Annotated in this window: 190 protein-coding genes, 4 tRNA genes, 3 rRNA genes, 3 pseudogenes and 1 riboswitch (1 of these 201 cut by a window edge); of the genes and pseudogenes, 85 read left to right on the forward strand and 115 right to left on the reverse strand. The window is 53.4% G+C overall.

Annotated elements, in window-relative coordinates:
• Positions 1 to 1,134, reverse strand: the 5' portion of a protein-coding gene (gene fabF, locus EBAPG3_RS04115) for a beta-ketoacyl-ACP synthase II (protein WP_040852445.1). Its footprint begins 87 nt before the window's first position; only the first 1,134 of its 1,221 coding nucleotides appear in the window; the start codon lies at positions 1,132 to 1,134; the stop codon falls past the left edge of the window.
• A 1,077-nt stretch (positions 1,135 to 2,211) separates the two neighbouring features.
• Here fabF and EBAPG3_RS04125 point away from each other — a divergent pair.
• From EBAPG3_RS04125 to EBAPG3_RS04150, 6 genes are all read left to right on the forward strand, one after another.
• Positions 2,212 to 3,291, forward strand: coding sequence for a hypothetical protein (locus EBAPG3_RS04125; RefSeq protein ID WP_004178245.1), 1,080 nt, complete (start codon positions 2,212 to 2,214; stop codon positions 3,289 to 3,291).
• Between the two features lie 220 nt (positions 3,292 to 3,511).
• The gene (locus EBAPG3_RS04130) at positions 3,512 to 4,354 is read left to right on the forward strand and encodes a nucleotidyltransferase family protein (RefSeq protein ID WP_004178247.1); all 843 of its coding nucleotides are present in this window, start codon (positions 3,512 to 3,514) and stop codon (positions 4,352 to 4,354) included.
• 38 nt (positions 4,355 to 4,392) lie between these two features.
• Positions 4,393 to 5,469: an LPS export ABC transporter permease LptF gene (gene lptF, locus EBAPG3_RS04135; RefSeq protein ID WP_004178248.1), complete on the forward strand. Its 1,077-nt coding sequence runs from the start codon at positions 4,393 to 4,395 to the stop codon at positions 5,467 to 5,469.
• Positions 5,466 to 6,530, forward strand: coding sequence for an LPS export ABC transporter permease LptG (lptG, locus tag EBAPG3_RS04140; protein WP_004178249.1), 1,065 nt, complete (start codon positions 5,466 to 5,468; stop codon positions 6,528 to 6,530). Before lptF ends, lptG begins: the two co-directional genes overlap by 4 nt.
• A gap of 262 nt (positions 6,531 to 6,792) precedes the next feature.
• Entirely contained in the window at positions 6,793 to 7,800 is a 1,008-nt protein-coding gene (locus EBAPG3_RS04145; RefSeq protein WP_004178250.1) for a diacylglycerol/lipid kinase family protein, read from the forward strand.
• A gap of 245 nt (positions 7,801 to 8,045) precedes the next feature.
• Positions 8,046 to 9,017, forward strand: coding sequence for a hypothetical protein (locus EBAPG3_RS04150; protein ID WP_004178251.1), 972 nt, complete (start codon positions 8,046 to 8,048; stop codon positions 9,015 to 9,017).
• A gap of 68 nt (positions 9,018 to 9,085) precedes the next feature.
• Here EBAPG3_RS04150 and EBAPG3_RS04155 read toward each other — a convergent pair whose 3' ends face one another.
• The 5 genes from EBAPG3_RS04155 to EBAPG3_RS04175 are packed head-to-tail and all read right to left on the reverse strand — an operon-like array spanning position 9,086 to position 13,168.
• A complete protein-coding gene (locus EBAPG3_RS04155) occupies positions 9,086 to 9,721 on the reverse strand; it encodes an HAD family hydrolase (protein WP_004178252.1) in 636 nt (211 codons plus the stop codon).
• Entirely contained in the window at positions 9,718 to 10,647 is a 930-nt protein-coding gene (locus tag EBAPG3_RS04160; RefSeq protein ID WP_004178253.1) for an NAD-dependent epimerase/dehydratase family protein, read from the reverse strand. Before EBAPG3_RS04160 ends, EBAPG3_RS04155 begins: the two co-directional genes overlap by 4 nt.
• A gap of 7 nt (positions 10,648 to 10,654) precedes the next feature.
• Entirely contained in the window at positions 10,655 to 11,593 is a 939-nt protein-coding gene (locus EBAPG3_RS04165; protein WP_004178255.1) for a phosphoglycerate dehydrogenase, read from the reverse strand.
• On the reverse strand, positions 11,590 to 12,351 hold the full coding sequence (locus EBAPG3_RS04170) for an HpcH/HpaI aldolase family protein (protein WP_004178257.1): 762 nt from the start codon (positions 12,349 to 12,351) through the stop codon (positions 11,590 to 11,592). The genes EBAPG3_RS04165 and EBAPG3_RS04170 overlap by 4 nt, the downstream gene beginning before the upstream one ends.
• A gap of 49 nt (positions 12,352 to 12,400) precedes the next feature.
• Positions 12,401 to 13,168: a 3-deoxy-manno-octulosonate cytidylyltransferase gene (locus EBAPG3_RS04175; RefSeq protein ID WP_004178261.1), complete on the reverse strand. Its 768-nt coding sequence runs from the start codon at positions 13,166 to 13,168 to the stop codon at positions 12,401 to 12,403.
• A 514-nt stretch (positions 13,169 to 13,682) separates the two neighbouring features.
• Between EBAPG3_RS04175 and EBAPG3_RS04180 the strand changes: the two genes are divergently transcribed.
• Together EBAPG3_RS04180 and EBAPG3_RS04185 are read left to right on the forward strand one after the other, a co-directional pair.
• Positions 13,683 to 15,014 (forward strand): hypothetical protein, encoded by a 1,332-nt coding sequence (locus tag EBAPG3_RS04180; protein ID WP_085921909.1) that lies wholly within the window; start codon positions 13,683 to 13,685, stop codon positions 15,012 to 15,014.
• Between the two features lie 242 nt (positions 15,015 to 15,256).
• Complete coding sequence (locus EBAPG3_RS04185) at positions 15,257 to 16,021, forward strand: 3',5'-cyclic-nucleotide phosphodiesterase (protein WP_004174832.1); 765 nt, start codon at positions 15,257 to 15,259, stop codon at positions 16,019 to 16,021.
• A gap of 76 nt (positions 16,022 to 16,097) precedes the next feature.
• On the opposite strand, the gene corA is transcribed toward EBAPG3_RS04185, so the two are convergent.
• The 4 genes from corA to rpiA form a co-directional block, all read right to left on the reverse strand.
• Positions 16,098 to 17,168, reverse strand: a complete 1,071-nt coding sequence (gene corA, locus EBAPG3_RS04190; RefSeq protein ID WP_004174833.1) for a magnesium/cobalt transporter CorA — start codon at positions 17,166 to 17,168, stop codon at positions 16,098 to 16,100.
• A 14-nt stretch (positions 17,169 to 17,182) separates the two neighbouring features.
• Positions 17,183 to 18,727 (reverse strand): exopolyphosphatase, encoded by a 1,545-nt coding sequence (ppx, locus tag EBAPG3_RS04195; RefSeq protein ID WP_051048901.1) that lies wholly within the window; start codon positions 18,725 to 18,727, stop codon positions 17,183 to 17,185.
• A 31-nt stretch (positions 18,728 to 18,758) separates the two neighbouring features.
• Positions 18,759 to 19,466, reverse strand: coding sequence for a phosphate signaling complex protein PhoU (gene phoU, locus EBAPG3_RS04200; RefSeq protein ID WP_004174839.1), 708 nt, complete (start codon positions 19,464 to 19,466; stop codon positions 18,759 to 18,761).
• A gap of 81 nt (positions 19,467 to 19,547) precedes the next feature.
• The gene (rpiA, locus tag EBAPG3_RS04205; protein WP_004174840.1) at positions 19,548 to 20,207 is read right to left on the reverse strand and encodes a ribose-5-phosphate isomerase RpiA; all 660 of its coding nucleotides are present in this window, start codon (positions 20,205 to 20,207) and stop codon (positions 19,548 to 19,550) included.
• Positions 20,208 to 20,486: 279 nt separating this feature from the next.
• On the opposite strand from rpiA, the gene ilvA reads away from it, so the two are divergent.
• The 3 genes from ilvA (at position 20,487) to EBAPG3_RS04220 (ending at position 24,897) form a co-directional block, all read left to right on the forward strand.
• Positions 20,487 to 21,998: a threonine ammonia-lyase, biosynthetic gene (gene ilvA / locus EBAPG3_RS04210; protein ID WP_004174842.1), complete on the forward strand. Its 1,512-nt coding sequence runs from the start codon at positions 20,487 to 20,489 to the stop codon at positions 21,996 to 21,998.
• A gap of 64 nt (positions 21,999 to 22,062) precedes the next feature.
• Positions 22,063 to 23,385: a porin gene (locus EBAPG3_RS04215; protein ID WP_004174843.1), complete on the forward strand. Its 1,323-nt coding sequence runs from the start codon at positions 22,063 to 22,065 to the stop codon at positions 23,383 to 23,385.
• A gap of 183 nt (positions 23,386 to 23,568) precedes the next feature.
• Positions 23,569 to 24,897, forward strand: coding sequence for a porin (locus tag EBAPG3_RS04220; protein ID WP_004174844.1), 1,329 nt, complete (start codon positions 23,569 to 23,571; stop codon positions 24,895 to 24,897).
• Positions 24,898 to 24,970: 73 nt separating this feature from the next.
• Here EBAPG3_RS04220 and EBAPG3_RS04225 read toward each other — a convergent pair whose 3' ends face one another.
• On the reverse strand, positions 24,971 to 25,360 hold the full coding sequence (locus EBAPG3_RS04225) for a hypothetical protein (RefSeq protein WP_040851209.1): 390 nt from the start codon (positions 25,358 to 25,360) through the stop codon (positions 24,971 to 24,973).
• Positions 25,361 to 25,546: 186 nt separating this feature from the next.
• On the opposite strand from EBAPG3_RS04225, the gene EBAPG3_RS04230 reads away from it, so the two are divergent.
• A complete protein-coding gene (locus EBAPG3_RS04230) occupies positions 25,547 to 26,176 on the forward strand; it encodes a helix-turn-helix transcriptional regulator (RefSeq protein WP_004174846.1) in 630 nt (209 codons plus the stop codon).
• 574 nt (positions 26,177 to 26,750) lie between these two features.
• A complete protein-coding gene (locus EBAPG3_RS04235; RefSeq protein WP_004174850.1) occupies positions 26,751 to 28,178 on the forward strand; it encodes a porin in 1,428 nt (475 codons plus the stop codon).
• Between the two features lie 99 nt (positions 28,179 to 28,277).
• Here EBAPG3_RS04235 and EBAPG3_RS04240 read toward each other — a convergent pair whose 3' ends face one another.
• From EBAPG3_RS04240 to EBAPG3_RS04290, 10 genes are all read right to left on the reverse strand, one after another.
• Positions 28,278 to 28,706 (reverse strand): GNAT family N-acetyltransferase, encoded by a 429-nt coding sequence (locus EBAPG3_RS04240; protein ID WP_040851211.1) that lies wholly within the window; start codon positions 28,704 to 28,706, stop codon positions 28,278 to 28,280.
• A 232-nt stretch (positions 28,707 to 28,938) separates the two neighbouring features.
• Positions 28,939 to 30,246, reverse strand: coding sequence for an adenylosuccinate synthase (locus tag EBAPG3_RS04250; RefSeq protein ID WP_004174855.1), 1,308 nt, complete (start codon positions 30,244 to 30,246; stop codon positions 28,939 to 28,941).
• A 100-nt stretch (positions 30,247 to 30,346) separates the two neighbouring features.
• Positions 30,347 to 31,516, reverse strand: coding sequence for an ATP phosphoribosyltransferase regulatory subunit (locus EBAPG3_RS04255; RefSeq protein WP_004174857.1), 1,170 nt, complete (start codon positions 31,514 to 31,516; stop codon positions 30,347 to 30,349).
• A gap of 144 nt (positions 31,517 to 31,660) precedes the next feature.
• Positions 31,661 to 31,846 (reverse strand): DUF2065 domain-containing protein, encoded by a 186-nt coding sequence (locus EBAPG3_RS04260; protein WP_004174859.1) that lies wholly within the window; start codon positions 31,844 to 31,846, stop codon positions 31,661 to 31,663.
• 192 nt (positions 31,847 to 32,038) lie between these two features.
• Positions 32,039 to 32,899, reverse strand: coding sequence for a protease modulator HflC (gene hflC, locus EBAPG3_RS04265; protein WP_040851273.1), 861 nt, complete (start codon positions 32,897 to 32,899; stop codon positions 32,039 to 32,041).
• A gap of 18 nt (positions 32,900 to 32,917) precedes the next feature.
• Positions 32,918 to 34,111, reverse strand: a complete 1,194-nt coding sequence (gene hflK / locus EBAPG3_RS04270; RefSeq protein ID WP_004174862.1) for an FtsH protease activity modulator HflK — start codon at positions 34,109 to 34,111, stop codon at positions 32,918 to 32,920.
• A 104-nt stretch (positions 34,112 to 34,215) separates the two neighbouring features.
• The gene (hflX, locus tag EBAPG3_RS04275) at positions 34,216 to 35,406 is read right to left on the reverse strand and encodes a GTPase HflX (RefSeq protein ID WP_004174864.1); all 1,191 of its coding nucleotides are present in this window, start codon (positions 35,404 to 35,406) and stop codon (positions 34,216 to 34,218) included.
• Positions 35,399 to 35,644 carry an RNA chaperone Hfq gene (gene hfq / locus EBAPG3_RS04280; protein WP_004174866.1) on the reverse strand — a complete coding sequence of 82 codons (246 nt, stop codon included), beginning with the start codon at positions 35,642 to 35,644 and terminating at the stop codon, positions 35,399 to 35,401. The genes hflX and hfq overlap by 8 nt, the downstream gene beginning before the upstream one ends.
• 352 nt (positions 35,645 to 35,996) lie before the next feature.
• The gene (locus tag EBAPG3_RS04285) at positions 35,997 to 36,995 is read right to left on the reverse strand and encodes a cytochrome-c peroxidase (protein ID WP_004174869.1); all 999 of its coding nucleotides are present in this window, start codon (positions 36,993 to 36,995) and stop codon (positions 35,997 to 35,999) included.
• Positions 36,996 to 37,347: 352 nt separating this feature from the next.
• Positions 37,348 to 37,908: an RNA pyrophosphohydrolase gene (locus EBAPG3_RS04290; RefSeq protein ID WP_040851217.1), complete on the reverse strand. Its 561-nt coding sequence runs from the start codon at positions 37,906 to 37,908 to the stop codon at positions 37,348 to 37,350.
• A gap of 291 nt (positions 37,909 to 38,199) precedes the next feature.
• Here EBAPG3_RS04290 and EBAPG3_RS04295 point away from each other — a divergent pair, with 291 nt between their 5' ends.
• Positions 38,200 to 39,909 carry a proline--tRNA ligase gene (locus EBAPG3_RS04295; protein ID WP_004174873.1) on the forward strand — a complete coding sequence of 570 codons (1,710 nt, stop codon included), beginning with the start codon at positions 38,200 to 38,202 and terminating at the stop codon, positions 39,907 to 39,909.
• A 70-nt stretch (positions 39,910 to 39,979) separates the two neighbouring features.
• Here EBAPG3_RS04295 and EBAPG3_RS04300 read toward each other — a convergent pair whose 3' ends face one another.
• The 3 genes from EBAPG3_RS04300 to EBAPG3_RS04310 form a co-directional block, all read right to left on the reverse strand.
• Positions 39,980 to 40,486 (reverse strand): TlpA family protein disulfide reductase, encoded by a 507-nt coding sequence (locus tag EBAPG3_RS04300; RefSeq protein ID WP_040851276.1) that lies wholly within the window; start codon positions 40,484 to 40,486, stop codon positions 39,980 to 39,982.
• A gap of 7 nt (positions 40,487 to 40,493) precedes the next feature.
• Entirely contained in the window at positions 40,494 to 41,774 is a 1,281-nt protein-coding gene (locus EBAPG3_RS04305; RefSeq protein WP_004174875.1) for a YihY family inner membrane protein, read from the reverse strand.
• Between the two features lie 122 nt (positions 41,775 to 41,896).
• Complete coding sequence (locus EBAPG3_RS04310; RefSeq protein WP_004174877.1) at positions 41,897 to 43,429, reverse strand: 2-isopropylmalate synthase; 1,533 nt, start codon at positions 43,427 to 43,429, stop codon at positions 41,897 to 41,899.
• 461 nt (positions 43,430 to 43,890) lie between these two features.
• Between EBAPG3_RS04310 and EBAPG3_RS04315 the strand changes: the two genes are divergently transcribed.
• Positions 43,891 to 44,529 (forward strand): transposase, encoded by a 639-nt coding sequence (locus EBAPG3_RS04315; RefSeq protein ID WP_151898860.1) that lies wholly within the window; start codon positions 43,891 to 43,893, stop codon positions 44,527 to 44,529.
• A 392-nt stretch (positions 44,530 to 44,921) separates the two neighbouring features.
• Here the strand turns inward: EBAPG3_RS04315 and EBAPG3_RS04320 are convergent, their stop codons facing one another.
• The 13 genes from EBAPG3_RS04320 to ilvN all read right to left on the reverse strand — a co-directional run bounded on the left by EBAPG3_RS04320 (position 44,922) and on the right by ilvN (position 62,683).
• Complete coding sequence (locus EBAPG3_RS04320; protein WP_227869267.1) at positions 44,922 to 46,385, reverse strand: hypothetical protein; 1,464 nt, start codon at positions 46,383 to 46,385, stop codon at positions 44,922 to 44,924.
• A gap of 814 nt (positions 46,386 to 47,199) precedes the next feature.
• The gene (locus EBAPG3_RS04325; protein ID WP_040851218.1) at positions 47,200 to 47,622 is read right to left on the reverse strand and encodes a hypothetical protein; all 423 of its coding nucleotides are present in this window, start codon (positions 47,620 to 47,622) and stop codon (positions 47,200 to 47,202) included.
• Between the two features lie 204 nt (positions 47,623 to 47,826).
• The gene (locus tag EBAPG3_RS04330) at positions 47,827 to 48,186 is read right to left on the reverse strand and encodes a hypothetical protein (RefSeq protein ID WP_151898861.1); all 360 of its coding nucleotides are present in this window, start codon (positions 48,184 to 48,186) and stop codon (positions 47,827 to 47,829) included.
• A 424-nt stretch (positions 48,187 to 48,610) separates the two neighbouring features.
• A complete protein-coding gene (locus tag EBAPG3_RS04340) occupies positions 48,611 to 49,789 on the reverse strand; it encodes a tetratricopeptide repeat protein (protein ID WP_227869268.1) in 1,179 nt (392 codons plus the stop codon).
• A gap of 222 nt (positions 49,790 to 50,011) precedes the next feature.
• Entirely contained in the window at positions 50,012 to 50,884 is an 873-nt protein-coding gene (locus tag EBAPG3_RS04345) for a carbonic anhydrase family protein (RefSeq protein ID WP_004174889.1), read from the reverse strand.
• A 342-nt stretch (positions 50,885 to 51,226) separates the two neighbouring features.
• Positions 51,227 to 52,657: a glucose-6-phosphate dehydrogenase gene (zwf, locus tag EBAPG3_RS04350; RefSeq protein ID WP_227869269.1), complete on the reverse strand. Its 1,431-nt coding sequence runs from the start codon at positions 52,655 to 52,657 to the stop codon at positions 51,227 to 51,229.
• The gene (gnd, locus tag EBAPG3_RS04355; protein ID WP_004174892.1) at positions 52,632 to 53,651 is read right to left on the reverse strand and encodes a phosphogluconate dehydrogenase (NAD(+)-dependent, decarboxylating); all 1,020 of its coding nucleotides are present in this window, start codon (positions 53,649 to 53,651) and stop codon (positions 52,632 to 52,634) included. The genes zwf and gnd overlap by 26 nt, the downstream gene beginning before the upstream one ends.
• Before the next feature lie 214 nt (positions 53,652 to 53,865).
• The gene (gene pgm, locus EBAPG3_RS04360) at positions 53,866 to 55,542 is read right to left on the reverse strand and encodes a phosphoglucomutase (alpha-D-glucose-1,6-bisphosphate-dependent) (RefSeq protein ID WP_004174894.1); all 1,677 of its coding nucleotides are present in this window, start codon (positions 55,540 to 55,542) and stop codon (positions 53,866 to 53,868) included.
• A 49-nt stretch (positions 55,543 to 55,591) separates the two neighbouring features.
• Positions 55,592 to 57,703, reverse strand: coding sequence for a transketolase (tkt, locus tag EBAPG3_RS04365; RefSeq protein WP_004174896.1), 2,112 nt, complete (start codon positions 57,701 to 57,703; stop codon positions 55,592 to 55,594).
• A 223-nt stretch (positions 57,704 to 57,926) separates the two neighbouring features.
• The gene (pgi, locus tag EBAPG3_RS04370) at positions 57,927 to 59,594 is read right to left on the reverse strand and encodes a glucose-6-phosphate isomerase (protein WP_051048915.1); all 1,668 of its coding nucleotides are present in this window, start codon (positions 59,592 to 59,594) and stop codon (positions 57,927 to 57,929) included.
• Between the two features lie 350 nt (positions 59,595 to 59,944).
• On the reverse strand, positions 59,945 to 60,715 hold the full coding sequence (gene pssA / locus EBAPG3_RS04375) for a CDP-diacylglycerol--serine O-phosphatidyltransferase (protein ID WP_040851283.1): 771 nt from the start codon (positions 60,713 to 60,715) through the stop codon (positions 59,945 to 59,947).
• Positions 60,716 to 61,090: 375 nt separating this feature from the next.
• Positions 61,091 to 62,107 (reverse strand): ketol-acid reductoisomerase, encoded by a 1,017-nt coding sequence (gene ilvC, locus EBAPG3_RS04380; protein ID WP_004174904.1) that lies wholly within the window; start codon positions 62,105 to 62,107, stop codon positions 61,091 to 61,093.
• Positions 62,108 to 62,191: 84 nt separating this feature from the next.
• Positions 62,192 to 62,683, reverse strand: coding sequence for an acetolactate synthase small subunit (ilvN, locus tag EBAPG3_RS04385; protein WP_004174906.1), 492 nt, complete (start codon positions 62,681 to 62,683; stop codon positions 62,192 to 62,194).
• A 35-nt stretch (positions 62,684 to 62,718) separates the two neighbouring features.
• Between ilvN and EBAPG3_RS15135 the strand changes: the two genes are divergently transcribed.
• Positions 62,719 to 62,871 carry a hypothetical protein gene (locus EBAPG3_RS15135; RefSeq protein WP_004174908.1) on the forward strand — a complete coding sequence of 51 codons (153 nt, stop codon included), beginning with the start codon at positions 62,719 to 62,721 and terminating at the stop codon, positions 62,869 to 62,871.
• A 28-nt stretch (positions 62,872 to 62,899) separates the two neighbouring features.
• On the opposite strand, the gene EBAPG3_RS04390 is transcribed toward EBAPG3_RS15135, so the two are convergent.
• Together EBAPG3_RS04390 and fur are read right to left on the reverse strand one after the other, a co-directional pair.
• On the reverse strand, positions 62,900 to 64,603 hold the full coding sequence (locus tag EBAPG3_RS04390; protein WP_004174909.1) for an acetolactate synthase 3 catalytic subunit: 1,704 nt from the start codon (positions 64,601 to 64,603) through the stop codon (positions 62,900 to 62,902).
• A gap of 222 nt (positions 64,604 to 64,825) precedes the next feature.
• Entirely contained in the window at positions 64,826 to 65,254 is a 429-nt protein-coding gene (gene fur / locus EBAPG3_RS04395; protein WP_040851226.1) for a ferric iron uptake transcriptional regulator, read from the reverse strand.
• Positions 65,255 to 65,328: 74 nt separating this feature from the next.
• On the opposite strand from fur, the gene EBAPG3_RS04400 reads away from it, so the two are divergent.
• From EBAPG3_RS04400 to greA, 5 genes are all read left to right on the forward strand, one after another.
• Complete coding sequence (locus EBAPG3_RS04400) at positions 65,329 to 66,036, forward strand: outer membrane protein assembly factor BamE (protein WP_004174912.1); 708 nt, start codon at positions 65,329 to 65,331, stop codon at positions 66,034 to 66,036.
• A 94-nt stretch (positions 66,037 to 66,130) separates the two neighbouring features.
• On the forward strand, positions 66,131 to 66,940 hold the full coding sequence (gene dapB / locus EBAPG3_RS04405) for a 4-hydroxy-tetrahydrodipicolinate reductase (protein ID WP_040851287.1): 810 nt from the start codon (positions 66,131 to 66,133) through the stop codon (positions 66,938 to 66,940).
• Between the two features lie 164 nt (positions 66,941 to 67,104).
• Positions 67,105 to 68,244 (forward strand): glutamine-hydrolyzing carbamoyl-phosphate synthase small subunit, encoded by a 1,140-nt coding sequence (carA, locus tag EBAPG3_RS04410; RefSeq protein WP_004174916.1) that lies wholly within the window; start codon positions 67,105 to 67,107, stop codon positions 68,242 to 68,244.
• Between the two features lie 60 nt (positions 68,245 to 68,304).
• Positions 68,305 to 71,529, forward strand: coding sequence for a carbamoyl-phosphate synthase large subunit (gene carB / locus EBAPG3_RS04415; protein WP_040851289.1), 3,225 nt, complete (start codon positions 68,305 to 68,307; stop codon positions 71,527 to 71,529).
• Positions 71,530 to 71,634: 105 nt separating this feature from the next.
• Positions 71,635 to 72,111 (forward strand): transcription elongation factor GreA, encoded by a 477-nt coding sequence (greA, locus tag EBAPG3_RS04420; protein ID WP_004174920.1) that lies wholly within the window; start codon positions 71,635 to 71,637, stop codon positions 72,109 to 72,111.
• A 201-nt stretch (positions 72,112 to 72,312) separates the two neighbouring features.
• Here the strand turns inward: greA and yhbY are convergent, their stop codons facing one another.
• Positions 72,313 to 72,663 carry a ribosome assembly RNA-binding protein YhbY gene (gene yhbY / locus EBAPG3_RS04425; RefSeq protein ID WP_081607224.1) on the reverse strand — a complete coding sequence of 117 codons (351 nt, stop codon included), beginning with the start codon at positions 72,661 to 72,663 and terminating at the stop codon, positions 72,313 to 72,315.
• Positions 72,664 to 72,693: 30 nt separating this feature from the next.
• On the opposite strand from yhbY, the gene EBAPG3_RS04430 reads away from it, so the two are divergent.
• The 13 genes from EBAPG3_RS04430 (at position 72,694) to EBAPG3_RS04490 (ending at position 87,340) form a co-directional block, all read left to right on the forward strand.
• Complete coding sequence (locus tag EBAPG3_RS04430) at positions 72,694 to 73,314, forward strand: RlmE family RNA methyltransferase (protein ID WP_004174923.1); 621 nt, start codon at positions 72,694 to 72,696, stop codon at positions 73,312 to 73,314.
• A 160-nt stretch (positions 73,315 to 73,474) separates the two neighbouring features.
• A complete protein-coding gene (gene ftsH, locus EBAPG3_RS04435; protein ID WP_004174924.1) occupies positions 73,475 to 75,370 on the forward strand; it encodes an ATP-dependent zinc metalloprotease FtsH in 1,896 nt (631 codons plus the stop codon).
• 152 nt (positions 75,371 to 75,522) lie between these two features.
• Positions 75,523 to 76,296 carry a dihydropteroate synthase gene (gene folP, locus EBAPG3_RS04440; RefSeq protein ID WP_051048903.1) on the forward strand — a complete coding sequence of 258 codons (774 nt, stop codon included), beginning with the start codon at positions 75,523 to 75,525 and terminating at the stop codon, positions 76,294 to 76,296.
• A 150-nt stretch (positions 76,297 to 76,446) separates the two neighbouring features.
• Complete coding sequence (gene glmM / locus EBAPG3_RS04445) at positions 76,447 to 77,808, forward strand: phosphoglucosamine mutase (RefSeq protein WP_040851230.1); 1,362 nt, start codon at positions 76,447 to 76,449, stop codon at positions 77,806 to 77,808.
• A gap of 218 nt (positions 77,809 to 78,026) precedes the next feature.
• Entirely contained in the window at positions 78,027 to 79,031 is a 1,005-nt protein-coding gene (locus EBAPG3_RS04450) for a PstS family phosphate ABC transporter substrate-binding protein (RefSeq protein ID WP_004174931.1), read from the forward strand.
• A gap of 560 nt (positions 79,032 to 79,591) precedes the next feature.
• Entirely contained in the window at positions 79,592 to 81,508 is a 1,917-nt protein-coding gene (gene thrS, locus EBAPG3_RS04455; protein ID WP_004174933.1) for a threonine--tRNA ligase, read from the forward strand.
• A 26-nt stretch (positions 81,509 to 81,534) separates the two neighbouring features.
• Positions 81,535 to 82,146 carry a translation initiation factor IF-3 gene (gene infC / locus EBAPG3_RS04460; protein ID WP_081607225.1) on the forward strand — a complete coding sequence of 204 codons (612 nt, stop codon included), beginning with the start codon at positions 81,535 to 81,537 and terminating at the stop codon, positions 82,144 to 82,146.
• A gap of 151 nt (positions 82,147 to 82,297) precedes the next feature.
• Positions 82,298 to 82,495 carry a 50S ribosomal protein L35 gene (rpmI, locus tag EBAPG3_RS04465; protein WP_004174940.1) on the forward strand — a complete coding sequence of 66 codons (198 nt, stop codon included), beginning with the start codon at positions 82,298 to 82,300 and terminating at the stop codon, positions 82,493 to 82,495.
• Positions 82,496 to 82,507: 12 nt separating this feature from the next.
• Positions 82,508 to 82,867 carry a 50S ribosomal protein L20 gene (gene rplT, locus EBAPG3_RS04470; protein WP_004174941.1) on the forward strand — a complete coding sequence of 120 codons (360 nt, stop codon included), beginning with the start codon at positions 82,508 to 82,510 and terminating at the stop codon, positions 82,865 to 82,867.
• 91 nt (positions 82,868 to 82,958) lie between these two features.
• Positions 82,959 to 83,999, forward strand: a complete 1,041-nt coding sequence (gene pheS / locus EBAPG3_RS04475; protein ID WP_004174943.1) for a phenylalanine--tRNA ligase subunit alpha — start codon at positions 82,959 to 82,961, stop codon at positions 83,997 to 83,999.
• A gap of 232 nt (positions 84,000 to 84,231) precedes the next feature.
• A complete protein-coding gene (gene pheT / locus EBAPG3_RS04480) occupies positions 84,232 to 86,616 on the forward strand; it encodes a phenylalanine--tRNA ligase subunit beta (RefSeq protein WP_040851239.1) in 2,385 nt (794 codons plus the stop codon).
• A 6-nt stretch (positions 86,617 to 86,622) separates the two neighbouring features.
• The gene (locus EBAPG3_RS04485) at positions 86,623 to 86,982 is read left to right on the forward strand and encodes an integration host factor subunit alpha (protein WP_004174947.1); all 360 of its coding nucleotides are present in this window, start codon (positions 86,623 to 86,625) and stop codon (positions 86,980 to 86,982) included.
• Positions 86,960 to 87,340 carry a MerR family transcriptional regulator gene (locus EBAPG3_RS04490; protein ID WP_040851241.1) on the forward strand — a complete coding sequence of 127 codons (381 nt, stop codon included), beginning with the start codon at positions 86,960 to 86,962 and terminating at the stop codon, positions 87,338 to 87,340. Before EBAPG3_RS04485 ends, EBAPG3_RS04490 begins: the two co-directional genes overlap by 23 nt.
• Before the next feature lie 111 nt (positions 87,341 to 87,451).
• Here EBAPG3_RS04490 and EBAPG3_RS15615 read toward each other — a convergent pair.
• A pseudogene (locus EBAPG3_RS15615) lies at positions 87,452 to 87,594 on the reverse strand (IS5/IS1182 family transposase); the annotation flags it as partial.
• Positions 87,595 to 87,689: 95 nt separating this feature from the next.
• On the opposite strand from EBAPG3_RS15615, the gene EBAPG3_RS04495 reads away from it, so the two are divergent.
• Positions 87,690 to 90,392 (forward strand): cation-translocating P-type ATPase, encoded by a 2,703-nt coding sequence (locus EBAPG3_RS04495; protein ID WP_004174955.1) that lies wholly within the window; start codon positions 87,690 to 87,692, stop codon positions 90,390 to 90,392.
• 93 nt (positions 90,393 to 90,485) lie between these two features.
• On the opposite strand, the gene EBAPG3_RS04500 is transcribed toward EBAPG3_RS04495, so the two are convergent.
• Positions 90,486 to 91,061 (reverse strand): CNP1-like family protein, encoded by a 576-nt coding sequence (locus EBAPG3_RS04500; protein WP_004174956.1) that lies wholly within the window; start codon positions 91,059 to 91,061, stop codon positions 90,486 to 90,488.
• Between the two features lie 276 nt (positions 91,062 to 91,337).
• Here EBAPG3_RS04500 and EBAPG3_RS04505 point away from each other — a divergent pair.
• The 6 genes from EBAPG3_RS04505 (at position 91,338) to EBAPG3_RS04530 (ending at position 95,642) form a co-directional block, all read left to right on the forward strand.
• Positions 91,338 to 91,414, forward strand: a tRNA-Pro gene (locus tag EBAPG3_RS04505).
• An 84-nt stretch (positions 91,415 to 91,498) separates the two neighbouring features.
• A complete protein-coding gene (surE, locus tag EBAPG3_RS04510) occupies positions 91,499 to 92,242 on the forward strand; it encodes a 5'/3'-nucleotidase SurE (protein ID WP_004174957.1) in 744 nt (247 codons plus the stop codon).
• 65 nt (positions 92,243 to 92,307) lie between these two features.
• Positions 92,308 to 92,970: a protein-L-isoaspartate(D-aspartate) O-methyltransferase gene (locus EBAPG3_RS04515; RefSeq protein ID WP_040851244.1), complete on the forward strand. Its 663-nt coding sequence runs from the start codon at positions 92,308 to 92,310 to the stop codon at positions 92,968 to 92,970.
• Between the two features lie 95 nt (positions 92,971 to 93,065).
• Positions 93,066 to 94,079, forward strand: a complete 1,014-nt coding sequence (locus EBAPG3_RS04520; RefSeq protein WP_081607229.1) for a peptidoglycan DD-metalloendopeptidase family protein — start codon at positions 93,066 to 93,068, stop codon at positions 94,077 to 94,079.
• Positions 94,076 to 95,032, forward strand: a complete 957-nt coding sequence (gene rpoS, locus EBAPG3_RS04525) for an RNA polymerase sigma factor RpoS (RefSeq protein WP_004174963.1) — start codon at positions 94,076 to 94,078, stop codon at positions 95,030 to 95,032. The genes EBAPG3_RS04520 and rpoS overlap by 4 nt, the downstream gene beginning before the upstream one ends.
• 184 nt (positions 95,033 to 95,216) lie before the next feature.
• Complete coding sequence (locus EBAPG3_RS04530) at positions 95,217 to 95,642, forward strand: group III truncated hemoglobin (RefSeq protein WP_040851298.1); 426 nt, start codon at positions 95,217 to 95,219, stop codon at positions 95,640 to 95,642.
• Positions 95,643 to 95,745: 103 nt separating this feature from the next.
• Here EBAPG3_RS04530 and EBAPG3_RS04535 read toward each other — a convergent pair whose 3' ends face one another.
• From EBAPG3_RS04535 to EBAPG3_RS04550, 4 genes are all read right to left on the reverse strand, one after another.
• Complete coding sequence (locus EBAPG3_RS04535; RefSeq protein WP_004174969.1) at positions 95,746 to 96,141, reverse strand: VOC family protein; 396 nt, start codon at positions 96,139 to 96,141, stop codon at positions 95,746 to 95,748.
• A gap of 335 nt (positions 96,142 to 96,476) precedes the next feature.
• Entirely contained in the window at positions 96,477 to 96,890 is a 414-nt protein-coding gene (locus tag EBAPG3_RS04540; RefSeq protein ID WP_004174970.1) for a YciI family protein, read from the reverse strand.
• A 163-nt stretch (positions 96,891 to 97,053) separates the two neighbouring features.
• On the reverse strand, positions 97,054 to 98,310 hold the full coding sequence (locus tag EBAPG3_RS04545; RefSeq protein ID WP_004174971.1) for an RNA polymerase sigma factor: 1,257 nt from the start codon (positions 98,308 to 98,310) through the stop codon (positions 97,054 to 97,056).
• A 288-nt stretch (positions 98,311 to 98,598) separates the two neighbouring features.
• Positions 98,599 to 99,879 (reverse strand): DUF2130 domain-containing protein, encoded by a 1,281-nt coding sequence (locus EBAPG3_RS04550; protein WP_004174972.1) that lies wholly within the window; start codon positions 99,877 to 99,879, stop codon positions 98,599 to 98,601.
• A 310-nt stretch (positions 99,880 to 100,189) separates the two neighbouring features.
• On the opposite strand from EBAPG3_RS04550, the gene EBAPG3_RS04555 reads away from it, so the two are divergent.
• From EBAPG3_RS04555 to rrf, 7 genes are all read left to right on the forward strand, one after another.
• Positions 100,190 to 100,807 (forward strand): superoxide dismutase, encoded by a 618-nt coding sequence (locus EBAPG3_RS04555; RefSeq protein ID WP_004174973.1) that lies wholly within the window; start codon positions 100,190 to 100,192, stop codon positions 100,805 to 100,807.
• Positions 100,808 to 100,825: 18 nt separating this feature from the next.
• Complete coding sequence (gene tyrS / locus EBAPG3_RS04560) at positions 100,826 to 102,028, forward strand: tyrosine--tRNA ligase (RefSeq protein ID WP_004174975.1); 1,203 nt, start codon at positions 100,826 to 100,828, stop codon at positions 102,026 to 102,028.
• Between the two features lie 289 nt (positions 102,029 to 102,317).
• A 16S ribosomal RNA gene (locus EBAPG3_RS04565) occupies positions 102,318 to 103,853 on the forward strand.
• Positions 103,854 to 103,976: 123 nt separating this feature from the next.
• Positions 103,977 to 104,053 (forward strand) — tRNA-Ile (locus EBAPG3_RS04570).
• Positions 104,054 to 104,059: 6 nt separating this feature from the next.
• Positions 104,060 to 104,135, forward strand: a tRNA-Ala gene (locus EBAPG3_RS04575).
• Between the two features lie 397 nt (positions 104,136 to 104,532).
• Positions 104,533 to 107,422 (forward strand): 23S ribosomal RNA (locus EBAPG3_RS04580).
• A gap of 186 nt (positions 107,423 to 107,608) precedes the next feature.
• Positions 107,609 to 107,721 (forward strand): 5S ribosomal RNA (rrf, locus tag EBAPG3_RS04585).
• Together the 16S, 23S and 5S rRNA genes with 2 tRNA genes alongside form the textbook arrangement of a ribosomal RNA operon.
• 228 nt (positions 107,722 to 107,949) lie before the next feature.
• Here the strand turns inward: rrf and EBAPG3_RS04590 are convergent.
• The 8 genes from EBAPG3_RS04590 to EBAPG3_RS04625 all read right to left on the reverse strand — a co-directional run bounded on the left by EBAPG3_RS04590 (position 107,950) and on the right by EBAPG3_RS04625 (position 116,439).
• A complete protein-coding gene (locus tag EBAPG3_RS04590) occupies positions 107,950 to 109,023 on the reverse strand; it encodes a sulfate/molybdate ABC transporter ATP-binding protein (RefSeq protein ID WP_004174979.1) in 1,074 nt (357 codons plus the stop codon).
• Positions 109,013 to 109,891, reverse strand: a complete 879-nt coding sequence (gene cysW, locus EBAPG3_RS04595; protein WP_004174981.1) for a sulfate ABC transporter permease subunit CysW — start codon at positions 109,889 to 109,891, stop codon at positions 109,013 to 109,015. Before cysW ends, EBAPG3_RS04590 begins: the two co-directional genes overlap by 11 nt.
• 10 nt (positions 109,892 to 109,901) lie before the next feature.
• Positions 109,902 to 110,732 (reverse strand): sulfate ABC transporter permease subunit CysT, encoded by an 831-nt coding sequence (gene cysT / locus EBAPG3_RS04600; protein ID WP_004174982.1) that lies wholly within the window; start codon positions 110,730 to 110,732, stop codon positions 109,902 to 109,904.
• A gap of 42 nt (positions 110,733 to 110,774) precedes the next feature.
• The gene (locus tag EBAPG3_RS04605) at positions 110,775 to 111,602 is read right to left on the reverse strand and encodes an EAL domain-containing protein (RefSeq protein ID WP_004174984.1); all 828 of its coding nucleotides are present in this window, start codon (positions 111,600 to 111,602) and stop codon (positions 110,775 to 110,777) included.
• Positions 111,580 to 111,999 carry a DUF2325 domain-containing protein gene (locus tag EBAPG3_RS04610; protein ID WP_004174986.1) on the reverse strand — a complete coding sequence of 140 codons (420 nt, stop codon included), beginning with the start codon at positions 111,997 to 111,999 and terminating at the stop codon, positions 111,580 to 111,582. Before EBAPG3_RS04610 ends, EBAPG3_RS04605 begins: the two co-directional genes overlap by 23 nt.
• 44 nt (positions 112,000 to 112,043) lie before the next feature.
• Positions 112,044 to 113,039: a sulfate ABC transporter substrate-binding protein gene (locus EBAPG3_RS04615; RefSeq protein WP_004174987.1), complete on the reverse strand. Its 996-nt coding sequence runs from the start codon at positions 113,037 to 113,039 to the stop codon at positions 112,044 to 112,046.
• A gap of 42 nt (positions 113,040 to 113,081) precedes the next feature.
• Positions 113,082 to 114,743: an alginate export family protein gene (locus EBAPG3_RS04620; protein WP_004174990.1), complete on the reverse strand. Its 1,662-nt coding sequence runs from the start codon at positions 114,741 to 114,743 to the stop codon at positions 113,082 to 113,084.
• 229 nt (positions 114,744 to 114,972) lie between these two features.
• On the reverse strand, positions 114,973 to 116,439 hold the full coding sequence (locus tag EBAPG3_RS04625) for an alginate export family protein (protein ID WP_227869270.1): 1,467 nt from the start codon (positions 116,437 to 116,439) through the stop codon (positions 114,973 to 114,975).
• A gap of 594 nt (positions 116,440 to 117,033) precedes the next feature.
• On the opposite strand from EBAPG3_RS04625, the pseudogene EBAPG3_RS04630 reads away from it, so the two are divergent.
• A pseudogene (locus tag EBAPG3_RS04630) lies at positions 117,034 to 117,266 on the forward strand (integrase core domain-containing protein); the annotation flags it as partial.
• Positions 117,267 to 117,393: 127 nt separating this feature from the next.
• A pseudogene (locus EBAPG3_RS04635) lies at positions 117,394 to 117,668 on the forward strand (integrase core domain-containing protein); the annotation flags it as partial.
• 1,064 nt (positions 117,669 to 118,732) lie between these two features.
• On the opposite strand, the gene EBAPG3_RS14920 reads toward EBAPG3_RS04635, so the two are convergent.
• The 23 genes from EBAPG3_RS14920 to EBAPG3_RS04745 all read right to left on the reverse strand — a co-directional run bounded on the left by EBAPG3_RS14920 (position 118,733) and on the right by EBAPG3_RS04745 (position 151,142).
• Entirely contained in the window at positions 118,733 to 119,335 is a 603-nt protein-coding gene (locus tag EBAPG3_RS14920; protein ID WP_151898863.1) for a hypothetical protein, read from the reverse strand.
• Between the two features lie 406 nt (positions 119,336 to 119,741).
• A complete protein-coding gene (locus EBAPG3_RS15300; RefSeq protein ID WP_004175001.1) occupies positions 119,742 to 120,476 on the reverse strand; it encodes a type II secretion system protein in 735 nt (244 codons plus the stop codon).
• Complete coding sequence (locus tag EBAPG3_RS04645; RefSeq protein ID WP_004175002.1) at positions 120,463 to 120,849, reverse strand: type II secretion system protein; 387 nt, start codon at positions 120,847 to 120,849, stop codon at positions 120,463 to 120,465. Before EBAPG3_RS04645 ends, EBAPG3_RS15300 begins: the two co-directional genes overlap by 14 nt.
• Positions 120,843 to 121,307, reverse strand: a complete 465-nt coding sequence (locus EBAPG3_RS04650; RefSeq protein ID WP_004175003.1) for a type II secretion system protein — start codon at positions 121,305 to 121,307, stop codon at positions 120,843 to 120,845. Before EBAPG3_RS04650 ends, EBAPG3_RS04645 begins: the two co-directional genes overlap by 7 nt.
• Complete coding sequence (locus EBAPG3_RS04655; protein ID WP_004175004.1) at positions 121,304 to 123,268, reverse strand: secretin N-terminal domain-containing protein; 1,965 nt, start codon at positions 123,266 to 123,268, stop codon at positions 121,304 to 121,306. The genes EBAPG3_RS04650 and EBAPG3_RS04655 overlap by 4 nt, the downstream gene beginning before the upstream one ends.
• Positions 123,268 to 123,861 (reverse strand): hypothetical protein, encoded by a 594-nt coding sequence (locus tag EBAPG3_RS04660; RefSeq protein ID WP_051048907.1) that lies wholly within the window; start codon positions 123,859 to 123,861, stop codon positions 123,268 to 123,270. The genes EBAPG3_RS04655 and EBAPG3_RS04660 overlap by 1 nt, the downstream gene beginning before the upstream one ends.
• Positions 123,858 to 124,406 carry a hypothetical protein gene (locus EBAPG3_RS04665; protein ID WP_040851253.1) on the reverse strand — a complete coding sequence of 183 codons (549 nt, stop codon included), beginning with the start codon at positions 124,404 to 124,406 and terminating at the stop codon, positions 123,858 to 123,860. Before EBAPG3_RS04665 ends, EBAPG3_RS04660 begins: the two co-directional genes overlap by 4 nt.
• A gap of 1 nt (position 124,407) precedes the next feature.
• Positions 124,408 to 124,929: a PilN domain-containing protein gene (locus EBAPG3_RS04670; protein ID WP_004175007.1), complete on the reverse strand. Its 522-nt coding sequence runs from the start codon at positions 124,927 to 124,929 to the stop codon at positions 124,408 to 124,410.
• Positions 124,930 to 124,942: 13 nt separating this feature from the next.
• Complete coding sequence (locus EBAPG3_RS04675; RefSeq protein WP_004175009.1) at positions 124,943 to 125,782, reverse strand: hypothetical protein; 840 nt, start codon at positions 125,780 to 125,782, stop codon at positions 124,943 to 124,945.
• Positions 125,763 to 127,454: a GspE/PulE family protein gene (locus EBAPG3_RS04680; RefSeq protein WP_081607227.1), complete on the reverse strand. Its 1,692-nt coding sequence runs from the start codon at positions 127,452 to 127,454 to the stop codon at positions 125,763 to 125,765. The genes EBAPG3_RS04675 and EBAPG3_RS04680 overlap by 20 nt, the downstream gene beginning before the upstream one ends.
• On the reverse strand, positions 127,451 to 128,632 hold the full coding sequence (locus EBAPG3_RS04685; protein ID WP_004175012.1) for a type II secretion system F family protein: 1,182 nt from the start codon (positions 128,630 to 128,632) through the stop codon (positions 127,451 to 127,453). The genes EBAPG3_RS04680 and EBAPG3_RS04685 overlap by 4 nt, the downstream gene beginning before the upstream one ends.
• Position 128,633: 1 nt before the next feature.
• Positions 128,634 to 129,068, reverse strand: a complete 435-nt coding sequence (gspG, locus tag EBAPG3_RS04690) for a type II secretion system major pseudopilin GspG (RefSeq protein WP_004175014.1) — start codon at positions 129,066 to 129,068, stop codon at positions 128,634 to 128,636.
• Positions 129,061 to 129,981, reverse strand: a complete 921-nt coding sequence (locus EBAPG3_RS04695; RefSeq protein ID WP_004175017.1) for a CysB family HTH-type transcriptional regulator — start codon at positions 129,979 to 129,981, stop codon at positions 129,061 to 129,063. The genes gspG and EBAPG3_RS04695 overlap by 8 nt, the downstream gene beginning before the upstream one ends.
• A 164-nt stretch (positions 129,982 to 130,145) precedes the next feature.
• Positions 130,146 to 130,781, reverse strand: coding sequence for a hypothetical protein (locus EBAPG3_RS04700; protein ID WP_004175020.1), 636 nt, complete (start codon positions 130,779 to 130,781; stop codon positions 130,146 to 130,148).
• Between the two features lie 52 nt (positions 130,782 to 130,833).
• Positions 130,834 to 132,408 (reverse strand): putative porin, encoded by a 1,575-nt coding sequence (locus tag EBAPG3_RS04705; RefSeq protein WP_161493773.1) that lies wholly within the window; start codon positions 132,406 to 132,408, stop codon positions 130,834 to 130,836.
• A gap of 23 nt (positions 132,409 to 132,431) precedes the next feature.
• Complete coding sequence (locus EBAPG3_RS04710; RefSeq protein ID WP_004175024.1) at positions 132,432 to 133,121, reverse strand: TonB C-terminal domain-containing protein; 690 nt, start codon at positions 133,119 to 133,121, stop codon at positions 132,432 to 132,434.
• A complete protein-coding gene (locus EBAPG3_RS04715) occupies positions 133,121 to 133,525 on the reverse strand; it encodes an ExbD/TolR family protein (protein WP_040851261.1) in 405 nt (134 codons plus the stop codon). The genes EBAPG3_RS04710 and EBAPG3_RS04715 overlap by 1 nt, the downstream gene beginning before the upstream one ends.
• Before the next feature lie 135 nt (positions 133,526 to 133,660).
• The gene (locus tag EBAPG3_RS04720; RefSeq protein WP_004175028.1) at positions 133,661 to 134,071 is read right to left on the reverse strand and encodes an ExbD/TolR family protein; all 411 of its coding nucleotides are present in this window, start codon (positions 134,069 to 134,071) and stop codon (positions 133,661 to 133,663) included.
• Between the two features lie 3 nt (positions 134,072 to 134,074).
• Entirely contained in the window at positions 134,075 to 135,763 is a 1,689-nt protein-coding gene (locus EBAPG3_RS04725; protein ID WP_004175030.1) for a DUF2341 domain-containing protein, read from the reverse strand.
• A 43-nt stretch (positions 135,764 to 135,806) separates the two neighbouring features.
• The gene (locus EBAPG3_RS04730) at positions 135,807 to 137,444 is read right to left on the reverse strand and encodes a ShlB/FhaC/HecB family hemolysin secretion/activation protein (RefSeq protein WP_004175032.1); all 1,638 of its coding nucleotides are present in this window, start codon (positions 137,442 to 137,444) and stop codon (positions 135,807 to 135,809) included.
• Positions 137,445 to 138,246: 802 nt separating this feature from the next.
• Entirely contained in the window at positions 138,247 to 148,617 is a 10,371-nt protein-coding gene (locus EBAPG3_RS04735; protein ID WP_004175034.1) for a filamentous haemagglutinin family protein, read from the reverse strand.
• Between the two features lie 302 nt (positions 148,618 to 148,919).
• Positions 148,920 to 150,227, reverse strand: coding sequence for a substrate-binding domain-containing protein (locus EBAPG3_RS04740; protein ID WP_004175038.1), 1,308 nt, complete (start codon positions 150,225 to 150,227; stop codon positions 148,920 to 148,922).
• A 126-nt stretch (positions 150,228 to 150,353) separates the two neighbouring features.
• Positions 150,354 to 151,142: an FxDxF family PEP-CTERM protein gene (locus EBAPG3_RS04745; RefSeq protein WP_004175040.1), complete on the reverse strand. Its 789-nt coding sequence runs from the start codon at positions 151,140 to 151,142 to the stop codon at positions 150,354 to 150,356.
• Positions 151,143 to 151,600: 458 nt separating this feature from the next.
• Here EBAPG3_RS04745 and ttcA point away from each other — a divergent pair, with 458 nt between their 5' ends.
• From ttcA to lpdA, 7 genes are all read left to right on the forward strand, one after another.
• Positions 151,601 to 152,485, forward strand: a complete 885-nt coding sequence (ttcA, locus tag EBAPG3_RS04750; RefSeq protein ID WP_004175043.1) for a tRNA 2-thiocytidine(32) synthetase TtcA — start codon at positions 151,601 to 151,603, stop codon at positions 152,483 to 152,485.
• Between the two features lie 45 nt (positions 152,486 to 152,530).
• The gene (locus tag EBAPG3_RS04755) at positions 152,531 to 153,892 is read left to right on the forward strand and encodes a DegQ family serine endoprotease (protein WP_040851264.1); all 1,362 of its coding nucleotides are present in this window, start codon (positions 152,531 to 152,533) and stop codon (positions 153,890 to 153,892) included.
• Between the two features lie 299 nt (positions 153,893 to 154,191).
• The gene (gene leuS / locus EBAPG3_RS04760) at positions 154,192 to 156,804 is read left to right on the forward strand and encodes a leucine--tRNA ligase (protein ID WP_004175047.1); all 2,613 of its coding nucleotides are present in this window, start codon (positions 154,192 to 154,194) and stop codon (positions 156,802 to 156,804) included.
• Between the two features lie 30 nt (positions 156,805 to 156,834).
• On the forward strand, positions 156,835 to 157,326 hold the full coding sequence (locus EBAPG3_RS04765; protein ID WP_004175049.1) for an LPS-assembly lipoprotein LptE: 492 nt from the start codon (positions 156,835 to 156,837) through the stop codon (positions 157,324 to 157,326).
• Positions 157,327 to 157,380: 54 nt separating this feature from the next.
• Positions 157,381 to 158,391, forward strand: coding sequence for a DNA polymerase III subunit delta (holA, locus tag EBAPG3_RS04770; protein ID WP_004175050.1), 1,011 nt, complete (start codon positions 157,381 to 157,383; stop codon positions 158,389 to 158,391).
• Positions 158,392 to 158,444: 53 nt separating this feature from the next.
• Complete coding sequence (locus tag EBAPG3_RS04775; protein ID WP_004175051.1) at positions 158,445 to 159,710, forward strand: glutamate-5-semialdehyde dehydrogenase; 1,266 nt, start codon at positions 158,445 to 158,447, stop codon at positions 159,708 to 159,710.
• A gap of 82 nt (positions 159,711 to 159,792) precedes the next feature.
• A complete protein-coding gene (lpdA, locus tag EBAPG3_RS04780) occupies positions 159,793 to 161,583 on the forward strand; it encodes a dihydrolipoyl dehydrogenase (protein ID WP_004175052.1) in 1,791 nt (596 codons plus the stop codon).
• Positions 161,584 to 161,710: 127 nt separating this feature from the next.
• Here lpdA and EBAPG3_RS04785 read toward each other — a convergent pair whose 3' ends face one another.
• Complete coding sequence (locus EBAPG3_RS04785) at positions 161,711 to 162,409, reverse strand: lytic transglycosylase domain-containing protein (RefSeq protein ID WP_004175053.1); 699 nt, start codon at positions 162,407 to 162,409, stop codon at positions 161,711 to 161,713.
• Between the two features lie 355 nt (positions 162,410 to 162,764).
• On the opposite strand from EBAPG3_RS04785, the gene EBAPG3_RS04790 reads away from it, so the two are divergent.
• Positions 162,765 to 163,913, forward strand: coding sequence for an IS4 family transposase (locus tag EBAPG3_RS04790; RefSeq protein WP_004177414.1), 1,149 nt, complete (start codon positions 162,765 to 162,767; stop codon positions 163,911 to 163,913).
• Between the two features lie 123 nt (positions 163,914 to 164,036).
• Positions 164,037 to 164,441: a hypothetical protein gene (locus EBAPG3_RS04795; protein WP_227869272.1), complete on the forward strand. Its 405-nt coding sequence runs from the start codon at positions 164,037 to 164,039 to the stop codon at positions 164,439 to 164,441.
• Between the two features lie 44 nt (positions 164,442 to 164,485).
• On the opposite strand, the gene rsmA is transcribed toward EBAPG3_RS04795, so the two are convergent.
• The 4 genes from rsmA to EBAPG3_RS04815 form a co-directional block, all read right to left on the reverse strand.
• On the reverse strand, positions 164,486 to 165,268 hold the full coding sequence (rsmA, locus tag EBAPG3_RS04800) for a 16S rRNA (adenine(1518)-N(6)/adenine(1519)-N(6))-dimethyltransferase RsmA (RefSeq protein ID WP_004174634.1): 783 nt from the start codon (positions 165,266 to 165,268) through the stop codon (positions 164,486 to 164,488).
• Positions 165,269 to 165,345: 77 nt separating this feature from the next.
• Positions 165,346 to 166,332 (reverse strand): 4-hydroxythreonine-4-phosphate dehydrogenase PdxA, encoded by a 987-nt coding sequence (gene pdxA / locus EBAPG3_RS04805; RefSeq protein ID WP_004174632.1) that lies wholly within the window; start codon positions 166,330 to 166,332, stop codon positions 165,346 to 165,348.
• A 69-nt stretch (positions 166,333 to 166,401) separates the two neighbouring features.
• Positions 166,402 to 167,721 (reverse strand): peptidylprolyl isomerase, encoded by a 1,320-nt coding sequence (locus EBAPG3_RS04810; RefSeq protein ID WP_004174631.1) that lies wholly within the window; start codon positions 167,719 to 167,721, stop codon positions 166,402 to 166,404.
• Positions 167,722 to 167,913: 192 nt separating this feature from the next.
• Positions 167,914 to 170,772: an LPS-assembly protein LptD gene (locus EBAPG3_RS04815; RefSeq protein ID WP_004174630.1), complete on the reverse strand. Its 2,859-nt coding sequence runs from the start codon at positions 170,770 to 170,772 to the stop codon at positions 167,914 to 167,916.
• A gap of 480 nt (positions 170,773 to 171,252) precedes the next feature.
• Here EBAPG3_RS04815 and mpl point away from each other — a divergent pair, with 480 nt between their 5' ends.
• Positions 171,253 to 172,608, forward strand: coding sequence for a UDP-N-acetylmuramate:L-alanyl-gamma-D-glutamyl-meso-diaminopimelate ligase (gene mpl / locus EBAPG3_RS04820; RefSeq protein WP_004174627.1), 1,356 nt, complete (start codon positions 171,253 to 171,255; stop codon positions 172,606 to 172,608).
• A gap of 42 nt (positions 172,609 to 172,650) precedes the next feature.
• Here the strand turns inward: mpl and EBAPG3_RS04825 are convergent, their stop codons facing one another.
• The gene (locus EBAPG3_RS04825) at positions 172,651 to 173,172 is read right to left on the reverse strand and encodes a DUF3617 domain-containing protein (protein WP_051048889.1); all 522 of its coding nucleotides are present in this window, start codon (positions 173,170 to 173,172) and stop codon (positions 172,651 to 172,653) included.
• Positions 173,173 to 173,508: 336 nt separating this feature from the next.
• Between EBAPG3_RS04825 and EBAPG3_RS04835 the strand changes: the two genes are divergently transcribed.
• Positions 173,509 to 174,162, forward strand: coding sequence for an ankyrin repeat domain-containing protein (locus tag EBAPG3_RS04835; protein ID WP_004174623.1), 654 nt, complete (start codon positions 173,509 to 173,511; stop codon positions 174,160 to 174,162).
• Between the two features lie 331 nt (positions 174,163 to 174,493).
• On the opposite strand, the gene EBAPG3_RS04840 is transcribed toward EBAPG3_RS04835, so the two are convergent.
• Together EBAPG3_RS04840 and EBAPG3_RS04845 are read right to left on the reverse strand one after the other, a co-directional pair.
• Positions 174,494 to 175,765: a cytochrome P450 gene (locus EBAPG3_RS04840; RefSeq protein ID WP_004174619.1), complete on the reverse strand. Its 1,272-nt coding sequence runs from the start codon at positions 175,763 to 175,765 to the stop codon at positions 174,494 to 174,496.
• 66 nt (positions 175,766 to 175,831) lie between these two features.
• Positions 175,832 to 177,976 carry a di-heme-cytochrome C peroxidase gene (locus tag EBAPG3_RS04845; RefSeq protein WP_040851147.1) on the reverse strand — a complete coding sequence of 715 codons (2,145 nt, stop codon included), beginning with the start codon at positions 177,974 to 177,976 and terminating at the stop codon, positions 175,832 to 175,834.
• A gap of 324 nt (positions 177,977 to 178,300) precedes the next feature.
• On the opposite strand from EBAPG3_RS04845, the gene EBAPG3_RS04850 reads away from it, so the two are divergent.
• The 5 genes from EBAPG3_RS04850 to mgtE all read left to right on the forward strand — a co-directional run bounded on the left by EBAPG3_RS04850 (position 178,301) and on the right by mgtE (position 184,789).
• Positions 178,301 to 180,157 (forward strand): ribonuclease catalytic domain-containing protein, encoded by a 1,857-nt coding sequence (locus tag EBAPG3_RS04850; RefSeq protein WP_004174613.1) that lies wholly within the window; start codon positions 178,301 to 178,303, stop codon positions 180,155 to 180,157.
• Positions 180,158 to 180,373: 216 nt separating this feature from the next.
• The gene (locus EBAPG3_RS04855; protein ID WP_004174611.1) at positions 180,374 to 181,249 is read left to right on the forward strand and encodes an energy transducer TonB; all 876 of its coding nucleotides are present in this window, start codon (positions 180,374 to 180,376) and stop codon (positions 181,247 to 181,249) included.
• Positions 181,250 to 181,338: 89 nt separating this feature from the next.
• Positions 181,339 to 182,154 (forward strand): shikimate dehydrogenase, encoded by an 816-nt coding sequence (gene aroE, locus EBAPG3_RS04860; protein ID WP_004174609.1) that lies wholly within the window; start codon positions 181,339 to 181,341, stop codon positions 182,152 to 182,154.
• Positions 182,155 to 182,225: 71 nt separating this feature from the next.
• Positions 182,226 to 182,924: a monofunctional biosynthetic peptidoglycan transglycosylase gene (mtgA, locus tag EBAPG3_RS04865; RefSeq protein ID WP_004174608.1), complete on the forward strand. Its 699-nt coding sequence runs from the start codon at positions 182,226 to 182,228 to the stop codon at positions 182,922 to 182,924.
• Positions 182,925 to 183,346: 422 nt separating this feature from the next.
• Positions 183,347 to 184,789, forward strand: a complete 1,443-nt coding sequence (mgtE, locus tag EBAPG3_RS04870; protein ID WP_004174606.1) for a magnesium transporter — start codon at positions 183,347 to 183,349, stop codon at positions 184,787 to 184,789.
• A gap of 24 nt (positions 184,790 to 184,813) precedes the next feature.
• Here the strand turns inward: mgtE and lysA are convergent, their stop codons facing one another.
• Positions 184,814 to 186,067: a diaminopimelate decarboxylase gene (gene lysA / locus EBAPG3_RS04875; protein WP_004174605.1), complete on the reverse strand. Its 1,254-nt coding sequence runs from the start codon at positions 186,065 to 186,067 to the stop codon at positions 184,814 to 184,816.
• Complete coding sequence (lptM, locus tag EBAPG3_RS15380) at positions 186,064 to 186,198, reverse strand: LPS translocon maturation chaperone LptM (protein WP_004174603.1); 135 nt, start codon at positions 186,196 to 186,198, stop codon at positions 186,064 to 186,066. Before lptM ends, lysA begins: the two co-directional genes overlap by 4 nt.
• A gap of 254 nt (positions 186,199 to 186,452) precedes the next feature.
• Positions 186,453 to 186,561, forward strand: a riboswitch (cyclic di-GMP riboswitch).
• Positions 186,562 to 186,616: 55 nt separating this feature from the next.
• On the opposite strand from lptM, the gene EBAPG3_RS15385 reads away from it, so the two are divergent.
• Positions 186,617 to 187,294, forward strand: a complete 678-nt coding sequence (locus tag EBAPG3_RS15385; RefSeq protein WP_004174600.1) for a PEP-CTERM sorting domain-containing protein — start codon at positions 186,617 to 186,619, stop codon at positions 187,292 to 187,294.
• Positions 187,295 to 187,486: 192 nt separating this feature from the next.
• Here EBAPG3_RS15385 and EBAPG3_RS04885 read toward each other — a convergent pair whose 3' ends face one another.
• The 7 genes from EBAPG3_RS04885 to EBAPG3_RS04915 all read right to left on the reverse strand — a co-directional run bounded on the left by EBAPG3_RS04885 (position 187,487) and on the right by EBAPG3_RS04915 (position 195,420).
• Positions 187,487 to 188,248, reverse strand: a complete 762-nt coding sequence (locus tag EBAPG3_RS04885; protein ID WP_004174598.1) for a M48 family metallopeptidase — start codon at positions 188,246 to 188,248, stop codon at positions 187,487 to 187,489.
• A complete protein-coding gene (locus tag EBAPG3_RS04890; protein WP_004174596.1) occupies positions 188,211 to 188,981 on the reverse strand; it encodes a lysophospholipid acyltransferase family protein in 771 nt (256 codons plus the stop codon). Before EBAPG3_RS04890 ends, EBAPG3_RS04885 begins: the two co-directional genes overlap by 38 nt.
• A complete protein-coding gene (gmhB, locus tag EBAPG3_RS04895) occupies positions 188,978 to 189,511 on the reverse strand; it encodes a D-glycero-beta-D-manno-heptose 1,7-bisphosphate 7-phosphatase (protein ID WP_004174594.1) in 534 nt (177 codons plus the stop codon). The genes EBAPG3_RS04890 and gmhB overlap by 4 nt, the downstream gene beginning before the upstream one ends.
• Positions 189,512 to 189,525: 14 nt before the next feature.
• Entirely contained in the window at positions 189,526 to 191,649 is a 2,124-nt protein-coding gene (gene glyS / locus EBAPG3_RS04900; protein ID WP_004174592.1) for a glycine--tRNA ligase subunit beta, read from the reverse strand.
• Positions 191,646 to 192,548 carry a glycine--tRNA ligase subunit alpha gene (gene glyQ, locus EBAPG3_RS04905; protein ID WP_004174591.1) on the reverse strand — a complete coding sequence of 301 codons (903 nt, stop codon included), beginning with the start codon at positions 192,546 to 192,548 and terminating at the stop codon, positions 191,646 to 191,648. The genes glyS and glyQ overlap by 4 nt, the downstream gene beginning before the upstream one ends.
• A 53-nt stretch (positions 192,549 to 192,601) precedes the next feature.
• Positions 192,602 to 194,107 carry an apolipoprotein N-acyltransferase gene (gene lnt / locus EBAPG3_RS04910; RefSeq protein WP_004174589.1) on the reverse strand — a complete coding sequence of 502 codons (1,506 nt, stop codon included), beginning with the start codon at positions 194,105 to 194,107 and terminating at the stop codon, positions 192,602 to 192,604.
• A 116-nt stretch (positions 194,108 to 194,223) separates the two neighbouring features.
• Positions 194,224 to 195,420, reverse strand: coding sequence for a sensor histidine kinase (locus EBAPG3_RS04915; protein ID WP_081607219.1), 1,197 nt, complete (start codon positions 195,418 to 195,420; stop codon positions 194,224 to 194,226).
• A gap of 254 nt (positions 195,421 to 195,674) precedes the next feature.
• On the opposite strand from EBAPG3_RS04915, the gene EBAPG3_RS04920 reads away from it, so the two are divergent.
• Positions 195,675 to 196,991: a M23 family metallopeptidase gene (locus EBAPG3_RS04920; protein WP_004174584.1), complete on the forward strand. Its 1,317-nt coding sequence runs from the start codon at positions 195,675 to 195,677 to the stop codon at positions 196,989 to 196,991.
• A 79-nt stretch (positions 196,992 to 197,070) separates the two neighbouring features.
• A complete protein-coding gene (locus EBAPG3_RS04925; protein WP_004174582.1) occupies positions 197,071 to 198,177 on the forward strand; it encodes an anhydro-N-acetylmuramic acid kinase in 1,107 nt (368 codons plus the stop codon).
• A 214-nt stretch (positions 198,178 to 198,391) separates the two neighbouring features.
• On the opposite strand, the gene erpA is transcribed toward EBAPG3_RS04925, so the two are convergent.
• The 4 genes from erpA to argC all read right to left on the reverse strand — a co-directional run bounded on the left by erpA (position 198,392) and on the right by argC (position 201,227).
• Positions 198,392 to 198,760 (reverse strand): iron-sulfur cluster insertion protein ErpA, encoded by a 369-nt coding sequence (gene erpA / locus EBAPG3_RS04930; RefSeq protein ID WP_004174581.1) that lies wholly within the window; start codon positions 198,758 to 198,760, stop codon positions 198,392 to 198,394.
• 60 nt (positions 198,761 to 198,820) lie between these two features.
• Positions 198,821 to 199,237, reverse strand: coding sequence for a bactofilin family protein (locus EBAPG3_RS04935; protein ID WP_004174580.1), 417 nt, complete (start codon positions 199,235 to 199,237; stop codon positions 198,821 to 198,823).
• Positions 199,238 to 199,247: 10 nt separating this feature from the next.
• On the reverse strand, positions 199,248 to 199,988 hold the full coding sequence (locus tag EBAPG3_RS04940) for a DUF6776 family protein (RefSeq protein ID WP_040851144.1): 741 nt from the start codon (positions 199,986 to 199,988) through the stop codon (positions 199,248 to 199,250).
• Positions 199,989 to 200,198: 210 nt separating this feature from the next.
• Positions 200,199 to 201,227, reverse strand: coding sequence for an N-acetyl-gamma-glutamyl-phosphate reductase (gene argC, locus EBAPG3_RS04950; RefSeq protein ID WP_004174573.1), 1,029 nt, complete (start codon positions 201,225 to 201,227; stop codon positions 200,199 to 200,201).
• A 126-nt stretch (positions 201,228 to 201,353) separates the two neighbouring features.
• On the opposite strand from argC, the gene EBAPG3_RS04955 reads away from it, so the two are divergent.
• Positions 201,354 to 201,629 (forward strand): hypothetical protein, encoded by a 276-nt coding sequence (locus EBAPG3_RS04955; RefSeq protein WP_040851143.1) that lies wholly within the window; start codon positions 201,354 to 201,356, stop codon positions 201,627 to 201,629.
• 5 nt (positions 201,630 to 201,634) lie between these two features.
• On the opposite strand, the gene rpsI is transcribed toward EBAPG3_RS04955, so the two are convergent.
• Positions 201,635 to 202,027, reverse strand: coding sequence for a 30S ribosomal protein S9 (gene rpsI, locus EBAPG3_RS04960; protein WP_004174569.1), 393 nt, complete (start codon positions 202,025 to 202,027; stop codon positions 201,635 to 201,637).
• Positions 202,028 to 202,030: 3 nt separating this feature from the next.
• A complete protein-coding gene (rplM, locus tag EBAPG3_RS04965) occupies positions 202,031 to 202,465 on the reverse strand; it encodes a 50S ribosomal protein L13 (RefSeq protein ID WP_004174567.1) in 435 nt (144 codons plus the stop codon).
• Positions 202,466 to 202,841: 376 nt separating this feature from the next.
• Between rplM and EBAPG3_RS04970 the strand changes: the two genes are divergently transcribed.
• Positions 202,842 to 203,714: a phosphoribulokinase gene (locus EBAPG3_RS04970; RefSeq protein ID WP_004174563.1), complete on the forward strand. Its 873-nt coding sequence runs from the start codon at positions 202,842 to 202,844 to the stop codon at positions 203,712 to 203,714.
• A 213-nt stretch (positions 203,715 to 203,927) separates the two neighbouring features.
• Positions 203,928 to 206,180, forward strand: a complete 2,253-nt coding sequence (locus EBAPG3_RS04975) for a UvrD-helicase domain-containing protein (protein ID WP_004174561.1) — start codon at positions 203,928 to 203,930, stop codon at positions 206,178 to 206,180.
• Positions 206,181 to 206,188: 8 nt separating this feature from the next.
• Here EBAPG3_RS04975 and EBAPG3_RS04980 read toward each other — a convergent pair whose 3' ends face one another.
• The 4 genes from EBAPG3_RS04980 to EBAPG3_RS04995 form a co-directional block, all read right to left on the reverse strand.
• Entirely contained in the window at positions 206,189 to 206,911 is a 723-nt protein-coding gene (locus tag EBAPG3_RS04980) for a BPSS1780 family membrane protein (RefSeq protein ID WP_004174560.1), read from the reverse strand.
• Positions 206,912 to 206,969: 58 nt separating this feature from the next.
• Positions 206,970 to 207,920, reverse strand: a complete 951-nt coding sequence (locus EBAPG3_RS04985; RefSeq protein WP_004174558.1) for a homoserine kinase — start codon at positions 207,918 to 207,920, stop codon at positions 206,970 to 206,972.
• 183 nt (positions 207,921 to 208,103) lie between these two features.
• On the reverse strand, positions 208,104 to 208,466 hold the full coding sequence (locus tag EBAPG3_RS04990) for a DUF2782 domain-containing protein (RefSeq protein ID WP_004174557.1): 363 nt from the start codon (positions 208,464 to 208,466) through the stop codon (positions 208,104 to 208,106).
• Between the two features lie 53 nt (positions 208,467 to 208,519).
• Positions 208,520 to 209,248: an LOG family protein gene (locus EBAPG3_RS04995; protein WP_004174555.1), complete on the reverse strand. Its 729-nt coding sequence runs from the start codon at positions 209,246 to 209,248 to the stop codon at positions 208,520 to 208,522.
• Between the two features lie 19 nt (positions 209,249 to 209,267).
• Between EBAPG3_RS04995 and polA the strand changes: the two genes are divergently transcribed.
• The 5 genes from polA (at position 209,268) to rplS (ending at position 214,268) form a co-directional block, all read left to right on the forward strand.
• Entirely contained in the window at positions 209,268 to 212,009 is a 2,742-nt protein-coding gene (gene polA / locus EBAPG3_RS05000) for a DNA polymerase I (protein ID WP_004174553.1), read from the forward strand.
• A 238-nt stretch (positions 212,010 to 212,247) separates the two neighbouring features.
• Positions 212,248 to 212,514, forward strand: coding sequence for a 30S ribosomal protein S16 (rpsP, locus tag EBAPG3_RS05005; RefSeq protein WP_004174552.1), 267 nt, complete (start codon positions 212,248 to 212,250; stop codon positions 212,512 to 212,514).
• Between the two features lie 22 nt (positions 212,515 to 212,536).
• On the forward strand, positions 212,537 to 213,049 hold the full coding sequence (gene rimM, locus EBAPG3_RS05010; RefSeq protein WP_004174551.1) for a ribosome maturation factor RimM: 513 nt from the start codon (positions 212,537 to 212,539) through the stop codon (positions 213,047 to 213,049).
• Between the two features lie 2 nt (positions 213,050 to 213,051).
• A complete protein-coding gene (gene trmD, locus EBAPG3_RS05015; protein WP_004174550.1) occupies positions 213,052 to 213,822 on the forward strand; it encodes a tRNA (guanosine(37)-N1)-methyltransferase TrmD in 771 nt (256 codons plus the stop codon).
• A 41-nt stretch (positions 213,823 to 213,863) separates the two neighbouring features.
• Positions 213,864 to 214,268 (forward strand): 50S ribosomal protein L19, encoded by a 405-nt coding sequence (rplS, locus tag EBAPG3_RS05020; RefSeq protein WP_004174549.1) that lies wholly within the window; start codon positions 213,864 to 213,866, stop codon positions 214,266 to 214,268.
• Between the two features lie 177 nt (positions 214,269 to 214,445).
• Here the strand turns inward: rplS and EBAPG3_RS05025 are convergent, their stop codons facing one another.
• The 3 genes from EBAPG3_RS05025 to EBAPG3_RS05035 are packed head-to-tail and all read right to left on the reverse strand — an operon-like array spanning position 214,446 to position 216,027.
• Entirely contained in the window at positions 214,446 to 215,063 is a 618-nt protein-coding gene (locus EBAPG3_RS05025; protein ID WP_227869273.1) for a c-type cytochrome, read from the reverse strand.
• 5 nt (positions 215,064 to 215,068) lie between these two features.
• Complete coding sequence (locus EBAPG3_RS05030) at positions 215,069 to 215,554, reverse strand: DUF411 domain-containing protein (RefSeq protein WP_004174547.1); 486 nt, start codon at positions 215,552 to 215,554, stop codon at positions 215,069 to 215,071.
• A complete protein-coding gene (locus EBAPG3_RS05035) occupies positions 215,551 to 216,027 on the reverse strand; it encodes a cupredoxin domain-containing protein (protein WP_040851150.1) in 477 nt (158 codons plus the stop codon). The genes EBAPG3_RS05030 and EBAPG3_RS05035 overlap by 4 nt, the downstream gene beginning before the upstream one ends.
• 560 nt (positions 216,028 to 216,587) lie before the next feature.
• On the opposite strand from EBAPG3_RS05035, the gene EBAPG3_RS05040 reads away from it, so the two are divergent.
• On the forward strand, positions 216,588 to 217,808 hold the full coding sequence (locus EBAPG3_RS05040; protein WP_004174542.1) for a hypothetical protein: 1,221 nt from the start codon (positions 216,588 to 216,590) through the stop codon (positions 217,806 to 217,808).
• Positions 217,809 to 217,931: 123 nt separating this feature from the next.
• On the opposite strand, the gene EBAPG3_RS05045 is transcribed toward EBAPG3_RS05040, so the two are convergent.
• From EBAPG3_RS05045 to EBAPG3_RS05080, 8 genes are all read right to left on the reverse strand, one after another.
• Positions 217,932 to 218,486: a pseudouridine synthase gene (locus EBAPG3_RS05045; RefSeq protein WP_004174540.1), complete on the reverse strand. Its 555-nt coding sequence runs from the start codon at positions 218,484 to 218,486 to the stop codon at positions 217,932 to 217,934.
• A 51-nt stretch (positions 218,487 to 218,537) separates the two neighbouring features.
• Positions 218,538 to 218,867, reverse strand: coding sequence for a DUF167 domain-containing protein (locus tag EBAPG3_RS05050; protein ID WP_040851149.1), 330 nt, complete (start codon positions 218,865 to 218,867; stop codon positions 218,538 to 218,540).
• Between the two features lie 44 nt (positions 218,868 to 218,911).
• Positions 218,912 to 219,484, reverse strand: a complete 573-nt coding sequence (locus EBAPG3_RS05055) for a YggT family protein (protein ID WP_004174537.1) — start codon at positions 219,482 to 219,484, stop codon at positions 218,912 to 218,914.
• Between the two features lie 37 nt (positions 219,485 to 219,521).
• Positions 219,522 to 220,334 (reverse strand): pyrroline-5-carboxylate reductase, encoded by an 813-nt coding sequence (gene proC, locus EBAPG3_RS05060; protein ID WP_004174536.1) that lies wholly within the window; start codon positions 220,332 to 220,334, stop codon positions 219,522 to 219,524.
• Between the two features lie 260 nt (positions 220,335 to 220,594).
• A complete protein-coding gene (gene mutM, locus EBAPG3_RS05065) occupies positions 220,595 to 221,410 on the reverse strand; it encodes a bifunctional DNA-formamidopyrimidine glycosylase/DNA-(apurinic or apyrimidinic site) lyase (RefSeq protein WP_085921910.1) in 816 nt (271 codons plus the stop codon).
• Positions 221,411 to 221,437: 27 nt separating this feature from the next.
• Positions 221,438 to 222,787 (reverse strand): GldG family protein, encoded by a 1,350-nt coding sequence (locus EBAPG3_RS05070; protein ID WP_335582685.1) that lies wholly within the window; start codon positions 222,785 to 222,787, stop codon positions 221,438 to 221,440.
• Between the two features lie 13 nt (positions 222,788 to 222,800).
• On the reverse strand, positions 222,801 to 223,547 hold the full coding sequence (locus EBAPG3_RS05075; RefSeq protein WP_085921912.1) for an ABC transporter permease: 747 nt from the start codon (positions 223,545 to 223,547) through the stop codon (positions 222,801 to 222,803).
• Positions 223,544 to 224,305: an ABC transporter ATP-binding protein gene (locus EBAPG3_RS05080; protein WP_085921913.1), complete on the reverse strand. Its 762-nt coding sequence runs from the start codon at positions 224,303 to 224,305 to the stop codon at positions 223,544 to 223,546. Before EBAPG3_RS05080 ends, EBAPG3_RS05075 begins: the two co-directional genes overlap by 4 nt.
• A 397-nt stretch (positions 224,306 to 224,702) precedes the next feature.
• Here EBAPG3_RS05080 and EBAPG3_RS05090 point away from each other — a divergent pair, with 397 nt between their 5' ends.
• The 7 genes from EBAPG3_RS05090 (at position 224,703) to pth (ending at position 230,552) form a co-directional block, all read left to right on the forward strand.
• Positions 224,703 to 226,424: a tetratricopeptide repeat protein gene (locus EBAPG3_RS05090; RefSeq protein WP_085921915.1), complete on the forward strand. Its 1,722-nt coding sequence runs from the start codon at positions 224,703 to 224,705 to the stop codon at positions 226,422 to 226,424.
• 181 nt (positions 226,425 to 226,605) lie between these two features.
• Complete coding sequence (gene lolB, locus EBAPG3_RS05095) at positions 226,606 to 227,127, forward strand: lipoprotein insertase outer membrane protein LolB (protein ID WP_161493774.1); 522 nt, start codon at positions 226,606 to 226,608, stop codon at positions 227,125 to 227,127.
• 16 nt (positions 227,128 to 227,143) lie between these two features.
• The gene (ispE, locus tag EBAPG3_RS05100; protein WP_085921917.1) at positions 227,144 to 227,992 is read left to right on the forward strand and encodes a 4-(cytidine 5'-diphospho)-2-C-methyl-D-erythritol kinase; all 849 of its coding nucleotides are present in this window, start codon (positions 227,144 to 227,146) and stop codon (positions 227,990 to 227,992) included.
• A gap of 3 nt (positions 227,993 to 227,995) precedes the next feature.
• Positions 227,996 to 228,070, forward strand: a tRNA-Gln gene (locus EBAPG3_RS05105).
• A 102-nt stretch (positions 228,071 to 228,172) separates the two neighbouring features.
• The gene (locus EBAPG3_RS05110; RefSeq protein WP_085921918.1) at positions 228,173 to 229,123 is read left to right on the forward strand and encodes a ribose-phosphate pyrophosphokinase; all 951 of its coding nucleotides are present in this window, start codon (positions 228,173 to 228,175) and stop codon (positions 229,121 to 229,123) included.
• A 57-nt stretch (positions 229,124 to 229,180) separates the two neighbouring features.
• Entirely contained in the window at positions 229,181 to 229,867 is a 687-nt protein-coding gene (locus tag EBAPG3_RS05115; RefSeq protein WP_085921919.1) for a 50S ribosomal protein L25/general stress protein Ctc, read from the forward strand.
• A gap of 88 nt (positions 229,868 to 229,955) precedes the next feature.
• The gene (gene pth / locus EBAPG3_RS05120) at positions 229,956 to 230,552 is read left to right on the forward strand and encodes an aminoacyl-tRNA hydrolase (RefSeq protein ID WP_085921920.1); all 597 of its coding nucleotides are present in this window, start codon (positions 229,956 to 229,958) and stop codon (positions 230,550 to 230,552) included.
• Positions 230,553 to 230,686 lie beyond the last annotated feature (134 nt).

The raw sequence follows: 230,686 nt of genomic DNA on the forward strand, positions 1-230,686 counted from the left end.
TGCGTGGTTGGGTATGTAATCAAGATCGCATTCCGGATCAGCCTCATCAAGATTGATGGTCGGATGTACCGTACCTGTATGAAGGGCCATGATAGTGGCGATGCTGCCGATAGCGGCCGATGCACCGATGGAATGTCCGACCATGGATTTGGTGGCGCTGATGGCAATATCTCCGGCCCGATCGCCAAAGAGACTCTTAATGGCACGGGTTTCTACGATATCTCCAAGGGGTGTGGATGTCGCGTGCGCATTGATATGGTCAATGGAATCAGTATTCATGCCGGCATCCATGACCGCCGCCCGCATTGCCGTTATCTGGCCTTCCATATCGGGCATCACAATATGTGTTGCATCGCAGGCCTGCCCATAGCCAGCAAGGCAGGCATATATTTTTGCCCCTCGAAGCCGGGCCTGTTCTTCCCTTTCCAGGATGAGTATGCCAGCGCCTTCCGCCATAACGAACCCATCCCTGCCCTTGGCGAAAGGCCGGGATGCTCGGGCTGGATCAGTGTTGGACCCGGTGCTCAGCGCGTGCAGGATTTCGAATCCCTTCATGGTTAGAGGCAGTACGCAACCTTCCGCACCCCCGGCAATCACGGCATCGGCTCTTCCCGCCCGCAAAAGGTCAAGAGCCATGCCAATCGCATTGGCTCCGGAAGAGCACGCCGTGCTGCAGGTCAGATTTACCCCTTTCAATCGATGTTTGATTGCGATCCAGGCAGCTGCGGCGTTTGCCATGGTTCGAGGTACCGTGAACGGAGGGATAGGCTGGCCTCGGAACTTGCGCATGGCGGATGATTCAAAGGTGGAGAAACCGCCCATCCCCGAACCTATGCTTACGGCCAAACGCTGCGGTGCGTATGTATCAAGCCCACCCGCATCTTCCAGTGCAAGTCTGGTGGCCAGCAGCGCCAGTTGGGTGAATCTGTCGGTTTGCTCGATATACTTAGCCGTCAGAAAGCTGGCGGGATCGAACCCCGGGATCTCTCCGGCTACTTGAGAGCGCTGGTCAGATGCATCGAAGCCCGTAATTTTCCGGATACCACTGACACCATTGACAGCCGCTGTCCAGAATTGGTCAACGCCTATGCCAATTGGCGAAACAATCCCCATTCCTGTAACGACTATGCGCATACACAATCAGGTGTGTTCATCGGATTCCGGTCTATCGGCACTGCCGCCGTGTCGTGAAGACCCAGGCGGATCGCTTCCTGGATGGAACGCCGGCCACGTTTTTCGGAACCGGAGAAAGCTGATTGATTGCAGTACATAAGAATATTTGGTTGGCTGCGAATCCTGAAATCAAAGGGAATACCGGACTTTCCGGGCCGGTTTCCTGGTTTCTTGAAATCGCGATTTATTGCGCATTAAATATGACGGGGAACAGGTACCTCAATATAGCCCCCATGATCCAGATAATTAGTATTAGACTACCGATAACGGCTAATCCCTCGGAAATTGCCGATATGAGCGTTGCGCCAAGACTATCGAATTCCTGTTGCCCGGCTTCGTTACGCCGGCGGACTCGACGTTGTCTCACCCACATCTGCAGCATAAAGACGAGAGGGATGAGAGCCAGAGAAATTAACAGGTTATATTCAGGACTATCCATTAATCATTAACCTCTTTGTAAAGTATTGCCAGGAAATTTTAACTATTTTCTTGTAGCCTGGAAGGCTGTGAATAATCAATTTTCCTCCCTATTTTTTCGCTTGCGCGCGACCATTTCTTAAATAGAAGGAAACAACGCCTCTCTTTTGAAGATTCAGAGGAGCGTTATCGCCTCCGACCTGCTTGCTCGCAAATCAAGCGCCTTAGTCGCAAGTAAATGATATCGCAAATGCCCCAATGGTAAAATTAACAAATATATGAGTTCAATCTCCAATTGCGGCCCGGTGTGCAACAGGAAGCTTGTTGAAGCGCCGTTTGCCGTTAATCAGCAATTATAATAGCACACGTCGTCAATGCGCCATCGAGTTAACGCGCTGAGCGTTGAACGGACGTTGATGACGGGATAAGTCCGAATGGACGTAACTCGATAACTGATCAAAATTTGATGAATTTCCAACTGGATACTCTTGTCTTCCGACATACAACATTTGGGGTAGTGGCTTCTTTGATTATTCCTATTTCGTCATGAATGAAAAGCCCGGTCTATCGATATGGGGCACTGTAGTTGTGCGTCCGGTCACAAATTATCGTGAGATGGGAATGTTTATCGATATCCCATGGCGCATTTATGCAGATGACCCGATGTGGGTACCTCCCCTGCGTCTGGAGCGGCGCCTGCATTTCTCCAGATTTAATCCGTTTTTCAAGCATGGGGAATGGCAAGCATGGATTGCATATCGAAATAATCAGCCCGTGGGAAGGATCAGTGCTCAAATTGATCAGCTGCACCGGGAGCGCTATGGTGCGGATACCGGTCATTTTGGCTTGCTGGAAGGCATAGATGACACGGAGGTTTTCGCGGCGCTTGTGCGCACCGCCGAGGAGTGGCTGGCTGCCCGGCATACCAGGCATATCAGCGGACCGTTCAATTTATCCATCAATCAGGAGTGTGGTGTTTTGGTAGAGGGTTTTGATACGCCACCGATGGTGATGATGCCGCATTCACGCGCATGGTACGGTAAATTACTTGAAGAGCAAGGCTACCAACCGCTGAAGGATCTGCTTGCCTATTGGGCGGAGATTGACCATAAGATGCCCCGATTGATGAGCAATGTGATTGAAAGATTTTCCAAACAGGTACGGTTACGGAAACTACGCCGTGACAAATTTGACGAAGAGATGGAAATATTGCGTGATATATTCAATGATGCTTGGTCGGAGAATTGGGGCTTCGTTCCTTTTACCGAGGCCGAGTTTGCCGAGCTTGGCAGCAGTCTTCGCTTACTCGTACCCGACGAGTTTATTCAGATTGCCGAGGTTGACGGTCGCCCGGCGGCATTCATGGCGGGATTGCCCAATCTTAACGAGATATTCGCGGAGCTTAATGGCAGTTTGTTTCCGTTCGGGTGGATTCGAATGATCAAATACCTTAAATCCAGAGGAGTTCGTACCGGCCGGATACCGTTGATGGGGGTACGCAAGCAATTTCAGAGTTCGCCGATCGGCATGGCGCTGGCGATTATGGTAATCGATGCGCCGCGGCAGGCAGGGCTTTCCAGGGGAATCCAGGCGGTTGAACTGTCATGGATACTTGAGGATAACAAGGCAATGCGGGGAATTCTGGATTACCTGGGCTGCCGGCAGTACAAACGTTACCGGATTTTTGGCAAGACCTTGTAATCGATATATGACAGACACCATAGTATGAGAGTTAAATCCAGATAATCAATAGGACGCGAGATGATGGTGAGGCAGGTTGCGAGATGGTTTTGTCGGCTGGAAGAAGTCCATGGCTTGGACTATGGGAACCGGGCAAGCGGCGGAAATGGCCGCAAACTGACTGCCAGCATTTGGGCAGGCTCGGAGAGCTGTCTAATGGATTATCTGGTTAAAGCCCGCGATGAATAAAGTTGATCAATTTACCGCTATCGTGCTGGCCGCAGATCGGACAGCAGGTGACCCGGTCGCGGCTGAAACAGGCGTGGCCTGCAAGGCGTTTGCACCCATCCACGGAACGCCGATGATCATTCGCGTGCTGGATGCGCTGGAAGCCAGTGATAGGGTGAAGACGATTATTGTATGCGGTCCACCCAAGTCCGCGCTCCCGGGCTGCCCCGAGCTTGAAAGGCGAATCGCAAGCCGGCGTGTCATCTGGCTGCCGAATCTGGATTCTCCCAGCCGCAGCGCCGATAGCGGACTCACGCATATCGATCAGAACTCTCCGGTGTTACTGACGACAGCCGATCATGCTTTATTGACGTCTTCAATTGTGCGCTATTTTTTGGATGAATCGCAAAAGTCGGGTAGCGACGCCACGGTGGGAGTGGTCAAATATGAAGATGTCGCAGCTGCATTTCCCGGGGTGAAACGAACCGTCATACGTTTGCAGGATGGTGGCGTCTGCGGCTGTAATCTCTATGCATTTCTTAACCCTCGTGGCCGGGGCCTGGTGTCGTTCTGGCAGCGAGCGGAAGATCTGCGCAAACATCCGGGACAATTGATCGCACAGACTTTTGGTCTCATGGCTGTACTCTTGTACCTATTTGGGTTATTGACGCTCGCCCGCGGACTAAAGGCCGTTTCGGCCAAGACCGGGATCAAGGTGCAGCCGGTATTTTTGCCTTTTCCCCAAGCTGGTGTCGATGTTGACAAGGTTGAGGACATGCTGCTCGTGGAATCTGTCCTGGCGGGAGCGGTGCCGCTTGCTCAAGAGAAAACAGACTCGCCTGGCCGGCTTTCATAGCGTGTGGCCGTTCCAGCACGAAGTGGCGGGAAGAATCCGTGAAAATAATAGAACGATATATTACGCGTGAATTGTTAACACCGTTTACGGTGGTGATTGTCATTTTGGCGGCATTATTCTCGAGTTTCAGCAGCGCCCGCTTCCTGGCCGGGGCGGTTACAGAATCGCTTGGTGTTACCGCCATGCTGAAGCTGGTATTGCTAAGGACGCTGATTGCCTTGGAAGTGCTGATGCCAATCGCTCTTTATGTTGTTATCGTCATGGGTCTTGGACGGCTGAACAGGGATCAGGAAATTAATGTATTGCGATCCGCCGGTATCAGCGATGACCGCATAATTTATGCCATACTCATCGTTGCCATCCCCGTGGGAATTATTAGCGGTGTACTCTCTATTTTCGTGCGCCCATGGGCCTATGAAGAAAGCTATATTCTGAATGCGCAGGCGGAAGCTGAATTAAACATGGATCGATTCCAAGCCGGGCGTTTCTATGGAAGCGAAAACAGCGGCAGGGTGATTTATCTTCAGACCAAGGATAGCGCCGGCAAGGAGATGAAGGATGTGTTTCATTACATCAGAAAAAAAGACAGCAGCGAGATTATTATAGCCAGGGAAATCCATCCGCAGGAGCCGGCAGCTCGCCAACGTCCCCAGATACACCTGCTTGATGGCGCCGCATACCAGCTGATGCATTCTGAAATGAGAGACACGGTAGTCCATTTAGAGAAGCTGGTATATTTTACCGATAGCGGCAACGTACTGGATTACAAACGCAAGGCTGCCTCCACCAAGGCGTTGCAGGAATCTGATCAGCCACGCGATATTGCGGAATTCCAGTGGCGGCTTTCACGCCCCATTGCCACCATTCTGCTGGCACTGATTGCCGTGCCGTTCAGCCGTGCCTCACCCCGTCAGGATAAGGGTGAAAAAACTTATTATGCCGCGGCATTGGTTTTCGCGATCTACTACATCCTGAGTGGCTTGGCCCAAACATGGGTGGAGCAGGGAACCATTGGTAGAGTACCTGGTGTCTGGTGGCTTTATGCCTTGATGTCCATGGTTGCGCTCGGCTTGCTGTCACCTGGTTACTGGCGGAAGTTGTTCCCCCGCCGATGACGATAGTCAACCGCTACTTGGCTTTCCAGGTATTGATGGGCCTGGGCATCGCTACCGCGGTGCTTTTGCCATTATTCAGTTTTCTCGACTTGCTGGATCAGCTTGACGACGTGGGGAAGGGGACCTATCGCGTCGAGGATGCATTTCTGCACACTGCATTATTGTTGCCGCGCAGATTTGTTCAACTTGCGCCTTTTATTACGCTGCTGGGGAACGTCATCGCGCTAGGACGATTGGCTGTTAACTCGGAACTGACGGCATTAAGGGTGGCAGGTATTTCTCCCATTCGTATCAGTCTTGCGCCACTGGGAGTCGGACTGATTCTCCTGTTATTCATTGCTGTACTGGAACAATTTGTTGCGCCGCAACTTCAGCAGCGGGCTATCTCGTCCCGCGCGGTCGCGCTTGACAAGAGTGCGGCGCTTGGCAAGCATCTGGGTATCTGGACCCGGGATGAGCGGAATATAGTTCGTATCGGTGAGATGCTGCATGCGAAAAAGGCCGTGGATATAGAAGTCATGCATTTTGATGATAATGGGTTCCTGCTAACCTATACTTATGCCAAATATGCGGATCTCGTTGCTGATGGTCTGTGGGAATTAGGCGATGTCACTATCAAGACATTTGCGGGACAACGTATTGAATCCATGAGCAAAGCATCGATGAGCTGGAGATCATTTCTGAATCCGGATGATATATCGACGCTGACAAAGTCACCGGAGAGTCTTTCTCCCATCGAGTTATTTCTGCATGTTCGTTTCCTGCGTGCGACTGGTCAGGAGGCAGACGCTTATGCATTGGCTCTATGGCGAAAGGCAGGTGGAGCGCTGACAACAATCGCGATGTTGCTGCTTTCCATCCCCTTTGTATTCGGCTCGGTACGGGCGGGCCTTGGCAATAAGTTGGTACTCGCATCCATGCTTGGCATCAGCGTTTATCTTCTTGATCAGATTATCGCGAATGCCGGATTGTTACTGCATTTGAATCCAGCATTCACCGCGCTCTCACCGGGGTTATTGTTGATCATTCTGGCTAATTTCTGGCTGCGGCGGATTTTTTAGGCCTCCGTAGTTTCGATGAGCAAGCGCGAGTATTCGTTTCCGCACGAGTTGTTGCTATGGCAGTTAACCCGCAAATACTGTAATCTGCGCGGCTTGGCTCGCACCAGGGATATATTCCAGTGATTCCGGATTCAGCGATCAATCGGATGGCGATCTGTCCAGCTGCCGTATCCAGGAGAGTCTATACCGGTGCGATAGTGAGCCGATAACACGGGAGAGGATAGCGGGCTGTCTGGAATTTCAGCCGGTACCATCAAGTTGAATGATAGAACAGTCACGAATTGACAGCTTAAGAGAAGGAACGGCAACCGTTGGGTTTCTTTTCAATCCTCTCAGCGGGCGCATTCGCAAGCGTAAAGATGCGATAAAAGGTGAGCTGATCAAAATTCCCGGTGCAATCTGCCAGGAAGTGACGAATGGGCCGCAGATTTGCGCATCGGTTGACGCGTTCTTGCTCGCAGGAATCGATTTGCTGGCAGTCGTTGGCGGGGACGGGACCGTGCAGGCGGTATTGAACCATCTATTTACAACCCGGCCAATGGGCAAATGGCCTGTTCTAACAATCATCCCTGGCGGCACAACCAATATGACTGCATTGGATCTGGGCATTCACGGCAGGCCGGAGCATATTCTGCGAGAGTTAAGCAAATGCCTGCTAAAACAAACTTCACCCATATTGTTGAGGCGTCATGTCTTGTGTATTGAACAAGCGGGCACAGCCAAGGTTTATGGAATGTTTTTCGGTCTCGGCCTAATTGCCCGCGCAGTAATATTCTCTCAGGGTAGAATCAAGCAGTTGGGTATTACGGGGGAAATCTATTCAGCCATCATTACGCTCGGCTATTTCGCCGGAGTCCTGCTCGGGCGCCGGGAAGGTGCCTGGGCGCCAGTTCAGATGTCGATTATCCAGAAAAATGGCGAAACCCTCCGCGGAACGTATTCGTTTCTGTTTGCCAGCACGCTCGATCGCCTTTTGTTCGGCATGCGTCCGTACTGGGGACGGGGGGGAGAACCGCTTCATGTCACTTGTGTCCGGCAAAAGCGGAAGCGTCCGCTACGCTCGTTATTGACGCTACTTTCAGGTCGCGGGGAGGTCCTTAAGGAACAAGATGGCTATCATAGTTTCAATACCGAAGTGCTGGAACTGCTTATAGATGACGATTACATCGTCGACGGTGAATCCTACCGGGCATCAAGCGAGGATGGGCCATTGCGCATCACAGGGGCCGGTCCGATTATCTTCCTGGGAGCCGGCAGCGTGAACTCATAATCATGATTCTGAAAGCGGCAGGCAATCACTCATTTTTTTGTTTAGCACGATGATGCACAAAGATGTTTTGAACCCTGAGATTTCCACCTTTTTGGTGAGTGTTTGCTACGAAGCGAATTGCATAATATTTGCGGCCCATGGCTGCGTTGCAGCTACCTGGAACGGAATGACCATTCCGCGTCATTGCGCCTTGTTCCGTACCCCAAAAACCACACACTTCGCTCCATCCAACTACCGGATTCAGGATGTCAGACTACGCTCCACTATCTGATCAACAGCTCCCAAGCGACCTGGTCGCCGAGATGGCTTCGCTAAGCTCAAAAGCGGTCCCGGCGGATTTTTTTATTCTGGTTGAAGAATTAAAATCACGCTTTGGCCAGTCGCTGGACGCGGTTCTTCTTTATGGATCCTGTCTGCGTTCTCATGAGGTTGGTGAAGGGGTTGTGGATTTCTACGTCGTGGTGGATAGCTACAGCAACGCTTATCCAGAGCGTTATCTGGCTTATCTCAATGCATGGCTGCCGCCTAATGTATTTTATCTGGAGGTATCCAGTCAGGAAAACAGCCTTCGCGCCAAATATGCGGTGGTTTCAATAGCAGACTTTGAGCGGGGAACCCGGCAATGGTTTCACCCCTATCTGTGGGCGCGCTTTGCTCAACCCACGCGGTTGCTGTATGTGCGCGATGAAATCATCCGCAAGCGTATTCACCACGCGCTGGCCAGTGCGGTAGTAACATTTCTCAAGTCCAGTCTTCCCGTACTGGATTCATCCGTGGTGGATGCCGAAGCAATCTGGATTAACGGTCTGACCCAGACTTACGCCGCTGAATTGCGGCCTGAACGGGCAACGCGTGCGCAACAGCTTGCGCGGATCAATCTGGATGACTATGCGCGATTGACTGCGCATGCCGTACCGGCCTTGGTGGGAAAGCTGAAGAGCTTGCCGAACGGGCATTATCAGTGGCTGGTTGATGAAACGAGCCATCGGCGTTCACTATGGCACTGGCGATTACGCCGTTGGCAGGGGAAGGTCTTGTCCGTGCTAAGGTTGACCAAGGCTGCATTTACCTTTCGCGACAGCATTAGTTATGCGGCATGGAAGATCGAACGCCATACCGGCGTACGCGTTGAGGTGACACCCATGTTGCGGCGGCATCCTGTGCTGTGGGGTTTCAAGGTTTCCTGGCGATTATTGCGGCGTGGTGTGATGCGTTGATATCGGGGAACCCTGAAGTCCTCCAGCGGCACATCTGCTGGTAAGATCGAAGACTCGTCGAAGATTGTTCAGAGATCTCTTAGATCGGGCACGATATCCACATCAGCGGGGAAGGGATTTTTGTCTCCCGGCCGTACGCGTCCCAAAAATGCGATGTTATTAAGCCTGGCACTCTGATAATCAATCAGTGCATCACCTATCATCAGCACACGTTCTGGCGGAAGATTATGGCCGGACAATATATTCCCGATCAGCGTTTGTTTTGGCGTGGGAGAGCCGCATACCCCGGTGAAATAGGATGCAAGGCCCCGGCGTGCAACAATTGTATTAAGTTCTGCTTCCGGCGTACCGGATGCAATGAACAAGGGTATTCTCGCGGCCTCTTTACGAATCAGCTCGGCTGCACCAGGCACGGTCTCGCTTGCAATCACGGCCTCAACCACCAGTTCAGAGAAACGTCGATCCAGTTGTTGCTCTTCATCCGGTGTCAGCGGAGGTCTGTCCAATAAATATTCCTGAAAATAATGGAATTTCTGGTAGCGCGACATGCCGCCGTTTGCGCGGTGATATTGCATCACCGCAGTCATCACTGTTTCCCCATGGGTTCGATAGAGATTACCGAAGGCTTCTGTTTTGATGTCCCCGGACTCCACTACTACACCATCGAAATCGAAAATGATGGCTTGCCAGTGCCCGGTCTTCATGCTTTGTTGGCAGATGCCGAAGGTGTGGCATCGTCATCGTCGCTGGAGTGATGCATGGTTTTGTGAATATCCCTGAGGCAATCAAGCAGGCCCTGGCCGAGATCGACATGCTCGTTAAGCACCAGCTTGCGGCCGATGCGGGGTTGAAATGCGTAGGGAGTTACCTCATAGTGATGCACCGCATTGCCTTCGTCGAAATTCAATGCTATTTCCCAAGGCATGATTTCCGAGATCATCGTCATGACATCCTTGATCCGCAACCGCTCCTGTCCGGTCAGGATCAAATGGCGGTTGGCGAACTCCGGCGACAGCACCTGTACGCTCATGCGCGCCGCATCCTCCACATGGATGTACTCGCGGAGCGCTTCACCGGTACCATGATAGGTTATCGAATGCCGTTCAACGGCTTCGTGCAGCATCCGGTAGATCCCGTTGCGGGCATCGGCACGCCTGCCGTACAAAGATCCATAGCGCAAAATACTATAATCCAGTCCGTAGCGCTCATGATAGGTTTCTATAAAGCGCTCTGCCGCCTGCTTGCTGGCACGGTAAAACGAACCGGACTCGGAATAAACATAAATCGTGCTGGCGAAGACGAAGCGGCGAGCCCCGGCGAGACGGGCGGCTTCCAGCGCGTGCATATTACCCAGTACATTGATCGTGGCGGTAGCCAGCGGCTTGTCATGAGCTTCATCGATATCCGCGATCGCGGCAAAATTATAGACCACGTCTACACCCCTGGCTGCTTCCGTCACCTGATCGAGATCCATGATGTCGCCAATGATCATTTCCTGATCCTGACCCTGATAACGTGAGGGACACCGGTCAAACAGGCGCACCCGGTACCCGGCAGCGGATAATGCGTCAGCAACATGACTGCCAAGAAAACCACTGGCGCCATACACGATAGCGATTTCGTTAGCCATTCCTGTTTTACCTGTCTTTCATTAAGCCAGCTTTAATCAGACCTTGCCACAGATTTTCCGCAGCTTCCACTTCCATGCGATGGCGCGATTCCCTGGCAAGAGAACCAATGTGTGAGGTGAGAATAGCATTGTCGCATTTGATCAATAGACCATGATAAGGTTCTTGCTCGAAAACATCGAGTGCGGCTGCACCTAGCTGCCCGGAAGTGAGGGCCTCAGCGAGGGCGGTTTCGTCTATAAGGCCGCCGCGAGCCGTATTGATCACCACGGCACCGCGCTTCATGCGCGCGATGGTCTTCCCATCCAGTAAATGGTGAGTGTCAGCGTCATAAGTCAGGTGCAGGCTGATGATATCCGCCTCTGCCAGAAGCTTTTCTAGTGATACTAGTTCTATTCCTTGCGGTGACTGGTTTACATAGGAATCATGTGCTACAACCCTGGCATCAAAAGCCTGGCACAAACGGGCAACCCGTCGCCCGACGCGCCCCAAGCCAACGATGCCTACCGACTGGGCGGCGAGCAGCTGGCCCTGAGTTCTTGGCCACTCTCCCGCACGCAGCTGCCGATCGATCTGGCATATCCGCCGCAACGCAGCCAATATCAGACCCATGGTAAGCTCAGCCACTGCTTGGGCTGGCGCCTCCGGGGTATTCAGCACAGCGATTCCGTGGCGCTTTGCTGCCGCAAGATCGACACTGTCCAGACCGCTCCCGCAGCGGGAGACCACTTTCAGTTTTTTTGCGGATGCGAAAACACGTTCTGTCAGGGGCTCTATACCCGCTATCATCCCTACGGCATCTGCACCCAGCAATTCGATAGTTTCATCTTCGGTTAGTTTGCGTTTATAGGGATTGCCGACAATATGCATGCCCTCACTTTGCAAATGCTGAATATGGAGATTGTTGTCCACATCAAACGACGAAGTGGAAATAACAAGCTTGCTCATAGTGTCGCCCTTATATTCCGCATATGACCCCGGCAAAGTGTGTCTAGGATGCGAATATCCAAACCATAGCCAAGAAAGTTGAAGCCAGCGTCAATATTGCGCCGCAATGCCTCCGGATCCGGCTCAACTACGTGAATGCCTCCAGGCTTGCCTAACCGGTGTCCGGCCTCCCGCACTTGTTCTATCGCGGATTCGACGTCCGGATAATCGAGTTCGCCGGGCCGCCCCATGGAACCGGATAAATCGTAAGGACCGATGATATAGGCGTCAATGCCGGGAACGGAAAGAATGGAGTCAATGGCGTTGACTGCGTCTATATGTTCGATCATGACCACGATGACGGCGTTATCTTCCAGCCACTGCCGGTATTGTTGAAATCGTGCGCCATAACCTTGAGCGCGCGCCAGGCCGACTCCGCGCCGGCCACGCGGCGGATAATAAACAGCCTGCACCGCGGCTTCGGCGTCAGCGGCGGTTTTGACCATGGGGACCATTACACCTGCCGCACCGGCGTCCATAACCCGCTTGATCTGGTCAGGGTGATTCGATGTCAGTCGTACGATTGCCGGACACTGTTGACCATCGAGGACTTGAATCATCATTTGCACTTCGCTGAGTTCCAGAACGCTGTGCTCCGTATCCAGTACCAGCCAGTCAAACCCGGCGGCAGCCATGATTTCGGCAATTGCCGGATGTCCTAACGTGACCCATGAGCCGATGGTTAGGGCATTCCGGGCCAGTTTTGATTTTAATTGCATAGTGCTCCTTAAGGAAAACGACTTGAATATATTGCGGAGAGTACCTGATTCAATACGAGCCCAGCAGGGGGTCCGCTTCCATCAATCCGGCCACACGCTCCAGATCAGCCTGCGTGTCCACCGCTTGAGTATTGAAGCTCGTTCTCACCATCTTCACGCGATAACCATGCTCCAGCAGACGTAGCATGTCCACGGACTCCAATTGCTCCAATGGAGTGGACGGCAACCGGGCGAACTCGATCAATGTCTTACGCCGGAATGGGATAATGCATACCTGTTTGTAGGCGCACGGATGCACAAAATCCGATTGAGAGGACTGAGTGGAAGCCGGAGCGGTCGGTATCGGTTGCCGCGACATATATAAGGCATCACCCTGTTGATTCATCACCACTTTAATAGTGTTGACGTCATAGAAGTCCGCTTTGTTATCGATACTGCGCACCAGGTTGACACAGCCCAGTTGCGGATCATGGCGGAATGGCTCGACCGCGGCGTCAATCATCTCCGGATGGGTCATCGGTTCGTCGCCCTGTACCATAACAATAAGTTCCGCATCAATCCCGGCGGCAGCTTCCGCAACCCGGTCACTGGCGCGCTCATGAGTGTCAGCAGTCATTATTACGGGAGCGCCAAATCCCTGCGCCGCCCGCCGGATTTCTTCGTCGCAGGTGGCTATGTAAGTAGCATCGAGGGCTTTACTCAGGGCAACGCGTTTGTAAACATGTTCCAGCATGGTTCGGCCCAACAGTCTTGAAAGCGGTTTGCCGGGAAAACGCGACGAACCCATCCGTGCTGGTATTACAGCAATTGTTTTCATTGGTTATTCACATTCATTGGAGTTTTAGATTTGCAGAGATGCTCTTCTCCATTTGATCGCCCCTGGTTCAGTCCCATGAGTCAGTGGTAATGGAGTTTGTTCACTCTGGTCGCTATCGTACCATCAGAGGAGAGTCTCTGCGATAATTTGAAGTAGTGTCCACCTTGCGAAATCGCTGAATATGCTCTCCGGTGGAGTGGATATCCGGAGATTTTTTGCCCGTTGGACACAGTTGTAAAGCAATGGTCAAGTGTCGCCATGCCCATTGCGTGTTATTGCATATGACTAGAATATGCATATCCACGCATCTTCGATCGACGCCCAGTCAATCATTATCGAGTTCGCTGGCCTGGCTTAGGTGGCCATACTTCTGGCAACTCAAACGCACCACACTGGTAAACGTATATCTGCGAGTGTACAATTACGCCCTTTTTCGTCACTCAAGATTCTGATTATTCGATTAAATGATGAATATACTGCCTGTTGCTGACATGTCGGAGCTAAACGCCTGGGTATGAAAGCCCTATTTTTTCTTCGTCATTATAACGACATTGATCATATAACCCCGGTGATCCACAAGTGGATGGGTTCGGGGCACACGTGCGATATTGTCCTGATAGGCAACTCGCGCTTTCGCAACGACTACCGCATTGAATTTCTGCGCAAGCTTGCTGGAGTGCGCATGGCCTATATTGGCGACCTGTTGCCGCCGGTCGAATTTGCCCGCTGGTTTGTGCAAACGCTGATACTGATCCGCAGCTTGCGGCGCCCCTTCATCGGCCCGGTCATGGCGGCCCTGGCCAAGACCTATGATGCCCGACGGCGGGCACCGGTGTGGCACAGCACCGCGCAGCGGCTGCTCGAGCGCAGCTTCGGCAGTCCCCATGAAGGGACCGGTGAAGGCGTGGTGGTATTTGACTGGATAGAAAGGAACTCCTCCATATGCGTGGAATGGGTCGAGATAGTCCTCTCGACGGCGCGCGCCATGGGACTTGGCACCGTATCGCTGCCGCATGGAGACAGCCCGCACGCGAGCCAGCTGATCCGGCGGCGGGAACTGCGCCTGGAGCCCGACACCACATTTGCCAATGCGGGCATATTCGACAAAGTAGTAGTGCCCAACGAACTGTGCTCGGTGCGATTTCGGCCCTTCATGGACAACCGGAAGCTGGCCGTCCTGGGCTCGCCGCGCTACTGCGACGAATGGCTGGCCAAACTGGCCACCCTGATGCCGCCCTCGCCGCTGACGCGTTCGGCGAGCCGGCTCAAAGTCGTCATTTTTCTGAGGAAGAGCAACTTCTCCACCTTCTGGGAAGAAGTGGGCGAAGTAGTGCGCATCGTTGCCGGCTTTCCCGGAGTGGAACTGATCATCAAGCCGCACACGCGCGGGGGCTGGCAGCAATCCCTGACCCGGGACCCCTCTGTGCGGCGCCTGGCGAACGTGAGCGTGGCGGGCAACATCCACTCCATCCACCTCATGAACTGGGCGGACGTCATCATTGACCTGGCCACCTCGGTGGTATTTGAAGCGGTCAAGGCAAAGAAGCCGGTCCTGGCAGGGGACTACCTGCATGCGGGCCGCTCCGCCCTGGCGGAATACCTGCCGGAGACGGAACTGCGCTGCCGGGATGACGTATATCGGCAGATCGAAGGATTTCTTAGCCACGGCTGCGACAATTTTTACATTGAAGCGCATCATCAGCGCTTTGTGAAGGAAATGATCGAGGTGGGGGACCCGGATGTACTATCCCGCTACGTGGCGCTACTGGAAGGGCAAGTGCGGCCACGGGCCAGCCGGGATCAGCCTTGTCCGGAGGAACGCGCCGTGAACTTCGCCTGTGGATGACGCCCATATGGATGGGAGCTCAGGGCCTCGCAGGCAAGGTCTTTCGAAAGGCTGTTAAAGTTTGCCAATGAGATGAATCCCCGGTTATCGCTGTCTATTGCTTTAGCTACCTACAACGGTGAGCGCTACATCCGGAGCCGCTCGGCAGTATCGCCGGACAGACCCATATACCTGACGGTTCAGGTTAATTTTTTCAACCCAAGGCGTTAATCTAAGAGGGTATTATCAATTGGAGGGGTAAGATGCGAGTAACCATACTTGGATGCACCGGCGGTGTGGCGGCGGATTTAAGAAGCACTTGCCTGATGCTGGACGATGATATTCTGGTTGATGCGGGTACCGGCGCAGGTGATTTAACAGTGTGCCAGATGCTGCGGGTGGACACGGTGTTTCTTACCCATTCCCATCTTGACCATGTTGCACTGCTGCCGATGCTGGCTGACGTTGCGGGACCACGCCGGGATACGCCGCTCACGGTTTATGCCTTGCCTGAAACAATTGCCATCCTCAAACAGGATATGTTCAATTTCCGCCTCTGGCCGGATTACACCGTCCTGCCTTCGCCGGAAAAACCCTACGTCGTATTCCGGTCCATCACTGTGGGGCAGACGGTGGAATTATCGGGAAGAAAAATCACTCCGTTACCGGTGCGCCATGCTGTACCCGGAGTTGCCTATCAGCTTGACAGCGGCAATGCAAGTTTTGTCTTCAGCGGTGATACGACCTACCATGAGCCATTCTGGAATGCGCTGAACGCAATCAGCAATCTGCGCTACCTGATGATTGAGGCAACGTTTCTCAACTGCAATACGGCAGGCGCAGAGGCCTCCGGCCATATGCGTCCGGAGTTGCTGGCAAAAGGTTTAAATCAACTTAACAAGGCAGTACGTCTTTTGATCACTCATATGGAACCCGGCAATGAGGATGCCACGATGGCGGAAATTCAGACAGCAGCAGGAGAATTCAAACCGGAAAAATTGAAGCGCGGGCAGGTATTCGAGTTTTAAGGAGTTCTAATAGGCTTCCGATCCGGTCCCGGCTGCATGTTCCACGGAGGCCCAAATTTTACGCCTTCCGGTTTTCCTATAACCATTTCTTCCAACGAAACAGAGCCAGCATTCCCACGCTGATTGTGGCCATGATTCCCAGCACCACGAAAAATCCCAACTCCGAGTCCAGTCCCGGCAAGTGTTTAAAGTTCATGCCGTAGATTCCCGCAATCAATGTCAGCGGCATGAATATGGTTGTGATAACAGTAAGGACTTTCATCACTATGCTGATGCGGTAGCTTACGCTGGACACGTAGATGTCGAGCATGCCGGCTGTCAGGTCGCGCAGGGACTCGACCGATTCGATAATGTGAATGATGTGATCGTATACATCCCGCAGATAAAGTAATGTATTGCGGGTGAACAAAGGCGAATCCCCGCGTTGCAATGAGCTGATCACTTCACGTAGCGGCCACAGCGATTTGCGTAGAAAAACCCCTTCACGCTTCAGGCGGTAAATTGAATGCAGGGTACTGGGTTGAGGGCGGGCTACCAGCTCTGTCTCCAGCGCTTCAGTTTTCTCATCGAGCTGCTCAAGGATGACGAAGTAGCTGTCAACAATGGAATCAATCAAGCTGTACATCAGGAAATCTGCACCCAACTTCCTGATCTGGCCTTTACCGGCATGTAATCGCTCGCGCACTGATCCGAATTGAGTGCTGTCCGCTTCAAGAAACGAGAGTACAAAATTTTTTCCCAGCACCAGGCTGATCTGATCCGAATCTATCCTTTCTCCCGTTTCGTTGTATTCATAACTAAAGGTTTTCAGTACCACGTAGAGGTAATTGCCGTAATCTTCCAGCTTGGAGCGTTGTTCAGTATTGAATATGTCTTCCAGTACCAATGGATGGAGGTCAAAGCAGGCACCGATTTGCTCCATCATGTGGGTATCACCCAATCCATGAACGCTGATCCATTTGATGCCATGCGCAAACCTCGTTCCGTCAGCCAGATCCGCGACGGTTATTTCTGATTCGCGCACACCATTATCGTCATAGTCCAGCAAAATGATGCGGGGAGTGACATTTTTCTTTTTACCAATATGCACCAGTGTGCCTGGCGGCAATCCTGCCTTAGTGGATCTTTTTTTTGAATGGGACGCCATCGGCCTTATCCGGACTATACACTGATCGTACTTCTGATTGTTTTACAACCCATGTTTCCGTCCAGCCGCTCCTTGATACGGAAATCGAAACCAAGAGTCGCCCACTCTTCGACTTCGGCGGATAGCGCGGTATCGGTCAAGGGGTTGCGTTGCAGCCAATCCTGTTCGATAATCAGTTCGAATTCCGTATTGTCCATACGCACTTCGAGTTGGGGCAGCTCGATATCACAGCGGCTGCGGTGAAACAATGTTGCCAGGCGCAGCGCGAACAGCAGGGCAAAATCCAGCGGTTCGGTAACGGCTCCTCGTGCTTTACCGATAATGCCCCGATGAGCAAGCGCAAGCACACTCAGGCGCCCTTGCTCCATCCTTGAGAAGCCGGGCATATCCGCGTTACCGAGAATGTATGCAGAGTGTTTGTGATAGCCGGAATGGGCCACTGAAATGCCGACTTCATGCAGCCTTGCCGCCCATGACAGGCTTTGCAGCATTTCTTCCATTTCATCAGGGAAATCCGACAGTAATTGTTTTCCCAGCAGTAGCGCCGACGATTCCACTCGCCCCGCCTGAGCGGAATCCACCCGGTAGCGTTGCATGAATTGCCTCACCGTCATTTCGCGCATGTCCTGATTATGGAAGCGTCCCAGCAAATCGTAGAGTACGCCCTGGCGCAATGCTCCCATAGCCTGTGACATGCGGTGGATGCCTAACTCGGCGAATGCGGCGGACATGATCGCGAATCCGCCAGGAATGACAGGCGCCCGGTCAGTGCGCAATCCAGAAATTTCCAGCTTTTTAATATCGCCAGCCCTGAGCAGATAGTCGCGAAAATTGTCTAGTCCTTCCGGGGTGATATCGCCATCACTACCGCCCTCATCGAGATTGTTCAGTTCTATTATTTCACCCAGTGCGCGCGCGGTACCGGACGAGCCGAATGCATCCTGCCAATGGGCACTGGAGAATTCGGCGGCGATAGCCTGTACTTCGCTTCGCGCGGCGAGTTCAGCTCGCTTCATCGCGCCTTTGGTGATCTTGCCATCCGGGAAAAAAAGCAGGCTGTAACTGACACAGCCCATATAGAGGCTTTCCAGTTTAACGGGTTTCAGCCGTCTGCCGATGATAAATTCGGTGGAGCCACCGCCGATATCCATGACCAGACGATTGCTGGTGGAGGCGGGCAGACTGTGCGCCACGCCCAGGTAAATGAGCCGTGCTTCCTCGCGCCCCGCGATAACTTCGATGGGGAAGCCAATGGCGGCCTCTGCCTTTTTTAGAAAGGCCGGTGCATTCTTCGCGACTCTTAGCGTATTTGTTCCGACTGCTCGAACGGAGTGTGGCGGAAAACCACGCAGACGTTCACCAAAGCGTTTCAAGCAATCCAATGCGCGCGCTTGCGAATCCTCGTCGAGCCGCTTGTCGGCAGTCAGGCCGGCGGCAAGCCGCACCATTTCACGTAAGCTGTCCAGCGGATAAATCTGTTTGCCTACCACCCGTGCTACCTGCAAACGAAAGCTGTTTGAGCCAAGGTCTACTGCCGCGAGGGTGGAATATTCGAGCATGACTTTCCGATTCCGTCGTTACCAGCCAGATTTACTCTCTGACTTCACGCTCGATCTCTTCAACCGACACATGCCGCACATCCTTGCCCTTGACCATGTAGATAACATATTCCGCCATATTCTTGGCGTGATCGCCAATACGTTCAATTGCTTTCGCTACAAACAGGATTTCCAGCGCGGTGGAAATTTTGCGCGGATCTTCCATCATGAAGGTGATAAGTTGACGCATAATGGAGCGGAATTCTTCATCGACCTTTTCATCCTGGCGCACGACGCGAGCGGCCGCTGCCAGATCCAGGCGGGCGAATGCATCCAGGGACTTATGCAGCATTTCCATTGCGATATTGGCGACATGCCTGATCTCGACGAACCGGGGCATATGCATGCGATCAGCTTCGTAAATCAGTTTGGCCATGCGCGCAATCTTTTCCGCTTCGTCGCCGATGCGTTCCAGATCGGTAATGGTTTTGATGACCGTCATAATCATGCGTAAATCGCCGGCGGCAGGTTGGCGGCGCGCGATGATCTGGCTGCAAATTTCGTCTATTGACACTTCCATCGCGTTCACCCGATGGTCATCGGCAATAATATTTTCGATCAGGTTTTCATTACCGCTGGTAAGCGCCTCAATGGCTTTTTCAATCTGTTCTTCCACAAATCCACCCATATGCAGCACACGTGTGCGCACCGCTTCAAGATCGGTGTCAAACTGCTTGGATGTGTGTTCGCTGCTTGCCATTGCGTATCCCGCTGGTTAGAAGAGACAAAAGATGATACTCGCAAGTTATGACAATTTTGTTGCTTTCCGTATTACATCCGGTCAGACAGCAATCGTCCGGATGCCGGTGTCGGTGCCCAGTAGCAGCACATCGGCGCCGCGCTTCGCGAAAAGACCGTTGGTCACTATCCCCGTTATCTGATTAAGCGCTGTCTCCAGTTCAACCGGGTTCAGAATTCGTAAACCATGCACATCAAGGATTATATTGCCGTTGTCCGTGATAAATCCCTGACGCAGTGATGGTTCCCCTCCCAGCCGCGTGATCTCGCGTGCCACATAGCTACGGGCCATGGGAATCACTTCCACCGGGAGCGGAAATTTGCCGAGCACTTGCACGAGTTTGCTCTGATCCGCGATACAGATAAATTTTTTCGCCACAGCGGCGACGATTTTCTCGCGTGTCAACGCGCCGCCCCCCCCCTTTATCATGGCCAGATGCTCGGTAATTTCGTCTGTGCCGTCTACGTATACCGTGAGTGCATCAATACTATTCAAATCGATAACCTCAATACCGTGTCCCCTGAGGCGCTGGGCCGTTGCTTCGGAGCTTGCCACCGCGCCCTCGATCTTGTGCTTGATATTAGACAGCTCATCTATGAAATAATTTGCGGTGGAGCCGGTACCTACTCCAACCACACAACCAGCGGGAATGTGCTGAATAGCGGCTTGCGCCGCGGCGCGTTTCTGTTCATCTTGCGTCATGATGTATTTTGTTAATGGAAATAAGTTTTATCAGGATAATCCTATCCAGCCATTATAACAATGTGGCGGGATGGCAATCCGCCGGACTTAAGAAAAATCGCCTGCAAGGCGCCTGTCTGGTTTGTGGCTTGCTGCTTTCCCGGCTGGCAAGAATAAAGCCCTCAGAATCCGTTCTCACCCAATTACCTTTTTGCCTCGATTCTTCAAGTTGGACAGGCTGCTAGGCCGGCCCCCGGCGTGCTAAAATTCGTCATTTCCGACTCGCGGACATACGCAGCGATGAAAAACGATTATCTCGAAAGAATTCTCACGGCCCAGGTTTATGATGTGGCGGCGGAAACTCCATTGGAGCTGGCGTCCAATTTATCTGCACGCATTCACAACCAGTTATTCCTGAAGCGCGAGGATATGCAACAGGTATTTTCATTCAAGTTGCGCGGAGCTTACAATAAAATGGTCAAGCTTTCACCCACGATGCTCAAGCGGGGCGTGGTGACAGCTTCTGCCGGCAATCATGCGCAGGGGGTGGCGCTCGCGGCGCAACGGCTTCATTGCCGTGCAACCATTGTGATGCCTGTTACCACGCCACAAATCAAAATGCAGGCGGTAGAGGCGCGTGGCGCGATCGTGATAACCCATGGCGATTCCTATGATGAGGCCTATGCTCACGCATTGAAGTTTGCGGCGGAGAAACATGCGACTTTTGTGCACCCCTACGACGATCCTGATGTGATCGCGGGGCAAGGTACCGTTGGAATGGAGATCCTGCGTCAGCGCACCGGCCCTATCCACTCGATATTTGTACCGATAGGCGGCGGCGGTCTTATTTCCGGGATTGCAGCCTACGTGAAAAGACTGCATCCGGAAATCAAAATTATCGGCGTCGAGCCTGTCGATGCGGATTCCATGTACAGGTCGCTGCGCGCGGGGCGTCGAATCAAACTTGCCCAGGTGGGGCTATTCGCGGATGGTGTGGCTGTGAAGCAAGTGGGAGTGGAAACCTTCCGCTTGTGTCGTGAACTGGTGGATGAAATCATCCTGGTGGATACCGATGCCATTTGTGCTGCGATCAAGGACGTATTCGAGGACACTCGCACTGTTCTGGAGCCATCGGGGGCGCTTTCGATCGCCGGTGCCAAGCTTTATGCCAAGCGAGAGAATATTCGCGATAAAAATCTGATTGCGATTGCCTCTGGTGCGAATATGAATTTCGATCGGTTGCGTCATATTTCCGAGCGGGCGGAGTTGGGCGAACAGCGGGAAGCAGTGATGGCGGTTACCATTCCCGAGCAGCCTGGCAGTTTCAGGAAATTTTGCGCCATGCTGGGGACAAAAAGCATTACCGAATTTAACTACCGTTATGCTGACCCAAAAGAAGCGCACGTATTTGTTGCAGTGTCGGTACGCAACCGCGATGAAGCAGCAAAGCTGATCAGGAGCTTGGAGAGAAGCGGCCTGCGCACCGAGGATTTAACCGATAATGAAATGGCAAAGCTTCATATACGCCACCTCGTGGGAGGGCGTGCCCGTGATGTAAAGAATGAACGTCTCTATCGTTTTGAATTTCCCGATCGACCCGGAGCGCTGATGAAATTTCTGAACAGCATGGGTCACCGCTGGAATATCAGTCTGTTCCACTATCGCAACCATGGCGCCGACTACGGCCGGGTACTGGTGGGTATGGAAGTGCCCCCCGAAGAGAAAGCCGAGTTCAAGGAATTTCTCAAGCGGATGGAAAATCACTACTGGGATGAAAGCAGTAATCCGGCGTATAAATTGTTTCTGGCATAGGGGCAAACTCGAATCATATGTAAGGTTTCTATAGATTTTCATTTGAAGAGAAAAAATCATACAAATGGATCACACATCAGAACACGGAAACAAGGCGATATCTGCTATTGCCGGCATCCTGCTGCTGACTATCCTGACATTGAATAATGTGCATGCGAACAATTTAAAGAGCACCTTGAAGGATAGCGGCATGGAATTCGGCGGCTGGATCAACGGTGGCGGGACTTACAATGCGAATAATCCATCCGATGGTTTCAATGGCGCCGTTACTTTCGCTGACCGGGCCAACCGGTTCCAGTTGAACCAGTTAAATTTGTTTATACAGCGCGCCGTCCCGTCGGAAGGCACCACTTGGGATATTGGGGGCCGTTTTGATTTCCTGTTTGGCACAGACGCCATTTATGCCCAGGCTTTCGGCATTTCGGCATTCGATGAGAATACCGGGGAACCTTCAAATAGGGGCAACTGGGATCTCAATTTGTGCTGTAAGTCGACCCGCACTTATGGCATTGCACTTCCGCAGGCCTATTTAGAGGCTTACGTGCCGATTGGTAACGGTCTTAATGTCAAGGCCGGGCATTTTTACACGCCACTCGGTTATGAGACGGTTCCCGCTCCCGACAACTTTTTCTATACGCGTGCCTACATTTTGAACAGCGGAGAGCCATTTACCCATACCGGTTTGATGGGTAACTATACAGTCAATGCAAATTTATCCGTTCTGGCTGCCGCGACCACCGGCAGCGCTACGGGTGGATGGGATGGCGGTTTCGATAAGCAGCTGGACAACTGGGGCGGTTTGGCTGGCATCATCTGGACCAGCGACGATAAAAGAACCTCGGTCACGGTGGGCGGCACTTACGGAGAAACAGCCACGAGGGAACCCTGGATTATGTATAGCACCGTGCTGCAGCATCGGATCACGCCTAAAACTCACTTCGTTCTGCATCATACTCATGGCTGGGCAGGCAAGATTTTTTTGGGTGACAGAATCAAGAATACCGAGTGGTATAGCATCAACACGCACCTGACCTATGACCTCCTCAAGGATCTGTCCATTGGTATTCGTGCTGAGCGATTCAATGATAGGGATGGCTGGCGTGTTTTTTCGCCCTACCGGATACTTTCCGCTACGAATAACAAGGGCGTCAGTTATGCGGGCAACATTCCATTTATCAGCGCGCCGGCCGACTATTACGCGGTCACCCTGGGTATGAACTGGAAGCCCGCAAAGAGACTGAAAGTGGACTGGAAATCGATGCAGAAATTAAATATTCGTCCGAACATCCGTTATGACAGAGCGGATGGTATTGATGTAGCATTCCGTCCTTTTGATGGCAGGAAGGATCAGTTCCTGTTCTCACTGGATGCTACGATTCCTTTTTAGTTTTGGCAGGTCATGATCAGGGCGAGCGTTGCCGGTGGAGGGGTGGTTTATGCAACAGATGTGTTTTTTTATGTTTGAGAAAAGTGGTGGTGGATAGGTGCTGTGTAATATCGCACCTGAAAATAATAATGATTGCTATTTTTTATCAGGTCCTTATGTCTAGGGAACTAAGGAAATTCACAAATGAAATGTCGGCCCAAATGCAGAAGCCGGATAATATTTGCCATTGCAGGGAGCCTGTTACCCATCGTTATGGGCTCCAGCAGCGCTTATGCCAATAATGTAGTAAACTTCTTTAAAGACAGCGGTATAAAGGTGGGCGGCTGGATCAACGCCGGAGCGACCTTCAATCCAAATTTTCCAGGCAATGGCTACAATGGCCCCGTCACTTTCGCTGACCGGGCGAATCGTTTTCAACTGAATCAGTTTAATATATTCATACAGCGTACCGTGTTGACCGAGGGTAAATCGTTCGATATCGGCGGCCGCTTTGATTTCATGTTTGGTACCGATGCCATTTATACCCAGGCTTTCGGCATCCCTACTTTTGATGTAAATTCCGGGCAGCCATTAAACCGGGGAAATTGGGATCTGGATCTGTGCTGTTCTTCGACTCGCACCTACGGCATCGCGCTGCCGCAGGCTTATATGGAAGCCTACATTCCGGTGGGTAACGGCCTGAACGTAAAGGTAGGTCATTTTTACTCGCCAACGGGGTATGAAACCGTCCCGGCGCCCGACAATTTCTTTTATACCCACGCCTATACTTTTAATAATGGAGAACCTTTTACCCATACCGGTTTCATGGGCAACTACCCGATCAATAAGAATTGGTCGCTGATGGGTGGCGCCACCACCGGCAGCGCGACCGGTGGATGGGATGGGAGTTTTAACAGACAATTGGGCAACTGGGGGGGGCTAGGCGGTATTACCTGGACCAGCGATGATATGAGAAGCTCGGTTAATGTCACGGGCACCTACAGCGAGACTTCCACACGAAGCAACCAGCCCTGGGGCATCTACAGCGTCGTGCTGCAGCACAGGATCACCACCAGAACGCACTTTGTTCTGCATCATACGCACGGTTATGCCGGGGGCGTTTTATTGAATGGATCACCCAAGAATGCCGAATGGTATGGCATCAACACGCATTTGTATTATGATCTTCTGGAGGATCTGTCCATAGGGGTGCGTGGAGAATGGTTCCACGACAGAGATGGTTTTCGTGTCCCCTCGCCATTCAGGGTGGTTGCCGCCACCAATCACACCGGCTCCAGTTTTGCGGGCGCTTTTGCTCCCACCGCGGCCCCCGCCAATTATTACGCAGTCACCCTGGGCATGAATTGGAAGCCGGCAAAAAGACTTAAAGTTGACTGGAGGCCGATGCAAAAATTGAATATTCGTCCCAATATTCGTTATGACAGGGCAGATGGTATTGCTCAATCCTATCGCCCTTTTGATGGCAGAAGGGATCAATTCCTGTTCTCTCTGGACGCGACCATTCCTTTCTGATTCAACCTGAATCCGGCGTCTGGATGGGATGGGGCTACGGTTTCTCATTATTTGAGAGCGCGCTTCCAGTTGATTATTCATTACGCGCGGCGTAGTTATGTTGTACCGCTTCCGCTGCCATTTGGCGGTGAGCAGCCGCTTCCTTGATGTAAGCTTCCGCGGTTTCCTCGTATTTGCGTGCGAGCGCCCAAGTATGCGATTTTAAGTCCTGGGCCTGCCGGCCATAGAGATAACTTTTTTCCTCGTAATGATCCAGTAATTTCTTTTGTTCCTCAGCCTTTGTCCGCATTTGCTTCGCGGCACCTTCAAAATACCTCGTCAGCTCGTCATGATCGCTACGCGTTCTGGCATTCTGCACAGCCTTACGGATATTTGCATTCTGAACTGCCTCATGAGGGATCATCTGAGCGCAGGCGGCTAATACCGCGAGAGGCAAGACTGCGAAAAATGTCGCTGGTTTCATAACGGCTTTCCTTTAAACCTGAACCATCTACCCATGATGGATTGTTATTAGAGCGCACTATAGTGTGCAAATGGCACTTTTGCAAGTTTTTCATGTTATAAGTTCTCTAAGATTGTATTATGTTGATGTTTATGTTGTATTGTGTTATCAATCAACATTAATTATTAAAAATTCAAGACATCGAATATGGGTGAACGGCAGAAACAATTGCTTAAGTTGCTGCGAAGCAACAAACCAGGTCTGAGTGTGCATGAGCTTTCAAAAGGACTTGAGATTACGCGAAATGCCGTGCGGCAGCATATTGCTTCACTGGAAGCGGCGGGATTGGTGGCGCTCGGAGCGACGCGTCCTTCCGGGGGAGGGCGGCCTCAGAAGCTTTATGTTTTGACCGAGCTTGCCAATGAGATGTCTCCGCGTCAATATTCCTGGCTTGCGCAATTAGTGGTGGCATCGGTTCGGCGCGAAGAAGGCGTGGAAAACATGGGCAAGCGCATGAATGAGATTGGTGCGAACGTCGCGCAGCAGATACGCAGCCAGTATCCCCATTTGACTACGCACAGGGAGAAGGTGGAGAAGCTCACCGAGGTAATGGATCAGCTGGGATATAACGCGAGGAATGCGACGGTATCCGGGGATGAGGCGATAATCGAGGCCGATAACTGCGTATTTCACACCATGGCTAAAAAGGATCTCGAGATTTGCCATCTGGATAGGGGTTTGATGGAAACCTTTACCGACAGCAAGGTTGAGCAGCATGAATGCATGGCGCGTGGCGGAAGCGTGTGCAGGTTCAAGCTTACATCCAACGTGGAGTAATCTGTTCGAATAAGTTTTCTTCCCAAAGGGGCGATTCCTATCATGTGGAATTTCGTGCAACTGCACCGGCCCAGGCAGAGGCGTGTATCCTCGCAGCTTTTAGGAGATCGGTAAAAGCATCCCCAAAATCCGTTCTCGCCCAGTCACTTCTTCACTTCAATTCTTCAGATACACCCGGCTATTGGAATTGAATCTTCGCTCCCTTTTTCTCGCGATATTTTATACTGCGACTGAAGAATAATTTCCCCACACAATATAAAAAAAGAAAAAAGGTGATCGAATGAGAGTCGATCACCTTTCATGAAAGGGTGTTTCATCGTCTCACTACCGGGATAATAAATTTTGAAAAATAGCTATTAACGCTATATGTACAAACTAATCCAGATAAACACGACGATAGTCATGAATTGGTGAGTAATTTCTCCATGCATATGTCCATTTTTATTTTCGTCATAGCAGATCCCTGAACTTAACAAATTATTCACATAATTATCACAATAACTTAACATATCTCGTGTTACGTTTCGGGAACAATACCAATTCTAACTGTAGTGTTTCTACCGGGAGATCCAACATGACATGCCTGCCAGAACGCAAAGTCCAGATGCGGGTTGCCTTTATAGGCAGCTTGTTAGCAATGGCCATGCATTTTCCCGTAGCTCATGCTGATCCCACCACCGCTTACACCGCTGCCAATAATGCGGCTGCAGCCAATATTGCGGCTGGTACTGCAACGGATACCGCATCCGTATCCAATTCCGTAGTGGAGTTCTTTAAAAAAAGCGGCATAAGGGTGGGCGGATGGATCAATGGCGGAGCAACCTTCAATCCGAGCCATATTGACGGATTCAATGGCACGGTCACTTTCGGTGATCAGGCCAATCGATTTCAGTTGAATCAGTTCAATATATTTTTAGAACGGGCCGTTGTGGCGCAAGGTAGTTCCTGGGATTTTGGAGGACGCTTCGATATCATGTTTGGCACGGACGCCATTTTTACCCAGGCCTATGGTGTTCCCGCATTTGATGTGAATTCCGGCCAACCCCTGGCCAGAAGTAACTGGGATCTTGATTTGTGCTGTGCTTCGACCCGCTACTACGGAATCGCGGTCCCGCAGGCTTATGCAGAAGTCTATGTGCCGGTCGGTAACGGCCTGAACGTCAAGGTCGGCCATTTTTACACACCAATCGGTTATGAGTCGGTTCCCGCTCCCAATAATTTCTTCTACTCCCATGCCTATACCATGCAGTATGGCGAGCCCTTTACGCATACCGGTGCGTTGGGTAACTACTACATCAACAAGAACTGGATGTTTATGGGAGGCACGACTACCGGCAGCGCCACCGGCGGGTGGGATGGCGGTTTTGATAAGCAGTTGGGTAACTGGGGCGGTCTGGCCGGCATCACCTGGACCAGTGATGATATGGGGAGTTCAGCCAATATCAGCGGGACTTACGCGGAGACATCCACACGAAGCAACGAGCCATGGGGGATGTACAGCATTGTGCTGAAACACCGAATTACCCCCAACATGAATTTCGTATTGCAACACGACCATGGTTATGCGGGGGGGGTATTGTTGAATGGCGTCATCCAGAATGCCGAGTGGTATGGTATCAATACGCATACGTATTACGATATCACGCCTGATCTATCGATCGGTGTCCGTGCCGAGTGGTTTCGCGACAGGGACGGTTTCCGTGTCTTTTCCCCTGGCCGCGTCAGTGCCGCCACCAACAACCAAGGACTTAGTTATGCGCTGGGATCGGGCCGGTTCGGCAATTCCACCAGTGCTCCCGCCGATTATTATGCGGTTACCGTGGGTATGAACTGGAAGGCGGCAAAAACGCTGAAGATGGACTGGAAGGCGATGAAGCAATTCAACGTTCGTCCCAACGTCCGGTATGATGCGGCCGATGGCTTGCATAACGTAGACTACCGGCCCTTCGGCGGGCATAAGGACCAGGTCGTGTTATCACTGGATTTCATGGTGCCGTTCTAATACCGATCGGGTTGTGTATCGGTTCGGGCAGCAGCCTTCGGCAAAAAGCAGTCAGCGGTATCTCCGGGAGAAATGTAGCAACGCTATCCAGTTGTCAAACTACGATAACCAAAAATTCATTTTTATGTGGGGGATTCCCGCATCCATGAATTCTTTCTCCGCCACTCGGAAGCCGAATTTGACATAAAATCCGACGGCACGTAGCTGTGCATTCAAAGTTACCTGTTGGATTTGTCTTTTCCCCGCCTCTTCCAGCACTCGCAGCAACAGTGCACTGCCCACGCCTCTACCTCGCCACTCCTTAAGCACGGCCATGCGTCCAATAACGCCATTTGGCAACAGGCGGGCCGTCGCAATAGCATTCCCGGCTGGATCCATGGCGAGTAAATGCAGGCTCATCATGTCGAATTCATCCCATTCCAATTCCACAGGGACCTGCTGTTCAAGAATAAATACCGTTTCGCGCACCCTGCGCAGGGCCACGCCATCATCTTGCCAACTTGCTATGCGTATTGTGTAGACATTCATCCAAATCGCTTTGTAAGATCATTCAATACCGTTCCGCCATGAAACGGAGCTAAAGGCGATGGGAGCCATGACAGCACAACGCATGCCGGCGCGGCATGCAGGCGACTGTTATAGAAGGTGTCTATCGTGGTATAAGGACTGGATGCGATATGAGCCATGATAACCTTGAATCGGCGTGCCATCGCCAAACCCGCAAACGAGCGGCCAACCGCCCAACCAAAAATCACACCCATTATTCAAATGGGTGCCGAAGCACAATCGTTTCCTCCCTATCCGGGCCGGTGGATATCATGTCTATTGGAACGGCGCATACCTCTTCCATGCGTTTCAGGTAGTTTCGCGCCGCCTTGGGCAGCCGTTCAGAATTTTTTATTCCCACGGTACTCTCTTTCCATCCCGGCATCTCCTCATAGACCGGTTCGCAGTAGGCGAGGTCGTCCGCACCCACTGGCAGGATACTGCTGAACTTTTCGCCCTCGCCATTGCCAATCACCTTGTAACCCACCCCGAGGCGTAGTGTCTCCACGCCATCCAGTACGTCCAGTTTGGTAACACATAGCCCGGATACGCCATTGATCTGGATGGAGCGCTTTAACGCGGCAGCATCGAACCAGCCGCAACGGCGCGGGCGCCCGGTGGTCGCACCAAACTCCTTGCCACGTTTAGCCAGATACTTCCCCACATCGTCGTCCAATTCCGTAGGAAAGGGTCCGGCACCAACCCGCGTGGTGTACGCCTTGGTGATACCCAGTACGTAATGCAGCATCTGCGGGCCAATGCCGCTCCCGGTCGTTGCCGCGCCAGCGATACAATTACTCGACGTCACAAAAGGGTAAGTACCGTGATCCACATCAAGCAATGTTCCCTGCGCTCCCTCGAACAGCAGGCTCTCGCCGGCCTTGTTGGCTTCGAACAAAAGTCGCGGCACATCCGCCATCATCGGTTTGATGCGCTCGGCCAAGACCAGCGTGTCATCCACGGTTTGCTGAAAATCCACTATCGGCGCATGAAAGTAATTCTTCAGCACGAAGTTATGATAATCCAGCATCTCCCCCAGCTTGGCGGCGAAGCGGTCTCGGTGAAACAAGTCCTGCAGGCGCACTGCGCGCCGTGCCACCTTATCCTCGTAGGCCGGCCCGATACCGCGGCCGGTGGTGCCGATTTTACCCGTCCCCCTGGCCGCCTCGCGGGCGCTATCAAGCGCCACGTGACACGGCAGAATAAGCGGACACGCTTCACTTATGCGGAGTCTTCCCTGCACGTCGATTCCCGCCTGCTCAAGCATATTGACTTCATTCAGCAATGCCTGCGGAGACACAACTACCCCGTTACCTATATAGCAGGCAACATTGTCACGCAATATTCCGGAAGGGATTAAATGCAGGACCGTTTGCTTACCCGCAATAACCAGCGTGTGCCCGGCATTATGCCCCCCCTGGAAACGAACCACACCCTGGGCGTGATCGGTAAGCCAGTCTACTACCTTGCCTTTGCCCTCATCACCCCATTGGGTTCCAATGACGACCACATTTTTTGTCATGTTGTAAATTTCTAAATTAGCTTACTGTTGAGTCCAGATGGCCCGATAATCAGGGTTCTCCGAACAGGTATTTCTCAAATCAACATGCTTCGAGTTATAGTCAGATGCCGGTTACGATCCAGTTCTGATCCTGCAACACCAGTTTCCTGTCACAGTTAAATGCACCCTGGCCATTCTCATGTCCGGGTAATTCGACCACGACTATCTGTCCTTCACCGCGAAGCTGCCCGATTTTCTCTTCCAGCGCCTTGTTATCCTGGGTATAGGGTGCCAGGACTCCCTTGGGATAGAGATCCGGCTGCACCAAGCCAGCCAATTCCCGCAAGTCCATACTAAAGCCCGTGGCTGGCCGCGCTCTTCCAAATGCCTTGCCGATCTCATCATAACGTCCGCCCAGCGCGATTGCATTGGGGCAATTACCGGTATAAGCGGCGAATACCATCCCGCTATGATAGTAATAGCCACGCAAATCCGCCAGATCAAATGCCAGCGTATTCACCACGGGCTTGAGTTGGGACGCCACTGCTTCCAGCCCGTCAAGCGCGCATCGGATGTCGGGGTAATCCGGCAGGGATTTACGCGCGAGTGCCAGTATCTTGTCGCCACCATATAGTTCCGGCAACAGCAACAACGCCCGCCGCACTTGCGCATCCACATGCTTACCCAACCCGGTGCAGAGTTCCTTCAATCCACAAATATCCTTGGCCTGCAGCACACCAAACAACTCCGTCTCCAGTTCGACAGGAATTCCCGCACCCTTGATCAGGCCACGAAACACGGCAACATGCCCGAGATCAAGATGAATATCCCCCACACCTGCAATCGCCAGCGTTTGCAACATGAGTCGCTGTACTTCAAGATCGCTTTCCAGCCCCTTATGGCCATAAAGTTCCGCACCGATTTGGAGTGGCTCACGGGTCCGGGTCAATCCTGACGGCAGGGCATGCAGCACACTTCCCGCGTAACACAAGCGGGTAATTCCCTTGCGGTTCAGCAGATGGGCGTCGATACGCGCAGTTTGGGGCGTCATGTCAGCGCGCAGCCCCATCATGCGGCCACTTAATTGATCCACGACCTTGAACATGCGTAGATCCATGTCGCCACCGCTGCCCGAGAGCAAGGATTCCACGTATTCCAACATAGGCGGACCTACCAGTTCATAGCCATGCACCAGGAGCCAGTCGATAATGCGCCGGCGCATCATCTCGATGCGCAGCGCTTCGGCTGGCAGGATATCCTCGACGTATTCGGGAAGAATCCACTTATGCATGTTAATGATTCAGCTACGTCTGAATAGAAGTAAGTGTGATAGCGCAGGAGATTTGACTGTCTATCTGATTTAACGCAAGCATGCAGGACGAATCGCCAGAATCCATTTTTGTCCAGTCATTCCTTCGTTTTCGAGGCAGGTCTTCTAGTTTACGAAATAAAGCAGTAGCAGCCCTGCCAGCATGGAGGTGAGACCGATGAAGCGTATCTGGCCGTCGCCAGCTTCGATCAGTTTCCTGAATGTCTCGCGCCAGACACTTGGTATCAGGAAAGGGAGAATCCCTTCTATCACCAGCATCAGTGCGAATGCGAGCAACAAAGTGTCCCACATGTCGCCACAATCCCAGTAGGCACTTCGATAAATTCACAACACTATCGGAGCTCTTTCGCCGCCTGCAAACAGGAAAGCGGCAATAGCGCAATAGCATGTGGTAGTTTACTGTCCAACAAATCTGTCATGAACATCGGAAGACAGCGGCAGGCTGCCCAAAAACCGGAATTGTGGAATGATTACCCCCGTACGCTATCTGGGGCTGCGGCCCGAATTTTTCAAATACTTGAAAAATTCCGAATTGGGCTCCAGAACCATCATATCCCCCTTGTTCTTGAAACTCTGTTTGTACGCTTCCAGGCTACGGTAAAAAGCATAGAATTCCGGATTCGGCTGGAAAGCCTCGGCGTAAATTGCAGAAGCCTTGGCATCACCCGCACCCTTTACATCCTGGGCTTGTCGATAAGCTTCCGCAAGAATAACTTCGCGTTGACGGTCGGCGTCGGCGCGAATCTTCTCCGACTCGGCTGCGCCGGTCGAGCGCAACTCATTCGCCACACGTTTCCGTTCCGCTTCCATACGGCGATAGACCGACTCGCTTACTTCCTGCGGTAAGTCTACCCGCTTCAGGCGCACATCCACGACTTCCACCCCGATCTTACGGGCATCGGCATCCGCTTTCTGACGCATGATTTCCATAATCTTGTCGCGTTCTCCGGAAACGACATCGTGCACCGTGCGATTACCGAATTCGTCGCGCAAGCTGGAATTTACCGTTTGTGACAGGCGGGTTTGCGCCAGCATTTCGTCCCCGCGAACGCTCACATAGTACTGCTTGACATCGACGATACGCCACTTCACGAATAAATCCACCAGCACATTCTTTTTCTCCGACGTTATGAAACGTTCCGGTTCGGCCGTATCCATGGTCAGGATACGAGAATCAAAATAACGTACGTTCTGCGCCAGAGGGATTTTGAAATAAAGACCCGGGGAAGTTTTAACGTCAACTACCTCGCCCAGTTGAAACAGGATCGCCTGCTGGCGCTGATCGACGATATACAGTGATGAACTGGCAAGAAGAAACAGCGCGACAACGGCGCCTAATATCATTGAGGTATAGTTTTTCACTTATCTTGTCTCCCGTTCACGACCGCGAAATGCCTCACGCGTACGAGCAGCGTCGGGGAGGGCCTCCGGCGGCGCCGCAGGCATCACATCGGGTGCTAAAGTAGTGGGTGATGAAGGTCCACTCATTTGGATCAGTTTATCCAGCGGCAGATAAAGTAAATTATTGCCATTTTTCTGATCTACAAGAATTTTGCTCGTACTGGAAAGTACTTGCTGCATCATGTCCAGGTAGAGACGATCCCGGGTTACACCGGGCGCCTTGTTGTATTCGACAAGAACTTGTTTAAAGCGGCTGGCATCACCCTCGGAACTGGCAATTACCCGTTGCTTATATCCTTCAGCCTCTTCCAGCAGACGGGCGGCGTTACCCTTGGCTTTCGGAATAACGTCGTTAGCATAGGCCTGGCCTTCATTTTTCTGCCGCTCTCTATCCTGGCCTGCCTTAACGGCATCGTCGAATGCGGCCTGGACCTGTTCCGGCGGCTGCGCGTTCTGCATGGTGACCTTGCTGATGGCAATCCCTATTTTGTAGCGGTCGAGAATTCCTTGCATCAACTGGGTCGCCTTCGCAGCTACCTGCTCGCGACCTTCGTATAACACGAAATCCATCTTGCTCTTGCCGATAATTTCACGAATGGCGGTTTCAGCGGCCTGCAGCACCGCATTTTCCGGTTCGCGATTGTTGAACAGAAATTCCTCGGGGTTTTTAAGGATGTATTGCACGGCAAACTGAATATCAATGATATTTTCATCGTCAGTCAGCATCAGTGATTCCTTCAACACTTTGCTTCTTACATTATTGCGATAGCCGATTTCCACCGTACGAACCTGGCTGACGTTGACTGTCTCCACAATTTCAACCGGATATGGCAAATGCCAGCGCAAGCCCGCCTGGGTGGTTTCCACATACTTTCCGAAGCGAAGAACAAGACCGCGCTGGCCTTCATTGATAATATAGAATCCGCTGGCTATCCACAGCAGTAAAAGTAGTCCGATCAGCAACCCAATGCTTCCGCCATACCGTCTCGGCGTGCCGCTCCCAGGTCCCTCGCCACCCCCCTGCCCGCTACCGGCGCCACCTTTGCGTTTAAAAAGATTATTGAGCTTTTTATTAAAATTGCGCCACAATTGATCCAGATCAGGCGGACCGGAATTACCTTTTTTTCTTCCCCACTGAGGATCATTTAATCCCATGATGATTCCTATGTTCTGTTTAATATAGATACAACCATCAAAGCCGCATTGGTAAAAAAGACCTGAATTCCGTCTTCGCGGAGGTACAGATCGGTTGCCCGCGTCTACTCGGTAGAGTAGTTAAGCGCGGCATATCCGCTAATTAAGTTTCCGATTTCTGATGAGTCTTCACGCTGCTGTAAAATGCGCCGTTGTATTGCTTCCGACAGTGCCAGTTTAATAAATTCCAGCCCCTCGCCGGTTTTTGCGCTCAATCGAATTTGTACGATTCTACCACACTCATCGCGCCCGTACCCCGCCGTGCCAGCCGATAAACTCATCAGATCTATCTTGTTTAGCACCAGTATCTGCGGAATCGAATCTGCACCGATTTCCTTTAGCACTTTGTTCACCTCGGCAATCTGCGCATCCCGATTGGGGCTACCCGCATCCACTACATGAAGCAATATATCGGCCTGCGCCGTTTCCTCCAGCGTGGCGCGGAATGCGGCAACGAGCGTATGTGGCAAGTCGCGAATGAAGCCTACCGTGTCCGAAATCACAAGCGAGCCATGATCCGGGATAAACAACTTGCGAGTGGTAGCATCCAGGGTAGCGAATAATTGATCGGCGACATAGGAATGCGCACGGGTGAGCCGATTGAACAAAGTGGATTTGCCAGCGTTGGTATAGCCGACAATGGAAACCGACAGCATCCGAGTGCGCTGCCTTGAACGGCGCTGTAGCTTCCGCTGGTGCTGGAATCTGGCGAGTTTTTCCTTCAGCAGTTTAACCCGCTTGCCGAGCAGGCGCCGGTCCGTTTCCAGTTGGGTTTCGCCGGGGCCGCGTAAGCCGATGCCACCCTTTTGCCGTTCAAGGTGCGTCCACCCGCGTACGAGGCGAGTGGCAAGATGCTCAAGTTGTGCCAGTTCCACTTGCAATTTGCCCTCATGGCTTTTGGCGCGCTGGGCAAATATGTCTAAAATCAGGCTGGTGCGATCGATCACACGACATCCAAGGTGCCGCTCCAGATTGCGTTGCTGGGCCGGAGATAGATCGTGATTGAAAATTACCAGTGATGCCCCGGTTTGCTCCAATGCCGCCTTAATCTCGTCAACCTTGCCGCTGCCCGCAAATGTGGCGGAATCAGGCCGGGAGCGCCCTCCCTTGATCACTGCGCAAATTGCAAGCGCATCACTCGTGGCCAATTGCCGCAGTTCCTCGAGATTCTCGGCGTAATCGCAATCGTTAAAATCAAGGCTAACCAGCACGGCGGCGTTAGCCCCGGATGTATTACCCGCAGGACGATCAAGCATCAGGTATAGCGGGTGCCTCAAATGGAATGGAAACTGCCCTGGCGGGGACAACGGTGGAGATTGCGTGCTTGTATACCATCTGCGTGACGGTATTTTTCAGCAACACGACATACTGGTCAAACGAATCAATATGACCTTGTAGCTTGATACCGTTTACCAGATAAATCGACACTGGAATATGTTCCTTCCGCAATGTATTCAGAAATGGGTCTTGTAACAATTGCCCTTTTGCGCTCATGGGGGACTCCATATTTTAATTATTCAAAAAGTAACTCTACTTGATTTTCAGGAGTAAATCCATATTCCTGGTCGAAAGGTAAAGCAACGGGCATTCAATAAATCGAACCAGCCCGGCGGTCAAAAATTCGCTTAGCGTCAATTCGTAAAAATTAATCAAAGCTAAAAATAATACAGGAAAAATGACTGTCACTTTTGTGAACAGCCACGGCAATCATTGCCTGTTTGCAGCTTGAATCGAAAGTATTGAATTGTCTGGTGTTTGAATGCCAAGCCGAATTTTTTCGGCTTGGCAGATTTCAGAAATTATACCCGTAAAGCCGCGGACGCCATGACGAGTATCACCCTGTTAATTACCCAAAAGGCTTGGGCCTTGGTGTTTCATTGGTAGAAGGCGGAAGGATAGGTAGCTTGAACTCAGGCTGTTTGCCGGTCAACGTTTTTAAGAATGCCACGATTTTGGCATTTTCTTCCTTATTGAACGTGCGGCCCAGCTGTAGCCGGCCCATGGTGTCCACTGCTTCTTCCAGTGTCGCGGCGGCACCATCATGAAAATAGGGGTAAGTTAATTCCACGTTTCGCAGGGTCGGGACTTTGAACATGAAGCGGTCGGCGTCCTTGCCAGTCACTGCAAACCGCCCTTCGGCCTTACTGGTCGTCTTGTAGGGTTCATGAATACCAAATTTCTGGAATGAGCCGCCACCTACGGCAGCACCATTATGGCAACTCGTGCATCCACTCTCCTTGAATAGCTTGTAACCCTCCAACTCTGTTTGATTCAGGGCTTTTTTGTCACCTTTGAGCCATTTGTCGAAACGAGAGTCGGGTGTCACCAGAGTCTCTTCGAATGCGGCAATCGCATCGGTGACCATACCTATATCGATTTTATCTGAGCGAAACAGTTGCTTGAAGCGGGTCCGGTATTCCGGAATGGAACGTAGTACATCGACCGCCAATTCATGGGTGAATCCCATCTCGCCCGGGTTTGCGATGGGTCCGCCCGCCTGTTCTTTCAAGTCCTTGGCGCGGCCATCCCAGAACTGTGCCAGATTCATGCTGGAGTTCAATACCGTGGGCGCGCTGATCGGTCCCTCGTGCCACTTGTGGCCAATGGAGGTTGGCAGATTGTCTGTGCCACCCATGCTCAGGTTGTGACAGGAATTACAGGAAATGAATCCAGACTTCGATAGACGTGGATCGAAAAAGAGCATCTTGCCCAGTTCCACCATGTCTGCATTCTTGGGTTTCGCGGCTTCGATTGGCTGGATGGGTTCATTGGCAGCAAGCGCGGCGCTTGGGGCAGCAATGACTCCAATAGACAGCAGCGATATGATTAATGTCCGCATTATCATTGGTAATCTCCTAAAAACGCGGCTGTAGTGGCGCAGCCGATTACGCCTACAAATTATCCGTCAGGGCACCTCTTGGTGGCGATAATGGGCACCTCTAAAAATTCAACGCTACAGGCAGACTCATTTTTATCATAGTGGAGCAAAGAAGGTTAATCCAGCTTCCGTTCCGAGATATGCGAAAAATGTTTCTCATTCGGCAATTGGGGGGGCTGAGATAGGGTGGCAAAAGGGATAAGCAGGCAATCCATGAATGGATGCTCGAAAATTCAGAATTTTGACGAAACCCATACGTGCCTTAACGGGCCGGAGATAATGTTGTACGGTGTGCTTATACTAAATCTGCCCATTTTTTCTATTCGCCCTGTTTAGGAGGTGCGATCGCAGCCTGTTCCCTGCCGCCAGGATGACCGGATCCACCGTAGCCATTGCCATCAAAGGGAGCGCGATTGAGCAGGCGGGCAAGCTCGGTCAGTGCCTGTCGATAGACCTGGCGTTTGAACTCGACCACGGATTCCAATTCCACCCAGTATTGATTCCAGCGCCAGGCGTCGAATTCCGGACGAACACTTGTACGCAGCGACACATCACAATCACGGCCGAGCAGGCGCAAAAGATACCAGATTTGCTTCTGTCCTTTGTAATTTCCCCGCCAGTCGCGCCTTATCCATTGATCCGGGACTTCGTAGCGCAGCCAGTCGCGCGTGCGGCCAATGATCTCGACATGCCGGGGGTGCAAGCCTACTTCTTCCGTCAATTCCCGATACATCGCCTGTTCCGGACTTTCGCCCGGCTTGATACCTCCCTGGGGAAATTGCCAAGAGTCCTGCTTGATGCGCTTGCCCCAAAAAACCTCATTCTTCGAGTTCAGTAGAATAATACCGACATTGGAGCGATATCCGTTGCGGTCGATCATGCGATTCACCCGTTTGATCCGTCACAAGAGGACAAATTTTTTCATATTTTATCCTAGATTGAAAGCTGTCACGAGATTAATAGCCCCCATATTTGGTTAACACCTGCTTTTTGAGTTCATCGTGCGTTCTTACTCGTTCCATTCCTTTTCACCACCGGATTTGACCCAGTTTGGGTTGCGCATGTAGCCATCCATCTTCGCATGGCTCATGCTGTCAAAATTCAACGATACGATTGGCATTACGATTTTTCAGAGTAGAATTATTCCAATTCAATGATTATAGGAACACACATGCGGGTATCGGATTTCTTTATTTCAACCCTTAAGGAGGCGCCTGCCGAAGCGGAATTGGTGAGCCATAAGCTGATGTTGCGTGCAGGGCTCATCAGGCGTTTAGGGAGCGGCCTTTATACATGGATGCCGCTGGGATTGAGAGTTTTGCGCAAGGTTGAAAATATCGTGCGGGAGGAAATGGACAAGAGCGGCGCGGTGGAACTTTTGATGCCTGCGGTGCAACCTGCCGAACTCTGGCAGGAGACCGGACGCTGGGACGTATTCGGCCCGCAGATGCTGAAAATCAAGGACAGGCATCAGCGCGATTTCTGTTTTGGCCCTACGCATGAGGAAGTCATTACCGATATTGCGAGGCGAGAGATAAAAAGTTATCGCCAATTGCCGTTTACTTTTTATCAGATTCAAACCAAGTTCCGCGATGAAATCCGGCCTCGATTCGGTGTGATGAGGGCACGGGAATTTATCATGAAAGATGCTTATTCATTCCATACCGGGGTTGCCAGCCTGGAAAGGACCTACGGAATAATGCACGACGCCTACCAGCGGATATTCACCCGCATGGGGTTGATGTTTCGCGCAGTCACCGCGGATACCGGAGCGATAGGCGGAAGCGGCTCGCACGAGTTTCATGTTCTGGCGGATTCGGGCGAGGACGCCATCGTTTTCTGTCCGGGTTCGGATTACGCCGCCAATATCGAAATGGCCGAGGCGTTGCGTCCGGCACAATTACGCGAAGCGGCCGGGGGCATCATGCGGAAAGTCGAAACGGCTGGCATAAAAACCTGTGAGGAGGTTGCGGCGTTTCTCAACCTTCCTGTCACAGACACTGTAAAAACCCTGGCGGTTATCGCGAGTGGCAGGATGCATTTATTGCTGCTGCGCGGCGATCATCATCTTAACGAGACGAAGATCCGCAAAATCCCTTTCCTTACCGATTTCCGACTGGCGACCGAGGCGGAGATTCTTGCGGAGACCGGTTCTCTTCCCGGATACATAGGACCTGTCGGCTTAACGCTTCCGGTTATCGCAGATCACTCTGTGATGGTAATGAGCAATTTCATTTGCGGTGCAAATGAAGAGAACTATCATCTTACAAACGTTAATTTTGAGCGTGATACGAAAGAGCCTGACTATACGCTGGATATCCGCAATGCGGTTTCCGGAGACCTGTCTCCGGATGGCGGGGGGCGGCTGGAGATCTGCCGTGGCATCGAGGTGGGACATATTTTCCAGTTACGCACCAAATACTCGGAAGCGATGAAAGCCGCCTATCTCGATGAATCCGGTCAATCACGTCCGATGGAAATGGGATGCTATGGTATCGGGATATCGCGTATCGTGGCCGCGGCCATCGAGCAGAGCCATGACCAGCGCGGCATTATTTTTCCGGATGCGATAGCGCCATTTCAGGTCGCTATCGTTCCTATCGGACTGAAGAAGAATGCGCAGGTGAGGATTGAGACAGAGAAGTTGTACACGGAAATCGTCAATGCCGGCATCGATGTTCTGCTTGATGATCGTGACGAACGCCTTGGTGTGATGTTTGCCGACATGGAGTTGATTGGCATCCCTCACCGCATTGTTGTCGGAGAACGGGGTTTGAAAGAGGGAAATGTAGAGTATCAAGGACGGCGGGATGAAAAGTCTCAGGTCGTCCCTTTGCGGGATATCATTGATTTTATGAAAAAGGGGATAGGTGAAGCCTGACCCGCTTTCTTTCACTCGCTGACCTTTTCAAGCTGGCACCTGAACCGAAGCCATCCCCATTTCCCTGAATTTATTTGCGCTTTCGCTGACTTGTTTCGCCGGGAGGATGGCTTTGAGGGCTTGGGGGGTTTTCTCGCATGAATTCCTCCAGACTTTCCCGCGAAATTAGCCCCACCTTATAGGCTGCCGGCTGACCGGCGGGATCGAATAAATAGGTAGTAGGCAGCATCGACACGGGGCCGATTTGAGCAGCAATTTTTCTGTCACCCAGCACGATGGGATAGGAAATCGATAGTGAGTCAGCGAATTTCATCACCGTCTTCGGATTCTGGTAGTCCATCGCTATGCCGATTACCACTACATCCTTGCGGCTCTCATAAAGCGACACGAGATCAGGAATTTCCTTCAGGCAAGGCGGGCACCAAGTGGCCCAGAAATTTATCAAGACCCACTTGCCCTTATAGTCGGAAAGAGTGAGCTTCTTGCCGGTGGAATCCGTGAACACGAAGCCCCTTGCATAGGAGAGGGGCGGCAGTGACAGTAGCACACAGAGCAAGATGGCGAGCGCGCGTTGCATCATTTTTTTACTGAGTGACTCCAGGTGAGGTTACTTTTTGCGCCAGAGCGTCATCTTGCTGCGGTGTTGAATTCCCGGCCGCCGTTTCCGCCAAGAGTAGCGACAGCGGCACATTCATTTTCTCGTCTATGCCGGTTGAGATGCTATCGAGCAGTGGTTCCAGCGTTGCTTCACCCGCCACCGCGGCGCGCATTGCTTCGGGACGAAATACAAACAACCGGTAAATATCCGCAACCATGATTTTACTGGGATCAATTATTTGAACCCATCCACCCGTTTTTACCTGCCGAACCAGATTGGCACGGGTCATCAGTTCGAATATCTGTTCCATTTCTTCAAAACTTAACATGAGTTGCTTGTGAAGGCTAGCATAGGTTTCGACCCTTCCGTTCCTGAGGGCCTCTCCCAGTGCTTGCAGTAAACGCAGTGCGTCGAGGAATTGCCTACCCTGCGCTGCCGGATCTCCCCGCCATTCAGCAAAATGCCAACTTGAGAGAGAAGCGGCAATCACCGCACCCAGTAATACCATCAGCCAGGAAAGGTAAACCCACAACAAAAAAATCGGGACAGTGGCGAACGCGCCATAGACGGCCTGATACGTGGGAAAGTGAGTAATGTAAAATGCGAACCCTTGTTTCATTACCTCGAATCCCACTGCCGCGGCTACGCCTCCTGCGATCGCATGACGCCATGCGACTTGGCGATTAGGCACGATAAGATAGGGGATCGAAAAGGCGATGCTCGTCAAGAACAGTGGTGCCAGTTGCAAAAGAGCAACTTTGATGCCGGGAATATCCTCGGTTAGACCCATGGATATTCTTATTAGCCAGGAAGTCAGCGACAGGCTCGCGCCAATCAATAGCGGTCCGATGGTCAGCGTGGCCCAGTAAATCAGCAGGCGATGGAGGAATGGACGCAATCGGGTTACTCGCCAAATAGCATTCAGTGCTTTATCGATAGTCAGCATGAGAGCAAGCGCTGTCACACCCAAAAAAGCCGTGCCGATGGCGGTAAGTTGTACCGCATTATCGGCGAACTGCTGCATGTATACCGCGATGACCCTGTTCGCCGCTTCGGGTACCATGGTGGTGAGAATGAATATTTTTATTTGGGTGGAGTATTCGGCAAACGCTGGAAACGCGGCCACCACGGATAATCCGATGGCGATCAGTGGCACCAGGGAAAGCAGCGTCGTGAAGGTGAGACTGGCCGCGACTTGGGTACAGTTATGCTGAACAAAGCGGACTAGGACATAATGTGCGAAATCCGGAAACTGGGAGGATTTCATGAGCCGCAGTGCCGCCTGGCAGAATTGAGGGAAGAGTCCAATGCGTATCCCATGGATCGAAGCAAACCAGCCGACCTTTCTATTTGTTCCACTATGGGTATGTTCCGCCCCGCTTCCCTTGGTCACACCTGCGGGTGAGCCCGTTCCAGCTTACTATGCAGCTTGTTGAGCGCACTGAGGTAAGCTTTGGCAGAAGCCACTACGATGTCGGTATCCGCGCCGTTGCCGTTGACGATGCGCCCCGATTTTTGCAATCGTACCGTCACTTCACCTTGGGAATCGGTACCGCTGGTGATGGCGTTAACCGAGAACAGTTGCAAGTCGGCGCCACTGGCCAGGATTTTCTCGATTGCGCGAAAAGTAGCGTCTACCGGCCCGCTGCCATCCGACTGCGCGCGCGATTCCTTGCCATCTTCGGCAATCACTATACTGGCATACGGTGTTTCGCCCGTTTCGCTATGCGCAATCAGCGATAAAAGCTTGTAGTGTTCATGTAAGGTGACGGCATCTTCCGAAACCAGGGCGTGCAGGTCTTCATCAAAGATATCATGCTTCTTGTCGGCCAATTCCTTGAAACGCATGAATGTGGCATTAAGCACTTCTTCCGATTCCAGTTCGATACCGAGTTCCGCTAAACGGCTGCGAAAGGCATTTCGCCCCGAATGTTTGCCCAGCAGTAATTTATTTGCACCCCAGCCGACATCCTCGGCGCGCATGATTTCGTATGTTTCACGATGCTTTAGCACGCCATCCTGATGTATGCCGGATTCATGGGCGAACGCATTTGCACCGACTATAGCCTTGTTCGGCTGTACCGGAAAGCCGGTAATGCCTGATACCAGCTTGCTTGCCGGTACGATATGAGTGGCGTCTATGCGTGTCTCGCATGGAAAGAAATCCTGACGCGTACGTACCGCCATCACGATTTCCTCCAATGAGGCGTTGCCTGCGCGCTCGCCCAGCCCGTTTACGGTGCACTCCACTTGCCGGGCGCCATGCATTACCGCTGACAATGAGTTAGCCACTGCCAGTCCAAGATCATTGTGGCAATGCACAGAGAACACCACCTTATCGGAATTGGGGATACGCTCGCGCAGTGTATGGATGAGCCCGCCAAATTGTTCCGGCATGGTATAGCCAACGGTATCGGGAATATTCAGGGTCTTTGCACCCGCATTGATGACGGCTTCCAGAATACGACAGAGGAATGTAATGTCCGAGCGGCCCGCATCCTCAGGGGAGAATTCCACATCGTCCGTGTATTGACGAGCCCATTTCACGGCTTTCACCGCTTGTTCTATCACCTGGTCTGGAGACATGCGCAGTTTCTTTTCCATGTGAATCGGCGAGGTCGCAATAAAGGTATGGATACGTGCTGAACCGGCTCCCCGCAAGGCCTCGCCAGCACGTTTGATATCGGCCTCTGTGGCCCGCGCCAGCCCACACACGGTGCTGTCCTTAATCGTGTCAGCTACCGCCTTCACCGCGTCAAAATCGCCGTTGGACGCGGCAGGAAAACCGGCTTCGATTATGTCCACCCGCATGCGCTCCAATTGCCGCGCGATACGTACCTTTTCCTCCCTGGTCATGGATGCACCCGGACTCTGTTCACCATCGCGCAGCGTGGTGTCAAAAATAATCAAATGATCTTTCACTGGTTTCTCCGGTTTCAGAAAGAATAATTACGTTGTGACACAGAATCCGGAAAAGGATTCCGCAGGGTAAAACTTGGAGGAGGGAGTGTAGTAGTTAGCGCGCGAAGCGCAGCAGCGGTCTTGCCAGAAGCGGCGGATGGCATAAAAAAAGAAGCGGGAGAGTGTGATGAATCTGCTGCATGGGGGAAATATAAAGGGTTTCCCGAATTCGTGCAATAGTTTCCAGGAGTGATGTGGCTGCGAGTCCCCATATTGGGAACTGTTACCGTCAAGCCGTTGCATCTCGACGAATTTCACAAATTCTTAAAATCATCGCGACGTTTTTTTCACATGATTTGTGCTAGCTTGCCGTGTATGCCTTGTCTCCATCGGGTTCGTTTTAAGGCTTTGCACCATTGAATTGACTACGTTCGAATGAATGTCGAGGTGAAGGATAAGAAAGGGTGCGCAAGCCGGTGCAAATGAATGGACCAATAAAGATGGAAGCACGCGTGAAGCGCGATAGCGCGTTGATGAAAGTGCATGAGCTGATTGACTGGAAGACGCTTCGTGCCCAAGTTGCCGGACTCTACAAATACGAAGCCGGCCGCGCGGGAAGGCAAGAACTCATGGATCCATTAGTTGCGTTCAAAGCAGTATTGCTGGGCCACTGGCACAACTTATCGGATCCGGAACTGGAAGAAGCACTGCGTCTGCGTATTGACTTTATGCATTTCTGCGGGCTGGGTCTTTCTGACGAGGTGCCGGATGAAACCGTGTTGGGCCGCTTTCGCAATCGCTTGATCGCATCGGGCAGGCTGGCTGGATTGCTAGCGGGAGTGAATTCAGAATTGCAGGCCCATGACCTCTCAGTCAAGTGTGTCCAAGGTGCAATCATTGATGTCCTGCTGGTGCGGACGGCCGCTCGTCCCGAGCGTGACAGGGTCATTGAGCTGGATACGGCAGCTGCGCCAAAAGTCAACGAAGACGGCAGCATTCCGTGCATCACGGTAACCAAATCACCCAAACGGATTAATTGTACCGGAACCCGGAATGCAGACCCGGACGCGACCTGGGTGAGGAAGGGCAAGAAAATCACTTCGGCTATAACTGCTACCTAAACTTGACGGTTGGACAGCATCGCTTGTCACCACTTATTTTCCAGTCGGATACCTTGATTCGTAAAGAGTTCTTGTGCCCTTGATTCCCACTTGTCGAGAGGGCCGCCCAACAACCGGACTTGGTCTGGCATGGCCGCTTACTTTCATTTGAGCGATTGCCGCTATTCAACCCAGATAATCCGTTAGGACTCGAGATGATGGCGCCAGCACTCGGGTAGGCTCGCAGAACCGCCTAATGGATTATCTGGGGTCAATAAGCAAATGACATTATGCGGGCGAGGGCGCCGCATCCCGCCTGGGGGGTGGCCGGGATGCGTGTAAAAAATGTGGAGAGGGTTGCGGCTGGGGCAGGCCTCAGTTCTGGATCAGATAGAAAGGATCGTATCAGTCTGTTAGAAAGCAACCTGATATTGCAAGACGAATTGATTTCTATTGGCAATCGTATTTCCGGCGGTATTGAATATCGGCCTATTTTGCCAATCGAAAGTAACCTTGCTGTTGTGGCCTTTTATCAGCCAGTTAAGTCCTACGTTAAATACATTCATTTGATCACGTAAAGCCTCCCAGTTCGCACTCGTTATAGAGGCGTAGGGTTGAAGTTGGCCATTATTTCCTCCCAGCCAATCTATGGGCAGCAGATACCCTAACTGTGCATACCAAAGATTACCTGTACCAAACATCGGAAAGGTGTTGCCTGCTCCATTTAAGCTGCCGCCCGGACCGACCCCGTTAGCCGAATTCTGGCCATTTCCGTTCATGCGAAGATAATTCGGTCCATAATTCAGACTGGTGTATCCAATATAAGCGGAGATGGCTGTTTCCCTCACCTTATCCACCGGTGCATCCAGATAGCCCGCCACTGACCAGTGTGTCATATCATGAAACCGAGCGTCTGCGGCCGAGGTGCCCGTCCACATGGCGTCTTTTTGTGTGGCAAAGCCGGCTTCAAGATTCAGTATGCTTTTCTTGCCCAGATAGGTTCCCTGCATATAAGGGTTGGTATTCGGTTCCGTATCCCAGAAGTTCCAGTAGAACATCCCCGTAAAATTCTTTTTATGTCCAACTTGCGCAAAATTGGAAACTGTTGGCGAAATGGCGCCGTCATTCGTTATTCCATCGGTTGTTATCGGAAACGAATCATTTGCCGCTACGATATAGCGAAACTTGCTGATCTGACCGCGAAGATAGACGCCTAGCTGCCTATTAAACAAGGACGTCCGTTCCGCAGTGTACTGAAGGCCAACCGGCACATCCATTGTCATAATGGTGCTGACGCTGGGGGCGCTGAAGCGGGACAGGCCGTTAAACATACCGAGACCTCCCCCAAGAACCATTTGATGTCCTTCGGTCAGCCGCAATTCACCGAAGGCGTCATGAAAATAGGCGGCAATATGTCGATTCCCATTCATTTGAGACAGGAAGTTGAAATTATTCATCCCGTATTGGGTGTAAAAGTATACCCGATCAGTGATTTGTCCTTGCAGGACGAGACGAGTCCGGCGAAGACCGATGTCGGTCGAATCATCCACGGGCTGGCTTTGTATGAGTGATCCCGGATTATTTTGTTCATACCGTAACTGGACTTGGTTAAGGAAGCCGAATTTAAGATACTGGCTACCGTCTCCATTCAAATTCCACTTGAATGGATCCTTTTCTTTCCAATCTGCGTAACCAAATCCCCCTTTCGACGGCCCTGGCCCCGTTCCTTTTGATTTGTCCACGGGGCTCGTGGTTACCGTCGTGCCTTGAGGAGATTGAGCTACGCCGGTATCTTTGCCAGCGGCCGGTGCTTGACCCGTATCCACGGTAGTGGATGGTTTCGGAGGTGTGTCAGGCACTCTTTCGAAAGAACCCATGCGCACACGCCCGGCCCCGGGCTCTGAATAGATTTGCTTGGTTTTAGTGTCCACATACAAATCGATTGCTTGGGCATAGAGGGAAGTCGAAAATACACAGCAAGACAAAAATATTAATGGAAGGCTAGGTTTCATCAGATGCTCCGGATTTCAGAATTGAATATGTCAGGCCTAAGGCTTTTAAAAATATCAAGATTACAAGCGCTGGGGACTATGTCGATGCAATAATTTATTGACGAGCTTCAATATTTGGAAAAACTCAAGCCGGTAGGAAAAAATAGCATGGCGTGTGTCAAATAGATGTCATGTAAAAGTGAAAAAAAGAAAAACATTAGTCAATAAAATGTCAAATGAGCGTCAATAATTTGCTGGAGAATTATTATGGAAAACCGAGCCATCGGGCATCTGCAAGGATTCAGCAGAGAATGGGCGTGATATATGACCACTATGACAACAGGGGTTATGGTTTCTGAATATGGCGTTAATGTGAGAGATAAAGCTGGCAAGATGCGGCGGTTGCCGGGAATGCTGAAAGCACGCGATCAGATAGATATTCTTGTCTTGGATGATGGTGCTTTCCAACCGCGGCCAGTGAGAATCTTCATGGAAACCTCTTTATGCAGAACACATTCTGTGGCGGCTGGTTTGAATGAGTTTTCAGGCGAGATCAGTCGCGCCGATGCCGGATCGATTCAATCGATATATATGATGTTAGCGTGCAGGGAAAGAACTACGCTGTCTGTAGATGTATGGAAGCAGGAATGTCAATCTTGTTCTTCTGGTGCGAATTTCGTTCTAGCCCAGGTGCCAAGTGTCATCCTCCCGCTGCGCCGCCTGCGGAAATATTGGTGTCTACATCCCGGTTCGGCCCAGGGGGAGAGTCAGGCCCAAAGAAGATCCTGATAATCTTATGGAGAAAACTCTCCTGTTCGGGTGTAGGGGACTCGCTCAAGCCAGGTTCCTGATTTGCGGGTAATGAGACTGATGAAGAGCCGGTTTGAGCCGGCGTGCCTTGCCTGGGTGCAGCGTTGCCATTTTTTTGCTGTGAGCTTCCCTGACCTGATGCAGTGCCTTTCTGTTCGGGCAAGGACCGTTTCGTTGCTGGAACGCCCTGTTCAGGAATCGAAGCGCCATTGTGTCCCGCTGTGCCGTTCTGGGCATGGAGCGTGCCGGCCATGGTAAAAATCATGCCAGCAAGTACCGCGGACTGGATTTTCAGAACGGAATTTTGTTTCATGAATATTCCTCTTTCTATTTTTAATCAGCGCGGCGAAATAGTGGAATGAATGCTACGAGGCCAATGAGTTTTTCCTGGGATGTTTTCAATTTGATTCAACGTCGAAATCATTGGCCTGCTTGATCAAGGGATGCCATCCGCATGTTGTGAGTTATGCATATCGGACATAATTCAAGAATCCGGCAGCTACGACAAGCATGAATCTTAACCTCCCGCACCACCTGCTGAAATATTACTATCCATATCCCGGTTGGGTCCCGAGGAGTCGCGTTCGTAGAAGATTCTTTTGATTTTGCAGAAAAAACTTTCCTGTTCCGGGGTGGCGTACCTGCACGAGCCAGACCCGGCCGCCTGGTCTGCGGACAGCCAGTTTGACGAAGAGCGGGCCTGATCAGATGTACGGAGTGCGGAGATAGCGCCAGCACCATCTCTCGGCACATCGCTTTGACCTGTAGCGGCGTCCCCCCAATTCTGGGAGAGCTGCGCTACAATTGCACCGCCCTGTGGGGATAGAGGTGCGCCCAGCTCCTTCCCTCCATCAATTTGTGCATGGGATGCGCTCACGCCAAAAATCATGATGCCCGCAAGCACCAAGAATCGGACGGGCGTATTATTCAGTAACTTGGACGTATGGTTTATGGTATTCCTCCTTTATCCGGTTCGGCAAAATAACTCAACGAAACACTTGCCGATCGAACCTCAGCCCTGCCACCATCGCGTTGCGTTTTATGATCATGCCAATCTTGCCAGACATCCTGCTTCACTGCGGACTGATGCTGAGATCCCAGAGAAAAAATGCGTGTAATCTGAGCATGGAACTACTGAATTATTCCGACAACAGATAATATATCCATGAACCAGCTAGTTAATTTATCATGAAAATCCAGTTGCAATAATGCCTGCTATGATCACAGAAATGCAAAAAGGCCGGCGGCCAGCGGGAGGAAGGCCTTAATGACGAACGGGCGGGAGACGATACCCGCTTTTCTCATTCCGCGGCCGATACACGCCTTTCCATCGCCGCCGCTTCTATTTCCCTGCCAGATTTTCTGTAGAACTCCGCGACATTATTTAGGCTGATAATCACCTTTGGATGCTCGCGACCGAGAGCTTTCTCCAGGATCGACAGCGAGCGGATGAAGAGCGGCTCAGCCTCCGCGTATCGCCCTTGGGCTTCATGGAGTTTAGCGAGATTATTGAGGCTCAAGGCCACATGAGGATGATCGGGCCCAAGGGCTTTCTCCCAGGTTGCCAGCGAGCGTTCAAAGAGGGGTTCAGCCACCGCGTATTTGCCTTCCGCATAATAAAGCTCCCCCAGGTTATTCAGGGCCGTTGCCACATTTGGGTGATCGGATCCGAGAGTTTCCTCGCTGACCGCCAGCGAACGCTTTAGAAGTGGCTTGGCCAAGGTAAAATTGCCTTCGGCAATATATAGCTCCGCAAGATTATTAAGGCCCTGGGCGACACTCGGATGACCGGATCCGAGCGCTTGCTCCCAGATCGCCAGCGAACGTTTGTAAAGCGGTTCGGCCTTTGCGTAATCACCCTGTGCGCGATAGAGTCCCGCAAGGTTATTCAGACTAATGGCCACGTCAGGATGATGGGGTCCGACGGATCGTTCCCAGATCGCGAGAGATCGCTGATATAACGGCTCGGCTTGTGCGTAACGGCCTTGGATCTTGTAGAGCAGTGCAAGATTGTTGAGACTCGCGGCCACATCCACATGGTCCACTCCAAGCGCCTTTTCCCAGATTGCAAGCGAACGTTTGTAGAGTGACTCGGCCTGCGCATATCGCCCTTCGGCACGGTGGAGTTCCGCCAGGTTATTCATCCCCTTGGCCACCTCCATACTGTTGGGTCCCAGCGTTTTTTCCCAGATGGCCAGCGAGCGCTCATAAAGCGGACGCGCCTGAGCGTATTCTCCGTGGCCATGCAGGATTAAACCGAGATTGTTCAATGTCTGGGCCACATTGGGATGATCGGTGCCCCATTCCTTTTGGACACTATCAAGCGCTTTTCTTACCAGCACCGCCGCCTGATCGTACTGGCCACTCCGATAGAGCGATCTTGCCTGGGCGTTGAGGCTTGCCCATTCTTCACTCTGGGCATGGATAAAAGATGAGAAAGCTAACAGAAAAGAAATAATGACAAATGGAACGAAAGGCATTTTCATTTTTACCGGGCTGCGAAGCTGTGACGAAGACAAGCGACATGTTTAGCCCCGGCAGGGATCCCTGGCAAGGAATCTCTGATTCCCGACAAGCAGGAGGGAACCATTAATCCAACCGGTTTCGAAGTGATTGATCGGCTCCCGTCTCGATCTTCCACCATCTTTTGAGATGGTGGAAGTTAAAAAGAGGGTACTGCCGCGTTTCTTGTTTACGGAAATCTACGCGATAGAACCCATAAAGCCGCGGTTGGCAAGACGCCGCTTTGCAACAAAACCTATCAGGACCAGTCCTGCCAGCAGCATGCTGTAGGTCTCCGGTTCCGGAACTACAGCGACAGTGGCAAATCCGGGCACATCAGTGAATATTGTCCGCCCGTTGAGCGGCTGAATCTCACGCGCATCCCCGTTAGGAAAAAGTGAACTGAAAGCGTTGATTTGCTCGGCGGACATGTCGAGTGGTTGCGCCAGATCGATCCATTTCACGCCTTCCGAGAATGGGGGTGTGGTGAGTGATCCATCGTAGCGAAAGGAGTTGAGGTTGTCCGGAATCAGCGCATTTAAATTGAAGTGATTGACAGTAAGCGTATCTGTTACGGAATGTGGCAAGTGGGAGAAAATCGGGTCGAGTGCTGCATTGAAAGCTCCCTCCTCGACCCATCGGCCCACTACAAGCAGATTGGCCTTGGCGTCGGCAAATACCATGTGCATTTCCATGGGGAATTTATAGCCATTCTCCAAATGCTCCGCGGGTGTATGAAAGTGGAACTGAGACAATCTATACGTATCCCCGCCTACCGTCACCGATCCGGCGCCGGGATCGACGACATTGGCTCTGGCAGCGGTTTTGTCCACAAGAGGTGACCCATTATTGATTACCTTCAGCTGAGTATCAGAATTCAACGTAAATAAAAGCGGAGACAAGTTCTTCTCAAAAGTCGTGTTATTCGTAGTGATATTAATCGGGCTTTGTGCCTCCATCGCCGCCAGATTATCCGCCAGCGTATCTGCCTGCGCGGCAGAAAACGTGTGGAAAAGAATGACGGAAGCCAGTATGGCCGATTGCGACAGTTTGAAATAGAATGATGTTTTCATAAATGGAGTCCTCATAAGGTATGACCGATATGGAAGGAAGGAAATGACATTTTGCAACTCCAAAGTAACATGCGACCTGTGAAAAAAGCGTCGCCTTGGCGTAAAAAATTCGTTAACCCTACTAAGTGTACGGAAATATGATTATTTTATATATATCAATAGTATGCTATATAGGCCTATAGTCCCGGCTTGTTTTACTCCGGATTCCAATTATTAAAACTTACATTGGAACCGAGTTTCAGCGGTTACGCTATTGAAAGGACGATTGCGTGGAAGATAATCCGTACAAGGACTGGACGCCAAGCTCTTATGCCTTTGATATACAGCGAACACCACGGCACATCAGATTTTTGATTCCGGATTGTGCCAGCATCCGTGGGGTGCGATGAGCGTGCCGGCTGCCTTGGGTCCCCAGCTTCCGCGTTTATAGGGCAACACCCGATGATGCGTTCGAAGAACGGGATCGAGTGTTGCCCAGGCCGCTTCTACGGCTTCCTGACGCGTAAATAGCGCGCCATCGCCGATCATTGCGTCATGTAAAAGGCGCTCGTAAGGCGACTCGCGCCCAAAGTGTTCCTCGACCATGCAGAGCTCCCGTTGATTACCAATAAATTCCTTGCCAGCGCGCTTGACTCGGGCGGCAATGGCAATAGCGGAGATAGGAGAAAGTCGGAAACGCAAGTAGTTGGCGTTGCAATTCTCGGGTCCCGAGTCGGCGAAAAGCCGCTGCGGAGGTGGCTTCAGTTGGACAATAATTTCCGTCGCCGTCTCCGCCAGAAATTTTCCCGATCGCAAGTACCACGGTACGCCTTCCCAGCGCCAGGAATCAATGAAAAGGCGTAAGGCGCAGAACGTTTCGACGTCTGAATCCTTCGCAACGCTGGCCTCTCTGCGGTAACCGGTATACTGGCCACGCACCAGATCGTCTGAAATTACCGGGCGCATGGCCTGAAAGACATCGGCCTTCTCCCCCTGCACCGATCCAAAACCCCTGTAGGAAGGGGGCTCCATGGCAAGCAGCGCGACGATCTGGAAAAGATGATTCTGGATTACGTCGCGAAGACACCCTGCCGATTCGTAAAATCCGCCGCGGCCCTCCACGCCAAAGTCCTCGGCCAGCGTTATCTGCACGCTGGCGACGTAGTTCCGGTTCCAGATCGGTTCAAGGAACGAATTGGCGAATCGGAAATAGAGAATATTCATGATCGCTTCCTTTCCCAGGAAGTGATCGATGCGAAAGATCGAGTCCTCCGGGAATATGGAACGTGCGACATGGTTGAGTTCGCGTGCCGAGGCCAGGTCGCGTCCGAACGGCTTTTCAACGATCACTCGCGCATGAGCGGCTAAATTTGCGGCACCAAGCCCATTTATGACGGTCGCGAAAAGCGAGGGAGGAATGGCGAGATAATGCGCCGGGCGCCGGGCATCTCCCAATGCCGTCCTGATCGCCTTGAATGTATCCGGGTTATTATAGTCTCCACTTACGTACCGAAGCAGGGAAAGAAGGTGATTCAATGCATTCCGGTCATCAATCTTTCCGGACTCCCTGATGGCTGCGGCCGCCCTGTCGCGGAGTTGCGCGAGGCCATAACTCGAGGATGCGACGCCAACGACGGGCACGTTGAGAGAACCCTGCTTCGTCATCGCATAAAGCGCCGGAAAGATTTTTTTCCGGGCGAGGTCACCCGTTATTCCAAACAGTACCAATGCGTCGGATGGCGTCGCGTCGCCGCCCATCTCATCCATCTCAGGTCCCTGCCTTTTTCTCGCCATGGCCGCCAAATTGCTTCCTCATGGCGGAGAGCAACCGGTCAGCATAGTCGGCGTTACCACGAGACTCGAAACGGCTGAAGAGCGCGGCGCTAATCACGGGCACTGGCACACCTTCGTCGACTGCAGCCAGTGTTGTCCAGCGTCCCTCGCCGGAATCCGAAACGCGTCCCGAAAAGTGGGTGAGTTCCGCATCCTCGATCAAAGCCTCCGCCGTCAGATCGAGTAGCCAGGACGCCACAACGCTGCCTCGCCGCCAGACTTCGGCAATTTCCGGCAAATCCAGTTCATACTGGTAAAATTCAGGGTTGCGCATCGGTGTTGTCTCAGCATCCATGTCTTGCACGCGCTTGCCGGCATTGGCGCTGTGCAGGATATTCAAGCCCTCGGCATAGGCCGCCATGAGTCCATATTCGATCCCGTTATGGACCATCTTGACAAAATGCCCCGCGCCATGCGGCCCGCAGTGCAAGTAGCCCTGCTCCGCAGTACCATCACGGTGGTGACGGCCAGGTGTGCGTGGCGCTGCCCCAATGCCCGGTGCAAGGGCTGCAAAGATTGGGTCGAGGTAATGAATGATTTCCTTTTCACCACCGATCATCAAGCAATATCCACGCTCAAAGCCAGCGATACCACCGCTTGTCCCGACATCGACGTAATGGATTCCGCGCGCGCCCAACTCGGCACCACGCCTGATATCATCATGGTAATAGGAATTACCCCCGTCGATTATGATGTCACCTGCGTCAATCAGCGACGCGACTTTCAAGAGAATTTCATCCACCACTGCTGCGGGAACCATCAACCATATTACGCGCGGCGTAGCAAGGCGCGCGACAAGCTCCTCAAGCGAGGACGTTCCGACGGCACCTTGCAACCGTAATGTCTGGACGGCATCAGCACGAGAATCGTAAACCACACATTCGTTTCCCGCCTTCATCAGGCGTCCCGCCATGTTAATACCCATGCGTCCCAAGCCGATCATTCCCAGTTGCATCTTTACCTCCTGTTTAAGAATCGAATTCAAGGGGCGCTAGCGCGGGAGTAAGGGCTGGAAGGATCCTCCGGATGCCCACCCCAAGGATTGCCGGCAACGTACTCCACGAAGGACTCATTGTGATATTTGCAATGCGGGTAGCGTCCAAGTTGTAATGAGATTGCTGGTGTATGGGATTTGCCACCGATTGGTTATATTGGCTATTTGAGGCGCGTTAACCATTCGTCGCTGCGGCAAGTGCTTCAGCGACTATCGTCTGCGCTTCCTCAAGGATGTGGCGCAGATGATCGATATCCCTGAAGCTCTCGGCATAAACCTTGTAAATGTCTTCGGTACCCGATGGACGTGCTGCAAACCACCCATTCCTGGCGATCACCTTGATACCGCCAATAGGTGCATCATTGCCTGGCGCGCGGGTGAGAACGTTCTCAATTTTTTCGCCCGCCAAGTCCGTCGAACGTATTTGTTGTGGCGAAAGTTTAGCCAGAATTTTTTTTTGCTCCGGGGTGGCGGGGGCGTCAACGCGCTCGGAAACGGATCTGCCAAACTCGCTCTCCAGCTCCTGGTACAGCTCACCGGGATCGCGGCCCATGCGTGCGGTAATTTCCGCCGATAGCAGTGCCGGCGTGATTCCATCCTTATCCGTCGTCCAAACCTTACCGTCGAGGCGAAGGAAAGATGCGCCCGCGCTTTCTTCGCCGCTAAAACCGAGGAAACCATCGTGCAGGCCATCCACAAACCATTTGAAACCTACCGGTACCTCATAAAGCCGACGACCAAGTTTTGCGGTGATACGATCAATCATCTGGCTGCTTACTACCGTTTTGCCTATCGCCACCTTATCGTTCCACGCCGGGCGATGCTGAAAAAGATAGTGAATGCTGACGGAAAGATAATGATCCGCCGGCAGCAGACCCATACTCCGGGTAACGATCCCGTGGCGGTCATGATCAGTGTCGCAGGCGAAGGCGATGTCGAACTGGTCTTTCAGATCAATCAGCCCATGCATGGCGTAAGGGGAGGAGGGGTCCATGCGAATCCGGCCGTCCCAATCCAGCGTCATGAAACGGAAGGCCGGATCGACGGTTTCGTTTACAACGGTCAGGTTCAGCCCATAGCGTTCCGCGATCGCACCCCAGTAGTGTACGCCGGCACCGCCGAGCGGATCCACTCCCATGCGGATATTCGCGCCACGTATGGTATTCATATCAATGACATGGTCGAGGTCATTTATGTAGGTATTGAGAAAGTCATACCGATGCGTTGTAGGGGCATGCAACGCCTCCTCGAAACGCTGCCTTTTCACCCCGTCGAGTCCGTTCTTCAAAAACTCATTGGACATGGACTCGATCAAGGCAGTGATCTCGACACCTGCCGGGCCGCCGTGGGGCGGATTGTATTTAAAACCACCGCTTTCGGGCGGATTGTGGGAAGGCGTAATGACTATTCCGTCGGAGAGTCCTTTCGTCCGTCCGCGGTTATAAGTCAATATCGCGTGAGAGACTGCGGGAGTGGGCGTATATTCATCATTTGCGGACAGCATGACCTCGACCCCATTCGCGGCCAGTACCTCAAGTGCGCTGGCATACGCCGGTTCCGAAAGGGCGTGCGTGTCGATACCCAGGAATAAAGGACCATCAACGCCCTGTTGCTTACGGTACTGACAAATAGACTGCGTGGCGGCAAGCACATGCCATTCGTTAAAGCTTGTTTCAAAGGACGAGCCGCGATGCCCCGAAGTGCCGAATGCAACTCTTTGCGCCGGTACCGACCAATCGGGGATTTGCGTGTAGTATGCGGTAACAAGTCTGGGTGCGTTCAGCAGCATCGATGACTGGGCAGGTTTTCCCGCAAGGGGGCTGACTTTCCTGGTTGTTTCTTGATTCAGCATTATGCTATCTCACTGTGACGTACCGGAAGCAAGGCTGCAGGGGTGAAATTTACCCGCTCAGGCCTTGGTTGCTTAATGCGTGACGCGCAATCTGTTCTCTGGCAGCGGCGACCACGTGGGCGGGCTCGAACCCAAAATGCCGTGCAACCACCTTTCCCACGGCGGATACACCGAAGCTATGCATGCCGATAATGCATCCACCGCTGCCGGTATAGCGTTCCCACCCGAAGGTGGATGCTTCTTCAATCGCGACACGCGCCAGAATCCAGGGGGGCATTACGCTGTCGCGATATGCCTGATTCTCGTTCTCAAACAGCTCCCATGAGGGCATGCTGATCACCCGGGCCTTGATCCCTTCCGATTTCAGTTGCTCGTAGGCGGCGACACAAAGCGAGACCTCGCTTCCGGTGGACAATAGCAGGACATCGGGTATTCCGTCCGGGGGATCAGCGAGCACATATGCGCCACGAGATACGCCTATGGCAGGCGCGTAGGTGGTGCGATCCAAGGTGGCTACCGCTTGCCGTGTCAGTATCAGGCAAACCGGACGGTCTGTAAATTGCATGATGATCCGCCAAGCTTCAACAACTTCATTCGCATCCGCAGGCCGCAATACGATCAGGCCGGGCATCGCACGCAAAGAAGCCAGGTGCTCGATAGGCTGGTGTGTAGGACCGTCCTCGCCCAGGCTGATCGAATCATGTGTCCAGATATAAATGACGGGAATTTCCATCATGGCACTCAGCCGGATCGCCGCGCGACAGTAGTCGGTAAAAATGAGAAAACTCGCGGCGTAGGAGCGTAATCCGGATAAGTTCATTCCGCTGATGATGGCGCACATCGCATGCTCGCGCAGACCGAAATGGAAATTGCGCCCGCCATAATGACTGCGCGGCTTTCCATTCGGTTTGGGCGCTTGAAAATCACCGAAGAATTCACCCTTCAATTCGGTTTTTGTCGACGGCGCCAGATCCGCGGCACCGCCCAGCAGCCACGGCATTTTTTCGGCGATCGCGTTCAATACCCTACCGGACGATTCGCGGGTCGCGATACCCGTTGCATCCGCCGGAAACACAGGCAGTACGCTGTCCCAACCCGCTGGCGGTTTGCGCTGCCGCACGCAGTCGATTTGATCGGCCAGATCGGGATACTGGCCGCTATAGTTTGTAAACAACGTTTCCCAGGCAGCGTGCGCCGCTGTTCCGCGTGCGCCGGACTCGGCTTGAAAGTGTTCCCGGACGCCGTCCGGCACATGAAATTGCTTATCGGGGTCGCAGCCGTAAAATTCCTTCGCCAGCCTTGCTTCTTCGGTGCCCAGCGGCTCGCCGTGCGCTTCCCGCGTGTCCTGTTTGTGCGGTGCCCCATAACCGATATGGCTCCGCACGATGATGAGTGTGGGGCGATCATGCGTATCGAGAAAGGTCTCATAAGCATGAGTCAGCAGCGCCAGATCATTCGCATCGCTGACCCGCACCACATTCCATCCGTAGCTGGCAAATCGGGCGGCCACGTCTTCTGTAAAAGTAAGATCGGTCGAACCTTCGATGGTGATGTGGTTGTCATCATAAATCCAGCACAGGTTGGCCAATTTGAGATGCCCCGCCAGCGATGCCGCTTCGTTACTGATTCCCTCCATAATGTCACCGTCACTGCATAAAGCGTAAACGTTATGGTCAAACAACTGAAAACCAGGCCGGTTATAGGTGGCCGCCAGCCATTGACTGGCGATTGCCATGCCGGTACTAACCGCTACTCCCTGTCCGAGTGGTCCAGTGGTGGTTTCCACGCCCGAGGTCCAGCCATATTCGGGATGGCCGGTACAACGGCTGCCAGCCTGCCGGAAACGCTTGAGATCATCGAGGGTTACCGCCAACCGATTCGTTTCTTCATAGTGCGGACTTGCTGCTTTGACGCCAGTCAGGTAAAGGAGGCTATAGAGCAATGCCGATGCGTGGCCAGCCGAGAGAACAAAGCGGTCGCGGTTCAACCATTCCGGTTCTTCCGGATCGTAGCGCAGAAAGCGCTGCCACAGGCTATATATGGTCGGGGCCGCGCCCATAGGTGTGCCCGGATGACCGGAATTCGCTTTCTCCACGGCATCAATGGACAGGCTCCGAAGCGTATTGATACAAAGCTGATCAGATCGTATTTGTTCGCTCATTGAACTGCTCCGGTGGAAGCCGCGATGCTTGCGGATATGTACAGAAGATAGCTATCTTTGCTTAAGGGCGCTGATCCTTCGCATTGGCACACGTGTTGCATGAGAGCGGCTTTTATCCCGCGGTTTTTGTGAGCGTATCATCGATATCGCAGAGTTTTTCCCGAACATGTCAATGGAAACCGGAAGTCGAGTTATGGGCGCGGCGATTATATGCGGCCGACTTTCATGACGGTACTCCCTTGAGTCTACCGTAGTGCCGCATCAGCGCGTTTGTCGAACTATCATGCGTCAATCGCGGCTCGCCTGGACTTTCCAGTTCCTGCATAATGCGTTGAGCGAGTGCTTTGCCAAGTTCAACGCCCCATTGATCAAATGAATCTATATTCCAGATTACCCCTTGCGTAAAGACACTATGCTCATAGAGCGCGACCAATGCTCCAAATGTGTGGGGTGTCAGCCGCTCGGCCAGGAGCGTGTTGGTCGGACGATTGCCTTCAAAACTTCGATGAAGGCATAGCCAGTCCGGCGTCCCTTCGGCTTTTACTTCAGCCATGGTTTTGCCGAACGCCAATGCCTCGGTCTGGGCGAACAGATTCGCCATCAGCAGGTCATGATGCTTATCCAGGGGATTCAGCGTCTGGCAGAAGCCAATGAAATCACAAGGGATCAGGCGCGTACCCTGATGGATGAGTTGATAGAAGGAGTGCTGGCCGTTGGTGCCGGGTTCTCCCCAGATGACGGGCGATGTTTGATAGTTGACACGTGCGCCATCAAGTGTAACGTGCTTGCCATTGCTTTCCATCGTCAATTGCTGCAGATATGCCGGGAAGCGCTTGAGATACTGATCATAAGGCAGCACAGCGGTCGTCTGGCTACCGAAGAAGTTGTTGTACCAGATTGCGAGCAGCCCCATGAGGACAGGCAAATTTTTGTCGAATGGCGCGGTGCGGAAGTGCTGGTCCATTGCGTGAAAGCCTGCCAGCATGGCGCGAAAATTTTCGGGCCCGATGGCGATCATGGTTGAAAGGCCAATTGCCGAGTCCATTGAATAACGTCCCCCCACCCAATCCCAGAAACCAAACATATTGGCTGGATCAATGCCAAAATTCGATACTTCCTCCGCGTTGGTCGAAACAGCGACGAAGTGCTTGCGCACGGCCCGGACATCATCGAGTTTGTCCAGCATCCATTTGCGGGCTGTGTGCGCGTTGGCAAGTGTTTCGGTCGTGGTGAACGTCTTCGAACAGATAATGAACAATGTTTCTTCAGGGTCGATGTCGCTTGTGGCTTCCTTGAAATCCGTACCATCCACATTCGATACAAAGCGGAAGACCATGTCACGCAAGCTGTAATGGCGCAATGCTTCGTAGGCCATTACCGGGCCCAGATCGGAGCCGCCAATCCCGATATTGATGATATTGCGAATACGCTTGCCCGTGTATCCTTGCCATTGGCCACTGCGCAATTGGTCAGAGAAAGCGGCCATCTGATTCAGCACTGCGTGCACCGCAGGTACGATATCGAGCCCATCAACAACAATCAGCTCATTTTCGGGCGCACGCAAGGCGGTGTGAAGCGCCGCACGCTGTTCCGTCGAATTGATTTGCCCGCCGCTGAACATGGCATCAATATGGGCATGCAAATCGCATTCCCCTGCCAGTTGCAAGAGCAGGCGTAACGTTTCGCCGGTGATTCGATTTTTCGAATAATCAAGGTAGATGCCTGCAGCTTCAGCTGTGAGGTACTCGCCTCGCCTAGGGTCGTCAGCAAAAAGCTGGCGCAAATGCAAGTCCTTGATTGCGTGGTAATGTGTTTCGAGTGCCTTCCAGGCTGGGCGCTCTGTCAGGGATTGCGCTGTATTGGACACAGCCACTATCGACTCGGTGCACATACCGGGTCCATCAATCGTGCTTTCATTGTTCGCGCTCCTGTCGCCATCGCTGGCCAGATCGAGGCCGGTAAAATTGCGATTCAAACGTACTTGAAAAGTTGCATGCGCCCCATATTACTTTTGTCGGAGTCTCGACGGTATAAAACCGCGCCCCTTAAATCATAATTCACCCGGAACGGTTTCAGAAGAATGTCTGATTGCACTCTCCCACCGGCAGTACAGGATGGCAAAAAAATTTAGCATAGCCTGCATCAGGGAAATGTTAAGTAGCCGTGAGTAATTCGTAAAAGGCATGCGATAGCCATCCTTTGACATAATGGTTCGCCTATGCATGCAACAACGGGATGCTGCTAGGTAGCAGCTTCCGTCATTCTTTTTCTTTTGATCAACCGCCACAGCCACATAACATAACCGGAAAGCGCATAAAGAAAGAAAAGGCAAAACAGCACAACGGGGGGATGGCTGGGAATCAGCACAAAAAAGAACAATGCCAGAAACAGAACGGTAATGAATGGCACACTCTTGCGCAGATTGAATTCTTTGCCACTGTAATAAGGGAGGTTACTGACCATTGTCAGCCCGGCAAACAGTGTGATGCACCACGCGAGCCATCTGATATCCGGCCCCGCTATTTCAAAGTCCAGCATTACCCAAACCAGTCCCGCAATCAGAGCGGCCGCGGCTGGACTGGGCAGGCCCTGAAAGAATCGCTTGTCTACTATTTCTATGTTGGTATTGAAGCGCGCAAGACGCAGCGCGGCGCAGACACAGTAGATAAAGGCCGCAATCCAGCCCCACTTGCCCATGCCCTTCAAGGCCCATTCGTATATCACCAGTGCGGGGGCGGCGCCGAACGAAACCATGTCGGACAGGCTATCGTATTCGGCGCCAAACTCGCTCTGGGTGTGTGTCAGCCGCGCCACCCGGCCATCCAGCCCATCCAATACCATCGCAATGAAAATCGATACCGCGGAGTGTTCGAAACGACCATTCATTGCCTGTACGATGGCGTAAAATCCGGCAAATAACGCGGCGGTGGTGAACAGGTTGGGCAGTAAATAAATGCCCCGCCGGCGCAATTTGGATTTGAGCATGAGGCGTGGCAAATGAGGATCATGCATTATATGTGCAATACCGAAGAAGACCGATGCATGGTAAACGGTTATCGGTCGCTGGTAAACAGCAGTGAAAAGAATAAACTCATACACCGGTCCGGCCAGGTAAGATGAGCGGCTCCGTATCCGCACGGAATATGCGTGCTGTTGCGCAGATATTTCCGGAAGTCTTAACGGCGGCGTGGAGCGCATGTATTTCAGCGAAGCGCTTATAGTCCCGTCCAGCGGTTCCGCCGGGAAAATTACCTTAGCCCGGCATGTTGCCATCTGCCGGGCTTCGGTTTGAAGGGTTGCTGAGCGCGGGCGTAACTTATAAAATAAATGGTGGGGACGGTTAAATACCCACATCGTCCTGCGTCATTTTCCGCGCTCCACCAATCTTTAATTTTTTGCCTGATCAACCAGCTTATTTTTCTTGATCCACGGCATCATGTCACGCAGTTTCGCGCCAACCACTTCTATCTGATGAGCGGATGCGAGGCGGCGGCTGGCTTTAAGCATGGGCGCGCCAGCACGATTTTCCAGAATGAACTCGCGAGCGTATTGACCTATCTGGATTTCATGAAGAATCTTGCGCATTTCAGCGCGGGTGGCATCGGTAACAATACGCGGGCCGCGCGAAATATCTCCATACTCGGCATTGTTGGAAATGGAGTAACGCATGTTGGCGATGCCGCCTTCGTAGATTAGATCCACTATCAGCTTGACTTCATGCAAGCACTCAAAATAGGCCATTTCCGGCGCGTACCCTGCTTCAACCAGGGTTTCAAAACCAGCCTGAATCAAGGCGGTTAGACCTCCACAGAGTACTACCTGCTCGCCGAACAAGTCGGTTTCGGTTTCTTCGCGGAAGTTGGTTTCAATCACACCTCCCCGGGTTCCCCCGTTTGCCGCGGCATAGGAAAGCGCCAACTCCCGTGCTCTGCCAGACGTATTCTGGTGTACCGCAATGAGTGAGGGCACACCACCACCCTGTAAATAGGTTGAGCGCACCAAATGGCCGGGTCCCTTGGGTGCAATCATGATGACATCAAGATCCTCACGGGGCGACACCTGGCCGTAATGAATATTGAAGCCATGCGCAAACGCAAGCGTGGCACCCTTCTTGAGGCTGGGCTCAATCTCCGAGTCGTAAACGGCGGCGATCTGCTCATCCGGCAACAGTACCATCACGACATCCGCTTCCTTCACGGCTTCCGCCACTTCTTTGACGGTCAGACCGGCCTTCTCCGCCTTGCTCCAGGATGCTCCGTCCCTGCGCAGGCCGACGGTGACTGTTACGCCGGAGTCGTTCAAATTATTGGCATGAGCGTGGCCCTGCGAGCCATAACCCACAATGGTTACCTTCTTGTCCTTGATGAGCGACAAATCGGCATCTTTATCATAATAAACGTTCATAATTTCCTTTCCGCTCAAATTAGAAGAATGCCAAGGCTGAGGGTGAGCACCCCCGCAGCCTCATGGATCGAAATCAGGTTCTGTCTATATTTTTAGTATTCGGTCACCACGACCGATGCCGGAGGCCCCGGTACGTACCGTCTCCAGAATTGTGCTGCGTTCCAGGGCTTCAAGAAATGCGTCAAGCTTGGTGCCTGTACCGGTCAGTTCGATGGTGTACGATTTTTCGGTGACGTCGATAATCCGGCCGCGAAAAATATCGGCCATGCGCTTGATCTCCTCGCGATCGTTGTCGACGGCGCGCACTTTTATCAGCATCAGTTCGCGCTCAATATGAACGCCGTCACTTAAATCCACCACTTTGACCACTTCGATAAGCTTGTTCAATTGCTTGGTAATTTGCTCGATCACATCATCCGATCCAGCGGTAACCAGCGTCATGCGAGATAAGGTTGGATCTTCCGTGGCCGCCACGTTAAGTGATTCAATATTGTATCCGCGCGAAGAGAACAAGCCGGCTACACGAGACAAGGCACCCGCCTCGTTTTCCATCAGCAAAGAAATAATATGGCGCATTTTCTAACTTAAGTCCGGTAATGGGGCAGCGTGGTATGTGGTTTCTGGAGCGCGGGGCAAAGCGTGGCGAACAACGCGCGATGTGCTGCAAAACCGTGCAATCCGCGATGTGGCGAACTCACCAAAAAGGCGAAGATAAGGTGATGCAAAAAGTTATTGTGGATCATTTGCCAAAAATTAAAAAATGAACGGGCAGCTCAGCTGCCGCAGCCGGATTTATACCAGAATCATCTCAGAGAGGCCCTTGCCGCCCGGCACCATTGGAAATACGTTCTCAGTCTGGTCGGTAATGAAATCCATGAATACCAATCGGTCCTTGAGCTTGAATGCTTCCTTTAACGCATCTTCGACATCGCCAGGTTGTTCGATTTTCATGCCGACATGACCATAACTCTCGGCCAGTTTGACGAAATTCGGCAACGCATCCATGTAGGATTCCGCATAACGATTGCCATGAAAGAACTCCTGCCACTGCCGCACCATTCCCATGTAGCGGTTATTCAAATTAACGATCTTGAGTGGAAGGTTATATTGCTTGCAGGTGGACAACTCCTGAATACACATCTGGATACTGGCTTCGCCAGTCACGCAGGCCACCGCACCCTTGGGGTTGGCGAACTGTACCCCCATCGCCGCGGGAAGACCAAAACCCATGGTTCCCAGGCCGCCTGAATTGATCCATCGGCGCGGCAAATCAAATTTGTAAAATTGCGCCGTCCACATCTGGTGCTGACCGACATCCGAGGTAATGAACGCGTTTCCCTTAGTCACTTTATAAAGCTTTTCAATCACCATTTGCGGCTTGATGATCGTGCTTGCACGATCATACTTGAGACAATCGCGTGCACGCCACAAATCGATCTGTGTCCACCATGCATCCAGAGCAGTCTGATCGGGCTTGTCTTTACCGGTCTTAAGTAATTTTATGAGTTCATCCAATACGTCGGAAATACTGCCAACGATGGGGACATCCACCTTGACGCGCTTGGAAATGGAAGAGGGGTCAATATCGATATGTATGATCTTACGGTCTTCATTGTAAAAATGCTTCGGGTTGCCGATCACGCGATCGTCGAAACGGGCGCCAATGGCCACCAGCACGTCGCAATGCTGCATTGCCATATTGGCTTCGTAGGTACCATGCATTCCCAGCATGCCGACAAACTGTTTGTCGGTGGCGGGATAGCCACCGAGCCCCATCAACGTATTGGTGCAGGGAAAGCCCAGCATTCGTACCAGATCTGTCAAGCGTGTGGCGGAATCACTCAAAATTACACCGCCGCCCGTATAAATCATCGGGCGCTTGGCACCCAATAGGAGTTGTACCGCTTTTTTTATCTGCCCGGAATGTCCCTTGGTGACAGGATTGTAAGAGCGCATGCTGACCTTTTCCGGGTAAGTAAACGCTGCTTTCTGCTGGCTCACGTCTTTCGGAATGTCCACCAGCACCGGACCCGGGCGGCCGGTTGAGGCGATGTAGAACGCCTTCTTGATCGTAGTGGCAAGTTCGTTGATGTCTTTCACGAGAAAGTTATGTTTGACGCAGGGGCGGGTGATGCCGACGGTATCGACCTCCTGGAATGCATCAAGCCCAATGGCATGAGTGGGAACCTGTCCACTGATGATGACCAGGGGGATCGAATCCATATAAGCGGTGGCGATTCCGGTAACCGCATTGGTCACGCCAGGACCGGACGTGACTAACGCCACGCCTACTTTGTTACTGGAGCGGGCGTAGCCGTCCGCCGCGTGCACGGCCGCTTGCTCATGCCGTACCAGGACGTGCTTGACCTTATCCTGTTTGAACAACTCGTCGTAAATATACAGCACGGCTCCACCGGGATAGCCAAAAATATAATCCACCCCTTCCTTCTGCAAACAACGCACTGTAATTTCAGCGCCCGTTAATTCCGTGCTCATGCTTTCTTGAATCCTAATGTTGGGTGCCGGTAAAATGATGAATAAAACACTGAACAGTAACGGTTAGCCAATCTTTGGTCAACCCCTTGACAGCGAAGCAAGCGGCATTGATATCCACGCACGGTCGCGATGGGAGAGATCACAGCAAGTTAATCGAATGGATTTCCGCGATGAGGGAGGAAGTGGAATCAGGCAAGATCCAGCGTCTTTTTATCCCTTTTCTTATGTTTTCCGATGTGGACAAGCTGGCTTTGTGCAATCCGCGTAAAGTGCCAGGGAGTGCTCGTGTATGGTAAAGCCGCGATCCTTGGCAATTCTAATCTGACGCTTCTCAATTTCCGCATCATAAAATTCTTCCACGCGGCCGCATTGCAGACATACCAAGTGGTCGTGATGAGTAGTGCTGGCGAGCTCAAACACCGCCTTGCCACTCTCGAAGTGGTGGCGTTCAAGCAAACCCGCCTGTTCGAACTGTGTCAGCACTCGATAAACAGTAGCAAGACCAATATCCTCGCCTTCGCTGATGAGTGTTCTATAAATATCTTCCGCCGATAGGTGGCGTACGGGGCTGTTTTCAAACAGTCCCAGTATTCTAAGCCGCGGTAGCGTGGCCTTCAGGCCCATGGTTTTAAGGTCGTTCGGCTTGCTCATGGCTATAACCATCCTGTAAGTGATTTGCTGTATCATATAACGTTAAGTCTGCTTTGGAAACATACGCTGCCGCGATGCGCGCGAAAATACTCACGTTGCTTGTTTTGCAACTGCTCGCCGGATGTTCGTCTGTTCCATCTCTGGTCTACAAAATCGAGATTCAGCAGGGGAATGTGATTACCCAGGAAATGGTGGACAAACTAAAACCTGGCATGACCCGTTCGCAGGTGCGCTTCGCGCTGGGTTCGCCAATGATTAGTGATGTTTTTCACGATAACCGGTGGGACTATGTTTATCGCCTTGAGCAAAAAGGTAATCTGGTTGAGCAGCGGCAACTGACGGTGTTTTTCGAGCACGACAAGGTCGTGCGTGTGGGCGGCAGCTTTTCACCCACCATTGCTTTTGCTCCACCTCGGCCAGTTGATTCAACCAGTCCCATCGCTAACATGGAAAAAAGTACTCCAGTCCCGGTTGATGCCACCGCGCTGCGGGAGCCGGAGATGTCCAGTCTAAGGCAGGCACCTCCCGCGCAGGCCGCGATCTTGCGTCAGCCAATAGATGATGAGGCTGCCCGGTCCGTCGCTAAAGAGGGTGATGTGCCCGCTTTGAGCGTCATTTCGCCGGGAGGTATCCCGGCTTCGAACAGTGTTTCGGCATCCAGCGACACTTCGCTGGTGAGCAAATCTCCAGCTTCATCGGAATCGAGGCCGGCAGTCTCCCGACAAATGCCCTCACAGGCGGAAGACAGGGGAAGCAGGGAAGCGGATCAACCGAAAGAGTAGAGGCTGGCCTAATACAAAGTTCGGTGATTTGCCGCTCATTTTTCACTCATTTGTCAAGCTCGGCACGCTGATCCATAAAAACTTTAGAATACAGATGATGACACTGAATATTGCCATTGCCGGAAGCTCGGGCCGCATGGGGCGCGCTCTGCTGGAAGCGGTTGCGCGGACACCGGATATGCGGCTGTCTGCCGCGCTGGAGCGGACAGGGAGTCCCTATCTGAAAAAGGATGCCGGGGAATTGATTGGCTCGCCTTGCAATATTGCTATTATCGATGATATTGCCGCTGCGCTTCCTGGAAGCGATGTACTGATTGATTTTACTCGTCCTGAAGGAACGCTCGCGCATCTTGCGGTGTGCCGCCCGCTGGGCGTAAAAATGGTTATCGGTACTACCGGTTTTTCGGCGCAACAAAAAGAAGATCTCAAGGCAGCATCCAAAGACATTGCCATCGTATTTGCACCTAACATGAGTGTGGGTGTGAACGTTACGTTCAAGTTGCTGGAAGTGGCAGCCAAGGCGCTGAACGAGGGTTACGATATCGAAATCATAGAGGCGCACCATCGCCACAAGATCGATGCGCCTTCCGGTACTGCGCTGCACATGGGTGAAGTGATCGCAAAAGCGCTTGGCAGAAATCTTTCGGAGGTCGCCGTTTATGGGCGCGAAGGCAATACGGGTGAGCGGGCGCCCGCCACCATTGGCTTTGCCACTGTGCGCGGAGGGGATATTGTGGGCGATCATACGGTGCTGTTCGCCGGTACTGGCGAGCGCATCGAAATTTCGCATAAAGCGGGCAGTCGCGCGACATTCGCCGAGGGTGCGTTGCGCGCTGCCCGCTTTCTTGCGGACAAGCAAAGCGGTTTGTTCAATATGCAGGACGTGCTAGGGTTGCGCGAGTAGTTCAGCGAATCCGGTTGGCAGATAAAACTGTTTAACGTTTCCGGCCGTACCGCCGCATTGCATTGAAGCATGGGCCTTTTGGACGTATAATTCAAGGCTTATGAAACGGGACAGGCGACAGCTTGCCCCGTTTTCCACGCCTTGTCGTATTTCAGGAGCCACCCGTGTTACAACGCCCGCATGCCGTTCTCGCGCTCGCCGACGGTACCATTTTTCGCGGCACATCCATCGGCGTGGAAGGTATCAGTACGGGTGAGGTGGTGTTCAACACCGCCATGACGGGTTATCAGGAGATCTTGACTGATCCCTCCTATTGCAGGCAGATTGTCACGCTGACTTATCCGCATATCGGCAATACGGGTACTAATCCCGACGACGTTGAATCCGGCAAGATCGAGCGGGTATATGCCGCCGGTCTGGTAATCCGTGATCTGCCCCTGCTTTCCAGTAACTGGCGGCAAACCCGGACTTTGCCGGAATATCTCGAGCAGCAAGGTGTCGTGGCGATAGCCGATATTGATACCCGCAAGCTTACGCGCATTCTGCGGGAAAAGGGTGCCCAGGCCGGTTGTCTCATGACGGGTCGTTCCAATGAGACTGAAGCGCTGGAACACGCCCGGGAATTTCCCGGACTGGTCGGAATGGATCTTGCGAAAGTGGTGAGTTGTGATCAGCCTTATGAATGGAATGAAGGTGAATGGAGGCTAGGGTGCGGCTATCAAGTTCAGGAGAATTCGCGCTTTCATGTTGCTGCACTCGATTTTGGGATCAAGCGCAATATACTTCGCAAGCTGGCGCAGCGTGGCTGCAGGGTGACGGTATTTCCCGCGCGGACATCCGCGGATGAAATTCTGGCATCCGGACCCGATGGAGTGTTTCTTTCCAATGGACCCGGCGACCCGGAGCCCTGCGACTACGCCATCGCTTCCACCAGGAAATTGCTTGAAAAAGAGGTGCCGATTTTTGGTGTTTGCATGGGACATCAATTGCTGGGACTGGCCAGTGGCGCCAAAACCATCAAGATGAAATTTGGCCATCATGGCGCCAACCATCCGGTGCAGGACCTGGATACCGGAAGGGTAATGATTTCCAGTCAGAATCATGGTTTCGCGGTAGATATCGAGACGCTGCCAAAGCATGCAAGAGTCACGCATGTGTCGTTGTTTGATGGCAGCCTGCAAGGGTTTGAGCTGACCGGCCGACGCGCATTCTGCTTTCAGGGGCATCCCGAGGTCAGTCCCGGACCTCACGATCTGGATTATTTGTTTGACAAGTTTATCGGTTTGATGGAGGGAAAAAGGTGAGATGTGAATATGAGGCGTGCGCAAGGCATGCTGGTTTCATATTTATGCTTCGCTGCGGTTATGCCTAAACGTACCGACATAAATTCCATCCTCATTATTGGTGCGGGGCCCATTATCATCGGCCAGGCATGTGAATTCGATTATTCCGGCGCGCAGGCATGCAAGGCGCTGCGGGAGGAGGGCTATCGTGTCATCCTGGTGAACTCGAATCCCGCCACTATCATGACCGATCCTGAAATGGCCGATGCGACATATATCGAGCCGATTATCTGGCCTATGCTGGAAAAAATCATTGCCGTCGAGCGTCCCGATGCGTTGCTGCCGACAATGGGTGGGCAGACGGCGTTGAATTGCGCGCTCGACCTGGCAAAGAATGGCGTGCTGAAACGATATGGTGTCGAATTGATTGGCGCCTCTCGTGAGGCGATTGACAAGGCCGAGGATCGTGAAAAATTCAAGCAGGCCATGAACAGAATCGGGTTGTGTTCCGCGCGGTCCGCCATCGCGCACAGCCTGGAGGAGGCGCTGCAGGTACAAGCCATGGTGGGCTACCCCGCTATTATCCGCCCGTCATTTACCATGGGCGGTAGCGGCGGCGGAATCGCCTACAACCGCGAGGAATTTCTTGGCATTTGCGAGCGTGGATTGGAAGCCTCGCCCACGCGGGAATTGCTGATCGAAGAATCAGTGATCGGCTGGAAAGAGTTCGAGATGGAAGTGATACGTGACAAGAAAGATAATTGCATTATCGTTTGTACCATCGAAAACCTCGATCCAATGGGTGTCCATACGGGTGATTCCATCACTGTTGCCCCGTCTCAGACACTGACAGACAAGGAATACCAGATCATGCGTGACGCATCGATTGCGGTGCTGCGCGAAATCGGTGTGGAAACCGGCGGCTCCAACGTACAGTTTGCGGTGAATCCGCAAGATGGCCGCATGCTGGTTATCGAGATGAATCCGCGCGTGTCGCGTTCTTCCGCCCTGGCTTCGAAAGCAACCGGGTTTCCCATTGCCAAGGTTGCGGCGAAACTTGCAGTGGGTTACACGCTGGATGAACTCAGGAACGACATTACCGGCGGGGCGATGCCAGCCTCGTTCGAGCCGACAATAGACTATGTCGTCACCAAGATACCGCGCTTCGCATTTGAGAAATTTCCCCAGGCCAACGACCGCCTTACCACCCAGATGAAGTCGGTGGGCGAAGTCATGGCGATAGGGCGCACATTCCAGGAATCGCTGCAGAAAGCTCTGCGTGGACTGGAAATCGGCGTCAATGGGCTGGACGAGAAGACAACCGATATTGAGATTATCGAAACCGAATTGGGCGATCCCGGCCCGGAGCGAATCTGGTATGTGGCTGACGCGTTTCGTTGCGGCATGGCATTGGATGAAATTCACAAGCTTACACACATTGATCCCTGGTTTCTGGCGCAGATCGACGATTTAGTGAAACAGGAGCAGTCTCTTGCCGGTAAAACGCTGGATACGCTTGATCCGCAGATGTTGCGCAACCTGAAACGCAGCGGTTTCTCCGACCAGCGCCTGGCGAAGCTGATGAATACCACCCAGGTTGCGATGCGCGCCAGGCGTCATCAACTCGGCCTGCGTCCGGTATATAAGCGGGTCGATACCTGCGCCGCCGAGTTCGCTACCCGTACCGCTTACATGTACTCTACTTATGAGGAGGAATGCGAGGCGTTGCCCAGCGGCAGAAAAAAAATCATGGTGCTGGGTGGCGGGCCTAATCGCATCGGGCAAGGCATCGAATTCGATTACTGCTGTGTCCATGCGGCACTGGCTCTACGCGAGGACGGTTTTGAGACCATCATGGTCAACTGCAACCCCGAAACCGTTTCGACCGATTACGATACTTCCGACCGGCTGTATTTTGAACCGCTGACCTTGGAGGATGTGCTGGAAATCGTCGCGGTGGAGAAGCCGCTGGGTGTCATTGTGCAGTATGGCGGGCAGACGCCGCTGAAACTCGCACGCGATCTCGAGGCCAATGGGGTGCCCATAATTGGTACCAGTCCCGACATGATTGACTGTGCCGAAGATCGCGAGCGCTTCCAGAAGATGTTGCACCAGCTCGGGCTGAAGCAGCCATTGAATCGTACCGCACGCACTCCGGAAGCGGCTCTCGCCGCCGCAAATGAAATCGGATATCCGCTGGTGGTGCGTCCCAGCTATGTGCTGGGAGGACGTGCCATGGAAATCATCCACGAGCAGATGTACCTGGAGCGTTATATGCGCGAGGCGGTGAAGGTTTCGCATGATTCACCCGTGTTGCTGGATCGTTTTCTCAATGATGCCATTGAAGTGGATGTGGATGCGATTTGTGACGGAGAGAGCGTGCTGATTGGCGGAATCATGGAACACATTGAGCAGGCTGGCGTGCACTCGGGGGATTCCGCCTGTTCGCTGCCACCCTTCAGTCTTTCACCTGTACTGCAGGATGAGTTGCGCCGTCAGACGTCGGCAATGGCGCGCGCACTTAAAGTGGTGGGTTTGATGAACGTGCAATTCGCCATTCAGGGCAATACGGTATACGTGCTGGAAGTCAATCCGAGGGCTTCGCGCACCGTTCCTTTCGTGTCCAAGGCCACGGGATTGCAACTGGCAAAGATTTCCGCCCGCTGTATGACCGGAATGACGCTTGCCCGCCAGGCTGTCACGGAAGAGGTGATTCCTTCCTACTATTCAGTCAAGGAAGCGGTATTCCCTTTTATCAAATTTCCCGGCGTGGACACCATACTCGGGCCCGAAATGAAATCGACGGGCGAGGTAATGGGCGTAGGGCATACTTTTGCCGAAGCATTCGTCAAGTCGCAGCTGGCCGCTGGAGTCAAACTACCCAGCGCTGGCAAGGTCTTCATCAGCGTGCGCCAGTCGGACAAGCCCCGGGTGGTGGAAATCGCGCGCAATCTTGCGGAACTTGGATTCACCCTTTATGCTACTCGTGGTACCGCAATGGTGCTGATCGAAGCAGGACTGGCGGTCACGCCGGTAAATAAAGTGGCGGAAGGTCGTCCCCATATCGTGGATATGATCAAGAATGGGGAAATGAATTTGATTATCAACACGGTGGAAGACAAGCGCAGCGCAATTCAAGACTCTTATTCGATCCGCCATGCCGTGTTGCAGGCAAGGGTTACGTATTACACCACATTGGCGGGGGCGCGCGCCGCGTGCATCGGTATGGCGAACATACGAGAGTTGCAGGCCTATCGCTTGCAGGAATTGCATGCACCAGCGGTGGTGCCGGCCGGCGTGGCTTAATGAAGAAGTGATTTACTGTCAATCTCATCGGATTCGTCATGCCGCAATCCTGCGGAATAGCCTGCCGATGACATCGTATACAATACAGGAAGGTGGTAACAGGCCATGAGTACAATTCCATTGACCGTGATAGGTGCGGGGAAACTGCGTGCCGAATTGCAGGAGATGAAAACCGTCCAGCGTCCCGCTGTAATCGCTGCGATTGCGGAAGCCCGCTCCCACGGGGATCTTTCAGAAAATGCCGAATATGAAGCAGCCAAGGAACGGCAAGGTTTTATCGAGGGGCGTATTGCCGAATTGGAAAGTAAACTTTCCAATGCTCAAATCATCGATCCCGCGTTGCTGGATGCCAGTGGCGCTTGTGTATTTGGCGCAACGATCGATCTGCAGGACATGGCCAATGACGCGGTGGTTACTTACCAGATTGTCGGCGACGATGAAGCCGACATCAAGGAGGGAAAAATTTCCATCAGTTCCCCTATCTCTCGCGCCCTCATTGGCAAGTACGCCGGGGATATAGCCGAAGTCCTGGCGCCGGGTGGGGTACGGGAGTATGAGATTCTTGATGTGAGATATATCTAGCAGCCTGTCGGACTTAAAGGAAATCGGCTGCAAAAAGTGTTGGGGCTGGGTCCCTGTTTCAACCGCTTTTTTGGCCAATGGAGTGACTTTAGCCTTTTAAATCATCAAAAACCTATTTTCGCCCAGCTATTTTTTGCTTTGATTCTTGTCCGGCAGGCTGCCGGGCCCAATAGAATTGGACTCATCGGTTACGATCGTATATCACGTTTGAAAGCTGCGTTTGGTTCGGCGTGGTTCTCTTTTTCTACGGAATGCAGCGGTAGTCGGTTTTACAACTTCGTCGGGTTTGGGACGGTAGATTACCAGTATCTTGCCGATGTGCTGCACCGGTGCCGCTTCAAGGCGATGGCAGATTTCCTCGAGCAGTACGTTCCTTATTTCCCGACTATCGCTGAACACTCTGATTTTCACCAACTCATGGCTTTTGAGTCCTCGATCCAACTCACGCATGACATTTTCCGACAAACCCTCCGCGCCTATCCGGACAATCGGTCTGATGGTATGGGCAAGTGCCCGGAGCGCGCGTCGATTATCGAGTGTAAGGGCTAACATGAGATTTCTCGGAAATTGTCATTTTACGCGATGAAGCGCGCCAAAACCAGTAAAGCCTGGATGAAAGAGCATGTGAATGATTTTTTTGTCCAGCAGGCAAAAAAAGAGGGTTATCGTTCACGTGCTGCGTACAAGTTGATTGAAATCGCCAGGCGCGATCGCTTGCTCGGGCCAGGCATGACGGTGGTGGACTTGGGTGCGGCCCCGGGTGGCTGGTCACAGGTGGCGGCGGAGAAGCTGGGCGGGAAGGGAAAAGTAATCGCGCTGGATCTCCTTGATATGGCGCCGCTGCCGGGAGTTACGTTCATCAGGGGAGACTTCGGCGAAGCGTGCATTTTGGCGGAACTGAAAAAAGAACTGGGGAAGTATCCTCCTGATCTTGTAATTTCAGATATGTCACCTAATATAAGTGGCATAGGAGTCAGTGATCAGGCGCGCAGCATGTATCTAGCCGAGCTTGCTCTGGAGTTCTCCTTGGAACAATTGAACTCTGGCGGTAATTTTCTCGTCAAAGTGTTTCAGGGTTCGGGTTTTGAGGACTTCTTAAGGGCCATGCGGACTGGATTCGACCGGGTGGTAACGAGAAAGCCGGAAGCGTCCCGTGGGCGCAGCAGCGAGATTTATTTGCTAGGCCTGGGTAAGCGGGGTTAACCACTTTCATGATGGAGCCAGATACGCTGGCGGATATTTTATATTTTACTTTACAGGGCGGCTGTGGCGGCATTATCCATGCTATTCGCTATTATAAAACCTGAAATGGGTTTAGAATGAAACACTCAAGGATTTTGACGGCGCAAGCCAAGGAGCTATTTTGAACAATCTCATTAAAAACATGGCCATCTGGCTAGTGATTGCTTTGGTGCTGATGACAGTGTTCAACCAGTTCAGCACCCGGCAAACAGCACAAGCGCCGATGGAATATTCCCAATTCATCGAAGAGGTGAAGCAGGGTAGAATCGCCAAAGTAACCATCGAAGGCCGTACGCTGAAAGGTACCAAATCCGATGGCAGGCGATTTACCACCTATACGCCTTCCGATCCCTGGATGGTGAGCGACCTGCTCAAGGCAGGTGTTATTATCGACGCCAAGCCGGAAGAAGAGCCGTCGCTACTGATGAATATTTTCGTTTCGTGGTTTCCGATGCTGTTACTCATCGGCGTATGGATCTTCTTTATGCGCCAGATGCAGGGTGGAGGTCGGGGCGGTGGTGCGTTCTCGTTTGGAAAGAGCAAGGCACGCATGCTCGATGAATCCACCAATCAAGTGACGTTTGCCGATGTGGCGGGTTGCGAGGAAGCCAAAGAGGAAGTTTCGGAGCTGGTGGAGTTCCTGCGCGATCCCAGTAAATTCCAGAAGCTGGGGGGGCGCATTCCCCGCGGCGTTTTAATGGTTGGAAGCCCCGGTACCGGTAAAACGCTTCTGGCGCGCGCCATCGCGGGCGAGGCCAAGGTTCCGTTTTTCAGTATCTCCGGTTCCGATTTCGTGGAAATGTTTGTCGGTGTAGGTGCGGCAAGGGTGCGAGACATGTTCGAGCAAGCCAAGAAGCATGCCCCTTGCATCATCTTCATTGATGAGATTGATGCGGTTGGCCGTCAGCGGGGCGCCGGTCTGGGCGGTGGTAACGATGAGCGCGAACAGACATTGAATCAGTTATTGGTGGAAATGGACGGTTTTGAAGGAACTGCCGGGGTGATTGTTATTGCGGCCACCAACCGTCCCGACGTGCTCGATCCGGCGCTATTGCGCCCTGGTCGCTTCGACCGGCAGGTAACGGTGCCGCTACCGGATATACGGGGGCGTGAGCAGATATTGCACGTACATATGCGCAAGGTGCCGATCGCACCCGATGTGCATGCCGAAATCATCGCGCGTGGTACGCCCGGGATGTCGGGTGCCGATCTTGCTAATCTCGTAAATGAGGCAGCGCTATTCGCGGCACGGAGTAATAAACGGCTCGTGGATATGGACGACTTCGAGCGTGCCAAGGATAAGATTTTTATGGGTGCGGAACGCCGTTCTGTGGTGATGCCGGAACGCGAACGCCGGAACACAGCCTATCATGAGTCCGGCCACGCCGTGGTGGCGCAATTGCTGCCTAAAACCGATCCGGTGCATAAAGTTTCCATCATTCCACGCGGGCGCGCGCTGGGCGTGACCATGCAATTACCGACGGAAGACCGCTTCAGCATGGATCGCGAGGAGATCCTGCAGAACATCGCCGTGCTGTTCGGGGGACGTATCGCCGAGGAAGTGTTTATGGGGCAGATGACGACAGGTGCATCTAACGACTTCGAACGTGCCACCGAGATGGCCCGGCGCATGGTCACACAGTGGGGCATGTCCGATTCCCTTGGTCCAATGGTATATGGAGAGAATGAGGGAGAAGTCTTTCTCGGCCGCTCCGTTACGACGCATAAGAACGTAAGCGAAGCCACCATGCAGAAAGTAGATATAGAAATTCGTCGCATCATTGACGGCCAGTATGGCTTGGCACGTAAGCTGATTGAGGAAAACCGCGACAAGATCGAAGTCATGGCCAAAGCCCTGCTGGAGTGGGAAACCATAGATTCCGACCAGATTGGTGACATTATGGAAGGTCGTGCGCCGCGGCCGCCCAAGCCTACCAAATCTGTGCCTCCACCGCCGAAAGACAATACGCCTCCGGCGGCACCGGCAACAGCAGCGACTCCGGCTCAGGAAGTTTGAGCTAGAGAGGACGCGAAACAAATAAGGCGGGCTTGTCCCGCTTTATTTTTGTGCATGCTCCAGTCCTGCCTTTTCCCTCGTCAACAAACCTTTTTTGTTTTTCCTTTTCCTTGAGGCAATTTCAAAATCTCGTTTCACGCCACCCTCTGGTCATGGGGATCATCAACGTAACACCGGATTCTTTTTCTGACGGCGGTTTGTATGCTTCGACCGAGAGTGCTCTGCGCCACGCGGCGCGTCTCATTGAAGAAGGCGCGGATTTGCTCGATATCGGGGGTGAATCCACTCGTCCCGGCGGCATTCCGATAGGTGTGCAAGAGGAATTGCATCGTATTATTTCTGTAGTGCGGGCCTTAACGAGTATGAACATACCCGTTTCGGTGGATACATCCAAGCCGGAAGTTATGCGGGCGGCAATAGAGGCCGGTGCGGTAATGATTAATGACGTAAATGCTCTGCGGGCGCCCGGCGCGCTTAAGGCGATTGTGGAGGGCGGCGTCGCAGCGTGTCTGATGCACATGCGGGGTGATCCGCTCAGCATGCAGGTTAATCCTCGCTATGATGATGTGGTAGCGGAAGTAAAGGATTTCTTGCTGCAGCGCCTGAATGCCGCGCAGGCCGCGGGTATACCACGCGAGAAGTTGGTAATAGACCCTGGGTTTGGTTTCGGCAAGACTCTGGACCATAACATCGAATTACTGCGCCATCTTGATCGATTCATGGATATGGGTGTGCCGGTGCTGGTGGGGTTATCGCGTAAATCCATGCTGGGAAAGATCACCGGCACTGAAGTGGGTGACCGGATTCATGCCAGTGTTGCTGCGGCTTTACTGGCGAGAGCCAAGGGCGCTAGAATTCTGCGTGTACATGATGTAAAAGCAACCAGGGATGCGCTGGCAGTTTATGAAACGGTAAACATGTTTTAGCACTTCAGAGATACGACCACTAAAAAACAGCCAGCGGTTCGTTTCATGTCCATGTATCCGACGGCATATGAAAGATCATGTGTTCGCAAACAGCGACGTGAACGTCATGCGCGCGCTCCCATTCAATTTTGACCATTTAAGGAATTTTCTATGACGAGAAAATATTTTGGCACTGACGGGGTGCGTGGGCGTGTAGGAGAGATACCTATCACACCGGAGTTCGTTATGCATCTCGGCTATTCCGCAGGCAAGGTTTTGGCTTCCTCCGACTGGCATTTGTCCAAGGGTGAGCGTCCGGCAGTTCTGATTGGAAAGGACACACGCATATCAGGGTACATGCTGGAATCGGCACTGCAGGCGGGACTGTCCGCAGCCGGGGTGGATGTGCTGTTATCCGGACCCACTCCGACACCCGCAGTGGCTTATCTCACCCGCGCGTTGAGGTTGCAGGCGGGTATTGTCATTTCCGCTTCACATAATCCGTTTGAGGACAATGGTATCAAGTTCTTTTCCGCCGCGGGCAGCAAATTGCCCGATGCCATCGAACGCGAGATAGAGGCCGGATTGAATGCTCCCATCAGATCGATGCCTTCGGCCCAACTCGGCAAAGCCCGGCGTGTCGATGACGCAAGGGGGCGTTATATCGAGTTCTGCAAAAGCACCTTTCCAAATCATCTCGATCTGCGCGGCCTGCGCATCGTGATCGATTGTGCCCACGGGGCGGCTTATCAAATCGCCGGGCACGTGTTGCATGAACTGGGTGCGGATGTTGTTGCCATTGGAGTGCAACCCGATGGCCTCAATATCAATCATGAATGCGGCGCCACCCATAGTGCCACGCTGCGGGAGGCTGTCAAACGGCATCGGGCTGATATCGGTATTGCGCTTGATGGCGATGGCGATAGGGTAGTCATGGTTGATAGTAAAGGTACGCTCTACGACGGTGACCGGCTTATTTACATTATTGCCGGACACCGCCTGCGGAAGGGATTGCTCAAGGGGGGTGTGGCGGGAACTTTGATGACCAATCTGGCGGTCGAGAATGGCTTGAGGAAATTAAATATCCCCTTTGCCCGTGCTAACGTTGGTGACCGTTATGTATTGGAGCTCATGCAAAAAGAAGGTTGGCAGCTGGGCGGAGAAGGTTCGGGTCATATCATTTGCACCGACAAGCACACCACGGGTGACGGTATTATTTCCGCATTGCAAGTATTATATGCCCTACGTGATTCCGGCAAGACTTTGGCGGGGCTTACGCGAGGTGTAACGCTTTATCCGCAACAGTTGATCAACGTCAAGGTTCCCAAAGGATTCGATTCACGCGCTAATATGTCCATAAAAATGGCACAGGCGCAAGCTGAACGCGATTTGGACGGCAACGGTCGTGTACTGCTCCGCGCATCAGGCACCGAGCCACTGATACGAGTCATGGTGGAAGGTGAGTCCAAACAGAAGGTTGAACACTGGGCGGAAAAAATTGCAGATGTTGTGCGGAGTGCCGCGGCGGGTTAGGAAATTACGCTGGGATTGATGGTTTCAATAACATGCGCTCCTCAGGCGTGGCCCGCAATTTTGCGACTCATATTGCTTTCATGGCTCAACTGTTCGGCAACGCACATCGATGAGTCGCACACGCAGGGTAGTGGCAATGTCGCAAAACCGTAATATTGATGACTTAATATGGTCATATTGTGCACGCGTGGTATCTGATCAATAAAATGGAGAATGAAATGTTAAAATTGCCTGCTGGAAAGATACTTGGGATATCGGCCGTACTGGGCATCTTAGCCGGCGCCACCGGCGTGGCGGGAGCCAGCGGGGTTGTGAAAATAGACGGCTCCAGCACCGTTTATCCCATTACCGAAGCGGTGGCGGAAGATTTTCAAATAGCCAAGAAGGGTAAAATCAGAGTAACGGTCGGCATTTCGGGTACCGGCGGCGGTTTCAAGAAATTTTGCCGTGGGGAAATCGATATTGCCAATGCATCGCGTCCCATCCTGAAAAAAGAAATGGACGACTGCAAAGCAGCCGGTGTGCAATATGTCGAAATGCCAGTAGCGTTTGATGCGTTGACAGTGGTGGTAAACCCGAAAAACGATTGGAGCAAAACCATCACTGTCGCAGAGTTAAAGAAAATCTGGGAGCCGGCCGCACAGGGCAAAATCATGAAATGGAATCAGGTAAATCCGGCATGGCCCGACGAGCCGGTGAAACTCTACGGTGCGGGTGCGGATTCCGGTACTTTCGACTATTTTACGGAAGCTATTGTCGGCAAGGCTAAATCAAGCCGTGGCGATTTTACCGCATCCGAGGACGATAACGTGTTGGTGCAGGGAGTGGCAAGCGACAAGAACGCACTCGGTTTTTTTGGTTACGCTTACTATGTCGAAAATCAGAAGAAGGTCAAAGCGATCGCTGTTGATGGAGGCAAAGGCGGCATCCTCCCATCCGCCAAGACAGTGGAAGATGGGAGCTATCAGCCCTTGTCCCGCCCAATTTTTATTTACGTCAACGTCAAGGCGGCGGAGAAGCCCGAAGTCAAGGAGCTTGTCGAGTTTTATATGAACAATGCGGTGACACTGGTTAAAGAAGTTAAATTCTTTCCGCTACCCGCTCAAGCCTATACTACCAATCTGGAGCATCTCAACAAAAAGAAGATTGGGACTGTATTCGGAGGCCAATCGGAAGTCGGTCTCAAGATAGAGGAGCTGCTCAAGCGTGAGGCCAGCTTTTAATTTCACATAAAACGATGGGTTTCCAGCTGGCCAAACTCTAAATAAATCTGCGGATTTGCCAGCAGTATCGCATCACGGAAACCTATTCAGAGGTTCCGTATATAGGCAAGGCAGGCGATCCCAGCAGACGAGAAATTACTGCCCTGGGTGATATTGTTTGGGTCTCCCCAAACTTTTCTCCTTAGTCTTCTCCGGTTTATCAGAATAGGGCAATTCCCTTGTGGAAATGTTTCGTTTCGCATTCTTAATATAACCTGGCAGGCTTCTCGATACGCCCTTCTGTAGCAGTAAGACCGCATGCCGCTCACGGAGCGTGCGGAATCGTTGTTTTTTCTGCAGTCAGCTCAGGGACCTCTCCGGGGCTTTTGTGCGACCGGCGCTGCATTGGTCACGATATTTATAGGTCTCGATCAGCCACCGATTGGTGCATTGAGTTGTCGCTCAATGAGAGCTATGGGAGAATGCGGCTTGCACAGCACGAGTCGTGCGGAGAAATGCTGGCTTCCGCGAATCTTGAGAATATTCGATAGCTTAGGCTACCCTTACGAAAGGAAGAAGTTGTGACTGTCATTCGTCTGCCGGATGGTTCGGAACGCAGGTATGAGCAACCGGTGACGGTGGGCGAAGTTGCGGCGTCGATCGGTGCGGGACTGGCTCGCGCCGCGCTGGCGGGAAAAGTGAATGGTAAATTGATGGACACATCCAGCCGCATCGAGACCGACAGCGATCTGGCCATTGTTACCGAGAAAGATCCGGAAGGGTTGGAAATCATTCGCCACTCCAGCGCGCATCTGCTGGCACATGCGGTGAAAGAATTATTTCCGGAAGCCCAGGTCACTATCGGTCCGGTGATCGAAGATGGCTTTTATTACGATTTTTCCTACAAGCGTCCGTTTACGCCGGAAGATCTGGAGGCGATAGAAAAGCGCATGGCGGAAATCAGCGCGCGTAATCTGAAAGTGGAGCGCAAAGTGTGGGAGCGCTCCGAGGCCATTAATTTTTTCAAGAATCAGGGCGAGCACTACAAGGCTCAGATAATCGAGGCCATTCCTGGCGATGAAGATGTTTCACTCTATTCCCAGGGGAATTTTACCGATTTGTGTCGCGGACCGCATGTACCAACGACTTCAAGGCTCAAGGTATTCAAGTTGATGAAGTTGGCGGGCGCTTACTGGCGCGGGGACTCGCACAATGAAATGCTGCAACGGATTTATGGCACGGCCTGGACGAAAAAAGAGGATCAGGACGCCTATCTCCACCGTCTTGAGGAAGCGGAAAAACGCGATCATCGCAGGCTCGGCAAACAACTGGATTTATTTCATATTCAGGAAGAAGCGCCGGGCATGGTATTCTGGCATCCAAAAGGCTGGGTCATCTGGCAACAGGTGGAACAGTACATGCGGCAAGTGTTTCGCGATAATGACTACCTGGAAATCCGTACGCCATCAGTGCTGGACAAAGGTTTGTGGGAGCGTTCCGGTCACTGGGAAAACTTTCGCGAGAACATGTTCATTACGCATTCGGAAGATCGTGACTTTGCCGTCAAGCCAATGAATTGTCCCGGTCACGTTCAAGTATTCAAGCAGGGATTAAAGAGTTACCGCGACTTGCCTTTGAGGCTGGCGGAATTTGGCTCGTGTCACCGGAATGAGCCATCGGGTGCGCTGCATGGTATCATGCGGGTACGCGCATTTACTCAGGATGATGCGCATATTTTCTGCGCTGAATCCCAGGTGCAGGATGAGGCGGTGCGATTTATTGATTTGTTACACAAAGTCTATACCGATTTCGGATTTAACGAGATCCTGGTGAAACTTTCAACCCGCCCGAAAAAGCGTGTTGGCTCGGAAGAACAGTGGGATAAGGCGGAAGCCGCATTGCAGTCGGCAATGAACCATAAAAAGCTCGATTGGGATTTGCAGCCCGGCGAAGGCGCTTTCTATGGACCCAAGATAGAATTTTCTCTTAAGGATAGTATCGGACGTGTGTGGCAATGTGGCACGCTGCAACTGGATTTTTCCATGCCGGAGCGGTTAGGCGCTGAATACGTTGCCGAGGACAATTCCCGCCGCGTGCCGGTGATGCTCCATCGGGCGATTCTTGGTTCGCTGGAGCGCTTTATCGGCATTATCATCGAAAACCACGCAGGGGCGCTCCCGTTGTGGCTTTCGCCGGATCAGGCGGTGGTGCTGAATATATCCGAGGGACAAGCGGATTATGCCCGAAAAGTGGCCGATGAACTCAAGTACAATGGCATCCGAGTGCATGCGGACTTGAGAAATGAGAAAATAACTTATAAAATACGGGAGCATAGTTTACAAAAACTGCCCTATCAGATCATAGTGGGCGACAAGGAAGTGGCGGCGAAAATGGTTTCCGTGCGAACCCGCGAGGGTTCGAATCTCGGCCAGATGTCTTTGCAGACGTTGATTGAGCGGCTGAAAGCGGAAGCATCCATCAGAGCCGGCGCGGCTTGATTTATTAACAGACTTGGGGAACTACTATAGTTCAGGAAAAAGCAGCGCGTATCAATCTGGAGATTAATGCGCCGGAAGTGCGCTTGATTGGTGTGGAAGGAGAGCAGATAGGCGTAGTCTCTCTGTCGGTCGCCAATAGTATGGCGGAGGAAGCCGAGGTGGATTTGGTCGAAATCGCGCCTACCGCCCAGCCGCCGGTGTGCCGATTGATGGATTACGGCAAGTTTCGTTATCAGGAAAGCAAGAAAAAACACGAAGCCAAGCTCAAACAAAAACAAGTCCAGATCAAGGAAGTCAAGTTCCGGCCCAACACCGATGACGGCGATTACCATATCAAGCTGAGAAATCTGATCAGTTTCCTGGAAGAAGGTGACAAAGCCAAAATTACGCTGCGCTTTCGCGGCCGTGAAATGGCGCACCAGGAATTCGGCGTGCGCTTGCTGGAACGGATAAGGGATGATCTAGAGCCCCATGCAGTGGTGGAGCAGTTCCCCAGAATGGAGGGACGACAGATGGTAATGGTGTTATCTCCCCGGAAGAAGGAAATAAAAGTAGCCAAGCCGAGGGAAGAGAAGCCGAAAGCGGTGACGGAGACTGATGGGGCCAAGCCCGCAATAGATTCGGGTCCGGCACCCTAAGAAATCGCCAGGAAGGGTTGGCGGCAGGTGCGTCGATAGCAGCGAGCCCGGCACAGATAATCTGTGCCGGGTGGAACAACAAGTGATTTCCGGGTCTTAAAAGCGTTCCAACAGGAAACACCCGGCGTCATATTAAAACAGGAGTCGTGTCATGCCAAAGATGAAAACCAAGAGTGGTGCGGCAAAGCGCTTTAAAGTGCGAGCCGGCGGCAGCGTTAAACGTTCGCAGGCATTCAAGCGCCACATACTTACCAAGAAAACCACGAAGAGCAAGCGCCAATTACGAGGTACCACCGGCGTTCATTGCAGCGATGTGGCGTCCGTGCGCGCCATGATGCCCTACGCTTAAGGAGAGACTGCCATGCCAAGAGTAAAACGTGGTGTAACGGCTCACGCCCGTCATAAGAAAGTGCTGGATCTGGCGAAGGGTTATCGCGGGCGCCGCAAAAACGTCTATCGCATAGCCAAGGAAGCGGTGATGAAAGCGGGACAGTATGCGTACCGTGATCGTCGCCAGAAGAAGCGTGAGTTTCGAGCCTTGTGGATAGCCCGTATCAATGCCGCTGCGCGCGAATGTGGTCTATCCTATAGTGTATTCATGAATGGTTTGAAGAAGGCCGCGATTGAAGTGGATCGCAAGGTGCTAGCGGATATTGCCGTGTTTGATAAGCCGGCTTTCGTGAAGATAGTTGAACAGGCCAAGGCCAGCCTGGCCATATAGCCGGTTGTAGCGAGATCCACGGAGGAGGCTAAAGGCAGATCACGCCTTGCCTCCTTTTTTCTTGTGTAACTGAGCCCCCTATTGCGTTCTCATGAATAATCTGGATTCCCTCCTTAGCGAAGCCATTCGTCTGTTCAATGGCATAGACGACGCCGTCGAACTGGAACAGGCCAAGGCATGCTATCTCGGCCGTAACGGCAGGTTGACCGAATTGCTGAAGGGATTGGGCAGACTGTCACCGGAAGATCGGCCCGCAATGGGTAGCCGCATTAATCAGGCAAAGGAAACGCTGGAAGCAACGCTTAAGCTCCGTCGTGATGCGATACAGGAAAAAAAGATGGAGGCGCAGCTGATCGGCGAGGCATTGGACGTGACGCTGCCCGGACGTGGATTGGGAATGGGCGGCTTGCATCCGGTAACACTTACGCTGGAGCGCATCCAGTTATTGTTTCATTCCATTGGTTTTGCGGTGGCGTCGGGCCCGGAGATCGAAACCGACTTTTATAATTTTACCGCACTCAACATTCCCGAAAATCACCCGGCGAGGGCAATGCACGATACCTTCTATGTCGACGATGGGTGCCACGGAAATAATGGACATGAGCATTTGCTGCGTACACATACCTCGCCGGTACAGATACGATATATGCAAAGCAACCAGCCGCCCTTGAAGGTAATCGCGCCGGGACGAGTATATCGTTGCGACTCGGATCTGACGCATACGCCCATGTTTCATCAGGTGGAGGGTTTGTGGGTGGATGAAAACGTCAATTTTGCGGCGCTAAAGGGTGTACTGGCGGATTTCATGCAGCACTTTTTCGAGCGCGACGATTTGCCGGTGCGCTTCCGTGCTTCTTTCTTCCCGTTTACCGAGCCGTCCGCCGAAATGGATATTGGGTGCGTGATGTGCCGTAGCGGTTGCCGCGTATGCAGCTACACAGGCTGGCTGGAAGTCCTGGGTTGTGGCATGGTGCATCCCAACGTTTTTAAGCATGTCGGTATAGATAGTGAAAAATATATTGGTTTCGCTTTTGGCATGGGAGTGGAACGGCTGGCGATGCTGAGATATGGCGTGAACGACCTGCGCTTGTTTTTCGAGAATGATTTGCGATTCCTTAAGCAGTTCAATTAGAGCGCTTCAGTCAATCGTATTACCCATTTATCCGGTTCCGGTTAATCAACAGTGGGCGCAAGAATTTCCCATGGGTTGCGGAAGAGTGCTTTGACAAATTAGGAAATAACTCCAAGCGTAAGTGATCGCCAGACGGATGGGCATCCGCGGAGCGGAGATTCCACCAGGCCCGGATTTTTGTAGAAATACCCATAGAACATGAACCGTTTCTTTCGCGGTAACCCAGGTGCTCATGAAATTCTCAGAAAATTGGCTTCGTACCTTCGTTAATCCGCCATTATCTACTCGCGAACTCGCCCAAGCACTGACCATGGCGGGTCTGGAAGTGGAAGCCGCCGAGCCTGTCGCCCCGGTCTTCCACAAGGTGGTGGTGGCCGAAGTTCTGTCAGTGGAAAAACATCCGGATGCCGATCATCTCAATGTTTGCCAAGTGAACGCGGGTCCCGCCGCGAGTAACCAGCCGCTACAAATCGTCTGTGGTGCGATGAATGTTCGCGCCGGAATAAAAGTGCCATGTGCCTTGGTCGGTGCGCAACTGCCCGGGGTTGTCATCAAACAGGCGAGGATACGGGGAGTCGAATCCACGGGCATGTTGTGTTCAGCCAGGGAACTCGGTTTGGAAGAAACCGGGCCGGGTTTATTGCTGTTGCCTGGTGATGCGCCAGCGGGTGTGGACTTTCGCGATTATTACGAGCTCGATGATACCCTTATTACACTCAAGCTGACACCCAACCGTGCCGATTGCCTCGGACTATCCGGAATAGCGCGGGAAGTCGCGGCGATTACTTCCGAAATTCTTAACCCGCTTGAAATCGAACCGGTTCAGGATCGGATTGCCGAAAGTCTGGCAGTATACGTGGATGCGCCGGACGCCTGCCCACTTTACTGTGGCCGGGTGGTACGTGAAATATCCCTCGACGTTCCCACGCCCCAATGGATGATTCGCCGCCTGGAGCGTAGCGGGATACGCACGATCAACGCGGTGGTGGACGTGACCAACTATGTCATGCTGGAAACCGGTCAACCGCTTCATGCCTTCGACCTGACCCGGATTGAGGGCGGGCATGCGGGTACGGGTGCAATCCATGTACGCTATGCCGGATCTGGCGAAACGCTCCAATTGCTGAATGGTGAGGGCCTCGTTTTGCAACCCGACATGCTCGTGATCGCCGATGAGGCCAAGCCGCTGGCGCTCGCGGGTATCATGGGGGGGAATGAAAGTGGCGTGCAGCAAGGCACAACCGGCCTGTTTCTGGAGAGTGCATTTTTCAGTCAGGAGGTGATCGCCGGTAAATCATTCCGCCTGGGTTTCAGTTCCGACTCCGCTCACCGTTTTGAGCGCGGTGTGGATTTTGCCGCCACGCGCGATGCGATGGAACGCGCCACGAGCCTGGTGCTCGATATTTGCGGCGGCAGGGCGGGCCCGATTAACGAGGTCAGGGGTAAATTGCCGTCACGCAATCCGATTGATCTGCGGTTGGAACGGTCGCGAAGAGTGCTGGGTATAACGCTTGATGAGACCACGGCCGCCGCAATACTACGGCGCCTGCAATTCAATTTTTCCACTACAGCCGGTGTGTTCCGTGTAGTGCCACCGACTTACCGTTTCGATCTCGCCATAGAAGAAGACCTGATTGAAGAATTGGCGCGCATTTACGGATATAACCATATCCCGGCAGCCTTTCCCCATGCGGATCTGCGCATGCTGCCCGCACCTGAATCCATGCACGCACCGGCACAATTGCGGCAGATTCTGATAGGACGAGACTACCAGGAAGTCATCAACTATGCCTTCGTGGATGCTTCATGGGAATTGGAGCTGTCGGGGGAGGAAGCGCCGGTGGCATTGAGAAATCCGCTATCCAGCCAGATGGATGTGATGCGTAGCAGCCTGCTTGGCGGCCTTATATCGAACTTGCAATTCAATCTTAATCGCAAACAAGCCAGAGTGCGGCTGTTCGAGATCGGATGTTGTTTCCTGAAAAAAGGTGAGACTTACGCACAGCCGGAGAAACTGGCCGGACTCAGCTATGGAGACGCCATGGCCGAGCAGTGGGGAATCTCCGCTCGCGGAGTGGATTTTTATGACGCGAAGGCGGATATCGAAGCATTATTCTGGCCGGCACTGCCTCATTTTGAAGTGGCTTCTCATCCCACTCTGCATCCCGGTAAGTCGGCCCGAATCCGTTTGGGTGAAAGAATCGCCGGCTATGTCGGAGAGCTTCATCCCCGTTGGCGGCAAAAACTTGGTTTGCCTGATTCTGCGGTACTGTTCGAATTGGATCTGGACATCTTGCTGACAAGAAAGCTGCCGATGGCTGCGGAGATATCAAAATTTCCGCTGATACGACGCGATATCGCTGTGGTGGTGGCGGAGGAGGTTGCCGCGCAGGCGCTGTTGGATGGTATGAAAGCGGAAAAATCACCCATGATTCTGGAAATTTCCCTGTTCGATGTGTATCGTGGAAAGGGGATGGAAAATGGCAAAAAAAGTCTTGCATTCCGTGTGTTATTGCAAGATACTCAAAAAACACTAACTGACGCGGAAGTGGACCTGGTTATGACAAAGTTGATAAATATTCTGGAAAATCAGTTTGGCGCCAGACTGCGTAATTGAAAAGGAATGGCTGATTTAGCCGCATCCAAAAACGTAAATAAACAGGTGAGGGAGAGTATGACCTTAACAAAGGCTGAACTGGCGGATTTGCTGTTCGAGAAAGTTGGGTTCAACAAGCGCGAAGCGAAGGATATGGTGGAATCCTTCTACGAGGAGGTTCGCGCCGCGCTGCAAACTGGAGATGCTGTGAAACTTTCAGGTTTCGGTAATTTCCAATTGCGCGACAAACGGCAACGTCCGGGCCGCAATCCCAAGACCGGTGAAGAAATACCCATTACCGCGCGGCGTGTGGTGACCTTCCACGCCAGCCAGAAACTGAAGGCAATGGTTGAAAAAAACCAGCATGGAAAACATAACGCCCAGTAGCGCTTTAATGCCCATTCCGGCGAAGCGTTATTTCACGATTGGCGAGGTTAGCGAGTTGTGTGGCGTCAAACCGCATGTGTTGCGCTATTGGGAACAGGAATTTGCGCAGTTGAAGCCTGTCAAACGACGGGGCAACCGCCGATATTATCAGCACCATGAAGTGCTGCTGGTTCGCCGTATTCGGGAATTACTTTACGAGCATGGTTTTACCATCCACGGCGCTCGCAGCCGTCTGGGACAAAATATGTTCGAGCCGGCATTGGCTAATGCTGCCGCAGCCGTAACCTTTTCCCCGACAGTCGATTTGACATTGCTGCGAGGCGAGATCAAAAGTGTTGTGTCGCTGCTTCGGTCTTAGCGAATCTCGGAATAAATCCTCAGTGAGTCCGCGCCAAATCGCTTTTAGCTTCGATTCTTCAAGTCCCGTAGGCCGATAGCGACCTATTCCGTTGAAAATCCGACGAAATTTTCGTCGTAGATTCTGGGCGGTCGCCGCCAATAGAAACTCATCTGCGCACGCACCGCCGAGGCCACGTAATCGCAATCGATCCAGTTCCAGGATGCGCTTGAGGTGGGCAAACAGCATCTCCCTTTCTTTCTGTCCTTGCGTGATTGTTGGTATGAGCAGTTCTTGCTGCTAGATTGAGAGTGATGTATTCATTACTCAATGTATTACTTAAACGGGGAGACCTCTTAGCGAGATTTCCATGAGAATCCATCAGTTGTCTCCGCTTGATGCCGTCGCGAGCCTGAAAAGCACTGCGGCAGGTCTATGCTGCGCTGAAGTTGAACGCCGGCTGCACGAATATGGCCGCAACGAGGTGGAGAAAGTGGTTCGCGCGCCTGTGTGGCTCCGCTTCATCAAGGAGTTCACAACTTTTTTTTCGCTGATCTTGTGGGTTGCCGCGGGACTGGCTTTTTTTGCTGACTGGAGTGATCCCGGCCAGGATATGGCGAAAGTTGGCTACGCCATCGTGACCGTGATCCTGGTGAGCGGGCTGTTTTCCTTCTGGCAGGAGTATCGCGTCGAACAAACGCTTGCGGCGTTGCGCAAACTGCTGCCGCAACAGGCCCAGGTATTGCGCGAAGGCAAGGTTACGCGAGTGCCTGCGGAGCAACTGGTCCCCGGAGATATCGTCCACCTGGAGCAGGGTGATAAGATCCCCGCGGACTGTCGGCTGATCGAGGCATTTGGCGCACGAGTCAATAATGCGGCCGTCACGGGTGAATCGCTGCCCAAAATGCGTGAGGCAGGCCCATCCGAAGCGGACAACTTGATCGATAGCAAGAACATCGTGCTTGCCGGCACCTTGATGGTATCCGGGCAGGCCAAGGTCGTTGTTTTCGCTACCGGGGTGCACACCGAATTCGGCAAGATCGCGCATCTAACCCAAACGGCCGGAGAGGAGGTCTCGCCGCTGCGCAAGGAGATCGCACACTTAAGCCGCTTGACCGCAATTCTCGCGGTACTGATCGGTCTCCTGTTCTTCTCACTCGGCTGGATGATTGGCATTCCATTCTGGAAAGCCTTTATTTTCGCGATTGGCATTATCGTCGCCATGGTGCCAGAAGGGTTGCTCCCCACGTTGACCTTGGCGCTCGTGCTAGCCACACAGCGCATGGCAAAACGCAACGTCCTTATCCGCTATCTGCCCTCGGTCGAGACACTTGGCTCAACGACGGTAATTTGCACCGATAAGACCGGTACGCTGACCCAAGGCAACATGATGGTCCGGCGACTCTATCTAGGCAAAACTCTCGATTCGCCTGCCGGAGTAAAAGAAAAAAAGGGCCTTGTAGATCTCTATCAGCCCTTCTTCCTGACTGCCTGGATGTGCCACGATCTGAAGGAAACAGGAGGTCACGGAAAATCGGCCTTTCTGGGCGATCCCATGGAAGTCGCGCTGGTGGAAATGGCACGGGACCTCGGTTCCGGTCTTCCCGTCTATCCGCGATTGGACGAGATTGCGTTCGATGCCGACCGCATGCGGTTATCCACCGTGCACCAAGCGCCTGAAGGTGCAGTCCTTTATTGCAAAGGTGCGCCCGAGTCAGTGCTTCCTCTTTGCCAGCACGTTATCATTGACGGCGAGATTCAGCTCCTTGACATCGAGATAAAAGCGAGCATCGTGCAAGCGCAGGATGCGATGGCGTACCAGGGCCTGCGGGTGCTAGCGTTCGCCTGCAGGAAGCTGGCCGTGGGTTATGATCGGGAGAGGCTGGAGGAGGACCTGGTTTTTGTGGGGCTGGCGGGACTGGAAGACCCACCCAGGCCCGAAGTGCCGGAAGCACTCCGCAAATGCCAAGAGGCTGGGATCAAAGTAATCATGGTTACTGGCGATCACCCCGGGACCGCCACGGCGATCGCCCGCGAAATAGGAATGGTTAAGTCCGACAATCCAACCATCATTACTGGAGAACAGCTCAGGCGGTTCTCAAGCATCCAGCTGCAGCTTGCCTTGGACGCACAAGAGGTCATCTTCGCGCGGGTCGTCGCCGACCAGAAGATGCGAATCGTCGAGGCATTGAAGAAAAAGAGGCATATCGTGGCCGTCACCGGCGACGGCGTCAATGATGCGCCAGCGCTGAAGGCTGCGCATATCGGTATCGCCATGGGCATTGCCGGCACGGACGTGGCTAAGGAGGCAGCCGACATGGTGCTACTGGACGACAATTTTGCCAGCATCGTAAATGCAATCGAGGAGGGACGCGCTGTATTCGAAAATATCCGTAAATTCCTCACTTACGTCCTGGTCCACAATGTTGCCGAGTTGATTCCTTACCTTGGTTTCCTGCTCTTCAAAATACCCTTGGCGTTGACGCCGATCCAAGCGCTGTCCATCGACATGGGGTCCGACACGCTTGCCGCCCTCGGCCTTGGTATCGAACGACCCGACCCGCAGATCATGCGGCGTCCTCCTCGCCCGCAGAGCGAAAGGCTTATGAACTGGCCCTTGGCATTCCGCGCCTATCTCTTTTTGGGTCTGATCGAGGCAGCTGCCGCCATGGCGGCCTTTTTCTTTGTTCTTAACGGTGCCGGATGGAAGTATGGCCAGAACCTGGCGGCCCAGGATCCCGTCTACATGCAAGCCACTACCGCTTGCTTGAGCACCATAATTGTGATGCAGATCGTAAACGTGTTCCTATGCAGAAGCGCGACCCGGTCAGTCTTTTCAACCGGATTTCTTGGCAATTCGCTGATTATTTTAGGGGTGATATCGGAAATTGCCATTCTCTTGTTGATCAACTATACGCCTTGGGGAAATTCTTTCCTCGGAACGGCGCCCATTGGAGAAGAGGTCTGGGGTTTCGTCATTCCTTTCGCGGCAGCCATGTTCATCTTGGAGGAGCTGCGCAAGTGGCTTGCACGCAAGAGGCTGCTCAATCCTTCTTCCCGAAGTGATGTCTGAATCGTCCCGGCCTTGGATTTGGATGGCTGCAACTGGCACGGAACTCCCTGTCGCGATGGCCTCTTCAAGGGTGAATCCAGTGTCTACCACTGGTTACTGAATTACGCGCGGATGGCTGCCTCTCCTCAGCGCCTGAATGGCTTCTTCCCTATTTCTTACCATAATATTAGCCGGGCAGAAGAAATATCTGGAAAGCGCGCGTTGCGCATAATGCTGGGATATATCTTCGAGTTCCTCCCATTTCGATATCCTTGTCCGTACCCAGGTCTTATCGTCACGGCCAATGGCGTAGAGCCTTTTTTCGGTGACCTGAAATTTCAATATTAATATTTCCGCTCTCACACTCTCTCTCGCACCATCGGTTGCACATCGCATACCCTCGTAGCTTATGTTCATCGCTCCTTCGGGTGACTTGATTACCAGGGTGTAGCGCACTATGCCATCCTCTCCCACCGCGATGGAGGGAGCATCAATGTAATGAAGATTATCGCTGGCAGGGCCGGCGTCAAATGGCAGCAGATTCTCCGTCTTGGGGTAGGCCGGCAGTTGTGCCTGCAGTTCAGCCCAGGATTTGCCACCATCAAATTCACTATCGAATCCCTTCAACCCCTTCTGGGGTGCACATGCTGCGAGCGGCAGACAGCATAGCCATAACAGAATTTTTTTCATGAAAGAACTCGGCAGTGTCCGGTTAGCTTACAGCGTTATAACATACATCTGCGTTGTGATTCAGCCGTTCCGGAGGCGCGAATGGCAGTCCTGGAGTGGAATCGACCCTTCTCGTCTTCGCTTCCCTGACTATGGGTCTTGCCTCGTGAAGCCTCTATTGCACCCTGCGACCACGTCGGGGACTTATTCACAGATCCTTGTTTATTTCACGCCTTATCCCACTGGGCATCAATAGAGGTTCCTCATCTCTTGGCTTGTTTGCTATAATTTATGCTTCGGGGCGTAGCGCAGCCTGGTAGCGTACTTGCATGGGGTGCAAGTGGTCGGAGGTTCAAATCCTCTCGCCCCGACCAATCAGATCCGCAAGTCGATTGTTTTTTCAAGCATATGCTTGCCCCCTGATAAGTAACACAATCACCTGGGTATATTCGAATCGAATGCGCATATTGCTCAGCAATGACGACGGGTATTTTGCGCCAGGCCTTGCCTGTCTTGCGGAAGCGCTTTCCACTATCGCGGATATCATCGTGGTCGCACCGGAGCGTGACCGGAGTGGCGCCAGTAATTCCCTTACGCTGGATCGCCCGCTTAATCTGCGCAAGTCCCACAATGGCTTCTACTACGTGAATGGCACACCCACGGATTGCGTGCATCTGGCGGTTACGGGCATGCTGGATACATTGCCTGACATGGTCGTATCCGGCATCAATGATGGTGCCAACATGGGTGACGATACGGTTTATTCCGGGACGGTAGCCGCCGCCACCGAAGGCTTTTTGCTGGGTGTCCCCTCCCTCGCCGTTTCCCTCGCCAGTTTATCCGCCGGGAATTTCGCTACCGCCGCACGTATTGCAACAGAAATGGTGCAACGTTTTGAGAGCGATAGGCTCCACGGGCCGGTATTACTCAACGTCAATGTGCCCGATGTTCCCTATGACGAATTGCAAGGCATGGAGGTAACCCGGCTTGGCCGCCGCCACAAGGCCGAAGCGGTAGTCAAATCGAAAAGTCCACGGGGTGAAACAGTTTACTGGGTAGGTGCTGCGGGATCTGCCCAGGATGCTGGAGAAGGTACGGATTTTCTTGCGATCGAGCGTAACCGGGTATCGGTAACACCGTTACAAATCGACCTGACCCGCTATGGGCAGTTGGATGCGGTAAAACAGTGGTTGAAGTTGTAGTAAAAGCATTTTTACGTCGTGTTATATGGTGACAAGCCATCTGTTCAAGTTCAAGGTACTTTAGTTTGAACACTCATCATTCCGGAATCGGTATGACGTCCCAGCGTACTCGCGGCCGCATGATCGAGCGTCTGCGCAAGCAAGGAATCGTTGATGAAGTGGTTCTGGGTGCGATGAGCGCCATTCCCCGTCACATTTTTATTGAAGAGGTTCTGGCCAGTCGCGCCTATGATGATACTGCCTTGCCGATCAATTTTGGGCAGACCATTTCCAGCCCATTTATTGTGGCGCGTATGAGCGAGTTGCTACGCGCAGGTTCCGGTCTCGGTAAAGTGTTGGAAATTGGCTCGGGCTGCGGTTATCAGACAGCTATACTGGCACAACTTGCACGCGAAGTTTATTCGATCGAACGCATCGGGCCGTTGTTGACCCGTGCACGCGTCCGGCTGAGGCAGCTGCGTCTCGGCAATGTTCGTCTGAAACATGCCGATGGTCTGCTCGGACTGCCGGAATTCGCGCCGTTCGACGGCATTATCCTCACAGCGGCGACCGCGCACATTCCCCCGTCATTGCTTGAGCAATTGGCGGTTGGCGGTAGAATGGTTTTCCCAAAAGGAAGTCAGGAGCAGTTTCTGTGCGTTATCGCACATAATTCTCAGGGCTACACTGAGACAATATTAGATGAGGTCAGGTTCGTACCGCTGCTGCCGGGTATCTTGAAAGGTTAAGCACGCATAACAAGCGATAAGGAATGACAAGTAAAGGAATCGAGTAGAATTTCTCGAACCATGGCGAACTACCTCTGGCAATCATCATGAGCTCCATGCTTACATTTCCTCCACGGAGGTCTTTTTTCCCCGGACGCTATTGTCTCTCTCTCACCTTTTTACTGCTGATTGCAGGCTGTGAGTCTACTCCGCACCGTGCACCGGTGATTGACAGCTCCGCAGTGGAGTCTCGGGAAAGTAAAACCGGTGCAGACGCGGAAGCAGCCGATCAGCGCTCCGGGTTCCATACCGTACAAAAAGGGGATACGCTCTACAGCATCGCGCGGAGCCGCGGTATTGATCAAAAGGATCTAGCGGAATGGAATAACATCCAGGATCCTACCACCATCCACATCGGCCAACAACTCACGTTATCTTCGCCATCCCGCCTGTCACAACCTTCCCTGTTTGCGCTTCCTCCGCCGATGCCGCCAGCGGCGGCTGTAGTGGCTGCACCTAATGCCGTACCCATACCATCACTCGAAGAAAAGCCGGGGATTAATACCGATAAGCTTAAAGTCGAACCCAAGGCATTCAAGCTGGCGTATTCGGAACAAGCCGTGGCGCAGTTGAAGGGATCGGCGGTTGTCCCCCCGATAGTTGTTGCGAAGGCGGCTCCCGTGACTGAAAAGAATGTGGGTACCGAAATCAGTCCGGTAGCGCCCGTGGCGCCCGCAGCGGAGGCTATGGATAATGTCGATCGCGTGGAATGGATCTGGCCGGCCAAAGGCAAGATACTCGAGGGGTTCTCGGAAATTACCAAAGGTATCGATATCGCGGGCAATCCGGGACAATCGGTAGCAGCATCGGCTGGAGGCAAGGTGGTATACAGCGGCGCGGGACTGCGAGGTTATGGCAAGCTCATTATCATCAAGCATAACAATACCTATCTGAGTGCTTATGCCCACAATGACAAAATTCTGGTGAAGGAAGGACAAACAGTAACCAAAGGACAGAAAATCGCTGAAATGGGAAATACCGATACCACCGTGGTAAAGCTCCACTTCGAGATTCGCAAGAATGGAAAACCGGTGGATCCGCTAAAATATTTGCCAGAGTTATCCGGATGAGCCAACGCAACTATGACGATGACGAGCCTTTCGATACGAACCCGGTGGAACCGGATGAGGTAACGCCTGACGTCGCCACGGAAAAAATCTCCAATGCCGGAAACGAAACATTCGGCGACGTCCTGCTGACCGACGTCACTCAAATTTATTTCAACGAGATTGGCCATAATGCCCTGTTGAGTGCACGGGAGGAGGCGGTGCTGACACGCCTTGTCAGGCAGAATGATTTCGATGCGCGTCAGAAAATGATTGAGTGCAATCTGCGGCTGGTGGTGAACATCGCCAAACACTATACCAATCATGGTGTTGCGCTGCTGGATCTGATCGAAGAAGGCAACATGGGAATGATGCACGCGCTGGACAAATTTGACCCGGAACGCGGGTTCCGTTTTTCAACTTATGCCACGTGGTGGATACGCCAGAATATTGAGCGCTGTATTATGAACCAGTCTCGCACGATTCGGCTGCCGGTGCATGTCATCAAGGATTTGAACGTTATTCTGCAAGCGTCCCGCCATCTGGAGGCGCATACCGGAAAGGACCCCAAACCGGAAGATGTCGCGTATTTACTGGGACGCCCGGTAAAGGAAGTGCAGCGGATGCTGTCCCTGAACGCGAGCATGATGTCATTGGACGCGCCACTTGATGTCGACCCGTTGCTGTGCATTGGCGATGTCATGGCGGATGACAACACTCCCGGTCCCGATCTCATGCTGGAGCAGTCCGAGATCAAGAATCGTTTGCGCGAGTGGCTTGGCCGGTTGAATGACAAACAGCGATATATCATCGAGCAGCGTTACGGGCTCAATGGGAATGATATTCAAACACTGGAGCAACTGGCGAAGCATCTCGATCTTACCCGCGAGCGCGTACGGCAGATTCAGTTGGAAGCGCTGCAAACATTGCGCGTAATGTTAAGGGGCGATGGTGTATCAAGGGATGGGGTGTTTTAGGGGTACGGGAGCGCTGAACCCGATTGAACGTTTAGTCAAATAACTTGTGACATTTTTTTATGTTTAAAGTAGAATATAATTGTAATGGTTGGCGGTTCGCACAACACCGTTCTGCATGCCTTTTTAACCCACAACCGCATCTGATGCCCCGCGGTGAATCTTGTATCTAAAATCGACTATGAATATGTCACAACCCGAGTTTTCAGCACCTCATCCCGATCTTTGCACCGAAGAGGAGATTTCATGGCTGGTCCATGCTTTTTATGCAAGGGCCAGAAAAGATCCATTACTGGGTCCGATCTTTGAAGGACATGTCACCGACTGGGACGCACATTTTGTGCAGATGATCAATTTCTGGTCGATGAAGCTGCGTGGAACCAGCCGTTTCCGGGGTGCTCCCATGCCCAAGCACGTAGCCCTGCCGGGACTGACTTCCGAGTTGTTCGAACGGTGGCTGCAGCTTTTCCGGCAAACGACGAGCGAAATGGAAAATCCTGTTTTGCAATTCAACGCGGATACGCTGGCATTGCACATCGGCGGCAGACTGTGGTTAAGATATCAAATGGAGCGCTACCCGGATAAGCAACTGGTTGATCTTTACGAAGCATAGTTGCACGGCCGGCGAAAGTCGCTTCGAGGAATAACGAAGTGTCATCGCCGGACAAAGAAGCGTCTTATTTGAGCATTGCAGCGGTGTGCATATTATTCCTGGTTTATGCGCTCGGCTCCATGTAAATGAACTCCCAGAGGTGTCCGTCCAGGTCCTCGAAGCCATGCTGATACATAAACCCGTAGTCGCCGGAGTCCATGGGAGTGGCTCCGCCCGCGGCGACTGCTTTGCGAACGATATCATCGACTTCCTTCCGACTCTCGCAAGTCAGACAAACAAGCACCTCCGTGCTTTTCCTGGCATCGCAAATTTCTTTGGGAGTAAAAGTCTCAAATTTTTCCCGAGTCAACAACATGACGAATATATCCTCGCTAACGATCATGCAAGTAGCCGTTTCGTCGGTAAACTGGGCATTAAAAGTGAAGCCGAGCTTGGTAAAAAATGCTACGGATTTTTTGAGATTGCTTACGGGAAGATTCACGAAAATTTTGGTGGCCATGGTTTTTCCTTTGAAAGTTCATTACACGGTAACGATTAGCGACAAAGCGTTAACGACAGTCTAACCTGCCAGCGCGGGATGCGGCAGGCACTGGTTGTCGTGCGAAATCTATATCATGTCTCCGATGAGGCTTAGTGTCTTGCCAAGCATTTGACTTCCGCCATTGTGACCAGTCTTGTAGCACCCGGCCGGTCTGATGTCTTGCCCACCCACTGTTTAGTCGAACTGGCGGGTACCCGGATCGGTGTGTCTGCTTAAATTTTTTTTCCAAGGAAACATCGGGCAGGATGGCGGACAGTATTCACTGCCTCGTGCTCCCTCAGGGCCTTCCTTTCTTATTCAGGAAGACTCCAAGGCAACTGCGGCGTGACTGTATCGGCAAATCCGAGCGCACGGAGCGTTCGTTCATCCTCCGCAATGGGCCGCACTTCGACGCATCCGATCCGTGCACCCGGAATCCGTGAGGCGATCTGTATCGCCTCGTTCAGATCCTTGGCCTCAAGGACATAGTAGCCCCCGAGTTGTTCCTTGGTCTCCACAAAGGGCCCATCGGTTGTCGTGACCTTGCCCTTTCGCACACGGACCGTAATTGCGGCATCGGGAGGCAGCAACCGGTTGCATCCGAGAAAGTGGCCGCTCTTTCTGATAGCTTCGGTGAATTCCGAATATTCTTCGTAGTGCCTCTCCGCATCGGCTTCTGCCCTCTGTTCCATTACAGTTTCGGCACAGATCAGGCACAGGTACTTCATGGTCGACACCTCCGGTTTTGCGTAGAAAATGAGCTTTCATCGTATAGTCGTTTGGGAGAAACCAAATTCGACATCGGGAGCTTTGCGCGAGAATGATATTTTTCTACGGAGCCAGGCGATTGGAACCCTCTTCATAGCTCGACCGACCAAGCCTGGATCTGTCTCAATCGGGCAGCTCGCGCAATCTGCGTTCAAGAAACCGTCGTTCGGGTTCCTGCCAGGCGAGACGGTGGGCGCGCTCGTATGACGCCCGGGCTTCCGCCGTTCGCCCGAGCCGCCGGCACAAGTCGGCGTGCGCCGAGTGCGCCAAATGGTAGCCAGCGAGATCGCCCCGCATCAGAATAGCATCAATGAGCGCCAGACCCGGCAAGGGTCCGTCACGCATTGCCACCGCCACGGCGCGATTCAGTTCGATCACAGGCGACGGATCGGTGTGCAACAATAAATCGTAGAGTCTGATGATTTCTGCCCAGTCTGTCGCCGGAGGGCTGGGCGCATTGGCGTGAACGGCCGCGATCGCGGCTTGCAGCGTGTACGGACCGAATCGGGGCGACGACAGCGACAGCGCGCCTGCCGCCAGCGCAGATCCTTCCGCGATGTAGCCCTGGTTCCAGAGCGAACGGTCCTGGTCGGTCAGCAGGATCAGATCGCCTCCTGGCGCGCTGCGCGCGGCGCGGCGCGATTCTTGCAGCAGCATCAGGCCGAGGAGTCCCACAGCCTCCGGCTCCGGCAGCAATTCGATCAACAGCCTGCCTATCCGGATCGCCTCATTCGAGAGATCGGAGCGCATCAGCGTCTCCCCCGATGATGCGGAGTAACCTTCGTTGAACACCAGATAGATCACACGCAGCACGCTGTCCACGCGCTCCGGTAGCTCAGGCGGCGAAGGCACCTGATAAGGAATGCGCGTGTCGCGAATTTTCGCCTTGGCGCGCACGATACGCTGGGCAAGGGTGGGAGCGGGGGTCAGGAAAGCACGTGCAATCTCCTCGGTTGTCAGGCCGCATACCTCCCGCAAAGTGAGCGCCACCTGAGCGTCCGGAGACAGGGCCGGATGACAGCAGGTGAAGATCAGTCTAAGCCGGTCGTCCTCGACTCCTTCGCTGTCCAGCTCATCATCGCCATCGACCGTCAGCCGCTCTTCCATGTCGTCCGGCAACGGCTCGAATCGGGCTCGCCTGCGTATGCCATCGATTGCCTTGAAACGGCCGGTCGAAACGAGCCATGCCTGCGGATTGGCCGGCACACCTTCGTGCGGCCATTGCTCCAGCGCTGCCCTGAAGGCATCGTGCAGTGCCTCCTCGGCGACATCGAAGTCCCCGAGGAGGCGGATCAGCGTGGCAAAGATATGGCGCGAGCGGGAACGGTAGATGACGTCTACCGTCTCGCGCACGCGTTGGGTAACATCTTCATGTTGCATCAGAGTACCTGCCTCACGCCGTAGTATTCAATCGTCGCCCCGCACGGAGAGCTCTGGATCCAGTATGGGGCTCTGAGTTAGGCAGTATTTTGCAATCCGTCTATCGGCGCTTAGCAAGATGAGATGCTTTATTGAATGAACCCTATATCGCCTTGGGTGTTCCAGCGAAGCAATGACTCCCACTCCATCCAATCTTTTCCATTCGGTACGGATCAAAAATGGCCTAACGTTTGAGTCGATTCAGCAGAAGGCAAAAGCGCAGTTTTATGGATCCGCTGGAAGAAATTGCTACAACTCGTCATTCAAGCCGAGACTTTTCAACTCAAGTCCCTCGATCTCCTGCAACGATTTGCCCGCGATCCCCTGCAAATCCCCATACATACCCACCGTTGCACCCATAACGCGCATAATTTGCTCTTCACGCTTCGCCCATTGCTTCATTATCACCTTGCGTTCCTTATCGAGATCGTCCTGCATGGTGGAAAACGCTTCGACAATAGCTTCGACACGCTGGCGGAAACGCGGCCCGGTGAGATACTGGTAGATCATCTCCGTTTTTGTTTGCAGACCTTCCGAGGATTGCCGCGCCAGGGCAATTTCCAGTAATGAGTGGCGCAGGATGAGCGCCACCGGCAACGCGGCGCGAGGATGCGTTACCCAGACGCCCTCAACCATTTCGAAGGTTTCAACGCCCTTGGGCAGCGTCTGGCTCACAATCACGGCAATTTCTGCCTTGGCGGCACGCTGATCTTCCCGCAATTTAGCCAGCCACATATCGCTCCAGTTCCGCGTGCGCTTGGTTTCCCAAAGAATTGTGCCGCCGGGCTGTCCGTCCGTGGCGACGATGCGATGCAGCACATCACCGCCGTAGTCTCCCTTGGGAACCGGCTCGATCGAATCGAAAGGGAATTTGGCTCGCAGCAGGCTCTCAAGCGCCAGTTCCTGTACTTCTCCCTGAAGCTGCTGTGAGCCCTGCTCGGCTCTGCGTTTCAATTCTTCGATTTTTTGCTGCATGGATGCGATAGTCTGATCTTTTTCCATTACCTTCAGCCTAAGCCCTTCTTCAGCTTCCAGCCTGGCCTTCGCGCGTACCTCGCCGAGTCCGTCCTGTATGCGTTTTTCCACGGTAAGTTCGAGTTCGCGCCGGGCATCATCGAGTTCCCGTTGTTTTTTCGTGAGCTCGGCTTGTACTTTTTGCGCCGCGGCCAGCTTCTCGTCGCGGCCTTTGAGCACCTCCTGAAGTTCCGCGAGCTCCCGTATCTTGTTTTCCAGCTCGGCGGCACTGGCAAGCTTTGCTTTTCTGGACTCTTCGGCAATAACGCGAACACGTTCGGTATTCAACTGTGCGGCGACTCGATCGGCTATCTGAGTATCCAGCGTGCGTTTTGCCTCCGTAATTTCTTTTTCCTTCTCACGAATACCTTGTTCGCGCCTCGCTATTTCATCATCCTTGCGCAAAAGCTGCTGTTCGAACTGCTTGCGCGTGGCGGCTATCAACGGCGCGGCCAGCGACTCGGTGAGCCGGATTTCGGTTTTGCAATGGGGGCAGGTAATAGTGGGTTCCATCATACTTGTTCCTGGAAGGGTTTACCCCACCCGTCTCTCGATGTGTGCGGGTTGGGTGTTTCAAATTATAGGTTAAACCAGGTGACAGACGGCTGCGCTCAAGCAAGGTTTGGTTCCTGCCCGGTCTCCAGTGCGATGGCGCACATATTTTCGGATATACTTGCCTGCACAATTGCCTGACCGGACGCATAGTCAATCACGCATCGACTCTTTCTCCTTCAAGGATTGTTTACATGGGTTCGATTCGTCTGCGTTTCCACATAAGAGCAATAGGAACGGATATTTTTCATGTCACTACATAGGAGCGAAAACGATGAGCGATCAAAAAACTGGAAGTGCGCCCCATATTCTGCCGCCTCTGCCATACGCGGATAACGCGCTGGACCCCGTTATTTCCGCCAACACGCTGAGTTTTCACTACGGCAAGCATCACAAGACTTATGTCGACAATCTGAACAAGCTGGTAGGGGGTACGGAGCTTGCGGATTTATCATTGGAAAAAATCATTGCCGCAACAGCTGGTCAAGCGGACAAGGCCGGGGTTTTCAACAATGCGGCGCAAATCTGGAACCATACATTCTACTGGAATAGCCTGTCCCCCAAAGGCGGTGGTGAGCCTCCCGCGGCGTTGAAGAAAAAAATTGAGGCGTCTTTCGATACCGTGGAAGCATGCAAGAAAGAACTGGCGGCAGCGGCAACGACGCAATTCGGCAGCGGCTGGGCGTGGCTGGTGCAGGATGGCGACGGGCTCAAGGTCGTCAAGACGAGTAATGCGGATTTGCCCTTGACCAAGGGACTCAAGCCGCTATTGACCATAGACGTGTGGGAGCATGCCTACTACCTGGATTACCAGAACCGTCGCGCAGATTATGTCAACGCTGTCCTCGACAAGCTGATCAATTGGGGTTTTGCGGCGGATAACCATGGGTAACACGCCCAAAGCATCGCTGTGACCGGACAAATCCCGCAACAGCTGGAGATCATCAAGCGCGGCTGCGGCGAGCTTCTGGTGGAAGAGGAGCTCGCGCAAAAGCTTGTCCTGGATCGTCCTCTCAGGATCAAGGCTGGATTTGACCCGACGGCGCCGGATTTGCATCTGGGTCACACGGTTCTGCTTAACAAGATGCGTCATCTGCAGGATTTAGGGCATCACGCCTTGTTCCTGATTGGTGACTTCACCGGGATGATCGGTGACCCCAGCGGCAAGAATGCCACGCGTCCCGCCCTCACTCGAGAGCAAGTGGCCGAGAATGCGCAATCCTACACCAGTCAGGTTTTCCGGATACTCAACCCCGAGCAGACGGAGGTGGTGTTTAATTCCACGTGGATGGATAAGCTCAATGCCGCGGATCTGATCAAGCTGGCGGCTACCCATACCGTTGCGCGCATGCTGGAGCGGGACGATTTTGGCAAACGCTATGAAAGTAACAAACCTATAGCAATTCACGAGTTTTTGTATCCGCTCATTCAAGGCTATGATTCGGTTGCACTGAGAGCGGATATCGAGCTGGGGGGTACCGACCAGAAATTCAACTTGCTGGTGGGACGGGAATTGCAAAAACATTTCGGGCAATCTCCGCAATGTATTCTCACCATGCCACTTCTGGAAGGGCTGGATGGCGTCAATAAAATGTCCAAATCCTCCGGTAATTATATTGGCATCACCGAGGCCCCTGCCGAGATATTCGGCAAGCTGATGTCCGTTTCCGATGAACTGATGTGGCGTTATATCGAGTTATTGTCGTTCGAGCCAATCAGTATTATTCGTCAGTGGCAACAGGAAGTGCGGCAAGGGCGCAATCCGCGTGACATCAAGGTCTTGTTCGCCCAGGAGGTTGTCGCGCGTTTTCACAGCAAACACGATGCGGAAATGGCATTGGCTGACTTCGAAGCCCGTTTCAGGCGCGGCTCGATACCGGATGACATTCCTGAGAAAGTGTTGCATGCTGGAATCGAAGGGTTGCCCATTGCTCAAGTACTCAAGCAGGCCGGATTAACGGCCAGTACGACTGAAGCATTACGCATGATCGAGCAAGGTGGCGTCAAATTGAACGGCGAAAAGGTGGGTGACAAAGCGCTCAGGCTAAGTTGCGGAGAGACTGCGGTCGTACAAGTAGGCAAGCGAAAATTCGCCAGGATAACCCTCTCCTGATAAAGAGTACGAAGAAGTATTAGAAACCCCTTGACCCCCTGTCTGGTATCTGTATAATTCCGCCTTCGTTGTCTGGCCTGTAGTTTTCTAGCAGGCACTGTTCTTTAAAAATTTACAGCCGATAGGTGTGGGCACTTGACCGGGACACTCGGAATTATTTTGCCTTTCGAGGCGAAATACCGGGTAGCTTAAGAGTCGAAGTGCTCGCACGATGTAAGTAGATTCCGGCGCCTATCTTGATAGAAACCGGAATTGTAGTAACACGTCAAGCGAGAGTTTTACCAGTATTAAACTGAAGAGTTTGATCCTGGCTCAGATTGAACGCTGGCGGCATGCTTTACACATGCAAGTCGAACGGCAGCACGGGGGCAACCCTGGTGGCGAGTGGCGAACGGGTGAGTAATGCATCGGAACGTATCCTTAAGTGGGGGATAACGCATCGAAAGATGCGCTAATACCGCATAATCTCTGAGGAGAAAAGCAGGGGATCGCAAGACCTTGCGCTTTTGGAGCGGCCGATGTCTGATTAGCTAGTTGGTGAGGTAAAGGCTTACCAAGGCTTCGATCAGTAGCTGGTCTGAGAGGACGACCAGCCACACTGGGACTGAGACACGGCCCAGACTCCTACGGGAGGCAGCAGTGGGGAATTTTGGACAATGGGGGAAACCCTGATCCAGCCATGCCGCGTGAGTGAAGAAGGCCTTCGGGTTGTAAAGCTCTTTCAGCCGGAACGAAAAGGTTACGGTTAATACCCGTGACTAATGACGGTACCGGAAGAAGAAGCACCGGCTAACTACGTGCCAGCAGCCGCGGTAATACGTAGGGTGCGAGCGTTAATCGGAATTACTGGGCGTAAAGCGTGCGCAGGCGGTTTTGTAAGTCAGATGTGAAATCCCCGGGCTCAACCTGGGAACTGCGTTTGAAACTACAAGGCTAGAGTGTGGCAGAGGGGGGTGGAATTCCACGTGTAGCAGTGAAATGCGTAGAGATGTGGAGGAACACCGATGGCGAAGGCAGCCCCCTGGGTTAACACTGACGCTCAGGCACGAAAGCGTGGGGAGCAAACAGGATTAGATACCCTGGTAGTCCACGCCCTAAACGATGTCAACTAGTTGTCGGGTCTTAACGGACTTGGTAACGTAGCTAACGCGTGAAGTTGACCGCCTGGGGAGTACGGTCGCAAGATTAAAACTCAAAGGAATTGACGGGGACCCGCACAAGCGGTGGATTATGTGGATTAATTCGATGCAACGCGAAAAACCTTACCTACCCTTGACATGTACCGAAGCTTGCCGAGAGGTGAGCGTGCCCGAAAGGGAACGGTAACACAGGTGCTGCATGGCTGTCGTCAGCTCGTGTCGTGAGATGTTGGGTTAAGTCCCGCAACGAGCGCAACCCTTGTCATTAATTGCCATCATTCAGTTGGGCACTTTAATGAAACTGCCGGTGACAAACCGGAGGAAGGTGGGGATGACGTCAAGTCCTCATGGCCCTTATGGGTAGGGCTTCACACGTAATACAATGGCGCGTACAGAGGGTTGCCAACCCGCGAGGGGGAGCTAATCTCAGAAAGCGCGTCGTAGTCCGGATCGGAGTCTGCAACTCGACTCCGTGAAGTCGGAATCGCTAGTAATCGCGGATCAGCATGTCGCGGTGAATACGTTCCCGGGTCTTGTACACACCGCCCGTCACACCATGGGAGTGGGTTTCACCAGAAGCAGGTAGTCTAACCGCAAGGAGGGCGCTTGCCACGGTGAGATTCATGACTGGGGTGAAGTCGTAACAAGGTAGCCGTAGGGGAACCTGCGGCTGGATCACCTCCTTTCTAGAGAAAATTCCTGATCAAGTGTCCACAACCTATCGGTTGTTCTATAAAGCAGAGCTGGGGACTCAGGCGTGGGGGCTGGAAAAACGAGAAGCCCTGGCCCTTATTTTTGAGCTCTGTTCAGGGTCTGTAGCTCAGTTGGTTAGAGCACACGCTTGATAAGCGTGGGGTCGGTGGTTCAAATCCACCCAGACCCACCAGCTAACGGGGGTGTAGCTCAGATGGGAGAGCACCTGCTTTGCAAGCAGGGGGTCATCGGTTCGATCCCGTTCACCTCCACCAATTCTGCGATTAGGAATGACGTATTCTTAGAAAATAGAAGTAAACGAAAGCGTTTACTTCTGGTTTTTAACCAGCGGCTGTATTTCGGGATTAGCGGAAGGAAGTAAGCAAAGAACCTTGCATCAATCTTTGTTCTTCGTACTGTTTTTCCCGGTGCTCTTTAACAATTTGGAAGAAGTAAAATATTCCGTATTCGATGAATGCGCAGCTTTTTTTGGCTTTGCGTTTGGGGGATGCGGAATAATGGGTTAGATTGTATCGACGCATTGTATTTTTAGTCGGATACAGTGCGAGCAGACACCTGTAACCAATTGGTTTGGAATAGATTTCAGGATTGGGCCATTTTTTAGCCGGCCTTCGGTTCCGATTTCCGATTCCCGAGCCCTTAAGGTTATAGGATCAAGCGAATAAGTGCATGTGGTGGATGCCTTGGCGATTACAGGCGATGAAGGGCGTGGAAGCCTGCGAAAAGCTCCGGGGAGCTGGCAAACGAGCATTGATCCGGAGATGTCCGAATGGGGAAACCCGGCCCGCAAGGGTCAACCTTGATTGAATACATAGGTCAAGCGTGGCGAACCTGGCGAACTGAAACATCTAAGTAGCCAGAGGAAAAGAAATCAACCGAGATTCCCAAAGTAGTGGCGAGCGAAATGGGAACAGCCTCCAATTTTTAGCACTCGAACTAGCCGAGCCGTCTGGAAAGTCGGGCCATAGTGGGTGATAGCCCCGTAGGCGAAAGTTTGAGTGTGGAACTAGGATTGGAACAAGTAGGGCGGGACACGAGAAATCCTGTCTGAATATGGGGGGACCATCCTCCAAGGCTAAATACTCGTAATCGACCGATAGTGAACCAGTACCGTGAGGGAAAGGCGAAAAGAACCCCGGGAGGGGAGTGAAATAGACCCTGAAACCGCATGCATACAAACAGTGGGAGCGGACTTGTTCCGTGACTGCGTACCTTTTGTATAATGGGTCAGCGACTTACATTCAGTAGCAAGCTTAACCGAATAGGGGAAGCGCAGCGAAAGCGAGTCTTAATAGGGCGTTTAGTTGCTGGGTGTAGACCCGAAACCAGATGATCTACTCATGGCCAGGATGAAGCGGGGGTAACACCTCGTGGAGGTCCGAACCCACTAATGTTGAAAAATTAGGGGATGAGCTGTGGGTAGGGGTGAAAGGCTAAACAAATCTGGAAATAGCTGGTTCTCTCCGAAAACTATTTAGGTAGTGCCTCACGTATCACCTTCGGGGGTAGAGCACTGTTATGGCTAGGGGGCCGTTTAGGCCTACCAACCCATGGCAAACTCCGAATACCGAAGAGTGCGAGCGTGGGAGACAGACATCGGGTGCTAACGTCCGGTGTCGAAAGGGAAACAACCCAGACCCTCAGCTAAGGTCCCAAAGACACAGTTAAGTGGCAAACGAAGTGGGAAGGCTAAAACAGTCAGGAGGTTGGCTTAGAAGCAGCCATCCTTTAAAGAAAGCGTAATAGCTCACTGATCGAGTCGTCCTGCGCGGAAGATGTAACGGGGCTCAAACTGTGCACCGAAGCTAGGGATTTACACGCAAGTGTAGATGGTAGGAGAGCGTTCCGTAAGCCTGCGAAGGTGGCTTGAGAAGGCTGCTGGAGGTATCGGAAGTGCGAATGCTGACATGAGTAGCGATAAAGGGAGTGAAAGGCTCCCTCGCCGTAAGCCCAAGGTTTCCTGCGCAACGTTCATCGGCGCAGGGTGAGTCGGCCCCTAAGGTGAGGCAGAAATGCGTAGCTGATGGGAAACTGGTCAATATTCCAGTACCTTTGTTCAATGCGATGTGGGGACGGAGAAGGTTAACTCGGCCGGGTGTTGGATGTCCCGGTTCAAGCGTGTAGACGTGCTGCTCAGGCAAATCCGGGCGGCTTAGTTGAGGCGTGATAACGCAACGCCCTTCGGGGCGCCAAGTGAGTGATACCCTGCTTCCAGGAAAAGCCACTAAGCTTCAGTTGAATGAAGACCGTACCGCAAACCGACACAGGTGGGCGGGATGAAAATTCCAAGGCGCTTGAGAGAACTCAGGAGAAGGAACTCGGCAAATTAACACCGTAACTTCGGGATAAGGTGTGCCCCCGGTACGTGTAGCGCCTCGCGCGTGAAGCGGAAGGGGGTTGCAAAGAAATGGTGGCTGCGACTGTTTAATAAAAACACAGCACTCTGCAAACACGAAAGTGGACGTATAGAGTGTGACGCCTGCCCGGTGCCGGAAGGTTAAGTGATGGGGTGCAAGCTCTTGATCGAAGCCCCGGTAAACGGCGGCCGTAACTATAACGGTCCTAAGGTAGCGAAATTCCTTGTCGGGTAAGTTCCGACCTGCACGAATGGCGTAACGATGGCCACACTGTCTCCTCCTGAGACTCAGCGAAGTTGAAATGTTTGTGAAGATGCAATCTCCCCGCGGCTAGACGGAAAGACCCCGTGCACCTTTACTGTAGCTTTACATTGGACTTTGACAATATCTGTGTAGGATAGGTGGGAGGCGTTGAAGTGGGCTCGCTAGAGCTCATGGAGCCGACGTTGAAATACCACCCTGATGTTGTTGAGGTTCTAACCTAGGTCCATTATCTGGATCGGGGACCGTGTATGGTAGGCAGTTTGACTGGGGCGGTCTCCTCCCAAAGTGTAACGGAGGAGTACGAAGGTACGCTAGGTACGGTCGGAAATCGTGCTGATAGTGCAATGGCAAAAGCGTGCTTGACTGCGAGACTGACAAGTCGAGCAGATGCGAAAGCAGGTCATAGTGATCCGGTGGTTCTGTATGGAAGGGCCATCGCTCAACGGATAAAAGGTACGCCGGGGATAACAGGCTGATTCCTCCCAAGAGTTCATATCGACGGGGGAGTTTGGCACCTCGATGTCGGCTCATCACATCCTGGGGCTGTAGCCGGTCCCAAGGGTATGGCTGTTCGCCATTTAAAGTGGTACGTGAGCTGGGTTTAAAACGTCGTGAGACAGTTTGGTCCCTATCTGCCGTGGGCGTTGGAAGTTTGAGTGGACCTGCTCCTAGTACGAGAGGACCGGAGTGGACGCACCTCTGGTGTACCGGTTATGACGCCAGTCGTATCGCCGGGTAGCTAAGTGCGGAAGAGATAACCGCTGAAAGCATCTAAGCGGGAAACTCGCCTCAAGATGAGACTTCCCGGGGGTTAAACCTCCCTAAAGGTTCGTCGAAGACCACGACGTTGATAGGTCGGGTGTGGAAGCGCAGTAATGTGTTAAGCTAACCGATACTAATTGACCGTGCGGCTTGATCCTATAACCTTAAGTAAGGCATCAGGCATGGAAGTGGAGTGCAAGGGCGAAAATCGGCCCATATCCACCAAAATGCCGGATGAAGTGTTTGCCCGGATACGATCTACCCAATTTACTTCTTCCAGAACGTGGCTGGCGATTAGACAACCAAGATCCATTGGTGTCCCGCTTGCCATGATTAAAGTTACGCTTGGCGGTCATAGCGCTTTGGACCCACCCCTTCCCATCCCGAACAGGGCCGTGAAACGAAGTCGCGCCGATGATAGTGTGCATTCGCATGCGAAAGTAGGTCACTGCCAGGCACCTACAATAAAAAAGCCCCAACTCGTAAGAGTTGGGGCTTTTTTATTGTGTATAAGCGCACGAGTGAAATCAAAATCGGAAGTACGTTACCTGAGTAAGGCTAACTATATTTAACCTAAATTCACCCCATAGTACACTCACTACAAAGGTGAAGATGAGTAGCGCAAAAAGTCTTTGTGGATCATGATGCTAAACCGAAGAATGAGTAGTTAACCGCGGGATTAGGTTCAATGCACCTGATTGGGGAACAGATCAAAACGAGAAGGCTTGATAAAAACCTGATCGCCTCGCACCAGTTGCAATTCACGAAAGCGCTCCTTTGTGATTTCGACCTGGATCAGTTCCTGTCCGTCGCTGTCGTCGCGAGTCAATTCAAGACGGACTATCGGGCCGATCGAGAGAATGTGAGACACGTGCGCCGCCAGCGCTCCGCCGTCGTGAATCACCCTGTCGACATGAATATCGTGAGGGCGCACATACGCAACAGCGGCTAGTTCCTCGGCTTCGGAATGCTCGGGTGCATCGACTTCAATTTCGCCTATCCAGGCGCGTCCGCGGTGCAACCGGCCATGAAACAGATTCACCTTCCCAAGAAATTCATAGACAAAAGGGCTCGCGGGTTGCTCATACACTTCGTCCGGCGTGCCGATTTGCTCGATGCGGCCTTCATTCATGACCACGACGCGGTCTGCCACTTCCAGCGCTTCTTCCTGATCATGGGTAACGAACACGCTGGTGATATGTATTTCGTCATGAAGTCGGCGCAGCCAGGAACGCAGCTCCTTGCGTACCTTGGCATCAAGCGCCCCAAAGGGCTCGTCCAGCAGTAACACCTTTGGTTCCACCGCCAGCGCCCGCGCCAGCGCCACGCGCTGACGCTGGCCCCCGGAGAGCTGATGCGGGTGACGGTCGGCTAACCAGTCCAGTTGTACCAGCTTAAGCAAATTGTGCACGCGATCACGAATCTCCGCATCCGCAGGGCGTACACTCTTTGGACGCACACGCAATCCAAATGCGACATTCTCGAAAATCGTCATATTGCGAAATAGCGCATAGTGCTGGAATACAAAACCGACCTGACGATCGCGCACATGCTGCCCGGTCGCGTCCGCACCCTGAAACAATACCTGACCGGTATCCGCTACTTCGAGCCCCGCAATCACGCGTAGCAGAGTGGTTTTCCCGGAACCCGAGGGGCCAAGTAATGCGAGCAACTCACCCGAATGTACTTCCAGGCTGACATCGCGCAGTGCGGCGAAAGTTCCGAATTGTTTGGAGAGACCGCGTATTTCAATGCTCATCGACATTCCCCTGGTGACGCTCATTTCTGGACTCAACGAATGTCTTCAGCGCGAGCGTCACCAATGCAAGCAATGCCAGGAGCGACGCCACGGCGAATGCAGCCGCAAAGTTATATTCGTTATAAAGAATTTCGACGTGAAGCGGCAGGGTGTTGGTACTGCCACGGATGTGGCCGGAAACTACCGATACCGCGCCAAATTCACCCATTGCCCGCGCATTGCAAAGAATGGTGCCGTATAGCAGACCCCACTTGACGTTCGGAAGTGTGACACGGAAGAATGTCTGCCAGCCGCTGGCGCCCAGTACCACCGCCGCCTCCTCCTCCTCGGTACCCTGTGCCTGCATCAGCGGAATCAGTTCACGGGCGATAAACGGGACCGTCACGAAAGTGGTGGCGAGCACAATACCGGGTACCGCGAATATGATCTTGATATCATTTTCCGCCAGCCATGGTCCCAGCCAACCCTGCAAGCCGAAGATGAGCACGTAAATCAATCCCGAAACCACGGGAGATACCGAGAAAGGCAAGTCAATCAGCGTGATTAACAGATTCTTGCCGCGGAACTCGAATTTGGCAACAGCCCATGCTGCCGCGATGCCGAATATCAGGTTGAGAGGCACTGCGATCGCCGCGGCGGTCAGGGTAAGCCGGATGGCAGCCACTGCGTCCGGCTCCGTAATAGCGGCAAGGTAGACGTCTACACCCTTCTTCAGCGCCTCATAGAAGACCGAAATCAAGGGTATGAAAAGGAACAGTGTCAGAAACGCCAGCGCCAGCCCGATCAATGTCCGGCGAACCCACGCGGGTTCATCTGTCGTTGCTCTACGGCGTATCTCGGCGGGTACCGGCAAAGCGATGGCAGTCATTGATAGGTTCTCATGTGGAAATGCTCCGGCGGCTCCACCATTGCAGCAGGTTTATGATCAGCAGCATCACAAACGAAATCACCAGCATGATCACCGCCAGTGCGGTGGCGCCTGCGTAGTCATATTGCTCAAGCTTGGTGATGATCAGAAGCGGCGTAATCTCGGAAACCATGGGCATGTTACCGGCAATGAAAATAACCGACCCGTACTCGCCGATCGCGCGCGCGAACGCCAGCGCAAAACCCGTCATCAACGCTGGAAAAAGCGCGGGAAAAATCACCCGCGCGAAAGTCTGCAGCCGGTTGGCGCCCAGTGTTGCCGCCGCCTCCTCCAGTTCCGATTCGATATCCTCGAGTACCGGTTGCACCGTACGCACCACGAACGGCAAACCGATAAAAGTCAGTGCGACAAAAACGCCAATGGGTGTAAATGCAATTTTAATGCCGAATGGCTCGAAAAATTGACCGATCCAGCCATTTCCGGCGTAAAGCGCGGTCAATGCAATGCCAGCCACTGCCGTTGGCAGCGCAAACGGAAGATCCACGAGCGCGTCCACCAATTTTTTGCCCGGAAAGCGATAGCGCACCAGCACCCATGCAACCAGAAGGCCGAATACGGCGTTGACCAGCGCAGCCGCGAACGAAGCACCGAAGGTCAATCGATAGGAAGCCACTACGCGCGGCGTCGTCACCGTCGTCCAGAACTCCGGCCATGTCAACGCGGTCGTACGGATAAATGCGGCGGACAGCGGGATTAGCACGATAAGACTCAAATAAAGCAGGGTGAATCCGAGCGCCAGATTGAATCCTGGCAGAACGCTGTGTTGCTTGAATGTGCTCAACTTAAAACTCCTATGGGTTCAGTTTTTACGAGCGTGTGCCTTTTACCTGAGTCCCGCATGAAACCCGCCAGCGGCGGCAGGTGGCCTGTCGATTTCGATCGAACGCGCCGGCCTCCCCAGGAACCGGCCCTGCAATAGATCAGCGCCCGTGCGAACCGCGGCAACCATCTGCCGACGGGTCTCGATATCCCGTACCAGCAAAGCGGCGCCGAAGCGACGAACGGTATTCAGTAGCGGATCTGTTCTGTCATTTTGCAGCAGGGTGGATGCATCCACCCGAACGATGTCTGGATACAAATTCCCTAGCTCCGACATCCAGCCACCATTTGTCCCACTGTGATTCGCTGCGATCCGATAACCGCGCGAGCGATAGTTGCCGATCACATGCCTGAGCAGCCTCCAGTCGCGATTCACCTCGGCCGGGATTTCAATAACCACGCGCGAAGCGGCTATCCCGATGAGATCGAGGACTTCCGCAAATGCGCGGCCATGATCATCCTTGACGCTCTCCAGAAGACGTGGCTGCACACCGACAAAAAGATTGCCCGACCCGGATGCCGTACAAAAATAATTGATCGCATGCAACGTGCGGCACAAACGATCCAGCTTGACCAGCAGGGCATCCTCCGCCGCCAACGCAAAAATGCCCCATGGGGGCAGCACGTCTTTATGGTCCGGCCCCGAACGAATGTAAGCGGCGTGTCCGATAACCCGCCGGTCATTTGCGCCAACAACCGGCTGAAAGACGCTTGACAGCCGGTTGTTGAAGAAATGCCCGATTACCCAGCCATCTTCTGAACGCTGTAACCGATGATCAGTGGTCGCTTGGACCCGCACCAATTCATCATCATGTGCATTCCTTGTTTCCATACCGGTGCTCTTTCCTTTGTTCGGGCATTAAGATAACCGAAGCTGCCAGGCAGCGCCATTGTCCAACGATGAGTATCAGGAATCGGATCGCGTCGCTGCCACGACAAGGAGGCTCGCTTAATTCCATACTTTCCAGCTTTCTGCGCAGCTCATGTGTTGAGTTTTTGCAGAACACCAGGGGCACGCCATTTTTATTCGCCTGCTGCTTCAAGGCATTCGATACGCTGTGGCTGACGTAATCGTACAGTATCACCACCAGTCTGGCGCTACCGGGCATTGTACGCTTGGTAAATCTCGACTGTCTGCCATCCCAGTGTTCGACGTCGGCCAGGCCGTGCGCCAGGAGTTCCCGCTTCAAGGTTTGTATGTAGTCTCCACCCACGATCAATGCAGTCATGCTGGCTCCTGAATTATATGGTGGCGCCCTCGCGCCAACGGATGTTATTTCTGATAAATCTGATCAAACGTTCCGCCATCGGCAAAGTGAAGCTTGTGCGCATTCTTCCAGCCGCCAAACACATCATCGATCTTGAACAGCTTGATGGCGGCAAACCGGCCGGCATATTTCGCGGCGATCTTGGCGTTTGTGGGACGGTAGAAATTCTTTGCGGCGATCTCCTGGCCTTCATCCGAGTATAAATACTGAAGATAGGCTTCGGCGAGATCGCGCGTACCCTTCTTGTCCACCACTTTGTCCACCACCGCGACCGGCGGCTCCGCGAGTATGCTGAGTGACGGCACAACGATCTCAAACTTGTCGGGACCGTACTCCTTGACTGCAAGGAATGCCTCGTTCTCCCAGGAGATGAATACGTCACCGACACCCCGCTCGACGAAAGTCGTGGTTGAGCCGCGCGCACCGGAATCAAGTACCGGAACATTCTTGTAGATGTCGGCGACAAATTCTTTTGCTCTGGCCTCACCAAAGTTTCGCTTGCCAAATTCCCATGCCGCCAGATAATTCCATTGCGCACCCCCGGAGGTTTTTGGATTGGGTGTAATCACAGCCACACCGGGTCTGGCCAGATCGTTCCAATCCTTAATCCCCTTGGGGTTGCCTTTGCGCACCAGAAAAATGATGGTCGAGGTATAAGGCGTGCTGTTGCGCAAAAATCGCTTCTGCCAGTCTTCCGGCAGCAGCTTGGCCTTTTCCGCGATGGCGTTGATGTCATTGGCCAAGGCGAGCGTCACCACATCCGCCTCGAGACCGTCGATCACGGAGCGCGCCTGTTTGCCAGAGCCGCCGTGGGATTGCTTCACGGCCACTTTCTCATTGGTCTTTGCCTGCCACTGTTTTATGAATGACTCATTGAACTCCCGGTAAAGTTCACGCGTGGGATCATAGGAAACATTAAGTAACGTCCTGTCCGCGAAAGCATTGCCGTTGATTAACAAACTCGCTAGCAAGGCTGTTGTCAGCCATGTTTTGATTTTCATTTTTCCTCTGATTTGATAGTAAATAAATTAATCAAGCGCCGCTCAAAAAGCGCTGACTACTACTTCAGCGTAAAAAAAATTGGAGCTTCCCGGACTTCTGCCAAGTGCCGCTATCTGCCTGTTACGCGTGAAGTTGCCGCTGACAAAGTGCGAATAGCCCACAGTGGTGTCGATATTCGCCGTCAGTTTATAACGGGCACGGATATCAAAAGCATGTCCGATGAAGTTGCCACTCCTTCCGGTCGGATCACGATTGAAACCTGGATTCCGAATCGCGCTGTTATTGCCATCAAGCAGATTGTTAAAGCGGTCAGTGCTGCTGGCGAGCCAAAACCAGCTGTAGCCGCCGTCTATACGCAAATCTTTGCCCGGCTGGAACTCAAGTTTGACTTTAGGCGCTTTGATATTTTCAAAGACAATGTAGTCGTCCGCGGACCAGGGCCGCGCGAAACCGAAGAAGCGTTCAAACCGGTTACTGATGTTGTCATTGGGATTACGATCGCCGCTTGCGTAGCCATAAAAGGCGCTGATGCGCGGTTTCCAGTCGTGTTTGAAGGTGTATCCCGTCTCGAGCGTATAACCGTGCGCTTCATGTCGCTCCGAACCGTTTCTGCCGAATTGGTAGATCAGGTTGAAGTCATAATCCAGATTGGTATTGCCTATCTTCCCATAGCCACGCAGGGCGGGTGCGTGGATTTCGCGGTCGATTTGCCCCGACATCTTGCTGCCGTCCTGTGCGAGGCCCATATAATATGGTTGGAGCGTAATAATGTCCGACCACTTGCGCCAGTGACCAATAACCCCGTAAAACCACTGATTTTCGATGCGCTGATCGAAAGTGGTCAGCAGGCGTTTAACAGGTTGATAGGCCCATAAATCAACTTCCCAGTCATTCACTTCCTGGCCCAGGTTGATGCGAAAGCCTTCGAAAGTATTGGTGGTGTTGCGCCATTCGTTACGGCCGATCAAACGCCGGTCCAGGGCCTCATAGGCCATACGGCCTATCCGAAACCTGATTGGACGGTCCTGGTTCCGATCGTCTTGACCCAGCGCGCGCTTGAAATACAGTTCACCATATCCCTGGATCAGGTCGTAGTCGTTGAAATCACGGTCATCATGCGGGAATTTGCCGTTGTAGCGCCGGGAATCCTGAAATTCGATCGCGCCGCGAAATGGATCGAGAAGTTCCCTTATTCCAATATATGCCCGTGAGCGTAGTAAAAAAGGCTGGTCAAGCGTGAGGTCGGTGCGTCGTATATCGTTACTCCGAAACTCATACCGGGTACGGTGATCCAGGCCAACATCCAGCCAGGTGATGTCTTTGAAGGCGTCAATACCGGTCTTGCTCAGATTCTTTACATATCTGGGTGGATCAGACTCCGGTTGTGTGGAATAGCTGCTGGCAGGTTTAAAATAGCTCGTGGATTTTTTGCTGGCTTCCGGTTTGGCAGCAAGCGGGATAGCCGGTTTATCCGATGCCGCAGGGTTACCCGATGGCGGTATTACCCATTTATAATTATTGTCTGATGATTTTATCGACCATTTATCTGAATCAAATATCCCGGCCTGTGTCAATTGCTGCGCCACTTGCTGGGTTGTCACCCGAGATTCTCCCATTGGCTCGTTGTTTTCCCTCGCCTGAATCGAGCTTACGGGTAATGTGCTGATTGCGGATGCAAGCGCGATTCGCCAATAGTATTTCACTGCTCTCTCCGTTGTTTTATCTGGCCGCTGCTCCGAATAATGAGAAGGCACCGCCGAGTGGCAGGTGCCTTTGAATTAAAGCGGAGGATAATCGACAGAGTAGAAGTTACCAGCTCCCTCCTATATGAGGAACTAATAAGATTCGATTTGTTTATCTCTTTTTCTCATATAGAAAGTTTGTGTAGGCCTGATCTCGATGGAAATGGCAAGTAACGCATGCGAGATTTACTTAAAATGCACTCATTAACACTTCGACGTAGAAAAAGTCGGTGTTGCCTGAGCGTTGGACGATATCGTCAGGATGCGCCGCTATTCTGTTTTTTACGAACTCGCCGGCGGTAAAATGAGTATAGCCGAACGTGGTGTTAATCCGAGACGTGAGCTGATAGCGCAAGCGCAGTTCCACCGCGCTTCCCACATAATCTCCACTCCTTCCGGTTCTATCCCTATTGAAACCGGGATCCCTGACGACACTGATGTTGCCATCGAAGGAGTCGAAAAGACGATCCGTGCTGCTGGCCAGCCAGAACCAGCTATAGCCGGCTTCTAATCCCAGCTTTTGGGTCGGCTGAAGGTCAAACCTGATTTTGGGAGCCTTGATATTCTCATAGATGACGTAATGATCCGCCGACCAGGGGCGTGCAAAACCAAAGAAACGGTCAAAACGATTATTCACATTGTCGTTGGGATTCCGGTCACCGGTAGCATAACCATAAAAAGCACTCAGACGCGGTTTCCAGGCGTAATTAAAGTTCCGCCCTACTTCCGTAGTGTAACCATACGCGTCGTGCTGCTGGGCACCATTAGTACCGAATTGATAGCTGAAATTGATATCGTAATCCAGCCAATTTCCAATCTTGCCATAGCCACGCAGCGACGGCATGTGAATTTCCCGGGCGAGCTGGTTTGTTGCAGTACGGCCATTGGGATCAGCCGTTTGCAACTGCCCCATGTAGTATGGCTGCAGCGTGATAATGTCGGACCACTTACGCCAGTGGCCAATCGCACCAAAAAACCACAGGTGATCGTTGCGTCTGTCAAATTCAGTTTGCAGACGTTTGACCGGCTGCATACCAAACATATCGATTTCCCAGTCATTTGCTTCCCGACCCAGGTTCAAGCGAAAGCCTTCGAAGGTATTGGTGGTATTGCGCCATTCATTGCGCGCGATAAAACGCCGGTCCAGCGTTTCGTAGGCCATGCGCCCTACCCGGAATCTAAGCGGCCGGTTCTGCTTGCGATCATCTTCACCTAGCGCGTTTTTGAAATATAATTCGCCGTATGCTTGGATCAGGTCATAGGGGTTGTACTCCTGATCAGTCGTCGGAAATCTGTTATTGTAGACTCGTGAATCCTGAAATTCGACAGCGCCACGAAACGGATCGATGATTTCTCTTATGCCTAAATAGGCGCGGGAGCGCAGAAAGAAAGGGTTGTCGAATCCGCCTTCAACCCGGCGGATGTCGTTGTGACGCATTTCGTAGCGGGTCCGGAACTCAAAGCCAATATCCAGCCAAGTGATGTGCTTGAATGCCTCAATGCCGATGTCGCTCAACCGACGCACATATCTAGGTGGATCGGTGTCGGGATTAGTGGCATAGCTGTTGGAACGCCGGTGATAGCTTGTGGGTTTTGGAACTGCTTCCGCTTTGGTAGCGGATTGCTCCCACCAGTCATACTCGCGATCCGTATTCATGGCCGGTCTTGGAGGAGGTGGCTCAGCAGGTTGATGTCCCGGCTTGATCGCCCATTTGAAGTTCCCCTCTGCTGATTTGACTGGCTCTTTATCTGCAGCCGATGTTCCTGCTTGGCCTATCTGCTGCGCTCTTTGTTGGATTACCCAGGATTTGCCCGAGGGTGTGCTGAGTTCCTCCGCTTGAATCGAACTTATAGGGAATGCACTGATCGCGAATGCAAGCGCGATTTGACAATAGCGTTTCATTGATTTTTTCCAAAATGACTCTCCCGGTATTCCGGACAGGTCGTCTGCGTCGTCGTTTCGCTTGTGCTGCGCCGATCAGCAACAAGCCGACAACCCATATAATAAAAACATGCTTTCTTGTAATCCTGTTTGGCTACCTGTCAGGGATAAGAAAGGCACCGCTTGGTGACGGGTCCTTAAACTAAACCAGAGGAGCATTGACGGAATGGAAGTTACCAGTGCCCCCTTATGCAAGGAACTAATAAGATTTGATTTGTTTATCTCTTTTTCTCATATGAGGAGTTCGCATAGCCCTTCTGCTATGCAGTTAACGCCGACTGTTTTCACGAAAACAACAACAATCTTCCCAGCATGGATGGGCGCGGGGCCTAGAGAGATAATGTGTTCGTTGAGCGCCTGTGGAAATCGGTGAAGTACGAGCAGGTGTATTTGCACGCCTATAATCGGTCACTGAGGCCAGAGCATCGATCATGCAATACATGGACTGGTACAATCGAGCCAGACCGCATTCGGGCCTGGAAAAGAAAACACCTGATGAAGCTTGTGCCGTGACGTTACCGACGGTTAAACTGGCAGCGTGAGAATCAGCAGAGATTCCAATTAAAATACTCAGGTCGTTGTTCAAACGATGGGGACAGCTCTGTTTTGATACTCGAACCTACCCCAAAAATTACATGGCGGTTTTTGCAGCTATGTGCACACTACCCCTATATTGAAAGCTTTAATGGTCGATTCCGGGATGATTTCTCAACGACCATTGGTTCTTGACCTTGCATGAAGCACGCGTTCTCATCGACGCGTGGCGCAAGAATTACAATTCGACATGGCTACACAGTTTCCTTGGCAATATCACGCCAGCCGAATTTGCGGCCAAACATCAATTTGCAACCCAGGATTCTACCGCAGCGCGTGTAGCTGATTACGGGGAGCAGGTCAGGGCGAATTCACTTAATAATAGGGGGTTGCATCGACGTCAACATTGAACGAATAAAAAAGATACTTCATATCGTATTCCTAAATGAATGCATAATAATTGGAAGGATAGGTCTTCGACAGATTGTAGAAGGGAAAAAAAGTTTGACGACGATGAATACGGGCGTAATTTTCCCAATTTCCCTGCGATGATGGAGTTGCTTGCAAACGGTGCGACGGTGGGCTTGGTTCATATATCAAGTGAGAGAGGAATTACGAGCGAGCAAGCACAATGAGCGCATCCGATCTGGGCTGGGCTCACATAAACCTGACAGGCAACTACCAATGGGATACATCCGACCCTCGGGCCAGATCAGTTTCGACCCGTATACATGACTTCGCCGCAGCGGCTTAGCGTGCTTTAAAGCGCGAATCGTGTCTTTACCTCTCTAGGCGCCTTCCCCGGTTTTTTTTGCATGCTCCCCCGTATTGATGACCTCGGAACCGGTCCGCCCCCTTGCATGCTATGCGAGTGCTGCGGCTACGACGGCTTCGACCTGATCCTTTGCAATAGAGGCGCTCCCGCAATGGGTCGCACAACGAGATAAGTACCTATTCCCTTGCATCCTATGCAGGTTCTGAGATTACTACGGCTTCGCCCTGTTCCTTTGCAATAAATGCATATTGTCGGCACATGACGAATACTTAGATCCTCTAGCATATATTTCTCCCGACTTGGGGTAGTGTGCACATAACTGCAAAAACCGCCACGTAATTTTTGAGGTATTTAAACCAATTTTCTGGTTAATACGTACGCATTAATGCAAAATTTGGTAAGTGATATTAATTGTATTGCCGTTACTTATTGGAATAAGAATTACGTTTTGCTTGGCTGAGTCCGACCGTAAAGCTAGCATCATAAGCAATAAACTTAAAAGCTTGGGGGCTCCTCGTTTTCAGTGCAACTGACGGTACGCAAAGCCAGTAACGACGTAGGGGTCTTTTAACCAATTATTGATAATGCGGGTATTGCTTTCCACTCCGTAATGCGAGTTTTAGGGCGTGAATGAGAGCTCCACATAATCCCGATCTTACCCTTCAAAAAAAAGGAGGATAAGGAGAACTTAAGAAGACGCTAGTCGTGTGGCGGCATATAGCAGCCCGCTGCGTACCGCCCGGCGTTGTCTGCATCAGCTGAAATCAAGTCCATGCCTACATTCTCTAAACGAATTTTTGCCCCTGCTTGATCAAAAGGAACGCCACTACCATTCGCGGAGATAGAAACCCGGTAATGACGAAATCTATCTGGCGATTGCCGATCATCGGTATACCAGCCCTCAGCCGAAAAACCCTTGCTCGTTCGATGACCACCTTCATAAGTTAAATTATAAATTATCCTGCAAGCCTGCCACCCTACGGGAGCCTCAATCGTTTCCGAGCCGGAACAGGACTGGTCCCATGCAACATCACACTCGTATGAGCTCCATTTGATCCAACGCCATACAAATGGAGTTGAAGTTGGCATAATTTTTCTCATACCTGGAACGGGAACAGGGGGGGTGTCCTTTGCGGAAATACCCCCCATCGTAAAAATTTCTGATGCGGGAGGCACAGGAGTGAGTTTTTGTGGAACCCATGGTTTATCCTGCACATTATCGGATGAGGTTGTTTGCGCCAAAATAGATGAATAGGAGAAGGTTAGACTAAGCGCCAGGATAGTAATAGCAAAGTTGTACATAATGAGCTCCTTTTGAATAGTATGTTGATCATTAATACTCTACTGCCCCTCCACCGAGAATTCGTTAAAAGACGCCTGTAGTACAATGTCATTCTTTACTGGAGATTGACATCGTTACACTCCTCTTATAATAAAATTAACTATCTGAACCCCCCACTTTTCACCTGCAAGACCGCTGGGCACACTGGAACCATTAAAACTGGGCATGCATTGTGGGTGAAGTGCAAGTTACCATAGTGTCTGTCAAGGAAAGATTTCGAAAATGTGATCAATTTGTCATTGTTAAAAGTGTTAAAAGTGTTAAAAGCCATTAAAAAAGGTGGCAATTCACCCCCATTCAAGCACTTTGATGCCGATGATGATTTGTATCCCCGTCATTTCCAGTCTGTCGTTGGGAGTACTGCGGCTAATTACGCAAGCAAGTCCGGTGAGCACCTGATGCGGCGGCAAAGCAGGCATGGCAGGCCGGTCCGGTCAAATCCCCGCAACTTTCCCGGCATTGCGTATTTTCGATGGCAAGCTGACTTCCGCACAACGCGAAGCGGTTGCCCGGTTTTGTCGGTGCGACAGGGCCGGAAGGGCCGCCTGGTTTGGGCCGACCCGTATCCGGCGGAGTTGTTCCGGCATTCCCTGGTGGCTGGGTTGCCGCTACAGCGGATAAAGCTGCTGCGTTTTGTGTGTAGATAAAACGCCAATCCGCATATTTTTCGGCGTTGGTGAATTCGACAAATTCACGGGAAAATCCGTCCTGCTTGAATGGCTTGGTGGTGGATAAGCTGTACACCCCGGTAATGCGACCCTGTTCCCTGACCAATCCCCATTGAGTTGTCCCGGCAATCGGATCACGGTAGATTCTGCGCAAATGGTGTCGCGTTTTGACGAAGCGCTTATCATCCAGCAGCTCGTGCAGTGTGAGCGGATAGTGCTTGACCCCGCCCGGGGTGTTTTCGTAATAGCTCCCTATGGCTTTGCGAAACTGTTCGCCGATAAACAGGAGTTCCCGTTCTTTTTCCCGCCGCGCTTCGGCATGCCAGACTTGGCCGGTAGAGGCGAGAGCAATGCCGGAGATAATGACAAACATCAGCAGTCCCAGATAAGTGAATCCCCGCTGATGCCTGGCATCATACCTACCAGTCACCATAGCTGGATCCATCCATGGCGAGAGTGGTGGCGCCGCTATGCAGGTCGTACACACTGCCCGGGGTATCGTCCGACGGCGGAACGATAATCCAGGTTTTTGCGCTTTCAGTTACGGGATCCACGGGTATGCTGCGTATATATTTGCGCTCCGCCAGCTCTTCCAGCGTATAGGGATAGCGTGCCTGATCACCGTAGAATTTGTCCACGGCTTCACGCATCACGCTAAGATTCTGCTTCAGCGCGGCCTCTTTGGCGCGATCCACGCCACTGAAATAACGGGGTACAGCCACCGTCAGCAGGAGCATCAGAATCGCCAGCACCACCAGCAATTCGATCAGCGTGAAACCTGAAAATGTGCGGCGGTTCATCACCATTCGTTGTAGGCGATACCGTTCAGTCCGGTTTTCCGGCTGAGGGAATGGACATCGAACACGTTGTCACCGGCCTGGGGAGAGTCCTGTGCGCTTTCATAACTGCGCTTGCCCCATGTCTCCTGCGGACTGGCCTGCGTGTCAGGATTCATCGGATCACGCGGCACGCGGCGCAAAAATCGTATAAGCCGCTTCTTCGGATCGCGTGCATCTGGTATGCCTTGTGCAAGCGCATCCAGTGAAGCGGGGTAACCCGAGGACTCCGCCGCTTTTTCCACGCGGCCTTCGTCGGCTGCTTTTTTGTAAGCATCCAGCGCTGTCCGGATGTCGCGCAACGCGGCGCGCAATTCTGCTTCCTTCATGCGCTTGACGCTCAACTGGCCGAGCGGTAGCAACGCCATGGCAAGGATCCCGACGATAGTCACCGTCACTACCAGTTCGATCAGGGTAAAACCTTTCATCGGATATTGACCGGAGAATTGAATGGGTCGGTGAAAGGTTGAGATTGTCCCCCGCCCGGGGGATTGGAATTATCCGTGGGCGGATTGGCAGGCGGTGGGGGAGTTTGCGTTTGATCCGGAGACCCATCCGGAGACACTGATTGTTCTATGGGGGGAGAAAACTGGCGCTGAGGCGGGTTACGTCCGGTGCCACTTCCCCCAGCGCCTGGAACAACGATCTGCGGCCGGTCGTTAATGCTCAGTTCCGTCCCGGACCAGTATTCCGAAAGCTCCGATTCCGGACGGCGAATGTTATTCAGAATACGCGGCGTGATGGCGAGAACGATCTCCGTTTTGTCTTTTTTATCTTCCTGGTTGGCGAATAACCGTCCCAGCATCGGAAGATCGCCCAGTCCTGGTATCCTGCTCGCATTCATGCGTTCATCGTCCGAAATCAGACCGGCCAGCACCTGGGTTTCGCCATCCTTCAGTCGCAAGAGCGTGGTCGCATTGCGGGTGCCGATCTGGAAAACCTGGGAACCGTTTCTTAAAGTCGTGGCGATTCCCAGCGAACTGACTTCCAGCGCCACCTTGATGTGGACGTGATTATCCAGGGCGATGCGGGGTTCCACTTCAAGCTTGAGCCCCACATCGATATACTGGACACTTTCCGATGACGTACCGGTCGTGCCGGCCACGTTGGTGGTTATCAGCGGCACCTTGTTGCCCACCTGTACCCTGGCCTTCTCGTTGTTGCGTACACGGACACGTGGATTGGAAAGCAGGTTGATATTCCCTACGGTTTTCTTGAAATTCGCTACGGGATTACTGTCGATGTTCAGAAAATCGAGTGGAACCGAACCAAGATTAGCGGTCAATGTGCTCAAAGTAAGCCCCGCACTGCTGGTCAACGTGGTGGGATACTTGATTCCCAGTTCCTGCAAGCGGCTGCGGCTTATTTCCAGCACATCCATTTCCAGCATGACTTCGGGGTCCGCCATGTCGTTGGCGGCCACCAGTTTTTCGGCAATGCGGATCACCTCCGGAGTATCGCGAATCACCAGCATGTTGAGACGCTCGTCGATATGAACATCCTTGCTCTTGAGCATGGTCTTGAGCAGCGCCGCTATCTGCTTGGCGCTGGCATTGGTGAGAAAGAAACTGCGGATCATCAAATCCTGATAATCCTTGAGTTTCTGCAGCGTATTGGGAAACACCAGCGCGGTAGTTTCGGATAAGGCCTTTTTCTGCAAGCCATTGGTCGCCAGTACCATTTCTATGGCATCCTCAATGCGGGCATGTGAAACAAATACTGTCGCCTTGGCATCCTGTTTGATGTCCTTGTCCAGGATGAAGTTGATCCCCGTGGTACGCGAAAGCGCTTCGAATACCATCTTGATATTGGCGTCACGCAGTTCCAGCGAAACGGGCTGGTCGAAGGGCGACTTGAGGCGAGGAGGTTCATTACGCACAAACTCCTGCTTGCGGCGAATCTCCCCCTGTAATTCAAGCGCGCCGGCATGGGATGGCATTTCCAGCAATACTGCTCGCACCAGTGCCTGCGCCGCATCCAGATTGTCCGCATTGAACAGGCGGCGCGCCTCTTCTACCTGGCCGGCATATCTGCGTTCGCTCGCTATCGCAAGCTGGCCTGCCAGGGCACGCGCATTGGCGGGTTCCGCCAATAGCACGCGAGCAAAGAATGCTTCCGCGTCAGCAGTTCGTCCTTCGCGCAATGCCCGGTCAGCCTCCTGCAGCAATTCATAGATGGCCCGTTCATGCGTGACATGAAAATCCCTTCGCGTGGGCATGTCCTCCGGCTTCGCCTCGCGCGCGACCTGTGCATTGGCCATCCGTTCCTCGGGGGTGTCGCCCGGTACGCCGTCTTTTTGCCAGGGCGCGAAGGCGCAAGCGGAGATCATGAGTACCGGTACGCAGGCGAGGCAGGCAGCCAGGCTGGGGGTCCCGAAGGTGAAATTCATTAAAAAGCTCCTTGATTACCATCTTCGACGGGTATGGTGGGCCTGGCGGTTTTAAGGAGCGTCTGTGGCTGTCCCAGGGGTAAATAGGTAAGATTCAAGGAAGTGGCGTCCTCTGCGTCAAGCCGCCAGAAATTGTCGATATTCTGGCCGGCTACGACGGAATACACTTTATTGTTTTCGGTCAGGAAAAATGTCGTTCCCTGCGGGCTGCCCGCCAGTTTTCCCAGATAGGAAAATGGGGGCGCCGGGGCGACCGGCCTGGGAGGTGGTGCTGGCGGTTCAGCGGGTTTGGAAGCCACATGCCAGTCATGCGGCCTGAATAAATCCGCGGACTGGCCGTTTTGTTCCTGAACAACGCGGGTACGTCCGCTCAGCGCGCCCCAGTTCAAGCCAATGGATAACTCCTGCGATGCCGTTCCGTACACGGTGGCATCCGAAGGGGCAGTTTTGGCGCGATCAGTCGTCCGCTGGGTTGAATGCGCAAGCTTGATCACTCCTTCCTCTTCCTGGTCATCGACCTGAATGGCCAGCCATGCTGTGATGGCTAAGGCCGCCGCCATGGCTGCCCGACGCCTGATGAATGCTGATGTCATGCGCGTTTTCTCACAAAAAATACAAAACGCAGGATGACCGCGGCCTGTCCTTCCGCCACCTTTCCTCGTTCCAATACTATGTCTGCGAGTGCCGTCGAGGGAAGTTTCTCCAGCACATCCAGAATAAGGCCGTGAATCTGCGAATAAGTGCCTGTTACCGGCAGCGTGACCTCGAAGCGCCGCAAGGCTCCACCCGTTTTCTCCACTAGCGCGTATTCCCCCTTATTCAGCTCCAGCCCTTTATCCTTGGTCAATATAAACAGCGCGTCCAATTCGTTGGGAAGCTCATCCACCGTGGGAAATCTCGCCTGAAATAGGGCGAGTTCCTTTGCCAGAATCTGATCCGGCGGCAAAACCGGGATAACCGGGCGGGATTTCAAGGGACGCGCGGCCAATTCCATGCGCAGGCTATCGATCTCGCCGCGCAGGGGAAGTACGCCGGCCAGCAGGATAGTCAAAGTCGCTGCCAGGAGCGTGATTCCGGCCAGTCCCGCCGGGCCGAGCTGGCGCATCAGACGCCTGGCGTGCCACGTTATCGCGTCCATATCAGCCCGCCCACCGTGCGCTTAGCGCGAAACGCACGGGTCTTTGTTGATCCGAAGCGACCACTTCGTGTTCTTCGAGAACCACGTCACTCATTTGCCCGGTGGCCGCCAGCTTGCGCGTATAGTCCAACGCATCGGCGAGCCGGCGTGCCTCGCCCGCGATACGTAAACGTCCCTTGGCGGCATCGGGGCGTATCGCCAGCAGCGCGATCTCCGGCCGGGCGGTTTCTTCCAGTATCGAGAACAGTGCTGGCCACGGGCGGCCCAGTTCGCTCAGCACGGTGTTGGCCTGGCGGACCTGTTCCTGCATGGCTTTCTGAATTTCAGGAGAAGGCGGCGCATTCGAGGTGCGACCTGCATGGGGATCATTTTGCACCCGCGATTGCAGATTTGTGCGTTCGCTCTCCAGCCGGAGGTACTCCCAACCGGTGGCGGAAAAGAGTAGCAGGGCTGACAGCAACAGTCCCCACACCCAGGATGGCGAGGCATGCTGAGCCTTGGCGTGATCGAGATGGATTTTCATGCATACTGCTCCATTAGGACAACGCCAGCATGGCGCCCGCAAAGACCCGGTCCTGGATTGGCGTCAACCCTGAGGGCCATGCCGGGGCAGCCATTTCGACTGTCCAGCCATTTGCCGCGGGTACGAGATCAACGGATTCTCCGTCGACCAGCTCCGGCGCGCACAGCTGGAAGAAATGATGGTCATGCAGTCCAGCGGTGATAGTCAATCGGTCCAGTATGCCGTACAGGCTGGCGGGCCAATCATCCGTTGCATAAACCTGCTGCACTCCGCACCAGCCCGCCTGCTTCCATGCCAGCAGGCTCAGCCGCTCCGGCTCGGCCAGCACGAATACTCCATCTTGAGCCTGCGGGATGCGACCCAGATGGTTGAATGCGGCCATCAGGTACGGCTGAATCGAAATCAGCTGTGCACCTGCTGCAGTAACTGTATCGCGCAGAGTGACGACGAGTTCGCGGTCTACGGCGCTTGCCAGAGCGGGACGGCCGGGCGCGGCATCACTCAACCTGATATCCCAATCGGCGACGGCATCGCCATGCGCGCGCTCAAAGGCATGGCGTGCAAGTACCCCCAGTTCTTCCCGGCTGCGCGCGCTATCCGGATTGGGAACAATTGCATACCGCAACAGGCGATTGGAAAGCACCGCTGTAACCCGCATCCCGCCTGTCCGCATCGTGCGCAAGATCTCGGGCAGCATGGATAGTGCACCTTGCCAGGATGGGGCTTTGTCCACGGCGCACGAAACCGTATCCTTGGCGGTGACGCGTGAATGCAAGCCCCCGGCTGCCTGCAGCCATGCCACGTGATCCGGATAGATCGCCAGAACAAGCCGGTTACGCCACAAATGTGACACGATTGATCTCCTCGAGAGTGGTTTTTCCATGGGCCACGGTTGCCAACGCCGCCTCACGCAAGTTTTTCATGCCGCGCGCGCGTCCCGCGTCCTTGAGTTTCCGTAATGGCTCACGGGCGATTATCATTTCCCTGAGTTCATCATCCAGAGCCAGCAATTCCGCCACCGCTTTCCGGCCTCGATACCCGCTGCCGCGGCAATGTCCGCAACCGCGTCCGCGGCGGAAGCGGAAACTTTTTGTGGTTTCCGGCTGCAAGCGGGATGCTGCCAGCAGTTGTGCGGAAGGCTCGTAGTCTTCAACGCAGTGCGGGCATACCAGACGTACCAGGCGCTGGGCCATGACGCCGTTGAGCGCCGCTACCAGGCTGTAAGGTTCCACATTCATATGCAGGAAGCGGCTGATCACGTCAAACACGTTGTTGGCGTGCAGCGTGGTGAAAACGAGGTGCCCGGTCAGTGCCGACTGCACCGCGATCTGGGCGGTCTCCGCGTCACGGATTTCACCCACCATTATTTTGTCCGGGTCATGCCGCAGGATGGAGCGCAAACCCCGCGCAAAGGTCAGCCCCTTCTTTTCATTGACGGGGATTTGCAGCACACCGGGCAACTGGTATTCGACCGGGTCTTCGATGGTGATGATTTTGTCATGACCATGATTCACTTCGCTGATCGCCGCATACAGCGAAGTGGTCTTACCGGAACCGGTGGGGCCAGTGACCAGCACCATGCCATAAGGTTCGCTGACGAGCTGGCGAAAGCCTTCAATGATGTAATCATCAAAACCTAGTTGTACCAGGGACAGGCCGGTGGCCTGGTCCGACAGCGATTTACGGTCGAGCACCCGCAATACGGCATCTTCTCCGTAAATACTGGGCATGATTGAAACCCGGAAATCCACGTCGCGCCCCTGCATCATCACCTTGAAGCGGCCATCCTGTGGCACCCGGCGCTCGGCGATATCCAGTTCTGACAGGACTTTCACCCGAGACACCGCCTGTTCGGCCATCTCCGCGCCCTGCATGGCGCCGACCTGTGCGAGAACGCCATCAATACGATATTTGATGACCAGCCCCGAGGCTACGCTTTCCATATGGATATCACTGGCTCCACTTTTAAGTGCGTCGTACAACGTAGAGTTGACCAGCCGGATGATCGGACTGGCATCCGCGTTAATACTTTTCAGCGAGAGATGCTCGATATCGCCGGCGTGAGCTTTTCCGGTTTCCGCCGCAGTCAGCAAGGCCCCGTCCATCGCGTGCAGACTCTCTTCGTGACGCGCCAGATATGCCAGAATATCCGCGCGATGGGCCAGGTAGAGATCGAAGGGTTCATGTACGCATTCCATCGCCCAGTCAAAAAATTCAATATGAAACGGATCGGCTACGACCAGGCGCAGTCGTTTCCCCGGAGCGCGCAACGGGAGGCACTCATGCCGGGTCGCAAGCGTGAAATTCATGATGTCGAAAGCCGGACTTAGCGCATACAGGGCCGCCATGTCCATCGCCTGCAAGCGTGCCGCTCGCGCGAGCTCGGCGACAAAATGAGCGGTATCCAGCTCGGAATTGGTTTCGAGCACGTCTACCACCGAACGTCCGCTGCGCTGTGCCAGCAAGCGGGCCTCCGCAATTCCCTGAGGCGAGAAAAGTGTCACCACAGCTGACGGGATGCTCATTGCAGGCTACCCGCCAGCTCAAAAATAGGCATGTACAGCATGAGTACCACAATGCCTATCACAAGTCCGATAAAAATCATCAGCAGCGGCTCGAACAGGCGTGTAAACCATTCCAGCCAGCGCGCGATTTCTTCATCATGCAGCGTGGCGATATGTTCCAGCATGGGGCCCATTTCACCGCTTTTTTCTCCAACCCGGAGCATGCGCAACGATACGGGGGTGACCAGTCCGGCCGCTTCCATTGCCTCAGAAATGGCACGGCCTTCACGGATCAGCGCGCTGGCGCGGGTTAGGCTGACGTGAAAGGAAACGGCCAGCAGTCCACGCGCCATTTCCAGTGCCTGCGATACCGTGATGCCGCTCACCAGCAGCATGCTCAAGGTGCGGTAGAAACGTGCCAGCTGAAAAATTCGCATCTGCTCACCAATCATGGGGAGGCGCCATAGCAGTCCCACGAGATAGCCGCGCACTTCCCGTACCGACAGTGCGTAGCCCATGGCGATAATAAAAACAAGCGCGGATATGAGGAGGGTGTTTCCATGCTGATCGATCAATCCCGCCCAGGCCAGCACCATGCGCAACATCCAGGATTGTGAGGCTCCGGCATCCGCGTAGATCTGGGAGAATCGCGGCACCACGTAGCCAAGCAGAAACAGGATGACGAGGCCGCCGACCGTTATCAGGAGAAATGGGTAGATCGATGCGGCAACCAGTTTCTTTTTGAGCATTTCCACCTGTTGCTCATAGCCGATATAGCGCATGAGCGCCTCCGGCAAATCACCGGTTCTTTCGCTGGCACGTATCATGGCCGAATAAAGGAGCGGGAACTGCTTGGGATGGCTCGCCAGCGCGGCGGAGAATGTCTGGCCTGCGTACAGGGCATCGAGTATGCCTTGCAACGTGGCGCGTACTTCAGGACGATGCTCCTTTTCGGCAATGCCTTCCAGTGATTCGATCAGGCCGAGCCCGGCTTTCATCAACGCATACAGTTCCCTGCTGAACAGCAGCAATGGAAATCGCCCGGCTCTTCCCATGCGCAGCTTATCGGGCCGTGCTTCCGTCGAGATGACTTCGTATCCCTGGCTCTGCGCTTGCCGGGTGGCATCCTCTTCGTGCGGAGCATCAAGGTCCAGCGATATCAACTGACCGGCAGAGAGGGCGCGAACGGTATATCGCATCTTACCAATTGACGATATCCAGACTTTCTTCATCGCCCTCGGGCTGGCCGTCCTTGCCCAAGGAAGACAAGTCGTACTCGCCGTGCTCGCCCGGCGCCTTATAGAGATAAGGCCGCCCCCATGGATCATTGGGAACGGCCTTCTGGAGGTAAGGCCCAGCCCATTTCGGCTCGGCTGCCGGCCGAACATTCAGTGCCGCCAACCCCTGCTCGCCAGTGGGGTAACGGCCTACATCGAGGCGATATTGATCCAGCGCCTTCTCCAGGGAATTGATCTGGGCACGGGCGGTCTTTACTTCCGATTTGCCAAGCTGGGCGAAATACTTGGGTGCGACATACCCGACGAGCATGCCCAGAATGACGAGCACGACCAACAGTTCCAGCAGGGTAAATCCGGACTGTTCCTCGCATTCCGGAATATATCGGTGCTCAAGCATATATTTTTGACCTTAAGGCGGATTCGGTTAAATCCGGTGCCAGTCTCTCAATGAAATCGTAGGCAAACCCGCGCAGATAGTGTCCGCGCCGCACGGCAATGCGAGCAAAATTGGACCCAAACAAATGACCTGCGGGAATAAGGGCCAGCGACACGTCGCGCTCTGTGCTGAACGCAAGAGATGAGACAACGCCTATCCCCAGCCCAAGCCCTACATAGGTTTTAATAACATCGGCATCCATCGCCGTAATGACAATATCCGGTTCAAGATTCGCTTTACGGAATGCGTGATCCACATGAGATCGGCCGGTGAATGAAGGATGATAGGTAATCACGGGGAATTTGCTTAAATCTTCCAGCGTCACGTTGTCCAGCGCCAGAAGAGGGTGATCGTTCGGAACGATCACCCCATGTTCCCATTCGTAGCAGGGGAAGCTGATCAAATCCGGGATCTGGGCGAGCGTTTCTGTGGCAATGCCAATGTCCGCATCGCCGCTAAGGAGCAGCTCCGCGATTTCCTTGGGACTTCCCTGGTGCAAGAAGAGATGAACCTCGGGCACGTCCAGCATGAAGCATTTAATGACATCCGGGAGGACATAGCGGGCTTGCGTGTGGGTGGTTGCAACCGTCAGGTTTCCCCTCTTGTGTCCTGAAAACTGCAAAGCCACACGCTTGATATTTTCGGCGTCGAGCAGTATGCGATCCACCACTTTCAGAAGATCACTCCCTGCCTCGGTTAACCCGACCAGCCGCTTGCCGAAACGAGAGAAAATCTCGACGCCAAGCTCATCCTCCAGTTCTTTCAACCCCTTGGAAATGCCCGATTGAGAGGTAAACAGCACCTTTCCCGTCTCGGTCAGATTGAAGTTTTGCCGAACCGTTTCGCGTACAATTCTTAATTGCTGAAAATTCATAAGCGAGAATTTACGCTGTTATCGAGCGTATATGAAGTTATAAAAAATGGTTTTTATATGACTATTTGTGATTAAGCATTCGCTGCGGGGCAGGAATCTCGCAGCGGCCTTCGCCGTTGACGCTGTAAAAATAAACAGGGCCATGGATGAAGATTTCGACATCATCACCTGGGGTTCGCAGAGCGCACACCGACGGGTTTAATACGGCTCTGATCGAGGTTGTCGCGGTAATCCTGAAAAATGTTTTCGAGTTCAACACGTTTAATCTGGGTGAAGGGCTCTGCGCGCAGAATACTGGTAAAGTCTTCCGGTCTTTCGACATGGTCGATCAACTCACGCCCGAACTCATATAGCTGTTCATTTTTACCGGAACAAATTGCCAGGGTATCGTCCACCGCCGTTTTCTCCGAAGTCATCGTCTGCAGGCGGCGCTGGGTTTCCAGTTGCGATGCGGTGATCTCGGCCAGTTCTGTTTGCGTCTGCCGCAAATTGCTTTCAGTTTCTTTCAACCTGGCTTCAAGATCGATGGCTTTAGCCTGTTCTTTTGCGTAATTTTCTGCCAGTCGCTTGTTCCTTCGTGAAAATCCCTCCAGATTCTGCTGAACTTCATTCAAACGCTGCTCCTGTTCCTTCAGCTTGTTGCCTAGATCGGTATTGGCCTGTTCCAGTTCCACGGTTCTCGCTTGAGCCTGCTTGATGGCTTGTTGCGTACGGCGCTGGGCTTCCCGTTGCCACGTTTCTTTTTTATCGGCGGACCATGCCGGCATTGCCAAGCTCATCAGCAGTATAAATAAAGCCATTATCCATATGATATTCGGGAGAAAAGTCGATCGCATCAGGATGGAAAACACCTTAGAACCTCGCGGTAAGATCAATCTGAAGAATATCGATACCCAGTTTTGGCCCGATGATCTGATTGGCGCTGAGCCAGCGGCCCGTGAACCAGACGTTATCGGCAACCGCATAGGCAGCGCCTCCGATCCAGCCTTGGGCATTCGTGCCGCCCATATAAAACTCGGAATCGGTAAAACCATCGAGCAGCGAATCGGATTCCATGCGTTTGAATGCGCCAAACAGGAGCCAGTCATGGCGTTTCGCCGCGAGCAACTGACCCATGTCCTGAAGCATGGTCGTGCCGATATCGAGACGCACCTGGTAGGCTGTGTTGCCTTCCTTTCCGCTCAAGTTGGCACCGCGCTGCCTCATCTTGGCGGGGTCGAAAGCAAGATTCCGCGCGTAATCGCCCATGAGGCGGATGCGTACCGGGTTAAACGTGGCAAGGTCTATCCCGCCTGTCAGATTCAGCTCACGAAATTCGGATGCCAATCCATAGACGCCCCCATCATCCAATCCGGCAACGGGTGGATTATTCAGTTGTATCAAGGAATTACCTTTCTGGCGCCACTGCACCGCGCTGGTATTCAGTCTGATATCCCCATTCAAGTCGCTGATTCGTCCTGACATGTTTTCATAGTGATAATAGGCTGCTGCCAGCGTGATCTTGGATTGACTGGTTAAATACCATTCCAAGCCACCCTGTCCGCCAAATAACCATTTATCATTCTTCGCCAGATCAACTTCCTGTATGGGGAATACACCTCCAGTCCCGAACACCAGCAAACGGTCGTTGATCTTTGGTTTCGCTGAAACCATGATGCCGTCGAAGTTCAGATCGGGATCCCACACCATATCGGTGCGGTAAAAAGGATTGGCGACCTTCCCACCACTGAGAAGTAGCCAGTCATTTGGCTTGTAATTGATATAAAGCCTGTCGAAAAAGGCGGCAAACGAGCGATTGCTGTCGCCGAGGGTTTGATTTGCCGCAACGGGATTCTCGCTGGCTCCATTCGTCGCCAAGCGGACTCCGGCCGTGAAGTGATCCGTAAGTTTCACATCCACTGCGATTCTGCCTCTTACGCGCCAGCGCAACCGATCCACAGTGGTATTTTCTACATCGATGCCCGCCAGCCGGAACACCCCTGGGGGTGCATTTGCTTCGGAAAATGACGCGTTGTCATGACGCAGCCGAACATCTCCGCTCCATGTAAACCGATCCAGCCATGAGGGAAGAGGCTTGCGGTCTCCCCAGTGTTCGTTTTTCGCTTGGGCCAGCACATCCTGCTTGATTTCCTCGCGCATTTCCTGCTTCACAAACTCGGGCACGTATTGCATGCGGATGACCTTGCCTTTGCCATCCGGTGCATCCACCCCATTTTCGGGAGTGGTTTTTGCCTGGATCCCATTTGTTTTGGGAGTCACTTCTTCTGCTACCTGCTTAAGCAGAAGATCCGCCTTCTCTTTGGACAGAATCCCTTCCTGCACCAGGAGATTCACCAGTTTGACCGTACTCGCGTCAGCCATCACCATGCCTGAAGACAACAGGCTGAATAAGCCCAGAATTATGTGTGGTAAGAATTTGATTTTCATAGTATCTCTTGCACTGTCATCCATCAGCCGCCCGCCGAGCGGGAGGTGATCCTCAATTTCACCGGTTGCGGCATGTTTTCTGGAGGCGGCTCCGAAAGCGGCGCGATATTATTCAGCGCTGCCTTAATTAACCCGTCTATCTGCGTGTTTCCACTGCTCCCGTCCAATTCGAAGCGCTCAATCTTCCCGCTCCTGGTGATCCAGACCTTGACCACCAGCCGGTAATCTCCCTTGGCAAGATCCTTGTCCCTGGCCAGGGCACTTTCGATCTGGCCTTTAAGCAATCCGGTAAACCAGGCAAACTGGTCTTTGCCGCCGATTGTTGTGCCTCCCTGGTATTCATTGGTGACCGTACCTGCCTGAAACGGACTTGGGCCGTCACCCGCCGCCCCCTCCATCTTTAAAGCTTCAGCCGGAGGCTGGGGCGCTTCCCGCGGCTTGGGCTGTTCCACCTTCATCTCCTTGGGCTGCTCCTTGGGTGGCTCTTTTGGTGGTGGAGGCGGTGGAGGCGGTGGCGTATCGGGCATGATCTTGACAGTGGTCGCCGTTTTCTTGGGATTGGTATTTCCCGTCATCAGGCTCTTTAAAATTACGCCGATACCTGCCAGTATCAGTAATAGTCCCAATCCGACCGCAACACGTCGCAGCCAGATCCTGCCACCCGCCGTCCCCCTCGCAGCAGGTAGGGATATGCCTTGAAGCTGGCTGCCCATCAGCTTCCTATTTTCGCCGTCACCAGACCAACGTTCTCAATTTCCAGGCGTGTCACCAGATCCACTACCGCGATCACTCCCGCGTAGGGCGCTTTGGCATCGCCCTTGATCATCACGGCAAACTTGGGGTCTCGCGCTTTGGTGGCACTGAGGTGGGTTTCGAGTTCAGCGAGACTCACGCCCACGCCGTTCATCAGCATGCCGCCGCTTTCCTGTATCTGCACGATCTTCACCTCGTGCTGCTCTGTGCTGGGCTTGCTGGAGGGCTTGGGCAGATTCATGGTGAGCCCCTGCACGCCCGCGGTCGTCATGAGAATGAAAATGACCAGCAACACATACGCCAGATCCAGCATGGGCGTGATGTTGATGGTGTCGTAGGGTTGCGATTCGTTCTGTATCTGCATAATCCTAAATCCGGTAGCTGACCGCTTATTTCGCGTTGCAACTTCCTGGAATGGAACGGCCATTCCGCGTCGTTGCGCCTTGCCCTGCACCCCAAAAACCGCACACTTCACCCCTTCCAACTACCGGATTCAGGATTATTCAGCGCTCTTCTTGGTGACCAGGCCAATCTCCGTAATGCCCAGCTTCTTGCAGATCTCCAGTACTTCGGAAATCTTGTCGTAATGTGCCGCTGCATCGCCTTTGAGTACCACCGGCAGAGAAGGATTGTTACCCTTGAATTCGCTCAGGCGCTGCTCCAGCATCACTATGTCCACGGGGTAGGCATCCAGATAAACCGCTCCATCCAGCGTGACGGTGATCGCACGAGTCTGCGGCTGAGCCAAGCTTGCCGTGTTACGCGTGTGCGGCAGCTCGACCTTCACTCCCTGTACCGAAGCGGTGGTCATAATGATGAATATCACCAGCAACACATAGGCGAGATCCAGCATCGGCGTGATGTTGATCTCGTCGTAAGGCTGGTTGTCTTCCTTGACATCTCCTGACATGACTCAATTTCTCTCAGCGTCATACAACTCGGCAACCCGGGTCACGAACTCATCTACGAAAATCTGCATATCGGTGGTGATGTTCTTGATACGGCTAGCCAGGTAGTTGTAGCCGAAAAGCGCGGGGATCGCGACCGCCAGACCGGCGACTGTAGCCAGCAAGGCTGCGGCAATCCCGGGAGCGATGGCGTTGACGTTCACATCGCCCGCCGCGGCGATCGCGGCAAAGGTGATCATCACGCCTACCACCGTACCCAGCAGGCCGAGGAAGGGTCCGCCGGAGATGGCAATGGTGAGCAGCACCATGTTGGCATTCAGTTTCTTGTTTTCGCGGATGAGATTGGCATCGATCGAGGCCTTGATAGCGTCAATTGATGCGCCAGTCAGCGCAAGTTCGTTGCCGTTGGTGTAGCGTTTGCGGATTTCCTTCAACCCCGCACCGTAAAGATGAAACAGGGTCGAATCGGGATAGCTTTCGCCCTTGTCGAGTGCCAGAAGATCATCGCTGCCGGCATTTGCGAAACGATCGAGGAACAGGCGGTTGCCGCGATCCGTGCGCGCAACCAGCTTGCCTTTCAGAACCATGACAGCCAGGCTGATCGCAAACATGACAGCAAGAATAATGATTACTACCCACGCATCCACGGTCAGGCTCTGGAAGAGAATGCCGAAGTAGGAGACGCTCTCCTCTTCTTCTTCGCCGTCAGTGGATGGTTTTCCGATTTTAAGGAGCTGGCTGTCCATTCCCTGGCCCGCTACCGCCACCTTGAACCAATCCTCGCCGCGTGCGACATTGGCTATCTGAATTTCATCGAGTTCGCCGATATAGCCGGCGCCGATCTCCACGTTGCCCTGGGCATCCGGCAGCGCCAGATCACCCGTGCCTACCGCCGCACCATTCACATACAGCGTGGCCTTGCCCGCGGTTGCCGCGACCGCCACATGCTGCCATGCGCCGGCCCTGATTTCACCGCCGGAAATGGCTGTTAAGCCGGTTGCCAGCACCAGCTTCTGGCCGTCGATCTTGACGGAAAGCGATTCTTGACGGTACAGCCCGGCCTGCTGAGGCAGGGCGCCCGGCTTGATCCAGACGGAATACGAAAAATTACCCCCCGCGCCCAGCTTGAGCGCAGCCGCTGGCCCGATAGTGAGGGGCTGGCCGTTAAACACCGCAGCCGCGCCAAGCAAGGCTGCTTTTTGTACGGTTATTTCACCGGTTGCCGCCAATCCGTTCGCGGAGGCATCCTGCAACAGCGTTTTTTCACTGAAATGGAAAACGGCTGCAGTCCCTGAATCCCAGCTGCCTTTGCTGTCAGCCGCACTGGTGGCCGCTTCGTTACCATAATAGAGCCAAAAATGTGCTGATTTATCTGCCGGATTAAGCTGGGGCAACAGTACCCAGATCACCGCCAGCTCGTTGATGGAATCGAATTTCTCGATATGAAACTTGAGTTCGGTTTTGTCATCCGCCGCGACAAATCTCAGATCGGCGCCATCCGCGTCCGCATCCAAAAAATTAAAGTTGCCCGAATGCAGACGTACCGCCACCGGCACCTGCTCCACCGCCGCCACACCCTGCGGATTAAGCGTGATTTTTACTCTGGCAGCCCATGCCTCATCCCAGTAAGCCGCGGCAACCGTAGAGAGTGACATGAGATGGAAAGTAAACAATAGAAACAATATCTTATTCATCAGGCTATATATCCCTCGATAATTCAAGCTGGACTGGCATGCGCTACATTTCGATCAGTAATTTGAAATGCATACGCAGATCGCCGGTTTGGATGTTGGTGGTGCTGTTCCTGAAATTTCGCAGGGGCCAGGCAAAATCAAGCGCACCGCTAAAACCGCTCAGACCCCTCAGACTCCCGGGTGACTTGAATCTCATGCCAAGCCCCGTGCTCAGGATGCTGTATGACAAATCAGTGTCCAGGCGCCTGTAGTTGTTGGTATATGCGCCATCGACGAATACAAGCAGCCGCCAGTCAAGCAGACTTCCCGGCAGGCGGGGGGTTTGCAGTCCCACCGAGCCTTGAAAACCGTTGTCACCCAGCAATTGGGATTCCGGATAGCCGCGGACCGTCTCCACTCCCCCGGCACTAAACTGTTCATTGTTGACAAGCGGTTGATTGGCTATCTGTGCGGATACCTTTCCCGACAGGATAAAACCCCGAGGCAAGGTTTGCTGGCGATGCAAATCGGATCGAAGATAGATGAAATCAGCTTGCGCGCCATGCCTTTTGCATTCGAATTGATCTTCGAGAAATCCGGGCAGGCACTCTATCTTGCGTTCACTCAGGGCGCGCGTGGAGAAATTCACCCCCAACCCAAGCTGGGTGGCACCACTCGTGTCCTGCTGGGTGCCGCTGTACTGAAGACTGATGGGGAAATAACGTATCGGCGTTACGAGCCTGTTCGTCCCCAGTTGCACCGTCTGATCGAAATTTTTATAGTCGAAGCCAAGTGACAGGCTGTGATAATAGTTATCCAAACCGGTTAACGGCAGAACGAGCCGGGTTCCGATGATATCGCCCTTGCCGATCACGTTTGTGTTACCCAGTACCGCAACATTGCTATTTGCATGGACACCATAGACGGCGAGCATGATGCCGCTGCTTCCCAGACCCATCAGGTAAGTTCCCGAAAAGACCTGAACCTGGTCAAGCTTTTCCGGTGAAGTCTGATATTGAATATTCAGGCTATGCTGCCGCTGCCAGAGGTTGTCATAGCGAAGGGTACCGATCAGCCGGAGTCGGCTGGTATTAGGACTGAAGCGGTCATTCAATTCGACGCTTGCATAAAGCGGTGATCGATCCTTGACATTCAGATCGACGTCGACGGTACCCGGTGTTGTACCCGCGCGCAATACAGGGGACACACGCAGACCGGCGGAGCGGTTGAGCGAGGCCATTTCTTTTTGAACCACCGGAAAATTGGGAACGCTTCCTTCAGCCAGCGAGGGCACTGCTTCACGGATACGACCCAGCGAGTAATACCGCGAATCCTTGATACGCAGGCGTCCTACCTTTCCCTCGGTAACGCTTAATCGAACCACGCCATCCTTGACATCCTGCTCGGGAATATCCACAAAAACAGTGACGAATCCGCTGTCCTTGTATTCCTGTTCCAGCGCTTTGCGAGCGGCCTCCAGATCGTCAATTGTTTTGTGCTCTCCCATAAAAGGGTAGATGACCTTTTCCACAGCCATTCGCGATAACACGGTATTTCCTTCAATCTGAATATCAAGAATATCGAAAATCAATTTCTTTTCAGCTTCCGCAACTTCTCCGTGTGTTTCACGGGCGGACCGGGGCGTTTCCGCGGATACGGAAACGCTTGACCAGAATCCGAATTCGGCAGTTAGTGCGAGCAAGCAAAATATCCTGAAATTATGAAACACTTGGCGATCCAACATTTTTTCTGCACTCATCGATATAATCGCGGACTCAGTTATAATACCAAACGCATATAGAGACCCGGAGCCAGTCTGCGTGACCGCGTATGTTTCGTGCCCGATATATAAAGCTCCAAATTGCGTGAGCATTACGAACGGATTTGGGTTGGGCCACAGAAGCCTGTCCTTGCGAACCTCATTGGATTGATGAATACGTTTTTATAAATAAGCGATTGGTTATTCGAATCCCGGCCGACATCCCAAACCGTCCCCTGTTCATGACGGCAGGGATACGAAGCAGAGGCTCCTTTGCCTCCTTGAACATCGGCTAAATCAACCAAAAGTCATAAAAATTCCTATAATGCGGACATTCATTCATTAAGCATTTAGGTGGGATAGCAATATACGATTGAAGCGGATTTAAATGAACCTATAAAAAATGGTTACAATATGAGTTTTTATGCTAAGAGAATTCATGGATGTGCTCTGCAAGGAATCGGAAAGCGAATTGGAGACAGAAGAAACCAGGCATTGATAGCTGTACCTGCCAGGTTTGCCTGATGCGGAAGAGAAGCGCGAATGACGGTGGCCGCGATCGATTGCAGGGGAGTTCAGGATGGATGCCGCACGTCTATCTCGCGCAGCTATAAAAGCGGTATCCAGGCGGAGAGGGAGAGGAAGTATGCCATGCAAATGCTCCCGGTGTTTTTGCCGGATGGACTGCGGAATCAGGAAAGGAGGCAATGGAATTTCTTCAGCATGACATACGGTCACGCAGAATTTACTCACCCAGACCCAGCACCTCCACGCGAATCAATGAAGGCATCAGCTGGCGTGTGTTTGACAGGCCGGCGTTAGGATTATTTGCTACATCGCGTGACATTTGATCGACCGATCTCGTGGCGGCCGCAGCTACGCTGGAACCGGCGGCCGCGGCGCCCGCCAGCACGCCGCTGTCCGAAACCGGCGTGCCAGTGGCTACACCGCCGACACGAATGTTGTCCGCACCCACCACTTGTACAGCGGCTACGTTCAAGTTGCCGGCCACGCGAATCCCCGCATCGCCGGCGTCGACTATACCTCTCGGCGCCAGCAGATCTACGGAACCCACCGTGGTTCTGGCTGTTGTCAGCAGTTGCCCGATGCCGCTTCCCGATACCACACCGCTGGGATTGACAAAAACATTGCCATTCGCATCCGTCTGAATCACGGGAGGCGGTGCCGCGGACGCGGTTTTTGCCCCTCTGCCCGCGTCGATATTACCGTCGGAAGACCACAACAGGATATCTCCCCCCTGGAGGGTGAGGATACGTGAACGATTGACGGTAAAATGCTCTTTGGCAAAAGCGCGGATAGCTCCCTCGCCAAACGCCATAATGCCCAGATTGGCCGCTGCCGGAATATTCGGCCTGACAGACTCATCGATTTTCAATGCGGCCAGCTCAGCTGGGGGATTTGTCAGGCCAACGACTACCGAGCCGCCGGGTGCCAGCAGCGAAATATCGCCATTTTGTTCAGTTTTGATCTGGCTGAAGAACAGGTTGATATCGCCGGCATAATCGGATCCCGGGAACAGGGTCTGGATGGCGTCGTAGCCACGGTCATAAGGGACACCGGTGAGATTATGCTCCAGGCCGGTGGTCCTCAATTCACTGTACAGAACCTGGGAGACGAAAGGCAGCTTCTGCGGATCGGGCAGGGCGCGAAAGGCCGCGAGCGCCTGGGCATCTGTCAGATCATCCTGGCTGGTGAGTTGCTTCATGTAGGCGGTCAGCGCCGCCGGATGCGCGCCTGACTGCGCGTTGCCCGCCACCAGGTACCGGTCTATGAAGGCAGCATAGGCGGGAAGCCGTAATCCGCCAGTTGCCTGGCTGCCCAGTCCAGCGGCCGCGACGATGCCGGCACCGCCCGCCGGCAGGCGCGCGTCGTCAGTGCTGCCCCGGGTAGTGATGCCCGCGCTATTGCCCAGGTCAAGATTGCGGCCCGCCAGTATTTCCAGCAGACCCGGTCCCCCTACGCGAATACGATCAGGGTTGCCAAGCAGTTTATTGCTGCTTGCATCCTGTCTGATGTCGAAAACAATGTCGCGGCCAGCCTGAAACAAGGTCAAGTCTCCCGCATTCAGGTTCTTGCCATCAAGATTCAGGTTACTGATATCTTTGCCGGCGATGAATTGCGCCTGCTTGGGCAGAAAGATCGGCTGGCTGTTGCCAAAAATGCTACCTGTTTCTGCAACGACACGAATGGGTTCATGGTCATTCTTATGTAGTGGGATGAGGGGCCGAGCGGCGGTATCCAGATGGATTTCCGCACTACCTCCTGGAATTGGGCTTTTGCCAGCGGCCTTTAGCAGCGCCACAGGCTGGAATGGATTCGCCACGCGCGCGGGATCGGATTCGTATATTTGTACTATGCCACCGAGGTCGATGTTGCCATCGGCCAGCAGATTCAAACTACCTGCGGCGGAAGGAAACAACCGGGTCTCATTGACCTGAACATTCCCTGATAGCGCAATGGCGTCGAGACTTGCGGGGTAGATCAAAAAATTCAAATCCGGGAATATGGCTGCATTTAAACTTAATGCGCCAGCGCCAGCCGGAAGGCTTGATTTAATCGAATTGGAACTGTTATTAAGGGTTAAATCTCCCGCGATACTGGCAAGATTAAGCTTGCTGGCTGCCGAGTAGGTGTAGAAAAACGTCGCATCAATATTGGAGTTATCGCCAAAAGCAGATAATGCACCGAGGTTCCTTGAGGTGTTGATCTTTGATACCGGCAAAGCAGCGGCATTCAATGCCCCCTCCAGTACGGCATCCTTGCGCGCGCGAACATCGATTTCCCCGTCGCCGAGCACCAGCAGCGTATAAATGGGGCTGGGATCTAAAGAAGCGCCGGCGGCGGTGTCCTTTATGGCGCGCGCGGAACCCAGCGATCCACCGGCGTTGATCAGGGCATGGCCCCGGTCAACCTGAAACACGCCGCTGTTGATATCTCCGCCTGCCAGTACGGTCAAATCTCCGCCGCCCTGTATCACTAGATTGGCAGGATCAGGGACGGAACCCGCCACGCCTGCGAGCCGCCCATTGGTCGGAATGACGGCGGAAAGATTATTGATATTATTGTCGGCTTTTATCGCTATATCGCCGCCGCTCAGGGCGCCGACCCCTTGCTGGAAGTTGGCGAAATTCACCCACCAGGTTGTATTCTGGTTTGCGGCAATGGTGCCATCAGCGTTGACTTTTCCGCGGCGCCACAACCAGTCCGTAATCAGCTGCCTGCTGGGCACACTGGTAATATCTCGTCCCGCCCGGATACTGATGTCACCTCCATGAATGGAGTAGTTGGCCGGGTTGGTGCCGATTCTGGTCGCAGGGATTTTGAACAAATCGGGATCAATTGCGGGGCCCGCTTCGCCGGCAGTATAGATCACAGAAGCGGAAGCATTGGGCTGGGTAAAACTATCTGTCACGTTGTCATAGCCAATGCGCACGTCACCCGCGGCCGCGACGTCGATATCGCCAGTGCCGGTGCGTATCAGTTTGCCGGGTGCAAGAATGAAATGGCCATCCGGCGAAACGGCAACGCTCAGCGGATCGGCACCGGATATATCGGCTCCCGCTGTAAGCCGATAAGACCAGGAGGGGCCAGTGCCCAGCGCGGCCCGCGGGACTGGAGTGGCAAAGCCATCGCTGATGCTCCCTTTGACGATAAGATCGCCACCTGCGCGCAGCGTCAGTACCCCTGGTTCGTCTCCGGAGCGACTGGCGGAATAGAGGTTCCAGTCGCTATCGATTGTCAGGTTGCCGGGTGATTGAACTTCCACCCCGGGCCGAAGATGAAAGGCACCGTCACCGGTTTTACCTAATGCCGAAAGGATCGCACCCTTGTGGTCCATGAAACCCGCGATATCAGCATCGATCTGGCCAAAGCCCAGCGTGGCGCCATTCGCGCTGCCGGCAGTCAACGTATCCACATTGCGATAAATCTGGACCGCTTCCAGCACCGTGGCGGAAGCTCCCTGGATAGCCGAATTCACGCCATTTACCACCACACCGTCGCCAGCGCCGCTGCCGATACGCGGTACGCGCAGCAGCACTTCGCCCCCTGCACCACCCGCGCCGGCGCCGACATCGATCTGGCTGCCGGTTTGAAGGTCGAGCGCACCAGCCGTTGTGCCCAGCACGACTTTTCCGCCTTGCTCACCGGTCGCCGTGGCATCTGCGCGCAAGATCGCGCCATGGGTCAGCGTCACATCGTTGTTTGCATGAAATTCGATCCGACCGCCGGTGGCGCCGCCGGCATCGATGGTGCCAGCTATGGTAATGGCACCCTGATCGACGCTCAGTTTGTACTGGTGGGCATGGACGGTATCGGAGGCCGCTATCAGCACATTGCCGGTACGGATGCGCGCATCGACTGATTGAGTAAAGCCACCGGCAGCCAGCGATTGGTGCAACCCGGAGTAGCTCCCCAAGCTTCCGACATCGAGCTCGAATGCCCCCTGGTGCTTGCCGTCAGCCGCGCTGGCCTGGAGGTTGCCGCCCAATGCCAGGAAGCCATGCTCTGCCCTGATTGATAAGGTCCCGGCATCGCTGCCATTGCCGCCGTCATCGCCATTTGCTGCATCTCTCGCTCCGGAAAGATCGATCGTGGCAGGGGATTGCAGCCCGAATGCCGTCTTGATATCAACGTTACCGTTGGCGGACTGAAGATTAACCCTGCCTGCAGGCGCATATGTACTTACCCCCCCCAGTTTTTTATCGACGCCCGAGGCATCGATGCGCGAGCCTGCCTTCAAGGTAACGTCGTCCTGGGATTGACTGCCGGTTGCATTCAGAGTCAGCTCACCTGCACGCACTGAGATCAAGCCGCCGTGACTGATCTGCGTGCCGCTGATCACAAGCTTTCCGCCTATGCCGGCTTCCGCCAGCGCTGCGCCTGCTTCTGCCGCAGGATCAATATTTACCTTTCCATCGGCGTTGGCAATACCCTGGTCCGCGCCGGTCGACGTGCCCAACCTCGCCGCTTGCAATTGCAAATCGCCGGCATTGGCCAGATCGAGCGTGCCATTGCCAGTCGCCGCAATGTCCTTCGCAGCCTGGATATTTGCGGCGGAGAAACCCGCGATGTGTTTTTCTCCCTCCCCCATGAACACGCGGCCGGAAGCGGCACCGCTGTCATCGAGCGCACGAATGGTCAGACTCCCCGTGCTGTCACCCGCGCAGGCCGTGGTACAAGCCGCCTGGTTCAGATTGGTCAGGTTGACAGTGGCTGCCCGCACGAGCTTGTTGCCGGCGCCATGCCCTACCAGACCCCAGCCATCGAGATGAAGGCTGTCAAGATGAGGCTTGCCATCCAGATCAATGCTCCCCAGCACCAGGGAACCATACAGGTCGATCGTGCTGTAGCTGCGTACCGCCAGATTGGTCAGTCCACTCAGGTTCGACAACAGCGTGGATGTCAGGTTGAGGCCAGCCGCACTCGTGCCGGTGGGTAAATCGCCTATGCTGACCCTGCTCGACGAGAGGGCAACGGCGTGAGCGTCGATATTTGCCGATGAGGCAATCCGGCTATCCGCTGCGGCATCCAGGATGACGCTGCCGGTGCTCGTAATCCTTGCCTGATCTTCCACGGTCAAGGTGCCCAGCAGAGTTGCCGAAGGGTCCTCGATTACACGGTTGAAGTTGGGTTGTGGGGTTTCTGCGACCCTGAGCAGAGCACCATCACCATTCACCTGCAGCGTGCCGGCGCTGTTATCCAGCGTGCCCTGGCTCTTGATGGAACTGCCCGACTTCACTATGACTTGCTGCTTTGCCGCCAGAATGATTTCCGGTGCGAGGAGGGTGGCCGCTGCGCTATTGCGCAGTTCCACCCGCTCGGCGCCCACTGTGAGCCGGTCGCCTGAAGAAGAGGTTGTGCGTCTCCCGCCTATGAGCAGGCTCTGGGCGCCCAGGCTGTTGAGTCCGGAAGTCTGCAATTGCAACGTGCCGTCATCTGCGCCCAGACTGTCCACCAGGCTGATGGAAGGCGCTTCCACCGAGACCTCGCCACCGCGGCCATCGCGCAAAATGGCGTTACCCTTTGCATCCTTGCCAACGACGAAGGTGGCCGTGTTGAAACCGATAGTGCCATTCAATAATAGTGCATCGGTGGCCGCGAGCTGGAGCTGTCCAGCGTCCGCGGCAAGTTTCGGAATGGCCATTCCCCCGGAAACCGCTGTTTCAGAGAAAAACTGGTTCGAGAAACTGTCATTATATTGCGACTGCGTCCGTACTATGCTGCCAGGCGTGACATGAAACAGGGAGGTTAGGCTGTCGGCAATATCCGTGCCGGCAACCGCCGTACGTCCGGCCACGATACTGGAACCATCCGTCTGCGCGAACACGGTGCCAAGTGGTAGATTCTGGTACCCGAGCGCGGCAGTAAGCGCGGGAAGGGGCATATCCTGAATCCCTTTCACAGCGGAAATCGCGTACGCGCCCGGCAGCAGGGCGTAACGGGCGGGAAGCAGGACGTAGTAGCCTGCTGCCAGCCCGGGCACACCGCTCAGATAGACGCTGTCGCCGATACCCACCCCGGAGCCGATCTGATATTCATGATCGAGCGGAGCAAATGCCGATGGCGAAGTGACTGAACTGAAGGCAGGGAGAATCGCTGCGGCATAACGGGTATCCAGCACGTCCTGCGAACCGCCTGGTCCCGCCACAAATTCATACGCATACAGATCGCCGCCACCGGAAAGATCAGCCCTTGCGCCACTCGCGATCGAAATAGCAGGCGCATTCAGAGAGAGCTGCTTTGCTACCGGAGCCGAGATGAGGCTGGAGTCTACGTCACTGATTTGATAAATCCAGCTCTTCCCGTTCTGTACGTTGCCGAAAGGAATCAGCTTGCCATCACCGGATACCGAGGTCACGCTACCGTCTTGCAGATCGACGCCACTGGTCGCATTGAAGGCGATCTGCCCCAACGGCGCGCGCACCACCCCTGCCTGACTGATGGTTGTGGCGTTGACTGAAAGCTTGCTGCCCGCCGAAAGTGGCGTGTCAGCGAGGCTTCCGCCATTGGATAAAAAGGTTACCGTACCGGGTACATAGGTTCCCCCCGGATTGAGGGTGAAATTCGCCCGGGTTACGGGATAAAGCTGGGCTGCCTGGAATATCAGGTTGCCAGCGGTTTTGAGCGAACCGGTGAAATTGGTGGTTGAATCGATCACGCTGTAAGAAAAGCGAATATCGCCGTCACTGTGGTAACGCGCGGTGGAGAATCCGTCGAGTGTGCTGTTGCCGCGAATATCCACCAGTCTGGCGCTGACGGTCAGTGCTGCATCGCCAATTTCCGGGTCGCGTACCGGCAATGTGTCTCCAGCCCCGGGCTGGTTTTTGCCATTGACATTTCCCAGCGCCACATAGGCCGAATGCAGGTTGGCGGAGGCGCCTGGATTGCCTTTCAGCACTGGCGCGTCCAGCACCAGGCTGCGTTTGGCGCCAAGATCCACGCTGCCATCGATTGCGATCACATCTGTGCTTTTGAGTTCGATCTGGTCGAATCCGCTGGCTTGCAGTTGCTGCGCGCTGATCCGGGCGGTACCGTTTGCCGGTGTTGTCGGCAGGCTGGTGACCGGATCTGAAGTGAGTGTCAGGATGCGATCCTGGGTGGGAAAGAAGATTGCGCCACCACTAATGGAAACATTCGGATTTTGGGATCGATCGTATAAATCCAATCCGATGGACAGGTTGCCACCCGCAGCGCCGGGGATGGAGGCTGCTTTGCCGAGCAAATTGCCCTTGATGGTTATGCCTTCCCGCGCATGAAGGCTTATTTCGCCGCCTGCACCGGCGATGGCGATAGTTTGCACACCTGAAGTAGTGAACTGGTCAATTTCGGCGCCAGTCCCTGACACATCGATCAACGATCCGGATTCCAGGATCAAGTTGCCTTTGTTCGCGCTCAATACCACGCTGCCGGCATCCAGCATCCTGCCTTTGCGCAGGCCATCTGCGCTGTCCCTGCGGATCTGTGCAAAGCTTCCCGCCTGCAATCTTGCGCTACTGCCTACCAGCAGATGCTGATTGCTCACGAAGCCTTCCTCAATATCATCTGCGCCCACAACAACTCCCGGCGCGACCCGCAGGCTGATATGCCCCGCAGGAGCGTCAATGGTGCCCAAAACCTTCAGATTTTCCCGTGCCGAGAGTGACACCGAAGCGCCGGGGTCCGTAACGATGGATGCACCTGCTCCCATGGTCAGGTTGCCCAGGTCCAGTCGGCTTAGGGCGCTGGTCGATGCCAGCGCCAGGCTCACCGGGCTGCGGAACAACTCATCCAGCACGCCAATGCGGCTGAAAGCCGAGATATCGCTTCCGGTGGGCCGGATCAGATAACTGGTATCCGGTATCCAGTTCTGCATTTGCGGACGGATTTGGGTGCCGGCCACAATCTCCACGTCATTTATCCCGGTCAGGCTATACGAGGCAAAGCCACCTTGACGGAAGGCAGCCGGATCGACCCAGAATTCTCCCGTGTTACCTGAAGGCGCCCCGCCTATCCTGACCGTGGGGGCGGTAACGGCGAACGTACCGCCATCGAATAATCCGTAGCCCAGCAGCCTTCCCTGCATTTCAACCGTGCCCAGTATATTGCCGGCGTTATCAACACCTGCCGAGTTCAACTGGATACTTCCGCCCTTTCCTGCAGTCAATTTATTATTGCTGTCCACCCACCCGCCACCGGAAACATTGATCTGGCTGTTGGCGCCGACTGCCACATTATTAAAGGCAGTCAAAGTCACTTTTCCGCCATCGAGCAATAGAGGCGCATTATCTGCCGTTGCGAAAATAAGCGGAGAATTGTTGATCCATCCGCCTCGGACGTCGATTTGCGTGCCGGGCGCCAGTTGAACGCTGCTCTCCCGGCTCTTCAGACCGACTTCTCCTGAAAGGATATTGATGCTGCCAGCCACATTGATGGCTGAGGTTGCCAGCGCGGAAAATGTCCCGCTGGCCGACAGCCGCAAATCCGTGGCAGCTGGCAAAGTGATCGTGTCGTTGCTGAACAGGTGCAGGCTGGAGAACCCTCCCTGCTTGATTAAAGCAGCCGATAGCAGCAGACTTTGCCGGGATTCTGCCGGCACCGCGCTGCTGGAATTAAATCCCGGCAGCAAGCTGGGTACCGACTGGCTTAATACGATATTCCGGGCGCGAAAATCCGGTGTTTCCCCACCATTTATTTCCTGGCTGGCTTCGCCAATCACCAGCGTGCCACCCTTGGGCAGGTCGGCCTCCATGCGCTGCAACAGTCCCGTGGTTGCATGCGCCCGCAGCGCCCCTTGCAGCGCCGCCCATGGCGTGCTTACATAGATCGTCCCGGCGGATTGCCCTTCTGTATATGCCTGCAATACCGGGCGGGACGTTGCCACGATGTTAGTGGTGCCCCATTTGCCGGAAATCTCCGTATACCCATCGGCGAACCCTATGTAGTTGATGTCGACGGGCGCATCGGCAATGTTATAAATCCTGCCATCGCTGCCCAGCAGGGTCGTGGTGCGATCGAGTCCCTGTTGATACTGGATAGTACCGCCGGAGACATCAAGGATCGAGCCGCCTTGGGTGATCACGTCACCGCCCGAATCGAGCGAAATGCTGCCAGCCTGCGTCAGTTTTTCGGAAATCCCGCGTCCCAGATTATTACGGAACGGAGTGATATCCGCTAACGGGGTGCCTTTGCGCAGATCGACCGTGACCGTTTTACCTTTCAGGAAGCCGTCGCGTTGCAAAGGCGCATCCTGCAACTCGTTCGAGCGCAACTCTACCTGAATCAGGTTGCGCTCTGCGGAAAGCTGCACGCCTTGCAACCCGGAAGCGTCAATGCGGCTGGCGCTGTCCAGGTAGATGCGGCTGCCGTCGGGCTCGACGGGTATCAGCTTGGCAATATTCCGTTCAGAAATACGGTTGTAAGGGTTGTCTGCCGCCAATACACTGACGTCGCCGTCCGGCGCGATAACCGCGGCGTTTCCCTGCAGGTCTATTTTCTTGCCTACCAATGATACTGCCGACGACAGGAAAACCTGCGTATCGGTGATGATCTTGGTGTCCGTCGTATCGGCGGTGACCTGGGTTACGCTGCCATTCGACAGAGTCAAGCCGCCGCCATGATTCGGCAATAATCGATTGCTGCCGTTTTCATTCGAAATGAAAAAACCGGCTGGAACAACGTTACTATTGTCATCTACGGCACGCCGCGAAACATCTCCTGCTGACAAGTGGATGGAACCGTTGGCATTTACCGAAGTCGTCGCGGTCAGGCGGCCGGACTGGTTCACCAGCAGTCCTGCCAAGGTAATGTTGCCGCGTTCCGCTGTGATCATTCCCTGGTTGCTGGCGGTTGAATTGGTTAATCCGCCCGCATCCACTTCGATCAGCAGTCCGCGTAGCGCAGGGTCGCTGCTGGCGGCGAGATAGACGGTTTTACCCGCCCCCAATATGATTTGACCGTCGGGTGTGGTGATCTTTCCCTGATTGGTGACCGTGGGCGCCAGCAGTATGATGCGCCCGCCGTTGCCGGTGGCGAGAACGGCTCCCGGCTTGATTTCAACGTTTCCGGTGGGACCTGCTCCACTTTCAAATACTGCGGGAAGGAAATTGACATTATCCAGTAAGCCCGCGTTGCCTGTGAGCAATCCGCCAAGATAAATTGAATCCTTGATATTGAGTGTTGAGGCGACCAACCCGCCGACGTTTACCTGTGCGCCGTCGGCAAAAAGTACGCCGTTCTGGTTGATCAGGTAAACTTGACCGTTTGCCCTCAATTGTCCGGCAATCGTGCTGGCGTCCGGGCCCCAGACGCGGTTCAGGGTGGACGCGGTTACGCCCGGCTGGTCAAAGACCACCGCCTTGTCGGCGCCGATATTAAAATCTTTCCAATTGAGAATGGCCTGTTCGCTCAACTGGTGTACCGTCATGGTATCGCCATTGATGACGGGCATGCCACCATGCCCGATCTGGCCGGCGCCGATGAAGGGGGGTTCGCCGCCCCCGCATGCGCCGCCCGCGCATGGCGTCGGCAGAGAAGCGGGATCGATGGCATATGCCACATTCGACCATGCCTGCATCACCGCACTGGCTGCCCACAGCAATTTGAAACTGTTGTTCAATCGCTGGCGTAAGCGCCTGGGACGGCAACGTTTAGCTGAATTATGTACCGATGGTTTCACGCTATGAAAGCCTTAATCTTTATCAGGATTCCAGTGCCGGACTATCACAAATAAAATAAAAAATTTCTTCAAGAGATCATTCCTAAACCTGTCGCTTATCAGGCAGGTGGATGTATTCGGTTTAGGAATCATCTGCCTGATCAAAAACTAATGAGTCCCCACAGGACGTGGGGACTCAAACCAAGACCCTGCAGGACGCCGGATCTAATCAAACCCCGCAGGACGCAGGGCTGGGGACTTCCTTACTCTACCAATTGCAGCGGAGCGGTGGAGTTGCCGAAGCGTGTGCCTTTGGCACGGAATGCATCAAGGGCCGCATTGCCCGTTACAGGAAACGTAACGGGATCGAGAATTGTGCCCGGTACAGTCGTGATAACAGCGGGATCGAGTGCTTTGTTGATAAAGGCGCTAATCACGCTGCCCCAGGCAGTGCCGCTCTGGTTAAATCGCTGACCATTCACGGCGCTGTTCCGCGTGTTGACCGATGCCTGATAGAAATAATCGTACTGGCCGCTGATTGCCTGCGCCTTGTTGAAGGTCGTGGTCCCGACACTGGCACCATTAATCGCTGTGAATTGCCAATTGCTGGCCGCGGTGGGGAGATTTTCCAGGCCCAACACACCGATGGCGCGTTTGCCCTTGGCAAACACGCCATCCAGCACGCCGGGAACGTTTCCTGAACTAGGCTCGGTGCGCACCGTGTATTCGCTATAGTTAACCGGGTCGCCCACATCACCATTCAAGTTGATTGGATCGACAGTCCCCCCAAAGGCGGCGCCACCCGGGGCGTTCAGGAAATACTGGTTCACGGCGGCCTTTGCACCCGAACCGAAGTTCCGGTCGATCAGCACAACCGGACCTGCGGGCAGGCCCAACTGGCTCCAATCCTGAATATTGCCTGCGAGGATAGCGGCGATTTCAGCCTTGCTGAATCCATTGGGCCGTTGCACCGCCAGATTATTAGTAACCGCTATTCCATTGACGACGTCATAAAGAGGCTGAGATGTCACATGGGTCAATTCTGCTGCGGTCAGTGGGGAAACTCCGGCAGGCAAATTCAGTCCCGTGAAAAGCGTTATCTCCTCGTTTACCAGACCGATATCCGGCGATTTTTGCTCTGTCAGTCCGGTATTGGTAATCCGGTAAGATGGATTGCCTCCCGCGCTGATGAGTGTCGCATTGCCGATAATCTTGGGATAGGTCAGGGGTCCACCACGAGCTACCGGGCCTACCCCGTTAAACGCTCCACCCAATGAGCGATACGCTATCAATACGTTCGAACCGGCTGGCACCGAGCCCGCCGCTGCTGCCAGCTTCCCATATACCGCGCGGAAACCTTTACCCTTGGAGTTATCCGCCTGGTCTGTGTAGTAGTCGATTGTTCCCGGCGTAAATAACGATTTGGCAATCGTTTCGAAAACATTGTTTTGTTCCGCGCCTCCGCCCGCGTAAATGATCAGGTCTGGCGTGACGGTGGGTCCTACCGCGTAGACATGCCCGGCAAAAACCAGCCCGAGCGATGCAACCATATGTTTTAGCTTCTGTTTCATTTCGAATATTCCTTTAGAAGAAGTTGAGTGCCGAGTGTTCTTGCCATTAATTCAGACGAAGCGGCACCTGGCCCGGCGCTCGGGAGCGCCGGGGTTTGAACAACAACGAGAGGGTGAGTTTTAGCGCTAGGATGCGGATTTGGAACGGCGGCGAGCAATGGCGCCCACCAGCCCCAGGCCCGCCAGGAGCATGGCCCAGCTGTCAGCCTCCGGAACGGGGGATACGGTAAGTTCTCCGGTGCTGCTCAGCGTTGCTGTACCTAGTAAAGCCGCATTCACTTTATTCAGGTTGAGTGTTCCGTTTCTGGTGATTTCATAGAAACTCAAGCTTTCGCCCAATCGTGCAGTTGTATTGAAATTGGCCTTGGTATTCCAATTGGTGCCTTCGGCAACTTCAAACGAAGCATAGTCAGCGGATCCCTCTTTTAAATGAAGGGTGGAGTTTCCACCAACAAACCCGGGAGCGTCCACATTACCACTCGCAGTTACGTAAGAGTTAAAATTGCCTCCCCAGGAACCCAATTGGGTGTTGGTTGTGCCATTGGGAACACCGGTTGAGGGGCCTGTGGTCAGATAGCTGACAGGGTCCCCATCCAGCGATCCGGAGTTTGTATCCGCAGCAATGATGTTCCATTTGATATCGGCTAAATGGGCCGGACCTACATTGGCAAGAAAGGAGGTCCAATTTGCATCGGCGGCCAGATTGAAATTGACGCCTGCAAATGCCGCATTGATGTCATCCTTACGCAGACCGGTATCCAACGCAAAAGAATAACCACTGGTGGATTCATAGACATTAAACAATACCGAGCTGTTCCCCGCAGTACCGGTATATGCAGCAAACGCAGAACCCGAAGCGGCAAAAGTTACCAAAACCACCATGCGGGACAAATATTTCAACTTATGAGATTTCATTAGATACTCCTTAAATTTCAATTAAACGAAATAACAGACTGCGAGCACATCGTAGAGGGGAATTTTCATAAATGAAAACAACATATTCACATTAGGAAATGAGCGGAATTCATAATCAGGGAACGGGATAACCGGTGCGCATAAATTTTCGACCATCAGCATAATCATGGTTAAAGAAATCCACAAAGAAGAAAAAATCGTAATATATTGACTTTTAGTCATGAGCAAGCGCGATCGAGCCGGATCGGCAAGAATTTGATAGCGGCAGGACAATTCATGAGCCGTTTAGACTTGCGGTGACATAGATAAGACGGTTTATTTCCGGCAGGCTGTTGCCATCCGGGAAATTTTCCTTAGAATCTAGCCACAGCTGATTTCGAGTTTATGTGGAGCATCGCCGGTCTTCCGGATGGTGTTTTAGCAACAAGTCTTAACGAGTATTAAGCAGGGGTTGGGTGATGGAAATCGTGTCCAGAAAAGAACAACACAATATTAATAAGCTGCACAAGCGGTTGAGGCGTCTTGTCGGCACGGCTATTGCCGATTTCAATATGATCGAGGCGGGAGACCGGGTGATGGTGTGCCTCTCGGGCGGTAAAGATAGCTACGTGTTGCTTGATATCCTGCGCAGCTTGCAGGCCCACGCGCCGTTACCGTTCGAATTGATTGCGGTGAATCTGGACCAGAAGCAGCCCGGCTTCCCCGAGCATGTGCTGCCCGGATACCTTACCAGCATTGACATGCCTTTCCGCATTGTTGAGCAGGATACCTATAGCGTGGTGAAACGCGTCATTGCCGAGGGTAAAACAACTTGCAGTCTGTGCTCACGTTTGCGACGGGGAGTGTTGTACCGCGTCGCAGGCGAGCTGGGTGCGACAAAAATCGCGCTGGGGCATCATCGCGACGATATTCTCGAGACCCTGTTTCTCAATCTGTTTTACGGAGGCAAGCTGAAGACTATGCCGCCCAAGCTGGTAAGTGACGATGGCCGGCATATCGTGATTCGCCCGCTTGCCTACTGCAAGGAGAAAGACCTGGAAACCTATGCCCAGATTGAGAGTTTTCCGATCATTCCCTGTAATCTGTGCGGCTCTCAAAAAAATCTCCAGCGGCAGGCGGTGAAAGAAATGATGCAACAGTGGGATAAAAAATTCCCCGGCAGGCTGGAAACGATGTTTACGGCGTTGCAGAACGTGCAGCCTTCGCATCTGGCCGATCCCGCACTCTATGATTTTCGTGGACTCAAGACGGGAGACGGACCTGTCGCCGATGGCGACAAGGCGTTTGACCCGGAAACATTTGAGCCTACGGTGGCGGAAATCCTGAGTTTGAACAAAGGCTGAACTTCGGCACTTCAATTCGGTTGACTGAAATTTCCCCGTGATCCGATGAAAAAATCGTTCAGATCCGTCGTATTCAAAACGGTTTTCCTTGTTTTGCTGACGACAGCGTTGCCCGCCCACTCTGCCCTGCCGTTCGATAATAGGAGTGGCGTTCCTTCGCTGGCTCCAATGCTTCAGGATGTGACGCCGGCGGTGGTAAATATTTCGGTGCAGACGCGCTCCGCCATCGAAGACAATCCGTTGTTTCGTGATCCATTTTTTCGCCGCTTTTTTGAACTCCCTGACCAGGCAGCCCGTCCTGAGCGCAGCGCCGGATCGGGGGTGATCGTAGATGCAGCCAAGGGGTATGTTGTAACCAATTTCCATGTGATCAAGGATGCCCAGCAGATTCTTGTCACCCTCAAGGACAGACGCCAGTTTCAGGCGAAGCTGGTGGGAACGGACCCCGGCACCGATATCGCCTTGCTGAAAATTGAAGCAAAGAATTTGCGGGCTTTGCGCCTCGGTGATTCCGATTTGCTTAACGTGGGCGATTTCGTCGTCGCTATTGGCAATCCGTTTGGCCTGGGACAGACCGTCACTTCCGGCATCGTCAGCGCGCTGGGCAGGAGCGGGCTCGACATCGAGGGATACGAAGACTTCATACAAACCGACGCATCCATCAACCCGGGCAATTCCGGCGGCGCGCTGGTAAGCCTCAAGGGAGAGCTGGTTGGTATCAACACAGCCATTATCGGCCCCTCTGGCGCCAATGTGGGGATCGGTTTCGCGGTGCCAAGTGCGATGGTCAAATCGGTGCTGGAGCAGATCGTGCGCTTTGGAGAGGTGCGCCGCGGCAGGCTGGGCGCGAGCAGTGAAGATATTACGCATGATCTCGCATCATCCTTGGGATTGGCATCCACCGAAGGCGCTATCATCAGCACGATTGAGCCTGGTTCTCCGGCGGAAAAGGCGGGCTTGATGCCACGTGACGTGGTAACGGGAGTCAACGGGCGCGCGGTGCGCAATGCCGCCGATTTGCGCAACAAGGTAGGAATGAGGCCGATCGGAGAAACAATAGACCTCAGATTGATAAGGGATGGCAAGCCTCTGTCCGTAAAGGTAAAGATCGCCAAGCCGGTTGAAGTGGCCGGTACCGAGGCGGAAACGGTACCCCAGCTGGCGGGCGCAACCGTAGCGAATCTCAAGGCGGGTCGGGGGCGTGCTGAAGGCGTGCTGGTGACCGAGGTAGATGCCAACAGTCCTGCCTGGCAGCATGGAATCAGGCCGGGGGATGTCATCATCGGGGCTAATCGCAGGAAAGTACGCTCGATACAGGAGCTTCTTGCGGTTCTGAAGGCAAGCGAGGACGTCCTCATTCTCAATTTGCTGCGTGGAGATTTCAGGCTGACTCTTGTAATCCGCTAGGCACTCGTCAGGGCGTCATCCCGTTGGAAGGCAATCTATCAGGGTTGGCGCGCTCCACCCTGCGCGTCGTGTCATTCCGCATCGTTGTGCCTTGACCTGCACCCGGAAATCACACACTTCATCCCGTCCAGTTGCCGGATTGAGGTTAAAAGATTCGCGCCAATTCTGGCAGCGTGTTTGGGATCACTCCACCTGGAAGCTGGTGCATGAACTTCAATTCCTCATCAATGAAACAACATGGATGGCACCGGGGGTATTTGTTCGCGGTATAATTCCCAGCTTTATGGCGAATCCGGCTTATGCAGGAAAAATATCATCCACAGCAAATCGAACAGGATGCCCAGCGGTATTGGGAGGCGAGTGCCGCTTTCAAGGCCGTTGAGATAGCTGGCAAGCCGAAATATTACTGCCTGTCGATGTTTCCGTATCCGTCCGGCAAGCTGCACATGGGGCATGTGCGAAACTACACCATTGGTGATGTGCTGTCGCGCTATCGCCGCATGCAGGGGTATAACGTGCTGCAACCCATGGGATGGGACGCTTTCGGCCTGCCCGCGGAGAACGCGGCGCTACAAAACAATGTCCCTCCCGCGCGGTGGACGTACGACAACATCGCTTACATGCGCAAACAGTTGCGGAGTCTGGGACTGGCCATAGACTGGGACCGCGAGCTCGCCACCTGCGCGCCGGACTATTACCGCTGGAACCAGTGGCTTTTTCTGCGAATGCTGGAAAAAGGATTGGCCTATAGAAAGACCGGCACTGTTAATTGGGATCCCATCGACCAGACCGTGCTGGCCAACGAGCAGGTAATAGATGGGCGCGGCTGGCGCACCGGGGCGCTGGTGGAAAAGCGCGAGATCCCGATGTATTACATGAAGATTACCGCTTATGCCGACGAACTGCTGGAAACACTGAATGTCCTGCCCGGCTGGCCGGAACGGGTCAAGACCATGCAGGCCAACTGGATCGGCAAGAGTTTTGGTGTCGACGTTATCTTCCCCGCAGACATCCTTTCCGGCATGCCGCAGGCGCTGAAAGTTTTTACCACCCGTGCCGATACGCTGCTTGGCGTAACCTACGTTGCCGTGGCAGCCGAGCATCCCGTTGCGCTATACGCCGCACGAGGCAATCCAAAGCTTGCCGAATTCATTGAAGCCTGCAAGCATGGCGCCACCATGGAAGCGGAACTCGCCACCCAGGAAAAGAAAGGAATGAACACCGGGCTGTTTGTCATTCACCCGCTGACCGAGGCGAAGCTCCCGGTATGGATCGCTAATTATGTGCTGATGGGCTACGGCGAAGGAGCGGTAATGGCTGTTCCGGCCCATGACGAACGCGATTTCGAGTTTGCGGCAAAATATTCGCTGCGCATCAGGCCGGTGATCAAGCCGGGTGACCGTGATCTGGCAAGTCCCCTCACACAGGCGTATGTGGAGCACGGTGTGACTTTTGATTCAGGCGAATTCTCCGGCCTTGAATTCCAGGCGGCGGTGGATGCAATTGCGGCGGCGCTGGAACAGAAAGGGCTGGGCGAAAAACACGTGCGCTATCGCTTGCGCGATTGGGGTATTTCACGCCAACGTTACTGGGGCTGTCCCATTCCCCTGATTTATTGCGATACCTGCGGCGTGGTACCGGTGCCGGATGACCAGCTTCCCGTGGTGCTTCCGGAGGACCTGGTGCCGGACGGTACGGGCAATCCGCTGGCAAAAAACCCGTCATTTTACGAATGTTCCTGCCCCGCCTGCGGCAAGCCCGCACGGCGGGAGACGGATACCATGGATACTTTCGTGGATTCCTCCTGGTACTACATCCGTTATGCCTGCACCGGCCAGGACAAGACTATGGCCGCTACCATGACCGATGCGCGCGTGAATTACTGGTTGCCCGTGGATCAATATATCGGCGGTATCGAGCATGCTATTCTGCATCTCCTCTACTCCCGCTTCTGGAGCAAAGTCATGCGCGATCTGGGTCTGGTAAAATTCGACGAACCGTTCGCCAACTTGCTGACGCAAGGCATGGTGCTGAATGAGATCATGTTTCGCAAAACCGAAACCGGACGCATCACCTATTTCAATCCGGCGGACGTGGATATTCAGACGGACGAGCAAGGCAGGCGCACCGGCGCGCTGCTGCGCGCGGATGGTCAACCGGTTGAATCCGGTGGCATCGGTACCATGTCGAAATCCCGAAACAATGGTGTTGATCCGCAAAAACTGGTGGAGCAATATGGCGCCGATACCGCCCGGTTGTTCATGATGTTCGCCAGCCCGCCGGAGCAGACGCTGGAATGGGCGGATACCGGAATGGACGGCGCATTCCGCTTTTTGAAACGGTTGTGGAAACAGGTGTATGAGCATTTGCGGCAAGATGTGCCCGCGGACGATCCAGCGCAAGGTGGCGATGTTGACCTTGAGCTCAAGGCCTTGCGTTTTCAGCTGCACCAGACCATCGCCAAAGTGAGCGATGACCTGGGCAGGCGCCACACTTTTAATACCGCCATCGCGGCGGTGATGGAACTGATGAACGCTCTCGGAAAACTTGAAGATTCCAGCCCGGCAGCGCGCAATTTGATGCGGGAATCGCTGGAGAAAATCATATTGCTGCTGTCGCCCGTCGTTCCTCATATCTGTCATGCGCTGTGGCGCGAACTCAAACCGGGCACCGAGCTCCTCGATCAACCATGGCCGCAAGCCGATAGCACAGCTTTGGTGCAGGATGAAATTGAGCTGGTGGTGCAGGTCAACGGTAAACTACGCGGTCAGATACGTGTCGCCAAAGATGCCAGGCGAGAAGTGATTGAACGTACGGTGGCGGAAAACGGTCAAGTACAGAAATTCATCGCCGGAAAGACAATAAAGAAGGTGATACTGGTGCCCGGCAGGCTGGTGAATATCGTTGTGTGAAAACTAGGCATCACACTTGAGGATTTAACCATGAAAAATATCTTGTTGGTTGCATTGTGTTTCGTGCTCACCGCATGCGGCTTCCAGTTGCGTGGCCAGGCTTCGCTGCCGTTTGAGACCATTTATGTTTCCTTTCCTGTGGGGCATCCTATTGGCATCGATGTCAGGCGTCTTATTCAGGCCGGTACCGCCACGCGTGTGGTTGATAAGGCGAAAGATGCACAAGCCACGCTGGATATCATCAGTGTAGTGAATGACAAACAAATCATGTCGGTATCGGGAGGCGGAAGGGTGCGCGAGTTCGAATTGCGTTATCGGGTTTCTTTTCGCCTCTATGACGCCAAAGGAGTAGACCTCATTCCCACCAATGAGATTGCCCTGCGTCGCATCATTCCCTTTACAGACGCGCAGGTCGTGGCAAAGGAGGGCGAAGAGGCGATGCTGGTCAGGGAAATGCAAAGCGACTCCGCGCAGCAAATCTTGCGGCGGCTGGAGTCGGTGAAAATAGCGGCAACCAAATAATCCTGTCCTCCGCAGCGCGGTCCAAGTGCCGGATTCAGGTAATAGTTTAGAATCATGCGAATCAATCCCGAGCAACTTACCCGGCATCTTCAGGCACAGCTTGCACCGCTCTACACGGTGTTTGGCGACGAGTTGCTACTGGCTATCGAGGCCGCCGATTTAATACGCGCCAGGGCGCGTCAGGCGGCCTATATCGAGCGGGAGATCTTCACGGTAGATCATCATTTCAATTGGGCTGCCTTGCGCCAGAGCAGCAGTAGCCTTTCGCTGTTCGGGGAACGCCGTATAATGGACATACGTATCCCGTCCGGCAAACCGGGGATTCAAGGCGGTGCGGCGATAGAAGCGTATTGCCGTGCACTGCCGCCCGACACCCTCACGCTCGTCACCCTGCCCAGAATCGATAAGCAGGGTTCGGCGGCAAAATGGTTTCAGGCGCTTGAAAAATCGGGTGTGATGATTCCAGTCCTTCCGGTGGAGCGTAACCGTTTGCCCGCATGGATAGGTCAGCGGCTTGAAATGCAGGAGCAAAACGCCGAACCCGAGACATTACAATTTCTTGCGGACAAGGTGGAGGGCAACCTGCTTGCGGCCCACCAGGAGCTCAAGAAACTTGAGCTGCTCTACCCGGCGGGAATATTGTCTTTCAATCAGGTGAAGGACGCGGTGCTGGATGTGGCGCGTTACGACGTTTTCAAACTGTCTAATGCGATGATGGCGGCGGATACCGTGCGGTATGCCCGGATATTGGAAGGCTTGCAGGGCGAGGGTACGGCATTGCCGTTTATTGTCTCCACCCTCGCGGGACAGATTCGCTCGCTAATTATCATTCTGAAAGGACGGGATTCAGGCAAGTCACTCATGCAACTCATGAATCAAGCCCGGGTATGGGGAGATCAACAGAAAATTGTGGAAAGTGCAGTCAGCCGCCTCCGGGCGAAGCAGCTGGTGCAGGCCTTGTTGCATACCGCGAAAATAGACAGGATCAGCAAGGGCGTTGCGCAAGGGGACGCGTGGGACGAATTGATGCAGCTGGGATTGCGTTTTGTGGCAGGCAAGCGGTGACAGCCTATATCAGTCATGAGTGAGCCGATTCATTGTCTAAGCGGAAACGGGATATGGATATCATCGACATAAAAACTTATATGCAATCAATAGGGCGCGAGGCTCGCAGCGCATCGCGCCTCATCGCCACAGCCGAAACAGCCGCCAAAAACCAGGCGCTCACCCTAATGGCGATGGCCATCAAACGCGATGAGCAGGAGCTGTTGGCCGCGAACGAGCGGGATGTGGAAAGCGCGAAAGCCAGAGGACTGGATGCGGCCCTGATTGACCGTTTAACGCTTACCTCCAAAGGTATTGCCGGCATGGCGGAAGGCCTGTTGCAAATTGCCGCCCTGGCGGATCCGATTGGTGAGATCAGCGATCTGAGTTTCCGCCCCACCGGCATACAGGTAGGAAAAATGCGCGTGCCGCTTGGCGTGGTAGGCATCATTTACGAAGCGCGCCCGAACGTGACGGCGGACGCCGCGGGATTATGCCTCAAGGCGGGTAATGCCGCCATACTGCGCGGCGGATCGGAAGCGATCCATAGTAACCAGGCCATCGCGGCATGCGTAAAGGAAGGATTGAAAGCTGCGGGATTGCCCGAGACTGCGATCCAGGTGATCGAAACCACTGACCGGGCCGCAGTGGGAGAGCTCATCACCATGAAAGAGTTCGTCGACGTGATCGTGCCGCGTGGCGGCAAGGGGTTGATCGAGCGTATTTCCGATGAAGCGCGCATTCCGGTCATCAAGCATCTGCATGGCGTATGCCACGTTTATATAGATGACGGAGCCGATCTGGATAAGGCCATTCGCGTTGCCGACAACGCCAAGACTCAGCGCTATGGAACCTGCAACACCATGGAAACGCTGCTGGTACATGAAGCCATCGCCAGGAAAGTGCTGCCTCCGTTGTGCAAAATCTATCTCGACAAGGGAGTGGAGTTGCGGGGCGATGCGCTATCTCGTGCCATCGTGGCGCAAATGAATGAGGCGACGGAAGAGGATTGGCACACCGAGTATCTGGCGCCGATCCTGAGTGTGCGAGTGGTTAGCGGACTGGATCAGGCCATCGAGCACATCGCCGTTTATGGCTCGCAGCATACCGATTCAATCATTACCGAGGATTACAGCCGCGCTCGCCGTTTCCTGCGCGAGGTCGATTCCAGTTCGGTAATGGTAAACGCATCCACCCGCTTCGCCGACGGGTTTGAATATGGCCTCGGTGCGGAAATCGGCATCTCCACCGACAAGATTCACGCGCGGGGTCCGGTGGGACTGGAAGGATTGACCAGCCAGAAATTCATTGTGCTGGGCGACGGACACATCAGGCAATAAAACAGATCAGGCAATAAATATTTCCAACAAAGAAAGCCAAGAGGTTAAGAGAGCTCGGTTTCTTCCCTACATAAAGTTTGCTATGACTCAGTTGATCGAAATAAAAATCCCTGATATCGGAGATTTCACGGATGTTCCCGTTATCGAACTGCTGGTGAAGCCGGGTGATACGGTGGAAAAGGAAACATCGCTTATCACGCTGGAAACCGACAAGGCGACGATGGAGATTCCCGCGCCTCAAGCTGGCACGGTAAAGGAGGTCAAGGTCAAGATCGGCGATAAGGTTTCGGAGGGGACGATCATACTTGTGCTGGAAACAGCAGCGAAACCGGCTGAGCCGGTTAAAGCGCCCGTTTCATCATCTGTACCTGCTCTCGAGTCCCCTGCGGGGGTGGCTTCAGCACCTGCGCCGGTTAAGCCCTCTCCTGATATTCCGCAGGGTGATATTCATGCCGATATCGTGGTACTCGGTGCGGGGCCGGGCGGTTACACGGCTGCATTTCGCGCCGCCGACCTGGGCAAGAAGGTGGTCCTGATCGAGCGTTACCCCGCCCTTGGCGGTGTGTGCCTCAATGTCGGCTGTATTCCCTCCAAGGCACTCCTGCACGTGGCGAAGGTCATCACGGAGGCGGAGGAAACGGAGCGTCAGGGGATCGTTTTCGGCAAGCCCGCCATAGAACTCAATAAGCTGCGGACCTGGAAGGAATCCGTAGTGGGTAAACTCACCAAGGGACTGGCAGGGTTGGCGAAGCAGCGCAAGGTGCGCGTGGTACAAGGAAAGGGCACATTCACGTCACCCAATATGATCCAGATGGAGACATCCGATGGCCTGAAAACCGTATCTTTCGAGTCCTGTATCATCGCTGCGGGATCCAGCGTGGCGCGTATTCCCGGCTTCCCGTATGATGATCCGCGACTCATGGATTCGACTGGCGCGCTGAAACTGGACGATATTCCGCAGCGCATGCTCATCATTGGCGGGGGCATTATCGGCCTGGAAATGGCGACCGTTTATGACGCGCTCGGGTGCAAAATCAGTGTGGTGGAGTTGATGGATCAGTTGATCCCCGGCGCGGACGCGGATCTCGTCAAGCCGTTGTATCGGCGCATACAGAAACGCTACGAAGCGATTTACCTGAAAACCAGGGTTACCCGGATCGAGGCGCAAGAGGATGGCTTGAGTGTCACATTCGAAAGCGCATCCGATGCTGTTCCGGCACCTGAACCGCAGCTTTATGATCGCATTCTAATGGCAGTGGGGCGTCGCCCCAATGGCCGCGATATCGGTGTGGGAAGTGCCGGGGTCACAGTGGATGAGCGCGGCTACATCCCGGTAAACAAGCAGTTGCGCACCAACGTGCCGCACATATTCGCCATTGGCGATATTTGCGGCGAGCCTATGCTGGCGCACAAAGCCTCGCACGAAGGCAAGCTTGCCGCGGAAATCATCGCGGGTGGGGAACACACAAAAGAGGCGGCATTCGATGCACGCGCCATCCCGTCAGTGGCCTACACCGATCCGGAAATCGCCTGGATGGGCCTGACCGAAACCGAAGCCGGCAAGCAAGGCATCGAGTACGAAAGAGCAGTGTTTCCCTGGGCAGCGAGCGGCCGCGCGATCGCAATGGCGCGCGACGAAGGGCTGACCAAACTGCTGCTGGACAAAAAGACCCGCCGTATTCTTGGTGCTGGCATCGTGGGGGTTAACGCCGGCGAGCTGATCGCCGAAACGGTGCTGGGGCTTGAAATGGGCGCGGATATGGAAGATATTGGTCTCACCATCCACCCGCATCCCACCCTGTCTGAAACCGTCTTTTTTGCCGCCGAAATTGCGGAAGGGTCGATTACTGATCTGTATATGCCGAAGAAATGAGGATAATCCCGAGCGATATGACTACCTGTGCCGGAAACCAATTATTTCTGGGTTATTCGCTGAGCGAAACCACGATCGATCCTTGATTGTTTCTGATTCGCAGCCTCTCTGTTAATTGCCCGCACTTTTAGATCCCTCGCCGTATCTGAGGCAGCTTCATGCTGACCTGATATTTGCGATAGAGATCCAGTACCTTGGGCACATACATCCGGGTCTCTTGAAACGGTGGAATTTGATTTCCATATTTGACGACATTGTTCTCCCCCGCATTGTAAGCAGCCAGCGCCAGGCTTACATTGCCGTTGAACATTTTCAGCAGGTCGCTCAGATATCGGGTACCTGCGTGAAGATTCTGCACGGGATCGAAACGGTCGGTGGCGCCATATCGCCGCGCGGTATCCGGCATGAGCTGCATCAGGCCTGCCGCACCTTTTTTCGACACCGCCATGGCGTTGTAAGCCGATTCCGCGGAAACCACGGCATGTACCAGCGCACTTTCCAGGGCGTAAATCCTGGCGATCTCTTCGATGATGGCGCCATACTGAACCCTGGCCAGCTTGTCAGAGCGCCTGTCACGGGTACCGGGAATTGTTTTCCGGGCTACGGCGTCGTTAGCCGCCGTAAATGGAACATAGCGTTTATCCGTGGGTACGTTACTGAAATGTGCGACGCCATCCTCGTCGGTAAACCAGTAGATAGTGGCGTTGGCCGGCTGGGCAGCCAGGCCGCATGCCAGCAAGGCCGTCAATATGAATGGGCGTGGCGAAAAAAATTTCATGACCCTGCCTGGTGGAAGGACGATTTCGTTCTCTTGCTTTTTCTTCATTTGATTCAGCAGAAATTATACCCATCGTCGGGGCAACGACCAAACTGACTATTTGTAAGATCGTATTGACTTAACGGCAGAAACCGCTGTTTGCTCAAGTGATCTGCAATTACCGTACCGTGTCATCAGTACAGTAGTTTTCCTGCCAGATTCCGCTCCATGGATACGAGTGCTAATGGTTCAGCCTTCGGTCTCTGATGAAAATTTCTGCTGGATTCAAGTATGGGGTAATATTGTTTCAATTTGAGTGTGAGGCACTGCTGTCCCACAAAACCGCTAAAAAAGGCCTGAATATCCTTTGTTGATTTACAATGAGTTTCTCGACAACTCTTTGAAAGACAAAGGAATCCAAGCCATGGCGCATTGTAATACAGTCTTCTTGCAACTGCTTAAAATTGTTGGCAGACATGAATTTGAAGCGATCGCTTCTTTGCATCACCAAGGCCAGAGGTTGCGCAAGACCAGCCGCTGGGCACAGTTTGTTGCCATGGTATTTGCACAGTTGAGCGGGCGGCAGAGTTTGCGTGATATTGAAACCAACCTGCAAGCACAACGCCAGCACAGCTATCACTTGGGCAGCGCGCCCATTTCCCGGTCCAGTCTGGCACGCCTGAATAACCAGCAACCCGCTAGTTGTTACGAAGCGCTGTTTTACCGTCTGTATGAGCGCTGCCTCAAGCGGGCACCCAAGCACGGCTTCCGCTTTAAGAATCCGCTTTATGCGCTGGATGCTTCTCTCATTGATCTATCGCTCAAGCTTTTTCCCTGGTCGCATTACGCGTTGGGAAAAGGCGCCATGAAGTTACAGGTTGGACTGGATTTAAGAGGCAATCTGCCCGCATTTGCCACCCTCACGGAAAGCAGGAAGGCGGATAGCGAGTGCGCCAAACTGCTTGCCTTGCCCAAAGGCAGTATTGTGGTATGTGATCGCGGCTACAATGATTATTCCTGGTACAAGTTACTGACCGGGCAGGGGGTCTTTTACGTCACCCGACAACGGGGCAACGCCACTTATGAAGTTATTGAACGGTGTGCCGTTCCTGTTCATTCGAGCGTCATCAGTGATGCAGTCATTCGCTTCAATTCGTACCGCTCGTGCCAGAAGGAGCTGCCCAACGTGCGCCAAGTGGTCTACCAGGATGCGCAAACACAACGGGAATACATCTTTATCACCAACCATTTCAAGCTGTCCGCGCAAACCATTGCTGCCATTTATAAGCAGCGCTGGCAAGTGGAGTTGTTTTTTAAATGGATCAAGCAAAATCTCAAGATCAAATCGTTTTTGGGCACCAGCAAAAATGCCGTGATGACCCAAATCTGGATTGCCATGTGCGTCTATTTGCTGTTGGCATTCATCAAATTCAGTCATCAAGTGGCAATATCTCAGCAACAAATCCTGAGGCTGCTCGCACTTAACCTGTTTGCAAAACGGGACCTGATTAGGCTGATCAAGACTGAACCGCCGCCGGGTGATCATCAACCCATCCAGGGAGCTTTATGGTAATGACAAATTGTGGGACAGCAGTGAGTGTGAGGCCATATTATTTCAATGGTTAGTAAAAAAAAATCCAGGCTATACCAAGAGGCACTTGTGTATTCATATTTATTGATAAAAGAGACCAAGATCATGCTGCACAGGATGCTGGTAACCTCTATTTATGTCTGGGCGCTGCTTATCATGTCGGGATGCTCTGTTTTTATGGCGGCTAACCAGCCGACCAGCAAGAACCTGGACCTGTTCTCGGTAGGAACACCTAGAGATATGCTCCTGGCCGAGTATGGCCTGCCTTCCGTAAGCGAAACGAAGGACGGCAAAAGACGCGAGATCTTTACGTTCAAACAAGGTTACAGTACGGCAGCAAAAACCGGCAGGGCCGTTTTTCATGGTGTTGCCGACTTTTTTACTCTTGGTTTGTGGGAAGTGGTGGGTACGCCAACCGAATTGGTTTTTCAAGGAGAGGAGATGGCGTTCGACGTTAGTTATGACGAGAATGATCGAGTCGACAAGGTAACCGTATTGAAGAAAAAATAAAATAACGTGGGGCTGCCCCGGCTTTCCATGAGCCGGAATCTGTATTATGAGGGAAGCTGCTGTTTACTCAAGTGATCCGCAATCGTGACAAACTGCGCCACCGACAAATTCTCTGCCCGCTTGCCCGGGTCGATTTCCAGTGCCGTATAGTCTTCCGGTTTGAGATAATTGTGCAATGTGTTACGCAAGGTCTTACGCCGTTGCGAAAATGCGGCGGAGACGATTCGGGCAAATAAATTTTCCTTATCCGCCCCAATTAACAATTGCCTGCGCGGAATCATGCGTACAACCGCCGATTCCACTTTTGGCGCGGGCCGGAAACAATCCGGCGAGACAATGAGAAGCTGTTCCATTTCAAAGCGGCATTGCAGCATGACCGAAAGCCGCCCGTAATCCGAAGTGGAGGGTTGAGCTACCATACGTGCCACTACTTCCTTTTGCAGCATGAAATGCATATCCCGGATACCGTCCGCGAATTGAGCCAGATGAAACAGGATGGGTGTGGAAATATTGTAGGGCAGGTTACCTACCACCCGAAGATTCTTTCCTAGCACCGAAAAATCGAATTCCAGGGCATCGGCCGAATATATTGTCAAGCACCGTTCCGAAAATTCGCGGTGCAAGCGTTCGACAATATCGCGATCGATTTCCACCACATGCAGGTGATCGAGCGATTGCAGCAAGGGTCGTGTCAAGGCCCCCAACCCGGGTCCGATTTCCACCAGAAGGTCGCCCTTGCCCGGATGAATGGCGCGAACAATATCTGCTACGATCTGGGTGTCAATCAGAAAATTCTGCCCGAAACGCTTACGAGGAATGTGTTGCATAAACCTGAACCCTGTCCGGCAACCTGCGTCGCGAAATCCGGTTTGTTATTTGTGGTACAGCGCCAATTTTTCCTGAACTATTTCCGATTTCCAGCCAGCATCGCCGCCATGGCAATTGCCGCCAGTAAACTGCCAGGATCGGCCCGGTTGGTTGCCGCCAAATCCAGGGCGGTGCCATGATCCACCGATGTACGGATGATAGGCAGCCCCAATGTAATGTTCACGCCTGTGCCAAAGCTGGCATGTTTCAGCACTGGCAGCCCCTGATCGTGATACATGGCGAATACGCAATCGTAATTCTTCAGGTGTGAAGGATTGAATAGCGTATCAGCGGGCAGCGGACCTATTAAATTGATGCCTTCGCCGCGCAATTTTTCCAGGGAGGGTATGATGATATCGATTTCTTCCCTGCCAAGATGGCCTGATTCGCCCGCATGAGGGTTTAATCCCGCCACGGCGATGCGGGGTCTTTCAATGGCGAAGCGGGTGATCAAGTCGTGGTGAATAATCCGCAGCTTTTGCTCCAGAATTTCGCGGGTGACGGCCGCTGCGACATCCTTCAGCGGCAGATGCGTGGTGGCAAGCGTTACCCGCATGCCGCCACCCGCCAGCATCATGACCACCCGGCTGTTTGTGAGCCGGGCAAGGTATTCCGTGTGACCGGTGAATGCGATTCCAGCGTCATTAATGATGCCTTTGTGTACCGGCGCGGTGACCATCGCATCGAATTCATGATTCATGCATCCGTCAACGGCATGCTCCAGCGTTTCCAGAACGTAGCGAGCGTTGGCTGGATCAAGCTTTCCGGGAGCAGCTGGTTCAGCCAGCGGCACGTGCAGTACCTGCAAGCAGCCGATTCTGTGTTCGGTGTTGCTCACCGGGGAGTAGTTCATTATTTCCAGCGGAAGCCGCAATAACCGGGCACGTTCCCGCAGCAAATCACGGTCGGCGATGACGATCAGCCCGCATGGAAGATTTCGCTGAGCGAGTTGCACGCACAAATCAGGGCCGATTCCAGCAGGCTCGCCAGCGGTGAGAGCCAGTTGCGGGAGAGGAGAAGTCATGGCACCACCGGAAGAAAATCGTTTACTTCACTCACGATATCGAACATATTTGATCGTGGTGTCTCGATACTAACCTTCCTCCAGCCTGTATTCGACGTAAGCGCGATCACGCAGTCGTTGCAACCAGTCTTGGAAAGTTGTGTCGGCTTTACGCGCACGGATCGCCTGGCGTGCAGTTTGCCGCCTCCGTTCCGTGCTCATGTCCTGGGAGCGGCGTTCAATCACCTGAATGAGGTGCCAGCCGAATGGAGACTGTACCGGTCCGCTGATTTCTCCGTCCTTAAGTGCGCTCATAGCCTGCTCGAACTCCGGTACGGTATCGCCAGGCGAGACCCAGCCCAAATCGCCTCCCGATGCAGCACTGGCGTCTTCAGAGTGCAGTTTCGCAAGTTCGTCAAATTTGCCCCCATTGTCCAGGCGCTCTTTCAAGTCGGTTATTCGGCGTCGGGCATCGCCTTCGGACGTAAGCTCATTGATTTTGACAAGGATATGGCGAGCATGGGTCTGATCCACCATCGTTACGGTTTCATTTTGGTTGCGCCGGTCAACCAGTTTTAGGATATGAAAGCCGTTAGGGCTCTGGATTATCGAAGATAATTCGCCGGGTTTCATGGGTGTCACGTACTCGGCGAATCTCTTTGTCAGCTGGTTGGCGGGGCGCCAGTCCAGCAAACCACCTTGCATGGCGTCGTCTGCATTGGAGAATTCAGCGGCAACCTTGGCAAACTCGGCGCCATCCTTCAATTGAGCCAGAGCTGCTTCTGCCCGTTGCCGCATGGCCTGGATTTTTGCACCATCTGCTTGCTCCGGTACCTGGATCAGAATATGAGCGATACGGTATTCTATGTTACCGTCCGTTGACTGTTCCTGCGTATGCAGGAAATTGTCTACCTCTCCCTCAGTCACGCTTATCCGATTGTTTACCTCGCGTTCTTTCAGCCGTACCAGGATAATTTCGTCCCGAATTTCGTCACGAAATTTGTTGAAGCTGATCCCATCCTGTTCGAGCGCGCTGTGAAATTCCGGCAATGACAGCTTGTTCTCCTGGGCGATGCGACGGATAGTCTGGTCGAGTTCAGTATCGCTGACGGTCAGGCCGGTTTCTTTCGCAAGTTGCAGCTGTACGCGATTGACAATAATACGTTCCAGTATCTGCTTCTCCAGTACCGCCGGCGAGGGCGCCTGCATGCCTTGTTTCTGCAACTGTCTAACGGCGGTTTTAATCATCTCGTCCAGCTCGTGACGTGTGATGACATTCTCATTCACGACCGCGACGATGTGATCTATGGTTTGAATACCCCGGGGATGGGCTGGCTGTTGAGCAATAGCGATTCCGGCTGTGAGCATAGCCAGCAGAATAGGGGGACGTAACAAAAATTTCGTGGCCATGTAAATAAGCGTATCAACCAAAATCTGATGGTTGCAGCGTACTCACCATGAAGGTGAAGGTCAAGCGACGCAAGAAGCCTTTGTAGATCATAGCGCTAAACTGGAGAATGAGCAGTTCAATGCCGGATTCGGTTCAAAGATTGCAGGGCAGGGAAATCAAGGGTCCCGCGAGCTCGCAATTTATGATCCAGGCTATGGCCCTTCCACTGTGCCGCTTCCCTGGCTGCCGGTCCTGGTGTATCCGGGGATGCTACGCTGCAATACCTGTAGCGGGTTTGATCCGATTTGCATCAGGCCATTCAATTCAAGTTGCAAAAACGCCGCCGTGGTTGTTTTCTGAGTGGCAAGAGTCAGATGCTGGACCACAAACCGCAACGACCAGCAGCAGGCATTATACTCAAGTCCCGCCAGCCCTTCCAGAATCTTCTGATCCTGTAACGAGTAATTCAGCCGTGCCACAGTCTGCCATCTTTCCGACCACCGCCATTGTGATGATGCATCGACCTGGTGCAGCACATCGCGAGTGAAGCGGTAGCCAAAATTTACCACCCTGCCAGGTTCCGGGCGGTAGCTCAAGCCAGAACGCACCACATCGGCCAAAAGCCTGGTCTGGTCAAATTGCACGCTTGTATCGGTGCTTATCGTTGGTGTGATAAACCCCGTAACCGCGGCGATAAAATCGGGTCTTCTGTTGATCGTCGAAGGCGCATCCAGGGTTATGCGACGATCTATGAAGCTCATCTGGTGGCCGACGGCAAGCCGCAAACGCTCTTTGCCGGTGTCTGCCTCTATCAGACGGGATGTAAGCGCGAAGGTCAGCTGATTTGCGTCGTTGATACGGTCGCTGCCGCTGAAGCGATTTTCGGTTAAGATCTGGGCAAAACTGAAGTCCGTCTTGGCGGAATCGAAGTTAGGCAGTGAATTCTGGTCACGGAACGGTACATAAACATAAAAGAGTCGTGGCTCAAGGGTTTGAGTGAACCGTTCTCCGCCCAGTTCCATTTTGCGGTCAAACATAACGCTACTATCCACGCTGAACAACGGCAAGGTGCGGGCCGGATTCGTATCCTGCGGCACGCCGGAGGATGAGCCAGGGGATTCCAGGCTATACGTCGTGTGGTGTACGCCAACCTTGGGCGTGATATAGCCAAATGCGCTGCGCATGGGGTAGCTGACACTGGGAAAGAACGTGACACGTTGGCCGCTTACCAGGGTAGGGTGGGAAAAATTCGTCCAGCTGCTGACAAGATTGAAGTCCAATCCGAGAACATCGGCTTTATTCGCGGTAAGAGTAACCTGCGGTAGCCGTTTATAAGGAGCCACCACCGGGTTCAAGGGATCCTGGATAGTCTGGAATTGCTGTACGAGTGAAGTGACATTCAGGGTGCCGTTATCTCCCAGATTGCGATTGTATGCCACGAGCCCCTGCTGCAACAGATTGGTTCGGGACGTCAGGTTCATGGTATTGCCGAGATCGCGGAAGTAGGTATCATCGGACACCCTGTTATAGTCCAGGCGGCCAAACCAATGTTGGCCCAAAGTCTGATTATGTGCAAATGCCACGCGATAGCGGGTTTCCTTGGTGTTGAGGTCGGTCGGCAATACCTCTGCCAACAAATTGCCATTTAAATTGGTCCCTAGATAGCGGAACTCGCTGTTCAACGCGACACCACGCCGCGACATCGCGCGCGCAGAGATGGTCGCGTCAACGTTGGGTGCGATGTTCCAGTAAAACGGGGCGGTAAGTTCCACGCCAGTCCGGACACTGTAACCATACAAGGGGGCAAGGAGCCCGCTCTTGCGTTTCCCGCTGAATGAGAAATTCATCCAGGGCGTGTACAGTATCGGGGTGTCCTTGAATGTCAGCTTCACTTTTCGCGCAGTGCCCTCTTTCTTCGTGTTATCGATTTCGACGTCGTCGACTTGGAGATACCAATCGTCATCTCCGGCCGGGCATGTTGTGTAAGTCGCCTGCCGAAGCCGGTATCGATCCTCGCCTTCAAACAGCAGCATTTTGGCGCTGCCGCGGCTGCTCGCATCTTTTAGACGATAACTGGGTTCACTCAATTGCCCGGTTTTGTTTGCCAGATTGAACTTGAGCTGCGAACCCTCCAGTATGTCTCCACGTTGTTCGACACGCACCCCGCCCTGGGCCTCGGCGATATCGGTATCCTGATGGTATTTCATCCGATCCGCCGAGATAAACTGGTCGCCATTAAACAATTCGGCCTTCCCGATTGCGTCAATCTCCTGGCCGGTATGGCCCTCCAGGCGATCTGCCGAGACAAATACAGGTCTGGCTTTTTTCTTTTCCAGCCTGGTGGATGGGGCAACTAATTCGCTTCCATCTTTCATCGCTACCAACCGGGGCTCATCCTCCGGTGCCACTGCACCGCCGAGACGCAACCGGGTATCACCCTCCTGTGCAAGGTGTCCCCAGATTTGTTCCATCCCAATAGTTACGGGTTTGTTTTTACTTGGTTCTATCCCGGTACCGGGTATTGCCATCATATTTCCATTCTTCAGCATGGGGGCAGGAGTCGACGGGATAGGCGCAGGCCCGGTTTGGCTGCCTTGGGTGCTACCACGCAGCTTAGCTTCACCTTCCCGTTCGAGGTGTCCCGGTAAGCGCTCGATTCCAGCCAATACAGGCGTGCCGTCTTTCCTTTCGGCGGCGGTAATAGGCAATCCTGAAGCGGGGCCGTCTTTTGCAGAAGGTGATAGTGTATAGTTCTGCTGCGGTTGCAATGGGGCGCTGTCTGGTGCATGGCCCGGCTGTTTGACAGGTATGGCATTCTGATCGGCCGAGACGACAGGGCTGCGGCGCAACTCGGTTTCGCCCCTGGCATCGATTTCATATTCATGATGACCCTGTATGCGCTCCGCATCGATGAATACGGGTTTGTTATCCCCGGCCCCCGCCTTGGGGGCGGGGCCCGCCTGTTCGCTCTTGTTTTTCGATGCTGATGACGGCGTGTCGGCTAGTGCATTGAATACAAGGCAGGATAAACAGACAGACCAGCGGATGGAGCGGGAAAGATGCGATTTCATGGGTGGATATTCATCCTGAAATGGCATCTTGATACGGATGAGTTACCATTTCCGGATTTATAAGTCTCGCATCATAGGTATGAGGGCGCGACAATACGTAGCCTGGTGGGGTCGGGTTATGAAAATCGCGGAAGCTTCGTATCAGGCCCCGGCGCTGGGCTGGCCTTGAAGATGAATTAACGAAGAGCAAAACCATAAGTGTAACAAAAAATGGAGGACAACCTATCGCATGCTTGCGTATAGATGCCAGCGAACCCTTAAACAGGTCGCTGCATCGCGCGCCCATGGCGGACTCACCCAGCTCCGGATTTGCCGGTAGGAGGGGATGGAATGCGCGATTGTGCAAGCGGCAGCTTGGTCCAGCCAGTTCCTCCGGTTATGCCAGCGATTTCGGCCCGCTGGCTGTTTCTTTGTGCAATAGCTGATAAAACGAACGTTGCTTTGTAGGCTGTCATAGTCCATTTATATTCAGGAGTTGCTTTGCATATTCATATTCTCGGCATCTGTGGCACGTTCATGGGTGGTATCGCGGCGATCGCGCGCGAAGCGGGCCATGAGGTCAGTGGCTGCGACGCAGGCGTTTATCCACCCATGAGCATCCAATTGGAGTCCCAGGGAATAGCGCTGATAGAAGGGTTTTCTCCTGAACAAATCGGATTGAATCCTGATTTGTTCGTAATCGGCAATGTGGTAACCCGCGGCAATCCCCTCATCGAGGAGATCCTCAATCGCAATCTTCCCTATATTTCCGGTCCGCAATGGCTCTCCGAAAATATATTGCGCGACAAATGGGTTCTGGCGGTCGCCGGGACCCACGGCAAGACCACGACCAGTTCGATGCTGGCATGGATACTCGAGTATGCGGGCATGGAGCCAGGATTCCTGATTGGAGGCATACCCCAGAACTTCGGGTTATCGGCCAGACTTGGCGGTTCGCCTTTCTTTATCATCGAAGCGGATGAATATGACACCGCTTTTTTTGACAAACGTTCTAAGTTTGTACATTTCCGCCCGAGAACAGCGATTCTCAATAACCTGGAATTCGATCACGCCGATATATTTGCGGATCTTGCAGCAATCGAGCAACAGTTTCACTATTTCGTACGCGTAATCCCCGGCAACGGCCTTATCGTCAGCAACGGCAAGGAACAAAGCCTGGAGCGTGTTTTGACCAAAGGATGCTGGACACCGGTGGAACGAGTAGGAGTCGCTGAAGGCTGGCACAGCGATATCCTGGGCGATGGCGGGATTGCGATTCGTTTCATGGATAAGGCCCAGGGAACATTACATTGGGAGTTGCTGGGAGAACACAACCGCATGAATGCGTTGGCTGCGCTGGCCGCTGCTCGTCATGCCGGTGTGCCGGCAAACGTCGCTATCGCCGCGTTGACACAATTCAAAAACGTGAAACGGCGCATGGAAATGCGCGGTGAAATCAATGGCATCAAGGTGTACGACGATTTTGCCCATCATCCCACCGCTATCCGGACAACTCTCGAAGGCTTGCGCAGCACGGTGGGGGGAACACGCATCATCGCTGTGCTGGAGCCTCGTTCCAATACCATGAAAATGGGCATATGGAAAGACAGCCTGGCGGATAGCCTTGCGGCGGCGGATCTGGTGTTTTGTTATATCGCCAATCTGGGCTGGAACGCGAAAGAAGCATTGAGCCGCATGGGCAGCCGGGCGGTGAGCCATGACAATCTCGAGCAGTTGATCGCAGCCATCGCGGCTGCGGCTCATCCCGGCGACTGTGTTCTCATCATGAGCAATGGTGGTTTCGGTGGTATCCATGAAAAGTTGCTCAAGGCGATAGGAGAAACCATTGCCAATTAATGGCTATGAGTTGTGACCGCTCTGAGGAGGACGAAGGAATGGTTAGCGTGGCGGCTTCACGGTTTCACAGCTTGCACTGATCCATCGGCCGCTGGTATCGGCCTGCTCATTGACGGGACGATCTTGTACAGTGCCCTTGAATATTGTCCATCCCGAAAAACTCTCGGGAGTCATAAACGTTCCTTCAGCTCTTCCGTTGCCCTTTAATTGGGGATTTGTACAGACGAGATCCATTGTGTAGCTGTTTTCCGTCCGGACTGCGTTTTTAAAACTGCATCCGGTTTGATTCTGATGAAAATAGGATGGAATTTTTTCGTCCGCCATTTGCTGGGTGATGCAGATTTTGGATGTTGCCGCTCCATTCTGGATCTGCGGCATATCCAGTCCGTATTGCTTGGCCAGGTTTGTCAATTGTTGCATTTGATCTGGGGGGATCTGGGGCACCAGGGCCAACAACATTGACGTTGTAGTGACTTCCCATAATCCGGGGCGTATGTTGTTCTCGGCCGCTCCTGCCACTGAAGCTATGGATAACAGGAATAATGATAAAAGGATTTTTTGCATCGAATCTCCTGGAACGGACGACATAAACGTTGAATGTGTATTAGATCAGATAAGCCCGAAGTATAGGAGTATTGTGACCTGGAGTTTGATCGATTTGACGCGGGATGGTTCGCTTTCCAGTAAGCGCTGGATTCAGGATAATTTCCCCACCTCTTCTTTATTGGCCGTGCTCCGAGAATCCGGGATTTTTAGCAAGAGGGTCACAGATAGCGAGAACGAGGTGCGAAATGGTGCAATGGTTACTGCGGGGGAATGGAAAGAAGCCAGCGCAGTTTGGCATCTTCGTTGCCATCCGGAATTCTGAATCAGGAACATATTACCGCAAGGTGAACTGAAATGATCGGGTTGTGGAAATACCAGCATATTTTGAGCATCCTCCTATTCTGCGCTTCACCGGGCACGTGGGCGAATATGGGCGATAGTGATCTTATCACTGCTGCCGGGAACGGGAATGTTTCCCGGGTCAAGGCGCTGCTCGCGACCAAAGCCAATGTGAATGCCAAGACGGATAATGGCACCACCGCATTGATAGCGGCATCACAGAATGGCTACGAAGAGATGGTGAAGGTGCTGATAGAAGCCAAAGCGGACATCAATGCGAAGACAAGCAATGGCACCACCGCATTGATGCAGGCGTCGCAGAAAGGCCACAGGGAGGTCGTGCGCGAGCTGCTTGCCGCTAAAGCCGATGTGAATGCCAGGAGGGGCGACGGTGCCACGGTATTGATGCAGGCTTCGCAGGAAGGACATTCTCAGATAGTACAAATGCTGCTCGCCGCCGGGGCCGATGTGAATGCCCGGCTGGATAATGGCGCAACCGCATTGATGCTGGCCTCGCAGATCGGTCACGCGGGCGTCGTACAGACGCTGCTCGCGGGCAAGGCCGATGTGAATGCCAAAGCGGGCAATGGCGCCACAGCGCTGATGCTGGCATCGAAGTATCGCCACCAGGGGGTGGAAAAACTCCTTAAGGAAGCGGGCGCCAAATAATCCTGAATCCAGCGGTTTATCGTCTACCTTACAAGATCAGCATCTCGATCCACAAAGACCGTCGTGTTACGTAATCTTCGCTCTCAGGGTTCCCAGATCATCGCATGAAGAATCCCGCGAAGCGGGATCGGGCAGCGCAGGAATGGCGTGATCGCCTTTCATGGCGTCCGTATGCCGTTGCACGGCGCACCCTTCCGCATCGCTGTATCTGCTTCCCTAAAAACCGCGCCCGGACTTGGAAGGATAACGCAAACAACGCTCGGGTGGCCCTGAAGAATCTCCCAATTTGCGGACAGCACATTTCATGGAAATGTTTAATCAGGAAATCCCTTTAGGTCCAGGAAAGGTCATACTGCTCCGGGAAGGGGCCGGACTTGTAGTCAATCGGTGCATTTGCCTTGATATCCTGCCGTCTCAAGACCTGGCGTACCATTTCGGGGATCATGACCATTCCAACGTAGCGTCCCAGGCATTCATGGCTGCCGAAACCGAAATGAAAATAATTGTACCAATTCCGTTGCGGAATAAATTCATCTGGTGATTCAAATGCCCGTTCATCAAACATTGCCGACAGGGTCACCGGCAAAACATAAGTGCCCGCGCGCAGAACGGTGGCATATCCCGTACCCTTGGCCGCGGTGTAGTCACTCGCGGTCGTGCGAAACAAATAGGGGGTAATCGGGACGAAGCGCAGAGCCTCCCAGACGATGCCATCGAACTCGGCGGGAGTATCCTTTTGCGCGGCGGCCTTGGCCTTCTCAAGCCATTCCGGATGTAGCATCAGATATTGGATGATCTGGGCAACTGCCTGCGAAGTGGTCTCGATTGCACCAATCAGAAGGCCGCCGGCATTGAGTCCTAGCCGCTTGATATCGAAATCCAGCTGTTTCGGATAATCTGTCCGCAACATTCTGGTTACGATATCATCATCCAGCCGCACCAGGGTTGAAAGCGTTATTTGCTCTGCTTTTACCTGGAGCGTGCGGCGGGCAATAAGTTCGAAGATGAACATGCCAAGTGCTTTGGAGGTTTCATCATGGCGATCAATGATCTGCTGGGATTTTTCCGGGGGCAGCAGGTCGAAGGGCTGATTATGGAAAGTATCCCATTGGTTCCAGTAAGACCATTCGATCAAATCACTCCGTTTTGCTCCGGTTAACCCGAAATATTCCCGCACCAGCGTGGCTGGCACCATGCGGCAATAATTGTTGACCAGCTCGACGTTGCCATTGGCAGTGTCGAGTATTTCCTTGGAGACGTTCGCCACCATTTCGCGCACAGCAGGCAGATCGTCGCGATTCAACATGCATTGCATCAGTGATTTTTCACGCGTATGCAGGGCATCATCGTCATGCATCATCAGGTAATCAGCCATTTTCGGAACATAGGGCTTAACCGTGAATACCTTTGGCATGCTCAGCACTTCCCTAACATCGTCGAAGCGCGTGACCAGAGTAAATTTGGGGGTTATCAGAATAGGGCGTTTTTCACGCAATTCCTTAAAAAACGGTAATGGCTCTGTGTCTATCCAGCGGCGCGCCAACGGAGATTTGTCTGCATCGGCAGCGGCGTCATACTGCTCCAGGTAGTGACTTGCGCTCATCGGTAGCTCCCTATGATTTATGGATGATAGATATCAAAAATGCGATAGCCGGAAATCAAGAGTGGATCATAGCGTTTTCAGGTATTCCAACAGATCGAGGCGTTCTTCTTTGGACATGGGATATAGGCATTTAATGGATTTATCCATAAGTTCGTCTTTAATGGTTTCATCCGTGCATTGATCCTTGATCTTTTGATCCACAGGGCCGTCAGACTCGTCTGCGGTACGTCTGACACCGTAGTCGTGTCCGGCGTTGCTATTGCCGCGAATGTCTGTCTTGAATACGAAGCCCCCATATCCCGTACTTTTCAGGCCTACCTTGACAGGGTCGAATTCGCGTGAACCGACCTCAAACTCGTCAGGTCGATACTCGCCATCTTGCGGATCTCCCGCACGTCTTTTCGGCAATAGCAAATCATAGAGTGTCGGTACGGAGCCATTATGCAGGTAAGGCGCGGTTGCCCAGATGCCATTCAGCGGCCGTGCCTTATAAGATTTCAAGGATGCGACTGGATTGGCCGTGGTGTCCGGATCGTAATCCCCGTGCTTGATCGATGGTTTGATCTCGTTATGGCGGAACCCTGCCGCCAAATTGGAAAGCCAGTCGATCCAGCGGCGCAAGAACCATTTGTCCTGATCAGGAGTAGCGACAACCCCGATAGTCGCCCGGGTCAGCAAGGCTGCAACCGGAGCTCGCCGATCCAGCAGGACATCGCCCACACTCATGCCAACATACTGATTGCGCAGAATGCCGGAGAAACCTTGGTAACTTACGCTATTTTCGGCCATCTGGGGATCCGTGCCCACATCGCTTGAGCTTGACATGTGTGCCACGACGCGGCGATCTGGATCGTCGCGCTGGATTCTTGCATGACAGCTCACGCAATGCTTGTTGAACAAGGATCTCCCATTCGCAAGGCGGCTTTTGTCAATGGGCGGAAAGATATCCTCCGGCCATAACGGAGATTGCAGACTCAACAGACGCGCTTCGATAAGGCGTAGGTTATGGACGTCAACGGAAGAATAATAACTGATGTGAGGGCCATAGAAGCCCTGCCCGTTGATGAAGGACGACAGCGAAAACCCTTTTCTTTCCGTCCAGTCAAGTGAACCGAATACGCCTATTGCCTCTCCTGTATTGCGTGCGATCGCCTTCAGCCCGGCATTTTCCGTGAGGCCGTTCCATTGAACATAATCATGCTGAGGGGTATCCCACAGAAATGGGTAGCTTACGGGTGCATCAGGCGGATTGAAGAGCTTCTTCCGTAAACGCCCGAGTGCTTCCCAGCCATTGTTTTCGTTCAAGGTCCTCACGATGTTCTGGACAATATTATCCCGTTCAACCCCGCTGAGAACAGTACCTGCATCGCTTGTTATCGCTTTTATCTGTTCCTCAGTCATCGCGTGTTCTCCCATTATTCTGGGATCACGCAACAGTTCCTTAAGCTCTCTTATGTTGATGACATGTTCCAGAACCCTGTTGTAAATGCGTCCGAACGCATCCAGGCGCGCGTAGCCGTAATGGAGGTTGCTGTAGTTGATCGTAATATAGCTGGCGAGACGCTCGCGATATTTTTTGAGGTCTGCGAGCACCTCGGCCTCCGTCTTGTAATTGCCGCGAGACAAGACATTTTTCACAAACCGGTTCCGGGCCTCCTCGTTTTCGAGGGTTGCTATCAAGGCGCGGACGATATCCGCCATGAAGGTTTCCATATCGGCACTTGCCGGGCCGCCATCAATCCGTATTCCCTTGCCCTTATAGTTTATTTGTCCGGTATGGCAGGCGGAGCAAGTCAAGCCGAGATATTCCTTACCCTTGTAGTCATCCTTGACGAATCCGACAGGCAGCCCATCCGGGTTGCTGGAAGTGATCTTCTGCGGCAGATAGCGGTAGCGATTCATGTTCTCGTTGGAGCGAAACGGCTCGGATTTGCCGACCTGCTCCAGTGCCAGGAAAAAATCGTAGGGCATCATGTTGGATCCCTGCGTGATGGTGTAAAACCAGAGGCTATCGGCGGGTGTCCATCCTTGATCAAGATACTTTACCGCCGTAAAGCTGTCGCCAAAAACATCCTGCTTTACGGTGGTTGCACCCCTGTCCGGATCAGCCTCGAGTGCCGCGCAGGCTGGCAGGAGCGTGATCATGAGAACTAGTACAGGAATAAAAAATGTACGTCGCTTTTTTTTCAGCGCGATTGAGAATTGGTTCACGGTATCCCCTTTATGGCGAATGCGGTCTCTTGTAAAAATTATTATAGTCGATTCCTGGAAAATATCTTGTCATGGATGAGCTTATATCGAGATCAGGAACGTTGTCATGGAGAAACTCGCGGTCAGTAGCGAAACCCGCGCATAGTGCAGCCTTTTCCGGTAGGCTGGTTAGCGCGGTCAATGCGGGACGGATCCTGTCTGGTTCGCCTGATCTCGTTGAAAGTGCGTTTCAAGTTATAATTCAATGGTCAATCCTTCCAAGCATCATGTTCCGTTCGCGACGATCATGATTTTTACCGGCGGCGCCCGCAAAAATACCATTTTATGAATGTTTTTTACGAAGAGGAAGGTACCTTCAAAGTAGCCACAGTCCTTGCTGACAATACGACATCGCTGCAAGTGGAGGCGCCTCACGGCAAGCGCGCAAAGATAAAGGCAGCCTCGGTACTGCTGCGGTTTGAGGCACCCTCGCCGTCCGAATTTATGGATCTCGCGCAGAAAATGGCGGAGGACCTTGATCCGAATTTTCTCTGGGAGTGCTGCGAGCGTGAGGCCGAGTTCGCCAGCGATGCATTGGCTGCGGATTATTTCGGTCACACAGCAAAGTCCGAGGAAGCGGCCGCGGTGCTGATCCGGTTGCACAGCGCGCCCATATATTTTTATAAAAAAGGTCGGGGGCGCTATAAAGCCGCGCCATCGAAAGCATTGGAGGCGGCGCTTGCCGGCCAGGAAAAGAAGCGCCTGCAGGTGGAACAGCAGGCTCGCTATGTGCAATTACTAAGCGCGTTTACCCTGCCGGAAGAATTCAGGCCGTTGTTGCGCAACCTGCTCTACCGGCCCGACAAGAATACCGTCGAGTGGAAGGCGCTGGACACCGTTTGTGCTGCAACCAAGCTAAGTGTTCCTGCCTTGCTCGAAAAATGTGGCGCGATACCGTCTACGCATGACTACCATGTCAACCGGTTCCTGCTGGAGCATTTTCCCGAAGGAATCGGCTTCGGCGTGCCGGACGCGGGCGGCGAATTGCGCGACCCATCAGATTTGCCCCTGGCGGAGGTGGTGGCGTTCAGCATAGATGATGCCACCACGACCGAAATTGACGATGCCTTTTCGGTCACGCCGCTGACTCTGGGAAGTTTTCGCATCGGTATCCATATTGCCGGGCCCACATTGGGCATCCCGCCGGGTTCCCTCCTGGATATGGAGGCCGCACAGCGTCTTTCCACCGTATATCTTCCGGGCAGCAAAATCACGATGCTGCCGGAAGCGGTGATACATCACTACACATTGGGTGAAGAACGGCTATGCCCGGCACTTTCAATGTATATAGACGTGGCGGACGATTTCACTGTTATGGGTACAAACAGCCGCATCGAACGAGTAAGGATTGCCGCCAATCTCAGACACGATGCGCTGGAGGAACACTTTAACGAATATACCCTGGCGGCGGGAAGCCTTGATCACCCTTTTGGCAAGGCATTGCTGGCGCTATGGAAGTTTGCCTGCAAGATGGAAGCGGTTCGCGGCAAGTCCAACGACGGCAATAATGAGAAAATCGATTATAGCTTCCACGTCGAGGATGATCGTGTCACCATCAGCGAGCGCCGGCGGGGTTCGCCGATCGATAAGGTGGTATCGGAACTGATGATTTACGTGAATACCGAATGGGGCAAGCAACTGGCCGATGGCGGTATCGCCGGCATCTATCGCAGCCAGGGTGGCGGTAAGGTCAGGATGAGCACCTCTCCCGCGCCGCACCAGGGGTTGGGTGTTTCTCAATATGCCTGGATCAGTTCGCCGATGCGCCGCTATGTGGATTTCATCAATCAGCGGCAACTGGTCGCGCTGCTGCGGAAGGAGACGCCGCCTTATACCCGGGACAGTGATAGTCTGCAGATATCCATGCGCGATTTCGAAGCGGCTTATGAGATCTACGGAGATTTTCAACGGAGAATGGAGCGCTACTGGTGTCTGCGCTGGCTGTTGCAGGAGAATATCAGTATAACGGGAGCGCAGGTACTTAAGGAAAATCTGGTGAAGCTGGATCGCCTTCCTTTGGTCGCGCGGATAACCTCATTGCCGGAAATGCCACCGGAAACGACCATTGAAGTGGAGATTTCCCAGATAGATTTGCTGGAGCTCACCTTCCATGCAAGATTCCTGCGTAAACTGGATGCATAGTTTAATTGTTCACCTTGTGACGAGCGCATCGTAGTTATTTTATAATAAATACCGTTCCTAAAAATCCATCGGCTTAATTTTATACGCGCTTGCGACATCGAACCCGAATCCGGCAGTTGCCCATCCATTCTTTGTTTAACGTCATGACTCATAATAAATTTCCGCCCCATTTGACCTTCACCTTTTTGGTGAGCTCGTTCAACTACCGGATTTAGGTTGAGCGCTACTCCAAATATATCGGATTTTAATTCAGCCTCGGTCCGCGGATGGCTGGCAAGCCCTTCGTCGCGCCTGAACGTGACGATATTGATTTCGGTGATTTTTCACGCGATTGTTTTGTTCGGGATCACCCTCAAACTCCCGCATCTGGAAATCGGCAAGGCCGCTGTGCCACTGGAAGTCGTGCTGGTCCACGGTAAATCTGCATCGAAATCGCGCAGTGCGGATATGCCGGCCAAAACTAGCCTGGATGGCGGAGGTAACAAGGCCAGTATGCCGCTTCCCTTGTCGCCGGAACACGTGGTTGCGCAAGCGGAGCAACTTGAACAGGAAACGGAACAACGGATGACTGCGGTGGATAGTGAAGACACTTATCAAATACAGCTTCCTTCTGATAAGTCCGAGCAAAACCGCGCCGGGATTAACGGTAGCGACCTGGTTCAGCGCAGCCTCGAGATCGCTCGCCTGGAAGCTCAAACCGCACGGGACTCTGCAGCTTATCAGCGCCCTCCAAAACGCAGATTTATTGGTGCTCGCACGCAGGAATACCGCTTTGCCCGCTATGTCGAAGATTGGCGCCTCAAAGTGGAGCGAATCGGCAACATGAATTATCCGGAAGCGGCAAGGCGGGAAAAACTCTATGGAAACCTGCAACTCACCGTTGGTATCAGGTCTGACGGCAGTCTCGAGTCGCTTGAAATAAATCGCTCGTCGGGAAAGAAAGTTCTGGATGAAGCGGCAGTACGCATTGTCCATTTGGCGGGACAAAACGGATTTGCTCCCTTTCCGCCGGACATCAGTCGGGATACTGATGTCCTGCATATTACCCGCACTTGGGCGTTTACCCCTTCGGACGAGCTGACCAGCCAATAAAGTCCGCAACCTCGCACCTTGCCCTGTACTCCAGGAACTGCACGCTTCATCCTGTCCAAGTGCCGGATTTAGATTAATTACCCTATCTCATGACTGATTTCTATGCCGTCATCGGCAACCCCATTGCCCACAGCAAATCACCCTGGATTCATGCCGAATTTTCGCGGCAGACGGGCCAGGATATGCAATATGAAGCGATACTTGCGCCGGTGGATGCTTTCGCTGCAACGGTGGCGGTTTTCCGGGAACGCGGCGGTAAAGGCATGAACGTGACGGTTCCGTTCAAGCTGGAAGCCTGCAAGATTTCCCGGCGTTTGACCAGGCGAGCCGATGTCGCTCAAGCGGTAAACACGCTCGTATTCAGTGCCGATGGAATTCTCGGGGACAATACCGATGGAGCTGGACTGGTGCGTGACATTATGATCAATCTTGAATTCCCTCTCGCGGGCAAGCGGATATTGTTGATGGGCGCGGGCGGAGCGGCCCGGGGTGTGGTGCTGCCGCTGCTGGAACATTCACCAAGTGTTCTGACAATCGCCAATCGCACCAAACAAAAAGCGCACTTGCTGCAACAGCAATTTTCCCGCTACGGAAATATCGTTTCCGGCGATTATGCGGATCTCGGTGGAGAGAAATTTGATCTCGTCATTAATGCCACGTCCGCCAGTCTGAAGGGCAGGGTGCCACCCTTGCCCGCCGGTATTTTTGCCGATGAATCGATGGCTTATGACATGATGTATGGCGATGGACGCACTCCTTTTTTGCAATTCGCAAAGCAACAGGGCGCGTCGCGTCTGACCGACGGCATCGGGATGCTGGTGGAGCAAGCAGCGGAATCCTTTTTCCTGTGGCGTGGGATAAGACCGGAGACTGATCGGGTGATTAGAGGGTTAAGGAATCTCTGAATACGTTTTCATTCTTTCAACTTTTCCCCAAGATCATATGCCTGAAAATTTAACCGCGTCATCGCCGTTGCATGCACAACTTCATTAAGCGCTGGTTATGGCGTCTCTTCCTCCTCCTCACCGGCGCGGTATTTGTCTATCAGCTATGGATTCTGGGCCATGTTGTTTATTGGAATTTCTACAATCCCTCCACCAGTGCGTTCATGCAGGATCGGTTGGATGAATTACGGGAAAAAAATTCCACAGTGTCATTACGCACCCAATGGACGCCTTATGAGCGGATTTCCCCTCATCTCAAGCGTGCGATCATAGCTGCAGAGGATGGCAAGTTCCTGGAACATGAGGGGTTCGATTTCGAAGCTATTCAGAAGGCCTACGAAAAAAACCTGAAAAAGGGCAGGCTGGTTGCGGGGGGGTCCACCATCAGCCAGCAGCTTGCGAAAAACCTGTTTCTTTCCGGCGAAAGAACGCCGTGGCGCAAAATCCAGGAAGCCGTCATCACGTTGATGCTGGAAAAGGTGATGTCCAAACGACGCATCCTGGAAATCTACCTGAACGTCATTGAATGGGGAAATGGAGTATTCGGTGCGGAGGCGGCTATCCGTCACTATTATGGCGTTTCCGCTTCTTCCGTCACCGCGGAACAAGCTGCCCGTCTCGCCGCCATGGTTCCGAGTCCGCGATTCTACGATCGTAATCGCAATACACCGTGGCTATTGAGGAAAACTGATATCATCCTTAGCCGCATGGCATCCGCCCAAATTCCCTGACGATTTTTCGGCACTTCATCCGGCAACAGGAGCCATACTTTGCGTTCATTCTCCTCCCTGTCATAATATTCGCCCTGCATTCCAGATCCCTCTGCAAACAGGCAATTCTGCCGCGCCAGTATCGAAGTGCGTCAGAAATACCGGCACATAACCGTTTCGGATAGGGCGTACAAATGAGGGCCCGACATCCGGCGGGAAGTGAAGGAGCGCATATTATTCATGAGTGACGAATAATTCTGAATCCGCCTGTGGCGACTTTGCAATACAGTGACACTCAGCGATGAAAGAAATCTTTTTGAATCATGACACTAAAACGAAATATGAGCAGTGAATCGGTGGATTTAGGATAATATGGCATAGCGGCAATTCAGCCAATTTCAAGTAGCGGCACTCTAGACGCAGTACACCAGGGCGATCGGGCGATGACTAAAGCAAATACCCTCGGGGAGACCGAAGATCTGCAAGAAAACTTGCGGCGCCTGACGCATCTACTGCATAAACACAAGCTGGTGGAAGGTCTCGTGCATACCCAGCAAATGCCGCGCCAGGAACTGGTCGAAGCTTTGGTGCACAAGCAGAATCTGGCGGAACTGCAAAATCTGCTCGACAGGCTCCACCCCGCGGACGTTGCGCATATCCTGGAAGCCATGCCTCTCGAAGATCGCCTCATGATCTGGGAACTGGTCAAGGCAGAGCGCGATGGCGAGATTCTTCTGGAAGTTTCCGACGCGGTTCGCGAAACACTCATCGCCACGATGGACAGTGGCGAAATGCTGGCGGCAACGGGTCAGCTCGATGCCGACGAAATTGCCGATCTTGCGCCCGATTTGCCACGCGACGTCATGGAGGATGTGTTCCAGTCGCTGCCGATGGAGGAGCGCGAGCAGTTACGCGCCGCCATGTCCTATCCGGAAGATGCGGTTGGCGCGCTGATGGATTTCGACGTGGTGACTATCCGGGAGGATGTGACTCTGGAAGTCGTGCTGCGTTATCTGCGCCGGCTGGATGAGCTGCCTGACCATACCGATCAGTTGTTTGTGGTGGACCGGGATGAGCATCTGAAAGGAGTGCTGCCGGTGAACCGACTGCTGGTAAGCGATCCCGATGCCACGGTGGGATCAGTGATGGCCAAGGAAATGGTGAAGCTTCATCCCAGCGATAATGCTCATCAGGCGGCGCAGGCATTTGAGCGCTATGACCTTGTTTCCGCTTCGGTGGTCAATGCGGAGGATAAACTGATAGGCCGTGTTACCGTCAACGCAGTGATGGATTTTATCCGCGAGCAGGCGGAAAGCGAAGCGTTGAACCTGGCGGGTTTGCGGGAAGAAGAGGATTTGTTTGCGCCAGTATGGAAAAGCTTGAAGAACCGCTGGACCTGGCTGGCCATTAATCTCGTAACCGCATTTATTGCATCGCGCGTGATCGGTGTATTTGAGGATTCCATCGAAAAGCTGGTGGCGCTGGCGGCGCTCATGCCGATTATTGCGGGTATCGGCGGCAATTCGGGCAATCAGACAATTACGATGATCGTGCGCGCCCTCGCTTTGGGCCAACTCAATGCAGGCAATGCGCGCAAACTGTTTGCCAAGGAGATTGGCGTGAGTGCGGTGAACGGTGTGGTATGGGGTAGCGTAGTCGGTTTGTTCGCCTTTTTCATTTACGGCAGCGGCTCTCTTGGACTGGTGATGACGCTGGCAATGATGTTGAATTTGTTGCTGGCGGCTTTATTGGGTGTATTGATCCCGTTGACTCTGCATAAACTTGGCCGCGACCCGGCGGCGGGTTCCAGCGTGATGATTACCGCCGTTACCGATAGCGGGGGTTTTTTCATTTTCCTGGGGCTCGCAACCCTTTTTCTTGTTTAGGGGGAATTGCTGGGTAAGTTCCGTTCAGGGAAGCATTTTCTCGCCGGCAAGCAGTTGCTCCAGGGATTCGCGTTGGCGAATAAGGTGAACGTGGTCACCATCCACCATGACCTCAGCGGCACGGGGGCGGGTATTGTAGTTTGAGCTCATGCTCATGCCGTAGGCTCCGGCGGACATAATGGCTAGCAAGTCGCCCTGAGACAATGCCAGCTTCCGGTCATGCCCCAAAAAATCGCCTGTTTCACAAACGGGCCCGACAATCTGATATATTTTCTCATCGCCGCCATTCGCAATAACCGGCAGGATTTCATGGTAGGCGTCATAGAGTGCCGGACGCATCAGGTCATTCATGGCGGCATCCACGATGGCGAAATCCCGATGCGGGGTATGTTTGAGATACTCGACGCGCGTAAGCAATACACCGGCGTTGCCCACCAGCGCGCGGCCAGGTTCGATAAGGATGCGCTGGTTACGTGGGCCGATCGCGGCACACAATGCCGTGACGTAGTCTTTCGCCGCGGGCGGATTTTCTCCCAAATAGCGAATGCCGAGACCGCCGCCCAGATCCAGATGATCGATAGTAAATCCCAGCGTTTCAAGGCGAATCAACAGGCCAAGTATTTTCCCGCAAGCTTCGACAAAGGGGCCCAGTTTGGTCAATTGTGAGCCGATATGGCAATCCAGTCCGCTGATGCGCAAGTTGGCAAATTCGCGTGCGGAGGCATAAAGCTTCTCCGCCTCTTCGAAGGGCACACCAAATTTGTTTTCCTTGAGACCAGTGGAAATATAAGGGTGCGTCTTTGCGTCCACATCGGGATTGACCCGCAGGCTCACCGGCGCGATTTTATTCAACTCACCCGCCACCCGGTCCAGCACGGCCAATTCCGCTTCCGATTCCACGTTGAAACAGAATATTCCCGCAGCAAGCGCCGCCCGCATCTCATCCGGTTGCTTGCCCACTCCCGAAAACACCACTTTTTGCGGATCACCGCCCGCTTTCAGCACTCGCTGGAGTTCTCCCCCGGAGACAATATCGAAGCCGCTGCCGAGACGGGCGAGTAAATTGAGAATAGCCAGATTGGAGTTAGCCTTGACTGCATAGCACACCAGATGGTCGCGTCCGCCGAATGCGGCGTCGAATTCCCTGTAAGCCGCAACGAGCGCCGCGCGTGAATAAACATAGCAGGGCGTGCCGAATTCGCGGGCAATGCGATCCAGTTGAACCGATTCACCGTACAGCCTCCCATTGCGATAATCAAATGAAGGAAAACCACTCACTTCTTTTTCACTTCGTCCGGGGATTGCTGCGATGACTGCGCAGGTTGTTCTTGCGGAAGATAGAGAGGCCCCTTCAGGCCGCAGCCATTGAGCAGCAAGAGCAGCAGGGAAGCGGTGCAGAATTTATGCATGGAGCGATACCGGAATGATGGATATGAAATGAAATACTAACATAAAGGTCAAGAATCTCTGAATGAGCCTCCCCAGGTCAGCCAGCAATCAACGGAGAATTTTATTCAGACGATTGGCAGCGTCATTGCGGCTTGCAATTCTTTTATCGATCTTGCACTGATAGGTGTCTTCCTCCATGGCATGCGCCTAATAGCTCATGCATATAAATCCCGGCGAAGCATTTGCTGTCATTCTCTTCCATTAAGCTTTTGACGTACCGTAAAGCCACACCCGTTGCGAGACGGGGCCGGAAAATCCAGGATCTGCCAAAACCATCGCTTGCTGAAGAAACCGGTCCGCATGCAGATAGCCGGAGTGCCAGTATGCCATTGTTTTACACCATAAATCTTTGAAACCAAATTTTTGGGAGGGTCGCTCATGAGTTATCTAAGACCATTGCCGGGCTTGCTGTTTGCCCTCGCGATATCGGTTTATCAGCCGCTCGGATACGCGGCGGTATCAACCTCTTATAGTTTTGCAAATATCACGCATAACAACGCGGGAGCCGAGGCGGATGGGGAAGCGAACCTCAAGGTTGAGGTGATAGATCTTGGCAGCCATCAGGTGAGATTCAATTTTACCAACACTTCCACTTCTTCCCTGACCGATGTCTACTTTGACGACGGTACGCTTCTCGGGATTGCATCCATTACGTCTTCATCGGGAGTGAATTTCTCGCAAGGGGCCAGTCCGCCCAATCTTCCCGGCGGCAATTTAGTCAGCCCCGCTTTTGTGACAACCGCCGGCTTTCTGGCGGATTCCAATGCACCTGTCTCGGGGAACGGTGTTAGCCAGGGTGAATGGCTCGCCATCGATTTCGACCTGACTGGCGCTCAGACATACAGCAGCGTTATCAACGCGCTCGCACTCCCGAACAATGGCGGAACCGGCGACTTGCGCATCGGTTTGCATCTGCAACGGTTTGCGAGTGGTGGCGGCAATGAGAGTTTTATCAACCTATCTTCTCCTATTCCTGAACCTGAAACCTATGCCATGTTCATGGCTGGCTTGAGTCTGATGGGCTTTCTGGCGCGCCGCCGTAAACCCCTTGAATAGGGCCGGTCCTGAGACACGGAGGGGGACGCCCCTCTGTGTTTTTCAGTGCCTGGAAGTCCGCGTCGCCAAATTCCTTGAGCAGTTAGACCTAACGAAGCAGTTTCTTAGCCTCGTTGTCCATCGCCCTTTTTTTATCGAAACGGTATCTATGAATCATACCTGTACAGGATGGGCAACTATCGGACGTTGCTATCATCCAAGCCTCTTCAACTCCTTCCTCGCTGCCACATAATCCGGATAGACGCGTCCCACCGTTTGCCAGAAAGCCGGCGAGTGATTCATCTCGATGAGGTGCGACAATTCATGCGCCACGACATAGTCCACCAGATGAAGTGGCATTTGAATCAACCGCCAGTTGAGATGGACAATGCCATGTGTGTTGCAACTGCCCCACTGGGTTCTGGCGCGCGATAGCCGCAACTGCGGCAGCGCAACGCCGAGCTTATCCGCATACAGCGCGATTCGTTCGCTGAAGCATGCGATTGCTTTGTTGCAATACCAGTCCATTACGATTTTTTCGATTTGCCGTGGGGTTAGGACGGAAAGCAGCGGCAATTGCATCTGCCTGTCTTCAGTTCCTGTCTTCATCGTTGCCCGAGTCATTTGCGTGACCCCGGCAGCTCTCGCCGCCAACTGCCAGGGTTCGCCCAGCAGCGGGAAAATGGCTCCTTCTTCCCATACCGGTTCGTACAATTTTCGAGTTCTCCATTCATCGAGTTTTTCCACCACCCAATCGGCCTTGTTTCGCAATACCGATTCGACCCAGTGCAACGATTCTCTTAATGGAATGCGGACGGTCAGGCCCTCGCTGTCAATTTTCATGCCGATCGTTCTGCGTTTGCAGCGCTTGAGCGTATAAGCGACTTCCTTGCCGTTCAAACAGACACGGCGGATTTCGTCTGCGGGCGCTGTCCGCTTATCCTTCGGCGTTCGGGATAGTTTTGCTGCCGTCATATGCCTCCTGATTCCGGTCGCCAACATGAATCATTTCCGTCTCGATCCAGGTTTCCACCATGGCATTGAGAGCGCCGGGCTCCATGCATCCGGGATCTATCGGCGCGCCGACGCTCACGGTAATCGTGCCGGGATGTTTGATGAACGCATTCTTGCCCCAGAATTCCCCCGCATTGTGCGCAACCGGAACCACCGGTGCGCCGGTATGCGTGGCGAGCCATGCACCGCCAATGTGGTATTTACCTTTTTTCCCCGGCGCAATGCGCGTGCCTTCCGGAAAGACCACGATCCAGAAGCCCTGCCTCAACCGGTCTTTTCCTTGCTCGACGATTTGCTTCAGCGCCGTTTTTCCCGAGCTGCGATCGATCGCAATGGGGCTGTTCATTGCCAATCCCCAGCCAAAAAACGGCACGCGCAGCAGCTCTTTCTTGAGCACCCACACCTGGGGTGGAAAGATCTGCTGAAACGCGAGGGTTTCCCACGCCGATTGATGCTTGGACAGTATGATGCTTGGTGCTTGCGGGATGTGTTCCGCGCCGATAACGCGATACTGTACGCCACAGATGACGCGCAGCAGAAACAGCATCAGATGCGCCCAGCCGGAAGTGATGCGGTAGCGGTTTATGGGCGACAGCGGAAACGCAGCGAATACAATCAGGAAATAAAACGGGGTGATGACGATCTGCAATAGGCTATATAGCGTCGAACGCAGCACCGGCAGGATCATATTCATTCTGTCAATGCATCAACGGCCGCTGCAAGGTCACGGAATATCCGGGTGTTTTCCGGCAGCCCGCCCTCCGCTTTCGTTCTTTTGCCTTTGCCGGTCAGTACCAGGACCGGAATCGCGCCCACCGCCGCCGCAGCCTGTAAATCACGCATTGAATCGCCGATTGCGGGTACCCCCCCCAGTTCCAGGCCAAAGCGCTGAGAGATTTCCTTGAACATCCCGGTTGCGGGTTTGCGGCAATCGCAATTATCCGCAGTGGTATGCGGACAGAAAAACATTGCATCAATGCGTCCACCCGCCTGGTTTGCCGCTTTCCACATTTTATCATTGATTGCGTTGAGCGCGGCCATGTCCAGCAGTCCCCGGCCGATGCCGGCCTGGTTGGTGGCGACCACCACCCGATAGCCCGCCTGCGTGAGGCGGGCTATCGCTTCCAGGCTGCCCGGAATCGGCTTCCATTCATCCGGTGTTTTTATAAATGCGTCGCTGTCATAATTGATGACACCATCTCGATCGAGAATGACCAGTTTCATGATAGGGGTCCAGATTAAGTTGCCAGCTTGGAAATATCAGCCACGCGATTCATTTCCTGCCGCAACTGGGCCAACAGAGCAAGACGATTGGCACGCAAAACGGCATCCTCCGTATTTACCATCACCTTGTCGAAGAAGGTGTCCACTGGTGTTTTTAATGCCGCAAGTTCCTTCAGGGCCAGGCTGAATTCCCCGAGTTTAAAAGCGTTATCTGCCTTGGGCATGATCCCGTTGAGCGCGGCATGCAGCGCCTGCTCGGCGGGCTCTCGCAACAGCTTGATATTTATCGTGTCGCTGACTTCACCTTCAGCCTTTTTCAGGATATTGCTTACGCGTTTATTTGCGGCCGCAAGGCTTTCGGCTTCCGGCAAAGCGGAAAAAGCACGGACGGCGGCAAGACGCCGATGAATTTCGTTCAGGAATTGCGGCCGTTTGGCAATGACCGCCTCAATCTGTTGTGGTGAGTAGCCGTGTTCGCGCAGTTGGCTGGACATCCTTTCATAGATGAAATTAAGCAACTGATGAGACTCGGCATTACCGAAATTAATCCTGCTATTGAATGCTCCACTTGAAATTCCGATTATTTCTTCCAGTGAGATCTCGAGTTCTTTTTCCGTCAGCATACGCGTCACGCCCAAGGCATTGCGGCGTAACGCAAATGGGTCTTTGTCCCCGGTCGGAATCTGTCCAATGCCAAACATGCCAACCAGTGTTTCCAGTTTATCCGCCAACGCGACGCAGAGTCCGGTCATGTTACGCGGCAATTCATCGCCCGCAAATCTTGGTTTGTAATGATCCTCGATGGCAAATGCAATATCATGCGACAGCCCGTCGTGCTGGGCATAATAGCGCCCCATGATGCCTTGCAGTTCGGGGAACTCGCCTACCATTCCAGTGAGCAAATCTGCTTTGGATAGCATCGCGGCTTCGCCCGCCTGTGCCGCAAGTTCATTACCACCCAATCGCAAACCAATCGCCTGCGAGATCGCCCATATCCGTTCCACGCGCTCCGCCTGCGTACCGAGCTTGTTGTGGTAGACAACCCTGTCCAAACCGGCAACACGCGAAGCCAGCGTTTTCTTTCGATCCTGATCAAAAAAGAACTTCGCATCCGCCAGGCGTGAGCGCAGCACGCGCTCGTTGCCGGTAATTATCTGGCTGGTATCCACCGGATGGATGTTGGAGACGATCAGGAATTGATGGGCGAGCTTGCCGTTCGCATCCAGAAGCGGAAAGTATTTTTGATTCGCCTTCATGGTCAGAATCAGGCATTCTTGCGGCACCTCCAGGAATGCGCTATCAAACTTTCCGGCCAGAACATTCGGCCGCTCGACCAATGCAGTGACTTCATCCAGCAGTGCTTCGTCTTCCACCGGTTGCAGGCCTGCCTCAGTCGAGACGGCCTGAAGCTGCCGGATAATTTCGGCGCGCCGCGCCGTAAAGCTGGCAATGACCGCACCCAGGCTATTCAGTTGCGATTCATAGCTGTCAGCCTCCTTCAGTATTATCGGATTCGTGCCGGCTTCAAAACGATGTCCTTGTGTCTCGCGTCCCGCAATCAAACCTAAAATGCTGACAGGTATGACTTCTGCGCCGTGCAGGGCGACCAAGCCGTGCGCAGGACGCACAAAATTCACGCTACTCCATCCGTCGGCCAGTTGGTAAGTCATCGTCCTGGCAATCGGCAGCTTGATGAGGGCTTCATCAAGCGCTTGCTGCAAACCTTCCACTAGCATTACACCCTTGACTAAACTGTCGAAGAACAGGGCCTCCACCTTGCCGTCCAGCGCACGCTTAAGCTGGGATACCTGCATATGCGCCGCATCGCCGCAGAGACTGTTTAATTTCTTGAGCAGTGCGGGTGTGGCTTGCCCGTTGACGTCCAGGCCCACCGATACTGGCATTAATTTTTGTGAAGTGGATTTGTCGGCCGCTTGCGCAGCCACGTTTTCAATATGCACAGCGAGTCGACGCGGTGAAGCGAAAGTCGTAATGGCAATATCATTCCCGGCCAAGCCCTGAGCCTTGATGCTTGCAGCCATGGCTTCCCCAAAGCTGTCACCCAGTTTCTTAAGTGATTTGGGTGGCAGTTCTTCAACGAGCAGCTCAATCAGCAGATTTCTGGTTGCATGACTCAAGCGATTTTCTCCAATTGCTCGATCCACTCGCGCGGCGCCATAGGGAAGCCCAGCCGTTTGCGGCTTTCGTAGTAGGCTTGCGCCACACTTCGGGCGAGGTCGCGAATTCGCCCGATATAAGCCGCGCGCTCCGTGACGGAGATCGCGCCGCGTGCATCCAGCAGATTGAAAGTATGCGCGGTTTTCAGCACCTGCTCATAGGCTGGCAGGGCTAGTCCGCATTCCACCAGATGCCGGGCCTGCGTTTCGTGACTGGCAAAGGCATTCAGCAGAAAATCCATATCGCTGTGCTCGAAATTGTAAGCTGATTGCTCGACTTCATTCTGATGGTATACGTCACGGTACGAGAGACCTTGGGTCCAGGTCAGATCGAACACGTTTTCCACGCCCTGGAGATACATTGCCAGCCGCTCCAGTCCGTATGTGATTTCACCTGTGATCGGCTTGCAGTTCAATCCGCCGACTTGCTGGAAATATGTAAACTGCGTCACCTCCATCCCGTTCAGCCATACTTCCCAGCCCAAGCCCCATGCACCCAGCGTCGGGTTTTCCCAATCATCCTCAACGAAACGAATATCGTTTTGCTTCAAATCAAAACCGAGCTCTTCCAGCGAACCAAGGTACAGGTCCAGAATATCGGGGGGAGCCGGTTTCAGCACGACCTGGAATTGATAGTAATGTTGTAGGCGATTTGGATTTTCACCATAGCGTCCATCCTTGGGCCGGCGCGCAGGCTGCACATAAGCGGCTTTCCAGGGTTCCGGCCCGAGGGCGCGAAGAAAGGTGGCGGTGTGTGAAGTGCCGGCGCCGACTTCCATGTCATAGGGCTGGAGCAGGGCGCAACCCTGTTTGTCCCAATAATGTTGCAGGGTGAGAATAATTTCCTGGAATGTGAGCATGAGAACGCCTGAGCGAATTGCGGTGATGGTTAGTATCTATCCCCGCGGGGATTTTACAGGTTTTTGTGTCCACCGCGAAAAATCGGCAGCGAACCCATAACCAGCAATACGCCGGCAAGCACGAATAACAGACTATTGCCCAAACGGACATAAGGCGTTGCCCCGGTGTACCCTTGTGCCATGCCGTGCAGCGCGGTGGTAGTAAATATTTCCGCTTCCTGCAACACGATGCCGCGTTCGTTAATAATGGCGGTAACGCCGGTATTGGTGGCGCGCAGCATGTAGCGTCCTGTCTCCATTGCGCGCATTTGCGAAATCTGCAGGTGTTGCCGCGGGCCGATGGAGCGGCCAAACCAGGCGTCATTGCTGACGTTGGCGAGCAGCGTGGCTTGAGGTAATTGCTTGATTATTTCTTCTCCAAATACATCTTCGTAGCAAATGTTCACCGCAACCCTTTGCCCGGCCAGATTCATCGGTCGCTGATCAAGCCCTCCGCGCGAAAAATCCGATAACGGGATTTTCAATACATCGATGACCCAGCCGAATATGGGCTTCAATGGAATGAATTCGCCAAACGGCACCAGATGGTACTTGCGATAGCTCTGAGCGGGAGATGTGCCGAAGCTGAACATGGTGTTGTAGTACTCGCTACGTCCGCCCGGGGCTTCAACCATACCGAGGAGGATATCGCCATTATTCCGTTTGGCATGGGTAGCCATTTGCGCCAGATAGCTCGATGGTACCTCGTCACGGTATAGCGGTACCGAAATTTCAGGCGTGATAATGAGGCGGCTGCTGCTTTCCAGCGTGAGTCTGGCATATGTATCCATCGACGTGACGAGCTGATCCTCCCGCCACTTCAAATCCTGCGAGATATTTCCCTGCAGCAGGCTTACTGTGACCGGTTCGCCTTGTGGTTCAGTCCAACGGATCTGCTGCAAGCCGAAACCGATGATCCAGATAGCCAGAAGCGGCAGTAGATAACGCCATTCCCGAAATCGCCTTTCAAATAACAGACATATCAGCGCCGCACTTAGAACGAGCATGAGCGATACGCCATAGACACCCATGACCGGGGCAAAACCTCCCAGGGGGCCGGCCGGCGCTTGCGAATAGCCGAGCGTCAGCCACGGAAAACCGGTGAACAAGACACTGCGCAGCCAGTCGGACAATCCCCACAATGCACCGGCGGTCAATGACCAGACCGCGGGGGTAACAATATGCAACCTCGTTAATATCCAGCCGGTCAATGCGGGGAATAAGGCGAGATAGCCACAAAGAAAGAATAATGCAATCACTGCAGCTGGCATCGGCATAGCGCCGAAATCATGCAGGCTGACGTAAATCCAGGTGACGCCTGCGCTGAACAGACCCATGCCGAAGGTGAAGCCCAGCAAGGCCGAGCGCATGGGTGTGGCGCTCACACGCCAGAAATGGCATAGCAGCGCGAGCGTAAAAACCGGAACTGGAAAAAAATAAAACGGCGCAAAACCGAGAACAGTGATTGCGCCGAGCAGAAAAGAGAGAGTTAATCGCGAACGGAGTGTTTTTTTGGACAATTCAATCAATCATGTTATTGGGTTCGATGCGACGAGGGTGCGCAATTTTAATCAAGGTCAATACAAGCAACCGGTAGCGCAGGGGGCAGACGAAATGCAAGATACGATGAGTTGATTCACGACTTGACCTGGGTCATATTTTGGTCGTGATCCTTATCTTTTTTTGGCAGCATTAGTCGAAATGTGGAACCCACACCTGCTTCGGACTCGACTTCCAGTTTGCCGCCTAAAAGCCGGGTCGCTTCCGAGGCAATGGCGAGCCCCAGTCCCACGCCCGGTTGGCCATATGTATCTCCGCGGCGGAAGGCCTCAAACAAATGACACAGGTTTTCCGGTGCAATACCCGGCCCCTGATCACTAACGCTCAATACCCACTCGATGTTTTCACTATTCGCGTCATTCCGGGCAAGCACTTTTATTTCGCCTCCGGAACTATATTTCACCGCGTTACCCAGCAGATTCTGCAATACCAACGTCAGTAATCCTGTGTCGCTAATGGCTTGGGCTCCATCGGGCGCGTCCAAATTCAGCGTTACGCCTTTGGATCTGACTTCAGGCGCAAACTGGCTGGCGATTTCGGAGAGCAGCAAATTCAAATCCACTGGTTCCGCCGTGTGATGAACAGGCTCTTTCCGCAGTTGCTCAGACTGAAGTAGTCGATCCATTCCGGCGGTCGTCTGGAGTATTGCACGCTTGACGGATTCCAGGTCCGCGACGCTATCCGCGAACTCAGGTACTTGAGTCAGCCTTCTGGCGAGAAGCTGCACGTGAAGCATGGCGTGATGAAGATGGTTACGGAGATCATGCGAAAGAAATGAAAGATACTTGGCCTGAACTTCGGTGGAAGTTCTATTCTGCTGTTGCAGGTGTTCGATAAACCGGATGACTCCGCTTTGCAGCGCCGTGTCCACGGCCATGTTCAAAGCGATGTTGCTCCGCAGATCCAGCTGTTCCTCCATTGCTTCCGTAACTTGCTCGATGATGACTCGGCGCAGCAGCCGATATTCGACGACCAGCTCGCGTATATTGTAATTTTCTTGGAAGCGGGACTCGCCATGCATTTTGCTGCCTTCAACGAGATCTCGAGTGGTCGATGGTTTATCCGAGGCGAATGCGTCTATGATCTCTTCCAGGATCAATGGTATCGAGTTGCGGAGGTTCTGGAGGGTGAGCGCGTCGGCAGCAGGAAGTGTCTGTACCACGGCGGCCTCCCATGCTCGGACGATCGCGTCCTTCCGTAACCTCAGGGCCGATGCAAGAAGAGGGAATGCGTGGTACGCCAGGAGATCAAGCGTCAAGTCTTCCGTGGACATGAAATGCTCTCCATTGGCAATATAAAACCCTCAGAAAGGCGGGATTGTATTTCTTGCTGAATTGGCGTGATAGTTCAAGGAACCCGATTCTGACCTGAAAGGCAAATATTCGCACTATGTTCTCCTCGCTCAGCGCCGCGTTCCGCCGCGCCGCAACCAGGAAACTTTTTCTACCCGCAGGTACATATTGACCCTACAGTCGATATGGATGGCAATTTTATGTTAAACTTCACGTTCTCAAAAGTGAGGTAAGCATGCCGGGCGACAAAATCAGCATTTTAGCGCATAAACCGTTTACGCTGACAAAAAAACGATTACGCTGGCTGATCTTGTTATCCAGCTTTCCATTATTCGGAATGGTGGCTGCCTTTGGTATTGCGCCGGATACTTCGCTGGAGAATCTTCCCGTCGAGGAGGTTATCCGCGGTCTTGAGCTCCCGGAAATTCTCCCGCCTTCCGATGAAAATATGACATTCTGGCGTCAGGAACGCATTCAGGCCGGCGACACAATCGCGACCCTGTTGTCCCGGCTTGAGGTGAATAATCAGGATGCCGTCAGTTTCCTGCGCGACTCAAGGAACATCAAGGCCACGCACCAACTGGTGTCCGGCAAAATCGTTCATGTGCAGACTACCGCAGCGGGTGAATTGCTTCTGCTGCGCTACTTCCCCGGTGGCAGCGAACAACTGGTGATGGAAAAGGTTGACGGCATCTTCAAGGTAAGCGAACAACCCGTCAAACTGGAAACCCATATCCAGATGAAGTCCGGGGTAATAAACAGCTCTCTGTTCGCAGCCGTCGACGGCGCGGGTGTACCCGACAGCGTTGCCACGCAGATTGTCGATATTTTGGCGTCGGATATTGATTTTCATCGGGATTTACGCAAGGGCGATCGTTTTACAGTGGTTTATGATTCACTTTATGGTAATGGCGAGCCCGCCCGGCCCGGACGGGTGCTGTCGGTGGAGTTCATTAACCAGGGGACGCCTCATCGAGCAGTCTATTTCCAGGCGGAAAATGGTGAAAGCGGTTATTACACGCCCGACGGCAAAAATCTGCGCAAGGCATTCTTGCGTTCGCCGCTGGAATTTTCCCGCATCAGCTCGGGCTTTTCCAGCGCACGATTCCATCCCATTCTGAAAACATGGCGCGCTCACAGCGGCATTGACTATGCCGCACCAACAGGAACGCGGGTGAAGGCCGCCGCGGATGGGACGGTGATGTTTGCCGGCTGGCAGGGCGGTTACGGTAATGTCGTTATCCTGCAGCATCATGGGCAATATTCTACCGTTTACGGTCACTTATCAACCTTTGCCAAAGGCCTGCGCTCGGGACAACGTGTCAGCCAGGGTGATGTCATCGGTCATGTCGGCGCAACCGGGATGGCCACAGGTCCGCATCTACACTATGAGTTTCGTTTCAACGGGGTTCAGCGCGATCCGACGCGAGTCGCCATGCCCACCGCCAATCCCGTTTCGGCGCGGCATATGCCCGCATTCTATGAGTACACAAAGCCGCTGATGGCCCGGCTGGATATGCTGCGCGGCACCAGTCTGGCCTTCCTGGACTAGCCAGCACTTTTTACCCTCACCTTCGCTCCCGTTTCCATCCTCACCCATAGAGGCAAAAAATAACAGAGCACGCAGGCGGATGGATTTGAAAACCGCTTACTATATCGGCATTATGTCGGGCACCAGCCTTGATGGAATTGATGCGGTGCTGGCTGATTTTAATTCGTCCCCCCCCTCTCTGCTGCACACCTTTTATCTACCCTACGATGGGGAGTTGCGCAGTCGATTGCTGGATCTGAACCGTTCGGGTAATGACGAGCTGCATCGCGCGGCCATGCTGGGTAATGAGCTTGCCCGCCGTTATGCGGAGGCCGTGACGGGTTTGCTGCATGGGTACGGCGTGAAACCTCAGGAGGTAATCGCCATCGGCTGCCACGGCCAGACTGTGCGCCACTGCCCCGAATCCGGGAGGGGCTATACCATTCAGCTATGCAATCCCGCTTTGCTGGTCGAACTCACGGGCATTACCGTGGTGGCGGACTTCAGGAGTCGTGACATCGCGGCAGGCGGTCAGGGCGCTCCTCTGGTTCCGGCATTTCATCAAATCTTGTTCAAAGATTCACAAGTTCATCGCGTTATCACCAATATTGGGGGAATCTCCAATCTCACCAGCCTCATGCCCAATGGGGAGGTTGCCGGGTTCGATTGCGGTCCCGGTAATTTAATCATGGACGCATGGTGTCTGCGTCATACCGGCAAGCCATATGATGAGAATGGCGCATGGGCCGATTCTGGCAAAATAATCCCGGAATTGCTTGAAAAGCTTCTGGGACTTCAGTTTTTTTCTCTTTCTCCCCCGAAAAGTACTGGCAGGGAGGTATTCAACTTGGCCTGGCTGGAGAGCTATCTGTCTGGAGATGAAAAGCCGGCGGATGTGCAAGCAACCTTGCTGCAATTGACGGTAACGGGAATTGCCCAGGCAGTGCTCACCTATTTTCCGGATGCGGCGGAAATCTACCTGTGCGGAGGCGGTGCGCGTAATGCGGCGCTTGTTGCGCAATTAAGAATGGCTCTATCCGGCAGGAAAGTGGAATTGACAGACAGGTTCGGGGTCGACGCCGATTGGCTGGAGGCATTTGCCTTTGCCTGGCTGGCGAGACAGGTCATTCTGGGAGTTCCCAGCAGTCTCCCTGCGGTAACCGGCGCTCGGGGCGCCCGCTTGCTCGGTGCGATCTATCCGGGTTAAGCCTGAATCCAGGAGCAGACCGCTTGTTTCATTAGGTTCGTACTGCTGTTGTCCATTTGGGTAAATCCGCTACAGGGAAAATTTAATCTCTTCCATCCAATTGGCGGATTCAGGCCGAAATCGGCTTTTCACCCCTGCGGCATATCAGCATTTTTGCCATAAATAAAAAATGGAGCTGCGGCTTCCATCTTTTTAAATACAACTGTTCCGGAAGTTAAACAGAGAATGAAGATCCGCAACCACAGGTGCTGGCAGCGCCCGGGTTCTTGATAACAAATTGGGCACCCTCGGCATTTTCCTGGTAGTCGATTTCCGCCCCGGCCAGGTACTGAAAGCTCATGGGATCAACCAGCAGTTTTACTCCATTCTTTTCCATTACCGTATCGTCTTCGCCTATGACTTCATCAAAAGTGAAGCCGTATTTAAAACCGGAGCAGCCTCCACCCGCCACAAACACTCTGAGCTTGAGGTCACTGTTCCCCTCTTCTTCAATCAACTCCCTGACCTTGCTTGCCGCGTTATCAGTAAAGATCAATGGCATCTGCATTTCTGCGACCAAATTTTCCCCAGTTGCAGCATTCATATCGAGTTATCCGCATCAAGATTAATTGGGAAAAAATTACGCTCTGCTATCAAATAAACGTCAATCGCCATGGGCGGCGGGTATCAATGCCACCACCTTATTGTCGAGTTGCGCATTGTCCAGATGATGGAGCATGCCGTCAACCGATGCGCCAAGCTGAATCTCCATGGATTTATAATGTACATCTCCGGAGATTCTGGCCTTGGGCTGTAATTCCACATACTCGCTTCCGTGAATGGCACCAGCTACGGTGCCATTAATAACCGCATGAGAAACCTGAATTTTCCCTTCTACGACTGCTTGATCGCTCAGTACCAGGGTACTGGGCTTGTCACCCACTGCGGTAATATTTCCCGTAATATGACCATCCACGCGCAATCCTCCGCTGAAATTGATATTGCCGTCGATATGGGTTCCCGCGCCAATTAGCGAATCAATCTGATTTTGAGGCGCGGATGTTTTCTTTCCACCAAACATTTTCTCTCCTTCACAAAGACAGATTAACGGTCTGCGTCAGCCTTGCCTGCGCTACGCCTTTTTCAAATACTTTTACCTGCATGCTTTCCACTTGAGCATCCGGCGGCATCCGGAAGCTTCTCTCTACTCGCTGGTAAAACTTGAAGTTAACGTCAAACGTATCTGACGGGCTTTCACTGGCGAGAGGTGTGACCATTTTTTCACCATTCTGCCGGAAATTGACAACGAATTCCAGATTACCCTGAAAATCCTTGGTGCGCTGCCCGCCCTGGACCAGCAGCAGGCTGTAACGATATTCTCCGGGCAACTGGCCACGCGCCAGCTTTAAATGACTAATCGAAACGCGTTGTTCGGTTTTTCCGGTGACTGATCCAAGATTCTGGAAAAATGCAACATCTTCCTTCAGGCGAATATTTTCATCTTCCAGGGCTTTGACATGCTTGCTAATGTCGTCACGTGCGACCATATCCATTTGCAACTGGCGCTCAAGCCCGGCCACTCTCATACGCAGCTCATTGTTTTCCTTTTCCAAACGATTATTCGTTCGTGATAGCCGGTCCAATTCATGATTTATCTCATTTTTATCAAAACCCGCAAACTGATGCCCGGCGTCGTACATGCCCCATGACAAGGCCAATGCGAGCGCGGTAAGGAAGCCAATAACAAGCCAGCGCCAGTACTCCGGCCTGTGCGGGCGTATCGCCACCTTCGGTGCAAAGATGCCGGATTTTCTTTTGGGTGATTTGATCATGGCCGTCAGTTTACGCTGTTATGACAGCGAGACACCGAAGGTATGGAAGAATACCGGTGGCCTGCCAGATTCAGGTTAAAGGCAATCGGCTGCGGGAGCGCCTGGCGGGTGCATATTTCGCCTTTTTTTTGGCCGATGGATGTATCAGTCTTCAGGATCTGTCTTCGCTGCGTCACTTTTCAGCTTCGATTCTTCAAGCCCGGCAGGCGGCTACGGTAGCAGCGGAGCATGATCGATAGCCAAGGTTTCCGGAAAACCGCACATGAGATTCATGTTCTGCACGGCCTGTCCCGCAGCCCCCTTGACGAGGTTGTCCGTTACCGACAATATTACCGCTGTGTTACCCTCCTGCGGACGATGCACCGCGATGCGGCAAAGATTCGAACCTCGTACTGACCGGGTCTCGGGATGGGCGCCTGCCGGAAGGACATCAACAAATGGTTCATCGGCATAGCGTTTCTCGTATATGGCCTGTAAATCGGCATCCCTGCTAAGTCTGCCATATAGCGTAGCGTGAATGCCCCGGATCATGGGGGTGAGGTGCGGGACGAATGTCAGTCCTATCGGACCTCCCGCCATACGAGATAATCCCTGCCTGATTTCAGGCAAGTGCCGGTGTCCGGGCACACCATAGGCCTTGAAATTGTCAGAAGCTTCGGCAAACAACGTATGGACCGCCGCATTGCGGCCCGCGCCGGAGACGCCGGATTTGGCATCGGCAATGAGATGCTCCAGGTCTACAATACCGGCCTCGATCAAAGGCAGGAACCCCAGTTGCACCGCGGTGGGATAACAGCCAGGATTCGCTATGAGCCGTGCGCCTTTGATTTCGTTACGATTGATTTCAGGCAAGCCATAAACAGCTTCCTCCACCAGATCAGGGCAGGCATGTGTCATCCCATACCATTTTTCCCATACTGCCACGTCCTTGATACGAAAATCAGCGGCGAGATCGATTACCCGAACTCCCGCGTCGAGCAGCGACCTGACCTGTTGCATGGCGATACCGTTGGGTGTCGCAAAGAACACAATGGCGCATTTGTCGAGTTCCGCTTCGGCCGGATCGCAAAATTTAAGCGGTACCCGTCCGCGCAAGCTGGGAAATAATTCGGCTACAGCCAGCCCGGTCTCTTTGCGCGAGGTGATGGCATGTATGTGCACTTCGGGATGCTGCGATAAAATACGCAGCAACTCGACGCCGGTATAACCGGTTCCGCCTACGATACCAACTTTAAGCATGGAATCTCCAGGTTTGAATGCGAAGAACAGGGTTTTCCATCAGGATTTTTCATAAATTCGTGTTGCATATCAGGATTATCCTGCCCCAGCATTGTCGCTCGTACCCTCGGTTACACATGGCAATAAATGGCTGCCCTGAATCTTCAATTTTTAGAGATGTCTTTATTTATTTGGTTCGATTTACCGGATATCTTGCGGGGAAAATGCAACCGGTTGTCGATTATCCTTACCCTAAATTCGCTGCGCAACGAACTCGCCATGACGGTGAAGCCTCGATGGGGCAAACTCTTTGCGTCCATGGCGCCGACCTGGGAAATAAGCGGCAACCGCCAGATTTGGGATTATAAGCAACAAGTAAAAAAGCCGCCAGAAACGGGCGGCTTTTCAGCATGGGACACGTAAAAAACTTATCGTTTGGAAAATTGTTTACGCCGGCGTGCTTTGCGTAGCCCTACTTTCTTCCGCTCTACTTCGCGCGCGTCGCGCGTTACCAGTCCGGCATTACTCAATACGGGTTTAAGCGTGGCATCAAAGTCAATCAAGGCGCGGGTAATGCCGTGGCGTACCGCACCCGCCTGCCCCGATTCGCCGCCCCCGTGGATGTTGACCACGATGTCGAAGCTTGTGAGATTTCCGGTTAACTCAAGCGGCTGACGAACCACCATGCGGCCGGTTTCACGGGAGAAGAATTCGTCGACGGGACGGTCATTGACTGTAATCAATCCCTTGCCCGGCTTGATGAATACTCGCGCCACCGCGCTTTTACGACGGCCGGTACCATAGTTATACGTTGTTCCCATAATTTAAGCCCTGACTTCGAGTTGTCGCGGTTGTTGCGCCGCGTGCGGATGCGTGGCACCAGCATAGATTTTAAGTTTCTTTAACATGGCATAGCCGAGCGGACCCTTTGGCAGCATGCCTTTTACCGCCTTTTCCAGAGGGCGTCCGGGAAAGCGTGCGTGCATTTTGGCGAAACTGGTTTCGTAAATACCACCGGGGTAGCCACTATGGCGGTAATAAGTTTTATCTTCCATCTTATTTCCGGTGACACGCAGCTTATCGACATTGATAACAATGATAAAATCGCCGGTGTCCACATGAGGCGTGAAGATGGGTTTATGTTTACCCCGCAGCCGATGGGCGATTTCCGCAGCGAGGCGCCCGAGCACCTTGTCCGCCGCGTCGATCACGAACCAGTCGTGGATTACTTCATGTGGTTTGGCTGAAAAGGTTTTCACTACGCCCGCCTTTGCTTATTTCAATAAAGCCGCGAATTTTATGCCAGACCCGGCCGAATGTCAAACTGGCCTTTCGCTAATGGATTCCGGGAAAAGAATATGTCACCGCCGCCGGCACCTCGTCCGCGCAGCGGTTTTCGCCAGTACCCATCATACCTGCCGCAAGTTGCGGCACATTTTGTCCGGATACCGCGTCATTTTATCCGGGCATTTTTCTGTGTTACCCGCTTCTATGGCGGCCCGGAGGCATGAATGTTTATCTATTCCCACCAAAATTTTTGGGAAAACAGGTATCATGTTAAAAGAATAATGCCGTAAAAATCGGCATGAAAAATTCGGTAACATCCTATTATCTTATTGTCCGAGGAGCGTTTGTATGTCACAAAAACACCCTGTTATCGCCGTTACTGGATCATCAGGTGCCGGTACATCGACAGTCAAAAATAGTTTCGAGCATATTTTTCGTCGCGAGAAACTGACTGCTGCGGTGGTAGAGGGCGACAGTTTTCATCGTTATGATCGTGATGCAATGAAGGCAGCCGTCGCGGAATCGGAAAAGGACGGTGGTCATCCCATCAGTCATTTCGGTCCCGAGGCCAATGAGTTCGAGAAGCTGGAGGCGCTATTCAAAGAATATGGCGAGAGTGGCAGCGGCAGTACGCGCCTGTATCTGCACAATGATGAAGAAGCCGCGCCTTATCGGCAGAAGGCCGGGACATTTACTCCATGGTCATCCATAAAGCCCGGTTCCGATATGCTGTTTTATGAGGGCTTGCATGGCGGCGTAAAAACCGATACCGCCGATGCGGCGAAGTATGTGGATTTACTGGTGGGAGTCGTACCTATTGTCAATCTGGAATGGATCCAGAAAATCCATCGCGACATGAATGCGCGCGGTTATTCGGCGGAGGCGGTGACTCATACCATTCTCCGCCGTATGCACGATTATGTGCATTACATTACTCCGCAATTTTCACGAACCCATATCAATTTTCAGCGGGTCCCGACAGTGGATACATCCAATCCTTTTATTGCGCGGGATATCCCGGCCCTGGATGAAAGTTTTGTCGTGATCCGCTTCCGCGATCCCAAGAACGTCGATTTTCCTTACCTTCTTGCCATGATTCATGATTCGTTCATGTCACGTCCGAATACAATTGTCGTCCCGGGCGGGAAAATGGGATTGGCCATAGAATTGATACTGACACCGCTGATTCTGGATCTTGTAGCGAAAAGCCGGAGCAAATAATCCAGCAGCCGTTGCCGATAAGGGTATTTTTTTATTTGAAGAGAGGGGGCGATCCGCATCGCCGATCGCCTCCTCGGGCTGTTCTACTCCCTCCACTCCACGCCACGTGAACTTCACCCGAAATTCAGTATTTATTTGCCCTTCTTCCTTCTATACGGCTTGATGAAGCTCAAATAATTGCGGTGATATTTAAGTGGAAATAGTTTCCCTCCAATGTCTGCACTAATTTCAGAATTAAATCCTGAACAGCTTGAAGCCGTTACTTTGCCGCACCAGTCAGCGCTGGTGCTGGCCGGCGCAGGCAGCGGCAAGACGCGCGTACTCACTACCCGTATTGCGTATTTGATCCAGTCTGGTCAAGTCAGTCCTCACGGCATACTAGCTGTCACTTTCACGAATAAGGCGGCGAAGGAAATGCTTGTCCGCATTGCTTCCATGCTGCCGATCGATACCCGTGGCATGTGGGTAGGAACGTTCCACGGCCTGTGCAACCGCATGCTGCGCGCCCACCATCAGGATGCCGGGTTGCCGCAGGCTTTTCAGATTCTGGATTCCGCCGATCAGCTGGCGGTGATCAAGCGTTTGCTGAAGGCTCTGGGCGCGGACGACGAAAAGTTTCCCCCCCGCCAGGTGCAATGGTTTATCAATAATGCCAAGGAAGAAGGGCTCAGAGCCTCGCAGGTCGAAACTTACGACGATTTCGCACGCAAGATGGTGGAGTTTTATCGTTTCTACGAGCAGCAGTGCAATAAGGAAGGCGTGGTGGATTTTGCTGAACTACTGCTTCGAAGTTATGAGCTGCTGACACGCAACGAGCATTTGCGCGAGCACTATCGTGGCCGCTTTGATCATGTTCTCGTGGATGAATTTCAGGATACCAACCGCTTGCAATACAAGTGGCTGAAGCTGCTCGCCGGCAACCGGGCCGCGGTATTTGCGGTTGGCGATGATGATCAGAGCATTTATGCGTTCCGTGGCGCGAACACCGGTAATATGAAAGATTTCGAGAAAGATTTCCGTATCTCTAAAATCATCAAGCTGGAGCAGAACTATCGCTCGCATGGCAACATTCTGGATGCGGCCAACACGCTGATACGCAACAATAGCGGCCGACTCGGCAAAAATCTCTGGACATCGGAGGGCCATGGCGAACCAATACGCGTGTATAACGCTCCGACCGACTTTGACGAGGCTTCCTTCATCGTGGAGGAGGTGAAGTCGCTACGCGCCGAAGGCGTCGTCCTATCGCAGATAGCCTTGCTGTACCGTTCCAATGCACAGTCGCGCGTGCTGGAGCATGCTTTGTTCAATGCTTCACTGCCGTATCGGGTATATGGCGGCATGCGTTTCTTCGAACGCCAGGAAATCAAGCATGCCCTAGCATATCTGCGCCTGATAGCAAATCCCGAGGATGATAACGCACTGCTCAGGATTATCAATTTTCCCGTACGCGGGATCGGCATGCGCAGCGTGGAGCAGCTGCAGGACGAGGCCGGGCGGCAGGGCGGCAGTTTGTGGGCGGCAATGGGGCACAAGTATAGAGGTGATGCGGCCTTCGGCCCGAATTCGGGAGATAAAGCGCAGGTCAGGCTTGAGAGTAAACCGTGGCTGGACAAGCCAAAGAAAGGAGTTGAGGGTTTTGTTGCGCTGATCGAGTCGATGCGTCAGGTTTGCGAAAAATTGCCATTACCGGAAGTCGTCGAACATATGCTGGAGCATAGTAGATTGGCGGCATATTATCGCGCTGAGCGCGAGGGAGCGGACCGCCTGGAGAATCTGAACGAGTTAATCAATGCCGCCACCAGCTTCGTGCATGAAGCCGAGGATGACAGCCTCACGGCATTTCTGAGTCATGCATCGCTGGAAGCGGGCGAGCATCAGGCTGGTGGCGGTCAGGAAGCGCTGCAGTTGATGACGGTGCACTCCGCCAAGGGACTTGAATTTCACAGTGTATTTCTGAGCGGATTGGAAGAAGGTTTGTTTCCCCACGATAATAGCCGCAACGAAGTGGGGGGCGTGGAAGAGGAAAGGCGCTTGATGTATGTAGCAGTTACCCGGGCACGACGGCGCTTGTATCTGAGTTTTGCCCAAAGCCGCATGTTGCATGGGCAGACCCGCTATAACATCCCCTCTCGTTTTCTGCACGAAATTCCGGATAGTTTGCTCAAGTGGCTGCAACCCGTGCAAAAGGTGGCGATCAGGAATGAAGACTGGGGAACCGGAAGGAAAGGGTCAGGCCGGGTAATCCATGAGCCTGGTCATGGCGTTCCTGCTCGCCCAGCGGATATTCGAGATTCGGCGGCATCGCAATGGCGCATAGGACAGAATGTGACTCACGCCAGGTTTGGCGCGGGAGTGATAGTCAACTGCGAAGGTCACGGTGCGGATTCCCGTGTTGAGGTCAGGTTCGGCCGCACCGGCACGAAGTGGTTATTGCTCGAATATGCCAAACTGACACCTGCCTGATTCAACGCTCAGGCTAATGCGGCCGTATCTGCAAAAATATCCCTGTAGCTTGCGTAGATAGAGGCAAACAGGGTCGGCACCAGTATAAACAATCCCAGACCATAGGGCATCGCGGCGAGTATCACCAGCACCACCAGCGTAATGCCATAGACCTGGAACGCTATGATGTTCTTCAGGCAGGCAAGAAAACTTACCCGCATTGCATCTATCGCGGCCATGCCCTTGAATACCACCAGCAAAGGTGCGAACCAGGTAGCCATCATCAGCGGAATGGAAAGCGTCAGTCCTACCAGCGAGGCGGACAGCATATCGCCGGAGACATTTTTCAGCTCATTTTCGTCAACCCGTTTTCCTTCTATCAGCAGATCCATCAATACATCGCCTCCGACAAGCATGAACACCCCGAGAATGAGCACCTGTCCTACCAGATAAATTCCTCCTATCGTGATCAGCGGTCCAGGGGTGTTTCTGAAACCTGCAAGCAAATGCGCAATCTCCAGTTTCTCGCCCTGTTCCAAGGCCCTGCATCCTATCATCAGCCCCGCTAGAAACACGGGTGAAAGAAGGGTGAAAATAAATTGCCCCGCCATTGGAATAAGCGACAACGTGGCGGCGATAAGAAGCAAAGTGGCACACAGTAAAATCCACGTCAGCGGGATTTGGCGGAATATGTAAAAGCCGGTCACAATCCATTGCCACCCTTGTTTTGCATCGACCTGCCTGACTTCCATTTTCTTTATCTCCGGTAGAGTAGCGCCTGCTGTCCAATCCTGGCGTGCGGTTTACCGCTTACACCCAAACTTGTGCCAGTCTTGCGTGGGATGCCGCGTGGTTCTTCAATATGCGCATAAAGTGAGCGGGGTTCTTGGCATGAGTGAGTTCTCCCATGCGCGGCAAGTGATAATCGTGCAGCCGGGATAGCCAGAAGCGCAGAGCCCCGGCTCGCAGCATTATCGGCCAGGCGCCCCTCTCGATAGCGGTAAGCGGGCGGATCCGGTGATAGGCCTCGAGTAGCGACAGCGCACGTTTTACATCCAACTCGCTATCTTCACGCAGACACCAGTCATTGGCCGTAATGGCAATATCGTACAGCAACACATCATTGCAGGCGAAGTAGAAATCGATCACTCCCCCTATCGTATCGCCGGTGAATAGTACATTGTCGCGAAATAGATCCGCATGAATCACGCCGCACGGCAGATCATCGAAATGATACAGCGACTGAAAATGCAGTTCCTTTTCCAGAATCGTTATTTCTTCCGCCGTAAGAAACGGGATGACACTGGGGGCAGTGGCTTTGCACCATTCGGGACCTCGCGGGTTCTCCATTTTTTCGGGATAGGACAGACCGCACAGATGCATGTTCGCAAGGAGTGCGCCGACTTCGGCACAATGCGCGAGAGTAGGATGTTCCTGTGATTTGCCGGGCAAGCAGGTAACGATGCTCGCTGGTTTATGATTAAGCTCGCCAAGAAACCCGTGGTCAAGATTGGCTACCGGACAAGGACAAGGAATGCCGCGTTGCGACAAATATGCCATCAGATTCAGGTAGTACGGCAGATCGGACGAAGTCAGCTTTTCAAACAGGGTAAGAACATACCTCCCCTGGCTGGTGGTGACAAAGTAATTCGTATTTTCGATGCCGGAGGAGATGCCTTGCAGATTAGTCAGCGTGCCCAGCGGATAGTTTTTCAGCCATGCGGAAAGCTGCTGTTGGGTGACGGTAGTGAAGACGGACATGAGCGAGAGGAAAAGGGGGGAGAAGAAGTCGTATAAGACTCTGCGATCTTCTTGTTCTTTACCGCTATTTTAACCTAAATCCGGCGGTCGGCCGCTTCATTTTTCAGTTCATTCATCAATTGGCCGTCATGATCCGCATGGATTTTGCGCATCCCTGCGTCCTGCCCAATCACCGGATTGGATTTAGAATTGGCGCAGTATCCACATCGGAGGCCGGATATTCTGATCGAGCCCCCCGGAGCCGCCAGCGGAGAATGTCCCGTCCCCTTGGTTGTCGATCAGGTAATACGGCAGACCAATGCGGGGAGTCACTTTGATCATGTAGAGACGCCCATTGATACGATATTCCTCGATCTTATCCTCTCCGCGCCTGGTAATAGTAACTTGGGGTTCAAGCGCGGCATCATCCTGGTCGGCGCCCGGCGAAGGCAACGCTATTTCGGGCGGTTCCGGCACTTCAGGTATCGGCCGCAAGTCTTTGGGTTTGGATTGCGCCGCCGCCGACAGGGCAGCGCTCAATAACACGACGAGAATTATTAGACGCATGGCTGCTCCTGGCAGGGTCAACGCACCCATTCTATCTGAAAATGATACGGATTTTACAGATTGAGCTGAACTTCCCGTTCCGCTGCGGAAGGCTCGAAGCCGCTGGTTTCATAATACCGGAATATCGCCTTGACCACTTCGCGGGGTTCATCGATCACCTGTATCAAATCCATATCCTCCGGGGCGATCATGCCTTCGGTTACCAGGGTATGCCGCAGCCAGTCGATCATCCCGCGCCAGAAGTCCGAGCAAACCAGAATAATCGGCATTTTCCGGGTCTTCCCGGTCTGAACCAGCGTGAGCGCTTCCATGAGTTCATCCAGCGTGCCGAATCCACCCGGTAACACCACATAAGCCGTGGCAAACTTTACGAACATGTACTTGCGCGCAAAGAAATGACGGAAAGTCTGGCTGACGTCCTGGTAAATATTGCGATGTTGTTCGTGCGGGAGCTGGATATTCAGACCGATGCTCGGCGACGTGCCAAAATAAGCACCCTTGTTGGCTGCTTCCATGATCCCCGGACCGCCTCCCGAAATAACGGAAAATCCGGCATCCGACAATTGCCGGGCAATCTGCTCGGTTAATATATAGTTGGGATGATCGGGAAGCGTACGTGCACTCCCGAAAATGCTGACCGCGGGCCGAATCGAATTCAAGCGCTCCGTGGCTTCGACAAATTCTGCCATAATGCCGAACACGCGCCAAGATTCCCTTGCCGACCAGGTTTTTTCCCGAAAATCATTTGTCATGGTACGGGCTAACTTGTCTTGCGTGCTCATTGGAAACCTTTGGAGTTAAATGAAAACATTGTTGCTGGTTGATGGCTCATCTTACCTGTATCGCGCTTTCCATGCGCTGCCGGATTTGCGCAACCGCAATAACGAGCCAACCGGTGCGATTTATGGCGTGCTCAACATGCTGCGCCGTTTGCACAAGGATTACCAGGCCCATTATAGCGCGTGCGTATTTGATGCAAAAGGCAAGACTTTTCGCGACGACCTCTATGCGGAATATAAATCGCATCGCCCTCCAATGCCCCCCGATCTGGCGGCGCAGATTGCGCCCCTGCACGAGTGCATTATCGCCATGGGCTGGCCAATGCTGATCGTGGAAGGCGTGGAGGCGGATGATGTGATTGGTACGCTGGCTAAACAAGCCGTGCACGAAAACATGCGCTGCATCATTTCCACCGGCGACAAGGACATTGCGCAACTGGTGAATCCGCAAGTGACGCTGATCAATACCATGAGCAACGAAACGCTCGACGAAGCGGCAGTGCTTGCCAAATTTGGTGTGACACCAGCACGCATGCTCGATTATCTGGCATTGGTGGGTGACGCGGTGGATAACATTCCGGGCGTGGAAAAAGTGGGTCCCAAAACTGCGGTGAAATGGCTCACCCAATATGGCACATTGGATAATCTCATCGCGCATGCCAATGAAATTGGCGGTGTAGTAGGTGAAAATTTGCGTGCGGCGCTCGCTTGGCTGAGTCGAGCGCGTGAATTACTGGCCATCAAGTGCGACGTCGCATTACCTGTCGATGTACACGATCTTGGGCTGCAACCGCAGCATACCGCAAAACTGGCCGAGTTGTATGAGCGGCTGGATTTTAGAACCTGGTTGCGGGAAATGCGGCAGGAGGCGGACTCAGCGAGTCCGCAAGTGATCGGCGATACGCCCTTGGCCGCCGGGTATCAGCCAGTGGATGCGAATCGGCGATCTTCGGCTACGTCAGGGGACTATCAGATCATTTTGACCCAGTCCCAACTGGATGAATGGATCGCACGTATCTATGCCGCGCCACTGGTTTCGCTGGATACGGAAACCACCGGGCTGGATCCGATGCAGTCGCAACTCGTCGGAATCTCGTTTTCCATTGAGCCTCATCAGGCGGCTTATCTGCCGCTGACGCACCGGTATGCAGGCGCCCCACCGCAACTGCCGGTCGATCTCGTGATCAATAAACTCAAACCATGGCTGGAAGATGCGGGCAAACCCAAAGCGGGACAGAATCTCAAGTATGACAAGCACATTTTTGCGAATCATGGCATTACTTTGAACGGAATTGTCCACGATACACTATTGCAGTCCTATGTATTGGAATCCCACCGTCCGCACGATATGGATAATCTTGCGTTGAGGCATCTTGGAGCCAAAACCATTAGCTATGATGAGGTCACCGGCAAGGGGGCCGGGCGTATAGGTTTTGATCAGGTGGATATCGAACGCGCGATGCAATATGCGGCGGAAGATGCCGATATCACGCTGCAACTACATCAGCACATGTACCCCGAAATAATGAAGGACGAAAAGCTCGATTATATCTATCGCGTACTCGAAATGCCGGTACTGAACATCCTGTTTGAAATGGAGCGTAACGGCGTATTACTGGACTTGAAATTACTGGAAATCCAAAGCCGCGAACTGGGTGAGAAAATGCTGTCGCTGGAAAGCCAGGCCCACGCTATTGCCGGGCAGCCATTTAATCTGAATTCACCCCGGCAAATTCAGGAGATACTGTTCAACCAGCTCAAGCTTCCCGTTATCAAGAAGACGCCAAGCGGGACACCGTCCACCGACGAAGACGTGCTGCAACAGCTCGCGCTGGATTATCCCCTGGCAAAAGTCCTGCTCGAATACCGCGGGCTTGCCAAGCTCAAATCCACCTACACGGACAAGCTGCCGCGCATGGTGGATGCCGCCACCGGACGCGTGCACACCAATTATGCGCAGGCGGTAGCGGTGACCGGGCGGCTCGCGAGCAATGAGCCCAACCTGCAAAACATTCCGGTACGCACCGCCGAGGGACGCCGTATCCGCGAAGCATTTATCGCTGCACCGGGGCATCGCATTATCTCCGCGGATTATTCGCAGATCGAGCTGCGCATCATGGCGCACATATCGCAGGATGCGGGATTGCTCAAAGCGTTCGCCGCAGGCGAGGATATACATCGCGCGACCGCCGCGGAAGTGTTTGGTGTCGCGCTGGAAGCGGTGAACAATGAGCAGCGCCGCTATGCAAAAATCATCAACTTCGGGCTGATTTACGGCATGTCCGAATTCGGCCTCGCCTCGCAGCTCGGGGTTGAACGCTCAGCCGCACGTGCGTACATGGACCGGTACTTTGCCCGTTATCCGGGGGTTGCGAATTACATGCAACATACCAGGGAGACCGCCAGAAAAACCGGTTACGTCGAAACCGTATTCGGACGCAGGCTGTGGCTGCCGGAAATCAATAGTTCCAACGGTAATCGCAGACAAGGAGCGGAACGTGCAGCAATCAATGCCCCCATGCAAGGTACTGCGGCCGATATCATCAAGCTTGCCATGATCGCGACGCATGGCTGGCTGGCCAAAGCGGGCTTGCGGAGCAAGCTGATCATGCAAGTCCATGACGAGCTGGTACTGGAAGTGCCGGATGATGAAACCGGAACTGTAAAGGATGAACTGCCGCGGCTAATGGGTGGCGCGGCGAAACTCGACGTGCCGCTGCTGGTGGAAGTGGGGGTAGGCCCGAATTGGGAGCAGGCGCATTAGATTAAGGTGCTCTTCAACAAATCTCCCATGGAGCGTGTTTTCTTCCAATGGGGAGTATGTGATACCGTCGGGCAATATTATCCTGAATCCTGCATACCACAAAAAATCTTTGTGAATCATGGTGCTTAACTCGAAAATCAATGATCAACCACCGAATTTGGGAGTATAACTTGCTAATAGGGCAAAAATTACCGTAAAATCACACCCTTTTCGGTTCCGGACCCACATAGGCATATACATGGTCATTATTCGACTGGCGCGAAGCGGTGCCAAGAAACGCCCGTTTTTCAATATGGTAGTAGCGGATTCCCGAGACGCCCGGGACGGCAAGTTCATTGAGCGCATTGGCTTTTATAACCCTAGGGCGGCTGAAGGCGAAGAAGCATTGCGTGTTCAATTGGATCGTGTCACCCATTGGCAATCGCAGGGTGCACGGCTATCCGATACCGTTACAAGGTTGGTCAGGCAGTTTGGTGCAAAACAAAAAGCCGCGGGAATTACCTAAATCAGGCGAAGCAGTCGAGCCAATGGTGGTGATGGGGCGTATTATCGGCCCCTTCGGTGTGTCAGGCTGGATCAAGGTTTTTCCCTATACTGAATATGTGGATGGACTGCTTGACTATCCGGTCTGGTGGCTGGGTAAAGGCAATGGGGAATGGCACGAAGTAAAAGTCACCGGATGCGAAGTTCACGGGAGTACATTGACGGCCGCACTTGAGTCATATGCCGACCGTACTGCGGCAATGCGGTTGAAGGGTAAGCAGATCGCGGTACCTCGCAGCCAGTTGCCGAGTTTGTCCAAAAGCGGTAAGGATGGCTATTACTGGTCGGATCTGATCGGCCTTGAAGTCATTAATCTGCGGGATGAGGAATTGGGGAAAGTGACCGGACTACTGGAAACCGGCGCCAACGATGTGCTTCAAGTGCAAAGTCCGATGGAAGGTGAAAAGGAGCGATTGATTCCTTTTGTCAGTCAGGTGATCGTTAAGGTGGATCTAAAGGCTTGCCGGATAACGGTGGACTGGGGCATGGACTACTAGCCGTGGCTTTTGAGTTCGACGTCATTACACTGTTCCCCGAAATGTTTGATGCCGTCACCCGATACGGTATAACCGGCAGGGCGAAAGAAAACGGGATCTACCGGTTGCATACCTGGAACCCGCGCGACTTCACTGAAGATAATCACCGTACGGTGGATGATCGTCCTTATGGCGGCGGCCCGGGAATGCTGATGCTGGCACAGCCGCTGGAAAAAGCCGTCACCGCGGCAAGGATCAGGCAGGCAGGTAATGGCATTAACGGGACGAAGGTAATCTATCTTTCTCCCCAGGGGCGGCTGTTGAACCATGACCTGGTGATGGAGCTGTGCGAACTGCCATCATTGGTGCTACTCGCCGGGCGCTATGAAGGCGTGGACGAGCGCTTGATAGCGCGTGAGGTGGATGACGAAATTTCCATCGGCGATTATGTGCTCTCTGGAGGAGAGCTCGCGGCAATGGTGCTGATAGACAGTATGGTGCGGCAAATGCCCGGTGTGCTGGGAGACGCTGACTCAGCCGTTCAGGACTCATTTGTGAGTGGACTGCTTGATTTTCCCCAGTACACGCGACCGGAAGTCTATCAGGGAGAATTCGTGCCGGAAGTTCTCATGTCCGGCAATCACGCCGGCATCAGACGCTGGCGTTTGCGGCAATCGCTGGGCAGGACATGGCTGAGACGGCCGGATCTGCTGGCGCTGAAAGTTGAACGGGGCTTGACCGGAGAGGAAGCGGAATTGCTGGAAGAGTTCAAGCACGCCCATGAATCGAATTGAAATCAACAGAAACCAAGTGAAATAAAGTAAGGAGTGGCAAAATGAATTTGATCGAACAACTCGAAAACGAAGAAATCAGCCGTCTTGGCAAGACAATTCCGGATTTTGCTCCCGGAGATACGGTAATCGTTAACGTTAAAGTGGTTGAAGGCGACCGTAAGCGCGTGCAAGCCTATGAAGGCGTCGTTATCGCTAAACGCAATCGCGGCCTCAATTCGGCTTTTACCGTGCGTAAGGTATCCAGCGGCGAGGGTGTGGAGCGGACTTTCCAGACCTACTCACCGCTAATTGCCAGCGTGGAAATCAAACGTCGTGGGGATGTCCGCCGCGCCAAGCTATATTACCTGCGGGATCGTTCCGGTAAGTCTGCCCGCATTCGCGAGAAGCTTCCGGCTCGTGCTGCAGCAAAGAATGCGGTGCCGAAAATAGGGCCGGCCCAAGGTTAGATTGCAATGCCCCTGATCCTGTAGGGGCGCCGGGGTCGGCATCGGGGGGCTCCATGGCTCATATGCGATGCCCAGTGCCCCGCCCGCGTGCATAGGCGATCCCGGTCGCAACTTCATAGGTAGCCAATGCTGGCACCTGCCCAGCCTAACCACCCATCACATTCAATCCTGTTTCGGTTACGGTTTATTCTCGATTTCCTTGTGCCAGATATCGTGGACTTCGTCTGGCCACAGTGATTTGATCCAGACAATCACGTCATCGATTTGCTGATTTGTCAACTTGCCATCCCACGCTGGCATGCCGCCGATATCCGCCGGACTGCCTACCCGGATCATTCTTTCCAGTGTCTCGGTTGAGTGATGCCAAGCGTGGGCAGTGCCATCCAGTGGCGGTGGCGGGTACCTGCCGTCAGCTCCCGGATTTCGCCAGCCTGGCGTGCCTTCCCCATTTGGTCCATGACAGTTGGCGCAATTCGTGCGATAAACAACCTCACCGCGCTTTATTTTCTCCGGATCCAGCTTACGGGCCGCCAGGTTTTTTGGCTCCACCGGCGCCGCGACAGATGGTGCCGGTTCGGCAGGGGGCGTGGTTGAGCCGGCAGAGGGCACGTCCGGTGCGGCAGTTGCGGGCGCTGGTGCAGCAGCGGGCGCCGACGCAGCGGCAGGAGGCTTCGATTCACCGCAAGCAGCGATAAAGACAACTGTCATGCCTGCCAGAAGAAAATAACGGAGGCCCATGCTGGCAAATTTTCTTTGCTGGTTCGCAGGAGTAGCGACAGTGAGAGGAGATTTCATGCTCATCATTTCAATCTCATCAGGGATTCTTTGGGGTCAGATGGAAGATGGCGGCTGTACACAGTAGTATCGCCTTGCTTATTGATTAGAAGCACATCATAAGGATCGCTGCGCGCGCCCTCCATACCGGGGGAGCCGTGAGGCATGCCCGGAGCGGTCAGGCCAATAGCGCGGGGACGTTCTTTAAGAAACCGCCTGATGTCCTGCGCGGGCACATGACCTTCAATCGCATAACCATCAACCAGAGCGGTATGACATGAACCAAGCGTGGTGGAAATACCTGCACGCTCGCGTACCTCCTTGTTGCCCACATCATGGGTATTGACGGTAAAGCCATTCGCACGCATATGGTCGACCCATTTTGCGCAGCACTTGCAGGTTGCGCTCTTGTAGACTTCGACTGTTGTTGTCGCACCAGCGCTGGCAGCAATAGCCGACAAGACACCGATCAGAATAGATCCGGCGATTAATGTGTGAGTTGGTTTCTTCATTTGGCCTCTACTTTGATTGTTCCTTTCATACCCGGAAAATTCATACCCTTGAAGTGACCCGGCAGCGGGCAGGCGAAGTCGACTATGCCGGCTTCAGTGAAATGCCATACCAGTTCCCCGGTCTTGCCCGGACTGACGGAAATCATATTGGGTTCATCGGGATGCTCCATATCGGGGAATTTTTTCAACATTTTCCCATGCTTATCGATATCCTCGGGAGTACTAATCATCATTTCGTGTTTTTTCTTGCCGGTGTTCTTAAGCACGAATTTAATTGTTTCACCCTGTTTCACGTCTATTTCAGATGGTTTAAAGCGGTTATCCACCATGGTTATTTCAATGGTGCGCGACACCTTGCCGGGATCGCCGGGGCTGCCGACAATACCTTCGCCCCCCGGACGATTTTCATCAGCAGAGGTTCCGGCCGAGATCAAGCTCAAGACTAACGCAGATGCGATCAATAGGTGTTTCATGTGATCCTCCTTTCTGTAGAGATTCCGCGTCACCTTCTTTCTTTTAAGCATCAATCTTATTATTTATCCCAATATAGCAAAAAAATGCGCAGTCGCCCATTTTAGTCTATCTGATGTGCTTTTCGTCGCGGGGCACGAATGTATTTATTTCCTTGTGCCGTTATCAATGGTTAAAATGTCTTGATGACAAGGATTGGCAAGATGTAGTGTCACGCCGTGATAGACTGAAAAGCGGTTCTGGAGTTCCTATGCTTTGATCATTTCATCGGCTTGGCAGCCCGGGGATTTGAAGAATCGAAGCGAAAAGAAGGGCCGGGCCACGATAGATATTGAGAATTTTCTGAAAGTGAAAGCGGTAGTTGTTCCATCGGCCAAAAAAAGCGGCGAAATATAGACCAGCCAGCCGCCAAGCGTCTACAGGCTGGAATAAACAAGCTCCACATAACCCCGTTACAAATTTGGCGAATGCTATGCTACGAGCCGAACCGGCCGCTCTATATAAGCGCCATGCCTATATTTATTCGATATGACAAAAACTTGTCCGCTGCTTCCCTGCTGAGATGAAAACATTGCATATAGGCATCCTTTGCCCCCCATACCGGTTATGCTTGACCTTGTGTCTTGTATCCGCGTTCGCGCTCTCAGGCTGTGTATCGCCCATTGCGCTCAATCGCGCAGTCGGTGCCTATGATGAGGCCATTACCAGTGCTGCCTCCAGACAGCTATTGACTAATATCGCCCGTGCCCATCACCATCAACCGATACATTTTACGGGGGTATCGAACGTCGCGGCTACCTTCGATTTCCGCTTCAGCGCAGGTGCCACTCCCGCGCTGGGAGGGCTCGCCGGGCAGGTATTGATGCCGATATTTGGCGGCAGCGTCGCGGAAAACCCCACCATCAGCATTGTCCCGATCGAAGGCGAGGAATTTACCAAGCGGCTGCTGACCCCATTTCAGCAAAGCAAACTCATGCTTCTGCTCCGTCAACGCTTCGATATCGATCTCCTGTTGAGGTTGATGGCGCAGGAAGTGCGCATTGAGGGTTCCACACAACAGGGCGCGTATCGAAACAGGCCTTCCGATTCATCGGGCTACGAAGTATTCCGTCGCGTGGTGCTGCATCTTTCGGCCATTCAAGACCAGAACCAGCTCTATGCCGAACCGTTGAATCTGGAACGTACTTGGATCATTCCTGCCGGTGCCGTTTCGGCAGAAGGCTTTCAGGCTCTGGAGAGAGAGTATTTTGTGCTCTATAACAAACACGACAGTACCTATACGCTTCGTAAACAAGTGCCGGGCCCGATTCTCATCACCAACTATGATCCGGACACGCTGTCCCCGGAGGAACGTGCGCAGTTAAACAATGAAGCAGGAACCTGGAACATCCACGATGTTGCTTTCGATATTCGTCCTGATCATCCTGGGGGGGGATGGCCAATGAGAGGAACTTTCCGTCTCAGAAGCTTCCACAAAATTCTCAATTTCCTCGGCCATTCTCTCGGCGACGAGCCGGAGTACCATGTCGAGAAGGATATGCGGACCCCCGCCATTAAAGGTGACGAAAATCCGATCGCCACCATGGGACTCGTGGTGTCGGATTCGCCACCATCGGAAGCCGATCTTTCGATCCGTTCGCATAATCGGTACTACTCGGTGGATACCGTTGGTCCGCTCGCTCGTTGGAACCGGGATGCTTTCCAGATGTTGTACTTGCTGTTTCAAATGACCATCACCGATTTGCCGCGCACCGGCGTACCCAGTATCACGATTGCCAAGTAATCCGTTCTCTTCGAGAATTGCTGCGAACGATGGGCATCACCGGGAAAGAGCAAGCAGGGGACAACGCATACAGGATTTTCGATCTCCCCATAATGTGACTGACAGAGGCGTTCCTTAGGTACTCTAAGGCGGCGGCTGCATATTTGAAAAGCGCCATTCACCCGGTGCGAGGCCGTGCAGGGAATAGGTGCCGATAGCCTGGCGGATCAGCCGCAGCGTCGGAAAAGAGACAGCTGCCGTCATATGGCGCACTTGACGGTTCTTGCCTTCCATGAGTGTCAATTCAATCCATGAAACGGGAATATTTTTTCGGAAGCGAATGGGCGGTATGCGCGGCCAGAGGCTATCCGGTTCATCCATAGGGCGCACCCGGGCGGGCATTGCCTTGAAATTTCTCGTCATCACACCCTGGCGCAGCTTATCCAGCGCAACTTCATCGGGCACACCCTCTACCTGCACCCAGTACGTTTTCGGTAGCTTGTGCTCAGGATGGCTGATTCTATTTTGCAATTTGCCATTATTGGTGAGGAGTACCAGGCCTTCGCTATCGGCATCGAGTCGTCCGGCAGGATAAAAACCGGGCAGCGGTATGAAATCCTTGAGAGACTTGTATCCGGCTTCGGGCGTGAACTGGCAAATAACTCCGTAAGGTTTATTGAAAAGAATCAAACGAGACATGGTTTTTGTCGGCGGGACTGCATCGCATTTGCGGGCAAGGTTGGGCAGGAGTTAATCCGTTTCGGAATTGGCTGTCTTAAACAATACATCCGGTTCCAGCACCGTTTGCCGGATTTCAACCACTTTGCGACGGGATTTGACTCCGTGTTTGAGTGTTACCTGACGTAGCGGCACGCTAAAAATCATAGCGAGGAACTCCAGCAGTGCGGTGTTGGCCGCACCTTCCACTGGTGGGGCGGCAAGCCTTATCTTTAGCGCGTCGCCATGCAGCCCAACGGCTTCGGTGCGTTTAGCGCCGGGTTGTATATGAAGAGTAAGGATGAGCCGCCGACCGCTATCCGTGCGGCGGTGCCAGGTATTGTGCAGCAATGCTGGCGACATGAAGAAGCTCCCGTAAAGTATCAATGCTTCGACATACTCATACATCAGAACAGGAGAGAGATCTCCTTGCCTGCACCCGCTACGACAAACAGCAGTAATTGGATAATCACCAGCACAAACAGGGGGGACAAGTCGACATTGCCGATGGGTGGAATACGCCTGCGGATAACGACGAGGAATGGCCGTGTGAAGCTGTCGAGCGTTGGGGCAAAGGGAGTGTGAGGGTTGAACCAGGAGAGTACCGCCTGCATGATGATCGCCACCAAAATAATATAGAGCGTCATTTTAATAATTTCTATCAATCCGAGCAGCGCCAGTCCCATGATCGCAATACCGACAGTCGATCTGAACTCATACCCTTGAAGCATGAGCACGCCGGTTAGCAGAATGCATTGCGCGAGCCATGCCAATAACAGCGTGGAAAGATCCATTCCGCTATATCCGGGGATTACCCGGCGTGCGGGCCGTACCACAAAATCGGTAAGTGCCACGAGAAATTGGGACAGCGGATTGCGGTAGGGTGCGCGTAACAGCTGCATGTAAAAACGCAGCAATAGCGCCAGGGAAAATAGACCCAGCAGGGTGTCGAGCAGAAATATCAGTATCTGGTTGAGCATATACGTTCCTGGAAAACAATAACCTGTACGGCGGATTTTATGTCTCGCCAAACTCGTCGCCCAATTCACGCGAGCGCTGGCTTGCCCCATGTATCGCATGCACGATCGCATGCTTGACGCCGGCGTTTTCCAGGGTCTGTATCGCGCGCTCCGTGGTACCCCCCTGGGAAGTTACGCGAGCTCGGAGCGTGGCGACGTCATCGCCGCTTTGATTCGCGAGTTCCGCCGCGCCGAGAAAAGTAGCCAAACTCAACCGCCGCGCCTGGCTTGCATCCAGCCCCAGCTCCTGTCCCGCCTTCTGCATGGCCTCAATGAAATAAAATACATAAGCCGGGCCGCTGCCGGAGACGGCCGTAACCGCATCCAGCAATTCCTCGCGATCGCACCATAGCACGGAACCGACCGCGCCGAGTATAGCCTCGGCGTTATGCTTTTCCTCCATACTCACCCCCGGTAGCGCGTAGAGGCCGGTGACAGCCGCGCGAATCAGTGCCGGCGTATTGGGCATGGCTCGTACCACGCGGGCGTAACCACTCATCCAGCGGCTTATATCGGTGGCGCGAATGCCGGCGGCAATAGAAATGACCAGCTGATTTCTGAGCTGTGACGCAAGCTCCCGCGCCACGCCTGAAAGCTGCTGCGGCTTTACCGCCAGCAGGATGACGTCGCTGCCGGATACGCCTTTGGCAAGTTCCGCAACGGTTTCCACTTTAAATGCGTGTTTTATTTTCTCACGCCTTTCGGCGCTGATTTCAACCACCCGTATTTGTCCGGGTGAATAACCTTGCTGCAGCAGCCCGCCGATCAAGGCGGATGACATATTGCCGCCGCCGATAAATGTAATGTTCATGGGAGTCCTGTGATGTGAAATCAGACATTTCGCCGGATGATCCAGCCGAGTGCAGGGCGTCACAGCGAAGCGCATTACGCCGTATGAGATTCTCTCATATCAGTGCCTTACCTGATTATCCTAAATCAGGTAGTTGATCGCACATTTCCCGATTTGGCGCTATGCTACATGAGCACTTTTGCACACTACTTGATCTTCACCTGGCAGGCGCGGCGCAATGCGCTGTGCTTATTACATGCGTTTTCTGCCCCTTACAGGGGCTACCGTTGACAATGCGGACAATAGAAACTTGAACGCTGTCCCTGCCTGGTTTGCTCGATTGCGGTACCGCACTTCCGGCACGGCTGCCCATTTCGCTGATACACCCAATACTGTTGCTGGAAGTAGCCGGGACTCCCGTCGCTGTTGACGAAATCGCGCAAGCTGCTGCCGCCCGCTTCGATCGAGAGATTAAGCGTTTCCTTTATCGCTTGTGCCAGTTTCTCATACCTGCGCATACTGATCCGCCCTGCGGGGGTCAAGGGACTAATGCCCGTGCTGAAGAGCGCTTCGTTTGCGTAGATATTGCCAATGCCGACGACAATGCGGCTGTTCATCAGCACATCCTTGATGCTGGCCCTGCGGCCTCGGGTCCTTTCGTACAGCAATCTCCCGTCGAACGCTTCAGTAAGCGGTTCAGGCCCAAGTTGGGCCAGCAAAGCATGGTGCGTGACATCACCGGTTGCCCACAGCACTGCGCCAAAACGGCGCGGATCCTTGAAACGGAGAATCATGCCGGTATCCAGTATCAGATCGACATGATCGTGTTTCTGGGGTGGCGTGGCAGCGGGAAGCAACCTCAAGCTGCCGGACATGCCGAGATGCAGGATCAGCGTTCCGTTGCCACAGTCGAACAGGAGGTATTTGCCTCGCCGGGTTACGGCATTGATTTTCAACCCGCGAAGTGTGTGCCCAAGATCGTGAGGTACCGGCCAGCGTAGGCTTGGATTTCGTAGCGTGGCACCCACGAAATGGTGTCCCTCCAGGTGAGAGACGATGCCACGACGGGTAACTTCGACTTCAGGTAGTTCAGGCAACTGGAATACCTCTGCAAAGTTCGGGGTTCATCTTCTTGCGCGCAGCCACCAAATAATTAATCCGCTTGCCAGGAAAGCCAACGGCAGGAGGATGAGAAATCCGCCAGCGATGATGATAAGCACCGATTCACTTAATACCAGGTTGTTATCGAGGGTGGCTCGGGGTTGAATAATAATGAGATTCTCGTCGCCGGCAAGCCAGTTGACCAGATTAATGCCAAAATCCAGATTATTGCCGTTGCCCAGATACGTATTGGCAAGAAAATTCCCGCTGCCGATGACCGCGATGCGCTGTTCGCGGTCGTGCAGGGTGCGGCTGAGAGTGGCGGCGATGCTTACGGGACCGGGCACATCATACATCTTGTCGAAGACGATGGGGGAATCCAGCTTGCCGGTTTCCACCCATCCGCTGGATGCAGTCTCCACCAGCGAAATGCTATGCCATACCTCATTTTCATTGACGATTATCTGACGGGCAAAAGGAAACATCGTGATATAGTCAAAATTGCGCATGACCGGATGCTGTCCATAATTGGCGCCTAACGCGACGGTAACAGGCAATTTCAACTGCCGGGCCTGGGGATCAACCACCACGCCCGGTGAAAGCGTCAATTCCAGTTTCTCGGCGAGCGGCTGCAAGCCGTGCAAGGGACCCTCGTCGATAAGCCACAGCAGGTTGCCGCCGCGGCTGATATACGCAAGCAATTTGTCCACTTCTTCTTCCCGCAGGTCAATTTGCGGAGAGGCAATCACGAGCACACTCGTGTTAATCGGTACATCGGGGACAATGGAGAGACGCAGCGTCCCGGTCTTGAATCCTTTCGCCATCAATTGCTTGCCGAATTCTCCCAGGTCATGATTCGCGATACCATCCAGCTTGCGCTCCCCATGGCCGCTGAGCATCGTCACTCGTTTTTCCCGGGGGCGCGCCAGCCGCATCAGTAGATGGGTAAACGCCTGCTCGTTGAATGTGCTGAGGTGTTCACGTCTGCCATTAAAGGTGACCACCATTTCCCCGTTGACCTGGACGCCCGCTTCCTGGGTGAGTTTCGGCTGCTCGGTGGGATCGATGAATGTGACCGTGAAGTCGGGTTTGACACGCTGATAACGCGAGAGGAATTCACGGATAATTTTACGAATATTTCCTGATTGCGCGTCTTGAGCCGTGACGTAGACGGTGGCGTTAAGCGGGCCGTTGATTTTTTCCAGTACATCCACGCTTGCCTGGCTCAGGCTGTTGCGCCCATTCTGACTGATATCCCACTGAACACGGGTTTCACGCGCAAGGTAGCCCAGCAGTCCGGTCAACAATACCAGCAGCACCATGAACACGCCGTTTTGCATTAACCAGTAAGTGCGCCGTTTCTGAGTGACCATGGTCATGCGTGGATTAACCGCGCAGCCGTTTGCTGTCCAGCTGGCGCACAGACAGCACCAGAAAGACAAGAGTGAACAGCGAGAAGTATGCAAGATCGAAGGTATCGATCATGCCGCGATTGAAATTTTCGTAATGTGCGAGCAGGGAGAAATCACATGTGACGCTATTCGGGTCGTCCCCCGCCGCGATATCCAGTACTCCCAGAATCAGCAATGCGCCCAGAGCGCTGGCAGCCGCAATCGCCGGATGGGCACTGAGGCAGGAAAAATAAAGCCCGAGAGAGGCGAAACAAGCGGTTATCAGGAACAGGCCGGCGGCATTGCTCAGCAACAAGCCGAGATCCAGTGGGCCGCCCGCCAGCAGAGACATTGACAGTGTTACGACCAGCGCAATTACCACGGAAAAGAAAATCATCAGGCTGAGAAATTTTCCCAGAACGATGTCGATCATCGAAACAGGTGCCGAAATGAGAAAGGTCATGGTGTGATTGCGGCGCTCCTCGGCAATGAGGCGCGCGGTTAAAAGAGGGGTGATCATAAGCAGTACTATCGCGGCCATGGCGAATACTGGTGCAATAATCGTTTCCGTCGCACCCGGCGGATTGGCGATTCTCACAAGCTGCGGCTGTACTTGCAGAAAAGTATCGAGATGTGCCAGAAAAATCCAGGTCAGCACTAATTGCACCAGCGCAAGCAATATCCAGGCTAGCGGCGATCCAAACAAGATTTTTAATTCTTTCCGGGCAATAACCAGAATCATGGCAATGAAGAACTTGTGGAATTTTCCGTATCCATGGTGAACTGCATGAATATTTGTTCCAGGCTGATTCCTCTCTGTTTTAGTCCATTGACGGAATCACTGAATACCGTGCTGCCCTCATGCATGATCTGCACCCGGTCGCATACGCTTTCGACTTCCGGCAGGAGGTGGGTCGAGAGAATGACGCTGCGCTCCGTACCCAGTTCACGGATGAGGGTATGAATTTCCCGTATCTGGTTGGGATCGAGGCCGACTGTTGGTTCATCAAGAATGATCACATCTGGATCATGAATGATAGCTTGGGCAATTCCCACACGCTGCTGATAGCCTTTCGATAGCGAACCAATCAGACGTTTGCCCGTATCATTCAGCCCGCAACGTTGTGTCACCCTGTCCAGCGCAAAAGGGATTCTTGCGTTGTCGACCCGGTGCAACCTGGCCGCGAGTTGCAGGTATTCGTTTACCGTTAACTCCCGATAGAGTGGGGGTATTTCCGGCAGATAACCGATACGCGCCTTGGCATCCCGTGGTTTGTCCAGCAGATCTATCCCGCAGATTTCAATGCTGCCGGCGCTCGGGGCGAGATTGCCGGTGAGCATGCGCATAATAGTGGTCTTACCCGCGCCGTTGGGGCCCAGAAATCCCAGGATTTCGCCATGCTTCAGCTCCAGATTGATTTCGCGCACCGCGGCGCGTCTACCGAAATAGCGGGATAAGCCACATGCGGAAATGGTTGATAAGGCAATTTGTTCAGTCATCTGAATCCAGTGGTTTGACTGGGTAACATGTGCGAAAGAGCATCACTATAAACCTAAATCCGTCGGTTGACCGTTCATTTTCCAGATTAGTACCATGATTCACAAAGACTTTTTGCATCAATAATGATCCCAATGCGGGATCAGGAGCCGGATGCCCGATGCCGGTGGTGGTATCCCCGAGAATTGTCTTCCGCGTTTGTTTCATCCCGTAGGTAAAGCCATTTGGAACTTTGAATTTATAAGGCTGCACCGCAAACGCGTGCCCCCAGCACCCATTGCTTGGCAACGTCCACTTGTGAGAAGTGTAAAATATACCTAATATGTGGGCTGTGCTGAAGCTCGATTCCGCCCCATATTTCCCTATTAGCCTTATTTTCGGACCCTGTCTTAATTTTCCATGAATCTTAAAATTCCCGGCGCATTGCTGCTGCTGTTGTTTTTCGCCGCCTGTGCGCAGATTCCAGGCAAGACCGCTGCCAATGCGAGTAAGCCGGCCCAGCAAGCTGACGCTGGCCAGCCAAAATTACCCAGCCAGGATTTGACCCCGCCCATCCTGTTCGATTTTTTACTGGGTGAAACGGCTCTGCAGCGCGGTGATCAGGAAATCGCCACCCGTACCTACCTCAAGCTGGCGAGAGCCACTCGTGATCCACGCGTCGCCCAGCGAGCCACCGAAATCGCGCTTCACTCACGTCAAGCTGCGCCCGCGCTTGAAGCAGCAAAAATCTGGGTGGAGCTCGATCCGAATTCGGTGACTGCCCGCCAGACTATAGCGGCGCTATTGGTGAATATGGACAGGCTGGATGAGGCCCGCCCTCATCTGGAGAAACTGCTGGCCTCGGAGGGAGGCAGTATCGACGAGGCTTTCATGCAATTGAACAGCCTGCTGGTACGCAATTCCAACAAGAATGCGATATTCGAATTGGTACGGCAGCTTGCTCAACCTTATCCCGCACTCCCGGAAGCGCACTTCGCCGTGTCTCAGGCGGCGTGGTTTGCCAATCACTTTGATATTGCGCTGGCCGAAATGAAGCAGGCTTTGGCGCTCCGTCCGGAGTGGGAAATGGCGGCAATTTATCAGGGACGGATATTGGCGCGAACTTCCAATGCCAGCGCAATGGAATTTTACGGAGACTATCTCAAGAGCTACCCCAAAGCCAACGATACACGCATAACTTACGCCCGGCTATTACTAGTCGAGAAGAATTATGTCAAGGCACGCGAACAATTCGAAAAATTGCTGGCGGAGAATCCGGGTAACGCCGATGTCGCCCTGGCGGTGGGTTTGCTGTCCATGGAGCTGCGCGAGTACAGCATTGCCGAATCGAATTTTAAAAAAGCGCTGGAACTGGACTACAGGGACCCCGGGATGGTGCGCTATTATCTCGGTGGAATATATGAGAAAACTCAGCGTCCCGATGAGGCGATGGAATGGTACCGTTCCGTAACCGGGGGAAGTCAATACATTCCCGCACAGATACGGTATGCCGTTCTGCTGACCAAGAAGGGTAAAACGGATGAGGCCCTCAAGTACCTGCAGCAATTGCCGGCTACGAATAATCAGCAACGTGCTCAGTTGATAATTGCCGAAGCCCAATTGTTGCGCGAGACAGGAGCCTCCCGGAAAGCGTTTCAGCTGCTTAGTGATGGTCTGGAGAAACTGCCGGATCATGTCGACCTGCTCTATGATCGTGCGCTGGCAGCGGAAAAAATCGGCAAATCCGATATCATGGAGCAGGATTTGCGCAAACTCATACAGTTGAAGCCCGATCATGCTCACGCTTATAACGCGCTGGGATACGGCCTCGCGGAACACAGCAATCGACTTCCGGAAGCCCTGGAACTTATCGAAAAGGCCATCACGCTTTCGCCTAATGATCCCTACATCATGGATAGCCTCGGCTGGGTTCACTACCGTATGGGCAACATCAATCAGGGGCTCAGCTATCTCAGGCAGGCCTTCGGGATGAATCCCGATCCGGAAATTGCCGCCCATCTGGGGGAGGTTCTCTGGGTGCAGGGAGTAAAGGATGAAGCAAAAGAAATCTGGCAAACCGCACTCAAAAATAATCCCGGCAATGAGGTATTGATTAGCACCATGAAGAAATTCATGAAGTAGTCAGATGATGGTTCATGCTGGTGTAGCGCCGGTACAATCCGGGTCTTGGCCGTTTCCGCTTTTTATAAAGCGGGGTAATGTTCCGTGGTGGGGTCTGATTTTATGTGTATTGTTTTTCTCCCCTGGTTGCACCACTCCCGTTCATAAACGAACTGCTGTCAGTACCATCGTCATTGAACCCATGACGGGTACCGCGGAAACAAAGCTGGCGGCTTTCAGGCTGATTGGAAGAGTCTCGGTGACGGGCGACAAGGATAGCTTCTCCGGCGGCGTACAATGGCATCACGCCGATGCAGGTGATGAAATTCTTCTCCTTTCCCCGCTTGGCCAGGCTGTGGCACAGATACGGCGCGATCGTGAAGGCGTGTATCTGACGACTTCCGAGCAGGAAACCTTTTACGCTCTCGATGTGGAAACCCTGACGGAACGGGTGCTGGGCTGGCGGCTGCCACTGATGGGGTTGCAATATTGGGTACAAAGCGTGAATTCGCCCGCGACGGTAGCCGAAATAGATAGGGATATCGATGGGACCATTATGGCTATTCGTCAGGACGGATGGGAGATCAGTTATTTGAGCCGTTTTCCCATGCCGGGAATAGAAACCGTACAGGCGCAAGGCGCGCGTCCAAGATTGCTGATGCTTAAACGTCCTGGTCTTCAAATAAAACTCATCATAGACAGCTGGAATCCGGGCAATCAATGAAGCCAACTCTGAACTGATGACCAAGCTCGCTTGCCTCGCCCCAGCCAAACTCAATCTGTTCCTGCATGTCGTCGGGCGTAGAGAAGATGGCTATCATTTATTGCAAACGGTTTTTCGCTTCGTGGATTTTTCGGACCGGTTAAATTTTACTTTGCGCGAAGACGGGGCGATCAAACTTCATACGCCCACTGCTGGCGTGCCCGAAGATCAAGATCTTTGTGTACGTGCAGCAAAACTGCTGCAGCGGGAAAGCGGCACTTCCCTGGGTGTCGATATTCTGCTGGAAAAGCGCATCCCGATGGGTGGCGGGTTGGGGGGCGGCAGTTCCGATGCGGCGACGACACTGCTGGCACTCAACCGTTTATGGGAACTGGGCTGGAAAAGAAACCGGCTATTGGCACTTGGGCTCGAATTGGGCGCGGATGTACCCGTATTCATTTTCGGTGAAAATGCTTTTGCGGAAGGGGTAGGCGAAAAGCTTTCATCCATCCTGCTGCCGCCTGCGTGGTATCTCATCCTGATGCCACCCGTGCACGTGTCCACCCCGCAGGTTTTTGCCAGTAAAGAATTGACACGAAACACGATTCCAATCAAAATACCGCCCTTTTCCGTCGAGCATGGGCATAACGATCTGGAGCCGGTGGTATGCCGGACTTATCCAGAGGTGGCGCGTCATCTGCAGTGGCTCGGGCGGCTCGATAACACCCGGAAGGTGGCGATGACGGGCTCGGGTGCTTGTGTATTTGCCGAGTTCGCCACGGAGCCGGCGGCACAAATCGCGCTCGCGCAGGTTCCAGGCGATATGACTGGTTTTATGGTGCAAGGATTGGATCGCCATCCCATGCATGATTTTGCAGAGCAGTAAATTTGGGGAGTCGCCAAGTGGTAAGGCACCGGATTTTGATTCCGGCATTCGTAGGTTCGATCCCTACCTCCCCAGCCAGGTTTTGAAGTGTCAGGTCAGTTATACAAGATGCGCGAGATGCCGCTTGTATCTCTTTTGTCTTTCAGCGTCGGTTAAGAATCTCAAATAATCACTTGCCCCATGGCCTACGATAGCTTGATGGTTTTCACCGGCAATGCCAATCCGAAGCTGGCGCAGGATGTGGTGCGTCATCTCAACATCCACGTGGGACGCGCGACGGTGGGCCGTTTCAGCGATGGCGAGGTGATGGTGGAGATCCTCGAGAATGTCCGCGGCAAGGACGTATTTGTTTTGCAATCCACCTGTATGCCCACTAACGACACGTTGATGGAATTACTGGTACTGGTGGATGCGTTGAAGCGGGCATCAGCGGGACGTATTACCGCGGCAATGCCTTATTTCGGCTATGCCCGTCAGGACAGAAGGCCGCGTTCGGTGCGGGTGCCCATCACCGCCAAAGTGGTGGCGAACATGCTGACCACCGTCGGGATAGACCGGTTGCTGACCATGGATTTGCATTCGGACCAGATTCAGGGATTTTTCGATATTCCGGTGGATAATATCTACAGCATGCCGATCCTGCTGGGAGACGTATGGAAAAGCGATTATCAGAACCTGGTGGTGGTTTCGCCCGATGTGGGCGGCGTGGTGCGCGCGCGGCAGATGGCGAAGCGCCTGGAATGCGATCTGGCGATCATCGACAAGCGCCGTCCCAAATTCAACGTTGCCAAGGTGATGAACATCATTGGCGAGGTGGATGGACGCACCTGCGTCATCATGGATGACATGGTGGATACCGCCAATACTTTGTGTGAAGCGGCCCGCGCCTTAAAGGAAGAGGGTGCCGAAAGTGTACTGGCCTATTGCACTCACGCAGTATTGTCGGGCAAAGCGGTGGAGCGGATTGAGAATTCCTCGCTCGACAAGCTCGTCGTCACCGATACCATTCCGCTGCGTGAGGATGCCAAAGCCTGCGTTCGCATTCAACAGTTGAGCGTGGCGAGCCTGCTGGCGGAAACGATGTTAAGGATCAGTAACGAGGATTCGGTAAGTTCATTGTTCATGGAGTAAGCGTTTTTTAATCGGAGCCATCTGGTCGCGGATGCTCCCTATTCTGGAGAAAGCACGATGCAAATTGAAATCAGCGCCAACAAGCGCACGTTACAGGGCAAAGGTGCGAGCCGCCGCCTGCGTGGTTCCGGCAAGGTGCCGGGCATTATTTATGGCGGAGAGAATCCGGCGCAAGCGATTGAGCTGGATCATAATGGTCTTTATCACAAGCTCAAACAGGAGGCTTTTCATGCTTCCATCCTGTCCATGGATCTGGATGGGGAAAAAGAGCAGGTGCTGTTGCGTGATATACAAATGCACCCGTTCAAATTGCAAGTGCTGCACATCGACTTCCAGCGTGTGGACAAGAACAAGAAAATACACATGAAAGTGCCATTGCACTTCATCAACGCGGAGAACGCGCCCGGGGTGAAATTGTCGGGCGGTCTCGTCAGCCATGTGCTCACTGAACTGGATATTTCCTGCTTGCCGAAAGATCTGCCTGAATTTATCACGGTTGATCTGACCGATCTTGCCGCTGGCAATACCTTGCACTTGAGCGACCTCAAGCTGCCGGAAGGCGTGGAGATTCCCACGCTTGGCAGAGGCGAGAATTTGCCGGTGGCGACTATCGTCATTCCGCGTGCCGTGGCCGCCGAGGAAGCGGCTGCCCAAGTGGCTGCGGCGGATATCCCGACGACCGTACAGAAGAAAGAGGGTGCTGCAAAAGAGGGTGAGAAAAAAGACGCCGGGAAGAAGAAATAATCCCCGCGGTTTTTCAATATAGCCCGCTGGAGTATATAGCTTCCGGCGGGCTTTTCTTTTAGCATGTAAGACTATTCTGTTTCGTTCGATGAAACTCATCGTCGGTCTCGGCAATCCGGGCAGGGAATATGCCGCCACGCGTCACAATGCCGGGGCCTGGTGGATATTCCGCCTGGCGGACGAGTTGCGCATGACGCTGAAAGCCGAAGCGAGATTTCATGGTTTGTGCGCGTGTACCGGTCAAGGCGATGCAGAGTTGTGGCTGCTCAATCCGCAGACCTACATGAATGCCAGCGGGAAAGCCGTTGCGGCATTATGCCGTTATTACAAAATTCAGCCTGAGCAGGTTCTCGTGGTTCATGACGAACTGGATTTGCCGCCGGGCGTTTCCAGACTGAAACTGGGCGGCGGGCTGGGCGGGCATAATGGTTTGAAGGATATCGCCGCCCACCTTGCCACCAAGGATTTCTGGCGCCTGCGCATTGGCATTGGCCATCCCGGCGACAGAAATGCCGTGGTAAGTTATGTGCTGCAGCCGCCGCGCAAGGAAGAAGTGCCGCTGATAGACGAAGCGATCCATCGCAGCCTGGAGGTCTGGCCGCTTATCGCGGAAGGCAATTGCCAGGCGGCCATGCTGAAGCTGCATACAAAAGTAATCAAGGATGATCCTAAGTCCGGTGGTTGAAAGGGGTGAAGTGTATGGTTTTGGGGGTGCAGGGCAAGGCGCAACGACGCGGAATGGTCGTTCGTTCCATTCCAAGAAGTTGCAACGCAGCCATGTGCCGCAAAAACTGTGCAATTCATCACGTAGCGGTCTCA

Source organism: Nitrosospira lacus (assembly GCF_000355765.4).
In the GTDB taxonomy this organism is placed as follows: domain Bacteria; phylum Pseudomonadota; class Gammaproteobacteria; order Burkholderiales; family Nitrosomonadaceae; genus Nitrosospira; species Nitrosospira lacus.

Bases quoted from the DNA above. Each gene is read 5' to 3' on its own strand.
- EBAPG3_RS04125 (WP_004178245.1), top strand. From the start codon at position 2,212: ATGTTTATCGATATCCCATGGCGCATTTATGCAGATGACCCGATGTGG.
- EBAPG3_RS04130 (WP_004178247.1), top strand. From the start codon at position 3,512: ATGAATAAAGTTGATCAATTTACCGCTATCGTGCTGGCCGCAGATCGG.
- lptG (WP_004178249.1), top strand. From the start codon at position 5,466: ATGACGATAGTCAACCGCTACTTGGCTTTCCAGGTATTGATGGGCCTG.
- EBAPG3_RS04145 (WP_004178250.1), top strand. From the start codon at position 6,793: ATGATAGAACAGTCACGAATTGACAGCTTAAGAGAAGGAACGGCAACC.
- EBAPG3_RS04150 (WP_004178251.1), top strand. From the start codon at position 8,046: ATGTCAGACTACGCTCCACTATCTGATCAACAGCTCCCAAGCGACCTG.
- EBAPG3_RS04155 (WP_004178252.1), bottom strand. From the start codon at position 9,721: ATGAAGACCGGGCACTGGCAAGCCATCATTTTCGATTTCGATGGTGTA.
- EBAPG3_RS04160 (WP_004178253.1), bottom strand. From the start codon at position 10,647: ATGGCTAACGAAATCGCTATCGTGTATGGCGCCAGTGGTTTTCTTGGC.
- EBAPG3_RS04165 (WP_004178255.1), bottom strand. From the start codon at position 11,593: ATGAGCAAGCTTGTTATTTCCACTTCGTCGTTTGATGTGGACAACAAT.
- EBAPG3_RS04170 (WP_004178257.1), bottom strand. From the start codon at position 12,351: ATGCAATTAAAATCAAAACTGGCCCGGAATGCCCTAACCATCGGCTCA.
- EBAPG3_RS04175 (WP_004178261.1), bottom strand. From the start codon at position 13,168: ATGAAAACAATTGCTGTAATACCAGCACGGATGGGTTCGTCGCGTTTT.
- EBAPG3_RS04180 (WP_085921909.1), top strand. From the start codon at position 13,683: ATGAAAGCCCTATTTTTTCTTCGTCATTATAACGACATTGATCATATA.
- EBAPG3_RS04185 (WP_004174832.1), top strand. From the start codon at position 15,257: ATGCGAGTAACCATACTTGGATGCACCGGCGGTGTGGCGGCGGATTTA.
- corA (WP_004174833.1), bottom strand. From the start codon at position 17,168: ATGGCGTCCCATTCAAAAAAAAGATCCACTAAGGCAGGATTGCCGCCA.
- ppx (WP_051048901.1), bottom strand. From the start codon at position 18,727: ATGCTCGAATATTCCACCCTCGCGGCAGTAGACCTTGGCTCAAACAGC.
- phoU (WP_004174839.1), bottom strand. From the start codon at position 19,466: ATGGCAAGCAGCGAACACACATCCAAGCAGTTTGACACCGATCTTGAA.
- rpiA (WP_004174840.1), bottom strand. From the start codon at position 20,207: ATGACGCAAGATGAACAGAAACGCGCCGCGGCGCAAGCCGCTATTCAG.
- ilvA (WP_004174842.1), top strand. From the start codon at position 20,487: ATGAAAAACGATTATCTCGAAAGAATTCTCACGGCCCAGGTTTATGAT.
- EBAPG3_RS04215 (WP_004174843.1), top strand. From the start codon at position 22,063: ATGGATCACACATCAGAACACGGAAACAAGGCGATATCTGCTATTGCC.
- EBAPG3_RS04220 (WP_004174844.1), top strand. From the start codon at position 23,569: ATGAAATGTCGGCCCAAATGCAGAAGCCGGATAATATTTGCCATTGCA.
- EBAPG3_RS04225 (WP_040851209.1), bottom strand. From the start codon at position 25,360: ATGAAACCAGCGACATTTTTCGCAGTCTTGCCTCTCGCGGTATTAGCC.
- EBAPG3_RS04230 (WP_004174846.1), top strand. From the start codon at position 25,547: ATGGGTGAACGGCAGAAACAATTGCTTAAGTTGCTGCGAAGCAACAAA.
- EBAPG3_RS04235 (WP_004174850.1), top strand. From the start codon at position 26,751: ATGACATGCCTGCCAGAACGCAAAGTCCAGATGCGGGTTGCCTTTATA.
- EBAPG3_RS04240 (WP_040851211.1), bottom strand. From the start codon at position 28,706: ATGAATGTCTACACAATACGCATAGCAAGTTGGCAAGATGATGGCGTG.
- EBAPG3_RS04250 (WP_004174855.1), bottom strand. From the start codon at position 30,246: ATGACAAAAAATGTGGTCGTCATTGGAACCCAATGGGGTGATGAGGGC.
- EBAPG3_RS04255 (WP_004174857.1), bottom strand. From the start codon at position 31,516: ATGCATAAGTGGATTCTTCCCGAATACGTCGAGGATATCCTGCCAGCC.
- EBAPG3_RS04260 (WP_004174859.1), bottom strand. From the start codon at position 31,846: ATGTGGGACACTTTGTTGCTCGCATTCGCACTGATGCTGGTGATAGAA.
- hflC (WP_040851273.1), bottom strand. From the start codon at position 32,899: ATGATATTAGGCGCCGTTGTCGCGCTGTTTCTTCTTGCCAGTTCATCA.
- hflK (WP_004174862.1), bottom strand. From the start codon at position 34,111: ATGGGATTAAATGATCCTCAGTGGGGAAGAAAAAAAGGTAATTCCGGT.
- hflX (WP_004174864.1), bottom strand. From the start codon at position 35,406: ATGCTTGATCGTCCTGCGGGTAATACATCCGGGGCTAACGCCGCCGTG.
- hfq (WP_004174866.1), bottom strand. From the start codon at position 35,644: ATGAGCGCAAAAGGGCAATTGTTACAAGACCCATTTCTGAATACATTG.
- EBAPG3_RS04285 (WP_004174869.1), bottom strand. From the start codon at position 36,995: ATGATAATGCGGACATTAATCATATCGCTGCTGTCTATTGGAGTCATT.
- EBAPG3_RS04290 (WP_040851217.1), bottom strand. From the start codon at position 37,908: ATGATCGACCGCAACGGATATCGCTCCAATGTCGGTATTATTCTACTG.
- EBAPG3_RS04295 (WP_004174873.1), top strand. From the start codon at position 38,200: ATGCGGGTATCGGATTTCTTTATTTCAACCCTTAAGGAGGCGCCTGCC.
- EBAPG3_RS04300 (WP_040851276.1), bottom strand. From the start codon at position 40,486: ATGCAACGCGCGCTCGCCATCTTGCTCTGTGTGCTACTGTCACTGCCG.
- EBAPG3_RS04305 (WP_004174875.1), bottom strand. From the start codon at position 41,774: ATGAAATCCTCCCAGTTTCCGGATTTCGCACATTATGTCCTAGTCCGC.
- EBAPG3_RS04315 (WP_151898860.1), top strand. From the start codon at position 43,891: ATGAATGGACCAATAAAGATGGAAGCACGCGTGAAGCGCGATAGCGCG.
- EBAPG3_RS04320 (WP_227869267.1), bottom strand. From the start codon at position 46,385: ATGGGTTCTTTCGAAAGAGTGCCTGACACACCTCCGAAACCATCCACT.
- EBAPG3_RS04325 (WP_040851218.1), bottom strand. From the start codon at position 47,622: ATGAAACAAAATTCCGTTCTGAAAATCCAGTCCGCGGTACTTGCTGGC.
- EBAPG3_RS04340 (WP_227869268.1), bottom strand. From the start codon at position 49,789: ATGCCTTTCGTTCCATTTGTCATTATTTCTTTTCTGTTAGCTTTCTCA.
- EBAPG3_RS04345 (WP_004174889.1), bottom strand. From the start codon at position 50,884: ATGAAAACATCATTCTATTTCAAACTGTCGCAATCGGCCATACTGGCT.
- zwf (WP_227869269.1), bottom strand. From the start codon at position 52,657: ATGGCGAGAAAAAGGCAGGGACCTGAGATGGATGAGATGGGCGGCGAC.
- gnd (WP_004174892.1), bottom strand. From the start codon at position 53,651: ATGCAACTGGGAATGATCGGCTTGGGACGCATGGGTATTAACATGGCG.
- pgm (WP_004174894.1), bottom strand. From the start codon at position 55,542: ATGCTGAATCAAGAAACAACCAGGAAAGTCAGCCCCCTTGCGGGAAAA.
- tkt (WP_004174896.1), bottom strand. From the start codon at position 57,703: ATGAGCGAACAAATACGATCTGATCAGCTTTGTATCAATACGCTTCGG.
- pgi (WP_051048915.1), bottom strand. From the start codon at position 59,594: ATGTGCACCGAGTCGATAGTGGCTGTGTCCAATACAGCGCAATCCCTG.
- pssA (WP_040851283.1), bottom strand. From the start codon at position 60,715: ATGCATGATCCTCATTTGCCACGCCTCATGCTCAAATCCAAATTGCGC.
- ilvC (WP_004174904.1), bottom strand. From the start codon at position 62,107: ATGAACGTTTATTATGATAAAGATGCCGATTTGTCGCTCATCAAGGAC.
- ilvN (WP_004174906.1), bottom strand. From the start codon at position 62,683: ATGCGCCATATTATTTCTTTGCTGATGGAAAACGAGGCGGGTGCCTTG.
- EBAPG3_RS15135 (WP_004174908.1), top strand. From the start codon at position 62,719: ATGTGGTTTCTGGAGCGCGGGGCAAAGCGTGGCGAACAACGCGCGATG.
- EBAPG3_RS04390 (WP_004174909.1), bottom strand. From the start codon at position 64,603: ATGAGCACGGAATTAACGGGCGCTGAAATTACAGTGCGTTGTTTGCAG.
- fur (WP_040851226.1), bottom strand. From the start codon at position 65,254: ATGAGCAAGCCGAACGACCTTAAAACCATGGGCCTGAAGGCCACGCTA.
- EBAPG3_RS04400 (WP_004174912.1), top strand. From the start codon at position 65,329: ATGCGCGCGAAAATACTCACGTTGCTTGTTTTGCAACTGCTCGCCGGA.
- dapB (WP_040851287.1), top strand. From the start codon at position 66,131: ATGATGACACTGAATATTGCCATTGCCGGAAGCTCGGGCCGCATGGGG.
- carB (WP_040851289.1), top strand. From the start codon at position 68,305: ATGCCTAAACGTACCGACATAAATTCCATCCTCATTATTGGTGCGGGG.
- greA (WP_004174920.1), top strand. From the start codon at position 71,635: ATGAGTACAATTCCATTGACCGTGATAGGTGCGGGGAAACTGCGTGCC.
- yhbY (WP_081607224.1), bottom strand. From the start codon at position 72,663: ATGTTAGCCCTTACACTCGATAATCGACGCGCGCTCCGGGCACTTGCC.
- EBAPG3_RS04430 (WP_004174923.1), top strand. From the start codon at position 72,694: ATGAAGCGCGCCAAAACCAGTAAAGCCTGGATGAAAGAGCATGTGAAT.
- folP (WP_051048903.1), top strand. From the start codon at position 75,523: ATGGGGATCATCAACGTAACACCGGATTCTTTTTCTGACGGCGGTTTG.
- glmM (WP_040851230.1), top strand. From the start codon at position 76,447: ATGACGAGAAAATATTTTGGCACTGACGGGGTGCGTGGGCGTGTAGGA.
- EBAPG3_RS04450 (WP_004174931.1), top strand. From the start codon at position 78,027: ATGTTAAAATTGCCTGCTGGAAAGATACTTGGGATATCGGCCGTACTG.
- rpmI (WP_004174940.1), top strand. From the start codon at position 82,298: ATGCCAAAGATGAAAACCAAGAGTGGTGCGGCAAAGCGCTTTAAAGTG.
- rplT (WP_004174941.1), top strand. From the start codon at position 82,508: ATGCCAAGAGTAAAACGTGGTGTAACGGCTCACGCCCGTCATAAGAAA.
- pheS (WP_004174943.1), top strand. From the start codon at position 82,959: ATGAATAATCTGGATTCCCTCCTTAGCGAAGCCATTCGTCTGTTCAAT.
- pheT (WP_040851239.1), top strand. From the start codon at position 84,232: ATGAAATTCTCAGAAAATTGGCTTCGTACCTTCGTTAATCCGCCATTA.
- EBAPG3_RS04485 (WP_004174947.1), top strand. From the start codon at position 86,623: ATGGCTGATTTAGCCGCATCCAAAAACGTAAATAAACAGGTGAGGGAG.
- EBAPG3_RS04490 (WP_040851241.1), top strand. From the start codon at position 86,960: ATGGAAAACATAACGCCCAGTAGCGCTTTAATGCCCATTCCGGCGAAG.
- EBAPG3_RS04495 (WP_004174955.1), top strand. From the start codon at position 87,690: ATGAGAATCCATCAGTTGTCTCCGCTTGATGCCGTCGCGAGCCTGAAA.
- EBAPG3_RS04500 (WP_004174956.1), bottom strand. From the start codon at position 91,061: ATGAAAAAAATTCTGTTATGGCTATGCTGTCTGCCGCTCGCAGCATGT.
- surE (WP_004174957.1), top strand. From the start codon at position 91,499: ATGCGCATATTGCTCAGCAATGACGACGGGTATTTTGCGCCAGGCCTT.
- EBAPG3_RS04520 (WP_081607229.1), top strand. From the start codon at position 93,066: ATGCTTACATTTCCTCCACGGAGGTCTTTTTTCCCCGGACGCTATTGT.
- rpoS (WP_004174963.1), top strand. From the start codon at position 94,076: ATGAGCCAACGCAACTATGACGATGACGAGCCTTTCGATACGAACCCG.
- EBAPG3_RS04530 (WP_040851298.1), top strand. From the start codon at position 95,217: ATGTCACAACCCGAGTTTTCAGCACCTCATCCCGATCTTTGCACCGAA.
- EBAPG3_RS04535 (WP_004174969.1), bottom strand. From the start codon at position 96,141: ATGGCCACCAAAATTTTCGTGAATCTTCCCGTAAGCAATCTCAAAAAA.
- EBAPG3_RS04540 (WP_004174970.1), bottom strand. From the start codon at position 96,890: ATGAAGTACCTGTGCCTGATCTGTGCCGAAACTGTAATGGAACAGAGG.
- EBAPG3_RS04545 (WP_004174971.1), bottom strand. From the start codon at position 98,310: ATGCAACATGAAGATGTTACCCAACGCGTGCGCGAGACGGTAGACGTC.
- EBAPG3_RS04550 (WP_004174972.1), bottom strand. From the start codon at position 99,879: ATGATGGAACCCACTATTACCTGCCCCCATTGCAAAACCGAAATCCGG.
- EBAPG3_RS04555 (WP_004174973.1), top strand. From the start codon at position 100,190: ATGAGCGATCAAAAAACTGGAAGTGCGCCCCATATTCTGCCGCCTCTG.
- EBAPG3_RS04590 (WP_004174979.1), bottom strand. From the start codon at position 109,023: ATGAGCATTGAAATACGCGGTCTCTCCAAACAATTCGGAACTTTCGCC.
- cysW (WP_004174981.1), bottom strand. From the start codon at position 109,891: ATGACTGCCATCGCTTTGCCGGTACCCGCCGAGATACGCCGTAGAGCA.
- EBAPG3_RS04605 (WP_004174984.1), bottom strand. From the start codon at position 111,602: ATGGAAACAAGGAATGCACATGATGATGAATTGGTGCGGGTCCAAGCG.
- EBAPG3_RS04610 (WP_004174986.1), bottom strand. From the start codon at position 111,999: ATGACTGCATTGATCGTGGGTGGAGACTACATACAAACCTTGAAGCGG.
- EBAPG3_RS04615 (WP_004174987.1), bottom strand. From the start codon at position 113,039: ATGAAAATCAAAACATGGCTGACAACAGCCTTGCTAGCGAGTTTGTTA.
- EBAPG3_RS04625 (WP_227869270.1), bottom strand. From the start codon at position 116,439: ATGAATACGGATCGCGAGTATGACTGGTGGGAGCAATCCGCTACCAAA.
- EBAPG3_RS14920 (WP_151898863.1), bottom strand. From the start codon at position 119,335: ATGTACAACTTTGCTATTACTATCCTGGCGCTTAGTCTAACCTTCTCC.
- EBAPG3_RS15300 (WP_004175001.1), bottom strand. From the start codon at position 120,476: ATGGTGACTGGTAGGTATGATGCCAGGCATCAGCGGGGATTCACTTAT.
- EBAPG3_RS04645 (WP_004175002.1), bottom strand. From the start codon at position 120,849: ATGGTGATGAACCGCCGCACATTTTCAGGTTTCACGCTGATCGAATTG.
- EBAPG3_RS04650 (WP_004175003.1), bottom strand. From the start codon at position 121,307: ATGAAAGGTTTTACCCTGATCGAACTGGTAGTGACGGTGACTATCGTC.
- EBAPG3_RS04655 (WP_004175004.1), bottom strand. From the start codon at position 123,268: ATGAATTTCACCTTCGGGACCCCCAGCCTGGCTGCCTGCCTCGCCTGC.
- EBAPG3_RS04660 (WP_051048907.1), bottom strand. From the start codon at position 123,861: ATGACATCAGCATTCATCAGGCGTCGGGCAGCCATGGCGGCGGCCTTA.
- EBAPG3_RS04665 (WP_040851253.1), bottom strand. From the start codon at position 124,406: ATGGACGCGATAACGTGGCACGCCAGGCGTCTGATGCGCCAGCTCGGC.
- EBAPG3_RS04670 (WP_004175007.1), bottom strand. From the start codon at position 124,929: ATGAAAATCCATCTCGATCACGCCAAGGCTCAGCATGCCTCGCCATCC.
- EBAPG3_RS04680 (WP_081607227.1), bottom strand. From the start codon at position 127,454: ATGAGCATCCCGTCAGCTGTGGTGACACTTTTCTCGCCTCAGGGAATT.
- EBAPG3_RS04685 (WP_004175012.1), bottom strand. From the start codon at position 128,632: ATGCGATATACCGTTCGCGCCCTCTCTGCCGGTCAGTTGATATCGCTG.
- gspG (WP_004175014.1), bottom strand. From the start codon at position 129,068: ATGCTTGAGCACCGATATATTCCGGAATGCGAGGAACAGTCCGGATTT.
- EBAPG3_RS04695 (WP_004175017.1), bottom strand. From the start codon at position 129,981: ATGAATTTTCAGCAATTAAGAATTGTACGCGAAACGGTTCGGCAAAAC.
- EBAPG3_RS04700 (WP_004175020.1), bottom strand. From the start codon at position 130,781: ATGGCTTTATTTATACTGCTGATGAGCTTGGCAATGCCGGCATGGTCC.
- EBAPG3_RS04705 (WP_161493773.1), bottom strand. From the start codon at position 132,408: ATGAAAATCAAATTCTTACCACACATAATTCTGGGCTTATTCAGCCTG.
- EBAPG3_RS04710 (WP_004175024.1), bottom strand. From the start codon at position 133,121: ATGGGCAGCCAGCTTCAAGGCATATCCCTACCTGCTGCGAGGGGGACG.
- EBAPG3_RS04715 (WP_040851261.1), bottom strand. From the start codon at position 133,525: ATGCAGATACAGAACGAATCGCAACCCTACGACACCATCAACATCACG.
- EBAPG3_RS04720 (WP_004175028.1), bottom strand. From the start codon at position 134,071: ATGTCAGGAGATGTCAAGGAAGACAACCAGCCTTACGACGAGATCAAC.
- EBAPG3_RS04725 (WP_004175030.1), bottom strand. From the start codon at position 135,763: ATGAATAAGATATTGTTTCTATTGTTTACTTTCCATCTCATGTCACTC.
- EBAPG3_RS04740 (WP_004175038.1), bottom strand. From the start codon at position 150,227: ATGAAACAGAAGCTAAAACATATGGTTGCATCGCTCGGGCTGGTTTTT.
- EBAPG3_RS04745 (WP_004175040.1), bottom strand. From the start codon at position 151,142: ATGAAATCTCATAAGTTGAAATATTTGTCCCGCATGGTGGTTTTGGTA.
- ttcA (WP_004175043.1), top strand. From the start codon at position 151,601: ATGGAAATCGTGTCCAGAAAAGAACAACACAATATTAATAAGCTGCAC.
- EBAPG3_RS04755 (WP_040851264.1), top strand. From the start codon at position 152,531: ATGAAAAAATCGTTCAGATCCGTCGTATTCAAAACGGTTTTCCTTGTT.
- leuS (WP_004175047.1), top strand. From the start codon at position 154,192: ATGCAGGAAAAATATCATCCACAGCAAATCGAACAGGATGCCCAGCGG.
- EBAPG3_RS04765 (WP_004175049.1), top strand. From the start codon at position 156,835: ATGAAAAATATCTTGTTGGTTGCATTGTGTTTCGTGCTCACCGCATGC.
- holA (WP_004175050.1), top strand. From the start codon at position 157,381: ATGCGAATCAATCCCGAGCAACTTACCCGGCATCTTCAGGCACAGCTT.
- EBAPG3_RS04775 (WP_004175051.1), top strand. From the start codon at position 158,445: ATGGATATCATCGACATAAAAACTTATATGCAATCAATAGGGCGCGAG.
- lpdA (WP_004175052.1), top strand. From the start codon at position 159,793: ATGACTCAGTTGATCGAAATAAAAATCCCTGATATCGGAGATTTCACG.
- EBAPG3_RS04785 (WP_004175053.1), bottom strand. From the start codon at position 162,409: ATGAAGAAAAAGCAAGAGAACGAAATCGTCCTTCCACCAGGCAGGGTC.
- EBAPG3_RS04790 (WP_004177414.1), top strand. From the start codon at position 162,765: ATGGCGCATTGTAATACAGTCTTCTTGCAACTGCTTAAAATTGTTGGC.
- EBAPG3_RS04795 (WP_227869272.1), top strand. From the start codon at position 164,037: ATGCTGCACAGGATGCTGGTAACCTCTATTTATGTCTGGGCGCTGCTT.
- rsmA (WP_004174634.1), bottom strand. From the start codon at position 165,268: ATGCAACACATTCCTCGTAAGCGTTTCGGGCAGAATTTTCTGATTGAC.
- pdxA (WP_004174632.1), bottom strand. From the start codon at position 166,332: ATGACTTCTCCTCTCCCGCAACTGGCTCTCACCGCTGGCGAGCCTGCT.
- EBAPG3_RS04810 (WP_004174631.1), bottom strand. From the start codon at position 167,721: ATGGCCACGAAATTTTTGTTACGTCCCCCTATTCTGCTGGCTATGCTC.
- EBAPG3_RS04815 (WP_004174630.1), bottom strand. From the start codon at position 170,772: ATGAAATCGCATCTTTCCCGCTCCATCCGCTGGTCTGTCTGTTTATCC.
- EBAPG3_RS04825 (WP_051048889.1), bottom strand. From the start codon at position 173,172: ATGCAAAAAATCCTTTTATCATTATTCCTGTTATCCATAGCTTCAGTG.
- EBAPG3_RS04835 (WP_004174623.1), top strand. From the start codon at position 173,509: ATGATCGGGTTGTGGAAATACCAGCATATTTTGAGCATCCTCCTATTC.
- EBAPG3_RS04840 (WP_004174619.1), bottom strand. From the start codon at position 175,765: ATGAGCGCAAGTCACTACCTGGAGCAGTATGACGCCGCTGCCGATGCA.
- EBAPG3_RS04850 (WP_004174613.1), top strand. From the start codon at position 178,301: ATGAATGTTTTTTACGAAGAGGAAGGTACCTTCAAAGTAGCCACAGTC.
- aroE (WP_004174609.1), top strand. From the start codon at position 181,339: ATGACTGATTTCTATGCCGTCATCGGCAACCCCATTGCCCACAGCAAA.
- mtgA (WP_004174608.1), top strand. From the start codon at position 182,226: ATGCACAACTTCATTAAGCGCTGGTTATGGCGTCTCTTCCTCCTCCTC.
- mgtE (WP_004174606.1), top strand. From the start codon at position 183,347: ATGACTAAAGCAAATACCCTCGGGGAGACCGAAGATCTGCAAGAAAAC.
- lptM (WP_004174603.1), bottom strand. From the start codon at position 186,198: ATGCATAAATTCTGCACCGCTTCCCTGCTGCTCTTGCTGCTCAATGGC.
- EBAPG3_RS15385 (WP_004174600.1), top strand. From the start codon at position 186,617: ATGAGTTATCTAAGACCATTGCCGGGCTTGCTGTTTGCCCTCGCGATA.
- EBAPG3_RS04885 (WP_004174598.1), bottom strand. From the start codon at position 188,248: ATGACGGCAGCAAAACTATCCCGAACGCCGAAGGATAAGCGGACAGCG.
- EBAPG3_RS04890 (WP_004174596.1), bottom strand. From the start codon at position 188,981: ATGAATATGATCCTGCCGGTGCTGCGTTCGACGCTATATAGCCTATTG.
- gmhB (WP_004174594.1), bottom strand. From the start codon at position 189,511: ATGAAACTGGTCATTCTCGATCGAGATGGTGTCATCAATTATGACAGC.
- glyQ (WP_004174591.1), bottom strand. From the start codon at position 192,548: ATGCTCACATTCCAGGAAATTATTCTCACCCTGCAACATTATTGGGAC.
- EBAPG3_RS04915 (WP_081607219.1), bottom strand. From the start codon at position 195,420: ATGTCCACGGAAGACTTGACGCTTGATCTCCTGGCGTACCACGCATTC.
- EBAPG3_RS04920 (WP_004174584.1), top strand. From the start codon at position 195,675: ATGCCGGGCGACAAAATCAGCATTTTAGCGCATAAACCGTTTACGCTG.
- EBAPG3_RS04925 (WP_004174582.1), top strand. From the start codon at position 197,071: ATGGATTTGAAAACCGCTTACTATATCGGCATTATGTCGGGCACCAGC.
- erpA (WP_004174581.1), bottom strand. From the start codon at position 198,760: ATGAATGCTGCAACTGGGGAAAATTTGGTCGCAGAAATGCAGATGCCA.
- EBAPG3_RS04935 (WP_004174580.1), bottom strand. From the start codon at position 199,237: ATGTTTGGTGGAAAGAAAACATCCGCGCCTCAAAATCAGATTGATTCG.
- EBAPG3_RS04940 (WP_040851144.1), bottom strand. From the start codon at position 199,988: ATGATCAAATCACCCAAAAGAAAATCCGGCATCTTTGCACCGAAGGTG.
- argC (WP_004174573.1), bottom strand. From the start codon at position 201,227: ATGCTTAAAGTTGGTATCGTAGGCGGAACCGGTTATACCGGCGTCGAG.
- EBAPG3_RS04955 (WP_040851143.1), top strand. From the start codon at position 201,354: ATGGCTGCCCTGAATCTTCAATTTTTAGAGATGTCTTTATTTATTTGG.
- rpsI (WP_004174569.1), bottom strand. From the start codon at position 202,027: ATGGGAACAACGTATAACTATGGTACCGGCCGTCGTAAAAGCGCGGTG.
- EBAPG3_RS04970 (WP_004174563.1), top strand. From the start codon at position 202,842: ATGTCACAAAAACACCCTGTTATCGCCGTTACTGGATCATCAGGTGCC.
- EBAPG3_RS04975 (WP_004174561.1), top strand. From the start codon at position 203,928: ATGTCTGCACTAATTTCAGAATTAAATCCTGAACAGCTTGAAGCCGTT.
- EBAPG3_RS04980 (WP_004174560.1), bottom strand. From the start codon at position 206,911: ATGGAAGTCAGGCAGGTCGATGCAAAACAAGGGTGGCAATGGATTGTG.
- EBAPG3_RS04985 (WP_004174558.1), bottom strand. From the start codon at position 207,920: ATGTCCGTCTTCACTACCGTCACCCAACAGCAGCTTTCCGCATGGCTG.
- EBAPG3_RS04990 (WP_004174557.1), bottom strand. From the start codon at position 208,466: ATGCGTCTAATAATTCTCGTCGTGTTATTGAGCGCTGCCCTGTCGGCG.
- EBAPG3_RS04995 (WP_004174555.1), bottom strand. From the start codon at position 209,248: ATGAGCACGCAAGACAAGTTAGCCCGTACCATGACAAATGATTTTCGG.
- polA (WP_004174553.1), top strand. From the start codon at position 209,268: ATGAAAACATTGTTGCTGGTTGATGGCTCATCTTACCTGTATCGCGCT.
- rpsP (WP_004174552.1), top strand. From the start codon at position 212,248: ATGGTCATTATTCGACTGGCGCGAAGCGGTGCCAAGAAACGCCCGTTT.
- rimM (WP_004174551.1), top strand. From the start codon at position 212,537: ATGGTGGTGATGGGGCGTATTATCGGCCCCTTCGGTGTGTCAGGCTGG.
- rplS (WP_004174549.1), top strand. From the start codon at position 213,864: ATGAATTTGATCGAACAACTCGAAAACGAAGAAATCAGCCGTCTTGGC.
- EBAPG3_RS05025 (WP_227869273.1), bottom strand. From the start codon at position 215,063: ATGAAATCTCCTCTCACTGTCGCTACTCCTGCGAACCAGCAAAGAAAA.
- EBAPG3_RS05030 (WP_004174547.1), bottom strand. From the start codon at position 215,554: ATGAAGAAACCAACTCACACATTAATCGCCGGATCTATTCTGATCGGT.
- EBAPG3_RS05035 (WP_040851150.1), bottom strand. From the start codon at position 216,027: ATGAAACACCTATTGATCGCATCTGCGTTAGTCTTGAGCTTGATCTCG.
- EBAPG3_RS05040 (WP_004174542.1), top strand. From the start codon at position 216,588: ATGAAAACATTGCATATAGGCATCCTTTGCCCCCCATACCGGTTATGC.
- EBAPG3_RS05045 (WP_004174540.1), bottom strand. From the start codon at position 218,486: ATGTCTCGTTTGATTCTTTTCAATAAACCTTACGGAGTTATTTGCCAG.
- EBAPG3_RS05050 (WP_040851149.1), bottom strand. From the start codon at position 218,867: ATGTCGCCAGCATTGCTGCACAATACCTGGCACCGCCGCACGGATAGC.
- EBAPG3_RS05055 (WP_004174537.1), bottom strand. From the start codon at position 219,484: ATGCTCAACCAGATACTGATATTTCTGCTCGACACCCTGCTGGGTCTA.
- proC (WP_004174536.1), bottom strand. From the start codon at position 220,334: ATGAACATTACATTTATCGGCGGCGGCAATATGTCATCCGCCTTGATC.
- EBAPG3_RS05070 (WP_335582685.1), bottom strand. From the start codon at position 222,787: ATGGTCACTCAGAAACGGCGCACTTACTGGTTAATGCAAAACGGCGTG.
- EBAPG3_RS05075 (WP_085921912.1), bottom strand. From the start codon at position 223,547: ATGATTCTGGTTATTGCCCGGAAAGAATTAAAAATCTTGTTTGGATCG.
- EBAPG3_RS05080 (WP_085921913.1), bottom strand. From the start codon at position 224,305: ATGACTGAACAAATTGCCTTATCAACCATTTCCGCATGTGGCTTATCC.
- EBAPG3_RS05090 (WP_085921915.1), top strand. From the start codon at position 224,703: ATGAATCTTAAAATTCCCGGCGCATTGCTGCTGCTGTTGTTTTTCGCC.
- lolB (WP_161493774.1), top strand. From the start codon at position 226,606: ATGACGGGTACCGCGGAAACAAAGCTGGCGGCTTTCAGGCTGATTGGA.
- ispE (WP_085921917.1), top strand. From the start codon at position 227,144: ATGACCAAGCTCGCTTGCCTCGCCCCAGCCAAACTCAATCTGTTCCTG.
- EBAPG3_RS05110 (WP_085921918.1), top strand. From the start codon at position 228,173: ATGGCCTACGATAGCTTGATGGTTTTCACCGGCAATGCCAATCCGAAG.
- EBAPG3_RS05115 (WP_085921919.1), top strand. From the start codon at position 229,181: ATGCAAATTGAAATCAGCGCCAACAAGCGCACGTTACAGGGCAAAGGT.
- pth (WP_085921920.1), top strand. From the start codon at position 229,956: ATGAAACTCATCGTCGGTCTCGGCAATCCGGGCAGGGAATATGCCGCC.